We start from the raw sequence: 225,057 nt of genomic DNA, 5'->3' as shown, positions 1-225,057 counted from the left end.
ACAGTGCGGCGTCCCGGTTGGTGGAGAGGCCGCTGTCCGCCACCGCCGTCGGCGGTTGGTTCGTCCCGGTGCCGGACTGGTTGTAGACGACATCGACCCAATAGTTCGTGGCGTTCCAGCTGTTGGTCGGGAACATGCTGGATCCGCTATAGGCGTAGACGCCGGCATCGACCGGAGCGGTCAGGGGACCGTTCGAGCGGGAGGTCGTGAAGTACCCGCTGGTGGCCGAATAGTAGCCGTTGGTGTGGTAGGAGGCGACGTAGGTGGTGCCGGCGCTGATCGCGACCGGGTTGGCGAAGGTGACGGTCTGCCAGCCGGTGGCGGTCTCGCCGGTGAATGTGGCAGTGGCCAGCAGGGTGCCGCTCGCGGTCCACAGGCTGGCCGTGTGGGGGCCGGTGTTCTGCGGCCCCTTGTAGAACCGGATGCCGGTGATGGTGCCGCCGGCGGAGGCCGAGAACTTCATGCCGAGCTCGACCGAATTCGGATCCTCTTCGGTCACCGTCGCCGGCGTGTCGGTCGGCAGGAACAGGCTGACCCCGTCGCCGGCCTGCCGGACGGTCACGTCGACCGTGGCCGAAGCGGTGCCGCCGCGGCCGTCCGAGATGGTGTAGGTGAAGCTGGCCGTTCCGGTGAAGCCGGCAGTCGGGGTGAAGGTGATGGTGTTGGTCTGGCTGTTCAGGCTGACCGCGCCATTGACCGGGTTGCTGACGCCGGTCACCGTCAGCGCGTCGCCGTTCGGATCGGTGTCGTTGGCCAGCAGATCCCCGGCCGCGATCGCCAAAGGCGCGTTCTGGGCCGTGCTGAAGCCGTCATCCGCCACCGCCGTCGGCGGCTGGTTGGAGGCGCCGCCCGACTGGTTGTAGAGGACATCGACCCAGTAGTTGGAGGCGTTCCAGCTGTTGGTCGGGAACAGGCTGGACCCGCCATAGGCGTAGACGCCGGCATTGGCCGGGGCGCTCAGAGGACCGTTGCTGTAGCTGGCGGTGAAATAGCCGGAATCCGCCGAGTAGTAGCCGTTGGTGTGGTAGGAGGCGACATAGGTCGTGCCGCTGCTGATCGCGACAGGGTTGGCGAAGGTGACGGTCTGCCAGCCGGTTGCGGTCTCGCCGGTGAAGGTGGCGGTGGCCAGCAGCGTGCCGGTCGCGGTCCACAGGCTGGCGGTGTGGGGGCCGGTGTTCTGTGCCCCCTTGTAGAACCGGATGCCGGTGATGGTGCCGTTGCTCGACGCGACGAACTTGACGCCGAGCTCGACCGGGCTCCCGTCGTTCACGGTGACCGTCCCCGGCGTCGTCGAGGTCGACCACAGGCTGAGGCCCGTGCCGGGCGGATTGACGGTGAGGTTGGCCGTCCCGGTGGCGGTGCCGCCGCGACCGTCCGAGATGGTGTAGGTGAAGCTGGCCGGGCCGCTGTAGCCAGCCGTCGGGGTGAAGGTGATCGCGCCGGACTGGCTGTCGAAGCTGACCGTGCCGTTCACCGCGTTGCCGACACCGGTGACGGTCAAGGGATCGCCGTTGGGATCGGTGTCGTTCGCCAGCAGGGTCGCGGCCTGGACCGTCAGCGCGACACCCTGGTTGGTGGCGAGGCCGTTGTCGTTGTTGGCGACGGGGGCGACATTGCCGCCGCCGGGCCCGGGCGTGAACAGGGCGTCCACCCAGAAATTCTCGTTCTGGAAGACGTTGCTCGGGAACAGGCTCGACGTACCATAGGCGTAGACGCCCGCCCCGACCGGCGCGGTCAGGTGACCGTTGGTGCGGGCGACGTCGAAATAGCCAGCATCGGCCGAATAGAAGCCGTTGCTGTGGTAGGAGACGATGTAGGTCGTCCCCGGCTGGATCGAGACCGGATTGGAGAACGTGACGGTCTGCCAGCCCTCCAGCGTCTCGTTGGTGAAGGTGGCGGTGGCCAGCAGGGTGCCGTCCGCGCTCCACAGGCTGCCGGTGTGGGTCCCCTGGTTGTAGAAGCCCTTGTAGAAGCGGACGCCGCTGATCGTGCCGGCGGCGTTGGAGCTGAAGCGCATGCCGAGTTCGACGGCGTTGCGATCCTGGATATGGACCTGCGTCGGCTTGTTGGCGAAGGTCCACATGCTTTCCGTGGAGGGCAGGGTGACGGTGACCGAGACGCCCGTCGACGCCGCCCCGAGATTGACGCTGTCATCCGCCGCCCGGGCCATGATGACATAGGTGCCGGCAGCCTGCGCGTTCCAGGCGTAGCTCCAGCTCTCCCGCCCCGACGCCTTGCGCCAGGTGACGCCGCCGTCGGTGGAGACCTCGACGCCGGCGACGATGCCGCCGCCGAAATCCTGGGCGGTGCCGGTGATGACGACCCGCTGGCCTTCGACCAGGCCGGTGCCGTTCGCCGGCGTCAGCACGGTGGCGGTCGGCGCCGTATGGTCGGTCGAGCCCGTCGCCATGATCAGGCTGGCCTGCAGCGTGCCGGGCTGGATGCCCATGTCGGCGAACATGTTGACCATCGCCTGCTGGACGTTCCGGTCCACCGGCGTCGCTTCGTTGTCGTGGTTGTCGTCCAGGCCCCAGGACCAGTAGACCGTGCCGGCGCCGAAGACCAGGGCGCCGCTCTCCGCCCGGTACATGGTCAGGCTGTGGTCGACGGTGGCGGATCCGACGCTGGTGCCGTAATCCCGCAGATACGTGTCCACCGACACCGTCGACAGCGACAGGTTGATCAGCCCGGCCGGGCGGAAGCCGTTGTCGACGTCGGAATCCCATTCGTAGCCGAGCAGGTTCTGGACCAGGGAATAGGTCTGGCCGGGCTGGAGGTCGGCGACATCCGTGTTCCGCCAGAACCGCAGGTTGGAATAGTCGTAGGGGATGGTGATCGTGTCGAGGCGATAGGCGTCGACCGTGAACATCGTGCCGGTCAGCGAATTCTCGGGCTCCTGTCCCGGATCGGCGAAGCGGGGATCGCGCCAGGTGCCGGTACCGGTGTTGCTCGGGTCCGTGCGGTCGCCCCAGGTCTCCTTGTAGGTGACCAGGGTGCGGTAGGGCGTGCCGCTGCCGTCGATGCTGGTCTCCCACCGGGTCTTCCAATAGACTTCGTTGCCGCTCCAGAACGCCAGGTTCACGCCGGCGTCGCGGGCCGCCTCGACATTGGCGCGCTGCTGGCCCGACCAGTATTCATCATGCCCGACCGACAGGAACATCTTGGTGTTCAGCAGCTGCGCCGCGTCACGGTCGGTGTCGACGCCGGAGATGTAGTTGACGTCGTAGCCGTTCTGCTCCAGCCAGCGGATCGCCGAATGCTCGACGCCGAAGATCCAGTCCTGCGGCCCGGCCGAATAGGGGCTGTCCGTCGTGATGAACGGCCGGTTGTAGCTGACCTTGGTGGCGCGGCCGATCGCGGTCAGGCCGCAACTGCAGTTCGGCGGCGTCCAGCCGATCAGGTCGGCGGGATCGGTCGGCACGTTGCCGCCATAGAGGCTGGCGCCGCCCCAGGCGTTGTAGGCCTGCCAGGTGGTGTCCGACGTCTGGAAGGTGATGTCGCTGTCGGCCTCGTCATCGCGGACGATGAACGGGATGTGGCTCGCGCCTTCGGTCCCGTCCTCTCGCACCAGCTTGGCGATATAGACGCCGGAGACCGCGTCGGCGGGCACGTCCCAGCTGGCGGAGACCGACCAGTTGCCGCAGTCGATCAGGCCGGTGCTGTAGTCGACCAGCGGGTGCGGCTGCACCTGTGCGGAGGTGAGCTGCCGGTCGATGGTCGCGACCTTGCGGGCGCCCATGCCGCCGTAATAGCCCAGGCGGTAGATGTCGATCCGGTAGTCGGTCGAATCCGTGGCGATCTTGAAGTCGACCGTCTGGCCGTGATTGACGCTGATGCTGGTGGCGAAGCCCTGGATATTGGCGCTGCCGCTGCCCTCGATGCCCCACTCGCTCTCCGGATTGCCGGTCTTCTGGTTCTCCAGGACGATCGGATTGATCGCCGTGGCCGCCGTCTGGGGAAGCAGCGTCGGGGGCTCCGGCGGGCCGGTGTCGGCGGGGATGGATGCGGCGCCGCCCTCCGTCTCGCTCGGGACGCTGGGTGTCTCCCCGGACGGGGTCGGCGCCCCGGGCATCAGCCGGTCGAGCAGGGATCCGATCGGGGCCAGCACCGCGCCGACCGGGGCCGCGAGAGGCAGCGACAGGGCCGAGTTCGCGGATTCCATCGTGGTTGCAGGGGCGGCTGGCGCCGCCGTCGCGGCCCCCGGATCCAGCAGGCGAGCGGCGGGAGCGTCGGCGGACAGGGGCCGGATCGTCCCCCGCGTCGGCTCTTCCGCCGCAGCCCCCGTGTCCTCGACGACGGCAGGCGCGGCGGCCGATGGATCGGCGGCGTTCCCGGCCAGAAGCGGGTCGGCCGTCTGCCCGGCCGCTGTCCCGTCGGACGCCGGGGCATCCGGCAGAGAGGCCTGGAATCCGGGGGCTGTGCTGTCCGTGACTGCCAAAGCGAGGGTGCTTGCCAAGGCATCGCGGGCTGAGGTGTTCAGCGCAACCATATCCGCATCCTTTCGTGACGTCCGGCCTGCCGCACGCTCATCGAGACCCGTATTGTGCAGTGCCAAAGCGGTCCGCCGCGATTGAGCCCTTCGGCCGCTTCCCCCCTCTCCAATGGATGTAGGAGGAAGAGCGCAGAGCAATCGCAGAGCAAAGGAAGCTGGGAGGAGGGGGGACGCCGGCAGCATCGACCGGTCTTGCCGCCGCTTCCTCGCCGGCGTCCCGAACGCCGCGCTCCGCCGGCGCGGCCGGAAGCCGGACCGCAGTGCACAACCGTGATGTGCGATCGGCTTCAGGCCGGCCACTCTACGGGGGCGCCCCCGCCCGGCACCATTCAGGCTTCCTGCCGCCGCCCGGCTCCGTTCGGAGGAAGCCGGCTACGCCGCTCGGGGGAGATGGATCTGCCAATGGAGGCGTCGGGGGCCGCGCCGAAGGCTGGCTATGCTGGACAGGCACCATCCAGGCTTCTTCCGGCGTCAGCACGTCGGCCGCCAAGTATATCGTCATCGAACCAAAGGCGTTTCCATGCCGAAGATCGATATTTGCATTCCTTGCTACCATTACGGGCATTTTCTCGGAGACTGTCTCGACAGCGTTCTCGCCCAGGCGACCAAGGATCTCCGCATCCTCGTCATCGACGATGCCTCGACCGACGATTCCGTAGCGGTCGCCAGGCGCTACGCGGAACGGCATCCCTGCATCGAGGTGCTGGCGCATGCCGTCAATCACGGGCATATCCGCACCTATAACGAAGGCATCGCCTGGGCCCGGTCCGACTATCTGCTGCTGCTCAGCGCCGATGATCTGCTGGTGCCGGGCGCGCTCGATCGTGCGATCGCGGTGATGGACCGCCATCCGGACATCGCGCTGGTCTACGGCTTCGCCCACGACCTGCTTCCGGACCAGCCCCTGCCGCCGATGCCGGACCCGCAGGCCCAGCCGGAGTGGCGGATCGAGACGGGTATCGATTTCACCGCCCGCCTGTGCCGCGAGCCGGGCAATCCCATCGCCACCCCGACGGCGGTCGTCCGGACGGCCGCGCAGCAGAGCGTCGGCGGCTACCGTCCGGAATTGACGCATTCCGGCGACATGGAGATGTGGCTGCGGCTGGCGAGCCGGGGAGCCGTCGCCAGCACCCCGATGCTGCAGGGGATCAAGCGCGTGCACGGCCGCAACATGTCGGTCACGTCTTCCGACGTCATCCTGCGCGATTATCAGCAGCGCGCCGAGGCCTTCCGGTCGTTCTTCCGGAACGAGGGGCATGGGCTGGAGCACGCGCCTTTCCTGCACCGCCTGGCCCTGCGCCGGCTGGCGCAGCACGCCTTCTGGACCGCCATGGCGCAGTCGGCCCGCGGCCGTTGGGGCACCGCCCGCCGCCTGCTGCGGCTGGTGCACGAGCTCGACCCGTCGACTCCGTTCCTGCCGCTGCTCGGCGCCTTGACGCGGATTCACCGGCCGGACAGGCGCTTCGTCGCCCTGGTGCGGGACGTGCTCGGCCGCCGCGATCCGGCCGGGTGAGGCCGTTCGCACGCCATGCGATGGAGCGCCGTGTCCACTGTCCTGATGGATGAGGCACCCGCCGCCAAAAGGGGACGACAGGGCAGGGCATGCTCCTTCCGATCGGCCGCCCTCATTAGTTCTCCCGAATCGAGTTCGACGGGGCGCTGCGCCTAGCTTTTCAGACGCTTTGCGGGGATCGAGGCCTTTTCTTCTGCACTGCTTTTCCCGCCGCCATCGGCGGACCAGACGATTTCGGAAGGGGACGCGATGCCGGACCTGACGCCTCATTTGCTCAATGGCTTTCTGCTGGCCGTGGTTCTCGTGGCCTGGATGCAGCGGATCGCCCCGCGGCTGGGCCTGGTCGACCGGCCGTCGGAACGCAAGCGGCACGAAGGCATCGTGCCGAGATGCGGCGGCCTGGCGATGTTCGCCGCCTACGGCATCGGACTCCTGCTCTTCGACCGGACGTTGCAGGGCCCCTGGGTCTTCGTCGGCGGCCTCGCCGTCATCGTCGCGGCCGGCGCGGCGGACGATCGCCTCGATCTCCGGCCCCTGATCCGGCTTCTGGCGCAGACCTTCGCCGCCATCGCCATCATCGTCCTCGGGCAGCACCGGATCGCCGATCTGGGCGCCAGCACCCCGGGCCTGGCGTCGGCGCTGGGCGAGCCGCTCCTGTCGGCCGTCTGCCTGGTCATGACCATCGTCTTCCTGGTCGGCCTGACCAACGCCTTCAACATGATCGACGGCCTGGACGGGCTGGCCGGGGGGACCGCCGCGGCGGCCCTGTTCTGGCTGGCGCTGCTGGCCTCCTTCATCGGGCGGCAGGAGCTGGTGGCGGAGATCGCGCTGCTGCTGGCCGCGGTCCTCGGCTTCCTGGTGTTCAACACCCGCCATCGCTGGCGCCCGCGGGCGCTGGTGTTCATGGGCGATGCGGGCAGCACGATGCTGGGCGCCGCGATCGGCTATTTCATCATCGACCTCTCCTCCGGGCCGCAGCCGACGATTCCCTTCCCGGTCCTGCTGTGGGTCTGCATCATCCCGGTGGTCGACACGCTCAGCCTGATCGTGCGGCGGCTGCTGGCGGGGCGCAGCCCGTTCTCGCCCGACCGCTGGCATCTCCATCATCTTCTGCTCGACCTCGGCGTCCCGCACGCGCTCTCGGCGATGATCATCATCGGGGTGTCGATCCTGCTGGGCGCCGTCGCCTATCTCGGATCGGTGCTGTTGATCCCGGACTCGGTGCTGACCATCGGGCTCCTGGCGCCGGTCGCGACGCAGCTCGGCTTCGTCTGGATGGCGTCCCGGCGCGACCGCGTGCCGGCGGCCGGGCAGCTCGCTCCGGAACCCAGGCGATGAAGCTGGCCTATTTCGGCTTCCCGCATATCGGCGGCACATATTCGGTGTTCCGCCACCTGCATGCGGGACTGGCCCCGGCCGGCATCGATCTCCGCTGGCTCGGCCACGGGCCCGCGGCCCACGGCGCTGCCGGCAGCCCGGCCTTCCGCGCCGAGCGGGATCGCGGCACCGTGGTGGGCCGGCCGGGCGACGACGAGAAGGCCGGCGCCCGCGCGACGATCGAGGCGATCGAAGGCGGGGGCTTCGACGGCGTCTTCGTGAATGTCTGCGCCGACCGGGTGCAGACCAACTGCGCCCGCTACCTCTCCCCGCGGATCCTCCGGGTGATGATCGTGCACAACATCACCCCGGGGACCTATGCGGCGGCCCGGTCGATCCGGGACCATGTGCATGCCACGGTGGCCGTCTCCGACAGGATCCGGGCCGACCTCGTGTCGCATCATGGCTTCGACGCCGGCCGGACGGAGGTGATTCCGAACGGGATCGAGGCCGCCGGCATGGTCCGGGGCGACCGCCGCGGTGCCGGCGGTCGGCCGCGCCTGCTCTATCTCGGCCGGATCGAGGACCAGGCGAAAGGGGTGCTCTGGCTGCCGCGCATCCTGCGGGAGGTGCCGGAGCCGGTGACCCTCACCGTCGCCGGCGACGGCCCCGACCTGGCCCGCCTCAAGCAGGGCTGCGACGGCCTCGGCGGGCGCATCCGCTTCCGCGGTGCCGTCGCGCCGGAGGCCGTCGGCGCGCTGCTCGCGGAACATGACATGCTGATCATGCCCTCCCGCTTCGAAGGGTTCCCGGTGACGATGGTGGAGGCGATGACCGCCGGCTGCGTGCCCGTCGCGTCGCTGATCCGCGGCGTCACCGACATGGCGATCCGGGACGGGTGGAACGGGCGGCTCTTTCCGGTGGGCGACGTCAAGGCCGCGGCGCGCGCCGTGACGGAGCTGGCGCAGGATCCGGCGGCGCTGGCGCGGATGTCGGAGCGGGCGAGCCAGTCCGCGCGCGACCTGTTCGGCGTGGACCTGATGGCGCGGCGGTATCGGGACCTTCTCGACCGCCTGGCCGGGGCTCGCCCGGCGGTGGCCGCACCGCTCGATCTCGCGCGATGGAGCTTCCCGGCGGGGCTGAGGGACGGCTTCAGGACCTATCTGCCGACACCGGTCAAGAACGGCCTTCGGATGCTTCGTGAGCGCTACGCATGACGATCTTCCCCCAGAATGGCGGCCGGGCCTCGAGGAGGGCGGCACGATGCGGGCGATGACCCGATCCGCGGCGGCGCCGTCCGGCAGCCGGGCCGTGGCGGGGACCCGCCCGGATCTCCCGGACCAGGCGGAAGGGGGGGGCGAGCCGTCCAGGCCGAGCCCGCATTCGGCCGCCAACAAGGCCGCGCGGGCGGTGTGGGGGGTCGTCTGGCTGCTGCTCTACCGGCCGAGCCCCAAGCCCCTCCATGGCTGGCGGCGCTTCCTGCTGCGGCGTTTCGGGGCCCGGATCGGCCGTGCCGCCGTCGTGCACCCGTCCGCCCGCATCTGGGCGCCCTGGAACCTCGAGATCGGAGACCACGGCTGCCTCAGCCCCGGCGTCGACTGCTACGCGGTCGACCGCATCTCGATCGGCCGGCACGCGACCGTCAGCCAGTACAGCTTCCTCTGTGCCGCGGGCCACGACATCGATTCCGCGGACATGGCCCTGACCACCGCGCCGATCACGATCGGCGACCATGCCTGGGTGGCCGCCGACGCCTTCGTGGGGCCGGGCGTCGTCATCGGCGAAGGCGCCGTCGTCGGGGCCCGCGCCTCCGTCTTCAAGAACGTGCCGCCCTGGACGGTCGTCGTCGGCAACCCCGCCAGGATGATCCGCAACCGGTCCCGGGCGGTCGCGCAGCAGGGAAATCGCGCATGAGCATCTCCGTCCTGATCCTGACCCTGAACGAGGAACTCAACCTGCCGGACTGCCTGGATGCGGTGTCGTGGAGCGACGATATCGTCGTGCTCGATTCCGGCAGCACCGACCGGACGGTGGAGATCGCCAAGGCCGCAGGCGCGCGGGTGTATCATCGCGTGCAGGACAACGAGCACGCCCAGCGCACCTACGGGCTCAGGCAGATCGAGTTCAGGCATCCCTGGGTCTATATGCCGGATGCGGACGAGATCACGCCGCCGGACCTGCGGGACGAGATGCTCGCGATCGCCGCCGACCCGGGCCGCCCCGAAGTGATGTTCCGGGTCCGGTTCAAGAACATCTTCATGGGCCGCTGGATCCGCCACAGCAGCCTGTACCCGACCTGGGTGGTCCGCCTCGTGCGACCGGAGAAGATCTCGTTCGAGCGCCAGATCAATCTGCAATGCGTCGCCGACGGTCTGGAAGGACGCCTGCAGAGCCATTTCTACCACTACAGCTTCAACAAGGGCCTCAATGCCTGGTACGAGAAGCACAACCGGTATTCGTGGTTTGAGGCGCAGGAATCGCTGAAGAGCCTCCGGCGAGGCGGGCTGAAGCTCGCCGACATCTTCAGCGGTCGCGCCGAGCTGCGGCGGCGGGCGCTCAAGGAGCTGTCGTTCCGCCTGCCGTTCCGGCCGGCCCTGAGGTTCCTCTACATGTACTTCATCCGGGGCGGATTCCTCGATGGGGGGGCGGGCTATCTGTATTGCCGGCTGCTCACGGCCTATGAGTACATGATCGTCGTCAAGATGATGGAGATCCGCCGCCGCGAGCAGGGGCTGCGGGTGTGACGACGCCTCGCGCTGCCTGGGGGCGCCGGCTCGCGGCCGCGGCGGTCATCGCCGTCCTCGCCTACGGTGCCGTGGTCGCCGTGGGCCTGAAATCGGCCGAGACGCTGCTCTTCGTCCGGACCGCGCGGCAGCCGGCCGACGTCATCGTCGTTCTCGGCGGCGACGGCCCGCCTCGGGCGGCGCAGGCGGCCGCGCTCTACCGGGCCGGGGCGGCGCCGCGCGTCCTGGTCTCCGGCGGCGGCGACTGCGCCGACATCCGCCGCCTGATCGCCGAGACGGGCGTGCCGACGGAGGTGATCCAGATCGAGTGCGCATCCCGAAACACCTGGGAGAACGCCCTGTTCTCCGCCCCGATCCTGTCGGCCATGGGCGCGCGGCGCGCGATCCTGGTCACCAGCTGGTTTCACAGCCGCCGGGCGCTCGCCTGTTTCGAACGCACCGCGCCGCAGCTGGAGTGGATGTCGGCCCCGGTGGAGCCGGGGGGATCCGTCTGGCAGATGATGGGCCGGTCCGACGGGCTGTGGGTGATGAAGGAGTACGTCAAGCTCGGCTGGTACTCGCTGCGATACGGGATCGCCGTCTGATGAACGAATTCCTCACCTTCGGGCTGTTCGTCGTCTGCATCGCCCTGATGATCCAGGGCCTCAGGCGGCGCGGCGGGATCTACGGCTTCCCGTTCCTGGCCGGGGCGACCTTCCTGGGCTTCATCGTGCCGCAGATGGTCGGGCTCGCGCATGACCGCTTCCTGCCGGTCGGCGCCTTCGAGCAGACGGCGGTCTTCACCATCCTGTGCGCCATCATGTGCGGGGTCGGCTGGGCCGCCGGCGACAGGCCGGCCACCGGATTCCGATGGGTGTTCGACGAGAAGCGGCTGCTGTATGTCGCCGCCGGCATGTCTCTCCTCGGCGCCTATTTCTACTTCGCGCTGAGCCGGCTGCCGGCGGAAGCCCGGATGTCGACCATGCCGACAGGGACGGCGGTCATGTATCTGTTCTTCGCACGGATGCTGACCTACGGGTTCATGCTGTCGGTGCTCTGCTTCGGGCGCCGGCCGTCCCGCATCGCCCTGGCGATCGCGCTGTTCGATTCCCTCTTCGTTATCGACCGCATCCTGATGGGCGGGAAACGGGGCGAGTTCATCGAATTCGGCATGGCGATCCTGCTGGTCGCCTGGTTCCAGCGCGGCTGGGTGCTGCCGCGGACCCTCGCCCTTGGCGCGGTGCTGCTGGCCATCCTCGGCCTCAACAGCATCGGCGACTACCGCAACAACACGCGCCAGCAGAACGGACCCTCCATCGAGGGCGTCTCCAGCATCGACGTCCTCGGCAACTTCCGGAACGTGCTGCAGAATGGCGGGCCGGAGATGCGGAACGCCATCTATCTCATGGATGCGCAGAGCAAGACGCAGGAGTGGGATTACGGGATCTATCATTGGAATGTTCTGGTCTGGAACTTCGTGCCGGCGCAGGTGGTCGGTCAGACCTTCAAGCGTTCTCTGGTGATTCAGACCTTCGATGACCGCAACTATGTTCCGGATCTCGGCAGTACCGAGACCGGCATGGCCGACGCCTTCGGGTCATTCTACTATCTGGGCGCCTTCAAGTTCTTCCTGGTGGCTTATTTCCTGTCGCGGGTCTATCGCGCCGCCTGTTCCGGCTGGGCGCTGGCGCAGATCATCTACATCCTCTGCATCGCATCCGGCATGCTGACCATCACTCATCACACGCAGTGGGTGCCGAGCACGCTGGTGCATTTCGCTCTCCTGTTCCTGCCTTGCCTGCTCTTCGCCCGGATACGCCGGGTTCCGAACGATGAACCGCCGATCATCGCCGGAAGAGCGGTGCCGGCCGGATCGTCTTAGCGATCTCTCGGCGCGCCGGCATCTCAGAAGGAGGTTCGACCATGCATCGCGAGACGGCTACCGATCACGCGGTCGTCATCTGCTCGGCGAACCGGCCGAGCGTTCTCGGCGATACGATCGCCTCTCTCCGGCGCCAGATCGTGCAGCCGGCCGAGATCATCCTCTCGGTCCCGAGGCGCGAGGACGTGCCCCAGGCATTGTGGCGCGAGCCGGGCATCCGCATCGTCATTGCGCCGCGGGGTCTGCCGGCGCAGCGCAACTGCGCGCTGACGGAGCTGTCCCCCGGCGTCCGGCTGGTGACGTTCCTCGACGACGATATCGAGCTCGCCCCGGCCTATCTCCAGCGGATCCGGACCTTTTTCGCCGAGCATCCGGAGATCGCGCTGGCGGATGGCGAGCTGGTCCGCGACGGCGGGATCGGGCGGCCGGACGCGTTGCGGCTTCTCGCAGCCCAGCCCAAGCCGGCCGGCCGGTTCGCCTATACGCTGAACGCCATCGGCTGCAACATGACCGTGCGCCGGGAGATCGCCGACCAGGTGCGTTTCGACGAGCGGCTGCGGCTCTATGCGTGGCTCGAGGACGCGGACTTCACGCGGCGCTGCCTGGCCCTCGGGCGCTGTGCCCGCTGCGACGCCCAGGCCGTGCATCTCGCCGTTCCGGGCGGCCGGATCAGCGGCCGGCAGTTCGGCTTCGCGCAGATCATGAATTCGTACTATCTCAAGCGCAAAGGGCAGATGTCGTTCGCCGGCCTTCTCAGGGGGCATTGGGGGCGCGCCGTCGCGGCGAATCTCTGGGGGGCGCTGGCCCGCGACCATGCGGTCGACCGCCTGGGCCGGCTCAGGGGAAATCTCGTCGCCTTTTCCCTTCTCGTCCGCGGCCGGTGCGAGCCGGAGTATGTGGAGCGGCTTTGACCGGGCCCGGAGGCCTCACGCAAAGGGCGGCTCGACCTCGACCTCGAGGCGCAGGACGGCCTGCTCCGCCTCGGATCCGAGGGCCGGGGCTGGAACCGCGCCCGGCTCGGTGACGATCAGCGCCCAGGCCGCGCGGACATAGCGGAGATCCGGCAGCTGCCGCGCCGGCCGGCCGCCGATGGTGAAGCCGTCATTCGGGTTCAGCCGCAGGCCGGTGCCGGTCACCTCGCGCGTCCCCGCCTGGGTCAGGTCGATGTTCAGCTCGAACGGCTCCGGCCCCTCTTCCCGCAAGGTGAGGAAGCACCCCGGCGACGGCCCGGTATAAGGTCTCAGCACGATGCAGCGGAACGCCGTGAGATAGCCTGGCAGCCAAGCCGGGCGGGAGGCGACGGTCGATCGCAGCACCATCCGCAGGCGGCGTGAATGGTCGATCTCGTCTTCCCAGGTGAGATCGGGCGGATCCGGACGGGTGCCGGGCAATCCGGTCGAGCGGCAGCCGGTGACGGACAGGGACAGGAGGCGGGGGATCGACAGCCGGGCTCCGGGCCGAAGCCGCCCCGGCACGGAGACGCCGATGACGGCCCCGTCGCCGGCATCCGCGATCTCCGAGCAGCGGCCGAATTGCGGGCCGTCCGGTCCTTCGATCCGGATCGGCCAGCCCTCTTCGAGAAGATCGACCAGGGTGGAATAGGCCTGGCTGCCATAGGCGACATGAAGCCGGTTCCCGTCGCGGAGCCGGACGTCGCGCCCGTCGATCGCGGCCTCGATCCAGACCGGCCCGCGCAGGGCATGCCCCGTCGGGTCGCCGCGGCCGAAGAAGCGGCAGCCGGTGACGGTCATGCGACGGGTCGGGTTCGGGCCTTCCAGATTGATTCCGCGCCGGTCTTCCCCTGGAGAAGCCGGCCCGGGAAAGGTGCAGCCGTCGACCACGGCCTCACGGGCGAGGATCTGGGCGTCGCCTTCGATCGTGCAGTTGCGGAGGGTCAGATGGTTGACCCCGGTGCATTGCTGGAGCGATCCGATCGTGCAGCCTTCGAAACTCAACCGGTCGATCAGCTTGTCCGGTTCGGTATAGGCGAAGGAACAGTTGCGGACCTGCACGTCGCCAACCTGCGAGACGCCGAAGGCGATCAGGTCGCAGTCTTCGACGACGGCCTGCATGGTGCCGTTGATGTTCAGGGTTTCGCGCGTGGTCCTGATGCCGGCGTCACGCACGGCGTGACGGGGATTGGACGCGACGGTCAGCCCGAGGAACCGCTGCGACAGGGCCAGCGGACAGTCCGGCCGGTCGATCGCCACGATCCGGGCGCTGCCGATGGCCGGCGGCTGCGACGGATCCTCGGGCCAGTCGTCGCGATGGAGATGGCGCAGGGGGCGGTCCAGCCGGATCACCAGGCCGTCGACGGCGGTGACCCGGGCCCGCTCGAAGTACCGCATGTTCGGCGGGTAGCCGTATTGCTGCTGCGCGTAGGACTGGATCAGCACCCAGTTCCCGGACGCGAAGGGAAGCGGGGCCGCCGGGGCGAGGAGGGTCACGGCCTCGTCCCCCGGCCTGGCCGTACGAAGCCGCAGCCCGTATTGCTCCGCCGGCCCGGCCGAGGTGTCGCCATAGGCCGGACCGTCCGCCGCCCAGGCCCAGTAATGGTCCCGGTTGCTCATGAGCGGCGCCTGGTCGATGTCGTACGGGCCGGAATGCAGGCACTGGATGGTCGCGCCGTAGCCCAGGACGGTGACCCGGCGGAGCCCCCAGGTCCAGCGGTTCCAGGTGTAGCGATAGCGCCCCGGATCGAGGCGGATGACGAATTCGACGGGTGGGCGCTGCGGATCCGCGGCGCGGAAGCGATCATCCTCCGCCTGCCGCTGCCGCAGTGTCCGGTGCATGGCGCGGAAGGCGGAGGTGTCGTCCGCCTCCCCGTCGCCGCGCGCGCCGAAATCCCGCGGCGTGTAGATCTGCGTCACCGTGCTCGGCGGAACCTCGGCCGCCGAAGCAGGGGCGGCCGAGGCGGCTGCGCCGGCGACCGCGAGGCCGGACAGGCCCCTGAGCACATCGCGCCGGAAGGGACCGGCCGTCACCATGGCCTGGCATGCCTGGCTCGTCCCAGCCAGGTCCTCGGGCGGGTGCCGAGCCAGGACAGGACACGGGCCCTGCCGCCGATCTCGGACAGCAGCGGGTGGTCGGTCGCCAGCAATCCGATCAGCCAGGCTGCCGCCGTGGCTGGAACCACGATCAGCATCGCGGCGAGCGGCCGCTCGAAGCGGAACCCTTCCATGGCCACCGCCGCAAGCGGGATGACCGCCGTGCCCAGCGCCACGAGGGCGCTGCGCCGGCACGCCGCCGCCAGCTCGCCCCAGCTGAAGGGAATCGACCGACGGATGAAGGTGAACGACGCGAAGATCTGCAGCGGCGCCGTCAGGAACAGGCTCGCCGCCACCCAGTGCAGCCCGGCGAAGGCGCTGCCGATGATGACGGCGATGCAGGGCGGGAGGACGATCAGGCTGAGGATCAGGGTGTCCCTGACCCTTTGCACCGAGACCAGCGCGGGATAGGTCATGAAGGCGGGGAACAGGGCCCATGAGGCGAGGGCCATGGTGCTCACCAGCGGCGCCACGGCCGACCATTGCGGCCCGAACAGCAGCTGTACGGCGGGATCCGCCAGCAGGGCCAGGCAAAGCAGGAACGGCCACTGCACCGCGCTCATGTAGCTGATCCCGCGCAGATAGGCGTATTTCAGGTTCTCGCCGCTGCGCACCTGGGCGGCGAAGGCCGGCAGGACCACGGGCTCGATCGCGCTGGCGATCGTGCGCTCCGTCATCTGGCACAGCATGGTCGCCCGGCTGTACAGGCCGACCGCCTCGAAGCCGAGGATGCGGCCCAGCGCCAGCTGCGGCAGCATCATGTAGAACAGGTTCAGGATCGCGGTCGCGCTCGAATAGCCGCCGAAGGAGACGACGGCCCGCCAATCCCTCAGCGTCAGGCGGAAGATCCAGAGCTGGGGGCGGTGCAGCAGCGCGAGGGCGGTGCTCGCCAGCCCGCCGATGACCGATCCCCAGGCGGGCCCGGCATATCCGGCGCCGAGCAGCACCAGGGCGACGGCGCTGACCAGGTTCACCACCGCGCCGGAGATCATGATGACCGCGATGGCGTCGAAGGCCATGTCGCGCCGCAGCAGCGCCAGGCTCGGGCTGAGGAACGGCCCGATCAGGAAGCCCAGGGCCGCGATGTGCAGGACGGGCTCGAGCCTCGGCTCGTCATAGAAGGCGGCGATCGGGCCCGCCAGGGCATAGGCCGTGCCGGCGAGGGCGAGCGACAGGATCAGCATCACGGTGAAGGCGGTGCCGGCCCCCGTCGGCGTGATGTCCCGGGCCTGGATGAGATAGACGCTGGTGCCGAAATCGCGCAGGGCTTCGGTGATCATGAAGATCGCCGCGGCGATCGCGAGGACGCCGATCTCGTCGGGATGCAGCAGCCGAGCCAGGATGGCGGCCATCAGCAGGTTGATGACGTTGATCGAGTACCGGGCGATGAAGGCGAAGATGATGGAGCGGCGCAATCGGATCATCTCCCTCGGGCGATCGGGCGGCTTTCCGGGAAGGGATGATCAGGCCAGCCTGATCGTGTCGGGCGGCGGCTGCTGGCCGAGCAGCCAGCGATAGACCTGTTCGAACTGCCGGGCGACGGCGGGCCAGGAGAAGCGGTCGGTGACGAGCGCCCGTCCCCTGGCGCCCATGGCCGCGCGCTGCCGGTCGGTCATGGCGGTCAGGCGGCGCAGGCCGTCCGCGATGGACGCCACATCCGGCTGGATGGCGACGGCGGCGTCATGGGCGAAGCCCTCCGGCAGGTTGCATTGCGGCGTGAGCAGCGCGGGGAGACCGTGGGACCAGGCCTCCAGTGCGGCGATCGGCATCCCCTCGCTGAATGACGGAAGAACGAAGCCGTGCGATGCGCCGAAGCATGCGGACTTGTGGATGCCATAGGCTGGACCGACGATGTGGACGCTCTCCTGCACGCCGACCTGCTCGATCGTGGATTGGAGCTCCTGGAGATAGGTGTCGGGGCCGGGGCCGACGAAGACCAGGTGCCACCGTGCCGCTGCGGGCCACCCTGCCTGCAGCGCTGACCAGGCGCGGATCAGCTGAGCGGGGCCCTTCTTCGGCGTCACCCGGCCGAGATAGAGCAGCACCCTGGCATCCTCGGGGATGCGGCCGTGCCAGGGCGGCGGCGGCAGGTCCGCGGGCGGTGGGCTGACGCCGTTCGGAACAAGGCAGATCGGGGCCGTGTAGCCGAGGGCGCGGATCGACTGCATCTCGGATTCGTTGAGGGCGTGCAGGCAGGACGCGCCGCGCAGATGCGAATCCTCGTAGAGCCGCATCGCCAGGCCCTTCTTCCACGACTTGCTGGCGAGCGCCCAGGGGTCGAGCATGCCCTCCGGGCTGAGGACGTAGGGTCGCCGGGTCCGTCGATGCCAGCGCTGCGCCGCGATTGACGGATACATCCAGAGGCCGTGGACATGCAGCAGATCGATGTCGGATTCGTCGAGAAGGATGTCGAGCTGCCGGGAATAGCCGAAGCTCCTCGGGCCCAAGCTTCGCGCCCGGCGGATGGAAATGCCGTCCCAGCCTTCCGACGGCTCGGCATCGCCGCGGCGCTGCAACGTCAGCACGTCGACCTGAACCGACGACGGATCGTGCATGGTGCGGGCGAGCTCCCGCACGACTTCCGACACGCCACCATCGGCCGCGGCGGTGGAGGCCAGCATCATTCCGATCTTGATCAGAGGGGTCGGCGGCGCCTCCTGGTCGGACGTGGCGGCGGAACACCTTTGTGAGATGGCCGGACGGGCCTGCATGGTCGATCCTCTCAACGGACGGCCAGGGCCGGCCTGTGCTCGCCGGGCTGCGCCAGCGCCTGGCGGAGCCGGCGGCCATAGCCGGCGAGATCGAAGTCGCGGGCCCTGGCCTGGGCCTGGCGGGACATATCGGCGAGACGGCCGCGATGCCCATGCAGGAAGGCGAGCGCCTCGGCGATGGCGGCCGCATCGCGGATGGGGACGACGAAGCCGTCGAGGCCGTCGCGCACGACGCTGCCGCTGTTCGCGGTGGTGATCACGGGCAGCCCGGCGGCCATCGCCTCATAGATCACCGTCGCCGACCCCTCGCAGATCGACGGCAGGAGGAAGACGTCGGCCCAGGCATAGTGGTCGAGGATCTCGGCCCGCGGGACCGGTCCCGTGATCTCGACCAGATCGCCCAGGCGGGAGCGGGCCTGCTCGGGAAGGTTGCACGGACCGACCATGCGGAACACGGCATGCCCTGCCAGCTGCCGCGCGGCCTCGGCGACATAGGGGGACCCCTTGCGCAGACCGACGGCGCCGATGGTGAGCACGCGCAGAGGGCCGCCGATGCGGCGCCGCTCCGGAAGCTGGAAGCGGGCGTCGACCCCATAAGGCACCAGAACGCAACGACCGGCCGGCCCGCCGCTCTCGATCACGGTCTGCCGCACGAACTCGGACGGGCAGACGATCAGGTCGGCCGCTTCCCATTCGGCCTTCTCGCGCGCGCCGAATGCCTCGGCATGGCGGTCCGGCGGTCCGGGTCTCTCCCAGTCGGGGAACCGCGCGGCCTCCTCCTGGATCAGCCGCTCGACGATTCCGCGCGGCGCGATGATCTGCTCGACCGCCGTCCACAGCCCCGCCGCGCGGGCCGCCTGCATCTGCTCCAGGCACTCGCCGGCGATTCCGTAGAAGCCGTCCGCGTCGCCGAAACCCCGCCGCACGACGCGCCTGGAAAACGCCCGCGCCGTGGCGAGCATCGCGGCCGTCTCCTCGGAGGGGCTGCGCGCGCGCATGCGATGCAGGGTGTAGAGCAGCCCGATCCCGTTGAAGCAGGTCATCCGATCGGCCGGGATGTCGGCCGGGACCCTGCCGGCGAGGCGCCGCAGGCCGTTGTTCAGGACGCTCCGGGGCAAGCGGCCGAGCAGGCGGGGCCAGCCCTTCGTGGCGCAGATGTCGGTGTAGAAATGCGTGAGCATCCCGGCCCGGTGCAGGATGCGCGGCACGGCGTAGTGCATGCGCGCGCCCAGCTGGCTGACGACGATGCTTCTGGTCACGATGCCTTCTTCTTCGCCAGTGGCGGCTCGAGCGCCTGGGAGATCGCGCCGTCGGGCCGGCGCAGGAGGCGCATCATCAGGCCTGCCCATTGATCGCATCCCCGCGTCTGGGTGTATTCGGTCTCGAACAGCCGGCGCGCATCGGCGCCCATCCGGGCGCAGGTCTCCGGCGACTCCGCCAGTTCGCGGATGCAGGTCGCCAGCCCCTCGCCGTCGCCGATGACGACGGACCGGCCGCACCGGGCCTGGGTGAGGGCGGAGCCGACTTCGCCGGCCAGGTCGCCGACGAAGATCGTCGGGCGGCCGGCGGCCAGGATGCCGTAAAACTTGCTGGGAATGATGCAGGGTTCGAGCGACGGCAGCAGCGAGACGAGGTGCACGTCCGCGGCGCAGAGGCTCTCGGCAAGACGCTCGCTCGGCTGCAGCGGCTGGAACTGGACATTGTGCAGCCGGCTCTGCCGGACACGCTTCTCCACCTCCGGCCGCCGGTGGCCGTCGCCGATGAAGAGGAACCTGATGTCGTCACGCGATCTCAGGCGTTCCGCGGCGGCAAGCACCGTGTCGAATTCGTGCGCCCGGCCGAAATTGCCGGAATATCCGACGACGAATTTGCCTTCGAGCCCCCATTGCCGCCGCAGGGGATTGGCGGCCGGCGGCACCGGGCGGATGTCCGTTCCGTCGGCCCAGTGGTGGACGACCTTCAGCCTGTCCGCGGCGACGCCTCGATCTTCCAGGAGCCGTGCCATCGTGCCGATCGGCGGCACGTTGACGGCGGCCTGCCGGAGCGACCAGTCGCGCAGGGCCAGCGCCACGGTGCCGAGAGGGCCGGCGCCCGGCACGCCGAGACGGAGGGCGACCTCCGGGAACAGGTCGTGCAGCCAGTTCACCATCTGCGCGTCCTTGAGCCGGAGCGGCAGGGCCAGCGTCACCGACAGCAGCGGCGGATCGGTGCCGATGATGCAGATGTCGCCGGGCTCGACATGCCGCCGCACCCACAGCGCCGCGGAGATGTGAAAGGTGAGGTAGTCGAGAGCCCGGCCCCAGAGGGTCGCCCGGCCGAAGCCGGAGGTCCAGAGGCGCTGCAGCCGGACCGCGCCCATCTGCCCTTCGGGGGGCAGGCGCCCACTGCGGTCGTTGTGAATGTCGCGACTGGCCAGGCCGACCACGGTGAATCCCCGCTCCGCCAGGCCCGTCGCCAGGCTCGACGTCATCCGGCTGGTCGCCGACTGGTCGGGATACAGGTAACGGTTCACAAGAATGATTTTCATGAATCGCGCGGTCCTGGTTCCTTTCGCCGACGGCTTTGGGAGGGCCGCCCTCGGGACGAACGCGCATCGCCAGTTGTTCGTCCGCACTCTCGATGCCGCTACAGTGGTGCGCTGTTCCGCGGCGCAGCAAGAAGCGCAAAGGCGGTAGCTGTCGCTCGCGGGGCGGAACCGTCGCCCCCCGGGGGGACCGTCGATCAACCGGGAGAGGTAGGTGCATCCTCACCCTGGCCCCGCCGGGGTTATCAAAATGGCCGGCCCGATTGAGCCGCCAGCATTCCCTTGGTCAAATTCTTATTCTGGCTGAGCGCGGTATGGTTCCGTGCGGCCTCGATTGAGGCGCCTAAATCAATATTCATGCCCCTTACAATTAAGTGAGAATCGATGAATGCCGATCACCAATGTCGATCTCGGAGAAGGCGTTGTCATTTTTCACGACGGCCTGGTCAATCTTTATGGCTGCACCATAGGCGCCCACACCAGGATCGGCCCCTTCGTAGAGATCCAGAAAAACGCCCGCATCGGCGAGTCCTGCAAGATCTCGTCCCATTCGTTCATCTGTGAAGGGGTAGTGATCGAGGACGAGGTGATGATCGCGCACGGCGTGATGTTCACCAACGGCCTTCTGCCGCAGGCGACCAATCCGGACGGCAGCCTTCAGGTCGACGGGGACTGGGAGCTGACGCCGACCCTGATCCGGCGGCGGGCGTCGATCGGCTCGAACGCCACGATCATCGGCGGAGTCACGGTCGGTGCGGAGGCTCTGGTCGGCGCCGGCGCCGTCGTGACCCGCGATGTTCCCGACTTCGCCATCGTCGCAGGCGTTCCGGCGCGCGTCATCGGCGATGTGCGCGAGGCGCGGAGAAGGCGGGGGGCGGAGCTGGCAAACATACTCAACTCTCGAAGGGGGCCGTGTCGTGATCGGTGTGGGGTTGGTGGGGTACGGCTACTGGGGGCCCAATCTGGCGCGCACCGTGGCCGAAACCGAAGGCTGTGCCGTCGCCGCCGTCGCGGACATGTCCGACGATGCCCTGAGGCGGGCGCATAAGCGCCATCCGACGGCGCGTCTGCTCTCCGACTGGCGCGAGCTGGTGGCCGATCCGCGGGTCGACGCCGTGGTGGTGGCGACGCCCGTCGCGAGCCATTTCGATATCGCCCTCGCCGCCCTGCGGGCCGGCAAGCACGTCCTCGTCGAGAAGCCGATCGCGGAATCCTCCGCCCAGGCGTCGATCCTGATCGAGGAGGCGGCGCAGCGCGGCCTGACGCTGATGGTGGATCACACCTTCATCTATACCGGCGCGGTGCAGAAGATCGAGGAGATGATCTCCTCGGGCGCGATCGGCGACATCTATTACTACGACTCCACGCGGATCAACCTGGGACTGTTCCAGCGGGACGTGAACGTGTTGTGGGACCTGGCGGTCCATGACCTCGCGATCCTCGATTTCGTCCTGCCGACGCATCCCGTCGCCGTATCCGCCAGCGGCACCGGCCATGTCCCCGGCAATCCCGAGAACATGGCGCAGCTGACGATCTTCTTCAGCGGCGGCGCCATCGCCCACCTGAACGTCAACTGGCTCGCACCCGTCAAGATCCGGCAGACGCTGATCGGCGGCAGCCGCCGGATGATCGTCTATGACGACCTGCAGGCCAGCGAGAAGGTGAAGGTCTACGATCGCGGCATCGATCTGGCCAGCGACGTGCAGGACATCCACAAGCTGCTCGTCTCCTACCGGATGGGGGACATGTGGTCGCCCCAGATCTCGGTCAAGGAAGCCCTGCTGACCGAGGTCGAACACTTCGTCCACTGCATCCAGACCAAGTCGCGGCCCACGACGGACGGAAGCAGCGGCCTCCGTATCGTCGAGATGCTGGAAGCGGCCTCGCAGTCGATGAAGCAGCGGGGCCAGCCCGTCGACCTCGTCAAGCTGCGGAGAGCGTCATGATACCTTTCCTGGATCTGCGGGCGCAGTACCGCCAGATCGGCCCCGAGCTCGAGCGTTCGGTCCTGGAGGTGCTGCGCAGCGCCGACTATGTCCTGGGCGCACCCGTCGCGGATTTCGAGGACGGCTTTGCCGCCTATTGCGGCGTCCGGGAGGCGGTGGCCCTGAACACCGGAACCTCGGCCCTGCACCTCGCCCTGCTGGCGGCGGGCGTCGGTCCGGGTGACGAGGTCATCACGGTTCCGATGACCTTCGTCGCCACCGTTGCCGCCATCCTCTATGCCGGGGCGACGCCGGTCTTCGTCGACATCGATCCCGTGACCTGGACGATGGATCCGACGGCGCTCGAGGCGGCGCTGTCGCCGAAGACGAAGGCGATCGTGCCGGTCCATCTGCATGGCCGCCTGGCCGATATGGATTCGATCCTGGCAATCGCCCATCGGCATGGCGTCTGGGTGATCGAGGATGCGGCGCAGGCGCATGGCGCCTGGCGCGGCGGCATCGCCGCCGGGACATTCGGCGATATCGGCTGCTTCAGCTTCTATCCCGGCAAGAATCTCGGCGCCGTGGGCGAGGGGGGAGCCATCGTCACCAACCGCGCCGATCTGGCGGAGACGATCCGCTGCCTGCGGGACTGGGGCCAGAACGGCAAGTACAATCACGTCCGGCACGGCTTCAACTACCGCATGGATGCCATCCAGGGGGCTGCCCTCGGCGTCAAGCTGCGCCATCTGGACGAGTGGACGGATGGCCGCCGGCGGGTCGCGGCCGTGTACGACGAGGCCCTGTCCGGCGTCGCCGGCCTCCGGCTCCCGGCCCGGTCGACGGGCGAGGACCATGCCTATCACGTCTACGCCATCCAGGTGGACGACCGCGACGACGTCCGGTCCCGCCTGGCGCAGATCGGCGTCGCCACCGGCATCCATTACCCGCGGCCGGTCCATCTGCAGCCGGCCTATGCCGGGCTGGGTTACGGGCCCGGGCAGTTCCCGGTCAGCGAGGCCATGGCCGCCCAGACGCTGTCCCTGCCGATCTATCCGGAGCTGGCAGAGGACGTGGCGCGCCAGATCGCCCGGGCGGTGACAGAAATCTGCCAACCACAAAAGGCCTCGGTCGCCTGACCGACATCAATTCCCACCTTCCTGATTGAGGTCATCATGTCCAGCCAAAGCGGTATTCTGACCGGCAAGCGGGTGCTGGTCACCGGCGGGGCCGGGTTCGTGGGATCGCGGATCGTCGATCGTTTGGTCGAGGCCGGATGCTCCGAGATCCTGGTGGTCGACAACATGGTTCGGGGCCGGCCGGAGAACCTGGCGCAGGCCATGGAGAGCGGCCGCGTGCGCCTGATCGACCTCGATATCCGGGACAGGTCGGTGATGACCGGGCTGGTCGACGGGATCGATACCGTGTTCCACCAGGCCGCACTGCGCATCACCCATTGCGCCGCCGAGCCCCGGCAGGCGATCGAGGTGATGGTCGACGCCACCTTCGATCTGCTCGAGCAGTGCGTCGCCGCCAAGGTGCGCAAGGTGGTGATGGCGTCCTCCGCCTCGATCTACGGCATGGCGGACCAGTTCCCGACCCCGGAGGCGCAGAACCCCTACGCCAACCGCACGCTGTACGGCGCGGCCAAGACGTTCGGAGAAGGCCTGCTGCGGTCCTTCAACGACATGTACGGGCTGGACTATGTGGCCCTGCGCTACTTCAACGTCTACGGGCCGCGCATGGACATCCACGGCCGTTACACCGAGGTCATGATCCGCTGGATGGAGCGGATCGAGGCCGGCAGCCCGCCGATCATCTATGGCGATGGGCAGCAGACCATGGACCTAGTGCATGTCGAGGATGTGGCGCGCGCCAACATCCTGGCGGCCACCACCGACGCCACGGATGTGGCGCTGAATGTCGGAAGCGGCGAGGAAACATCGCTGCTGGATCTCGCCCGGGCAATGTGCGCTGCCATGGAGCGGCCATGGCTGGCCCCGGTGCATATGGCGGAGCGGACGGTGAATCCGGTCGCCAAGCGCGTGGCGGATACGCGGGCCGCCGAGGAGCTGCTCGGGTTCCGCACCAGCGTGCCGGTCGAGACCGGCCTGCGCGAACTCGTGGCATGGTGGCGGCAGGCCTCGGCCGGCCGGCCGGTCGCCGCAGCCCCGTCGGACGGTCCCGCCAAACAGGTCGCCATTCCCGAGGCGAGCGTCGCATGATCCCGATCACCCAGCCTCTGCTCGGCGAGGAAGAGGTCGCCGCCGCGGCGGAGGTGATCCGCTCCGGCTGGTTGACGCAGGGCCCGCAGGTCGCCGCGTTCGAGGCGGAGTTCGCCGGGTTCGTGGGCGCCCGCCATGCCTGTGCCGTGGCGAACTGCACCGTGGCGCTGCATCTGGCTCTGCTCACGCTCGGCGTGGAGCCCGGCGACGAGGTCGTCACGGTCAGCCACAGCTTCATCGCCACGGCCAACGCGATCCGGCAATGCGGCGCGGTGCCGGTGTTCGTCGACATCGACGCCGAGACCTTCAACATCTCGGCCGAGGCCGTCGCACGGGCGATCACGCCGCGGACCAGGGCCATCCTCTGCGTCCATCAGATCGGAATGCCCTGCGATCTCCCGGCGATCCTGCGGATCGCGCGAATCCACGGACTGGCCGTGATCGAGGACGCAGCCTGTGCCGCGGGATCCGAGATCCTGTTCAACGGCCGGTGGGAGAAGATCGGGCGGCCGCGTGGCGATATCGCCTGCTTCTCGTTCCATCCGCGCAAGCTGGTCAGTGTCGGTGACGGCGGCATGCTGACGACCAACAATGCCGAATGGGACGCCCGGTTCCGGCTTCTGCGCCAGCACGGCATGTCGGTGCCCGACACGATCCGGCACCGCAGCGGGACCGTGGTCTTCGAGGATTATGGCACGCCGGCCTACAACTACCGGATGACCGATCTTCAGGCCGCCATCGGGCGTCAGCAGCTGAAGCGGCTGCCGGCGATCGTGGCGCGTCGCCGCGAGCTGGCGCATCACTACCGGCAGCTGTTGCACGTCCTCAAAGGGGTGACCGTGCCATTCGAGCCGAGCTGGGCCCGTTCGAACTGGCAGAGCTATTGCGTCCACCTGCCGGCCGAAGCGGACCAGCGCGCGGTCATGCAGAGCCTTCTGGACAATGGCATCGCCACGCGGCGCGGTGTCATGTGCGCCCATCTCGAACCCGCCTATGCCGACCAGCCGCTGCGCTTCCCGCTGCCGAATTCCGAGCAGGCGCGGGATCGCTGTATCCTGCTGCCGCTGTTCCCGCAGATGACGGCGGCGGTGCAGATCCAGGTGGTGGATGCGCTGCGCAGGGCCCTGGCCTCGGCGGCTCCGGGGCAGCGGGAGCCGGTCCATGCCGCCTGATATGGGCGGCGCATCACCGGCCGACGATGTGACGCTGCTGTGCCGTCTGATGCGGGAGAGGATCGCGGCCACCGGGCTCGACCTGACCGGGCTGACCGTGCTGACCGAGGCCGCGACCGGCGCCTACGCGACGACGGCCGTGATCGCGGCGCTGGCCGGCGCGGCGCGGGTCTGGGCCTTCACCCGCTCCAGCCGCTACGGCACGGCCGCGGAGATCGCGGCCGGAACCATGGCCCTGGCCCGAGCGCTCGGCGTCCAGGACCGCGTCGCGGTGATCGAGACCCTGCCGGCGGAGATGCTGGCGACGGTCGACATTCTGACCAACAGCGGCCATCTGCGGCCGATCGACGCCCGGCTGATCGACCAACTGCCGAAGCGGGCGGTGATCGGGCTGATGTTCGAGGGCTGGGAGATCCGGGGCGGGGATATCGACCGCGAGGCGTGTCGCCGCCGCGGCATTCCGATCGTCGCCGTCAACGAGCGCCATCCTGCCGTTGGGGTATTCCCCTTTCTGGGGCCGCTGTGCGTGAGGCTGCTGCGCGACGCCGGGCTGCCGGTCGTCGGGCAGCGCATTGCCGTGCTGTGCGACAACCCCTTTGCGCCGTTCCTGGCCGAGGGGCTTGCGGCCGCCGGCGCCCGGGCCGAGGTCTTCGAGACAGCGGGAACGGTGCCGGATGCCGCGTGGGAGGCGGTGCTGGTGTCGCTGCGGCCGGATGACGAAGGCCTGCGGCTCGCGGGCGAGGACATCCGCCATCTGGCGTGCGTGGCGCCGCAGGCGCTGCTGGCGCAGTTCTGGGGCGACATCGATCGCGACGAGGTCCGGCGCCGCGGCATCGCCGTCTGGCCGCCCCAGCCGCCGCGACACGGGCATATGGCGATCCTGCTCAACGCCCTCGGCCCGGAGCCGATCGTCCGCCTGCAGGCCGGCGGTCTCCGGGCGGCCGAGCTGGTCCGCCGCGGCCGGCCGCTCGATCCGGGTGGGATCGCCGAACGGATATAGGGCCAGCCATTGGGATGGCTCGCCCCGCCCGATTTTGCACCCGCCTACCTCCCCGCCGGCGGCACGCACCCCATTGGACAGGATGCCGGATCGGGCCTGTCTTCATAAAATCGATGTTGTGACAATAATACGAAAAGATATCTCGTTCTCTTTTAGTGCGGAGTTGGTGTATGTCCGAAAAGACCGCGCTCATCATTGGTGTTACCGGGCAGGATGGTGCTTATCTTGCCGAATTTCTGTTGTCGAAGGGCTATCGGGTTCACGGCGTGAAGCGGCGGTCGTCGTCGTTCAACACCCAGAGGATCGATCATCTGTACGAGGATCCGCACGGCGCGACCCCTCGTTTCCATCTGCATTATGGCGACCTGACCGACGGGACGAATCTCTGCCGCATCATCCAGGAGGTGGTGCCCGACGAGATCTACAACCTCGGCGCCCAGAGCCATGTTCAGGTCAGCTTCGAGACGCCGGAATATACCGCCAACGCGGACGCGCTGGGGGTGATGCGCCTGCTGGAGGCCCTGCGTGTCCTGAGGTTCGGCGACCGCTGCCGCTTCTACCAGGCGTCCACATCCGAGCTGTTCGGGCGGGTGCAACGCATCCCACAGGATGAGGCGACGCCATTCTACCCCCGCAGCCCGTATGCCGTGGCCAAGCTCTACGGCTACTGGATCACGGTGAACTATCGCGAGGCCTACGGGATGCACGCCTCCAACGGCATCCTGTTCAATCACGAGAGTCCGATCCGGGGCGAGACCTTCGTCACGCGGAAGATCACGCGGGCGGTCGCCGCGATCGAACGCGGGCTGCAGCGCAGCCTGTTCCTGGGCAATCTCGACGCCAAGCGGGACTGGGGCCATGCTCGCGACTACGTCGACGGCATGTGGCGCATCCTGCAGCAGGATGAACCGGACGACTATGTCCTGGCGACGGGCGAGACCCATACGGTGCGAGAATTCGTCGAGCTCGCCTTCCGGACAGTGGGCCGGGACATCGAATGGGTGGGGCAGGGGGTCGAGGAGAAGGGCCTCGACGCACGGACCGGCTCACCCCTGATCGAGATCGATCCCCGCTACTTCCGGCCGACCGAGGTCGACCTCCTGATCGGCGACCCGGCGAAGGCCCGCGAGAGGCTGGGCTGGCGGCATACCGTGCCGTTCGAGGCGCTGGTGGCGGAGATGGTGCAGTCGGATTTGCAGACCGTCATGTGGGAAACCGGACGCAATGACCGCTTCAACTGAATCCGTCCACGCCCCGATCGAGCTCGCCGGCAGGCGCGTCTGGGTCGCCGGGCACCGCGGCATGGTCGGGTCGGCGCTGTGCCGCAGGCTCGGTCGCGAGCAATGCCGCCTGATCCTGGCCGAGCGCTCCGCGCTCGACCTGCGGGATCAGGCCGCCACCACCGCCTGGATGGAGCAGACGCGGCCCGACATCGTCTTCATCGCCGCGGCACGGGTCGGCGGCATCGTCGCCAACGCGTCCAGGCCGGCCGACTTCCTCTACGACAACCTGATGATCGCCGCGAACATCATCCATGCGGCCTACCGCGTCGGCGTCGAAAAGCTGCTTCATCTCGGATCCAGCTGCATCTATCCGCGAGACACCGCGCAGCCGATCCGGGAGGAGCAGCTGTTGACCGGAACCCTCGAGGCCACCAACGAGGCCTATGCTGTGGCCAAGATCGCCGGGTTGAAGCTGGCGGAGAGCTATGCCCGCCAGTATGGCTGCCGCTTCGTCTCCGCATTGCCCTGCAATCTCTACGGTCCGAACGACAATTTCGATCCCGAAACCTCCCATGTCCTGCCGGCCCTGATCCGCAAGTTCCACGAGGCCAAGACGCAGGGGCGGCCGACCGTCACGATCTGGGGCTCCGGCCGGCCAAGGCGGGAGTTCCTCCATGTCGACGACCTGGCGGACGCGTGCGTGCTGGTGATGCGCCGCTACGACGGGCCGATGCCGATCAATATCGGCGCCGACGCCGAGATCTCGATCGCCGGCCTGGCGGCGCTCGTGGCGGAGGTCGCCGGCTATCGCGGCCGCATGACCTTCGATTTCACGCGGCCCGACGGCCCGCCGCGCAGGCTGCTGGATGTCGGCCGGATACGAGCGCTGGGCTGGCAGCCGAGCATCGACCTGCGCCGGGGGATCGAGGAGACGTCCCGCCACTGGATCGATCACGCGGCGGACGGCCGGGATCTCCGCGGCGGACGATACCGGCTGGCATAACCGCTCATTGTCCCTGCCTGTATGCCCCGGGGAGCGCCGTCGATCTCGCCGGCGCTCCCCGGGTCAGGATGATCGTCGCCGGGCGGGCACCGGCTGTCAGTTCAGGCTCACCCGGGTGCCGCTGACGGTCAGCTTCTGGTCGATGCGAAGGATGTCGCCCGGCTCGATCGCTGCCTGCTCGTCGGCCACGATCTGCTGATGCTGGCCGTCGACGACGCGCGTGATGGTGTAGGACGCCGTGACGGTCGTCACCGCGGCTGCCGAAGTGTCGGCCTGCCGCTTCAACTCGGTCAGGGTGGAGAGCAGGGACGCCAGCTTCTGCCCGTTTCGGGACAATTCGAGGTCGATATCGCGCAGCGTGCTCGCATTCTCGTCGGCCCGCCGATTATGCAGCTCGACGAGGCGCTGGACGATGTCGAGCTGGTTCTGGCGCGCTCGCGCCAGGAAGGACCGGTGTTCCAGCTCGTCCCGCTGGGCCGCGGAATAGCTGCGCTGCACTTCCCTCAGTCGGGACTGGACGACCAGCTTCTGGTCGGCGAGCGTCCTGGTCGCGGCGACGTCCTCGGCGATCAGCGCCATCTCCTCGTCATAGAGCTTGATGCTCTGCTCGAGGGCCGCAATCTCGGAATCGTAGCTGGCGCGTTGATCCATCAACGCCTTTTCCTGACTCTGCAGGACATCCCGGCGGGTGCGGAACCGGGTGGTCTCGGCATCGATGGCCCGCTGCATCGCCGGACGGTCGAGAAGGCCGTCATGATCCGGAATGGCATAGTTGAACTCGGTACCGGCCATTTCCGCCGCGATCCGGGCCTTCCGGACCTGCAGCGCGAATTGTTGCAGCTTCAGATCGGCATAGTCCTGTTCCGTCTGGATCATCTGCAGGGTGCCGTTCTCGCTGGTGAACTGGGCGCGCCGCATCCCGCCGCCGACGGCCACGAGCTCCAGCGCGATCATGCCCGGACGATATTGGTATTGTCCCGGCCGGTCGACGTCGCCGATGACGAACACCGGGGCGTATTCCTCGATCGCGACGCGCACGCCGCTGCCGGCCTGAAGATACTGGCTGAGGCCCTGGCCGATCCGGTCGGCGATCTCGCCCGGGGTCAGCTTCGCCACCCGGAGGTCGCCCAGCGGCGGGTAGTTGATGCTGCCGTCCGGCCCGATCGAAAACTTGCCGGAGAAGCCCTCCTGGCCTGCGACGGTGATCGCCAGCGTGTCGCCAGGGCCGACCTTGTAGGCCTGCGTATCCTGGGCGATGGCGGCGACCGGGTGGGCCGACGCCAGGCCGGCGAGGAGCAGCAGGGCCAGGCGGGCCCGGGTCGGGCGCCGGCGTGGCGCGGAAAAGGGGCTGAGTGGCATGTCGCGTGACCTCATGGTCCTTGCAGGGGGGCTTCAGGGCAAGGTGGCGTCAGGCTTCGTGCGCAACAGCCAAGTCGTCCCCGGCCTTGTAAGGCTTGGCGAGCAGAGCCGTCCCGTCGGGCAGCGCCGGGACGGCCGGATGGTCGGCCTCGTCACGGTCAGGCCGGTGCCCGCGAACGCCGTTGAGGATGACGCTCGAGATGGGCGCCCCGCGGAAGGCCAGGTGCCGGATCGACGATGCCGCGATGCTCCGGGTCGTCTTCTCCCAGCGGGTGACGAGCACCATGCCGTCGACCAGCGAGCCGAGCTGGGTCGTGCTGGTCGACGCTTCGACCGATCCGATGTCGATGATGATGCGGTCATAGCGCTGGCGAAGCTGGGACAGCAAAGCGGCGAAACCGGCTTCGTCGAGGAGGCGCTCGGCCGCGAGCCGATCCGGATACGCGGCGATCAGATGCAGCGGCGAGATCCTGTCGGCCGTGATGGCGTCGTTCGGATGACGGCCGTCGCGGACCACGTCGAGAAGCCTGACCGATGGTTCGACGCCCGTCATCGATGCCACCATCGGATTGCGCAGATCGGCGTCGATCAGGATGACCTTCTGGCCGGTCAGCGCCATGGAGCGGGCCAGGGTGAGGCACAGCGTCGTCTTGCCGTCGCCTCGTTCCGGGGAGGTCAGCGCCAGGACCTTGGCCCGTCTCAGCATCGGGGCAAGGAGCAGGGTGGATCGCAGCCGCCGCACGGCCTCGCCGAAGGCGGACCCGGGGATCTCGACCACCGCGGCATGGACCGGCAAGGTGCGCGGCGCCCGCAGATAGGGCACCAGATCGAGAACGGGGAGGGGGGTGATCTCCTCCAGATCGCGGCGCGATCGCACCCGGTTGTCGAAGCCTTCCCGCAGCGTGGCGACGCCGAGGCCGAGGCCGGATCCGGCCAGCAGGCTGAGCACGACGAACGGTATCAGCTTCGGCGCCGCAGGAAGGCCGGGCGGCTCGGCCTGCGAGATCAGCCGTGCTTCAGGCAGGGCGAGGCCGTCCTGCTCGATCGTCTGCTTGTAGCGAGTCAGATAGCTCTCGTAGACCGTGCGGTTGGCGCTCGCCTCGCGTTCCAGCTGGTTCAGCTGAAGCTGCGCGGCGTTGACGGTCGACTGCGCCGCCTCGGCCGCCTGCAGCGTCGTCTCGAGGCCGCTCTCCTTCCGCCGCTCGACCTCGACCTCGTTCGCCAGGCTGGCGACCACCCGGTCGACCTCCTGCCTGATCTGCTGCCGGAGCGAGGCCTGCTGGGATCGAAGCACCGGCAGCTCCGCGCTCTTGGTCACGCCGGTGTCCTCGTATTCGGAGAGCTGACGGTCGACCTTGGCCTGTTCCGCGCGCAGCGCCTGGACGATGGGGGAGCCCAGCACCGCGCCGAAGGAGTCGAGACCGTTGTCGCTCCGGGCCAGCGTCGTCGCGGTCTGATAGCGGGCCTCCGCGGCGGCGCGCTCGGACCGGGCCTGGATCAGGGCGGTGTTCAGCGTGCTGAGCTGCTGCGCCTGCAGGCTGGTGCCTTCCGCGATGACCAGGCCTGCATCGCGCCGGAAGGCCTCGACTGCGCTTTCCGACGCCTCCAACTGCTTGCGGAGGTCGACCAGCTTGGAGCCGAGCCACTCGGTGGCGTGCCGCGTGGCGGCGGCCTGCATGTCGGCCTGGTAGTCGAGATAGGCCTCGCCGAAGGCGTTGGCGGCGGCGGCGGCATAGACCGGATCGGTCGCCGCGAACATGATGAAGATCGTGTAGGAACGGCCGTCGTTGCTGACCGTCAGATTGCCGAGCAGCCGATCGATCTGCGTTCGCCGGTCCACCGGTGCCGCGGCCTCCGCCTGGGCCCTCGTTCGGCCGGAGAAGAGCTGCAGCGCGGTGCTCGTCAGGGACGTGGCCGGCGACGGCATCTCCAGCCCCATCCGCTCCAGCCGGTCCAGCACGCGCTCGGCCATCAGCCGGGAGTTGATGATGTCCAGTTCCGTCCGCAGAACGGGGCTTTCCTGCGGCAGGGGCGACAGCACCGCTTCGGTCGACAGGATCTGGATGCGCCGCGGGTCAAGCGCAACGACCGCCTCGGCCACGTAGCGGCGGGGCATCACGGAATAAAGGGTCAGCCCGACCGCGAGGAAGATCAGGGCTGGAAGCGCGACCGAATACTTCCGGCGCCTGAGGAACCGGAGATACTCGCGCACCTTCGATGTCTGCCGCACAGCGGCCTGCTTCGACACGATCACGGGTCTGATCCTTGGGCCGGCCCGACGAGGCGATGAGATTCGAGGACACGGCCGTCACAGGCTTGTCCGTCCGGCGGCCCCGTCGGCTATGGTCATGAGCGAAGGCCTCTTCGGCACGCCTAAGGCTAGGTGCCGATCACGCCGTGCGGAAACAGGTCGTTGATCTTGAAGGCGACTTCCGTCCGGTTTTTTGCCTTGAGCTTCTTCATGATGTTGCGGATGTGCACCTTCACGGTGCTTTCGCAGAGATTCAGCTCATAGGCGATGATCTTGTTGGCCTTGCCCCGCCGCAGCGCGTCCACCACGGCCGCCTGACGGGCGGTGAACAGCGTGTTCAGCGTCGGCGCCGGTGCCGTGGTTTCCGCGGCGATGCGCTTGTGGATGGCCACCAGGCTGCTGGCCGGCACGAAGGTGCCGCCGGCCCGGGCGAGACGGATGGCTTCGATCGCGACATCCAGCCCGACGCTCGTCGGGATGTAGCTGCGGGCGCCATATTCGAGGATCTTCATGATATGGCTGAGATTGTCGAGATCGCCGATGGCAATGATCGGGATCTCCTTGAACGTCCCGGCAAGGCCGCCGATCTCGGCCTCGACGGTGGCATCGCCGCCGGTGCGCGACCCCAGGCTGAGCAGAATGGCCGATGCACGGTCGTGGAGATCGATGGCCTGCTGCCATTCCTCGATCGTCCCGAAGGAGAATACCTTGATGCTGGCGTCATTCGCCATCAGGCCTTTGGCCAGGCATTCTCTGTCCAGCGCCCGGGAATCGATGATGACGATGCAGCTGGTGTGCAGCCGCACCCGGTGTTCCGTGGAGGAGTCGGCGTCGGCGAAATCGCAGTCACTGCGAACGACGCCTATGCTCGCGACAGTCGCCTCCGGTGGCCGGCTCATCGCTTCCATTTGATAAGACATAATCTGATCCCCCAGCATCAAAAAATTGCACGTCGGTCGGATCTGTCGAATTTTATGTTTTTTTGTTCCACTTCCGCAAAATTGTTCATCGACAGTGCGCTAGTGTTCTGTGGTGCGGCGGGAGTGTTCTAGTCTCTAGGTTGATACTCCCAATAAATACTTGGATTTCCCTCGGATCATGGCAGTAAGATCAGCGACGATCAGGATAATATCGTAGTATATATGGAATGTCTCTAACTCAGGTTAATCCGAATATACCTCTTTGGGGGAAAATTTTACCCCATGTGACGGCAAGGCGCTTGGGAAAAGGCATGGCTTGCGCGGGTCGATACAGCCGAAAGCCGCCCTGAATATCGAACGCAAAGGCGATGGTTCTCCGCAGAATGGCGGGCCGCATCGAACCGATCGCCTATCCCGCATTGAAAGGGCGGCGCCCGACATCCGGCGGTCACGCTGCCTGGGCGTCGTAGCCGTATGGGTGATCGGCATGCCACTTCCAGGCCGACCCGATGATCGTCGGAAGGGTGCTGTGCACGGGACGCCAGTTGAGATCCTGCCGAACCCGATCCGTGCATGCGACCAGGCTCGGGGGATCACCCTGACGGCGCGGCCGAAGCCGGGTCGCGATGCGGCGTCCGGTCAGCTCCTCCACCGCCCGGACGATCTCGCGGACGCTGTATCCCCGGCCGCTGCCGAGATTGTAGCGCAGGCCGCCTGCGGTCCTCAGGGCGATCAGCGACCTGACATGCGCATCGGCCAGGTCGAGGATATGGATGTAGTCGCGAACGCATGTCCCATCCGGGGTCGGATGATCGTTGCCGAAGATGTCGACGTGGTCGCGCAGGCCCATGGCGGCCTGGATGACGATCGGGATCAGATGGGTCTCGGGGAGGTGAGCCTCTCCGAGACTGCCGGAAAGCAGGGCTCCCGAAGCATTGAAGTATCGAAGGGCGGCGGTCCGGATGCCGGACGCGACTTCCAGCCAGTGCAGCACCCGCTCGCACATCACCTTCGACTCCCCGTAGGGGTTGCCGGGCCGTATCGGCGCATCCTCGGCGATCGGCCCGGCCGCGTCGGGTCCGAAGATGCTGGCTGTCGACGAGAGCAGGAAGCTCGACACGCCGGACTCGACGGATGCCTTCGCCAGGTTGAGGGTGATCGCGAGATTGTGCGCGATGTAGCCGAGCGGGTCCCGATAGGATTCGCCGACCAGGCTGAGCGCCGCGAAGTTGATGACGGCAGTGGGCTTCTGCTCCGCGAAGATCCGCGACACGGCGGCACGGTCGCGCGCGTCCCCGCGTATGAACTCGGCCCGGTCGGGCACGGCGCCCCGATGCCCTGTCGACAGGTCGTCGAGGACGGTGACGTGGAAGCCGAGGCGGCACAGCAGCCAGGCGACATGGCTTCCGACATAGCCGGCGCCGCCGGCCACAAGTATGCGTTCATTCGGCAGCGGGCCGACGCGGGGGATCTCCATCATCACTGCTCTCCTTGGTGGATCTCTCTCACGCTTGATCCGGATCTCTGGTGGGGCGGGTTCGTCGGGGAGGCCGGCCGGTCGTGGCGGAAGCGGGAGGATCCGCAGCTTCGAATTGCGCCAGCGCGATCAGCCGTTCGGGGGCGAGGAACTCGACCATCGCGTTGCGGAACGCCAGCAGGCCCTGTTCCCGCAATTGGCGGAGCACCCGGTTGACATGGATAGCCGAAAGGCCGAGGGCATCCGCGATGTCGTTCTGCGTCAGCGGGCAGTGAAATCCGTCTGGTGTCGCAAGGCCGACGGTCTCGAGCCTGGCGCCGAGCTCCAGCAGGAAGCGCGACACCCTGGTGACGGCGGAACGGCGCCCGATATCGACGAGGCGTTCGGCGATGAGGACGGCGTCCTGGTTGGCGATCCAGAACAAGGCCAGGGCAATGCGCGGCCAATCGTGGAACAGCCGAACGATCGATCGACCATCGATCTCAGCGGTTTCGAGCTCGCCGATCGCCCGAAATCCATGATGGTGAGGGCCGAGAAGGCTGGTGCGAAGTCCGGCGACATCACCGGGGATGAGGATATCGATCAGCTGCCGCTTGCCGTTCGGAAGGTCCTTGTACGTATATCCCCAACCCTTCAGGATGATGTGAATCGATTTATTGTCATCGTCTTCATACGAATGTTCGGTGTTGTTGTGAATTGTTCGTTGAATGTGAAGATCCCTTAGGACCTCAAGCTCTTCTTCCGACAGTGAAATAAAGCCGTTCAGGCGACTTTCTAGTGGAAATCCTCGCATCTGATTGTCTTTCAGACTTGCGCGCCGGGATTGTGTGATTGTCATCCATCTTCCGCGAGCGGCGTCATTTCCTAATATACATTGGTCTGCATAAACTCGTATACCAGGCGAGGAGATGGCTGGAACCTGAACAAACGGCACCGCCGTTCACACCTTGGTCGGGGGTGCCGGGGTTTTTCGGAGTATCTTCCGAGATTTGGAAGTATCCCTCCCTCAAAGGGGGATGGCCATTTTGCGGGTCCGCCTTGTCGCCGGAGTACAAAGGCCTAGAGCTTGGGGCCGAGATGGACTCCCATCAGGGCCTCGATGGTTCTCCGGCGTCCCTGCAGCAGCTTGCGTGCGATCCGCGGCGCGAAATCGGCCAGGGTGAACGAAGGCCCGTCTCCCAGCCGGATGCGCCGGGCCAGCCACGCCGTCGCACCGGCCAAGCGCAGCGGTGCCGCGAGGACCGGATGCCGGATCTGAGCCATCCGCCGCCAGTGCTGCAGCCGGGGAGTCAGGCGGCCCGTCAGCTCCGCCGGCACCTCGACTCCGAACAGGTCGTGCAGGGTCAGAAGCTGGGTCTCGGCTGCGTTCCACCAGCCGGCCGCCGACAGGCTCGCCTTGAGCATGGACCAGTCGATCTCCTCCGCCAGCGCGGCGAGATCGCGGAGATGGCGCAGGTCGATGCTGCCGCGCCAGTAGTCACCCTCCTTGATCTGGTCATGCATGATCAGATGGACGGCGCGGAAGGTCGGGGACGGCAGCCAGGCCTGGATGCGGTCGCGCTCGACGGAGCAGCATCGCGCCGCTGCGAAGACTGCCGCGCCGTAGGCCTCCAGCGCATCGTTGAGGCAATGCAGTTCCAGGACGCCGGCGTCCGCGGAGCGCCACAGGCCATGCAGATCCTGCGACGCCTGATAGCCGAGCGCCCCGAGAGCGGCGTCCGCGACGGGTTTCTCCGCGTCTGCGACCAGAAGGTCGAGATCGCTCATCATCCGGGCGCCGATATCGGCATCGGGCACCAGGAGCAGGATGCCTGCCCCCTTCAGGGCCACCGGCCTGATGCCCGCCCGGTTCAGCGCTCCGATCGCTTCGATCAGCTGCGCCCGGAGGCGAAGGTTTCGCTGCCGGTTGCGACCGTGGATGAAGCCGAGATAGTCGCGGATCTCGCCTGGCTGCCCAGGCAGGGCGCCGCTGCGTTCAAGCGCGAGGAACACCGCCGGCGTCAGCCAGGAGCGATTGGCGATCTCGATCACGGCGAGCCAGTCCGCGGGATCGGGCGGTATGCCGTCGAGGGCCCTGATCAGGGCCCTCAATGCCGGCATCTTCAGGCGCATCCGCGCTGCAGTTCCCGCACGGCGTCTTCGAGCCGGGCATAGTGCAGCACATAGCATTGCGCGCCTGCCATGGCCTGGACCAGCTGCCCGAACGCGGCTGTCCGCAGCCGCTCTCCGGGGGCGGTCGCCTCAGCCAGGATCATCCGCATCGCGTCGACCTTGTCCAAGGGCGCCAGGGACGCCGCGGCGCGGCGTGGCTGCCGGCGCAGCAGCACCACCCAGCCGAGCGGCAGGGGCTCGATCACCGGAGGGGCGGACGGCGGCAGATAGCGGACATGCTGCCCATCCGATCTCAGGCAGGTTCGGACCGTCTCCAATTCCGGCCGGAACCACGAGACCAACCCCCAGGCGTCGGACTTGACCGCCGCGGCGAACGGCACCCCGGCCACCCGGCCGGTCGGCGTCAGCAGGGCGATGTCGTCGCCGGCATAGCCGAAGCCGGCATGCGCCAAGGCCAGCGCGAGGGTCGTCTTGCCCGCCCCGGCCTCCCCGCCGAGCAGCAGCATGCGATCGCGGTGCGCCAAGGCCGCCGCATGGATCGCCAGCGCATACCGGCCGTGGGCCAGAACAGCCGCGGTGAGCTGTGCCTTCAGGGCCGGAAGGAGCTCGTCCAGGCCCCATGCGTCCAGGCCCACACCATCCGCCTGCAATCGGAACCGGGTCCCCTCGGCAAGGATCTCGAGCGACACATCCGCCCGGGCGACCTCGTGCGCGGCGGGGGATTTCGCTGCGAGATGGGCGAAGGCGGGCGCGACGATCCGCGCCAGGGACGGGCGGTCGTATCGAATCCGGACGACCAGCCCGGCGACGTGGATGACCTGAGGCTGCGCACCGCCTCTGGCTGCCGTGCCCAAGCCGGCCCTGCCGGCGCCGGCGAGCCTGGCCCAGACGGCCAGCGCGTCGCGGACATAGGCGTCCGCGGTCTCCGGCGAAATCCCGAGTCCGGCCAGGCCGTCGATGATGGCCGCCGGCGCGTCGCCATCGGCCAGGCGGTACCAGATGTAGGCCGCCGTATCGTTCAGTTCGTAGATCTCCTGCCGCGGCTCGCTGAACGCCAGCTTTCGGCCGTTCATCACCGCGAAAGCAGGCCCTGCGGCGTCGACCTCGCCCGGGCCAGCCTCGGTTCCGCCGGTCTCGTCGGCTGACGGCATCATCCTCGCGACGCCTAGGACAGCAGGCCCAGGAGCCAGCCTAACAGGCCGCCGTGCCGGCCTGGATTCTCGCCGCCATGCCCCGGGGGTGTGCCGCCATGGCCCGGGGGTGTTCCGCCAGGGCCCGGATTATGGCCCGGCGGACCGCCCCGGCCGCCCGACTGTGCGATCGCCTGTGAGCTCAGGCTGGTCGACAGGAGCATGGTGACCGCGGGAGGGGTCACGACCGCAAATCGGCCGCACTTGGCCAGGAACGCTCGACGATCCGCCGTGTCGTTCTGATCTGGCGTGTCGATCTGCGGAGGGGGGTCAGGAAGGGCCGTCATGCTGCACCTTCTGTTTCGTATGCGTCGGAAACGCTATTGACGGCACGGCCTTCCCACAATTGGACATTCGGCGTGCTGGATGCGCCGACCGTCATTCATGGAGGGGGACCGGCGAGCGGAGGTGGTAGGGCAGGGGCATCGCAATGCTGAGCCCCGGGCATGGCGAGCTACCACCTTGGTCGGAGGGCCGGGCGCGGGTACGGAGGCGCCGCCCACTTTTCAGCTGAAAATCGCGACTGCGTTTCAGCCGACACGGCCGGATATCGTGGCCGAAGGCGCTTCAGCCTCCCGGGTGCCGACGACGGTCACCTTCACATCGTGGATCGCGGCCGTTGAGCAAGCGTCTGACGAGGCCGCCCCCCCCCTCTGGGGCGGCTGTTGTCTGGAGCAATAAGGTCCCGGCGAGCGCCATTTTCGTGAAGCCCGCCGGGACCCGGTGCCGGTTTTGCGAGGCGAGTGCTATCTCTTGTGAGGTTTGACACTCGCGCCCGGGGCACCTCCTTCTTCCCGCTTCCTATCGCCCTCCGGGCCTCAGCTGCAGCCGGTGGTCCCGCCGCAGGTATCGCATTTCAGGCAGGTGCCGTTCCGCACCAGCGTCATGTTCTGGCATTCGGGGCAGGGATCGCCCTCATAGCCCTTGGCCCGCGCCTCGCGGATCTTGGCCAGGCGGACATCCGCCGTGCCGTTCAAGGCCGCACTGCGCAGCGGAACCGGCTCCGGCGCCGGCGCCAGGGCGGTGGCGCCTTCGGTGTGCAGGGCCGTCGCCGCCTCGCTCACCAGCTCCTGCACCTCGCCGACCCGGGCGACGGTGCGGAGGTTGCCGCCCTCGAACACCCGGAAGTTGCCGCGGACGAAGCCGGTGGACGCCACCTTGCGGATCGGCGTCGCCTCGGCCACCGCCGGGGTCTTGCCGTCGTCCGAGGTCACGCCCTTGCCGACCGTGTCCGGCGTCAGGTCGTCCGGCGTCGCATGGGCGAGATCGCTGCGGTCGAGGTAGGAGACCGCCAGCTCGCGGAAGATGTAGTCGATGATCGAGGTCGCCATCTTGATGGCGTCGTTGCCCTGCACCGGGCCCGAGGGCTCGAACCGGGTGAAGGTGAAGGCCTCGACGAACTCCTCCAGCGGCACGCCGTATTGCAGGCCGATCGAGACGGCGATGGCGAAGTTGTTCATCAGGCTGCGGAAGGCGGCGCCTTCCTTGTGCATGTCGATGAAGATCTCGCCCAGCCGCCCGTCATCGTACTCGCCGGTGCGGAGATAGACCTTGTGGCCGCCGACGATCGCCTTCTGGGTGTAGCCCTTGCGGCGGTGCGGCAGCTTTCCGCGGATGCCGGTCTTCTCGACGATCCGCTCCACCACCCGCTCGACGATCCGCTCCGCCACCATCGGGGCGCGGGCGCCGGCCGGCGCCTCGATGATGCGCTCGACCACGCTCTCCTCCTCGTCCTCGGCGTCGTCGTCGAGGAGGGAGGCGTTGAGCGGCTGGCTCAGCTTCGAGCCGTCGCGGTAGAGGGCGTTGGCCTTGAGGCAGAGCTGCCAGGACAGGAGATAGGCATCCTTGCAGTCCTCGACCGTCGCCGCGTTCGGCATGTTGATGGTCTTGGAGATCGCGCCCGAGATGAAGGGCTGCGCCGCCGCCATCATGCGGATGTGGCTCTCGACCGACAGGAAGCGCTTGCCGATGCGGCCGCAGGGGTTGGCGCAGTCGAACACCGGCAGGTGCTCGTCCTTCAGCTCCGGCGCGCCTTCCAGGGTCATGGCGCCGCAGCAGAAGGTGTTCGCGGCCTCGATCTCGGCCTTGGAGAAGCCGAGGAAGGCAAGAAGGTCGAAGGTGACGTCGTCCAGCGCCGCGGCGGGCACCTTCAGCGTCCCGGTCAGGAACTCGTCGCCGAAGGTGTAGCGGTTGAACACGAATTTGATGTCGAAGGCCGACTTCAGCCCGAGCTCGAGCGCGTCGATTGCCGCCTGGGTGAAGCCCTTGGCCTTCAGCGCGGCCCAGCCGATCGCCGGGGAATTCTCCAGCGTGCCGTGGCCAACGGCGTAGCGGACGATGGCCTCGATCTGCGCGTCGTCATAGCCGAGGACGCGCAGCGCCTCCGGCACCACCCGGTTGATGATCTTGAAGTAGCCGCCGCCGGCCAGCTTCTTGAACTTCACCAGGGCGAAATCCGGTTCGATGCCGGTGGTGTCGCAATCCATCACCAGGCCGATCGTGCCGGTGGGCGCGATCACGGTCGCCTGGGCGTTGCGGTAGCCGAAGCTCTCGCCGAGCCCGAGCGCGCGGTCCCAGGCGCGGCGGGCGGCCGCGACCAGCTCCTGGTCCGGGCAGGCGTCGGCCTCCAGCGGCACCGGCAGGATCGACAGGCCCTCATAGCCTTCCGTCTCGCCATAGGCGGCACGGCGGTGGTTGCGGATCACGCGCAGCATGTGCGGCGCGTTCTTGGCGTAGCCGGGGAAGGGGCCGACCGCCTTGGCCATCTCGGCCGAGGTGGCGTAGGCGACGCCGGTCATCAGCGCGGTGATGGCGCCGCAGATCTCGCGGCCCTCGACGCTGTCATAGGGGATGCCGGACGCCATCAGCAGGCCGCCGATATTGGCGTAGCCCAGGCCGAGGGTGCGGAACTCGTAGGACAGACGTGCGATCTCGCGGCTCGGGAACTGCGCCATCATCACCGCGATCTCGAGGGTGATGGTCCACAGCCGGCAGGCGTGCTCGAAGGCCGGCACGTCGAAGGAGCCGTCGGCGCGGCGGAAGGTCATCAGGTTCAGGGACGCCAGGTTGCAGGCCGTGTCGTCCAGGAACATGTATTCCGAGCACGGGTTCGAGGCGTTGATCCGCCCCGATTCCGGGCAGGTGTGCCACTCGTTGATGGTGGTGTCGAACTGCAGACCCGGATCGGCCGAGGCCCAGGCGGCGTGGCCGATCTTCTCCCACAGGTCGCGGGCCTTCAGCGTCTTCGACACCTTGCCGTCGATGCGGCGGATCAGCTTCCACTCGCCGTCCTGCTGCACCGCCTCGAGGAAGGCGTTGGTCAGGCGGACCGAGTTGTTCGAGTTCTGGCCGGAGACGGTGAGGTAGGCGTCCGAATCCCAGTCGGTGTCGTAGACCCGGAAGTCGATGCCGGTGTAGCCCTGGCGCGCGAAGTGGATGACGCGCTGGACGTAGTTCTCCGGCAGCATCGCCTTGCGGGCGCCGAGGATGGCGCGCTTCAGCGCCTTGTTCTGCTTCGGGTCGAAGCGGTCGCCAACCTCGGCGTCGGAGACGCCGTGGCACGCCTCCATCACCTCGTTCAGGTGCTTGCGGGCCAGCTTCGAGCCGGCGACCAGGGCCGCGACCTTCTGCTCCTCGACCACCTTCCAGTCGATATAGGTCTCGATGTCAGGATGGTCGATGTCGACCGTCACCATCTTGGCGGCGCGGCGGGTGGTGCCGCCCGACTTGATCGCCCCCGCGGCGCGGTCGCCGATCTTGAGGAAGCTCATCAGGCCGGAGGAGCGGCCGCCGCCCGACAGGCGCTCGCCCTCGCCGCGCAGCTTGGAGAAGTTCGAGCCGGTGCCGGAGCCGTATTTGAACAGGCGGGCCTCGCGGACCCACAGGTCCATGATGCCACCCTCGTTCACCAGGTCGTCGGCGACCGACTGGATGAAGCAGGCATGCGGCTGCGGCCGCTCATAGGCGCTGTCGGACAGGCGCGGCTCGCCGGTCTTCTCGTCGACATACCAGTGGCCCTGGGCCGGGCCGTCGATGCCGTAGGCCCAGTGCAGGCCGGTGTTGAACCATTGCGGGCTGTTCGGCGCGGCCATCTGCTGCGCCAGCATGAAGCGCATCTCGTCGAAATAGGCGCGGGCGTCGGCGGCCGAATCGAACAACCCGCCCTTCCAGCCCCAATAGGCCCAGGTGCCGGCCAGCCGATCGAACACCTGCTGGGCAGTGCGCTCACCGCCCATGCGCTCGGCTTCGGGCAGCTCGGCCAGGGCCTTCTCGTCGGCCACGCTGCGCCACAGGAACTCGGGCACGCCCTTCTCGCGGACGCGCTTCAGCCGCGCCGGGACGCCGGCCTTGCGGAAGTACTTCTGGGCCAGGATGTCGGACGCGACCTGGCTCCACTCCGCCGGCACCTCGATGTCGGTCTGGCGGAACACCACCGAGCCGTCCGGATTGCGGATCTCGCTGGTCGCCGACCGGAACTCGATCCCTTCATAGGCGTCGTGCCCATCGGCCGTGAAACGCCGTTCGATCCGCATGGCCCCCGATCCTCCTTCGTCCGTCGCGCTGCCCGCGACCCCCGCCTGATGCCCATCGGGGACCGCGATCCCCGCACCGAACTCGACCCGCGACTCGCGTCAGCGAGCCGCCACAGACCAGTCAAGGAACCTTCATCATAAGTCAAAAACAAGTATTGAAATTGGAAAATTTGCTCTCTCTGTGGATAACCCAGTGGATAGATCAGTGAATACCCAGTGAAGAACCAGTTATTAGTTTCCGTGAGCCGCAGAACCCTGCGACTTTCCGGACCCGGCACGGTTCCCGCCCGCGAGAGAATCGCCACAGATTCGATTCTTGTGGCTGCCCCTACCCGTGGGTGGTTGTTCGTGCCAGGGCCCCAGATATTGTGTCAGTTTCGTGGCTGGCGCAAGCGCGGAATCGCAAAGTTCAGGTCGTTCCGCATGCGGATTCAGCATGGGAATCACGGGCTTGCCTGAGAATCCTTAGGTTTCAGGGAAACCCAGGAGCAGGTCGGGCAGCCCTTCCTCGTTGTCGGAGCCGTCGCCCTCGCTGAGAATCACGCCGCCATGCGACCGGTAGAAGGCGAGGGCACGGGCGTTGTGGGCGAAGCAGTAGAGGCGCAGCCCGGGGCTGTCGCGCCGGGCCCAGGCCAGCAGCGCCGTGCCGATGCCGCGGCGATGGTGCTCGGGGTGGATGTAGAGCTGGTCGAGCCAGCCGTTGTGGAGCGCGGCATAGCCCACCGGCGTGCCGTCGCGGCAGGCGATCATGACCTGCGACTGCCGGATGGTGCGCAGCAGGAAGCGGCGGACCGAGGTGCGGCTGTGCAGGTTCGGGATCGCCGCCGACTCGCGGGCCCGGCGGTGGATCGCCGCCAGGGTCCCGGCATCGGCATCCGTGGCCGGCCGCAGCGTCAGCCCGGCCGGTCCATCCTTGCTTGGGCTGGCGTCGTCCAAGAGGCCCCGCCGATTCCGTCCGAAGGTGGCGCGACCATGCGGGCAGGGGCAGGGGGCGTCAAGGCCGAGGGGCTGTGTCCTCGCCGATCCGCTCGAGCAGGGCGCGGCCGCGCGGCGACAGGCGGTAGCCGACCTTCAGGCTCTCGGTCAGCCCCAGCGCCTTCAGCTTGCGGACATCCGTCTTGAAGGCGGCGATCTCGCGGCCGGCGGCGATCCGGCCCCGCACCGGGCGCTTGAACAGCATCAGCGACCGTCCTGCGGCGCCGGCAGCGATCCGAGAAGCTGGCAGAACCGCAGCAGATAGCCGTCGGGATCCTGAACCACGAACTGGCGCTGGCCGAGCATGACGGCATCGCGGCGATACCAGCGCTCCTCCAGCGGCCGCTCGATCAGGGCCCCGGCGGCCAGCACGGCAGCGTTCAGGGCGTCGACATCCGCGACCTCGATCTGGAGGTTGATGCCGCGGCCATAAGGGTGCTCCAGCGGTCCGGCCAGCCACATGCGGCCCGGATCGGCGGGCTGGTCCAGCATCAGCGCGGCGCCGTCCCGGTCGAGATAGGCGAAGCGCTCCTCCGGCCGTTCGTACAGCACGGCGAATCCGAGCAGCCCGGTGTAGAAGCTGAGGCTGCGGCCGATGTCCGAGACGTAGAGTTCGGGCACGAGCTTGGGTGACGGCATGGCGATCCTCCCCCGGTGACACCGTAGCCGATGCCCGTCGCCCTCACAGCTCCAGCTTCATGCCCTCGTGGCTGGCGACGAAGCCGAGCCGGGCATAGAAGCGGTGGGCGTCGGGGCGGCGCTTGTCGGTGGTCAGCTGGACCAGGGCGCAGCCCCGCGCCCGCGCCCGGGCGATCGCCCATTCCATCATCGCCCGCCCCGCGCCGCGGCCGCGCAGCGCCGAATCGATGCGCACGGATTCGATCTGCGCCCGCCAGGCGCCGCGGCGCGACAGGCCGGGGATGAAGCCGAGCTGGAAGCAACCGACCACCCGTCCGTCCAGCTCCGCCACCACCATCTCCTGGTTCGGGTCGGCGGCGATCGCGGCGAAGGCGGCCCGATAGGGCGCCTCGACCGCGGCCTCACGGTTCTTGCCCAGGGGATCGTCCGCCAGCAGGCGCAGGATCGCCGGCAGGTCGGCCTCATCGGCGGTGCGCATCGTCACGTCCATCATCCGCTCCGGAATTCCGTCTCGCGCCGTAACGGCTTTATCGCGACAGCCGGGCCCATTGCGAGTGCCACCGTAGCGGGTGTGCGCGCCGTCACCGCGACAGGACCGGGTCCGATCCAGTATTCTCTTATGCACGGCATGTGCAGCGCCGGGCCCCGCCCGGCGTGCGAGGGGAGAGGGGATATCCATGCAAGGCCGTTCCATCGGCGGGTCGGCGCATCCGCCGGCGGTCGATGAGCCGTCTTCCGTCGCCCGGGCGGGCGAATCGCCGATTCTCGGGCTGATCGACCAGATCTACGACGCCGGTACCGGCAACGAGGACTGGCTCGCGGTGCTGCGCCGGCTGGGCGAGGCGTTGGGCGGCGAGTCCGTGGTGCTGCGCCGGATCGGCCCGGCCGCGCCGGGTCCCGCGACCATGGCGACGGAGACCGATCCGGACTATGTCGAGCGGTACCACGCGCATTATTCCAGGCTGCTGCCGCTCCTGCCCCTGCTGCCGCGACTGAAGCCGAACGCCGCCTTCGCCCATTCGGCGCTGATGCCGAACGCCGAGTACCGGCGCACCGAGTTCTACAACGACTTCATGCGGCCGCAGGGCAAGGACCACGGCCTGTACTGGGTCGATTTCGCCCAGGGCGACCTCTCGGCGATGCTGTCGGTGTGGCGGCCGCGGCGCCGGCCCGACTGGGACGAGGCGCAGGTCCGTATGCTTCGCGCGATCGGGCCGCATCTCGGGCGGGCGCTGCGGATCGAGCGCGGGCTGGCCGCGCTGGAAGCCCCCGCCGCCGCGCCCCGGCCGCGGCCGCCGCTGACCCCGCGCGAATGCGACTGCCTGACCTGGGTCGCCCGCGGCGCCTCCAGCAAGGAGGCGGCGCGCCGGCTGTCCCTATCGGTCTACACCGTCAACGAATACCTCGCCTCGGCCATGCGCAAGCTGGGGGCGGGCAGCCGTGCCGAGGCCGTCGCCATGGCGCTGCTCTGCGGCGCGATCGGCGGCTAGACTCCGCGGTCCGACGGCGGATCGGCGCGCAACAAAATAACTGCAAAACGAACCGTCATTAGTGTCTTTTTCCGGCAGGATCCCTCGGCAATTTTCTCGTTTTCCGATCAGGGATTCATCATGGCGGTCATCAACGGCGATGCGGGCGCCGATATTCTCGACGGCACGGCGAGCAACGACACGATCAACGGCCTCGGCGGCAACGACATCCTCTCCGGGCTGGCCGGCCAGGATACCCTCAATGGCGGCGACGGCAACGACACGCTTCGCGGCGGTCTCGGGGCGGACACGCTGAACGGCGGCGCCGGGACCGACACCGCCGATTACGGCGCCAGCGCCGCGGGCGGGACCGTCACCATCGGCGGCGCCGGCAGCGGCGGCGACGCCCAGGGCGATGCGGTCGGCGCCGACATCGAGAACATCGAGGGCACGGCCTTCGACGACACGCTGACCGGGTCGGCCGCGGCCAACCGCCTGGTCGGCGGGGCCGGCAACAACGCCCTCTACGGGCTCGGCGGCGACGACACCCTGGTCGCCGGGGACGCCTCGGGCTCGGGCAACGACCTGCTCGACGGCGGGGCCGGCAACGACACTCTCAACGCCGGCGCCGGCACCGACATCCTGCGCGGCGGCGACGGGGACGACATCCTCCAGGGCGGCGCCGGCGCCGATACGTTGAGCGGCGGAGCGGGCATCGACCGGATCACCTACTTCTCCAGCACCGCCGCCGTGACGGTCAACCTGACGGCGCTGACCGCATCCGGCGGCGACGCCCAGGGCGACACGATCGGTGCCGATATCGAGAACATCGAGGGCTCGAACGGCTTCGACGACACGCTGACCGGGTCGGCCGCGGCCAACGCCCTGCTGGGCCAGGGCGGCAACGACGTGCTCGACGGCCTGGGCGGCGACGATTCGCTCAATGGCGGTGCCGGAGACGACGTGCTGCGCGGCGGCGCCGGGAACGACGTGCTCCATGGCGGGATCAGCAGTCTCAACGGCAGCAGCGGCAACGACACCCTCGAGGGGGGCGCCGGGGCGGATGTGCTGAACGGCGGCGCCGGCGTCGACACCATCGTCTACAACGGCCCGGCCGGGGTGACGGTGACCATCGGCGGCACCGGCGTCGGCGGCGACGCCCAGGGCGACACCATCGGCAGCGACATCGAGAACATCCAGGGCACCGACGGGTTCAACGACGTCCTGACCGGTTCGGCCTTCGGCAATGTGCTGTCGGGCAATGGCGGCAACGACAGGCTCGGCGGGCTGGCCGGCAACGACACGCTCGACGGCGGGGCCGGCAGCGATGTCCTCGAGGGCGGCGCCGGGGCGGACGCGCTGATCGGCGGCGCGGGCAGCGACACGATCGTCTACGGCGGGGCGGCCGGGATCACGATCGACCTGACCACGTTCACGGCCTTCGGTGGCGATGCCGAGGGCGACAGCATCGGCAACGATATCGAGAACGTCCGCGGCACCGGCTTCAACGACAGCCTGACCGGTTCCGCCGCCGCCAATGCGCTGTCCGGCCTGGCCGGGGCCGACGTGCTGTCCGGCCTCGCCGGGAACGACGCGCTCAACGGCGGCGATGGAGACGACTTCCTCACCGGCGGCGCCGGCGCGGATGTCCTGACCGGCGGTGCCGGCATCGACACGATCAACTACGACGGCTCCGCGGCGGTGCGGGTCAACCTGACGGCCCTGACAGCGTCCGGCGGCGACGCACAGGGCGACACGATCGGCAGCGATATCGAGAACATCCAGGGCACGGACGGGTTCGGGGATATCCTGACGGGCTCCGCGGTCGCCAACGTGCTGTCCGGCTATGGCGGTGCCGATACGCTCGACGGCGTGGCCGGAAACGACACGCTCCATGGCGGTGCCGGCGACGACCTGCTCCGCGGCGGGGCGGGGGGCGACGTGCTCGACGGCGGCGCCGGCATCGACATCGCCAGCTACTATGAGAGCTCGGTCGGGGTCGTGGTCAGCCTCGCCACCGGCCAGGGCAGCGGCGGCATCGCCCAGGGCGACACGCTGACCGGCATCGAGAATCTCTCGGGCAGCCAGGGCGCCGACAGCCTGACCGGGAATGCCGGGGCCAACACGCTGCAGGGCTGGAACGGCAGCGATGTCCTCGTCGGCGGGGCCGGCAGGGACACGCTCGCCGGCGGCGCCGGGGCGGACCAGTTCCGGTTCACCGCGCTCGGCGACAGCGTGGTCGGGGCCAATGCCGACCGGATCGCCGATTTCAGCCGCGCTCAGGCGGACAGGATCGACCTGCACCTGATCGACGCCAACACCGGTGTCGCCGGCGACCAGGCCTTCAGCTTCATCGGCACCGGCGTCTATACCGGCATCGCCGGGCAGCTGCGCTATGTCGTGAGAGACGGTGTCACCACCATCGGCGGCGACGTCAACGGCGACAAGGTCACCGACTTCCACATTACCCTGACCGGCGGCATCGCCCTCGCGGCCGGCGACTTCGTGCTGTAGCGGCGCCGCTCCGCGACATCAGGCGGCGGGGATGGCCTTGGCCATGTGCACGATGAGGTACTCCCCCCGCTGCTCCTGATGCGTCTCGCGATAGCCGCGGGCGGCGTAGAGGGCACGGTTCTCCGACATCCGGATGTTGGTGTAGAGCCGGAGCTCGGCCAGCCCTTGGCGCCGCGCCTCGCGCTCCGCGAAATCCAGCAGCCGGCGGCCGAGGCCGTGGCCCTGATGGTCGGGATCGACGGCGATATTGACGATCAGCAGGTGGTCGGGCTCGGGCTTCAGCTCGATCAGCGCGATGCAGCCCCGCATGCCGTCGATCGCCCAGATCTCGTGCTCGGCCAGGGCGCGGGCGTAGTCGGCCCGCATCGGCTTCGGCTCGATGCCGACGCTGACGACCCATTTCGCATAGGCGCGGCGGACCAGGGTCCGGATCGCCTCCGCCTCGTCGGGCCGGGCCCGGCGGATCTCGCCCCATGCCGTGCTGATCATGGGCGCTCTCCCGTCTTTCTCTGCACCGGCCGCATGCTATCGTCGGCGGCGCCGTTCCCTCAGTGAAATTCCCGAAGGCCAGCCCCGCCATGGATCTCGTCCTGCGCAACGCCAACCTGCCCGACGGGCGCACCGGCATCGACATCGGCATCGACGGCGGCCGCATCGCCGCGGTCGAGCCGCGCCTGGCGGCGCAGGGGCGGGAGGAGATCGACGCGACCGGCCGTCTGGTGACGCCGCCCTTCGTCGATTCCCACTTCCACCTCGACGCCACGCTGTCGCTCGGCCTGCCGCGGCTGAACCGCTCCGGCACGCTGCTCGAGGGCATCGCGCTGTGGGGCGAACTGAAGCCGCAGCTGACTCAGGAGGCGGTGGTCGCCCGCGCGCTTGCTTATTGCGACCTCGCCGTGGCGCAAGGGCTGCTGGCGATCCGCAGCCATGTCGATGTCTGCGACGACCGGCTGCTGGCGGTCGAGGCGCTGCTCGAGGTCAAGCGCAAGGTCGCGCCCTATCTCGACCTGCAGCTCGTGGCCTTCCCGCAGGACGGGCTGTACCGCTCCGCCACCGCCGAGCGGAATCTGCTGCGCGCGCTCGATCTCGGCGTCGACGTGGTCGGCGGCATCCCGCATTTCGAACGGACCATGGCGGACGGTGCCGCCTCGGTGCGCCGGCTGTGCGAGATCGCGGCGGAGCGGGGGCTGCCGGTCGACCTGCATTGCGACGAGAGCGACGATCCGCAGTCCCGCCATATCGAGACGCTGGCGGCGGAAACCCATCGCCTCGGCCTCGGCGGGCGGGTGACCGGGTCGCATCTGACCTCGATGCATTCGATGGACAACTACTACGTCTCGAAGCTGATCCCGCTGATGCGCGAGGCCGGGGTGGCGGCGATCGCCAACCCACTGATCAACATCACCCTGCAGGGCCGCCACGACACCTATCCGAAGCGCCGTGGCATGACCCGGGTGCCGGAGCTGATGGCGGCCGGCATCACCGTCGCCCTCGGCCAGGACTGCGTCATGGACCCCTGGTACTCGATGGGCTCGGCCGACATGCTGGAGGTGGCGCATATGGCGGTGCATGTCGGGCAGATGACCGCGCTCGACGCCATCGGCCGCTGCTTCGCCGCGGTGACGACCGAAGCGGCCAAGATCCTCGAGCTCGACGGCTACGGCCTGGCGCCGGGCTGCCGGGCCGACCTGGTGCTGCTGCAGGCCGCCGATCCGTTCGAGGCGGTGCGGCTGAAGGCGACCCGCCTGCTGGTGCTGCGCGCCGGCCGGGTGATCGCCCGCACGCCGGAGCGGGTGACGGCGCTGGACCTGCCGGGCCGCCCGGTTACGGTCGTTCCGACCTTCACGCCGGGGTCGATCGCCTGACGCTCGAATCGGGGCTGTGCCGATCGTCGCGAAAGTGACATCCTGACCTCCTAAGGCGCCCGCGTGATCGGGCATTCGCCCGGTCGGCACGGCGGGCCCGTGCAGAAGGGAGGATGCGCATGCCGCAGGAACGCCCTGCCCCCAGATATCGCAGCGCGGCCCTGGTGGGGCCGTATTCGAGCGGCAAGACCACGCTGATGGAGGCGCTGCTGCACAGCGCCGGCGCGATCCCGCGCAAGGGCAGCGTGGCCCAGGGCAACACCGTGGGCGACGCCTCGCCCGAGGCCCGCGCCCGGCAGATGACGATCGAGCCGAACCTGGCCTCCTGCCGCTATCTCGACGACGACTGGACCCTGATCGACTGCTCCGGCTCGGTCGAGCTGGCGCAGGACGCCCTGGCCGCGCTGATGGTCGCCGACATCGCCGTGGTGGTGGCCGAGGCCGACCCCGACCGCGCCGTGATCCTGGCCCCGCTGCTGCGCTTCCTCGACGAGCACGAGATCCCGCACATCCTGTTCATCAACAAGATGGACCGGTCCGGCATCCGCATGCGCGACCTGCTGGCCGCCCTGCAGCAGGTCTCGGCCCGCCCCTTGCTGCTCCGTGAAGTTCCGATCCGCGAGGGCGACAGCGTCTCCGGCTATGTCGACCTGGTCAGCGGCCGCGCCTACAAATGGCGCGAGAACCAGTCCTCCGACCTGATCGAGGCGCCGGGCGACATCAAGCCGCGCCAGGACGAGGCGCGCCAGACCCTGCTCGAATCCCTGGCCGATTTCGACGACGCGCTGCTGGAGCAGCTGCTCGAGGACAAGATCCCGGCGCCGAAGGAGATCTACGCCCAGCTGACGCGGGACCTGCAGCAGGACCTGATCGTGCCGGTGTTCTTCGGCTCGGCCGAGCACGGCAACGGCGTCACCCGGCTGTGGAAGGCCCTGCGCCACGAGGCGCCGTCGCATGAGGCGGCGGCGATGCGGCTGGGCTACGACGCCCAGGGCGGCTTCGCCGCCACCGTGTTCAAGACCCAGCACCAGCCGCACACCGGCAAGCTGAGCCTGGCGCGGCTGTGGAGCGGCCGGCTGGCCGACAACAGCAATCTCGGCAGCCGCCGCATCTCCGGCCTGTACCGGCTGAAGGGCGGGGAGAACCAGAAGCTGGCCGAGGCCGGCCCCGGCGAGATCGTCGGCATCGCCCGGCTCGACGACCTGGCGACCGGCCAGACCCTGCGCGCCGACGGCACTGCGGAGCCGACCTGGAACTGGCCGAAGCCGGCGGAGCCGGTGCACGCCGTGGCGTTGTCGCTGTCGGACCGGAAGGACGACGTCAAGCTGACCACCTCGCTGGCCAAGCTGTGCGAGGAGGACACGGCGCTGTCGGTCCACCATGTCGAGGCCACCGGCGAGCTGACCCTGGCCGGGCAGGGCGACATCCAGCTGCAGATCGCGGTCGAGCGGCTGAAGAGCCGGTTCAACGTCGCGGTGACCACGGTGCCGACCCGCACCGCCTATCGCGAGACGATCCGGCGGCCGACCAAGCAGCATTCCCGCTTCAAGCGCCAGACCGGCGGCCACGGCCAGTTCGCCGACATCCAGGTCGAGATCCGGCCGCTGCATCGCGGCGGCGGCTTCGTGTTCGAGAACAAGGTGGTCGGCGGCGCCGTGCCGAAGAACTACATCCCGGCGGTGGAGGCGGGGGCGCGCGAGGCGATGAACCGCGGCCCGCTGGGCTTCCCGGTGGTCGACATCGCCGTGGCCCTGGTCGACGGCCAGCACCATTCGGTCGACAGCTCCGACCAGGCCTTCCGCACCGTGGCGCAGATGGCGATGGCGGAGGGGCTGGCGAATTGCGACCCGGTGCTGCTGGAGCCGATCCAGGCGGTGTCGATCGCGGTGCCGGCGGAATACACCGCCAAGGTGCACGCCATCGTCTCCAGCCGGCGCGGCCAGATCCTGGGCATGACCGCGCGCGAGGGCTGGACCGGCTGGGACCTGATCGAATGCCAGATGCCGGAGGCGGAGATGCACGGCCTCGCGGTCGAGCTGCGTTCGGTCACGCTCGGCGTCGGCAGCTTCACCGCCCGCTTCGACCATCTGCAGGAGCTGATGGGCCGCATCGCCGAGCAGGTGGTGGAGGAGCGCCGCAGGGCGCTGGCGGCCTGAGCGGTTGATCGCGTGTCGGTTCTCCCCGTCATTGCGAGGAGGCGAAGCCGACGAAGCAATCCAGGGGCCGGTGCGAGCGGCCCTGGATTGCTTCGCTGCGCTCGCAATGACGATGTAGAAGAGGCGACATGAGGACAGGGCCGGCCCGGCCTGTCAGGCCACGGACGACGACAAGCGGGGGAGCGCGGGAATGCTGAGCCTGAGGCGGGTGGAGCCGGGGGATTCCGACCGGCTGTTCACCTGGCGGAACCTGCCGCATGTCGCGGTCCATCAGTACACCGACCACGTCATCACGCGGCCGGAGCACGATGCCTGGTTCAGCCGCGCGACGGCCGATCCGCGCCGGGTCTACTGGATCATCCAGGACGGTGGCGAGCCGATCGGCCTGGCCAACCTGGTCGATATCGACCAGCAGAACAGCAAGTGCTCCTGGGCCTTCTATCTCGGCGCCGGGGAGCTGCGCGGCAAGGGCATCGGCAGCTGGGTCGAGCTCAAGGTGCTGGACCACGTCTTCCTCGAGCTGAAGCTGAACAAGCTGTGCTGCGAGGTGCTGGCCAGCAATCCCGGCGTGGTGCGGATGCACAAGCGCTTCGGCTTCCGGGAGGAGGGGCTGCTGCGCCAGCATGTGCGCAAGGGGGGCCAGTTCCTCGACGCCCATGTGCTGGGCCTGCTGCGCGACGAGTACCTGGCGCAGCGCGACGCCCTGGTGACGATGCTGCGCGAGCGCGGGGTGCAGACCGAATAGGCCGTCTACCGTGCCTGCGCCGTGGCGGCGGAGCCCCCGGCGGAATCCACGATCACCAGCATGTTGCCGGCCAGCGGCGTCGGGGTGCGGTCGGGGCGCAGCACGGCGTCGTAGCGCGGGTCGAGCTTCGCCGCCGCCTCGTAGTCGATGTCGAGGATGCCGTTGCGGTCCAGGAACACGTTCATCGGTCCAGGGATGCGGATGCAGCCCTTCGAGGCCGGCCGGCCGAGGCGCTGCTCCAGCACGTCCGGATCGGTGGCGTGCAGCAGCAGGCGGATGGTCGATTCCCGGCCCTCCGCCTCCCAGCCCCGTTCGGCGGTCTGCCAGCCGAAATCCCACACCCGCATGCCCTGGAGGCCGAGGCCGCGGATGCCGTTCGCGTTGAAGGTGCCTTCGGCGCGCCAGTCGAGGATCTCGTCCGTGTGCAGGAACACGCCGGTCGGGGTGATGAAATAGCCGTTCCGGCCTTCCTGGCCGGTCGAGACCTTGGCGCCGCCGAGGCTCCGCCAGGCGCCGAAGGGCTGCACCAGCAGGATACGCATCTCCTGGACGGCAGGGTTCCGGTCGACCACCACCACCAGCTGCGGCCGGCGGACGGCGTGGCCGCCGGCCGCGATCTCGGCCTGCGCCAGGGCCGCCCATCGCCGCTCGCCGTCGGGCGCGTCGCTGATCCGGCCGGGAACATCCCGCGCCAGCGCGGCCTGCAGACGGGCGACCTCGCCGCCGATATCGGCGGACGGGCCGGCGGCTGCCGTTCCGGGCATCGTCGGATTCGGGGGCGGCGTCCGATCGCATCCCGAGATCAGGAGCAGGGCGGCGGCAAGCAGGAAGCGCGCGGACATCGGAGCTGGCCAATCGCAATGGCAGAGAAATAGAGGCGTCCGATTATCTTTGTTCCGCTCGATCCTTTATAACATCGATTGCGTGGAATTTCAGCGGGATATTGAAGTGGCAAAGCAGGACGGAAGTTCAGCCCGACGGATGGCCATGCTGCGCCGGACCCCGCTTCGGGCGTGCCTGGCCGGGCTGCTGGTTCTGCTGACGGCCATCGCCGCCCCGGCGCAGCAGCCGGACGGCGGCGATGCGGGCCGCGCCGCCCCGGCCGGCGGCGTGCTGGCGCTGCTGCCGGCGGATGCGGTCACCCGCCACACGCTGGCGGTCGACGGCCGGACGCTGGCCTACACCGCCACCGCCGGGACCATGCCCCTGTACGACCAGGACGGCGACCGCTCGGCCGCGATCTTCACCACCGCCTATGTCCTGGACGACGCGCCCGCCGCGACCCGCCCGGTCACCTTCGTGTTCAACGGCGGGCCCGGCGCCGCCTCGGCCTATCTGCAGCTCGGCCTGGCCGGGCCGCGGGTGGTCGGGCCCGATTTCGCGCGGGATCCGGCCCGGGCGCGGCTGCAGGACAACCCCGACACCTGGCTGGCCTTCACCGACCTGGTCTTCATCGATCCGGTCGGCGCCGGGTGGAGCCGGGCCGCCAAGCCCGACAAGGCGGAGGAGTTCTGGAGCGAGCGTGCGGACGCCCAGTCGCTGGCCAAGGTGATCGCGTTGTATCTGGCGCAGAACGGCCGCGGCGCCTCGCCGAAATTCATCCTGGGGGAAAGCTATGGCGGCTACCGCAGCGTGAAGGTCGCGCGGGCCCTGCAGCGGGAGCAGGGAGTCCTGGTCAACGGCATCGTCATGGTCTCGCCCTTCACGGAAGGCCGCCTGACATTCGGCGCCGACCGCTTCGCGCTGGTGGCCGCGCTGCGGCTGCCCTCGCTGGCCGCCGCCGAGCTCGACCGCCGCGGCGCCTTCACGCCGGACGCGCTGGCCGCGGCCGAGCGCTTCGCCCTGACCGACTACCTGACGACGCTCGCCGGGCGGCCGCCCGAAGGCGAGGCGGCCGACGCCTTCCACGCCCGCGTGGCCCGGCTCACCGGAGTGTCGCCCGAGACCGTCGCCCGTTCGCGCGGCTTCATCGGCGACGCCTATCTCGACCGGGCCGGCGAGGATGGGGCCGAGATCGCCAGCGCCTACGACGCCGCCTTCCTCTCGTCCGACCCGTTCCCGGATTCTCCGGCGGATGACGGCCTCGACCCGGTGCTCGACGGCTATACCCAGGCCCTCGGCGGGCTGTTCGTCGGCCATGCGCGCGACGCCCTCGGCTTCCGGACGGCGCTGACCTTCAATCTGCTCAACCGCGAGGTCGCGCGGCAATGGAAATGGGAGGCGCGCGGCATCGGCCAGGCCAGCATCGAGCGGGACCTGCGGGAGCTGCTGGCGCTCAACCCCGACCTCGACGTGCTGGTGGCCCATGGGCGCAGCGACATCGTCACGCCCTATTCGGTCAGTCGCTACCTGATCGACCACCTGCCGCCGCTGGGGCGCGAGGGGCGCGTGGAACTCCGGCTCTACAAGGGCGGGCACATGTTCTATTTCGACGCCTCTTCGCGCAGCGCCTTCACCGCCGGGGCGGCCGCCTTCTACCGGCGGCAGGCATCGCCCTGAAACGGCCCGATAGCGCGCCCGCCGAGACCGGCGAGCCCAAAGACGCATCGCGGCGGCGCTCAGCTGCTGTCGGGCGGGACTTCGGCGGCGTCGTCTGCGCCGTCGAGCGGGATGTCGAGGTCGTTCTCGATGTCGAAGCCGAGGGAGCGGCAGAGCCGGACCACGGCGGTGCCGAAGCTTTCGGTGTCGAGCAGCGTCTCGACATCGGGCTCGCGCATCCGCACCGCCAGCCCGGCCCGGATGTCGGTGGCCAGGGCGGGGTCGGCGAGGTCGTCGACGGCCTGCTCGATCCAGGCGGTGACCGCGGCGCGGCGGCGGGCGCGCTCGGCCCGGATCTCCTCCGGGCTGCCGTCCGGCCGGCCCGGGCGCGGCCGGCTGACGCGGTGCGGCGCCCAGCGGTTCCACTTGTCGGCCAGGCCGAGGCCGCAGACCAGCCCGGCCACGACCGAGCCGACCGGGCGGTCCTCGACCGGGTCCTCGGCGTCGCCATAGAGGTCGGCGAAGGCCTGGGAGACCTGCAGGTCGAGGGCGGCGGCGCGACCGCGGTCCTCGGCATCGCTCCAGATCAGACGGCCGATCAGGGTCTGGACCTGCTCGCGGTGGCGGGCGCGGCGGGCGTCGCGGCCGCCGTCGCGAAGGGACAGGTCCCGCACGGCGCGGGCGCGCTGGGCCAGGGTCTGGCGCACCAGATGGGCGTAGCGGGCGAAGGCGAGGCCGGGGTCCGCAGCCGGAGGCTGAGCCTCCGCCTCCACGGGCTCAGCCTGGGGCTCTGCCGCCTGGGCGGCGAGGGCGAGAGCGCGGGCGCCGGCGGCCTCGGCCAGCTGCATGCCGATCTCGGCCAGGCGCGAGAGCATCTCGCACTGCTGCAGGGCGCAGCCGCGGCCATAGGCCTGGACATCGAAATCGGCAGGGATCTCCTTCATGGAACATATCATGAACGAGCCGCGCAGGCTCGCGCAATGAACATTGTGTTTACGGGTGATCTTCAGGCTCGCGGTATCACTCTTCCGGACCGCCGGCGCCGGAACCCGTCACCGCCGGCAGGACAAAGCGGTCCAGCACGGTGCGGCCGAGCCGGTCCTGCAGGTCGGGCCGGTCGTAGAGCCCGGCCGTGACCACCACCAACAGGTCGTGGTCCGGCACCAGGAACAGCCGCTGGCCGCCCCAGCCGACGCCGGCGCTCCAGCGGATCTCCCGGCCGTCGGCCTGCGACCGGCCGAGCCACCACTGGAAGCCGTAATCGACCCCGTCCTCGATGCCGATCTGCGGGGCGGTCGCCTGCTCGACCCATGCCGCCGAGACGATCCGCCGGCCCTGCCAGGCGCCGCGGTCGAGCACCAGCCGGCCGATCCTGGCGATGTCGCGCGGCCGCAGACGCAGGCCGGAGGCGGCGACCGGGTCGCCATTCGGATAGCGCACCCACTCGACATCGGTGATGCCGAGCGGGGTGAACAGCACCTCCTGCGCCAGCACGTCGAGCGGCCGGCCGGAGACCTGCTTCAGCACCGCCGCCAGCAGGGCCGTCGCCCCGCCGCTGTAGGTCCAGCGCTCACCCGGCGTCGCGGCGAAGGGCTGCTCCAGCACATAGCGATACGGGTCCGGCGCGTCCGACATCAGCCGTTCGCTGTTGCGCGGGTCGCTGTAGGGCAGTTCCTCGTTCCAGGCCAAGCCGCTCGACATGGTCAGCAGGTGGCGCAGGGTGATGCGATCCTTCTCCGGCGAGCGCAGGTCGGCGTATTGCGGCAGCAGCGACAGCACCGGCGCGTCGATGTCCTTGATCCAGCCGGTGTCGACGGCGATGCCGACCAGCAGCGCGGTCACGCTCTTGGTGATCGAGCGCAGGTCGTGCTTCGTCCCGGCATCGTGCGGGATGCGGCCCAGGGGCAGGCCCCAGCGTTCATCCTCGCCGGCGAAGTAGCGCTCATAGACCAGCCGGCCGTGCCGCGCGACCAGCACGGCATGGGCGTTCCCCTCCGGCCAGGCCTCCAGCGCCGGGCCCAGGGCGCAAATCTGTGCGGGATCGAAGCCCTCCTCCGCGGGCGCGGCGACGGCCCAGCCGTCGTCCAGCGCCGCCGGCGCGCGGCAGTCGGGCGGCGCGTCCGCGGCCGAAGCGGCGCCGGGCGAGGCGAGGAGGGCGATCAGGGGCAGGGCGCGGCGCAGCGTCATGGTCGTCTCCGTCTGGGCGCGGTCGGGCACGCTGCCGTTCCGTAGCAGGGGCGCCGGCCCGGCACTGTACCGGGATTGCTCGGCCTTCGATTCACCCCCGCCCGGCCATGGCTTCGCCGCAGACCGGGACCGATGATGCGGCGCTGGATGTCTCGGGGGAGAGATCATGCGCATTCCATCGAAGATCCTGGCAGCCGGGCTGCTGCTGGCCCTGGCCGCCTGCGTCTCGTCGCGGCCGGCGGTGCAGGAGGTGACGCTGCATCAGGAGCCGGCGCCTGCCTATGCCCTCTCGCCGGATGCCGCCGACGGGCTCGTGCCGCAGCCTTCCGCGACGGTCCCGCCGCACCGGCCGGAGGTCGCGGAGCAGGAGCGGCTCGGCACGCGCTGGGGCGAGGAGATCCGGTCGCCGATCCGGTTCGTCAGCCTCGCGCGCCTCCGGCCGGACCGGCCGGAGGCACAGGTGACGATCCGCTACGACGGCCGCCGCAGCGCGGCGACGGGGCCGGTGAGCACCACCCGCCGGCTTCCGGTGCCGGGCGGCGCCGTCGAATTCTCGGTGCTGAATGCCAGGGGCACGCCGATGCAGCTGACGCCGACAAGCGGCGGCGACCTCCGCCTTCAGGGCCGATCCGGCGACCTCTACCGGCTGGCCTTCAGCAACCGCGGCCGGCAGACGGTCGAGATCGTGGCGACGGTGGACGGGCTCGACGTGCTCAATGGCCGCCCCGGCAGCATCGCCCATCGCGGCTATGTGGTCATCCCGGGCGACAGGCTGGTGATCGAGGGCTTCCGCAAGAGCGAGGACGAGGTCGCGGCCTTCCGCTTCTCCGCGCCGGGCGACGCCTATGCCGCCAACACGCGGCTGGGCGACCCGCGCAACATCGGCGTCATCGGCGTTGCGCTGTTCACGCTCGACGACCCGGCCAACGAGGTCGTTGCCGTCTCGCCCCGGCCATTCCCGGCCGATGCGCCGCGCGATCCGCGCTTCGCCCCGCCGCCGGCGCCGTAGACTCTTGCCGTTCTCTCATGATCGGGATAATTTCCCGATCATGAGAAGCGAGATCGCCAACGAACTGGAGCCGGTGGACGCCCGCCTGGCCGCGCGCCTGGCGGCGCTGCGGGCGGAGCAGGGCTGGTCGCTGGACGCCCTGGCCGAGCGCAGCGGCATCAGCCGGGCGACGCTGTCGCGGCTGGAGCGCGGCGAGACCAGCCCGACCGCGTCGCTGCTCGGCCGCCTCTGCACCGCCTATGGCCGCACCATGTCCGGCCTGATCGCCGAGGTCGAGACCGACCCGCCGCAGCTGCTGCGCCGGAAGGAGCAGCCGGGCTGGACCGATCCGGAGACCGGCTTCCGCCGCCGCAGCGTCTCGCCGCCCGCCGCCGGCTTCCGCGGTGAGCTGGTCGAAGGCGTGCTGCCGGCCGGCGCCGTGGTCAGCTACGACACGCCGCCGATCCACGGCATCGAGCAGCATGTCTGGATGCTGGAGGGGGAGCTGGAGCTGCTGGTCGACGACGTGGTTCACCGGCTCGGCCCCGGCGACTGCCTGCGCTATCGCCTGTTCGGCCCGACCCGTTTCCACTGCCCCGGCCCGCAGCCGGCCCATTACGTCATCGCCCTGTGCAAGCCATGAGAGACCGTTTGCAAATGCTACTGGTGCGGCCGTCTGACGGCGGTTTCTGCGCTTCCGGTGCTCACGGACTCAACGTCCGCTGCGCGCCGGTTCTCGAAACCGTCGCCAGCCGACTCACACCAGCGCATTTCCAAACGGTCTCTGTGTCATCAAGCCATTCTTTCACTGTCATGCCCGGACTTGACCCGGGCATCCAGGGAATGTCGATGCCGCTCCGGAAGGGGCTAGAAATCTGAAACGCTGAAAGTCGGCCTGGATGATGTCCATTGTTCTCGAAAACGATGCGAGAGAGGTCACCGTGGCGGAGGTCGAGCCCGACGGCCTGGCCCCGCATCTCGACGACCTCGCCGAGGTGCTGCATGGCTGCGTGCTGGACGGCGCCAGCGTCGGCTTCGTGCTGCCCTTCACGGTCGAGGCGGCGCGGGACTTCTGGCGGGGGCTGGAGCCCGCCTTCCGCAGCCGCGCCCGGCGGCTGATCGTGGCCCGGCTGGACGGGCGGACCGTCGGGACGGTGCAGCTGGTGCTGGGCATGCCGGCCAACGGCATCCACCGGGCCGAGATCGCCAAGCTGCTGGTGCACCCGGCCGCGCGGCGCCGCGGCATCGCCCGGAGGCTGATGCTGGCGGCCGAGGACCTGGCGCGCCGGCACGGCCGCAGCCTGCTGCTGCTCGACACGCGGCGCGGAGACCATGGCGAGGCGCTGTATGAGAGCCTCGGCTTCCGCCAGTTCGGCATCGTCCCCGGCCACGCCCGCTCCCCCGCCGGCGTGCTGGAGGACACCAGCTACATGCTCAAGCAGCTGGCATAGGGCCGGCATCCGGCCGGCGCGCCTCATCCTCCAGCCAGTCCCGGAAGCGCAGCGCCGCCCGCCGCGCCTCCCCGGGCCGAAGCAGGATGTGATGGGCCGCCGGGCCGCGGATCACGTGCGGGAAGGGCTGCACCAGCTTGCCGTCGCGCAGAAGCGCCCCGAAGAGGCGCGGCGAGAGCAGCGCCACGCCGGCCCCCTCGATCGCGGCCGCGGCGTCCAGCTCATGCGTCGGATAGTCGTCGGCGTAGAAGCGCAGGGCAGGGGCCTCGACGCCCGCCTCGCGGAACCAGCGCCGCCAATCGTCATGGGGCAGCAGCGGCAGGGCCGCCAGATCCGCCGGCGACGACAGCTTCGCCCGGCCCGCCAGCGCCGGGCTCAGCATCGGCGTGGCGTCGACCGGCATCAGGGCCGTCGCCTCGAAGCCGGGCCAGTCGCCATGCCCGGTCCGGATCGCGATGTCGAAGCCGTCGGCCGGCCGCAGCTCGGCCGAGACATCGAGCCGGATCGGGACGGCATCGGGCAGGGCGTGGTAGGCGGCGAGCCGGGGCGTCAGCCAGCGCATGGCGAAGGTCGGAACCGCGGTCACCCGCAGGCCATCGGCCGCCCCCCGGCAGTCATCGACCGCCGACCGGATCAGGCCCAGGGCCTTGGCCATGCGTTTCGCGAGCGTCGCGCCGGTCTCGGTCGGGGTCACGCTCGGGCCGGAGCGGCGGAACAGCGCCACCCCGAGCTCCGCCTCGAGATCGCGGATCCGCAGGCTGACGGCGGCCGGGGTGACGCCGAGCTCGGCCGCCGCCCGGGTGAAGTTCGCGTGGCGGGCGCAGGCTTCGAGGACGCGCAGCGATTCCAGGGCCGGCAGGCGTTTCGGCATGCGCCATGTTAACCCGGATCTCTCACACCCCCTACGCCCTGCGTCGCCTTGCGGCGAGTCGGATGCGAGGGCGGGACGCGAAAAGCGTATAGGGGACATACAGTTGAGCGGCCCGCCCCCGCAGGCGGCCGCCGCAAGACGACCCTTCGGGCCGGTTGAAAATGCCGACAGGGTGCGTCGAACGGCTGGCCCGATGCAAAGGCATCGCGCTGCGCCGCTCTCCTGCCCCGTCGGCATTTTGAACCGGCGCAGGACGCAGGGCGTGTGAGAGATCCGGGTTAAGGACAGCTTAAGATGACGGGCAAGATCGCTCGCTTTGGGCCGCGGGGTCGCCGGTGTCGAATGGGGCCTCTGGCATGCGCGGAGGTCCCCATGGCCGAGTTGATGTCCCGCCCCCTGTTCAGCATCTCGATCGCTCTCCATCCGATTCACGAGCTGGGCAGGACGCCGGCCGGCGAACGCCGGGTCGTGCCGGTGTCGGGTGGAACATTCGAAGGCGAGCGGCTGGCCGGCGAGGTCCTGCCGCATGGCGGCTCGGACCTGCTGCTGACCCGCGCCGACGGCTCGTTCCAGCAGGATGTCCGGCTGACCCTGCGGGCCCGCGACGGGGCGCTGATCCTGATGACCTATCGCGGCGTGCGGCACGCCGCGCCCGAGGTCGGCGACCGGATCGCCCGGGGCGAAGCGGTCGGGCGGTCCGAATACTATCTGCGGATCGCCCCGTTCTTCGAGACGGCGTCGCCGGACCATGCCTGGCTGAACCGGATCGTCGCCGTCGGCGTCGGCGAACGCCGGCCGAACGGCGCGGCCTATGAGGTGTTCGAGATCTTGTGAGAGACACGAGCGCAGGTTGGGTTCGCGGACCGCGAACCCAACGGGTGCGTCGGCGTCGGCATGTTGGGTTCGCCGCAGGCGAACCCAACCTACGCGACGGGTCAGAGCGGACCGCGCTCCCACGGGCCGGTGATGGCGAAGGTGATGCCCGGGGTCTGGATGTTGACGAACAGGGTGCGGCCCTCCGGGCTCCAGCACGCGCCGGCGAACTCGCTGGTGCGGTAGTCGCCCTCGGCGATGGTCTTGCCGGCGTCGGCGATCTGGCCGGCGGTCAGCTCGACATTGTTCTTCAGGAGGTAGAACGGCGCGCCGTGGCGGGTCAGCGCGACCAGCCGGGTGCCCGGGCCGTAATTGTCGGGGCTGCCGGCCGGCGCCGCGTCCGGGTCCTCGCACAGCACCACGCCGCCGCGCGGGCTGACCGTGACGTTGTCCGGGTTGTGCGCCGCGATCTGGCTGTCGCTGACGAACAGCGCCCGCAGCCGCTGGGTGAACAGGTCCAGCACCCACACGGCGCCGTAGCCGCGGCCGAGCCGGCCGCTCGGCTCCTTGCCCGTGCTGGTGTCGACGATGAACATGCGGCCGTCGGCGTAGAAGATGCCCTCGCCGCGGCTCATCCGCAGCCCGCCCTCGGCCCAGCTCTGGGCGAAGGGGCCGCTCAGCGTGTCGCCGGCGCCGATGTCGGGGAAGCCGATCGGGGCGGGAACCGCGTCCATGTCCGGCTGCTCGATGTCGATCCACTCCAGCTGGTACTCGTCGCCGACATGGGCGACCACCAGGTCGGCATTGGGCTTGCGGCGGACGCGGGCCGCCTGCAGCCGGCCGCCATCCTCCAGCGCGCCATGGCGGCCCGAGCGGTCGTTGGGGATGAAGCGGTAGAGGCCCGACTTGTTGCGGTCGTCCTCGGTCAGATAGATGATGCCGGTGCGCGGGTCGACGGCCACCGCCTCGTGGCTGAAGCGGCCCATCGCCACCAGCGGACGGCCGGTGGTGCGCTCGGCCTCCGGATGCACCTCGAAGACATAGCCGTGGCGGCGGCCGGCGCTGGACATCGCGTTGGTCTTGACCTCCTCGCAGCTCAGCCAGGTGCCCCAGGGCGTGCGGCCGCCGGCGCAGTTGGTCAGGGTGCCGGCCAGGCTGGCTTCCGCCGACACCCAGCGCCCGTTGCGGAAGCGCAGCGTGGTGGTGCCGCCGCCGGCGCGCAGGCCGTCGGTGCCGATGGTGCCGGTGTCGTAGGTGCCCGGCGCGGTGATCTGCGTGGCGGCGGTGCCGACCTCGTGGTTGCGGATCAGGATCAGCTCGTTGCCGCGGCCGTGCCCCTGGCCGTGCCCGAGGCCGAAGTCGAACCAGCGGCCGCCCTGGCCGTGCATCACCGCCATGCCGTCATGCGCCCGCGGCACCGGCTGGCCGTCGGCCAGGCGGTCGCCGGTCCAGGAGAAGGAGCTGTAGCGGAAGCCCGGCGGCAGCAGCAGCAGCGGCAGGCCGGTGCTCTCGTCGGCAACCGGGGCGAGCGGGCCGTAAGGGCTGCGGACCGGGGCGGTCCAGTTCTCGCCGGTGGCGGCGGCCTGGGCTTGGCGCTGCGACAGCGCGCCCAGGCTGCCGATGGCGCCCAGGGCGAGGGCGGCGCCGCCGCCCTGGAGGAGGAGGCGTCGGGAGGTGGGGATGGACATGGGGATCTCCTGCTGGCTGTCCGTCGACCCGGGTCGCGCCACGCCGGCCGGCGAACGCCTGAGGCGGAGGTTGGCTGCCCACAGTCAAGGAATCACTGACAGGCGAGCTATAGCCGAGATCAGATAAAGTTTTGTTAAGGTGACTCGATTATGCATGGAAAATAAAATTGAGAACCGAATTGTGTGTCATATTTATTTCATTTTCATTGCTGTTCGATTTTGGGCTCGTTCCGTCCTTGATTTCAAGTTGGTCTTGGGTCGCCGGGGCCAGCCATCCCTCGGCTGGCGGCGCCCCTCGGAATGTCACCTGCACCCCGCGGAAAAGGGACTGGCGGGCCTTCCCGGGGAGAGGTAAAGGGCGGACATACCCAATGCGGAGACCGGCCATGGCGACCTCCTTGCCCGATGATCTTTTGATCGGCGCCGAGGACGAGGTGGCGATCCGCCAGGACCTGGTGCTGACGGCGCTGGGCAAGCGCCCGGCCGACACGCTGCTGCGGGTGGGGCGGCTGCTCGACGTCCACACCCGCAGCTGGCGCGAGGACCAGGAGATCGCGATCAAGGGCCGGCGCATCGCCTGGACCGGCCCGGCCGGGACCTTCCCCGGCACCGCGGCGCGGCGGGTGGAGAAGCCGGATCTCGCGGCCGTGCCGGGCTTCGGCGAGGTGCACAAGCACATCGAGAGCACGCATCTGACGCCGGAATGGGAAGCGGCGCTGGTGCTGCCGCGCGGCAACACCTGGACCTGCGAGGCCAGCCACGAATTCTCCAATGTCGACGGCCCGAACAACCTGGCCTTCTGGCTGGAGGCCCGGCGCCGCGGTTCGCCGCTCAAGATCTTCCCGCTGCCGGGATCGGCGGTGCCGCCGACGGCCTATGAATGGGGCGGCGGCTGGTACGGCTATGACGAGCAGAAGGGCTTCCTGAAGGAGAGCCTGATGGTTGCCGGCCTGGACGAGGTGATGGACTGGCCGGCGGTCTGGAACCCCGAGAACCCGTCCTATCCGCGGCTGTGGGGCATGATCCGCGCCACCTTCGAGCAGCGCGGCGTGGTCGAGGGCCACGGCGCGGGGCTGCGCGACACCGCCGCGATCAGCGCCTTCGCCGCCGCCGGCCTGGCCTCCGACCACGAGGCGTGGACGCCGGAGGAGGTGTGGGAGAAGCTGGCCCACGGCATCTTCGTCGAGCTGCGGCCCTATTCGATGCCGGAGGTGATCCCCTGGCTGATCGAAAAGGGCCTGGCCGACTGGTCGCAGATCGCCTTCACCACCGACGACCGCAGCGTCTCCGACACCTTCAAGCTCGGCGCCACCGACCACAACGCCCGGCTGGCGATCCGGCACGGGCTGGCGCCGGAGACCGCGATCCAGTGCATCACCCTGAACCCGGCGCGGCACATGCGGCTGACGCCCTGGGTCGGCAGCCTGGCGCCGGGGCGCTACGCCGATGTCGTGCTGCTGTCCGATATCGCCAGCCTCGAGATCGCCGAGGTCTGGTCCGACGGGCAGCCGGTGGCGGAGGGCAAGCGCTACACCGGCCCGGTGCCGGCGATCGACTGGCCGGCCTGGGCGCGGCAGACGGTCAACATGAGGCGGCCGCTGACCGCGGCGGATTTCGCCCTGCCGGCCGCGCCGGGCCGCGAGACCATGCAGGCGGCGCTGCTGCGGCCCTTCCACTGGGACGACGGCTTCATCACCGCCGAGCTGCCGGTGCGCGACGGCGCGGTGCAGCGCGACCCCGACCGCAACATCACCAAGTTCGCCATCGTCGACCGCTTCTCCGGCGACGGGCGGGTGGCGAAGATGTTCTGGCTCGGCTGCGGCCCGCGCACGCCGGATACGGCGCTGGCCTGCTCGGTGGCGCATGACAAGCACAACATCTGGGTCACCGGCTCCTCCGACGCGGCCATGGCGCTGGCGGTCAACACGCTGACCGAGCTGCAGGGCGGCTGGGCCCTGGTGCGCGACGGCGAGGTGCTGGCGACCGTGCGCTACGAGATCGGCGGGCTGATGAGCTGCCGGCCGCCGGAGGCGCTCGATGCCGAGATGCAGGCGCTCTATGCCGCGGCCGAGGGCATCGACTGGATGTACGAGCCGACCTTCCATCCGCGCTGGTTCCCGGGCTTCCCGGAGCGGCTGATCTTCGCCACCCTGACCTGCGCGCCGTGGCGCTGGGTGCTGGTGGCGCCCTGCGAGCAGGCGCCGCAGGGCTTCGTCAATGTGCAGAGCGGGGAGACCCACCCCGTCGTCTGGTAGGGGGAAGCGCCGTTCCGTTCGAACCGACCCGGCGCAGACCCGGGCGAGGGGGGCTCATGACCGTTTCCAATGCGCGGGCGTCGTCCAATGGGGGTTGGCTCGACCGCCGCTTCCGGCTGTCCGAGCGCGGCAGCTCGGTGCCGCAGGAGGTGATCGCCGGCATCACCACCTTCGCGGCGATGGCCTATATCGTCGCCGTCAACCCGGCGATCATGTCCGCCGCCGGGATGGACCGCGGCGACCTGGTGATCGCGACGGCGCTGGCCGCGATCTTCGGCAGCCTGATGATGGGGCTGACCGCCAACCTGCCGCTGGCCGTGGCGCCGGCGATGGGGTCCAACATCGTGTTCGCCTATGTGATGGTGAAGCAGATGGGCATCCCCTGGCAGGGGGCGCTGGCCATGGTCGCCGTCACCGGCGTGATCTTCCTGGGCCTCAGCCTGTCGCGGCTGCGCGAGAAGGTGGCCAAGGAGGTGCCGGACGCGCTGAAGATCGGCATCCAGGCGGCGGTCGGCACGCTGATCGTGTTCATCGGCCTGCGCGGCGCCGGCTTCATCGTCGCCAACCCGAACACCTATGTGGCGATGGGGTCGCTGGCCAGCCCGCCGGTGCTGCTGACCCTGGCCGGCATCCTGGTCACGCCCGTCCTGGTCGCCCGCGGCGTGCCGGGGGCGCTGATCCTGTCGATCGCCGCCCTCACCGTGATCGGCATCTTCGTGCCGCTGAAGGACGACGGCACCATGGTGACGACGCTGCCGGCCGCGGTCTTCGCCCTGCCGAAATGGCCGGAGAGCACCTTCCTGGCGCTCGACTTCAGCTATCTGGTCTCGCATTTCCTGGTGGCGCTGCCGCTCTTGTTCTACTTCCTGTGCGGCGAGTTCTTCAGCACGCTGGCGACGCTGATCGGCGTGACCGGCGCGGCCAATCTGCGCAAGCCGGACGGATCGATCCCGAACGCCACCGCCGCCTTCTCGACCGACGCGACCGCCACCATCGTCGGACCGCTGCTCGGCACCTCGGTGGTCACCGCCTTCATCGAATCCGTCGCCGGGGTGCAGGCCGGCGGCCGCACCGGGCTGACCTCGGTGGTGGTGGCGATCGGCTTCGTCCTGGCGCTGTTCATCTGGCCGGTCTTCGTCATCATCCCGCCCCAGGCCACGGCGCCGGCGCTGGTGGTGGTCGGCATCTTCATGCTGCAGGGGCTGGCGCGGGTCGACATGGCGGACCTCGCCAACGCCGTGCCGGTGGTGCTGATGCTGCTGGTCACGGTGCTCAGCAACAACCTGATCAACGGCATGGCGATCGGCACCTTCGCCTACATCCTGCTGTGCCTGGCGCTGGGCCGCCGCTCGGGCGTCACCACGGTGGTGTGGGGGCTCGGGGTGATCTTCGTGCTGTACTTCGTGGTGACCAGCCGCCTCATGTAGGCGCGGGCCAGGAACAGACTGCCCTAAACCAATACCAGCGAGCCATGAAAGATCGTCATTGCGAGCGTAGCGAAGCAATCCAGGGCCGCTCGCTGTGGCCCCTGGATTGCTCACATGAGGAGTGTATGGGTCAAGGGGGGGCGAGAGGTCTTTCGTTGTTGCTGGCGGCGATGGCGTGACCGATGGCGCGCGCAGATCAAGTCAAGGCCGGCCCGCAGGGGCGCCGCGAAGCGGCTTGGTCTTGACGTGATCGAGCGCGCCATCAAGCTGGTGCGGTCGGCAGCACCGGAGCGGAGGGCCGTGGCGATCCCTGGGTCGAGCCGGTGCGACGATCTGGGTTGCCGGCCAGATCAAACTCACATTCGGTCGTCGCGCGAGGCGACAGCACCACGCTTCCGCTTGCGGCGGGCAGGCTCGAGAGGACGAGACCAGTCTTCGTTGCGGCGATGAGCCATGCAATCCATCGGTTCGTCCACCCGGATCGGCCGAGGCTGATCGGGCCTCGGCGGAACGGCTGGGCGGCGGCCTGTGGTCAGGCCGTCTTGATCACCGCGCCCTCGATGACGACGCCGGCTGTGACGTACTTCCACAAGGCCACCAGAAGCTTGCGCGCCAGGGCGACGATGGCGCGCTTGCGGTCGCGCTGGCCACGGGCCTGGAACCAGCGTGCCAGGGCCGACTGCGGCTGGTGCCGCAGCCACAGCCAGGCGAGCTGGATCATCACGGTGCGCAGCCGCGGATTGCCGGCCTTCGACACACCCTGCTCATGCATGATGCTGCCGCTGCGCCACGGCGTCGCCGCCAGCCCCGCATAGGCGGCCACCTGGCGGCGATTGGCGAAGGATCGATAGAAGCCCTCCGACCAGAGAACCGCCGCAAAGGTGGCGCCGATCCCCCGCACTGCCGACAGCATCGCCACCGGCTCCGAGGCGGCCGTCTCACCGGCGCCGGTCTCGGCCAGCACGGCCTCCGGCTCGGCCTCGACCCTCTTGATCTGGTCGACCAGCAGCTCGAGCCGGTCCAACTCGCGGCTGATCTGCGCCGTCAAGTGCGGCGGCAGCGCCCGCCCGTCGGCCGTGTGCAAGGCCGCAAGCCGCTCCCGCCGGTCGCGCCGCTGCGGCGCGTAGTCGGTGATACCCTGCGCGAACAGAAGCCCCTTGATCCGGTTCACATGCGTGGTCCGCTCACAGATCAGCGTCTGGCGTTCGCGGCACAGCCGGCGCCGGTCCTCCTCTTCCGGAGAGGGCGCCACCACCATGGCGCAGACCCGCGGCTCGCCGCGCTTGTAGGCCAGAAGCGCCCGCAGCAGCGCCTCGCCGTCGAGCCGGTCCGTCTTGGCCCGCCGGCGCCGACGCGGCGCCGCAATCGACGCCGGATCCACCACGTGGCTCTCGATCCCCTCCCGACACAGAACCCGGTGCAGCCAGAACCCGTCCAGCCCAGTCTCCTGAACGGTGATGATCGGATAGCTCCGGCCCGTCCGCATCGCCGCCTTGCGCCTGAACTCTGCAAACAGCGCCAGCAGCCCCGCGACATCGCCCGCCCCGACGCTGTGCTTGGACATCTTCTCCCCGCCGCCGGGCGACAGTGAGGTGATCAGCCAACTCGAACGGCTCAGTTCCAATGACACAAAAATTGCGCCAATCTGTGTCCGGATAGCGGCCTGTCCCTCGCAAGGTTGATCGAGCATCGGTCGTCTCCAGGGTGAGTGGGATAGCAACCTCAGCCTGGGCCGACTCCTGGCCGCTATCCACCCTCATGGAATCTTCGTCGGTTTCGCCTCCTCGCAATGACGGTTCTTTCTTGGGAGGGGGACGAGTCTGATCACGAGCTCGCCGGTATAAGCTGTCATGCCCGGGCTTGACCCAGGCATCCAGGAATGTCGATGCCGCTCTGGGTGGTCCCTGGATCGCCGGGTCAAGCCCGGCGATGACAATAGGTGGGTGAGGCGGCTCACCCCATCCGAGGCCGGCCGGCGGCGGTCGCTGTCACCGTGCTCTCGACGAACATCTCGAGGCCGCCGGCCATCGACACCACCCGGTCGGCACGGGTGACGGTCACCGCCACCTCCCGGCCGCCGGCCTCGCGCGCCAGGGCCTCGGCCCGGCCGCGCGCCTCGGCCTCGGCATAAGCCGCGGCCTCCTCCAGGCTGCCGAAGGTGCGGATGCCGCCCGGAGCATGGACGCGGAAGCGGCCCTCCTCCGGCGCGGTGATGGTGATCGTCGCCCGCTGCAGTACGCCGCTCGCCACCGCGCCGATGGCGTTGGTGACGCCGGCATGCTCCGGCACCACGCTCTCGGTGCCGAGGCGCCGGGCGATCTCCGGGTAGTAGGTCGCGGCTGAGGCGCCGATGCCGACCAAGGGCAGGCCGAGGGTCAGGGCCGGGCGCAGCAGGGCGGGGGCCGAACCATCCCCCGCCACCGCGCGGCGGGGCAGCAGACCGCGGGCCTCGCGCGCCGGGTCGGCGACGCCGTCGCGGGCCAGCGCCGCCTCGACCAGCGCCAGCGCACTGTCGGCGGTCAGCCGCTCCAGCACCGCCCGGGCGAAGGATTCGGCATCGGCGGGCGGGGTCCAGCCGGGCTCGGCCGGGCGCCGGGCCCAGATCTGCGCGCCCAATAGCGCCGCCTCCCGCGACCAGCCGCCGTGCAGCCCCAGCACATGGGCGGCGTCGGTCGGGGTGAAGCCGGACAGGATCACCAGCCCGCGCGCCCCCAGCCGCTCCAGCGGCCGGTCGAGCAGATGGCTGGTCAGCGCCGCCTCCAGCGGCTGCGGCCCGTCGGCCAGCGCCTCCCAGATCCGCCGCTCCTGCGGCGACAGCGTCTCGGTGTCGAGCGCACGCAGGCGCAGGGCGAAGCGGCCGTCCAGGCTGAGGGCCTCGGGCCGCTCGGCCTGGCGGCGCAGCGCCACCAGCATCTCCGGATGCTGGTGCACCAAGAGGCTCAGCGGCACCGACCGGCGCGGGCCGACGGCGAGGCCGATGCCGGGCTCGATCCGCCCCTCGCTGTCGCCGCCCAGGCCGAAGGTGCGGATCTCCACCGCCTCGACCATGGTGCGCCAGCCGCCGACCTGGGCGCCCTCCCGGTTCAAGAGGGGGCGGCCGTCCTTGAGCACGGCGATGTCGGTGGTGGTGCCGCCGATATCGGAGACGAAGCAGTCGTCGCGGCCGGTCAGCCAGCGCGCGCCGACGACGCTGGCGGCCGGGCCGGACAGCACGGTCTCGACCGGCCGGGCCAAAGCGAAGCGGTCGGCGATCAGCGACCCGTCGCCCTTCACCACCATCAGCGGCGCCGCGATGCCGCGGGCGTCCAGCCGGCCGCGCACCGCCCGGATCAGCGACGCGGTCAGCGGGATCAGCCGGGCGTTGAGCAGCGCGGTCAAGGCCCGACGCGGCGCGTCGAGGCCGGAGGTCAGCTCGTGGCCGCAGGTCACGGGCCTGCCGGTCAGGTCGCGCACCAGGTCGCGCACCGCCTGCTCATGCGCCGGGTTGCGCACGGCGAAATAGCCGGCGACGGCGAAGGCGGTGACCGCCGGGGCGTGCTGCAGGATCGCGGCGCGGGCCGCCTCGAGATCGAGCGGCGACTGCTCCTCGCCCGTTGGACGGTGCCCTCCGGCGATCGCAACCACCGAATCGCCGCCGATCGCCGCGCGCAGCCCGGCGCGGTCCAGCGCCGCCTCGGGGTAGCCGATCAGGACCAGGCAGGCGGGATTGCCCTGGCCCTCGACCACCGCGTTGGTGGCGAGGGTGGTGGACAGGCCGACGAAGCCGATCTCGGCCGGGTGCTGCTCCAGCACCGCGTCGATCGCGGCGCCGATGCCCAGCGCCAGGTCGTGTTTGGTGGTCAGCCGCTTGGCGGCGGCGACGACGCCGCGGCCCGGGTCGAACAGGACCGCGTCGGTGAAGGTGCCGCCGGTGTCGATGCCGAGGGAAAGGGACAAGATGCGCCGCGCCGAAGCCGATACTATCGTCTCGGATTAGGACAAGGCCTTCCGCGCGGCAAAGCTTTTCCGCATGCGACGAAGACAGGTCCGGCAGCGGCCGACGCCGGTCCTACGCGTTCGCCGCCAGATCCTCCGCATCGTCGAGGTCGGCGTCGAAATCGACCAGGTCGTAGTCGTCGCCGTCCGGGGCGACGGCCTCGAACTCCTCATCCGACATGTCGAACAGCATGGCCAGCGCCTGGCCGGCCACCGCGATCCGGTCGAATTCGTCCCCGGTCGGCGGCTCGCAGCTGACGGTCAGGCACTCCAGCACCTGCTGCAGCACCCAGCGCTCCTGCGCCGGCGGCAGGTCGGTGTCGGACCAGGTCTCGCGGACGGCCCGCAGCCGGTAGAGGATCTCGGATGCGTTCTGCCGCAGGGAAAGGATCTCGTCCTGGCGGCTGACCAGGACGGTCCGGATGGAGGCCGCGGGCGCCGTTCCCGGCAGGGCCTGATCGTCGGCGATCTGAATGACGGACATGACACCATCCCCGAGCCAGTGGGTTCAAATGACCATGACTATATACCTACAAACTACGGCATTTTATCTAATTTGCAAGTGATCCAATTGGGGTGGGTCACCGAGGCCGGCGTGGGAGGGCGGCGGCTCAGCCGCCCTTCACCGCGCCCGAGGTCAGCCCTGCCACGATCTGCTTCTGGGCGACCACGGTCAGCACCAGCACCGGGATCACCACCACCAGCGCCGCGGCCGAGAGCGGGCCCCAGCTGACCTGCTCGAAGGTCAGGGAGTTGTAGACCGCGACTGGCAGGGTGCGGGTGGTGCGCCCGGCCAGCACGATGCCGAACACGAAGTTGTTCCAGGAGAAGATGAAGGACAACAGCAGGGCCACGGTGATGCCCGGCCGGGTCAGCGGCAGGACGACATGACGGAACACCTGCCAGCGGTTGGCGCCGTCGATCCGCCCGGCCTCCTCCAGCTCGATCGGCAGGGCCTCGAAATAGGAGATCAGGACCCAGATCACGATCGGCAGGGTGATCACCAGATGGGTGATGATCTGCGGCCACAGCGTGCCCATCAGCCCGAGCCAGCGGAACAGCAGGAACAGCGGGATCAGGTAGCTGAGGCCGGGCGTCATCCGCGCGATCATCACCACCACCGCCAGCTTGGTCGCCCTGGCCCTGGCGATGCCGTAGGCGGCCGGCGCGCCGATCACGAGGCCGATCAGCGTGGCGGCGCCGGTGACGATCAGGCTGTTGACGAAGTAGCGGCCGAAGGAGTTCTCGGCGAAGACCTGGGCGTAGTTGCTCCAGGCCAGGGCGGTCGGGATCAGCACCGGCGGGTAGCTGATGTTGTCGACCTCCGGCTTCAGCGACAGCGACAGCATCCACAGGAAGAACAGCAGCGCCGGCGACACGATCACCAGCACGGCGAAATACAGGGCGGCGCGGCGCAGGGCCTTGGCGAGGAGGCGGCGGGACATGGCGGGCCTCCTCACGACGCGGCCAGCTTGGCGCGCTGGCGCAGCCACAGGAGGGCGAGCGACATGGCGACGACGATGACGAAGAAGACCACGGCGACGGCCGAGCCGTAGCCGATGTCGTAGAAGCTGAAGGCCTGGGTGTAGAGATAGATGTTGATCGTCTCCGACGCCGTGCCCGGGCCGCCCTGGGTGATGGCGTAGATGATGTCGAAGCTCTTCAGCGCGTCGATCGAGCGGATGATCACCGCCACCATCAGGAAGGGCGAGATCATCGGCAGGGTCAGGTAGCGGAACTGCTGCAGCCAGCCGGCGCCGTCGATCTGCGCGCTCTCATAGGGCTCGGCCGGCAGGGCCGACAGGCCGCCCAGCACGATCAGCATGACCAGCGGCGTCCACTGCCAGGTCTCGACCAGCACCAGCGACGGGATCACCGTCGCCTGGTCGAACACCCAGAGCGAGGGCGGCAGCCCGACCAGGCTGAGCAGATAGTTCAGCACGCCGAGCTGCGGGTGGAACATCATGGTCCAGACCAGGGCGATGGCGACCGGGGTCGCCATCATCGGCATGATCACGATGCCGCGGGCCAGGCCGCGCAGCGGGAAGCGCTCGTTGAACACCAGCGCCGCCGCCAGGCCGAGGACCAGCGGCAGCACCACGGAAAGGATCGTGTAGACCAGCGTGTGCCACACCGCCTCGCCGAAGCGGGCGTCGGCGAACAGCCGGGCGTAGTTGTCGAGGCCGATGAAGCCACCGGCGCCGGTGGCCTGCCAGTCGTGCAGGCTGACCCAGCCGGTGAAGGCCCAGGGGAAGACGATCACCGCCCCGACCACCAGCACCGCCGGCAGGATGAAGGGCAGGTAGGTGCGCAGGCTCGGCGCGACGGCATTCGGCCGCCGCGCCCGCCCCCGTCGCCGCTGACCCGCTCCGGCGTCCACGGCCGTCATTACGTCAGGCCTCGCTCTTGTCCAGGATCGGCTTGAACTGCTCGGTCGCCTTGGCCAGCTCGGCCGCCGGGTCGGCCCCGCCGGCGATGTTGGTCAGGGCGATGCCGAAGATGTCGCGGAACTCGGTGACCGGCACGATCACCGGCAGGCCGAGCTTGCTGACCTTGGACGAGCCGACGACGGCGTCGATCCAGTCGGCCGGCAGGGTCACGCCCTTGCGCACCTCGGCATCCTCCAGGATCGAGCTGCGGAACGGCACGCCCGAGCCGCTCTGCAGCAGGTCGGCCTGCACCGTGCGCGACACCGCCCACTGGCAGAACAGGAAGGCGGCCTCCTTGTTCTCGCTGGCCGCGGCCACGCCGATGCCGTCGCCGAAGGTGGCGGAGGCCTGGGCCTTCGGGCCCTTCGGCATGACGCCATAGCCGGTCTTGCCGACCACGCGCGACAGCTTCGGGTCCTCCAGCGGCTTGGCGAAGCCGACGCCGTCCAGCCACATGCCGATCTTGCCCTGCAGGAAGGCCGACTGGCATTCGTTCCAGTTGAAGCCGGCGACGCCCGGAGGGGCCGCCTTGGTCAGCAGGCGCTGATACAGCTTCGCCGCCTCGACCGCGCCGTCGGAGGTTGTGGCCAGGCTTCGGTCCTCGGCCAGCGGTGCGACGCCGTTGCCGAGCATGAAGGAGGTCCAGACCGGGACGTTGGCGTTCTTCATGCCGCGGGCGACGAAGCCATAGGTGCCGGCGGCCGGGTCGGTCAGCGCCTCGGCGGCGGCGACCAACTCCTCGAAGCTCGCGGGGTATTTCAGCCCCTTGGCGTCGAACAGCTCCTTGTTCCAGTAGACGATCCAGTAGTCGACGCTCAGCGGCAGGCTGCCGACCGCGCCGTCGGCGGCGGTGGCATAGGCCAGGCCGGCGCTGGAGAAGTCGTTCAGGCTGACCGCCGGGTCGGCCAGGGCGGGGTCGGCCAGGAACGGCCGCAGATCGGCCAGCCAGCCGCCCTTCTCGAACATCCGCTTCTGCACGTGGTAGCTGAGATGGATGACGTCGAAGCTTGGCGCGCCGCTGTTGAACTCGACCACCGCCTTCTGCCGCTGCTGCTGCTCCGGCGTCTGCTCCAGCCCGACATCGATGCCGGTCAGCTCGGTGAACTCCTTCAGGTTCCGGGCGATGGTCTCGCTGCGCGGGCTCTTGACCAGGTTCACCTCGATATGGGTGCCGGCGTATTTCTTCCAGTCCGGCGCGGCCCAGGCCGGGCGGATCCGGGGCAGGGCGCCGGCCGCGGCTGCGGCGGCGGTGCCGGCCAGAAGCGACCGGCGACTGAGATTCAGTCTGGATGCCATGATGTCCTCCCCTGATTGGTTGAGCCGGGCTGTCCGGGCCGGCTTGCGTTATAGCCCGAGGGCGCGGTTGCGGGCGTTGGCGATATGCGCCGTCATCGCCTCGGCGGCGCGGACCGGATCCCGGCTCGCGATCGCGTCGATGATGCCGAGATGCTCCTGCATCACCGGCACGACGAGGCCGGCGATGCCGGTCAGCTCGCGCCGGATCAGCCGGATCTTGATCGAGTTGACGCGATAGGCCTTGGAGATGATCTCGTTGCCCAGGGCGTCGATGATGATGTCGTGCAGGCCCCAGTCGGTGGCCTGGGCGTCGTCGATCACCTGCTGGGTGGCGCCTTCGCGCCCGACCCGGGCGATGATCTCCTCATGCTGCGCGCGCAGCAGCGCCAAGCCGCCATCGGTCACGGTGCGGGCGAAGGCGGCGGTCGCCTCCTTCTCCAGGAACAGGCGGAACTGGTAGGCGTCGCGGATCATGGTCAGGTCGATGTGCATGATCTGCATGCCGCGCTGCGGCACCGTCTTGATCAGCCCCTCGGCCTCCAGCCGCGGCACCAGCTCGCGGATGGCGCCGAGCGGCATCTGCGTCAGCGCCACCAGCTCGCGCTGGGAGATGAACTGCCCGGCGTGCAGGTTGTTGGCCAGCAGGTGCTGGGTGAAGCTGTCATAGGCCTTCTCGCGCAGCTTCAGCGGCTCGGCGCGGTCGTCGCTCATCCAGCCTCCGCCATGGTCGTGAACAGCCTGTCCGCCGCGGCGCCGAGCCGTGCCGCCTCGGCCGGCGACAGCGGCTGCAGCGGCGCGCGGGTGGCCAGCCAGGCCGGGTCGCCCGTCCGATGCGCCACCAGCGCCTTGACCGCCGGGATCACCGGATAGGCCAGCAGCGCCTCGACCAGGCGGTGGATGCGGTCGTCCTCGCGCCCCTCCTGCACCAGCGGCAGCATCGCCTCGGGGTAGATGTTGGCGACGCCGGAGATGGCGCCCTGGCCGCCGAGCCGGACCGCGGCGGCGAGGCAGCGCTCGTCGCCGATCAGGATCGCCAGGTCGCGATGCTGCGCCAGCAGGGCCTGGGCGTAGTCCCAGCTGCCGGAGGAATCCTTGACGCCGCGGATCACCTCGGGGAAGGCGTCGCGCAGCCGGCCGACCAGCTCGACCGACAGCGGCACCTGGGTGACGCTGGGGATGTGATAGAGGATGACGCCGCGTGCGGCGGCGCCCAGCTGCTCGAACACCCGGGCGAACCAGCCGAACAGGCCCTCATCGCCGACGCCCTTGAAGTAGAAGGGCGGGGGCAGCAGCAGCGCGTCGGCCCCGAAGTCCAGCGCCAGCCGCGCCTGCGCCACGGCGTCCTCGGCCGAGGAGGCGGAGATGCCGCCGACCAGCTGGCGCCCCTCGATGCCGGCGCCGGCCAGGGCGCCCAGCACCTGCTCACGCTCGGACAGGGAGAAGGCGGCGCCCTCGCCGGTGGTGCCGAAGGCGGTGACGGTGCGGCAGCCCTGCGCCAGGCACCAGCGCACATGCGCGACGAAGCGCGGGAAGTCGACCCCGCCATCGGGGCGGAAGGGGACGGTCAGTGCCGCGGAAAGTCCGAAACGCTCGGCTGGCTGGGCCACGTCCATCTCCCTGGGTGGGCCGCCTTCGTTGGTGCGCGGCCAGTGATGTCGATCTGACATGTCAGTCGTAGCGCGAGGGATGCCGGGCGTCAATATGTCGAACGAAAATGTACTCGTTGAGCGTGCCGAGTAGGTTGGGTTCGCCGCAGGCGAACCCAACAGTGGGCTCCGCCGGCGGGATGTTGGGTTCGCTGCGCGAACCCAACCTACGCGGTCCGGGGCAACTCCGGCAGTGCCGCACGGATGCGGGCGATGTGCTCCGGGCCGATGCCGCAGCAGCCGCCGACCAGGGTGGCGCCGAGCCCGACCCAGCGCCGGATCCAGCGGAGATAGCTGTCGGGGTCGAGATCGGCCCGCAGCTCCGACAGGCCTTCGTTGGCCGTCGCGTCTTCGGGCTGCGGCGGGAAGGCGTTGGCGTAGACGCCGATCCGGGCCGCCGACCGGGCCTCGCCGATCACCCGGGCCGCGGCAGCGATGGCATCGCCCATCACCTCGGGCTGGCTGCAATTGAACAGCACCGCCTGCGCGCCGAGGTCGAGCGTCGCGCGCACCGCCTCCTCGACGGTCTCACCGGAGCGCAGCCGCGGCGCTCCGGGCTCGGGCCGCTCGTCCTCGATGGTGTAGGAGATCCATAGCGGCTTGCCGGTTCTCGCCACGGCCGCGGCCGCCGCGGCGACCTCACGGATCGAGCTCTGGGTCTCGGCCAGCCAGAGATCGACATGCGGCGTCAGCCCATCGACCAGGATCCGGGCGATCTCCGGCGCGCGCTCCGGCTCGAACAGGTCGGGGCGGTACGAGCCGAACAGCGGCGGCAGCGATCCCGCCACCCGCACCGGGGCGGCCGACGCCGCGGCCCGTCGCGCCAGCCGGCCGGACAGGTCCGCCAATTCCAGCCCCCGTGCGGTGAAGCGCTCTTCGCCGATATGGAAGGGCACGACCGCGTAGCTGTTGGTGGTGATCACCTCTGCCCCGGCGGCGATGAAGGCCTCGTGGGCCGCCTGCACCGTCTCGGGCGCCTCCATCAGCGCCAGCGCCGACCATTCCGGCTGCCGGAACGGCGCGCCCATCCGCGCCAGCTGCCGTCCCATGCCGCCATCGAGCAGTGTCACGCCCTGTCCTGACATGTCGACTCCGTCGGTTCCGTCCGGGACGTGACATTGCCGCCTTGGCCCCTTGGCCGCCAACACAAACCAGCGGCCGGACCTATTGGGCGTCATGGCGAGCCCCGAAGGGGCGCGGCCATCCAGCGGCTCGATCTCTGGATGGCCACGGCGCTGCGCGCCTCGCCATGACGGGGAAAAGACGGGAGAGGCGATCTCAAGGACCGCTGCGGCTACCCTCGTTCGCATCCCGGGAAGCTTCAACGGGACACCGAGTCACTTCGCCGAGGCCGCCGATCCCTGCGGTCCGGCCTGGACCAGGCCCATGCCCATGGCCAGCCACACCAAATGGGCGTCGGTGCGGGCGCCGACCTTCGCCTTGATCTGGTAGTGGTAGTTACGCACCGTCTTCAGGCTGAGATGCAGCGAGGCCGCGATCTCCTCATCCGACCAGCCCGAGGCGACGAGACGCAGGATCTCCGCCTCCCGCGGGCTGAGATCGTCCAGCGGCGAGCTTGGCCGGGCCAGGCGCTCGGCGGCGATCTCGCGGGCGACGTCGTCGCTCATCGCCCGGCCGCCCTTGGCGACGACCGCGATGGAGCTGACCAGCTCGGCCGCGTCGCTGCCCTTGGTGACATAGCCGGCGGCGCCGGCCTCGAAGGCCTTCAGGGCGAAGCCGGCGCCGCTGTGCATGGTGAAGATCAGGACCCGGGCATCGCGGTCCCACTGCCGGATATGCCGCAGCGCCTCGATCCCGCCGATGCCGGGCAGCGACAGGTCCATCACCACGACGTCGGGCTTCGCCTTCTGGTAGGCCTGGTAGGCGGACGCGGCGTCATGGGCCTCCGCCACCACCCGGTAGCCCGGCATGCGCTCCAGCAGCCGCCTGTAGCCTTCCCGCACGATGGGATGGTCGTCGACCAGCAGGATGGTGAGATCGGTCACGCCGGAGCCGCCGCTGCCTGTCCGGCCGGCAGCAGGGGGATCAGGGCGGCGACCCGCACGCCCCAGCGCGCCTGGCTGATCGACAGGCTGCCGCCCAGCGCCGCGACCCGTTCGCGGATGCCGAGGATGCCGTAGCCTGGCGCCCAGCCCAGGCGGGACAGGGTGCCGCCGCCGTCATCCTCGACGCTGACCGCCACGGCATCGCGGCCCTCCGCGTCGACCCGCTGCACCTGCAGGCGGACATCGCGCGGCTTGCCGTGGCGTGCGGCGTTGGTCAGGCATTCCTGGGCGATGCGGTAGATGCTCAGGCTGGTCGCCTCGGGCAGGCCGGCGAGGCTGCCGACGATGTCGAGATGGAAGGCCGCCTGCCGGTCCTTCTGCGCGTTCCAGCCGGCGACGAGCTGGGCCAGGCTGGCCTCCAGGCCGAGCTCCTCGACCTCCTGCGACCGCAGCCGCGCGAGGGCGCCGCGCAGCGTCGCCGCCATGCGCTTGCTGGTGTCGCGGATCGAGCGCGCGTCCTTGGCGAGGTCGGGGCGGTCCGCCGCCTCCATCTCGATCACCGTGGCCAGGGCGCCGACCGCGGCGAGGCACTGGCCGAACTCGTCATGCAGGTCCCGGGCCAGCGCCCGGCGCTCCTCCTCCTGCACCTGGAACAGGCGGTTGGTCAGTGCCATCCGCTGCGCCGTGGTCTCGGCCAGCCGGGCGGTCAGGTCGTTCACCGCGCGGGAGATCCGGTCGAACTCCGCCGTGCGGTAATGGGGCAGGCGGTAGCTGTAGTCGCCTCGCCCGAGGCGCTGCAGGCCGGCGACGATGGTCCGGGTCGGCATCAGCGAGTGGCCGATGCACAGGGCGGCCAGGATGCCGATGCCCGCCGCGAGGAGAGCCGCGACGCTGAGCACGACGGTGATCTGGTGCCAGGCCTGCCGGATCGCGGCGCCGCGGTCCGGCTCGGCCGAGACCGTGCCGGCCAGGGGCTGCCGCGCTGACAGCGGCCACTCGGTCCGGGCATAGGGGCCGAAGAGCTGGTCGTAGACGGCCCGGAACCAGGACGGCGCCGGATCGGCGATCGTCTCCAGCTGGCTGCACAGGCGCTGCGGCGCCTCGCTGCCGGGGGCGAAGGTGACGCAGACGCCGGGCGAGATGACCTTCATCGTCGCCAGCGTCTCCCAGTCCGGGACCGGCACCAGATGCTCGCGCCTCATCCCGCCACGCCACAGCAGCTCGCGCCAGTACAGCGTCTCGAGGGTGCCGGCGACCCTCTCGGCGGAGGCCGCCGCCTCCCTCTCGATGGTGCGATGGGTGTCGACCAGCACCCAGCCGACGGCGCAGGCCAGGCAGAGCAGGACGACCGCGGCCAGGCGCAAGACGAGATGAACGAAAAGGTTCATGGGTCGCCCCCGCACGAAGGGATCCTTGTCGATACTGGTCGCCGGCCCCCCGGCTGGCAAGCGCGGAGACCGGGCCGCGGCGCAGTTCGGGCATATTGCCCAAGCCGGTTCGTGACCGGTGCCCAGGCCTTGCGGCATGCCGGACCGATACGCTCCGAGCCATCGCCGACGAGTTGCCGGAGCCCCTGCATGAGCGAGCGCAGAGTCGAGCTGCCCGGGCGCGACCCGCTGCTGCCCTGGCTGATCTTCACCGGCGTCAGCCTCTTTGCCTTCGTCCTCCTGTGGTATTTCGGCCTGATCGGCCGGATGGTGGCGAGCGACCCGACCCATATCTCGCTGACCATCGTGCTGCTCTATGTCGCCAGCAGCCTGCACTGCCTGTGGCGCGTCCTGATCGTCTCATGGGAGGGCGACGCGGCCCTGAGGACGGCCCGGGCCGTGGTCGGGAACGGCCGCCGGATCCTGGACGGCGGGGGCGGCGAGGGGAAAGACGGCCTGCCGCCCGGCCTGGTTTCGAGCCATATCCGCGACCTCGTCACCAAGGCCGCGCTGCAGGGCACCGAACGGCTCGACCAGACGCTTCTGCTGCGGGTGCTCGCCAGCCGGCTGCGCGGATCGAACGCCTTCGGCGCCTTCGCCAGCGACATGCTGATGAAGCTGGGCCTGCTGGGCACCATCATCGGCTTCATCATGATGCTGGCGCCGATCGCCGGGCTGGACACCGAGAACCGCGAGGCGGTGCGGTCGTCGATGTCGCTGATGAGCGACGGCATGGCGGTCGCCATGTACACCACGCTGGTCGGCCTGGCGGGCTCCGTCCTCCTCAAGATCCAGTACGCGCTGCTGGACAGCGCCACGGCGAAGATCTTCGCCTTCGCGGTCGACCTCACCGAGGTCCATGTGGTCTCGGCGCTGGAAGCCCGGGCGCCCGCCGAATGATCGACGACTTCGACCTGCTGCCCCGCGACGAGGCCTTCGACCCGTTCAGCGTGGTGCTGTTCAAGGCGCTGCAGATCCTGGCCTTCCTGTTCTTCGTCGCGCTCTTGATCGTCGCGCCTGAGGCGAAGGAGGGGAAGGTCGACAGCAAGGCCGAGTTCCTGATCAGCCTGGACTGGCCGGACAACCATCCCGACGATTTCGACATCTTCGTCCAGGACCCGCTCGGCAACATCGTCTGGTTCCGCCGGCGCGAGGCCGGATTCATGCTGCTGGACCGCGACGACCGCGGCGGCGTCAACGACTTCGTCCTGGTGAACGGCCGCAAGGTGCTGACGGCGACGAGGCAGGAACTGGTCAGCCTGCGCGGCATCGTCGCCGGCGAATACACGGTGAACGTTTATCACTTCGCGGCGCTGACCGGGCAGCCGGTGCCGGTGACGGTCACCGTCCAGAAGCTCAACCCGTCGGTGACGATCGTGGCCAAGGAGACGGTCGATCTCGACCAGGGCGGGCAGGAGAAGACGGCGGTGCGCTTCACCCTGGATGCGGCGGGCGCGGTGACGGAGACCAGCCACATCCAGCGGTCGATCCTGCAGACCTTCCACAACAGCTGGAAGAACGGCCAGTGATGATGTCGCTGCAGACCAGCGTCCTCGGCCTGTCCCTGGCCTATGTGCTGCTGAGCGTGCTGCTGCTCGCGGTGCTGATCTGGCTGCCGGTCAGGCGGCTGGTCAAGATCGCGGCGATCCTGGCCGCCAGCGGCTGCTACGTCGTGGTGTTCTTCGCCACCCAGAACCTGCTCGGCTGGTCGGCGCCGGTGGCGGTGCCGGACCGCTTCCAGCTGCTGTGGACGCGCGTGCTGGAGCCGAATCCCGTGCGCGGCGATCCCGGCGCCATCCATCTCTGGCTGGAGGAACTGGACGATTCCAACCTGCCGAGCGGCGTACCGAGGGCCTATCTGCTGCCCTATTCACGGGAGCTGGCCGGCCGGGTGTCCGCGGCCCAGGCGGAGATCGAGAAGGGCAATCCGCAGGGCGGCCGGTCGCAGTTCTTCGGCAACCCGGTCCACAATGCCGGCGTCATGGGGCCGGTCAACGCCGGGGCGCCGCCGGGCGGCGACCCGTCCGGCGGCGGGCTGCTCGACCCCGAATTCCTTGGCGGCCAGTCGAAATCGGTCGAGCTGGCACCCCTGCCCAAGCCGGTGCTGCCGCGGAAGGATCTGCCCTGAGAGGGCTCACGCCGGCCGGTCGACCCGCCGGCCGGTCAGGCCGGCCACTCAACGATGTGGTACTCGTACTCGTCCTCCTCGACCTCGGTCTCGGAGATCACCCTGTCGCGCACGCTGATGCCGGCGACGTGCACCGTCTCCGGGTCGCCGGAGACCAGCGGATGCCACCAGTACAGGTCCTCGCCCTCGGACAGCAGCCGGTAGGCGCAGGTCGAAGGCATCCAGCCGAGATGGTCGACATTCTTCGGCGTCAGCCGCACGCAGTCCGGCACGTAGCGCCGGCGGGTCGGGTAATGCGTGCAGCGGCAGCTGTGGGTGTCCAGGAGCTTGCAGGCGATGTCGGTGTAGTCGACATTCGGCGTGTCCGGCGGCTCGTCGGCGTCGCGCAGCTTGTGCAGGCAGCAGCGGCCACAGCCGTCGCACAGCGATTCCCACTCTCCACGGGTCATCTGGTCCAGGCGCTTGCGGCGCCAGAAGGGCTCGGTCTCGGTCACGATCGTGCGTTCATGGGCGGGCCAGCGGCGGCAGCGGCGCCGGGTGCACCGCCTCGAAGGCGCGCGCGGCGCGCAGCACCAGCGCGTCCTGGAACATCGGGCCGACGATCTGCAGGCCGATCGGCAGGCCCGAGGCGGTCAGGCCGCAGGGCACGCTGGCCGCCGGCTGCTGCGTCAGGTTGAAGGGGTAGGTGAAGGGCGTCCAGTTGGCCCAGGTCGAGCCGTCCGGCGCCTCCGGCAGGTTCTGCCCGGCGGCGAAGGCCGGGATCGGCAGCGACGGCATCAGCAGCAGGTCCCAGTCCTGGTGGAACCGGTTCATCGCCACGCCCAGCCGGCCGCGGGCCAGAGTCGCCCTCGTGTAGTCGAGCAGCGGGATCGCCGCGCCCTCGGCCGCCACGGCGCGCAGGCCGGGATCGATCAGGGCGTGCTTCTCCCCTGGGATCGAGGCCAGGAGCGTCGCTGCGCCGACGAACCAGTGGGCGCGGAAGATCGGGCCGGTGCCGGGCAGGTCCAGCGTCACCGTCTCGACCCGGGCGCCGAGCTCGGCGAAGACCTCGACCGCCTTCGCCACCGACGCCGCGACCTCGGGGTCGACCGGCGCGTCGTCCAGGGTCGGGGCATAGGCAATGCGCAGGCCGCGGACGCCGTCCTCCAGCCCCTCGGTGAAATCGGTGACCGGGAAGGGCAGGGCGGTCCAGTCGCGCGGGTCGGGCCGCGCCATCACCGACAGCATCAGCGCCGCGTCGCGCACCGTGCGGGTCATCGGCCCGAGATGCGAGACGGTGCCGAAGGGGCTCAGCGGATAGGCGGGCACCCGGCCGAAGCTGGGCTTCAGCCCGAAGATGCCGGTGAAGCCGGCTGGGATGCGGATCGACCCGCCGCCGTCGCTACCGATATTCAGCGCCGCCATGCCGGTGGCCGCCGCCACCGCCGCGCCGCCGGAGGAGCCGCCGGGCGTCTTGGTCGGGTCCCAGGGGTTGCGGGTGATGCCGGTCAGCGCCGAATCGGTGACCCCCTTCCAGCCGAATTCCGGCGTGGTGGTGCGGCCGACCAGCACCGCCCCGGCCTCGCGCAGCCGCGCCACCGACGGCGCGTCCTGGTCCCAAGGGCCTGCAGGGTCGACCGTCTTCGACCCGCGCAGGGTCGGCCAGCCGCGGGCCAGCACCAGGTCCTTGACCGAGGTCGGGACGCCGTCGATCGGGCTCAGCGGCCGGCCCTCGCGCCAGCGCGCCTCCGACTGCCGCGCGGCGGCCAGCGCCTCCTCGGGATAGACGCCGCAGAAGGCGTTGAGCTGCGGGTCCAGCCGCTCGATCCGGGCGAGGCTGGCCCGCGTCGCCTCGACCGGGGACAGGTCGCGGGCGGCGTAGAGGCTCGACAGCTCGGCTGCCGACAACCAGGCCGGATCGGTCACGCGGGGTCTCCTGGTCGCGAGGGGCGCCGGATATCCGGCGTCCCTATCATCGCCGCCGCGGCGCCGCGATCAAGAGCCAGCGGGATCAGGGCTTCGGCGACGGCCCGACATACAGGGGCGACAAGTCCCGGCGCATATACGCCGCGAAGACGAAGGCACGGCCCCCGCCCCGGCGGAGTGACGCAGCCGGGCGGCGGGACCGACGGCCCGCCGCCTTCCCATCGTGCAGGGAACGATCGGCCAGGGAGATGCTGCATGGTTCTGCGATATGTCCTCGGGGTCCTCGCCATGGTGACGGGCCTGGTCGCCCTGTCGGGCCCGCCGCTGCACGCGGCCGATGAGAGCTCGCCCGAAAAGCCGGTGAAGGTGGTGGCCGACCGGCGTCTGGCGGTGACCACGCCGGCCGGCACCGGTGAGCTGGCGCTCTACGTCTCGCGCGACTGGTCGAAGCCGCAGCCGGGCGTCACCCGGGCGGTGATCGTCATCCATGGCCGGCTGCGCAACGCCGATGTCTACAACGCCTCGGGCGAGAAGGCGCTGGCGGCGGCGGGGGAAGCGGGGACGGCCGCGATCCTGGTGGTGCCGCAGTTCCTCTCCGAGATCGAAGCGGCGGCCCATCACCTGCCCGCCGGGACGCTGCGGTGGGGCACGACCGGCTGGGAGGGCGGCGCCGACGCCAAGGGCCCGGCCCCGATCAGCTCCTTCGCCGCGCTCGACGCGATCCTGGCGAAGCTGGCCGACCGCGCGCTGTTCCCGGACCTGCAGACGATCGTGGTGGCCGGCCATTCCGGCGGCGGCCAGGTGGTGCAGCGCTACGCCATCCTGGGCAAGGGCGAGGCGGGGCCGGTCGCGGCCGGCATCGCCGTGCGCTACGTCGTCGCCAATCCTTCAACCTATGCCTATTTCAGCGCCGACCGGCCGGACGGGAAGGGCGGCTTCGGCCCCTTTGCCGGCGCCGCGTCCTGCCCGAAATTCGACCGCTGGAAATACGGCATGGCCGACCTGCCGGCCTATGCCGGATCGGCGCTTCCGGCGGCGCTGGAGCAGGCCTATCTCGGCCGCGACGTGACCTATCTGCTCGGCACCGCCGACACCGATCCGAACCACCCGGCGCTGGACAAGACCTGCATGGCGGAGGCGCAGGGACCCTACCGCCTCGCCCGCGGCGAGGCCTATGTGCAGTATCTGCGCGGGCGCCATCCCGGTGAATTCCGGCAGAGGCTGCTGCTGGTCGAGGGCGTCGGCCCATGACGGCGACCGCATGCTGACCTCGGCCTGCGGCCTGGCCGCGCTGTTCGGCCGTCCGGGCTGCGCTTTGCCGTAACCGATCTGTATTATTATCTTGATTGGCAAATATTGCTCTATAAGTTCCTTAAAATCGGAAAAGTGACTATGTCATAATCTTATGAGATGTTGCCGTATCATCCTTCATCACTGGAGGGCGGCAATGGCCTGGTTCTATGGAACCACGGGTGACGACCACATCATCGTGCCCGATAACGGCGAATACAATATCATTCAGGGGCAAAGCGGCGTGGATCTGGTCGAGGTCGATCCGGAGAACGCCAGCGACAACGTCATCACCTTCTGGGATGGGGGCGACACGGTCGTCGGCGGAGCCGGCTCGGACCGCCTGGGCATCGATTTCCTCTCCAGGATCGAGAACGTCACCTTCCATGGCGGCGCAGGGGACGATTCCGTCGGCTTTGCCGGCGGCGGCGGAGGCTCGGGCGCCGGCAACGTCCTGGACGGCGGCGAAGGCGGCATGGACGAGTTCTGGCCGCGCGGCCGCGCCGCCCATATCAACCTGGAGACCGGCATCGCGCATCTGTCGCCCAATGACGGGTCGGGCCTGTTCTACGAAGCGACCGTGCGCAATTTCGAGCGCATCTTCGGCACCGAGGGGTACGACATCATCGCCGGGTCGGGTGCCGACGAGCTGTTCCGCGGCTATGGCGGGCACGACCTCCTGTCCGGCCGCGGCGGGAACGACGAGCTGACCGGTGGCGAGGGCAACGACACGCTGGTCGGAGGGACCGGCGCCGACCTGCTCGACAGCGGCCGGGGCGTCGACGTCATCCGGTTCAGCCAGCTCGCCGACAGCCTGCCGGGCCAGGAAGACACCATCGTCAAGTTCAGCATCAAGGACCGGATCGATCTGTGGCGCGTCGATGCCGACCTGACCACGCCAGGGAACCAGGCCTTCGTCTTCATCGGCGCCGCCGCCTTCAGCGGCACGGCCGGCGAGCTGCGCACCGAGGCCGTGTGGAACGGCGTGCGGCTCTCGGCGGATGCCGATGGCGACAAGGTCGCCGACTTTGCCGTCACGGTGACGGAGGTGGCCGCCATGGCGAGAGACGATTTCATCCTTTGACCCGCGCCAACGGTCCGCGCCTGCCGGGCGCACAGCCAGGCATCATTCACGGAGGAAAGAGATGACCGAGGTCCAGAGCGCCGTCGCCGCCGACCATCTCGAGATCTACGGCACTGACGGCGACGACCATCTCGTCGTACCCGCCAATGATGATTGGAACCACGTCGAAGCCTATACCGGCTCGGATCTGATCGAGGTGGATCAGGGGAATACGGGACACGTCAACATCTGGCTCGGTGATGGCGGAGACACGGTCCATGGCGGTCCGGGCTCGGAGTCTCTGAGACTGTGGGACGAGGCCAGGATCGGGGACACCAGATTCCATGGCGGGGCGGGAGACGACTACGCGGCCATCTACCGCGGCGCGGGCCCGGACATCTTTTTCGACGGCGGCGACGGCAAGGACATTCTGAGCCTCGGGGGTCGGGGCGTCTTCGTCCATCTGGAGAACGGGACCGCACTGATCGGTCTGATGGATGAACCGGGCGTGTTCGTCGAAGCGACGGTCCTCAATTTCGAGGATGCCTATGGCAGTTCCGGACACGACATCCTTGTCGGCACGGACAGGGGGAGCCGCCTTGCAGGCTACGGCGGCGACGACCTCCTCTCCGGCCGCGGCGGCACCGATCGCCTGGAGGGCAGCGACGGCGACGACATCCTGGTCGGCGGGCGCGGCGCCGACGGCCTGCTGAGCGGCAGGGGCGCCGACATCATCCGGATCGACCGGCTGGTGGAAAGCCTGCCGGGACAGGAGGACACCATCCTCGACTTCACCTTCCGCGACACGATCGACCTCTCGCGCATCGACGCCGATCCCGCCGCGCCGGACGACCAGGCCTTCGCCTTCATCGGCGCCGCGGCCTTCAGCGGCACGGCCGGCGAGCTGCGCTATGAGGCCATGGGCGCGGATCTCCTGGTCTCGGCCGATGCCAACGGCGACCGCGTCGCCGATCTTGCCGTGAAGGTCCGGGACCTGACGCAGCTGGCGGCCTCGGACTTCATCCTCTGATCTGGCGCCGCCGGGCGCCGCAGGAATCGCGGACCACCAGCTCGGTCGGCAGGGCGATGCGACGCTGTTCGATCGTTTCGCCCTTCAGGAGGCGGATCAGCAACTGCGCCGCCTGGCGGCCCTGCTCGACGCCCGGGTTGCGCACCGTGGTCAGGGCGGGGCGCAGCAGGGCGGCGAAGGGCAGGTCGTCGAAACCGACAATGGCGATGTCGTCGGGCACCGACAGCCCGGCATCGACCAGCGCCGCCAGGGCGCCGAGCGCGATGGTGTCGTTGCCGGCCAGCACCGCCGTCGGCCGCGGGCCGCCTCGGTCGAGCAGCTCGCGCATCGCCCGGTGGCCGCTCTCCGCGCTGAAGGCGCCATAGGCGACCAGCCGGTCGTCCGGCTCGATGCCGTGCGCACGCAAGGACTCGCGGTAGGAGTTCAGCCGCGCGTCGGTGGCGACGAAGCCGGGCGGCGAGAAGCCGATATGGGCGATCGCCCGGTGGCCCAGCCCGACCAGATGGTCCATCGAGCGGCGGATGGCGCGGCGGGTGGAGAAGTTCACCGCATGCTCGCGCGGGTGGCGGACCGAGCCCAGCAGCACCAGCGGGAAGCCCTGGTCGATCAGGGCGTGGATCTGCGGCGCGTCGGTCGGCGGGTTCAGCACGATCAGCCCGTCGATCCGGCGGCCCTCCACCAGCTCGCCATAGGCATGCGGGCCGGCGCCGGGCTCCACCCCCTCCAACAGGATGCGGTAGCCGCTCTCCTGCGTCGCCTGGCTGATGCCGTACAAGAGCTGCGGCACGAAGCCGTCGACCGCCAGCACCTGCGGGTCGGTGACCACCAGGCCGATGGTCTCGGTATCGCCGCGCACCAGCATGCGCGCCGCCGAGTTCGGCCGGTAGCCCAGCGCCGCCGCGGCCTCCAGCACGCGCTGCCGGGTCTCGGCACTGATCACCACCGCGTCGGACCGGTTCAGCACCATCGAGACGGTGGCGCGCGACACCCCGGCCCGGCGGGCGACGTCGTGGCTGGTGACCTTGCGTCGTTCCATGTCCATCCGCTTCACGGGGCGCCCGGCCGGCCGGAACGCCTCGTCCCCTCCTGCCATGCCGGTCGGCGCTTGACAAGCCGGCCGGATCTCGTTTGACTATAGCTAACACGTGTTAGTAATGATAGTGACACGTGTCATCCGCAGACAGAAGCCTCGCTTTCATGGGAGCCGGGGCCCGATCCGGGGAGGACGGTCGAGGATGGTGGCAGCGGAGTTGAGCAGGCCGGCGGCCGCAGCCGGCTGGCTGCGGTCCCGCCCGAAGCTGCGGGCGGCGCTGCAGCGCAACGTGATCGGCTGGCTGTTCATCCTGCCGGCGCTGATCGGCTTCGCCATCTTCTATCTCTACCCGACGCTGCGGGCGATCGAGATCAGCCTGACCGACTGGAACCTGATGCGGGCGCCGAAATTCGTCGGCTTCGACAACTACCTGAAGCTGGCCGACGATCCGCGCTTCTGGCAGTCGGCGCGCATCACAATCGCCTATGTGCTCTACAACATCCCGCTGCAGACCGTGCTGGGCCTCGTCCTCGCGGTGATGATGGACCGGCTGAGCAAATCGGTGGCGCTGCGGGCGGTGGTGATCGCGCCCTATCTGCTGTCCAACGTCATCGCCGCGCTGATCTGGCTGTGGCTGCTGGATCCGCTGCTGGGCATGACCAACGCCTTCCTCGGGCTGGTCGGCGTGCCGCGCCAGTCCTTCCTGGCGACGCCGGACCTCGCCATCATGTCGGTCGCCGGCATCAACATCTGGCGCCATGTCGGCCTCACCGCCCTCCTGTTCTACGCCGGTCTGCAGGCGATCCCGCGGTCGCTGTACGAGGCGGCACGGCTGGAAGGGGCGGGGGAGTGGGTGGTGTTCCGCCGCATCACCCTGCCGCTGCTGCGCCCGGTCCTGGTGTTCGTGCTGGTGACCAGCGTGATCGGGTCGTTCCAGGTGTTCGACACCATCGCCGTCACCACCCAGGGCGGGCCGGCGAACTCGACCAGCGCCATCATCTGGTACGTCTACGAGAGCGCCTTCCGCTTCTCGAAGATGGGCTACGCCTCGGCGATGTCGGTGGTGCTGTTCGCGGTGCTGATCCTGATCACCATCCTGCAGATGCGCGCGCTGCGCGCCGGCAGCTCGGATCTCGAGTGAGGCAGCCATGACCGCGATCACCCTGCCGCTGCCTTCCGCCCGGCGCCTGTCCTTCGGCCGCCTGGTCGCCTGGGCGGTTCTGGCCGCCTTCATCGTCTGCTCGCTGTTCCCGCTCTGGATCACGCTGAAGACCGCGCTGGTGCCGAGTTCGACCCTGTTCGACCAGGCGACGCTGCTGGTGCCGATGGACGTTACCCTCGACAACTTCCGCCGCGTGCTGGGGCTGGCGCCGGTCAACCCCGCCACCCCGTCGACACCGATCAACTTCGCCCTGGCGCTGCGCAACAGCCTGATCTTCACGCTGCTGACGGTGGGCGGGCAGATCTTCTTCTCGGCGCTGGCCGCCTACGCCTTCGCCCGCATCCGCTTCGTCGGGTCGACGGTGATCTTCTACCTGTTCATCGCCGCCACCATGATCCCGGCGATCGTGCTGTTCATCCCGAACTTCGTGCTGATCCGGGAGCTGGGCTGGCTGAACACCTTCCAGGGCATGGTGGCGCCGACGCTGCTGATGTCGCCCTTCGCCGTGTTCTTCCTGCGCCAGTTCTTCCTGTCGACCCCGCGCGAGCTGGAGGAGGCGGCGCGGATCGACGGCGCCACGCCGTTCCGGACCTTCTGGAGCGTGGTGCTGCCGGTGCACAAGAGCGCCATCGCCACCCTGGCGATCCTCTTGTCGATCAACGCCTGGAACGACTTCTTCTGGCCGTTCCTGGTCGGGCGCGACGCCGAGGTCCGGGTCATCTCGGTGGCGCTGTCCGCCTTCAAGTCGCAGCAGCAGAGCGGCAATCCGGACTGGACCGGGATGACGGCCGCCACCGTGCTGTCGATCGTGCCGGTGATCGTCCTGCTCGTTCTGTTCGGCCGGCGCGTCGTCGAATCCCTGCAGTTCAGCGGGCTGAAATGACCCGCGGCGTCCACAAACGAGATCGGAGGAGGCTTGAGATGCGTGTGAGTCTGCCGAAGACCCTATTGCTGTCCGTGGCGGTCCTGGCTGCGACCGGCGCCGCCCGGGCCGAGACCACGCTGAACTACTGGCTGTGGGATGCGCTGCAGGCGCCGCACTATCAGCAATGCGCCGACGCCTTCCACGCCAAGCATCCCGACATTACCGTCAAGGTGACGCAGTACGCCTGGACCGATTACTGGACCACGCTGTCGACCGGATTCGTCTCGGGCGAGGCGCCGGACGTCTTCGCCGACCATCTGCGCTCCTACCCCGAATTCGTCGCCAACGAGCAGATCATGGACCTGACGCCGCTGGTCGAGCGCGACAAGGTCGACACCGGCATCTTCAGCCCCGGCCTCGTCGATCTCTGGACCCGCGACGGCAAGCTCTACGGCATGCCCAAGGACTGGGACACGGTCGCCCTGGTCTACAATAAGGACATGCTGGACAAGGCCGGGGTGACGGTCGACGAGCTGCGGAACGCCACCTGGAGCCCGAAGGACGGCGGCAGCTTCGAGAAGATCCTGGCCCGGCTGTCGCTCGACGCCAACGGCAAACGGGGCGACGAGCCGGGCTTCGACCCGAAGCGCGTGGTGCAGTACGGCCTGATCGCCCCCAAGATCGGGCCCGACGCCTATGGCCAGACGCAGTGGAGCTGGCTGGCCGTCTCCGCCGGCTTCAAGTTCATCGACGAGCCCTGGGGCACCAAGTACCACTACGACGATCCGGTCCTGGCGGAGACGCTGACCTGGCTGCGCGATCTGTGGCTGAAGAAGGGTTACGCCCTGCCGCAGAAGGATGTCGGCGGCCTCGGCGGCACCGCGCTGCTCGGCGCCGGCAAGGGCGCGATCGTCCCCGACGGCTCCTGGAACTCGACCTGGTACGCCCAGAACGTGTCCTTCCCCTACGGCTTCGTGCCGCTGCCGAAGGGGCCGCAAGGCCGCAAGAGCATGTTCAACGGCCTGGGCGATTCGATCTGGACCGGCACCAAGCATCCGGACGAGGCCTGGGAATGGGTCAAGTTCCTGGGATCGATGGAATGCCAGGGCATCATCGGCAAGGCCGGCGTCGTCTTCCCGGCGATCCCGGAGGCGGCGAAGATGGCGCAGGACGCCTTCGCCGCCCGTGGCCAGGATGTCACCGCCTTCACCAGCGAGGCGACGCCGGACCAGACCTTCCTCTATCCGATCACCGACTACTCGCCGCAGGTCGTGTCGACCATGAACGTGGCCTTCGACCGGATCTTCCTCGAGGACGTGCCGGTCGCGCCGCTGCTGAAGGAAGCGAACGACCAGGTCAACGCCCTGTTCGAATAGCTCTTCCACCCGGCCCGCGGCCGCCGCGCCGCGGGCCTTTCCGCCAACCGGGACTCTCCGCATGACCTCTCCCAAGATCACCTTCATCGGCGCCGGCAGCACGGTCTTCGCCAAGAACCTGATCGGCGACATCCTGTCCTATCCGGAGCTGGCGGATGCGCGCATCACCCTCTACGACATCGATCCGGAGCGCCTTGCCACCTCCGAGGTCGTGGCCCGCCGCATCGCCGAGACCCTGAAGGCGCCCGCGACGATCGAGGCGACGACCGACCGCGCCCGGGCGCTCGATGGCGCCGACTACGCCATCACCATGATCCAGGTCGGCGGCTACAAGCCCTGCACCGTGACCGATTTCGAGGTGCCGAAGACCTACGGGCTGCGCCAGACCATCGCCGACACGCTCGGCATCGGCGGCATCATGCGGGCGCTGCGCACCGTGCCGGTGCTGCTGGAGCACGCGCGGGACATGGAGCGGCTGTGCCCGGACGTGACCCATCTGCAATACGCCAACCCGATGGCGATGAACTGCTGGGCGCTGAACCGGGCGACCAGGATCAAGACCGTCGGCCTGTGCCACAGCGTGCAGGGCACCGCGGCGGAGATCGCCGAGGACATCGGCGTGCCGGTCGAGGAGATCAGCTATCTCTGCGGCGGCATCAACCACATGGCCTTCTACCTGAAGTTCGAGCGCGACGGCGAAGACCTGACGCCCCTGATCCGCAAGGTGGTGGAGGAGGGGCGGGTGCCGGAGTGGAACCGCGTCCGCTACGACATGTTCCTGCGGCTCGGCTACTTCGTCACCGAATCCAGCGAGCATTTCAGCGAATACGTGCCGTGGTACATCAAGCGCGGGCGCGAGGAGATCGTCGACCGGTTCAACATCCCGCTCGACGAGTACATCACCCGCTGCGAGCGCCAGATCGACAAATGGGGCGCGCTGAAGGCCCAGCTGCAGGACCCGACCGTGCCGCTGGAGATCAAGCGCAGCGTCGAATACGGCTCGACCATCATCCACGCCAAGGAGACCGGCCGGCCGGCGGTGATCTACGGCAACGTGCAGAACCACGGGCTGATCGACAACCTGCCGCAGGACTGCACGGTCGAGGTGCCCTGCCTGGTCGACCGCAACGGCGTGCAGCCGATCGGCATCGGCCGGCTGCCGCCGCATCTGGCGGCGCTGATGCAGACCAACATCAACGTCCAGTCGCTGACGGTCGAGGCGCTGCTGACCGGCAACCGCGACCACATCTACCACGCCGCCATGCTGGACCCGCACACGGCGGCGGAGCTGGACCTCGACCAGATCTGGAAGCTGGTCGACGCCCTGCTGGCGGCGCATGGCGAGTGGATCCCGGAGGCGCTGCGCCCGCCGGCCAAGGCGCAGCCGCTGCCCCGGGTGGCGTAGATATAGAGCGTAATGCGTTGCCTCTCCCGCCTGGCGGGAGAGGCAACGCGAGTAGCTGACGCCTTCTCTAACCCCAGGCCGTGCGCGCCGCGCTGCCCAGCAGCCAAACGCGCACCGTCTCCACGCTCTCCCGCCCCGCCGAGCCGCGGGCGACGGCGAGCCAATAGGCGGGCCAGGTCACGCCCAGCCCCGGGAAGGGGGCGACCAGCCGGCCGTCGCGCAGCGCGTCCCCGGCCAACACGTCGCTCTCCAGCACCACGCCGAGGCCCTTCACCGCCGCCTCGATCGCGACATGCGACGGGTCGAGTTGGATGGTACCGGCGAAGCCGTCGTCCAGCGCCACGCCCTGGCGCCGAAACCAAACCTCCCAGGACAGGCGGTTGTCGCGAGTGACGATCAGCGGCAGATCCGGCGGGCCGCGCGGCGCGCGCGGGTCGGCGCGGGCGGCAAGGGCCGGGGCGCAGAGCGGTTGCACGGTCTCGGTCAGCAGCGGCACGGCCGTCGCCGGCACGTGATCGCCATACCCGATCGTCAGGTCCACCCCGTCGGCCTCCGACCGGGCGCCGCTGTCGGCGGCGAGCCGCAGATCGGCATGGACCCGCAGGTCGATCTCCGGATGCGCGGCCAGGAAGGCGGGCAGGCGGGGCAGTACCCAGCATCCCGCCAATGACGGCGGGGGGCGCCGCAACACCACCTCGGACCGGCGGGGGCGCCGGCCACGCCGCGCGGCGGTCTCGACCGCCTCGGCCAGGGCGTCGAAGCTGCCGCCGATCCGGCCGAACAGCTCGGATCCCTCTGGTGACAGCACGACGCCGCGGCCGACCCGGTCGAACAGCCGCAGCCCCAGCCGTCGCTCCAGGATCCGCACCTGGTGGCTGACCGCCGACGGGGTCAGCGCCAGCTCCTCCGCCGCCGCCCGGAAGCTCTCCAGGCGGGCGGCGGCCTCGAAGGCCGCGAGCGCGCGCAGCGGCAGGTTCGACCGCGTCATCGCCCGATGAATGGTGAATTCCTCTCATGAGTCCAGCGAATTCTCTGCGTTTGCGGCCGAGGAGGGCGGGGCGGAGGATAGTGAATGCCTCACCAGGAGAGCCGCTTGCCATGGACGCCGTCTCCGCCGACCTCGACCCCGTCTTCTGGACCCGCGCCCGGCGCCACCTGCTGCGCTATGGTGGCGATTTCGTGCCCTTCGTCCCGGTGCGGGCCGAGGGCGCCTTCCTCTACGACGCCGCCGGCCGCCGGGTGCTCGACTTCACCTCCGGCCAGATGAGCGCCATCCTCGGCCATTCCCACCCGGAGATCGTGGCCACGGTGCGCGAGGCGGTCGGGCGGCTCGACCATCTGTTCTCCTCGATGCTGTCGGCGCCGGTGGTCGACCTTGCCGAGGCCCTGGCCGAACTGGTGCCGGGCCTGCCGAAGGTGATGCTGTTGTCGACCGGCGGCGAGTCGAACGAGGCGGCGATCCGGCTGGCCAAGCTGGTCACCGGCAAATGGGAGATCGTGGGCTTCCCCCAGTCCTGGCACGGCATGACCGGTGCCGCCGCGGCCGCCACCTACAAGGCCGGGCGGCGCGGCACCGGCCCGCTGATGCCCGGCCAATTCGGGATTCCCGCGCCGAACGCGTATCGTCCGCGCTTCCCCGGCGTCGATTGGCGGCAGGAGCTGGACGATTCCTTCGCCTTGCTGGACCGGCAGAGCACCGGCAACCTGGCCGCCTTCATCGCCGAGCCGATCCTCAGCAGCGGCGGCGTGCTGGACCTGCCGCCGGGCTACCTGGCGGCGTTGCAGGCGCATTGCCGGGCCCGCGGCATGCTGCTGATCCTGGATGAGGCGCAGACCGGCATCGGCCGCACCGGCCTGATGTTCGCCTTCGAGCGCGACGGCGTGGTGCCGGATATCCTGACCCTGTCGAAGACGCTGGGCGCCGGGCTGCCGCTGGCCGCGGTGATGACCACCAAGGCGATCGCCGCCGAAGCCGAGGCGCGCGACTTCCTGTTCTACACCACCCATGTCAACGACCCGCTGCCCGCCGCGGTCGGGCTGAAGGTGCTGGAGATCGTGGTCCGCGACGGGCTGGCGGCGAAGGCCGTGGCGAGCGGAACCCGGCTGGCGGAGGGCCTGCGCGGGCTGAAACGGCGGAACCCCTGCATCGGCGACGTCCGCGGCCGAGGCCTGCTGCTGGGGCTGGAATTCGCGGATGCCGGCGGCCGCGACGCGGCCTGGATCTCCGACGCGGTGACCGACACGGCGCTGGAGCTCGGCCTGTCCGCCAACATCGTCCGCGCCGGCTCCTCGGGCGGCACCATGCGCATCGCCCCGCCGCTGACGGTGACCGACGCCGAGATCGACCTCGGCGTCGAGCTGCTGGATGCGGCGATCACGCAGGTCCTGGCCGGCGCCTGAGCGTCCAGGCGCCCTTGCCCCGAGGACTGTACCCCTAATCCTCGGGGATTGAGGACGGTCCCGATTCCCGACATCGTTTCGCCCACTCGACCGGGCCCGGCGGCACGACCCGCCGGCGGCGATGCGTCCCTGTGGAAGGGTGCGTCGCGACCGAACCGGACAGGATGGGTTCTTCGTCTTCATCACAGATCGGGCGGATCGCGGCCGATGGGCCGCATCCGGTGGGAAAGGACTGCTGCATGTCTGCTGATGCGATCACGACCAACCTCGCCGTCGTCGACGAGCATATCCGCAACGAAGCGCGCGACCCGGCCTCGGTCATGAGCCTCTACACCGACGACGCCGTGCTCGAGGCGCCGGCCCGCGGCCTGCGCCTGACCGACAAGGCGGCGATCCTGGCGAATTACCGGCGGATCTTCTCGGCCATCGCCGATGTCGAGATCGAGCCGCTCGACCGCTTCGCGACGGTGGACCGGGTGGTGGACGACTGCATCGTCCGCTTCCGCCTGACCGGCGAGGGCATGGTCGACGCGCCTGTCGGGTCGCGGATCGAGCTTCGGCTGGTCCATGTCTTCCACATGCGCGACGGCCGGATCGCCCGCGAGCATGTGTTCGAGAGCTGGACACCGCTGGCCTGAGGGGCCGGCCTTTCACATGTCCGGGCGGCCGCCGTTCCGCGGCCCATCCCTTGTCAGGAGAATTCCATGGTCCAGTGGACCGGTACCGATGCCAATGAAGGCGCCGGCGGCTTCGCCGAGGACGACTTTCTGGATGGCCGCGGCGGCGACGACCTGCTGGTCGGGGCCGGCGGCAACGACACGCTCTATGGCGGCGACGGCCACGACGATCTCTGGGGCGGCGACGGCGACGACCTGCTCCAGGGCGGGAACGGCGGCGACGGGCTGCATGGCGGGGCCGGGATCGACACCGTCGACTACCGCGGCGATATCGGGGTCAACGTCGCCATCGGCGGCACCTCCTGGGGTGGCGAAGCGAATGGCGACGTGGTCGATGGCGACATCGAGAATGTCTGGGGCACCAATTCCAACGATTCCATCGCAGGTTCGGCGGCCAACAACGTCCTGAGCGGTTATGACGGCAATGACGGGCTCTGGGGCGACGACGGCGACGACACGCTCTGGGGCATGATCGGCAACGACTATCTCACCGGCGGCAACGGCAACGACAAGCTTGAAGGCAGCTACGGCGACGATTTCCTGCGCGGTTGGGCCGGGGCGGACGTCCTGCTCGGCGGCGACGGCACCGACACGGTCGAATACTTCGCCAGCGACGCCGGGGTCGAGGTCGATCTGGAGTACCGCGTCGCCCGCGGCGGCCATGCCGAGGGCGACGCCATCCAGGGTGTCGAGAACATCAGCGGCAGCCCCTATGACGACCGGCTGTCCGGGGATTACGGCAACAACCGGCTCCTCGGCGCCGAGGGCGACGATGTCCTTTACGGCAGGTATGGCGACGACGTCCTGATCGGGAGCAGCGGCGACAATGTCTTTGTCGGCGGGCCGGGGCGGGACCGGCTCGAAGCCGGAGACGGCAGCGACTGGCTCGACTACACCGACAGCACTGCCGGGGTGGGCGTCGACCTGACGAGCGGATCGGCCTGGAGCGGCAATGCCGAGGGGGACGTCTTCATCGGCGTCTTCGAGGACCTGGCTGGGTCCTACTACAACGACACGCTGATCGGGAACTTCGCCGCCAACCTCCTGCGCGGCTACTCCGGCGATGATGTCCTGACTGGCCTGGGCGGCGACGACAGGCTGGAAGGCTATGGCGGCGCCGATGTCCTGGACGGCGGCGACGGCAACGACCTCATCCGCGGCGACGGTGACGGCGACCGGATCAACGGCGGCAACGGCATCGACACGATCGTGTATTGGGGCGACACCGCCTTGACCGTGACCATCGGGGGCACCGGCCATGGCGGCGACGCCGAGGGCGATGTCATCGGCACCGATGTCGAGAACGTCTCCGGCGGCAGCGCCTATGACACGATCGCCGGCTCCTCCTACGCCAACCAGCTGCAGGGCTGGGGCGGCAACGACACGCTCAGCGGCCTCGGCGGCGACGACGCGCTGCTGGGCGGCGACGGCGGCGACATCCTGCGCGGGGGCGAGGGGGCCGACCGGCTCGACGGCGGCGCCGGCACCGATTCCGTCAGCTACACCGACGGCGCGGTCGGCGTGGTGGTCGACCTCGCCGCCGGGACCGGCCGCAGCGGCAACGCCCAGGGCGACGTGCTGATCGGCATCGAGAACGTCAATGGCAGCCAGGGCGGCGACACGCTGTCGGGCCATGCCGGCGCCAATGTCCTGCGCGGCTTCGACGGCAACGACCTGCTTCGCGGCGAGGCAGGCGCCGACACGCTCGACGGCGGCAACGGCAGCGACACCGCCAGCTGGTACACCGGCAGGACCGGGGTCGCGGTCAGCCTGGTCTCCGGCACCGGGACCGGCGGCGACGCCCAGGGCGACAGGCTGACCGGCATCGAGAACCTCAGCGGCAGCCAGGGCCATGACAGCCTGGTCGGAAACACCGGCGCAAATGTGCTGCAAGGCTGGAACGGCAACGACGTGCTCACCGGCGCCGGCGGCAGGGACACGCTCACCGGCGGGGCCGGGGCCGACCGCTTCGTCTACAGCAGCGCGGCGCAGAGCCCGACCGGGGCGGGGGCCGACCGGATCACCGATTTCAGCCACGGCCAGGGCGACCGCATCGACCTGTCGGCGATCGACGCCAACGCCGCGGCCGCCGGCAACCAGGCGTTCCGCTTCATCGGCACCGGGGCCTACACCCACCACGCCGGCGAGCTGCGCACTGTCATCGTCGACGGCGTCACTACCATCGGCGGCGACGTCGATGGCGACGGCTCCTCCGATTTCCACATCCGCCTGACGGGCTCGATCGGCCTGCAGGCCTCGGATTTCGTGCTGTAGCGACGGCAGCCCGGAGCCTTCCGCATCTCGGGAGCGATGCATGACGACGATCTATGGCGATGCCGCCGGCAATCTCCTTGTCGGCGGCGCGTGGGACGACATCCTCTTCGGCTTCGACGGCAATGATTTCCTTCAAGGCGGCGCCGGGGCCGATGCCCTGTTCGGCGGCGCGGGCATCGACACCGCCGACTACAACGGCAATGCCGGCGTTTCGGTCGACCTCGCCGCGGGGCAGGGCTGGGGCGGGGAAGCCGAGGGCGACCGGTTGTTCGACATCGAGAATGTCTGGGGCACCGGCGGCTATGGCGACATCCTGGCCGGATCGGACGCCGGCAACGAGCTGCGCGGCTTCGGCGGCAACGACACGCTCTATGGCCGCGACGGCGACGACCGGCTGGTCGGCGGCATGGCCGACGACTTCCTCCAGGGCGGGGCAGGGGCGGACTCGATCGATGGCGGCGACGGCACCGACACCGTCGACTACAACGGCCTCGAGGGCGTGCATGTCGATCTCGGGCGCGGCATCGCCGAGTTCGGCGAGGCCCAGGGGGATGTCATCACCGGCGTCGAGAATGTCTGGGGCACGGCCTATGGCGACGTGCTGGTCGGCACCTCTTCGGGCAGCGATCTGCGCGGCTGGGGCGGCGACGACTTCCTCGGCGGCGGGCCCGCCGGCGACCTGCTCTACGGCAACGACGGCAGCGACCGGCTGATCGGCGATGGCGGGGCCGATACCCTGAGCGGCGGCGCCGGTGCCGATGCCTTCGAGTTCTGGTCGGTCACCGACAGCCAGGCCGGGACGGGGGCGGACTGGATCATCGATTTCCACCAGGCCGAAGGCGACGTCATCGACCTGGTGGTGATGGATGCCGACGCCACGGCGGCGGGCCGCCAGGGCTTCGGCTTCATCTGGAACGCCCCGTTCAGCCACCAGGCCGGCGAGCTGCGCTACGAGATCGACGGCGGAGCGACCACGGTCCTGGGCGATGTCGACGGCGACGGCGCAGCGGATCTCCGGATCACGCTGTCGGGGGCGGTCAGCCTGCAGCTCGGCGATTTCGCGCTGTAGCCGGGGTGGCGCGGGTGACGAGGCGGATGCCGAGCGCGATCGGCACCACGCCGAGCAGGTCGAGCGGCGGCACATGTTCGCCCAGCACCGCCCAGCCCAGCAGCAGGCCGATCGGCGGCACCAGAAAGTGCAGCGCGCTGGCGGTCGAGGCGCCGAGCCGGTCCAGCATGTCGAACCACAGCAGATAGCTGCACAGCGACACGGCGAGGGCGAGCCAGAGGAAGCCGGCCAGGAGCTCCGGCGTCCAGCGGATCGCCGAGACCGGCTCCAGCGCCAAGCCCAGCGGCAGCAGCACGACGCCGGCCGCGAGCGTCTGGACCGCGGTGCCGTACCAGAGGTCGCCGGAGGGCGCGATCCGCTTGTACAGGATGGTGCCGGCGGACAGGGCGACCAGCGCGCCGAAGGTGAAGGCGATGCCGACCGGGCCCTCGATGCCGCCGCCGAGTCGGCTCTGCAGCACGATGGCGACGCCGAGGACGCCGAGCGCGAGCCCGGCCAGCCTCGTCCGGGTCAGCCGCTCGCCCAGGAGCGGCGGCGCCAGCACCGCGGTCAGCACCGGGTTCATGCTGATGATCAGCGCCGCGAAGCCCGAGGTGACGGTCTGCATCCCGAAATAGGACAGGGTCAGGTAGACCGCCATGGTGACGATGCCGAGCAGGGCGAAGCGCGCCACCGCGCCGGGGCCGAAGCTCCAGCGCCGGCCCGACAGCCGGGCGATGGCGGCCAGCACCAGCCCGGCCAGCAGGAAGCGCGTCGACAGCAGCAGGAAGGGCGGGGCATAGGTCACCGCCACCTTCGCGGCGGTGAAGGCCGAGGCCCACAGCACCACGAACAGGGCGGGGAAGCCCCAGCGCACCAGGGCGCTGCGGCCGGGGGCCGGGATCGACACGGCGTCCATGGCGGATCTCCTTCGGATCGGCTGCACCATAGAAGCGGGCGTGACCATTTGGAAATTCAATGGTTAAATGGGGTTCAGTGGAAAAGCCGATGGGTGCCCCATGCTCGACCTCGACCTGCTGCGCAGCTTCGTCTCCGTGGTCGATGCCGGCGGCTTCACCCGCGCCGGCGAGCGGGTGCACCGCACCCAGTCGACGGTCAGCCAGCAGATCCGCAAGCTGGAACAGGCGGTCGGCCGGCCGTTGCTGCACCGCCAGGGGCGGGGCGTGGCGCCGACCGAGGAAGGCGAGCGGCTGCTCGGCTATGCCCGCCGCCTGCTGGCGCTGAGCGACGAGGCGGAGGACGCGCTGCGCCGGCCGGACGGCATGGCCGTGGTGCGGGTCGGGCTGGGCGAGGATTTCGCCGCCGAGCGGCTGACCGAGGCGTTGTCCGGCCTTGCCCGGCTGCGCCCGGCGCTACGGCTCGACGTTCGCTGCGATGCGGGGCCGGAGCTGCGCCGCGCCTTCGGCCAGGGCGAGCTCGACATCGCCGTGATCAAGCGCGACGCCGGCATCGGCACCGCTTTCGCCGCCTGGCCCGAGCGGCTGGTCTGGGTGGCCAGCCGCCGCCACGGCGTGCCGGAGGGCGACCCGGTGCCGCTGGTCGCCTACGCCCAGGGCTGCATCTACCGGGCGCGGGCGATCCATGCGCTGGAAAGCGCCGGGCGGCGCTGGCGCATCGCCTTCACGGGCTCGAACCTGTCGGCGGTGCAGGCCGCGATCGCCTGCGGCTTCGGCATCGGCATCCTGGTCGCGCGCTCGGTGCGCGACGACCTCCGCATCCTGCGGCCGGAGGAGGGTTTCCCGCCGGTTCCGCCCAGCGAGCTCGCCGTCATGCTGCAGCCCGGCGCGTCCCCGGCCGTCCGGCTGGTGGCGGAGCAGCTGGCCGAAAGCTGCGCCGAGGCCCGGCCCGAGGCGGCGTAAACGGCGATGTCGGTCGGATTGGCAATCGCCAACCCGACGTTTCTCCAGCAATCCTTGTTGTCATGCCCGGGCTTGACCCGCGGCTGTCCGGTTAAGGGTTTTCAGGGTGCGGAAGAGGAGTGGGGCTCAACTTTTATTGTCATCGCCGGGCTTGACCCGGCGATCCAGGGGCCACCCAGAGCGGCATCGACATTCCTGGATGCCCGGGTCAAGCCCGGCAATGACAGTAGGGAGAGATATCAAAAAACTAATAATATATGTAATTTATAGATAATAACATAAGAGATCGAGAATTGGATTGACGTACTCCACGCCAGACTGAGAGATTGTCCGTCCCATCCGGAGGACCGCCATGCTCTCCCGCCGTACCCTGCTGTCGACCACCCTTGCCCTCGCCGCGGCCGCGCCGCTGGCCAACGGCCCGGCCGGGGCGAAGGAGGGGCCGAAGGCCATCCGCATCGGCTACCAGAAGAACGGCATCCTGCTGGTCGCCAAGACACGGAAATCCCTGGAACAGCGCTTCGCCCCGCAGGGCATCGCGGTCGAATGGGTCGAGTTCGCCTTCGGCCCGCCGCTGCTCGAGGCGCTGAACGCCGGCAGCATCGATTTCGGCGCCACCGGCGACACCCCGCCGATCTTCGCCCAGGCGGCGCAGGCCGAGCTGGTCTATGCCGCGGCCCAGCCGACCGAGGGGAAGGGCGTGGCCCTGGTGGTGCCGAAGGGATCGGCGGCGAAGTCCGTCGCCGATGTGAAGGGGCTGCGCGTCGGCGTCGGCAAGGGCTCCAGCGCCCACAACTTCCTGGTCGGGGCGCTGCAGAAGGCGGGGCTCGGCTGGCAGGACATCACCCCCGTCTACCTCGCCCCGGCGGATGCCCGTGCCGCCTTCGCCGGCGGCAGCCTGGACGCCTGGTCGATCTGGGACCCGTACTACGCCATCGCCGAGCTGGAGGAGGGGGCGCGGGTGCTGGCGACCTCGGCCGATGTCGAACCGCAGAACTCCTATTTCCTGGCCTCCAAGGCCTTCGCCGCGGCCCACCCCGCCGCGCTGCGCGGCCTTGTCGAGGCGCTGGGCGAGGTCGGCGTCTGGGCCGATGCGCACCACGCCCAGGTGGCGCAGCTCTTCGCCGACGAGACCGGCATCAGCTTGGCGGCGGAGCAGCGCGCGGTCGACCGCGCCACCTTCCGGATCGGCCCGCTGACCGAGGAGATTGTGGGCCAGCAGCAAAAGATCGCCGACCGTTTCGCCGCGCTGGGGCTGATCCCGGCGCCGATCGCGATCCGCGACATCGTCTGGACCGGCGCCTGACCACAGCAGGGAATCCCCTCATGTCCGACACCCGGAAGCCGCTCGACCTGTTCTGGTTCATCCCGACCAGCGGCGACGGCCCCTATCTCGGCACCCAGGACCGGCACCGCCCGGCCGAGTTCCGCTACCTGCGCGAGATCGCCACCGCGGTCGACCGGCTGGGCTACAAGGGCGTGCTGCTGCCCACCGGCCGCGGCTGCGAGGACGCCTGGATCACCGCCACGGCGCTGGCCACGGCGACCGAGCGGCTGCGCTTCCTGGTGGCGCTGCGCCCCGGCGTGGCGACGCCCGCCTTCTTCGCCCGCCAGGCCGCGGCGCTGGACCGGATCAGCCAGGGCCGGCTGCTGCTCAACGTCGTGGTCGGCGGCGACCCGGCCGAGCTGGCCGGCGACGGCGTCTTCCTCGACCACGACACCCGCTACGCCCAGGCGGCGGAGTTCCTGACCATCTGGCGCCGCCTGCTGGCCGGCGAGACGGTGGATTTCGACGGCGAGTTCCTGAAGGTGAAGGGCGGCAGGCTGTCCTTCCCGCCGGTGCAGCGGCCGCATCCGCCGCTGTGGTTCGGCGGCTCCTCCGACGCCGCGCTCGACCTCGCGGCCGACCAGGTCGAGACCTACCTGACCTGGGGCGAGCCCTTGGACCAGGTGGCGCAGAAGATCGAGGCGGCGAGGGCGCGCGCGGCGGCGCGCGGCCGGACCCTGCGCTTCGGGCTGCGCATCCATCTGATCGTGCGCGAGACGGAGGAGGAGGCGTGGCGGGTGGCCGAGCGGCTGATCCGCGACGTCTCCGACGACGCCATCGCCGAGGCGCAGAAGAAGCTGGCCGAAGGCTCGGATTCGGTCGGCCAGCAGCGGATGTCGGCGCTGCATGGCGGCCGGCGTGACAGGCTTCTGGTCGGCCCCAACCTCTGGGCCGGCATCGGCCTGGTGCGGCGCGGCGCCGGCACGGCGCTGGTCGGCGACCCCGAGACGGTGGCGGCACGGCTGCGCGAATACCAGGACCTCGGCATCGAAACGGTGATCGCCTCCGGCTACCCGCATCTGGAGGAGGCCTACAACGTCGCCGAGCTGCTGTTCCCGGCGCTCGGCATCGATGCCGAGAAGGCCGGGACGCACGAGCTGCATCCCGGCGAGTTCGGCACCGCCGCCGGAAGGCCGAAGCTGACCGCCGTGTCGTGAGAGGGCGTAGTCCCTTTTCGCGTCCTCAAACCGTCATCGCGAGCGTAGCGAAGCAATCCAGGGCCGCTCGCACTGGCCCCTGGATTGCTTCGTCGCTGCGCTCCTCGCAATGACGGGGAGAGGCGCGCCTTACCCCTCCCGCTTCACCCAGCGGGTCGGCTTCGGGTTGCGCTCGTCGAAGCCGGTCTGGTGCCAGTAGGGATAGGCCGGGGTGCGGTGGCTGGCGTCGTCCAGCAGCGCCACCTGCTCCGGCGTCAGGTTCCAGCCGACGGCGCCGAGATTCTGCTTCAGCTGCTCCTCGTTGCGGGCGCCGACCACGATGTTGGCCACGGTCGGCCGCTGCAGCAGCCAGTTCAGCGCCACCTGCGGGATGGTCTTGCCGGTCTCCTGCGCCACCCGGTCGAGCGCGTCGACCACGTCGTACAGGTATTCGTCGTCGACCGTCGGCCCGCCCTCGCTGCCGCCGGAGGCGATGCGTCCCGCCCCGGCCGGCTGGCCGCGCCGGATCTTGCCGGTGAGGCGGCCCCAGCCCAGCGGGCTCCACACCATCAGCCCGACCTTCTGGTCGAGGCCGAGCGGCATCAGCTCCCACTCGTAGTCGCGGCCGATCAGCGAGTAATAGCCCTGATAGGCGACGTAGCGGGCGAGGCCGTATCTCTCGGACGTCGCCAGCGCCTTCATCAGGTGCCAGCCGGAGAAGTTGGAGGCGCCGATATAGCCGATCTTGCCGCTGCGGGTCAGGTCGTCGAGCGCGCGCAGCGTCTCGTCGACCGGCGCGATCGCGTCGAAGCCGTGCATGAAGTAGAGGTCGATGTGGTCGGTGCCCAGCCGCTTCAGGCTGGCCTCGCAGGCGCGGATCAGGTGGTAGCGCGACGAGCCCTTGTCGTTCGGCCCCGGCCCCATGCCGAAGGTGGCCTTGGTCGAGATCAGCACCTGGTCGCGCCGGCCCTTCAGGGCCTGGCCCAGGATCTCCTCCGACGCGCCCTGGCTGTAGACGTCGGCGGTGTCGAAGAAATTGACGCCGGCCTCCAGGCACAGATCGACCAGGCGCGAGGCCTGGGCGACGTCGGTGCTGCCCCAGCGCTGGAAGAACTCGGTGCTGCCGCCGAAGGTGGCGGTGCCGAAGCTGAGCACGGGAACCTTGAGGCCGGACCCGCCGAGCTGACGGTATTCCATGCGACTCTCCGTTGGTGACGGTTTCGTGGTGTGCGGCCGCAGGCTAGCAGCTTGTGGCGCATCCGCCAGACCGCCTTCGGTCGCGGGGCAGGGCTGTGAACTTCGCTCTTGGGCCGGTCAGTGCCAGCGCGGCGGCGGCCGCCAGGGCCGCGGAACGGGGGCGGCGGGCGCTGCCGGGGACGCGGTCGCCTCGGCGCGCCGGATCACGCCGCGGACGTCCCAGGCGGTGGAGGAGACCTTGCGCCCGGCCTCGGCGGCGGCCTGCCGGATCTCGTCCTCCGGCGCGGCGGCGAGTTCGGCCTCCAGCGCGTCCAGCAGGCGTTCGAGCGCGCGGTCGGATCGATGCGTCATGGCAGCCCAGTGAGGCCGTGGCGCAGCAGCGCCCGCCTCATCCTCTTGCGCGTGGACTCGTATTCGGTCTCGGACAGGCCCGTGCGCCGCCGGATCTCCCCGGCCGACAGGCCCTGACTCAGCCCCAGGATGACGGCCAGCGCCGCGGGATCGTCGGCGAACAGCCGGTCGATCGCCGCCAGGGCCTGGCCGGCGGCGGCGATGCGCTCCGGGTCCGGCGCCTGGTCGGCGACCTCCGCCGCCTGCGCCGACAGCGCCGTCGCCGCGACCCGCTGGCGGCGCCAATGGTCGCTGCGGAGGCTGCGCATGATGCCGGCCAGGAAGGCGACCAGCGCCACGCCCGGCGGCCAGGGCCGGGAGCCGTCGAGGGCGCGCAGGACGGCCTCGTGCAGCAGCTCCTGCCAGTCCAGCCCCGGCAGGCCGCGGCAGCGCAGCCGCGCGATCGCCTGCAGCCGCAGCAGATCCGGCTCCGACAGCGCGGCGAGCGCGCGCCGGACATCCTGCTCGGTCCGGCCGAAGGCCTGGAGCGCGATCCGCGGTTTGAGGGGCGAGGTGTCCTGCATCCGCAGCACTATGCGCATGGCGCGGCCGGGCGCGGACAGGCATCGCGAAAAATATTTCCGGTCCGCAGCCGCCCGTGTCGCGCGCATTTCCTCGCGGACATTCTGCCGGAGGGATCATGGAGCTGGAGATCGAGGAGCACCTCACCCGTTTCCTGGGCATGCTGGATACGGCGTTCCGCCGGCGCGGCGAAGACGGCCTGCCGGAACGGCTCCGGCAGGCGGTGCGGGAGGCGCCGCGGCATCGCTTTGTGCACCGCTTCCGCGCCGACCGGGACCGGCCGGCCGAGGATTTCGACGCCGAGCCGCAGCGCCATCTCGCCGCCGTCTACAGCGACCGGGTGCTGGCCCATCTCGGGCCGGACGACGCCGCGCTCGACTCGACCAATTCCCAACCCAGCTACGTGCTGTGGCTGCTTCACCGGCTGGGGTTGGAGCCCGGTCACCGGGCCATCGAGATCGGCTCCGGCTCGGGCTGGCTGGCCGCCGTGATGGGCCGGCTGGTCGGTGGCGACGGCCATGTGGTCGGGGTCGAGATCCTGGGGGATCTCGCGCGGCGCAGCCGGGACGATCTCGCATCGCTGGGCAGCGCCAATGTCGCCATCGTCGAAGGCGACGGCGCCGCCGGCCACGCCACCGCGGCGCCCTATGACCGGGCCGTGGTCACCGCCGCCGTCTGGGACCTGCCGGCAGCACTGTTCGAACAGATCGCCGTGGGCGGCCGCCTGCTGCTGCCGATCGCGCTGGCGGGCGGCGCTGGCCGCGACTGCCATGTCGCGGTCCTGCGCCGGGAGGGCGACCGGTTCCGGGCGCTGGAGGCGGTCCCCGGTCGCTTCGTCCGCTTCACCGGCCCGGGGCAGGAGCGAGGCGTCGAGCGCCGCCGGCTCGAGGAGCTGCCGTTCTGGCCCGGCATCGGCGCGACGCCGACGTCGCACCGGCCGCTGCCGCTCGGGGCCCGGGATCCGGCCCGGTTCGGTGGCGCGGCCTATGCCTTCCGCCTCTTTCTCGGCCAGACCGAACCCGGCTTCACGGCATTCGACGATGGGGCCGGCGAGGAGCTGTCGACCGCGCCCTTCGGCCTGGTCGACGCGGCGGCGGAGTCGGTCGCGATCTGCCGGCCCGGGGTGCTGATCGGTTACGGCCCGCCCGAGGCCGTGCGGCGGCTCGACGCCGCCTGCCGGCGCTGGGCGGCGCTCGGCATGCCCGGCCCAGCCGCCTTCGATCTCGAAGTGGTGCGCGCCGAGCAGGCGCCGCAGCCCGGACGGGGCGTCTGGGTGGAAAGGCGCGGTGCCAGCGCCCTGGTCTGGCGGCTGACCCTCACCGTCCCGCCGCCGCGGGCCGGACGTCGGAAGACCATCCGGGACCGGCCGCATCCGGCCGGCCCCGGAACCGGGATCACGCCGCCTGCGCCGTGATCGTCGAGACCCTCTCCAGCGCCCCGATGACAGCCTTCTCCGCGGCCTCGGGGCCGAAGGCGACGCCCTCGACCGCGATCGACTCGACATCGGTCAGGCCGATGAAGCCGAGCAGGTGTCGCAGATAGGGCTCCTGGAAATCGAAGGGCTTGTAGGGGCCGTCGGAATAGACGCCGCCGCGGGCCTCGACCAGATACACGGTCTTGCCGGTGACCAGGCCTTCCGGGCCCGCCTCGCCGTAGCGGAAGGTGACGCCGGCGCGCAGCAGGTAGTCGAACCAGCTCTTCAGCGTCGAGGCCAGGCCGAAATTGATCATCGCCGAGGCGATGACGACGACATCGGCGGCGAACAGCTCCTGCACCAGCGTGTCGGACAGGGCCAGCGCCGCCTGCTGCGCCGGGCTGCGGGCCTCGGCCGGCAGCGCCTGGGCGGCCAGGAAGTCCTTGCCGATATGTGGCAGCGGCTGGGCGGCCAGGTCGCGGCGGACGATCACGGCGCCCGGGGACTGCGTCTGCAGCCGGTCGACCAGGGCGGTGGCGACCTTGGTCGACAGCGAGGCCGCGCCGCGCGGGCTGGAGGTGACGAACAGGATTCGGCTCATCGGGAACGGGTCCTCATGGTCGAGGGCAGGGGGATGGGCCGGCCGGCCGACGAGACCCCGGGTTGATCCGGCCCCGGGGTAGTCACATTTGGTGACTGGGGCTAAACTGATGACTGCCCGGGAGCGGCGCAAGGAGGCACATTTTTGGAACCGAGCAACAGCGATGTGCGTGACGGGCACGACCAGTGCCGGGCGATCAGCGACGTGCTGGCCCGGGTCGGCGACAAATGGACGGTGATGGTGGTCGGGCTGCTGTCGGACGGGCCAATGCGCTTCAACGAGCTTCGCCGGACCATCGGCGGCATCTCGCAGCGCATGCTGACCCTGACCCTGCGGGGGCTGGAGCGCGACGGGCTGGTGACCCGCACCGTGTTCCCGACGATCCCGCCGCGGGTGGACTATGCGCTGACCGATCGCGGCCGGACGCTGATCGAACCGCTCAAGGCCCTGTTCTCCTGGGCGACCGAGCACCACCCTGCGATCGAGCGGTCGCGGCAAGCGTTCGACACGGAGAAGCCGGGCGCCGAGGTGCCGCATCCACAGCGCAAGGTTCCGCACCTGGTGCGGCCGCGATCGGCGACCTGGTCCGATGTCGACGCGGATGGACGGAACGGCCGCTAGGCCGGGGGCGCGCAAAAGAAAACCCCGCCGGCTTACGCTCGGCGGGGTTTTCGCGACCCGGATCCGGGGGAGGAAGCGGACCGGGTGCCTCCGGTCAGGCCGTTCACGCGGCGCGACGGATGACCGAATCTTCGTTCGCGGCAGCGGCCACGGTCGGGCGCAGCACGGCGACATTGGCCGGGGCGACGCGGGTGTCGCGGGCGGCGCGCGTCAGGCGCTCCATGATGGTGCCGCGGTTCATGCCGATATCGGCCAGCAGGCGGTCATCGAGCTGCATCAGAGCGGCATAGGCGCGACGACGTTCCCAGGCGGCGACAAGCTTGTTGATCAGGTTCACTTCAGCATTTCCTTCTTCACGTGCCGCGTCCAGCGAAGGGTTCGCGGCGCGGTGTGCGTTGCATCGCACGCCGAGATATATGCGCTTAGCTTAGTCATGCATCCACCCCTGCTTATCGCACCGCAGCAATGCATCGCCTGCAATGCCTGACATTTAGGCGCCGCTTCCGCCCAGCTTCTGCCTTGATAGCCGGGATTCGCCGCAATTCCGCCGCAAAGCGCCCTGTTGCAGTGCAAACCGATTGGGCGGGCGCTGCCTGGCGAACGGGCGTCAATTGATGATAAGTGTGATTACCATCACACCGAGGCAACGCGGTCCGGCAGGGCCAGCCCGGCGGCCAGATGCCCGGCCAGCAGCTCGCCGGCCGGCGCCAGACCGGGGGCGCGGTGCAGGCGGATATCGGCTTCGGGCAGCGGCGGCAGGCCGTCGCGCTCGCCCAGGGGGCGCAGCTCCGGCGGCAGCAGCCCGGCCTTGACCACGGTGACGGCCAACCCCTGCGCGGCGATCGCGGTCACCGCCGCCAGGCTGTGGCTGACGAAGGCGAGCCGCCAGGGCAAGCCGGCGGCGTCGAGCGACGCCATCGCCCAGGCCCGGAACAGGCAGCCCTGGGGATAGAGGGCGAGGGGCAGGGGGCTGCGCGTCTCGGCGGCGACATCGCGGCCGGCGGCCCAGACCGCCCGCTCGCGCCGCAGGAAGGTGCCGCCGCCGTCGCCTGCCGCATGCATCGCCAGCACCAGGTCGAAGCGCTCGCCCAACTGCGGCAGCATCGGCGTCGTCAGCCCGGTCACCATTTCGACCTGGATGCGCGGATGGGCGGCGGCGAAGCCGGCCAGCAGCGGCGGCACCAGCCGGGTGCCGTAATCCTCCATCACGCCGAGCCGGACCGTGCCCTCGACCTGCAGGTCGCGCAGCCGGCCTATCGCCTCGGCCGAGACCGACAGGATGCGGCGGGCATAGCCCAGCAGCACCTCGCCGGCCGGGGTCAGGCGCAGGCCGCGGCGGCTGCGGTCCAGCACCGCGGCACCGACCGCGCCCTCCAGCCGCTGGATCTGCATACTCACGGCCGACTGGGTCCGGTTCAGCGCCGCGGCGCCGCGGGTGAAGGAGCCGTGGTCGGCGACGGCGACGAAGGCGCGCAGCAGGTCCGGATCCAGCACTCGGCACTCCATCACGGTTCGTGATCCAGATGATCATAACTATGCGTTTCCTTGAAGCCGAGAGCCGTTCCTATGCTGCTCCGCCCGGTAAAGGAGGGGACGGCATGGCGCGTGAAGGGCTCGGCGTGGCGGCGGCGCTGGCGTCGAGCACGCTCGGCGGCACCTCGGTGGTGGCGACGCGTTTCTTGATGGGGGCGCTGGATCCCGCGACGCTGGGCGTGTTCCGCTTCGGCATCGGCTGCGTCCTGCTGCTGCCCGTGGCGTTGGCGCTGCGCTCGCCCTGGCCGCCGCGGCGCGACCTGCCGGCGGCGACGCTGCTGGGCCTGCTGTTCTTCGCCGCCTTCCCGTTCCTGTTCAACGCCGCGCTGGCCCACACCACCGCCGCGCGCGGAGCGCTGGCGCTGTCGACCCAACCGCTCCTGACCCTGGCTATGGGCGCGGCGCTGGGGGCGGAGCGGCTGGCCCCGCGCAAGGCGGCCGGGGTGCTGCTGGCGATGGCAGGGGTGGCGCTGGCGCTCGGCGCCGGCCTGGCCGAGGCGCCGCCGGGGGCGTGGCGCGGCGACCTGCTGATGGTCGGGGCGGCCGGCTGCGGCGCCCTCTATAACGTGTGGTCGCGGCCCTTCGTCCTGCGGTCCTCGCCCTTGTCCTTCAGCGTCATCGGCATGGCTGCCGGCGCCTGCAGCCTGGCGGCGATGGCGCTGTCGGCCCGGCCGACAGCGCTGCCCGTCCTGGATCCGGCGGGCTGGGCCGCGGTGGTGTATCTCGGCGTGGTCGGCGGTGCCCTGACCTTCTTCCTCTGGGTCTTCGCCCTCGGCCGCACCACCCCGACCCGGGTGGCGATCTCGGTCGCCGTCAACCCGGTGGTGGCGGCGCTGCTCGGCGTCTTCACCCTGGACGAGCCGCTCGGCTGGCCGCTGCTGGCGGGGCTGGCCGCGGTGGCGGCCGGCATCGGCCTGACGGCGACGGACGGCCGGCGGGCGACCCCGGCCTCCATCGCCGCTTCGCCGGGGCCTGCTCGCCGGTCTTGAACGGCGTGCCTTGAAATTGCCCCGGGGCGCGGCGGCGCGCGCACTGGACGGACGCGGCCGGCGATGCCATAGTCCGCGCCGTTCGACGGCCGGGGGCCGTCACTCGGCATGTCCTTGGGATCCATGGCCTTCGATCTGACCGAATTCGGGCTGCGCGCCTATCTCCGTTTCGTCACCTGGCGGCGTGGCCAGCTGGTCGGCCAGGACGCCTTCGGCAACCGCTACTATCGCAGCCGCAAGGTCGCCCAGGGCGGCCGCGAGAAGCGCTGGGTGGTGTTCAACGGCGGCGAATCCGAGGCGACGCGCGTGCCGCCGGAATGGCACGGGTGGCTGCACTACACCTTCAAGGAGCCGCCGGGCGACGCCAGCCCGTTCCGCCGGCCCTGGCAGCAGCCGCCCGAGACCAACCCGACCGGGACCGGCCATGCCTATCTGCCGCCGGGCCATCCGCTGCGCGGCAGCCATCGCGCCAAGGCGACCGGCGACTACGAGCCCTGGACGCCGGCGTGACCGGGCTGGCCTGAGGGAACAGCGATGCACAGGAACGTCATCGAGACGGTCATGGGCGCGGTCGTGCTGGCCGTCGCCTTGGTCTTCCTGGGATTCGCCTATACCAGCGCCAATCTCGGGTCCGCCTCGGGCTACACGCTCAAGGCCCAGTTCAACCAGGCCGACGGCGTCGACGCCGGCACCGATGTCCGGATCGGCGGCGTCAAGGTCGGCACCGTCACCAGCGTGACCCTGAATCCCGAGAGCTATCTGGCGGACGTCCAGCTGTCGATCGACCCGTCGGTCAAGCTGTCGCAGGATACTGCCGCAGCGATCAGCAGCGACGGGCTGCTCGGCGGCCGCAGCCTCTCGCTCAGCCCCGGCGCCCGGCCGGACGATCCGAACGGCTGGCTGAAGGATGGCGACACCATCGCCTACACCCAGTCGAATCCGAGCCTGGAGCAGCTGCTCGGCCAGGTGATCTTCAGCATCGGCCAGCTCGGCGACCGCGCCAGCACCGGCGGGGCCGGCGGAACCCCCGCCGCCCCGGGGCAGGAGCAGGCGCCGCAACAGGGCAAGCCCGGCGGCATGTTGGGGAATTGATCCGGACCATGCGCAGCCTTTTCGTGCTTCCCGCGCTCGCGGTGCTCGCCGCCGCGGCTCTTCCGGGCGCGGTGCAGGCCGCGGCCACGATCGACCAGCCGATCGCCGAGCTGCGCGGCCTCGACAAGATCACGGCGCGGACCCAGCCGCTCGAGGCCAAGGTCGGCGAGACGGTGCAGTTCGGCACGCTGGGCATCACCGTCCGCGCCTGCCGCAAGGCGCCGCCCGAGGATCCGCCGGAGAGCGCGGCCTTCCTCGAGATCACCGACACCCCGCCCGGCAAGCCGGCCGCCACCGTCTTCACCGGCTGGATGTTCGCCTCCTCGCCGGGCGTCTCGGCGCTCGACCATCCGGTCTACGACATCTGGGTGGTCAGCTGCACCGACACCTCGCCGGCCGCCGCGGCGGCGCAGCAGGAGGTCGACGAGAACGTGCCGGACGCCTCGCCGCTGCCGCTGCCGGAGATGAAGATCATCCCGCCGGCGCTGCCGCCGGGCCGGCAGTAGCCCGTATATCCCCCCCCCTTGCGTCCTGCGTCGCCTTGCGGTGAGTCGAATGAGGGCGCGGGCCGCGAAGAGCGTATAGGGACATACGGTCGAGCGGCCGGCGCCCGCAGGCGGCCGCCGCAAGGCGACCCTCCGGGCCGGTTGAACATGCCGACATGGTGCGTCGAACGGCTTGCGCGATGCACCACATCGCGCTGCGCCGTCCTCCTGCCCTGTCGGCATGTTGAACCGGCGCAGGACACAAGGGGGTGGGATATACGGGCTAGGCGGCCAAGGCGAACAGGCCGAGCACGCAGAGGAAGCCGAGCGCCCAGATGTTGGATCGCAGGCTCGGCCGGTCGGCGGCATAGGCGCCGGTATAGGCGAGGCGGAACAGCACGAAGAGTCCGGCCAGCAGGTCGGCCCAGCCCTGGGGCGCGCCGCGCATCTGGGCGATGATCACCGCCGCGGCGAAGGCCGGAAACGTCTCGAAATGGTTGCGATGCGCCCAGTCCAGGCGCTGCTGCCAGCCGGTCATCCGCTCCATGTCCCGGCGCGGGGCGTGGTTGTCGATCCGCGACGTCACCTTGGCCGGCATCACGGTCAGATAGGGCAGCAGGATGGCCGCCAGGACCATCCAGAGGGCGAAGGTCATCACGACGACTCCGGCAGCGTTCTAGGCATTGTCGCCGCCGTGTCTCTGCCCGAGAAGTGCTATCCGGCGGCCGGCACGTCCTTCACGTAGACCGGGATGGTCTCGGTCACGGTGAAGCCGTGGCGGCGATAGAGGGCCAGGGCGGCGTCGTTCACCGCCGCGACCTCCAGCACCGCGGTGCCGGCTCCGGCGGCGTGCAGGCGGCGCAGGCTCTCGGCCACCAGGATGTCGCCCAGCCCGCCGCCGCGATGCTCCGGATGGCGCCCGATCAGGGCGACGTCGCCTTCGTCGCCGGCGATCTTGGGCGGATGCACGCGCAGGAAGCCGGCGACGGCGTCGCCGTGCAGGATCAGGCCGTGGTTCTCGGGCATCGCGCGAGCCCGGGCGGCGAAGCTCTCGAAATCCGGGATGCTGGCGCCGGGCACCGGCGTCATGGCGCGGCAGACGGCCTCGTGCTGGCTGCGCATCGTCTCCTCGGTCGGCGGCGACCAGCGCAGGCCTTCGGGCAGGGGTGGCACCGGTGGCGGGGCGGTGTCCAGGGGCCGGCGCATCACGTGCATGCGGTAGGCCTCGCGATAGCCGCGGGCCTGCAACTCGGCGGCGCGGCCGGCGAACATGTCCTCGGTGCCGACCTCGAGGCTGCGCCGCGGCCCGGCGGCGGTGACCGCCTCGGCCTCCGCCAGCAGGAAGGCGGCGAGCGCGTCCCCATCGCAGCCGGGCAGGAGGCAGAGCGGCACCAGGATGGCCGCGTTGCGGCCGTTGGTCGTGGCGTCGACCACGGCGGCGACGGCGACCCGCCGCCCCTCGGCGTCGACCACGTCGATGATGCTGCCGGGGCCCAGCACCAGGCGCGACAGGCCCCAGCGCGGCTCGAACGGCGTGGTCGGCACCGGGTGCGCCTCGATGAAGCGGATCAGCGCGTCGTCGATCGGGCCGTCCGGCACCGGCCGGCGGCGCAGGGGCAGGGCGGTCATCGCTCCTCCGGCCGTCGGTGCAGCAGCGCGGCCAGCTCCGGCTCCGGGTCGGCGCCGGCCCAGTCCGGCCGCAGCGCCAGGGCGGCGGCCAGGCGGCGGCGATACTCGGCGCGCTCGATCTCGATGGTGCCGAAGCGGGCCAGGTGGTCGGTGACGAACTGGGTGTCGAGCAGGGCGAAGCCGGCCGCGCGCAGCCGGGCAACGAGATGGACCAGCGCCACCTTGCTGGCGTCGGTGGCGCGGCTGAACATGCTCTCGCCGAAATAGGCGCCGCCCAGGGCGACGCCGTACAGGCCGCCCACCAGCGTGTCGCCGTCCCAGCATTCGACGCTGTGGGCGAAGCCGGCCCGGTGAAGGGCGGTGTAGAGGGCGACGATCTCGTCGTTGATCCAGGTGTTCGGCCGGTCCGGCGAGGGCGCGGCGCAGCCGGCGATCACCGCATGGAAGGCGTGGTCGGCGGTGACCTTGAAGCGTCCGGCCTTGACCGTGCGGGCCAGCCGTCGCGGCACATGCACGCCGTCGAGCGGCAGGATGCCCCGGCGCGGCGGGTCGAACCAGTGCAGCTCCGGGCTGTCCGCCGATTCCGCCATCGGGAACAGCCCGGCGGCATAGGCGCGCAGCAGCAGCTGGGGCGTGACGCGGGTCATGGCCGGGACCGGAAGGTTGTCCCAGGGATATGGGGCGGCATGACGTCCATGTCCCGTCGATAGCGGAGGGGAACGAGCGCGTCCACCCTTGCCGGCTTTCCGCCGGGACCCGGCTGCTGTATGGTGCCGGCCATGACGAAGCCCGCGACCCTGTCCCGGAATTGGTGGTGCAGCGCCTGACGGCGGCTGCGCGTGCTTCGTCCTGCACCCACGGCCGCTCCGATGGAAGCGGCCTTTTTCATGTCCGGTGAGACGGACGGCGATCCATCCGAGCGGCCTTTTCCTCCCTGCTCGAAAGGATTCGTCCCATGTCTCTTGCCCTCTTTGCGCATCGTGAAGATGTGCTCGAAATCGCCAGCACCGATGTCGTGCTGACCGGCGACCGGCCGACTGGGCCGTTGCATCTCGGTCACTACGCCGGCTCGCTGGCCAGCCGGCTGCGGCTGCAGCGCCTGTGCCGGCAGTTCGTGCTGATCGCCGACCTGCAGGCCCTGACCGACAATGCCGCCGATCCCGGCCGGGTCAGCCGCAACGTGATGGAGGTGGCGCTCGATTACCTCGCCATCGGTCTCGACCCGGCGCGCAGCGCCATCGTGCTGCAGTCGGCGGTGCCGGAGATGGCGGAGCTGGCGATGCTGTATCTCAACCTCGTCACCGTGGCGCGGCTGGAGCGCAACCCGACCGTGCGCGACGAGATCCGTCAGCGCGGCTTCGCCCGCGACCTGCCGGCGGGGTTCCTGTGCTATCCGGTCAGCCAGGCGGCCGACATCACCGCAGTGGCGGCGACGCTGGTGCCGGTCGGGGCCGACCAGGCGCCGATGCTGGAGCAGACGGTGGAGATCGTGCGCGCGGTCAACCGGCTGGCCGGCGCCGCGGTGCTGCCGGAGCCGCGCATCCTCCTGTCGACCACGCCGCGCCTGCCGGGGCTGGACGGCCAGGGCAAGGCCAGCAAGTCCGCCGGCAACGCCATCGACCTGCGCGACGATGCGGACACGGTCCGCGCCAAGATCCGCCGCATGTACACCGACCCCGGCCATCTGAAGGTCGAGGATCCGGGGAAGGTCGAGGGCAATGTCGTGTTCGCCTATCTCGACGCCTTCGACCCCGACCCGGCGGCGGTGGCGGAGCTCAAGCACCGCTACCGCGCCGGCGGTCTGCCGGACATGGCGGTCAAGCGCCGGCTGGAGGAGGGGCTGGAGGCGCTGCTGGGCCCGATCCGCGAGCGCCGCGCCGCACTCGCGCGCGATCCGGGCGAGGTCCGCGCCGTCCTGCGCCGGGGCACCGAGGCGGCGCGGGAGCAGGCGGCGCGGACCCTGGAGGCGGTTCGCGGCGTGTTCGGGCTGGTGCGGCCGTGAAGCCGCGCGTCAATAGCTGGCGGTCAGGTTCAGCCGCTTCACCAGCGCCATCAGCTTGGCGGGGTCATCGGGTCTTGCCGTCTCCAGCTCGGCGAGGGCGAGCGGCGGCTGCGGCGCGATCGACAGGCGGAACGGCCCCCGCGGCTGCGGCATGGCCTGGATGAAGCGGCCGATCGCGTCCACCGACTCCTGCGGCACCCCGGCTGCGGTCAGGACGGCCAGCCCGGCCATGGCCTGCGCCTTGGCCGCGGCGACCGCCCCCTCCGGATCGGTCTCGCCGTTCGGCAGGGCGTACAGCGCCGGCAGCAGGGCATAGCCTTCGAACATGCCCTGGTTGTCGAAGTCCACAGTCAGGGACTGCAGCGACAGCTCGGCCAGGGCCCCGTCGCGGAGAGGGTTGCGGGGATCGATCCTGTCCATGTCGAGGCCGCGCATGGCCGCGCTGACGGAGAGATGACCGATATAATCGCCGCGGAAGGTGAAATCCCTCAGGGTCAGGAGACCCGCCGGCTCGTCGTAGTCGTAGTCGAAGGTGACCTCGATCGGCTTGTGCAGCAGCTTCATCTGGTACGCTCTCGGCGGCGGCAGCGCCGGCGCCTCAAACCGGATGTCCTCGGCGCGGACCGCGAGGGTAAGCGGCGGCCGGTCCGTGTAGAAGCGCTCGAAATCGATGCGGTCGATGGTCAGGGTTCCGATCACCCAGCCCCGGTACTGGTCCATCACCAGCTTCAGCTCGGTGTAGCGGCAGCTGGCTTCGCCGACCGGCGTCACGGTGCCGGCCGTCGGCGCCTCGGGGGTCGCCTTCGCGATCATCGGGATCAGGTCGCGGCAGCGCTGCACCGGGTCCGCCGGCACCGGGGCGGCCTGGGCGGGCAGGGCGGGCAGGGCGGCACCGAGGACGGCACCAGCCAATGCGAGGATATGAAACGGCTTCAAGATTCCCCCCAACGACAATGGCCGGGGAGTCGCCGCCCCGGCCATCCCTTCACATCAGGCTTTTGGACGCCGTCAGTAGCTGACGGCGACGTTCAGGCTCTTCACCAGATCCATCGACTTGGCGTCGCCCGGCTTGATCGTGGCCAGCTGCGCCAGCGGCACCGGCGCGGCCGGGTCAATCGAGATGGTCAGCGGGCCCTTCGGCGCCGGGAAGTCCTGGGCGAAGGACATCAGGCTCTTCACCGCGGCTTCCGGCACGCCGATCGCCGACAGCGCCGCCATGCCGAGCACGGCCTGGCTCTTGCCCTGCTCGATCGCGGTCTTCGGGTCCTGGCCCTGGGCGGTGGCGAAGGCGATCACCTTGTCGATGATGCCCTTGTTCTCGAAATGCAGCTTGATCTTGCGCAGCGAGGCCGTGCCCAGCAGCTGGGTCGGGTCGGCCGCGGCCGCCGGATCCGCGGCGCTGACGCCGTCCAGCGCGCCGTCCAGCGACAGCTCACCCAGCGAGTTGCCGCTGAGCTGGAACTCGGTCAGCGTGAACTGCTTGCTGGCGGCGTCGAGCGCATAGTCGATCGCGACGTCGAACGGCTCCTCGCCAAGGACGGCCTTGACCTCGGGGTTGTCGATCGAGATGCCCGTGGCCTGCCCTGTCAGCGTGTCCGACGGCTTGCCGTCATAGGCCTTGGCGAAATCGAGCTTGTCGAAGCTGAGCTCTTCGATCGTGACCGTGGTCGGGGTCTTGCCCTCGGCCACCTTGTCGGCAGGCTCGACCATCTTCAGCTTGGTGAACTTGCAGCCGGAATCGCCGAAGGACTCGACCGACCCGACCTCGGCATTGTGCATCGGCGAATCGGCCGGGGCGAGCGTCAGGAGGCCCTTGCAGCGCTCGACCGGGTCGGACGGGACCTCGGCCGCCAGGGCCGGGGCGGTGACCAGCGCCACCAGCGCCGCCGCCGTCGAAGCACGAAACACGCTCATCAGCATCTCCTCGCATATCGGGGAGGCACCGGACCCGCAGGCGAGCCGGGCCTGCGACAGCGATCGCATCCCCTCGATCGCCAGCCCCGGGCACGGGCGCCCGGGACGTTCATGCAGTGGTATTCTCAGAATTGGGCTGAATTCAGGCCGGGGCCCTATTTCGCCATCAACCGCTCGAGCCAACGGATGTCGTAGTCGCCGTTGATGAAGTCCGGCTCGGCGATCAGCCGGGCGTGCAGCGGCAGGGTGGTCTTCACCCCGTCGATGACATACTCCTCCAGCGCCCGCCGCAGCCGCATCAGGCATTCGTTGCGGGTGGTGCCGCGGACGATCAGCTTGGCCACCAGGCTGTCATAGTGCGGCGGGATGCGGGAGCCGTCATAGATCGCGCTGTCGACCCGCACGCCGAGCCCGCCCGGCGCGTGATAGCCGTCGATCCGCCCGGGGGAGGGGGTGAAGGTCTCCGGGTCCTCGGCGTTGATCCGGCACTCGATGGCGTGGCCCTGGAACTCGATGTCCTGCTGGCCGTAGCCGAGCGGCGCGCCGGTGGCGACGCGGATCTGCTCGCGCACCAGGTCGATGCCCGAGATCTCCTCGGTGATCGGGTGCTCGACCTGCAGGCGGGTGTTCATCTCGATGAAGTAGAACTTCCCGTCCTGGTACAGGAACTCCATCGTGCCGACGCCGCGATAGCCCAGCTTGCGCGCCGTCTCCGCCGCCAGCCCGCCGATATAGGCGCGCTCCTCGGCGTTCAGCGCGGGCGACGGCGCCTCCTCGATCACCTTCTGGTGCCGGCGCTGGATCGAGCAGTCGCGCTCGCCGAAATGCACCACGTTGCCGTGGGTGTCGGCCAGCAGCTGGATCTCGATGTGGCGCGGATGGTCGAGATATTTCTCGACATAGACGCTGTCGTTGCCGAAGGCGGCGCGGGCCTCGTTGCGGGCCATGCTGTAGGCCTCGGCCAGCTCGCCCTCGCTCTGGGCCACCTTCATGCCCTTGCCGCCGCCGCCGGCGGTGGCCTTGATCAGCACCGGGAAGCCCATGTCCTTGGCCAGGGCCATCGCCTCGTCGACCGTGTCGACGGCGCCGTCGGAACCGGGCACGACCGGCAGGCCGGCGGCCTTGACCGCGTCCTTGGCGGCGATCTTGTCGCCCATCACCCGGATGTGCTGCGCGGTCGGGCCGATGAAGGCGAAGCCGTGCTCCTCCACCATCTCGGCGAAGCGGGCGTTCTCGGCCAGGAAGCCGATGCCCGGATGGATCGCGTCGCAGCCGGTGATGGTGGCGGCGGAGAGCAGGGCCGGGATGTTGAGATAGCTGTCGCGCGCCGCCGGCGGGCCGATGCAGACCGCCTCGTCGGCCAGGCGCACGGCCATGGCGTCGCTGTCGGCCGTGGAGTGCACGACCACGGTGCGGATGCCCATCTCGCGGCAGGCGCGATGGATGCGCAGCGCGATCTCGCCGCGGTTGGCGATGAGGACCTTCTCGAACATCAGTCGATCACGACCAGCGGTTCGCCGAACTCGACCGGCTGGGCGTCCTCGACCAGCACGGCGCTGACGGTGCCGGCGCGCGGGCTGCGGATCGGGTTCATTACCTTCATCGCTTCGACGATCAGCAGCGTCGCGCCTTCGGCCACCTTGTCGCCGACCTTGACGAAGGCCGCGGCGCCGGGCTCGGGCGACAGGTAGACGGTGCCGACCATCGGCGAGGTCACGGCGTTCTTCGGCGGGCCGGCCGGGGTGGCGGGCGCGGCCGCCGGGGCGGCGGCGACGGCCGGGGCCGCCGCGGGGGCGGGCGCATAGGCCGTCACCGGCGCCGGCTGGCGGTTCAGCCGGATGCGGCGGTCGCCTTCCGAGAACTCGATCTCGGTCAGGCCCGTCTCGTCGAGAAGCTTGGCCAGGCCACGCACGAATTCGGGATCGAGGTTGAAGGTGCTCATCTGGTCTTCACCGGTCGGTTTCGAGAAGCCGCGCCATCGCCTGCAGGGCCAGAAGATAGCCGTGCACGCCGAGCCCGCACACCACCCCGGTCGCCGCCAGCGAGACATAGGAATGGTGCCGGAACGCATCGCGGCGGAAGATATTGGAGAGATGGACCTCGATCACCGGAAGTTCCGCCGCGTTCAGCGCGTCGAGGATGGCGACCGAGGTGTGGCTGTAGGCGCCGGCATTGACGATGATGCCGTCATGGGCGGTGCGGGCCTCCTGGATCCAGGTGACCAGCTCTCCCTCGTGGTTCGATTGCCGGAAGTCGATCTCGAGCTCGAGCTGCTCGGCCTCGTCGGCGCAGGCCTGCTCGATGTCGGCGAGCGTGTCGCGGCCATAGATCTCGGGCTGGCGCACGCCCAGCATGTTGAGATTGGGGCCGTTGAGGATAAGGACCGTCGGCCGGTCCGACTGGATCGCCGTCACGCGTCGCTGCTCCCGGAGTCAATAGCGCCGGGCGTATCATAGGCGGTGCGGCTTTCACAAGCGCCGTTGCACGAACCTGTCATGGTTCACAGGATGACGGGCCCGTCCGGCAGCTCCTCGGGGTTGGCCTCGCCGGGCGCCGTCGGCCAGACCCGCAGCAGTTCGGCGTCGATCGCGGCCAGGGCTTCCAGCACGCCCTCCTCGTACCGCCCGGCCTGGAACCGGTCGCGCAGCGCGGCGCAGATCCGCGGCCACACGGCGTCGTCGACCCGGGCGGTGACGCCGCGGTCGGCGACGATCTCGATCCGGTGGTCGGCAAGCAGGAGGTACAGCAGCACGCCGGTCGCCTGGGCCGTGTCCCAGACGCGCAGACGGCCGAACACCTCCAGCGCCCGCGTCCGGCTGTCGCGGATATGCGGCGGGGCCGAGGCCTCGACCGCGATCACGATCTCGCCCAGGTGCCGGCGCTCGGCGCCGCGGATCGCCTCGTGCAGCCGGGCCATCACCGCCGGGCCGAAATGGCGGCGCAGCAGCCGGTGGCCGTGCCACTCGGCGACCGGCCGCCACCGCCGCAGGATCCTACCAGCTTCCGGATGCACCGCCGCCTCCGCTCGATCCGCCGCCGCCGCTGAAGCCGCCTCCGCCGGAACCGCCCCCGGACCGGCCGCCGAAGCCCCCACCGAAGCCGCCGCCCAATCCCCGCCAAAGCCTCCCGACCCGCGGCGGGGGCTGTAGGTGCCGCCGCCCGGCCCGCCGAGGCTGCCGCCGATGCCGCCGAGAATCACCGCGCCGATGGCGCAGAACGCGCCGAAGAAGATCAGGCCGGACAGGCCCCAGCCGAGGCCGCCGGCGACCAGCGCGCTGCCGCCGGCCGGCAGCGGCATCGGCAGCCCGGCGGCGCGGAGAAAGCCGCGGGCCACGACGCCGCCGACGATCGCCAGGATGATGACCTGGAGCATCTCCTGCGGCGCTTCGCCCCGGCTCTCCGGCGGGGGCGGCGGCAGCGCCTCGCCGTCGATCAGCCGGATCAGGCTGTCGACCGCGGTGCCCAGCCCGCCGGCGAAATCGCCCTGGCGGAAGGCGGGCGTGATCTGCTCGCGGATGATGCGGCCGGCGGTGATGTCCGGGATCGCGCCCTCCAGGCCATAGCCGGGCTCGATCCGCACGGTGCGGTCGTTCTTGGCGACCAGCAGCAGCACGCCGTCGTCGACGCCCTGGCGGCCCAGCTTCCACTGGTCGAACACCCGCCTGGCGTATTGCTCGACGGTGTCGGCGCCGGTGGTCGGCACGATCAGGATGGCGATCTGCGCGCCCTTGCGCTGCTCGACCGCCGCCAGCTTGCCCTCCAGCGCCTGCCGGTCGGCGGCGGACAGGGTGTTGGTCAGGTCGGTCACGCGGGCGCTCAGCTGCGGCACGGCGACCGGCTGCTGGGCCACCGCCGCGGCGACGGCAAGGACCAGCAGCCAGCCCGCCAGGGCCAGCCGACGCAGCGCCGCGGCCATGCTCGGGGCTGTGAGCCTCAAGGCTTCGGGGCCGGCGAAGTCCCGAAATCGACCTTGGGCGCGGTCGAGATCGCGGCCTCGTTCTCGACGCTGAAATTCGGCTTGGCGCTGAAGCCGAGCACGCCGGCGATCAGGTTGCCGGGGAAGCGGCGGACGCCGACATTGTACTCCTGCACCGCCTGGATCGAGCGGTTGCGCGCCGTGGCGATCCGGTTCTCGGTGCCCTCCAACTGGGTCATCAGGTCCTGGAACAGCGCGTCGGATTTCAGTTGCGGATAGTTCTCCGTCACCACCAGCAGCCGCGACAGGGCCGAGGACAGCTCGCCCTGCGCCGCCTGGAACTTCTGCAGCGCCGCCGGGTCGTTCAGCGTCTCCGGCGGCACCTGGATGCTGCCGACCTTGGCCCGGGCCTCGGTCACCTGGGTCAGCACGTCCTTCTCCTGGTTGGCATAGCCTTGCACGGTCTTGACCAGGTTCGGCACCAGGTCGGCCCGGCGCTGGTACTGGTTCAGCACCTCGGACCAGGCGGCCTTGACGTTTTCGTCGCCGGCCAGGAAGCGGTTATAGGCGCTGCCGCCCCACAGGGCGACCAGCACGACCAGAACGACGACCACGATCAGTCCGGTGAAACGACGCATCCGATCCCCCTCGATCAGCGGAGCGAGCCCGCGCGGATTGCACCATCAACCCCCGACCGGGGCAATCGTGCCTTGAGCCCACCGGACTGGCTTCCCATCAAGGGAGTCCCGAATCGCTTCGCTGCGCAACAGGAAATCGGTGCGGCGGCCGGCCCTCAGGCGGCGATTGCCTCCGGCCGGCCGACGGCGGTGTGGATCTGCTCGGCCAGCCGGACCACGGCCGGAGTCCGCGGCCGGGCGCCCCAGGCCAGCCCGATCTCCAGCGCCGGCAGGGGCGGCAGCCCGTCGCGCTCGCCCAGCACCCGCATCCCGTCCGGCAGGCTGCAGCCCACCACCACCGCCACGGCCAGCCCGGCGCGGACCACGGCCAGGAGGCCAACCAGGCTGGGGCTGGAATAGGCGATGCGATACGGGCGCTGCGTCGCCGCCAGCGCCTGCAGCGTGACGTCCCGGGCGACGCAGCCGGGTTCGTACAGCGCCACCGGCAGCGGCTCCTCCCGCTGCGGGTCGTGGTCCGGCGACCCGAACCAGACCAGCGGCTCGCGGCGCAGCAGCTCGCCGTCACGGCCCGGCCCGCGGGTCACCACCGCCAGGTCGATCTCGCCGGCCGTCAGCCGGCGGTCCAGGAAGGTGGTCTGCTCGCAGATCAACTCGACCTCGACCTGGGGATGGCTGGCGGCGAAGCGCGACAGGATCGGCGGCAGCAGCGAATAGGCGTAGTCATCGGGGATGCCGAGCTGGACCCGGCCGCGAAGGTCGGGCTCGACCAGCGCCGCCCAGGCCTCCTCCTCCAGCCGCAGCATGCGCCTTGCGTGGCCCAGCAGGCTCTCGCCGGCCGGTGTCATGCGCACTTGACGGCTGCTGCGGTCGAACAGCCGCTTGCCGACCGCCTCCTCCAGCCGCCGCACCTGCATGCTGACGGCCGACTGGGTGCGCCCGACCCGCGAAGCGGCCAGACTGAAGCTGCCGCCCTCGGCGATCGCCACCAGGGTGCGCAGCACGTCGAGATCGAGGCGCCTGTCCATGACGCAATCATAAATCCAGGTGATGGTCAGCTTCAAATCTATTCGTTTGATTGAAGTGCGATATGAGCCCAGCTTCCCTTCACGGAAGACAGGAGGCGACCATGGGCGGCATCGAGGCGGCGGAGCGGCGGAGCGGGATCCTGCAGCTCGCTCTGGGCATGGCGGTGGTCGGCACCGTCGGCGTGTTCATGGAGGAATCGGGACAGGGACCGATCAACGCGGTGTTCTTCCGCTGCGTCTTCGGGGCGCTGGTCCTGCTGGCCTTCTGCGCCGCGCGCGGCTGGCTGCGCGGCCTGCGCCTGGCGCCGCGGCAATGGGCGCTGGTCCTGTTCGGCGGCATCTGCATCGTGCTCAACTGGGTCGCGTTCTTCGCCGCGATCCGGCACAGCTCGATCGCCTTCGCCACCATCGTCTACCACGTCCAGCCCTTCTGGGTGGTGCTGGCGGGCGCCGTGCTGTTCGGCGAACGGCTCAGCGGCCAGAAGCTGGGCTGGATCGCGATCGCCTTCGCCGGGCTGGCCCTGGCCACCGGCATCGGCGGCGGCGAGGGGGCGGAGCCGGGGCGGCTTCTCGGCGCCGGCCTGGCCGTGCTGGCCTCGCTGCTCTACACCGGCACGGTGCTGTCGACCAAGGCGCTGCGCGGGGTGCGGCCGCATCTGACCGCGATGATCCACGCCGCCACCGGCATCGTGCTGCTGGCGCCCTTCGTCGGCGTCGCGGACCTGCCGGCGACGCCCGGTCCCTGGGGCTGGCTGGCCGGGCTCGGCGCGATCCACACCGGCCTGGTCTACGTGTTGATGTACGCCGCCTATCCGAAGCTGCCGACGCCGGTGATCGCCGTGCTGGCCTTCGTCTACCCGGCCTCGGCGATCCTCAGCGACTGGCTGGTCTACGGCCATCAGCTCGGGCTGGGGCAGGCGGCCGGGATGGGGCTGATCGCGCTCTCCAGCCTGGCGGTGACCCTCGGCTGGCGGCTGTGGCCGGCGCGGCGGCGTGCGGCCGCACCAGGGTTGACGTCCTGCTAGGCTTCGTTCATGATATGTTCCATGAGCAGGATCAAGACCGCCCTCGACCTCGCCATCGCAACAGATCCGGAGCTGGTCCGGCTCGAATGGCAGATTCGCACGCTGCATGAGTCGACCGAGATCGATATGGCGGTGGCGGAGCGGCTGTCGAAGGATCCCGCGAAGCTTCTGGAGACGGCGGACAGCTTCCTGCGCCTCGCCGACGAGGTGACCCGGACGCTCGCCTTGGCGAACAAGTTTCAGCAAAAATACCAGCAACGGCGCGAGAAACTGGAGGCGGAGCGGGCCCGGCGGCTCGCAAGTGCCCGCGCCGCGTTCCTGGCCGCAGGCTCGTCGCCGGCGGGCACCCGCCACTAGACTGGCCTCTCCGCAGCGCAAGCCAGGGGGCGCGACATGACCGACTCGCCGACCTCGATCAACGCCGACGGCGTCTATGAGCCGTTCTCCGCCGACCGGGTGCCGTGGGAGGAATTCGAGCGCGGCAAGCTCGGCAGCCGGTTCCGGGTGCTCAGCAAATTCGGCGGCGGCAGCCATGTCGGTGTGTCCTATGAGGAACTGCCGCCCGGCAAGCAGTCCAACCTGCTGCACTACCACTTGCTGGAGGAGGAGCACGTCTTCATCCTGGAGGGGGAGCTGACGCTGCGCCTCGGCGACCGCTCCTACCCGATGAAGGCGGGCGACTATGTCTGCTTCCCGGCCGGGCAGAAGGTCGGGCACTGCCTGGTCAACCACACCGACAAGCCCTGCCGCTACATCCTGATCGGCGAGAACAATCCGCATGACGTCGCGGTGTTCCCGGAGACCGGCCGGGTCAGCGTGCGGCTGACCGGCGAGGGCTATCGCAAGTCCGCCGTGATGGACTATTGGGAAGGCACGGACTGAATCCGCAGCGCCGGACAACGGCGGGGAGGCCAGGCTGTGCTGTTCATGATCATCGAGCGCTTCGCCAACCGCGACCCGGTCGCGGCCTATCGTCATCTGCGCGACGCCGGTCGCGGCCTGCCCGAGGGGCTGAAATACGTCGACAGCTGGGTCGAGTCGAACTGCGACCGCTGCTTCCAGCTGATGGAATGCGACGATCTGGCCCTGCTGCAGCGATGGATCCTGCATTGGCGCGGCACCGGGGTCAGCTTCGAAGTCGTGCCGGTGCTGCGCAGCGCCGAGACCCGCGCCGTGGTGGCGCCGCTGCTCGACCCGCCGGCGACCGGCCCGATTTCCTGAGGGACGCTCCATGGCCGGATTCGACCTGCCCGTGGCCGCCGAATGGTTCCGCAGGCGCGACATGGGCGGCGGGCTGACGCTGATCGTCGAGCCGCACACCGACGTGCTGATGCGGGCCAATATCTGGCATCTGCGCGGCCGCGACCGCGACCTGCTGGTCGATGGCGGCCTCGGCGTGGCGCCGCTGCGGCCGGCCTTCCCCGAGCTGTTCGAGGGGCAGCGGACGATCGCGCTGGCCACCCACACCCATGCCGACCATATCGGCGCGATCCATGAGTTCGAGGAGCGCTGGGTGCATCCGCTGGAGGCCGAGGCGCTGGCCCGGCCGCGGCCCGGCACGCTGATCTCCGACGAGATCCCGGCCGAGGCACGGCAGCGCTTCGTCGATGCGGGCTATCCGCCGCTCGGTCCGGCCCTGGTCACCGCCGTGCCCCATGCCGGCTACGACCTGCGCGGCTATGCCCTGCAGGGCGCCGAGCCGACCCGGCGGATTGGGCCGGGGGAGACGGTGGATCTCGGCGACCGGCGCTTCCGGGTGCTGCATGTGCCGGGCCATTCGCCCGGCAGCATCGCCCTGTTCGAGGACGCGACCGGCATCCTGTTCGCCGGCGACGTGATCTATGACGGCCCGCTGCTGTATCGCGGCCCGGGCATGGCCATCGCCGACTATGTCCGCTCCTTCGCCCTGCTGCGGTCGCTGCCGGTCACGGTGGTCCATGCCGGCCATGACGACAGCTTTGGCAAGGCCCGGCTGGACGCGATCATCGACCGCTACCTCGCGCGCTGGCGGACCGAGGGGCTGATCGCCGCCTGACCGCTCCGCCGGAACAGTCCGGCGCCGGCCCCCGTTGCCCAGGAGAGCGAGCGAGGGACGCATGCCTCATCCTCAGCCGCCGCCGGCGTCTCGGCGGGGATGGCGTCAGATCATCCTGCGCAGCCTGGCCCGGCGCCTGATCTTCCTCGGCGGGCTGGTCGTCCTTGCTCTGATCATCGTGCTGGTCCGGTTCTGGCCTCTCTAGCGCCGGCGGACCGAACGGAGACAGCAATGGCCGATCCGAGAGTGTCCGAGCAGGCCCGGGTGGAGGCCCAGGGCGATGCCGTCGGCGAGCTGCGCCTCTATGGCGAGCCGCTTCCGCCGCCGGAGAATGCCGGGGCCTTCGGCGCCCTGTTCAGCCGCTTCGCCGATGCCCAGGTGGTGCTGCTGGGCGAGGCGACGCACGGCACCTCCGAATTCTACCAGGCCCGGGCCGCGATCACGCGGACGCTGATCGCCGAGCACGGCTTCTCCATCGTCGCGGTCGAGGCGGACTGGCCGGATGCCGCGCGGATCGACCGCTACGTCCGGCACCGCGACCCCGAGCCGTCGCGGGAGGAGGCGTTCGCCCGCTTCCCGACCTGGATGTGGCGCAACGCCGAGGTGCTGGCCTTCGCCGAATGGCTGCGCGCCCACAATGAAGGGCTGCCGCCTGGCCGGCGCGCCGCCTTCCGCGGCCTCGACGTCTACAGCCTGGGCGCGTCGATCGACGCCGTGCTGCGCTATCTCGACCAGGTCGATCCGCGGGCCGCGGCGGAGGCCCGCCGGCGCTACGCCTGCCTGACGCCGTGGCAGAGCGAGCCGGCGCGTTATGGCCGGGCCGTGCTGTCGGGCCGCCAGGAGCCCTGCGAGGACGAGGCCGTCGCCCAGCTCGGCGCGCTGCTCGGCCGCCGCCTGTCGGACCTCGACGGCGAGGCCCATTTCGACGCGGCGCAGAACGCCCGCATCGTGCGCGCGGCCGAGCAATACTACCGGCTGATGTATCGCGGCTCGACCGAATCCTGGAACCTGCGCGACCGGCACATGTTCGAGACGCTGCAGGCGCTGCTCGCCGCCGGCGGCGAGGGCGCCAAGGCGGTCGTCTGGGCCCACAACTCGCATATCGGCAACGCCGCGGCCACGGCGATGGGCTGGCAGGGCGAGTTCAACATCGGCGAGCTGTGCCGCACCGCCTATGGCGACGAGGCGGTGCTGATCGGCTTCGGCACCGACCGGGGCACGGTCGCGGCGGCGTCGGAATGGGACGCGCCGATGGAGGTCAAGACCATCCGCCCGGCCCGGCCCGACAGTTGGGAGCACGCCTTCCGCCGTGCCGGCCTCGCTCGGTCGCTGACCGACTGGCGCGGCTTCGACCGGCCGGCCCTGGCGGCGGCGCTGTCCCAGCCCCTGCTCGAACGCGCCATCGGCGTCGTCTACCGGCCGGAGACGGAGCTGCTGAGCCACTATTTCCAGGCCGTGCTGGCCGAACAGTTCGACGCCTATGTCTGGTTCGAGGAGACCCGGGCCGTCACGCCCCTCGGCCCGGCCCGGCCGCAGGGCGTCCCCGACACCTATCCCTTCGGGCTCTGACCATGACACACGACATCTCGCACCCCGTCGAGATCGGCCCCCGGCGCCTGCAGGGGCTGCTCGGCCTGCCGAAGAACCGGGCCGACGGCCTGGTGATCTTCGCCCATGGCAGCGGCAGCGGCCGGCATAGCCCGCGCAACGGCCATGTCGCCGCCGGCCTGCGCTCGGCCGGCCTGGCCACGCTGCTGCTCGACCTGCTGACCCCGGAGGAGGAGCAGGACCGCGCCAACGTCTTCGACATCCCGCTGCTGGCGGAGCGGCTGGACCTCGCCACCGACTGGGCGGCGCGGGCGGCCGAGACGTCGGAGCTCACCGCCGGCTATTTCGGCGCCAGCACCGGGGCTGCCGCGGCGCTGGTGGCGGCGAAAGGCTCGGCCCGGATCGGTGCGGTGGTCTCGCGCGGCGGCCGGCCGGACTTGGCGGGCGACGCGCTCGACCGTGTGCGGGCGCCGACCCTGCTGCTTGTCGGCAGCCTCGACGACCAGGTGCTGGACCTCAACCGCCAGGCCTATGAGCGGCTGCCGGGCGAGAAGGAGCTGGTGGTGGTGCCGGGCGCCGGCCATCTGTTCGAGGAGCCGGGGACGCTCGACCAGGTGCTGCGGCAGGCGGTGCTGTGGTTCCGTCGCCACCTGGCGGGAGACGACCGATGATCCTGTCGCCGGTCCGGTTCCGCGACCGCAGGGATGCCGGCCGGCGCCTCGCCGCGGCGCTGGCCCGTTACCGCGACCTTCGGCCGGTCGTCCTGGCGCTGCCGCGCGGCGGCGTGCCGGTCGGGTTCGAGGTGGCGCGGGCCCTGGCGGCGCCGCTCGACGTGCTGCTGGTGCGCAAGATCGGCGCACCCGGCTATCCCGAGCTGGGGCTCGGCGCGGTGATCGACGGCGCGGACCCGCATGTGGTGCTGAACGACGCCGTGATGCGCGAGGTCATGCCCGCGCCGGGCTATGTCGAGGCCGAGACCGAGCGGCAGCTGGCCGAGATCGAGCGCCGCCGGCGCCTCTATCGCGGCGACCGGCCGGCCCCGTCGGTCGCCGGGCACGTCGTCATCCTGGTCGATGACGGCATCGCCACCGGCGGCACCGTCACCGCCGCCCTGCGGGGGCTGGCGGCGGCGCAGCCGGCCCGGCTGGTGCTCGCGGTGCCGGTGGCGCCGCCGGAGGCGCTGGAGACGCTGTCCGGGCTGGCCGATGACGTGGTCTGCCTGTCCGCCCCGTCCCTCTTCGGCGCCGTCGGCCGGTTCTACCAGGACTTCGAGCAGACGACCGATGAGGAGGTGATCGGCCTCCTCGCCGAAGCGGCGGTCCCTCCGGCGCCGTCCACAGCCGGTTAGGCCACGCCTTCGTACTCCACCGTCGTCATCATGCCGCCCTCCATATGATACAGGTGGTGGCAGTGGAACGCCCAGCGGCCGGGGTTGTCGGCGTCGAAGGCGACGGTCACGGTCTTGCCCGGCGGCACCAGCACCGTGTCGCGCCGGGCGCCGGACAGGGGCCGGCCGTCGATCGCCACCACCTGGAAATGGTGGCCGTGCAGATGCATCGGATGGGCCATCATCGACGGGTTGGTCATGGCGATCGCCACCCGCTCGCCCCGCCGCACCGCCAGCGGCGTGTCCTGGCCGTGCACCTTGCCGTTCAAGGTCCAGACATAGCTCGCCATATCGCCCCCCAGCACCACCGGGATGGTCCGGTCCACGGCCCGTGCAGCCAGCGGCTCCGCCGCCTGCAGCCGTGCCTCCAGCGCCAGGTCGAGCGGCGCCGATGCGTCGTCGCCGAGATCGGCGATGCGGGCGATCGCGGCCCCCGGTGCGGCCAGCACCAGCCCGGTGCGCTGCCGGTCGCCCTCGCGCAGCGCCAGCACCGGCAGCGCCCGGCCGGCCGGGACGGTGACGCGGATGTCCAGCCGCTGGGCGATCGCGATCGGGAAGCGCCTTCCGGCGGCCGGCGCCACCGGCATGCCGTCGACGGCCACCAGCGTGCCCTCGGCGGCGCCGAGATCGATGTGGAAGTTGGTCGCCGCGGCGCCGTTGATGATGCGCAGCCGCACCCGGCCGCCGCGCTCGACACGCACCACCTCCGGGTCGGCCAAGGTGCGGTCGTTCGCCAGGTAGGCGTCGTATTCGACGTCGTTCAGGTCCATCGCCATGCCGCCCGGCATGTCGTGCTGCATTCCCGGCCTGGCGTTTCCGGTGCCCGTGCCGTGCGCGCTGTGATCCATCCCGGCCATGCCCTGGCTGCTTCCGGCCATGCCGTGGGCGCCATGGTCCATCCCGGCCATGCCGTGGCCCTGGCCGCCGCGCAGCCCTGCCATGATCTCGGCCGGGTCGCGGAAGCTGAAGTCGTGCAGCATCAACACCACCTCCTGCTCGTCCAGCCCGGTCTCGGCCGGGTCGGCGACGATCAGCGGCGCCGCCAGCAGGCCCTGTTCCTGCAGCCCGAGATGGGAGTGCATCCAGTTGGTGCCCGGCCGCGCCAGCGGGAAGCCGTAGTCGATGCCAGCGCCGGCCGGCAGCGGGTCCTGGGTCACGCCCGGCACCCCGTCCTGGCGCCAGGGCGGGGTCAGGCCGTGCCGATGCACCAGCGACGGCTCGTCGAGCGCGTTGGTCAGCCGCAGCCGGAAATCCTGGCCGGCGATGGCGTGCAGGCCCTGGCCGCCATCCGGCCGCAGGATGCCGAACACGGTCGCCGGCCGTCCGGCGACGTCGAGGCTGCGGGTGGTGATGGTCAGCTCGGCCGGCGCGGAGGCCCGGGCGAAGCGGGGCAGGGCGCCGGCCAGCATGCCGAGGGCGGATGCTGTGGCGGCACCGGACAGGAAACGGCGGCGGGTGATCACGATCGGATCCTCATCAAGGCGGCGTCGACCGGAGTCTGGAGCTTCCTCCTGCTGGAAGGTAAACCGCGTCACGACGTCGCCTTTTTTGTCGCCGATCAGGGGCGGACCACAGACACGACGGAGCAGCCCATGAGCACCGAATCCTCCCGCCGTCATCTCCTCGGCCTTGCCGTGGCCGGTGCCGCCGGCGGCCTCGCCGCCGCCTGCGCCCGCAGCCAGGCGGCTGCGCCGGGTGCCGCCGAGCCCGAGGGGCCCGTCTCCCAGGCCGAGCTCGACAAGCTCAAGGGCCTGATGCTGCGGACCGTCCGCCCGGGCGAGGCGGTGACCATGGACTACCGCGCCGACCGCCTGACCGTGGAGGTCGACGCACAAGGGAAGATCCTGCGCGCGTCCATCGGCTAGGAAGCGCACACCCGCTCGTAGTGCCGGCGCGCCTTGTGCCGGTTGCCGCAATCGGCCATCGAGCACCAGCGCCGGCTGCGGTTGCGCGAGGTGTCCAGGAACACCCAGGCGCAGTCGGGGTCGGAGCAGCTGCCGACCCGCTCGGCGCGGCCGGAGACCAGCAGCTCGGCCGCGTCCCACACCACCGGCCACAGCGGCTGCTCCAGCGGGTCGGTCTCGGTCATGGTCCAGGTGAAGCCGGTCTTGGTCGCCGCCAGGCCGGTGCGGGTCGGCGCCCGGGCCAGCACGCCGTTCAGCACCGCGAGATCCGCCGCCGAGGCCGCCGCCGGCGCCGTCAGGATCCGCCCCAGCGCGCCCCGCAGGCGCAGCGCCGTCGCCAGCACCTCGGCCGCGGCCTCGGGGCGCTGCGCCGCCTCCTGCGTCAGCCGCCTGACCCCGGCCCGGTCCAGGATGCCGAGATGGCCGGCCCAGAGGGCGAGCTCGCCATAGCTCGTCAGCCGCTCGCCGCGCTGCGGAACGTCGCCGCGCCACGCCTCGGTGTTGACGAAGTCGAGGCTGAGCGAGCCGCCGATCCGCTTCGGCGGCCGTACCGCGTAGGAGGGGGCCTGGGTCTGCATCGCCCGACCATCCTATCGGTTGACTTGGCCGGGGCAAGCCCGGCATCGTCGCCAAACCGGTTCAGGGGTTAGGGAATGCCGACAGTCGATCGTGACGCGACGCTCGAATGCCGGCCGGTGACGCCGGAGCGGCTCGGGGATGTCGAGGCCGTGTTCGCCGGCTGTGCCGAGGCCGGGCGCTGCTGGTGCGCCTTCTGGCGCCGTGAGCGCCGCGACTTCCGGGCCGGGATGCGCGACGGCAGCAACCGCGCCCTGTTCCGCGATCTGGTCGAGGCCGGCGAGCCGATGGGGCTGCTCGGCTATCGCGACGGCCGGCCCGTCGCCTGGTGCGGCGTGGCCCCGCGCGCGGACCAGCCGCGCCTGGCGCGGTCGCGCAACCTGGCGCCGGTCGACGATGTGCCGGTCTGGTCGATCACCTGCTTCGTGACGACCAAGGCCCATCGCCGCACCGGGCTGCTGCGCCCGCTGGTCGCGGCGGCGGCGCGGCTGGCGCGGTCCCGCGGCGCCCCGGCGCTGGAGGCCTATCCGATCGACGCCGCGCGGCCGCTAGGGTCGGGCGAGATCTACACCGGCGTGCTGCGTCCCTTCCTGGACCTCGGCTTCCGCGAGGTGGCGCGGCGCAGCCCGACCCGGCCGATCGTCCGCCTCGATCTCACCAAGGAACAGGAGGACCCGAGATGATCGCACGGATGTGGCGCGGCCCGGTGCCGAAGGCGAAGAAGGACGCCTATGTCGCCTATCTGCGGGAGACCGGCCTCGGCGACTACGCGAAGACGCCGGGCAACCGCGGCGTCTGGCTCCTGTGCCGAGACAGGGGAGAGGAGGTGGAGTTCCTGACCCTGACGATGTGGGACTCGGTCGAGTCGATCAAGGCCTTCGCCGGCGAGGATTACGGCCGCGCCCGCTACTATCCGCGCGACCAGGACTTCCTGACCCGCTTCGACCCGGAGGTCGAGCATTTCGAGGTGATCGACACGGAGGGGACGCGCTAGAAGGCGCGCCGGACGGAAAGGGGAGAACGCCATGCAGTTCCATCAGGGCCGCCTGATCGATCATGTCCATCTGGTGGTGCGCGACCTGGAGGCCAGCAAGCGCTTCTACGCCGCGGCGCTGGCCTCGGTCGGCCGCGCCATCACCCATGAAGGACCGGGCTTCTTCGCCTCGGACGAGCTGTTCGTGAGCCAGGGCGACGCCGTCAGCCATGTCCACCTGGCCTTCCAGGCGGCGGACCGAGAGACCGTCCACCGCTTCCACGCCGCGGCGCTCGAGGCCGGCGGCCGCGACAATGGGGGGCCGGGCGAGCGGCACTACCATCCGGGCTATTACGGCGCCTTCGCGCTCGACCCCGACGGCAACAACATCGAGGCCGTGCATCACGGTCCGGCAACGCGCTCGGCCGAATCCGTCGTGATCTCGGCCGGGACCTGACGTGGACATCCGCCTGCGCCCGATCGCCGAGTCCGAACTCGCCGTCTTCACCGCCACCGCCACCGACCCGGCCCATGCCGAGGCGGTGCGGCACTATGCCGAGGACCTGCTGGGCAAGGGCGCGATGCGCCTGGACTGGTGCTTCCTGGCCGAGCAGGGCGGCGCACCCGTCGGCCGCATCGCCTTCTGGGCTCTGCCCGGGGCGGCGGCGCCCAGCGACATCGTGCTGTTCGATCTGCCCTGGCCGGCGCCGGAGGCCGATGCGATCGGCGCCGCGATGCTGGGGCAGGCGGCCGGGTGGGCGCGGTCGCTCGGCGCCCGGGCGCTCGGCCATGTGCTCGACACGCCGATGCAGGCGCCGCAATGGCAGGCCGAGCCGGAGCGGCGAAAGGCGCTGCTGACAGACAACGGCTTCGAGATCCGGCGCGAGACTTTCCGGTTCGAGTTCGACCCCGCCGCTCCGATCCCGGCGCCCGCCGACGGCCTGGTGTTCCGGTCGATGGCGGAGGTCGGCGAGGCGGCGTTCCGGGCTGCGTCGGAGCGGGTCACACGGGGCACGCTCGACCGCCGCATCGGCGACGACGACATCTTCGCCGATCTGCAGGGGCTGCAGCACGAGCCGGGCTGGTGGGAGCTGGCCTACGAACCGGACGGGGCGCTGGTCGGGCTGGTGATGCCGGCGCTGGCGCCCAGCATGGCCACGATCGGCTATGTCGGCGTGGTGCCGGAGCGGCGCGGGCGCGGCCATGTCCACGCGCTGCTGGCGCGCGGCACGGCGACGCTGGCCCGCATCGGCCGACGGCCGGTCCGGGCCGACACCGATACCCGCAACATGCCGATGGCCGATGCCTTCCGCCGGGCCGGGTGGCGCGACTTCGCGATCCGCACGGAGTTCGAGCGTCCGCTCAGTCCTGCGGCTGTGGCGTGAGCGGCCGTCGGCGGCCGCGCAGCGCCAGCATGGCGGCGTTCCACAGCACGCAGGCAGCCAGGGCCAGGCACAGCGCCGCGGCGGAGCCGAGCGGCACGGCCGCGAGGTGCAGCAGCGCCAGCGCCGGCACATACCCCACCATGCCGATCAGGGCGTTGGCGAACACCGCCGCCGTCGCCGGGCCGCCGATGCGCGGATGCAGCAGCAGGGCCAGGCTGCCGGTGACCACCGGGGCCAGGGCGGCGAAGCCGGCCGCCGCCGGCCCCAGGGCGCGGCCGATCAGCAGCACCGCGGCGATCAGGCCGGTGACCGCGGCCGCCCGCGCCGGGATGTCCCAGCGCCGGCCGGCGGCCCGCACCGGCGGCGTCGCCGCCAGCCCCCGCAGCGCAATCGGCAGGCAGGCGGCGAAGACGATCAGGTTCAGCGCCACGGCGCCGGGCAGGGTCCAGTCGACCCGGGAGACCGCGGCCGCCATGCCGGCCCAGCCCAGCAGCCCCAGCGGCAGGCTGACGGCGAGGCTGCGCGAGCGGGCGAGCAGCGAATAGAGCGTCAGGAACACGGCGGTCGCCGTGTTGACCGCCAGGCTGGCCACGGCGCTGCCGGCGATGAAGCCGGCATCATGCTCCATCGCCAGGAAGACATAGGCCGGGCCGACCGAGATCGGCAGCGTCGCGATCATCGCCCCGAGCACCGGCCCGCTGCGCTCGACCAGCAGCGAGGCGGCGACCACGATCCCGGCGGCCAGCGCCAGCTTGGCGGCGAACAGGAGCCAGAACGGGTCGATCACGGCGGGTCTCCGGACGGCGGGGCCGTCCTTCTAGCTAGCCCATCCGGCACCGCCGCTGCCCCGACGCTTTGTCGGGCCAGTCCTGCGCGGCGGGATTGACCGCAAGAACCGGGTGGCGGCTCTCCCGCGTCAGGACCAGAAGGGCGGCATGAGCATCGCCAAACCCGCAGCCCCGCCCCCGATGGGAATCGCCGACTGGCTGCTGCTGATCGCCCTGTCGCTGGTCTGGGGCGGATCCTTCTTCTTCTCGAAGGTCGCGGTGGCCGAGCTGCCGCCGCTGACCATCGTCCTCGTCCGGGTCGGGCTGGCGGCCATCGCGCTGCTCCCGGTGCTGCGCCTGGCCGGCCTATCGATGCCGCGGGACCGTCGGATCTGGATGGCCTTCTTCGGCATGGGCGTCTTGAACAACCTGATCCCGTTCTGCCTGATCGTCTGGGGCCAGACCCGGATCGGCAGCGGCCTCGCTGCGATCCTGAACGCCACCACGCCCTTGTTCACCGTGCTGGTCGCCCATGTGCTGACCGTGGACGAGAAGCTGACGCCGAAGCGCCTGTCCGGGGTGCTGCTGGGCCTCGCAGGTGTCGTGGTGCTGATCGGGCCTCAGGTGCTGGGCGGGCTCGGCGGCGAGGTGACGGCGCAGCTCGCGATCCTCGGCGCCGCCTTGTCCTATGCCTTCGCCGGCATCTTCGGCCGCCGCTTCCGGGGCCTGCCGCCCATGGTCACCGCCACCGGCCAGGTCGGCGCCACCAGCCTGATGATGCTGCCCATCGTCTGCCTGGTCGACCGGCCCTGGACCTTGCCGATGCCGAGCGGGGCGACGCTGCTGTCGCTGGGCGGCCTGGCGCTGCTCAGCACCTCTCTCGCCTACGTCCTCTACTTCAAGCTGCTGGCCCGGGTCGGCGCCACCAACACGGTGCTGGTGACGCTGCTGATTCCGCCCAGCGCCATGCTGCTCGGGCACCTCGTCCTGGGCGAGGTCCTGGCCGGCCGTGCCTGGGCCGGTATGGCACTGATCGGCCTCGGCCTGATCGCGCTGGACGGGCGGTTGTTCGCTAGGGTGTGGCGCGTGATCGACCGATCGCCCGGTCGGACCGCCTCGTCCTAGCCATCCCGCCTGCGGTCCCGGAACTGTGCCTTCTATTCGGGCCCGGTGCCCGGGTCTGCGGGCGAGACGCCGAGCTGGCGAAGCTCGGCAAGGATGTCGTCCTTCTGCTTTCCTGTGATCGAACGCGCCATATCGAGTGTCAGGGCCTTGCGCCAGTCGGCGATGGCGGGCTCGATCCGGCCCATGGCCTTCCAGAGATAGCCACGATTGTAATAGGCTAGGCCATAGGTCGGGCGCAGTCGGATCACGCGATCGAAGTCCTGCATGGCTTCGTTGAGCCTGCCCATCGCCTTGTAGGCGAATCCCCGGTTGTTGTAGGTGTCGACATCGTCCGGATCGAGCCGGATGGCTTCGTTGTAATCGGCCAGGGCCTTGTCCATATCGCTCAGCCGGCGGTAGGCCAGGCCACGCATGGAGAACAGGTCGCCGTCGTCCGGGTCGATGCGTATGGCTTCGGTTAGGTCTTCCACGGCCCCGGGCTCGTCGTGCAGGTACAGGCGGGTGCGCGCACGGGCGAAGAGCACGTCGCTCGATTGGGGTGCCAAGCCAAGCGCTCGCGTGTAGTCGGCCTCGGCGTCGCCCCAGCTCTCCTGGTCCTCATGGATCAGGCCGCGCTCGACGTAGGCTTCGGCATCCTTCGGGGCGAGCAGGACCGCCTGGTTGGCATCGTCCAGTGCGGCCGCTGGCATCCCCGCCTTGCGTTGCGCCCTTGCGCGCGACCGGTAGGCCCAGGCGTAGCCGGGATCCAGGCGCAATGCCGTGCTGTAGTCGGCGATCGCCTGGTTCCAATCTTCGTCGTCGGCGAATATCAGGCCGCGATTGGCATAGGCGCGCGCCCGATCCGGATCGAGCCGGATCGCCTGGTCGAGGTCGAACAATGCCTGGTCGCGCCGGTCCAGGGCACGCAAGGCCAGTGCACGGCTAATGTAGTGGTTTGCCTCTCCCGGATCGAGCCGGACCGCGTCGTTCTGGTCGGCCAGCGCGCGTTCCGGGTCGCCCTTGTGCAGCCAGACATTGCCGCGGCCCGAATAGGTCTCGGCATCCTTCGGATCCAGCCGGAGGACGGCGGTGAAATCCTCGATCGCCTTGTCCCATTCGCGCTTCTTGTCCCAGACCAACGCCCGGTCGTGATAGGCGGGGATGTGGTTCGGATCGACACGCAGCGCGGCCGAGAAGTCCTCGATGGCCTGGTCGAGATCGCCGCGCGCTTCCCAGGTCAGGGCGCGGGACACATAGTTCCCCGGGTCATCCGGGGCGAGCCGGATGGCGGCATCGAGATCGACAAGCGAACGCTCGGTCTCGCCGATTCTGCGCCAGGCGACGCCGCGGTTGAACAGCGCGGCCTCGTCCTGGGCGTCATGCGCAATCACTTCGCTGAAGTCGGCGATGGCCGCCTTATTGTCGCCTTGTCCCAGGCGCAGCAACCCACGCGCCGCATGGGCCGCGGACCGTTGGCCCACTTCCAGTTCGCGGACGCCCAGCACGCGATCGCAGGCCGCCAGCCTTGCATCGGGCATTCCTTCCTGACCGACGCACAGTTGGAAATCCTGGGGATCCATGGTGGCCGCGTTGGCACGTTCCAGCGACAGCAGGCAAAGCAAGGAACTGAGTACGCGCCTCATAGGGTGTCCTTCCGATGCAGGCATATGGATCGTGGGCCGGGTCGCCCGGTCAGGCCACCTCGTCATAGGTGACACCCAGCGAGGCCAGCGCATCCCAGTAGCCGGGATAGGTCTTGGCCACGCAGCCGGGGGCGAGGATGGTGATGCCGCCGATCTTCAGCCCGGCCAGGGCGAAGCTCATGGCGATGCGGTGGTCGGCATAGGTCTCGATCCGGGTCGGCAGCACCTGGCCGGCCAGGCTGGGATCCGAGGCCACGATCAAGTCGTCGCCTTCCTCGCGGCCCAGGCCCGGGCGGATGCGCGACAGCTCGGTCGCCAGCGCGGCGACGCGGTCGCATTCCTTGACCCGGAGATTGGCGATGCCGGTGAAGCGCACCGGCGTCTCGTTGAACGCCGCCAGCACCGCCAGCGTCGGCACCGCGTCCTGCATCTGCGACCCGTCGATCACCGGCGGCAGGTGCGGGAATCGCGCGATCAGCGCCTGGGCCTTGGCGTCCGGCTGGGTAAAGGCGGCCGCCGGAACGCCCAGGTCGATGGTGCCGCCGGTCAGCACCTCGGCGCCCCACAGATAGGTCGCGGCCGAGGCGTCGGGCTCGATCACATGATCGACGGCGCGGTAGCCGGTCGGCCGCACCCGCCAGGTCGCCTCGTCCAGCTGCTCGACCTCGGCGCCGAAGGCGCGCATCGCCGCCACGGTCAGGTCGACATAGCCGCGGGCGCCGATCTCGGTGCCGGTCAGCGCCACCTCGACCGGCCCGGTGCCGCAGGCGGCGGCCATCAGCAGGGCGGAGATGTACTGGCTGGACAGGCCGCCATCGATCTCGACCCGGCCGGGCGCGAAGGGGCCGTGGCCGCGCACCGTGACCGGCGGGTAGCCGTTCGTGTCCGCGATGTCGGTGCCGAGCGAGCGCAGCGCCTGCACCAGCGGTCCGATCGGCCGCTTGCGCATATGGGCGTCGCCATCGACCACCACGGTACCGTCGACCATGGTGACGGCGGCGGTCAGGAAGCGGGTGGCGGTGCCGGCATTGCCCAGGAACAGCGGCGCGGCCGGAGCCTGCAGCCGGCCGGTGCCGGTGACCGTGAAGCTGGTGTCGTCCGGCTCCTCCACCGTCACGCCCATGGCGCGCAGGGCGGCCGCCATCAATTTGGTGTCGTCGCTCTTCAGCGCGCCGGTCAGGTGGCTGGTGCCGCGGGCCAGCGCCGCCAGCAGCAGGACGCGGTTGGTGATCGACTTCGACCCGGGCGGGGTCACCCGGCCGGTCAGCGGGCGGCCTGGCGCCTTGATCGTCAAACCCTGTGCTCGCGCATCCATGCCGGTCGCCTCACGTCACTCGTATGTCTGTCCTAGCGGCCCTGGCCGCCTTGAGCCAGCGCGATCGGCTCATTCGAGCCATTCGGTGATGAAGGTGCCGTTCTCGTGGATGTCGATGGTCTGCAGCGGGCCGGGGCCGGGATTGGTGAACTTATGCGGCGTGTTCGGCGGCACCACCACGATCTGCCCGGCCTCGGCCAGGATCTCCTGCGCACCCAGGGTGAACAGGGCGTGGCCCTCCCGGATGATGAAGGTCTCGGGATAGGGGTGGCGGTGCAGCTTCGGGCCGCCGCCCGGCTCAGCCCGGTCGAAGAAGATCACCGAGACATTGGCGCCGTGCCTGCCGAGCTGGATCTCGCCATGCCAGCGCTCCGGATCCTCGGCCCATTCGTGGCGGTCGATGACGGGGTTCATGCGTTTCTCTCCCTTGGTCTACATCCCCGGCCCGAGCATCCGAGCTTCGCCCAGCAGCCAGTCGCGGAAGGCGATCAGGCCGGGGCGCGGCGACCGATCCGCCGGCACGGTGAACCAGTAGCCGTGGCGGCTGTGGAAGCCCAGGCCGGCCGGATTGACCAACCGCCCGGTCAGCAATTCCTCGCCGATCAGGCAGCGCGGCACCAGGGCCAGGCCCTGGCCGGCGATCGCAGCGCGGATCACCAGCGCGTAGAAGCCGAAATGCACCATATGCGCCGGGGCGAACTCAGACAGCCCCTGCGCCTCGGCGAACTCGCTCCAGCGCAGCGGCGTGTGGCGGTGGTCCAGCACGGTGTAGCGGCGCACATCCTCGGCGGTCTGGATGCCGCCCATCCGGGACAGCAGCGACGGCGCCCCGACCAGCGCGACGTTGCGACCGAACAGGTAGTCCGCCTGCTGGCCCGGCCAGTCGCCCTCGCCGAAGCGGAACACGCCGTCCGCCTCCTCGATCGTGTCGCCGGTCGCCTGGGTGGTGAACTGCACCTCCAGCTCCGGCCGTGCCTTGGCCAGCAGCGACAGGCGCGGCACCAGCCAGCGGTCGCCCAGGATCGGCAGGACATGCAGCCGGATGGCGTTGGGCGACCCGCGCAGCGCCGCGATCCGCCCGGCCGCGGTCTCCAGCGCCCCCAGCGCGATCCGGGCCTGGGTGACGAAGATCCGCCCGGCCTCGGTCGGCACCAGGCCGCGGCCGGTGCGGGTGAACAGCGGCAGACCGGCGATCTCCTCCAGGCTGCGCAGCTGCTTGCTGACCGCGCTCTGGGTCAGGTTCACGCTCTTCGCCGCCTCCGAGGCCGAGCCGTGCTCGACCAGCGCGGCCAGGACGCGCAGAGCGGTGGTGGAGGGCAGGGGGCTCGGCGGCATCTCTCGGCTATGAGGGTTCGGACTGGGATGCACGATATTCCTTTCCGGACTATCGTGGGGAAATCATTTCCATTGTGGCCTCCCGCGCCGCTTGCCAGCATCCGCGGCCGAACAGGGAGCCGAGCATGACCGAACCGACCCGTCTCTGGGGCGCCCGCTTCCGCGCCGCGCCCGCGCCGGAGCTGATGGCCCTGTCGCGCTCCGATGCCAGCCATTTCCGCCTCGCTCCCTACGACCTCGCCGCCTCCGCCGCCCATGCGCGCGAGCTGGTGCGGGCCGGCATCCTGACCGTGGCCGAGGGCGAGACGATCGCTGTGGCGCTAATGGATCTGGCGCGCGACGTCGCTGCCGGCACGGTGCGGCCGAACCAGGGCGATGAGGACGTCCACACCTTCCTCGAGCGCGCGCTGACCGAGCGGCTCGGCACCCTCGGCGGCAAGCTGCGTGCCGGCCGCTCCCGCAACGACCAGGCGGCGAACGACCTGAAGCTCTATCTGCGCGACGTCGCCCGCCGCCTGGCCGGCCATGTCATGGCGCTGCAGCAGGCGCTGATGGCGCAGGCCGAGGCGCATGTCGAGACGCTGGCGCCGGGCTTCACCCATCTGCAGCCGGCCCAGCCGGTCACCTTCGCCCATCAGCTTCTGGCCCATGCCCAGACCTTCGCCCGCGACGTCGAGCGGCTGCAGGACTGGGACCGGCGCAGCGCCCGGTCGCCGCTCGGCGCCGCCGCTCTGGCCGGCTCCGCCATCGCGCTGCGCCCCGATTTGTCGGCCGCCGAGCTGGGCTATGACGGCCCCTGCGAGAACTCGATCGACGCCGTCGGCAGCCGCGACCATGTGGCGGAGTTCCTGTTCGTCGCCGCGATGCTGTCGGTGCATCTGTCCCGGCTGGCGGAGGAGGTGTTCCTGTGGTCGTCGCGCCAGTTCCGCTGGGTCGAACTGGACGACGCCTACGCCACCGGCTCCTCGATCATGCCGCAGAAGAAGAACGCCGACATCGCCGAGCTGACGCGCGGCCGGGCCGCCCGGCTGATCGGCGGGCTGACGGCGATGCTGACGGCGCTGAAGGGTCTGCCCTTCGCCTATAACCGCGACCTGGTCGAGGACAAGCGCGCCGCCTTCGAGGCGGTCGACACGCTCGACTCCGTGCTGCCGGCGATGGCCGGGATGCTGCGGACGATGCGGGTCAATGTCGAGACGCTGAAGCGCCAGTCGGTCGAGGGCTTCACCCTGGCGACTGAGGTGGCGGACTGGCTGGCCCGGCGCGGCGTGCCCTTCTCCGAGGCGCATGAGATCACCGGCGCCCTGGTCCGGCATTGCGAGGACCGCGGCATCGGGCTGGAGGATCTGGAGGATGCCGACCTCGCGTCGGTCGACCCGCGGCTGGCGCCCGAGATCCGGTCCTGCCTGACGCCGGAGGCGGCGGTGGCCGCCCGGTCGGGCCATGGCGGCACCGCGCCGGATCGGGTGCGCGAGCAGCTGGCGCGGCTGCGCGAGCTGCTGGTCGAGCAGGACAGCTGGGCCGGGTCCTATAGTGGTCCGATCGGCTGAACGGCCAGGGGGCAGCGCATGACCGACATCACCACGGGCACCTCGCCCTATTCTATCGCCCATCTGCGCCATGTGCCGCGTCGGCACTATGGCCGCTGGATTGCGGCGGCGCTGATCCTGCTGGCGCTGGCGGCGATCGTGAAGGCCTTCGCCGAGGGCCAGATCGCGTGGGCCGTGGTCGGCCAGTTCTTCACCGCCCCGGCGATCCTGTCGGGCCTGGCCAACACCATCCTGATGACGGTCTGCGCCATGGCGCTGGGCATCGCGCTCGGCGTGATCTTCGCCATCATGGTGATGTCGCCCAACCCGGTGCTGAAGACCGTGGCGGTCGGCTACATCTGGTTCTTCCGCGGCACGCCGCTGCTGCTGCAGCTGCTCTTGTGGTTCAACCTGGCGCTGGTGTTCCCGGTGATCGGCATCCCCGGCCTGTTCGAGGGGCGGACGGTCGACCTGATCACCCCCTTCGTGGCGACGCTGCTGGGCCTCGGCATCAACCAGGGCGCCTATACCGCCGAGGTGGTGCGCGGCGGCATCCTGTCGGTCGATCTCGGCCAGACCGAGGCGGCCAAGGCGATCGGCATGACCCGGCTGGTGGCGTTGCGCCGGATCGTGCTGCCGCAGGCGATGCGGGTGATCATCCCGCCGGTCGGCAACGAGGTGATCAGCATGGTCAAGCTGACCTCGGTCGCCAGCGTCATCCAGTACGCCGAGATGCTGCGCAACGCCCAGACCATCTACTACGCCAACGCCCGGGTGATCGAGCTGCTGATCGTCGCCGCGATCTGGTACCTGGTGGTGGTCACGCTGCTCAGTATCGGCCAGCACTTCCTGGAGAAGCATTTCGCCCGCGGCCGCGGCGACCGGCGCGGCAAGCGCACCGTCGTTGTCGACCAGCCGAAGGAGGCCTGAGCCATGCCGCCGATGGTGGTCGCCGCCGAGGTCCACAAGCATTTCGGGTCGCTGCACGCGCTGCAGGGCGTGTCGCTGGAGGTCGAGCGCGGCGAGGTGCTGTGCATCATCGGCCCCTCCGGCTCGGGCAAGAGCACGCTCTTGCGCTGCATCAACCAGCTGGAGAGCGTCGATGGCGGCGCCGTCTGGGTCGATGGCGAGCTGGCCGGCTTCCGGCGCGAGGGCGACGCCCTCTATGCCCTGACCGACCGCGAGGTGGCGCGCCAGCGCCTGGCCAGCGGCATGGTGTTCCAGCGCTTCAATCTGTTCGCCCACATGACCGTGCTGGCCAACATCATCGAAGGCCCGGTCACGGTGCAGAAGCGGCCGAAGGCCGAGGCGACGGCGGAAGCCATGGGCCTGCTGCGGCGCGTCGGCCTGGCCGACAAGCGCGACGCCTATCCGGCCGAGCTGTCCGGCGGCCAGCAGCAGCGCATCGCCATCGCCCGCGCCTTGGCGATGAAGCCGAAGCTGATGCTGTTCGACGAGCCGACCTCGGCCCTCGACCCCGAGCTGGTCGGCGAGGTGCTGGCGGTGATGCGCGACCTGGCCGCCAGCGGCATGACCATGATCGTGGTGACGCATGAGCTGGGCTTCGCCCGCGAGGTGGCGAACCGGGTCGTGTTCATGGACCGCGGCCGGATCGTCGAGATCGGCCCGCCGCAGCAGGTGCTGGGCAGCCCGCGCGAGGCGCGCACCCGCGACTTCATCGCCGCCGTCCTCTCGTGACCGGCGGAGCAGATACCAACAGGAGAGGCAAATGACCCGTTTCGCCCTGCTCGCCGCCTGCGCGGCGGCCGCACTCGTCGCGGTCCCGGCCGGCGCCCAGGACCTGCCGGCCCGGATCAAGCAAGCCGGCAAGATCGTCATCGGCACCAACAACAATTACCCGCCGATCATCTTCAAGGACCCGGCGACCAACGAGCTGCAGGGCGTCGACATCGACCTGGGCAAGGCCATCGCCAAGCAGCTGGGCGTCGAGGTCGAGTTCCAGGAGATCGCCTTCGCCCAGATGCTGCCGTCGCTGCAGACCGGCCGCATCGACATGGTGATGGCGGGGATGAGCGACACGCCGGCGCGGCGCGACATCGCCGATTTCGTCGACTACATGAAATCCGGCGCGCAGTTCTACACGATCACGGCGCTGGCCGATCAGATCAAGTCGACCGACGACCTGTGCGGCAAGACTGTGGGCGCCAGCCGCTCGACCAACTGGCCGCAGCAGATCGGCGAGTGGAGCGACAAGAACTGCGTCGCCAAGGGCAAGCCGGCGATCACCGTGGTCGGCACCGAGGGTTCGGCCGACGCCCGCACCCAGCTGAAGACCCAGCGGCTGCAGGCCGCGGCCCAGGGCAACGAGACGCTGCCGTACTTCCAGAAGCTGGAGCCCGACACCTATGTGCCGATCGGCGAAGCCTTCACCGAGTCCCTGGTCGGCATCCCGGTGCTGAAGTCCGAGCCGCAGCTGCGCGACGCGGTGAAGGCCGCGGTGGAGACGCTGCAGGCCGACGGCACCTACGACCAGATCCTGGCCAAGTACGGCCTGCAGGCCAACAAGCTGCCGGTGGCCCTGAACCAGGGACAGTGAAACAAGGGCAACTGGCGCTCCACGCTAACCCTTGTTGTCATTGCCGGGCTCGACCCGGCAATCCAGAGAGCGTCGACACCCGCTGGATGCCCGGGTCAAGCCCGGGCATGACAGTTTGAGAGGGAAGGCCCTCTGACCGCCGTCCCGCTTCGGCACGATCCGGGCCGTCGTCCCGTTGTCATGGCATCCACCCTTGCCCGGAGGATGCCGTGAAGGACAGTCCCTGGTTCGACCGTTTCGCCACCCGGATCGCACAGTTCGCCGGCCATCCCGTCACCTTCGGCCTGGCCGCCGGGCTGATCGTCGTGTGGGCCGCGATCGGGCCGTTCGTCGGCTTTTCCGATGCCTGGCAGCTCACGGTCAACACCGCCACGACGATCGTCACCTTCCTCATGGTGTTCCTGATCCAGAGCACCCAGAACCGCGACACCGCGGCGCTGCAGATCAAGCTGGACGAGCTGATCCGCGCCACCAAGACGGCGCGCAACTCGCTGCTCGACCTCGAGGAGCATTCCGAGGAGGAGATCCGCAAGATCCGCGAGGAATACGAGAAGCTGGCCGAAGCCGAGCGGGAGAAAGACCCTCGAAACCGTATGGAGTCTTGATGGCGGGGAGGCGCAGGGTCGCGCCCGCGGCCGGCCCCGACCGGGACGGCCGGTCGAGGATGACGGTCATGCAGGACATCGAGATCCCCCGGACGGCGTGGCAGCGCACCGATCCGGACTCCCGCCGCCGCATCGCCAGCTTCGCCATGCGGGTTGGTGCCGTGCTGGCGCTGCTGGGGCTGATCGCGCTGCCCGGCCGCCGTTCGCTGGCCGAGATGCTGGCGCTGCTGCAGATGGTGATGTTTCTGTCCGCGGCCTGGACCGGGCTGTTCGCCTGGGCCGCGCGGGAGCCGGCGCAGCCCAACCGACTGAACCTCTGGGACGAAGCCCTGGCCTTCACCGCCCTGTTCCTGCTGGTGCGGATCCTGCGGATCCAGGTGCTTGGAGCATAGAAGCGTCGGTTGGGTTCGCGTTTGGCGAACCCAACATCTCACCATCGCGCTGCGGCCAGTTGGGTTCGCGTGCCGCGAACCCAACCTGCGACGTCATCCCGCCTCCGGCAGACGCTCCCGCCCGTGCGGCGCCGACAGGTCCAGCACCGGGCCCTTGGGTACGATCCCTGTCGGGTTGATGGTGCGGTGGCTCTCGTAATAGTGCCGCTTGATGTGCGTCATCTCGATCGTCGCCGCCACGCCGGGACGCTGCGCGATCTCACGGGTGAAGCCCCACAGCGCCGGGTATTCGTGCAGCGGCCGCAGGTTGCACTTGAAGTGGCCGTGATAGACCGGGTCGAAGCGCAAAAGGGTGGTGAACAGCCGGATGTCGGCCTCGGTCAGCCGGTCGCCGACCAGCCAGCGATGCGCCGACAGATGCGCCTCCAGCCGGTCCAGCGTCTCGAACAGCCGGGTCACGGCCTCCTCGTACACCGCCTGGTCGGTGGCGAATCCGGCCTTGTAGATGCCGTTGTTCACCCGGTCGTAGACCTCGGCGTTGATCGCGTCGATCTCCGGCAGCAGCTCGGCCGGCGACAGGTCGACCGACCGGTCGGCCCATTCGTCGAACGCCGAGTTCAACATCCGGATGATCTCGGCCGACTCGTTGTTCACGATGCTGCGTGTCTGCTTGTCCCACAGCACCGGCACGGTGACCCGGCCGGTGTAGTCCGGCCTGGCCAGGGTGTAGACCTCGTGCAGCGCCGCCTTGCCGTTGACCCGGTCGCCGGTCGCGCCGGGGGACCGCACCCCGGTGCGGAGGTCGGCGAAGGTCCAGCCCTGGGCGCCCATGAACGGGTCGACCACGTCGACCGAGATCACGTCCTCGAGCTGCTTCAGCGCCCGCACGATCAGGGTGCGGTGCGCCCAGGGGCAGGCGTAGGAGACATAGAGGTGATAGCGGCCGGGCTCGGCCTTGAAGCCGGAGCTGCCGTCGGCCGTCACCGCGCCTCGGAAGGCGCTCTCCTGCCGCACGAAGCGCCCACCGGTCGATTTCGTGTCGTACCACTGGTCGGCCCAGCGGCCCTCGATCAGCAGGCCCATCGTCATCTCCTTCGGCCGCCGGGGAGGCCCCGGCGGCGGTATCCTATCGCTCTCAGCCCTTGAGCTTCGAAGCGATCTTCGTCACATGCGCGCCCTGGAAGCGGGCGGCGGCGAGCTCGTTGGCGCTCGGCTGGCGCTGGCCCTGGCCGCCGGCGATGGTCGAGGCTCCGTAGGGCGACCCGCCGGTGATCTCGTCCAGCGTCATCTGGCCCTGGTAGGAATAGGGCAGGCCGACCACCACCATGCCCTGGTGCAGCAGCACGGTGTGGAAGTTCAGGATGGTCGATTCCTGGCCGCCATGCTGGGTTGCGGTCGAGGTGAAGACGCTGCCGGGCTTGCCGATCAGGGCGCCCTTCATCCACAGGCCGCCGGCCTGGTCGAGGAAGTTCTTCATCTGCGCCGCCATCATGCCGAAGCGGGTCGGCACGCCGAAGATGATGGCGTCGTAGTCGGCCAGCTCGTCGATGGTGGCGACCGGCGCCGCCTGGTCGAGCTTGAAGTGGGACGCGCGGGCGACCTCCTCCGGCACAAGCTCGGGCACGCGCTTGATCACGGGCTCGCCGCCCGCCTCGCGCACGCCTTCGGCCACCGCCGTGGCCATGGTCTCGATATGGCCGTAGGAGCTGTAGTAGAGAACCAGGACCTTCGTCATCGGATCGTTTCCCTTCGGGCTGGCAGACTGTGCTGCGGCTGAAAGGTAGCCCTTGAAGCGAGGCGGGATAACCCGCCGATCCGGCACAGGATTGTTTCCTGGAGGGAGACGATCGGGACTTGCGGCTGCTATCGTCCCGGGATGACGACCGCGATCCCCGTCCTCGAGACCCGCCGCCTGGTCCTCCGGCCGCTCACCCTCGCCGATGCGCCGGCGGTGCAGCGGCTGTTCCCGCATTGGGAGATCGTGCGCCACCTCAACGCCCAGGTGCCTTGGCCCTATCCGCCGGACGGGGCGCTGGTCCATCTGCGCGATGTCCTCCTGCCGGCCATGGCGCGGGGCGAGGCCTGGCATTGGTCGCTGCGCCTGAGGTCCGCCCCGGACGAGCTGATCGGCTGCATCGGCCTGATGGCCGGGGACCGCGACAACCGCGGCTTCTGGCTCGGTCTGGCCTGGCACGGCCAGGGGCTGATGACCGAGGCCAGCGACCGGGTGACCGACCACTGGTTCGAGGATCTCGGCTTCCCCGTGCTGCGCGTGCCCAAGGCGGTCGAGAACGCCGCGTCGCGCCGGATTTCCGAGAAATCCGGCATGCGGGTGGTCGCGACGATCGAGAAGGACTACGTCTCCGGCCGCTTGGCCTCCGAGCTGTGGGAGATCACCCGTGAGGAGTGGCGGACCTATCGCCGTCGCCAGGGGGCCGGAGGATGAGCGTCACGCCGCCTGGGTCGCCGTGCCCGCCTCCCGTCGCCGCGCGGTGGCCGCCAGCAGGGCGAGGGCGATCGCTGCCGACAGGGCACCGACCCAGCCGAGCGCCGTGACGCCGCCATGGTCCAGCGTCGCGGCGCCGAGCGCCGACCCGAAGGCGATGCCGGCATAGAGCGCCGAGGAGTTCAGCGACGCCGCGATCATCCCGACCTCCGGCGCCAGCCGGATCAGCCGGGTCGTCTGCGCCGGGTGGAAGGCCCAGCCGGCCACGGCCCAGACCAGCATCAGCGGCACTATCGCGACCAGCGCCTGGCCGGTCGGCAGGGCGGTGGCGGCGCCCAGGCCGGCCAGGGCCAGGGCCAGGACGGCGAGGGCGCCGAGCTGCAGCCGAACCGGGCCGATCCGGTCGGTCAGCTGGCCGCCGACGGCGTTGCCGATGGCGGAGCCGATGCCGAACAGGAACAGCACCGCGGTGACGCCGTCCGGACCGATCCCGGCCGTGTGCTCGAGATAGGGCGCGATGAAGGTGTAGAGGACGAAGGCCGCGGCGATCCAGAAGAAGGTCACGGTCAGGGCCTGCAGCACCGCCGGCCGCCGGGCCACGGCGAAGCGCTCGGCCAGCGTCGAGGCGCCGAGCGGCAGCTTGGCCGGCAGGCCGAAGCGCAGCCCCGCCACCCCGGCCAGGCCGAGGACGGCGACGATCGCGAAGGTCGACCGCCAGTCGGCGTGGTTGCCGATCCAGGCGCCCAGCGGCACGCCCAGCGCGGTGGCGATGGTCATGCCGCTGGTCACGGTCGCGATCGCCCGGCCGCGCCGCTCGGGAGGCACCAGCGAGGCCGCCACGGCATAGGCGGTGGGCATGAACAGCCCGGCGCTCAGCGCCAGCAGCACCCGGGCGGCGACCAGCTGCCACAGGCTCTGCGCCACTGCCGCCAGCAGGTTGGAGAGGGTGAAGGCCAGCAGCGCCATGACCAGGAGCCGGCGCCGCTCGAGGCCGCCGCACAGCGCCGACAGGATCGGCGAGCCGACGGCGTAGGCGAGGGCGAAGATGGTGATCAGCTGCCCGGCGGTGGCGACGGAGCTGTGGAAGTCCGCGGCGATCGCAGGCAGCAGCCCGGCGATCATCAGACCTTCGGTGCCGATGGCGAAAGCGCCGATCGCGAGCCAGACCAGGGAGGCGGGCATCGGTGGTGTTCCATTGTTCAATGATGTTTGAACTATACCGCAGCCCGGAGATCGGCCGTCAAGGGGAATGTTCAATAACTGTTGAACATTGAAACAGGAGCCCGGATCGATTAGATGTCGCGGCATGCGTCCGCCCTTCCACCCCGATCGCGACCAGCTCGACCTCGTCACCATCCTGGCTGCGCTCAGCGACCCGACCCGGCTGGGGATCGTGGCCACGCTGTCCGAGGTGGGCGAGGTCTCCTGCAGCAGCTTCGGCGACGCCGCCACCAAGACGGCGCTGTCCTACCACTATGCCAAGCTGCGCGAGGCCGGCGTCACCCGGACGCGGATCGACGGCACGCAGCGCTTCATCTCGCTGCGGCGCGACGACCTGGAGGAGAGGTTCCCGGGGCTGCTGGATTCGGTCGTGACAAATGCGCGCAGGACGAAGCTCGGCGGGGCGGCGTCGTAGCGTCGCCGAAGCCGGAAAACCCGCGGCTGCCCGGATGCTTCCGGTTACGAAATGGTAATTTCGTGACGACCGCCCGGCCGGCTATGGTGCCCGCGTCGCAAGGGTTCGGGGCAAAGGTTCGGGAACGCAGCGCGGCCCCGAGTGTTTCGAGCCCAAGACCCAGCGCAATCCCCAGATGACGACGCCCTTGCGTTGTCCGAGTCAGCCCATGCGGACATTCTCAGTCGTCACGACCTGCCACGCTGCCGGCTATGCCGAATACGGCCGGCGCATGATCGAGACCTTCGATCGGCATTGGCCGGACGAGATCCCCCTGATCCTGTATCGCGAGAACTTCGTGCCCGAGGTACGGAGCGACCGGATCGTCGTGCGGGACCTGATCGCGAGCTGCCCGGACCTGGTCGCGTTCAAGCGCCGCCACGCCGACAACCCGCTGGCGCACGGCCAGACCCAGCGCTACCGCTTCCGCCTGTCGCGCAACCCGTACAAGAACCGGATCAAGCTGGGCGAGCGGAACTGGGGCACCGGCTTCCGCTGGGATGCGGTGCGCTTCGCCCACAAGGCCTTCGCCATCTTCCACGCCGCCAAGACCTGCGACACCGACGTGCTGATCTGGGTCGACGCCGACAGCCTGTTTTTCGCCGAGCCGACATGGGCGGAGCTGGAGAGCTTCGTCCCGCCGGACTGCTTCGTCGGCTGCCTGCAGCGGCCGACCTACACCGAATGCGGCTTCATCGCCTACAATCTTCGCCACCCGGCGACGCGGCAGATGCTGGCGGAGTTCGAGCGGCTCTACACCGAGGACGGGCTGTTCCGGGAATACGAGTTCCACGACGCCTTCCTGTTCGATGTGGTCCGCCGGCAGATGGAGCAGGCCGGCCACCGCTCCCACGACATCGCCGAGGGCATCGGCGCGCGGGCCAAGCATGTGCTGATCAACTCGCGCCTCGGCCGGTTCATGGACCACGTCAAGGGCGGCCGCAAGGATGCCGGCCACAGCGGCCGCGCCGACCTGGTGGTGGACCGCCGCGAGGCCTACTGGGCCAATTCGGCCTGAGAGCAGGGTGGCTCGGGCCGGATCGGGTCATCCCTGATCGCACGCCGGGCGCATCGCGCCCGCTCTCCTGGGATGGACTCGTTTTCCTGACGCCGTCATGATCTGACCCGGGGCGCGAGGCATCGCGCCGACCGATCAGATGTCATCCGTTCAGAATACTCATGGCGTCCGGACCGGGAGATTTGCGATGTCCCTGAGAACGGTTGCGGCCGTCTGCGCCGCCTTGCTCGTCCCCGGCGCCGCCCAGGCCCAATACCAGATGATCAGCCCCATGCTGTTCGAGGGGCCGCGGATCAGCCTTCAGGACCATGCCAATCGAGGCTCATCTGCGCCGGCAGGCCGGTCCGCCTCGCCGTCCGGGCTGCAGGTGGACGCCAGGTCGTTCGCCTATCGCCCCGATCCCGCGCGGCGGCGCGCCAACCTCGCCCGCTTCGTCGACAGGAGCCGGGCCGCCGATCCGCAGGGGGCGGAGAATTTGGCGGCGCTGTTCGCCCAGGGCGACCTGATCGAGCGGATGCGCCCGGAGCTGGCGAAATACGGCCTCGTCATCGATAACGTCGCCGATGCCTACACCGTCTGGTGGATCGCCGCCTGGCAGGCGAGCCGGGGCAGCCACGACGATGTCAGCGCCGCGACCGCCGCCGCGATCCGGCGGCAGGTGGTACAGTCGATGGCGTCGACGCCCGCGCTCAGGACCGCGGGCGACGCCGGCAAGCAGGAGATGGCGGAGGCGCTCCTGGTTCAGGGCGTGCTGCTTTCGGCCGCGCTCGAGCAGGCGGGGGATGATCGCGAGCAGCTGGCGGCGCTCAGCCGCGCCGCGGTCCAGGGCGCGCGCGGCATGGGGGTCGACCTCTCGGCGATGACCTTGACCGAGAGGGGCTTCGTCCCCGCGCAGTAGCAGATAAGTCCGAGACTAGTGGACGGCCGCCGCTGGGCCGCTGCGGAACGTGGCGCACAGCGCCGCCGCCGCAGCCAGGGTGACCGCGGCCAGGGCGGCGGAGAGCCACAGCGCCGCGGCCTCGCCCAGCCGCTCGATCACCGCGGCATAGGCGATCGGCGCCGCCGCCGAGCACAGGAAGCCCGGCACCAGCAGCCGGCCGGCGATGGCGCCGTAGCGGCCCGGGTCGAACAGCACCAGGGGCAGCGTGCCGCGGGTGATGGTCAGCAGGCCGTTGCCGGCACCGTAAAGGAAGGCGAAGGCGATCGCTGCGGCCGGCACCTGCCCGCCCCACAGCCCGGCCAGGAAGCAGACCGGCAGCACGGCCGACGCCGCCAGCGTCAGCCCCAGCGGCGACAGCCCGCCGCCGAACAGCACCTCCGCCAGGCGGGCGCCGGACTGGCCGATGCCGCGCAGCGTCGCGACCCACCCCGCGCCCGGCGCGGCGAGGCCGAGCCCGGCCAGGATGCCGATCATATGCGCCGACATGCCGGCGTTCAGCGCGTTGGTCAGGGTGATGATCAGGGCGTAGAGCCCGCCGGCGATCCAGTGCTCCCGCCGGGTCCCCGCCAGGGGCCGGGGCGCCGCCGCGGCCGGCCGTGCGCGACCGCCATGGCGGCCGGCGGGCAGGGCCAGGTACAGCGGGACGGTCAGCAGGGCGAAGCCGGCATAGGCGAGGACCGCGCCGCGCCAGCCGAAGGCGGCGGCCAGCTGCTCGCCGATCGGCCAGAAGGCGGTGGAGGCCAGGCCACCGAGCAGCGTGATCTGGGCCATCGGCCGGCGCGCCTCCGCCCCGCCGATCCGCGCCAGCGCGGCGAAGGCGGCGTCGTACAGGGTGCAGCGCATCGCCAGGCCGAGCACCAGCCAGGCGGCATAATACGAGGCCGGGTCCCGGGCCAGGGCCAGGCCGGCGCAGCCGAGGGCCGACAGCACCGACCCGGCCGTCATCACGAAGCGGCCGCCGCGCCGGTCGATCAGCCGTCCGATCCAGGCGGAGGACAGCCCCATCACCAGGAGCGCGGCGGAGAAGCCACCATGCACCAGGGTGTGGCTCCAGCCGGTCTCGGCGATGATCCGCGGCCCGAAGCCGCCGATCAGGTAGTAGGTGGTGCCCCAGCTGACCAGCTGGGCCAGGCCGAGGCAGAGGACGGTGCCGCGGCGGATCACGCGCCGTGGCCCGGCCAAGCCGTCGGCGGAGCGGCGTCGCCGGGCCCGAGCGCCCGCTGCATCAGCACGGTGTCGACCCAGCGCCCGAACTTGTAGCCGGTCGACTGCAGGAGGCCGGCCCGGCGGAAGCCCAGCGCCTCGTGCAGCGCGATCGAGCCGGCGTTGCCGCTGTCGCCGATCACGGCCACCATCTGCCGCCAGGGGCCGGCCTCGCAGCGTTCGATCAGCGCGCCCAGCAGGGCTCGGCCGATGCCGCGGCCGGCCAGCCCGTCGGCGACATAGACCGAATCCTCGATGGTGTGGCGATAGGCCGGGCGCGGCCGATAGGCGCCGGCATAGGCATAGCCGACCAGCCTGCCGTCGATCTCCGCCGCCAGGTACGGCAGGCCCTGGGCCAGCACCACCGCCCGCCGGGCCGCCCGCTCCGGCACCTCGGGCGGCGTCTCCTCGAAGCTGGCCAGGCCGTGCAGCACGTGATGGGCGTAGATCGCCTGGACGGCCGGGATGTCCGTCTCCGCCGCGTCGCGGATGGTGATCGGGGAGGCGAGGGGACGGTCGGGCATGGTCGGTTCGGTCTTTCGGTCGGGATACGGGCGGTCAGGATCGGCGCGTCCGCGCAGCGCCTCGCCGCGGCTGATGCCGAGATCGGCCAGGCACCGGTCGTCGAGCCCGCGCAGCAGCTCCAACTGGCGCCGGCGGGACTGCGGCGAAGCGGCGAACCAATGCAGCATCTCGGACAAGGCAGGGCAAGGCATCGGGCAGGGCCGTGGTGGGAACGGGGCGAGATTGCGCTTTCGTGACGGATAAGGGAAATTTGGATATCCAATGCAGAAGATAAGGAATCCTTTGGAATGCGCGGGCTCAGCCTCGACCAGCTGCGCACCTTTGCCGAGGTGGTCCGGGCCAGCAGCTTCTCCGGCGCCGCGGCAAGGCTGAACCTGACCCAGCCGGCGGTCAGCCTGCAGATCCGGCAGCTCGAGGCGCGGCTCGGCGTCCGGCTGATCGAGCGGGTCGGGCGGCGGGCGACGCCGACCGCGGCGGGGCGGGACCTGCTGGTCCATGCCGGGCGGATCGAGGCGGAGGTCGCGGCGGCGGTCGAGGCGATGGCGGAGCACGCCGGCGGCGCGGCCGGGCGGGTGCGTCTCGGCACCGGCGCCACCGCCTGCATCTACCTGCTGCCGCCGGTGCTGCGGGCGCTGCGCCGCCGCCTGCCGTCGCTGGAGATCGTGGTCTCGACCGGCAACACCGCCAGCATCCTGCGCCTGCTGGAAGAGAACGCGCTCGATCTCGGCCTCGTCACCCTGCCGGCGCCGGGCCGCGCCTTCGCCGTGACGCCGCTGATGGAGGAGGAGTTCGTCGCCGTCGCCCCGGCCGAGGCAGACGACCTGCCGCCGGCGGTGACGCCCGCGGCGCTGCTCGGCCGGCCGGTGGTGCTGTACGAGCCGGGCGGCCACACACGGCGGATCGTCGACGACTGGGTCGCGCGCGCCGGCATCAGCCTGAAGCCGGTGATGGAGCTGGGCAGCGTCGAAGCGATCAAGGAGCTGGTCGGCGCCGGCCTCGGCTACGCCATCCTGCCCCGCATGGCGGTCGAGAACGCCCCGGGCCTGGCCGTCCATCCGCTGTCGCCGCGGCTGCACCGCCGGCTCGGCCTGGTGCTGCGCCGCGACAAGCCCTTGGCCCGCGGTCTGCGCGAGACCGTCGCGGCGCTGCGGCAGGCGGCAGCGGAGCGCGCATGAAAAAGCGCCGGGCGGCGCGAACCGCTCCGGCGCTTCCGGCATTCGGCCGATCAGGCCGCCTTCTTCGCACCGCCGCCGTTGATGGCGATGCGGCGGGCCTTGCTCTGGGCACGCTCGGTCTTCGGCAGGGTGACGGTCAGCACGCCGTTCCTGAACGACGCTTCGACCTTGTCCTCGTCGACCTCGCGGCCGATCGCGACCTGCCGCTCGAAGCGGCCGTAGCTGCGCTCGCTGAACTGGCGCTGCTTGTCCTCGACCTCGGACTTCTTCTCGCCGCGGATGGTCAGGATGCCGTCGGACAGGGTGACCTCGACATCCTTCTCCTCCAGGCCGGGGATCTCGGCCGACACGGTCACGGCCTTGTCGGTCTCGGCCAGCTCCAGGCTGGGCCAGCCGGCGCCGCGGCCGAACAGCGACGGCGGACCGAAGCCGCGGAACGCCTCGTCGAACAGGCGGTTCATCTCGCGATGCAGCGACAGCAGCGGGCTGCCCTCGTCGCGATAGGGTTCGACCGAGCGGCCGCGGCCCCAGGGAATCAGATCACGCATCATCAGGTCCTCCTTCCATATCCTCGACACGAGCAACATGGCTGAGGAAGGTCCGGAGAGCCGGAGCTCCCTCAGGACCGCCGGCCCCCGGCAGGGCAGGCAACCGGCGTGACTCCCAGATGGGAGCCATGGTACGCCTTTTCAAGGGAAAAGCTCGCAATAACAATGCTCTAAGGTCCTGTTTTGTCGTACTTTGCCGATCGCGCAGCCGTGCTGCGAGCGATCCGGCCGTTCGATCGTTGACCCCGCGCTTCGCCTCGTAGACCTTGCGCGTCATGGACATGCCCGGCGCCATGATCGTCTTCGCCCAGGTCGTCGACAGCCGCAGCTTCTCGGCGGCGGCGGCGCGGCTGGGCCTGTCGAAATCCGCGGTCAGCAAGCAGATCGCGAAGCTGGAGGACCGGCTCGGCGCCCGCCTCTTGAACCGCACCACCCGCACCCTCAGCCCGACCGATGCCGGGCAGGATTTCTACGAGCGCTGCATCCGCGTCGCCCGCGAGGTGGAGGAGGCGGAGCGGGCGATCACCCATCTCTCCGCCGAGCCGCGCGGCTTGCTGCGGCTGAACGCGCCGGCCAGCTTCGGCCGGGAATACCTGGCGCCGCTGGTGCCGGAGATGCTGGCCCGCTGGCCGGAGCTGCGGATCGAGGCCCTGTTCGAGGACCGTTTCGTCGATGTCGTGGCCGAAGGCTTCGACCTGGTGATCCGCATCACCCGGCTGCAGGATTCCAGCCTGGTGGCCCGGCGCATCGCCTCTTGCCGGCGGCTGGTCTGCGCCGCGCCGGCCTACCTCGAACGGCACGGCGTGCCGCACGCCCCGGCCGACCTCGCCCGCCACGACTGCATCCTCTACAGCTACGCCACGGACGGGAACGAATGGGAGTTCGCCGGCCCGGACGGGCGGCTGGAGACGGTGCGCGTCGACGGCAGGCTGCGCGCCAACAGCGCCGAGATGATCCTGGCGGCGCTGCGGGCCGGCGCCGGGCTGGCCCTGTCGCCGGACTTCATCGTCGGCCCCGACATCGCCGCCGGGCGGCTGGTGCCGCTGCTGACCGGCTACGAGAACCCGTTCGGCGCGATCTACGCCGTCTGGCCGCACAACCGCAACCTGGCGCCCAAGGTCCGCGCGGTGGTGGACTTCCTGGTCGAGCGCTTCGCCAGAGAGCCGATCTGGGAACGGCGGCCGGGGTTCTAACCGGCCCCACCGTCGGTGCCGCCATGCGTCTGGCTGCGCAGCGGGCGGTGCTCGACCCGCAGATAGGTCACTAGGCTGAGCGCGAAGACCGCCGCCACCGTCGCGAACAGCACGGCGAAGGCGCGGGCGATGGCGCCGCGCTCGGCCTCGCCCAGCGGCCGTCGCACCAGCTCCTCCAGCCCGGAGACCGAGGCGACCGACGGGCTCCAGGCCACGATCAGCCCCAGCACCAGCGCCGATCCGGCGGCCACCAGGATGGCGCCGCCGAGCGCGCGGGAGAAGCCGATGGCGCCGGTCACCGCGCCGAGGTCGCGCACCGCCGCGGCGTTCTGTGCCGCCACCATGCTGGCCGGGAAGATCGGGCCGACGCCGAGCCCGACGATCATCAGCAGGCCGGAGGCGACCAGCGGCGTGGCGTGCGTCGCCACCGCCGCCAGCGCCAGCACCGCCACGATCGCCACCGGCAGCCCGATCATCGGCGGCCGGCGATAGGTGCCGGTGCGGGTGATGTAGCGGCCGGACAGCGAGGCGGTGACGGTCGTGGACCCCATCAGCGGGATCATCATCAGCCCGACCTCGCCGGTCCCGGCCTGCAGCGCCACCTGCAGATAGGTCGGCGCCAGCACCGCCAGCACCAGGTAGCCGCCGAAGGCGAGGAAGACCGAGGTCAGCACCGGCCCGACCACGGCGTCGCCGAGGAAGCGCGGCGGCAGGATCGGCTCCTCGACCCGGCTCTGGCGACGGAAGAACAGCCAGCCGCCGAGGATCGCCACCGCCGCCGCGGCGACCACCGGCAGCGAGGCCCAGGGGAAGGCCGTGCCGCCCCAGGACAGGCCAAGCAGCAGGGCGACGGTGCCGAGGGTGAGGAGGGCGATGGACACGAAATCGATCCGCGCCTTGACCCGCGGCACCGGCAGCTTGCGCAGCGACCGGTCGACGATGCCCAGCGCCAGCAGGCCGAGCGGCAGGTTGATCCAGAAGATCCAGGGCCAGCCGGCATATTGCGTCAGGGCGCCGCCGAGGGTCGGGCCGATCAGGGCGGACCCGGCCCAGACCGTGGCGAAATAGGCGGCGTAGCGGCCGCGCTCGCGCGGCGCCACCACGTCGGCGATCACCGTCTGCGCCAGGGTCAGGAGGCCGCCGCCGCCCAGCCCCTGCAGGGCCCGCGACGCGATCAGCATGGTCATGGAGGTGGAGAGGGCGCACAGCGCCGAGGCGGCCAGGAACACCACCAGGCAGCCCAGCAGCATCAGCCGGCGGCCATAGAGGTCGCTGAGCTTGCCGAGGATCGGCGTGGCGCAGGTCGAGGTCAGCAGATAGGCGGTGACGACCCAGGAGATCAGCTCGAAATCGCCAAGCTCGCGCCCGATCGAAGGCAGGGCAGTGGCGACTATGGTCTGGTCCAGCGCCGACAAGAACAGCGCCAACAGGGCGCCGAGCACGATGGTGTGGATCTCGGACTGGGTCAGGTTCATCTTTGCCGCTTCCTCCCGCCCCGAGCGAGTCGGGACGCGCCATCCTAGCGGCTCACGCAAGCGGGGAGGGCGGCGAAGGGCCGGGAGCAGCCTTGCGGTCGGGCTGCCGCGTTGCTGCGCAGGCGTGGCGGTTCATGCGGCGTCGAACTCGATCGGCACGCTCTCGAAGCCGAAGACGACCGAGCAATCCGGGGCCGGGCGCAGCTGGTCGTGCCGCACCCGATAATCGGGAAGCGTCTCGAGAAGCAGCTGGAGGCACACGGCGATCTCCATGCGCGCGAGGTGCATGCCGAGGCATTTGTGGATTCCCGCGCCGAAGCTGAGGTGCGGGTTGGGGTGGCGGCGGAAATCGACCTCGAAGGGGGTGGGAAACCTGGCGCCATCGAGATTGCCCGCGGCCCAGGACACGAGAACCTTGTCGCCTTTCCGCAGCGCGACGCCGTTGAGCGTGGTGTCCGCGGTCACCGTGCGGGCCATGCAGGGCTGTGCCGCCAGGACCCGCAGGAACTCCTCGACGGCGCCGGGGATCAGCGCCGGCTCGTCGAGCAGACGGCGGCGCTGGTCGGGATTCTCGCCGAGATAGACGACCGCGGTGCCGATCGAGGCCTGGGCCGTTTCCGATCCGGCGCTGAGCAGGGTCGCGGCGATCGAGCCGAGTTCCTCGTCGGTGAGGGGCCGCCCCTGGAACTCCCTGACCAGGAGATCCGCCAGGAGCGTCCCCGGAACCGGCGCTTTCCGGAACCGCCGGATATCCCCGGCGATCCGCTGCGACAGGACATAGAGTTGCCGGAAGGCGACATCCGGCGGCACCAGGCGAAAGATGAGGTCGTGATAGGGAACGGCGTATTCGGCCCAGAGCTCCGGGTCGAAGCCGATGATCTTCAGGATGACCGATGCGGTGACCGGCCGCGCCAGATCGGCGATGACGTCGAGGCGGCCCTCCTGCAGCTTCTCTTCGATCCGGCGCAGCGCGACCGCGCGGACCTCGTCGCGGAGCTCCGCGATCGCCTTGGGTGAGAAGTGTGGGTTGAGGAGGCGCCTGTACTCCGTCGTCTCCGGCGGGTCGTAGTGGAACGGGATGAGGCTGGGGGCGCGGTGCTCCGGGATCTCGAAGCCGCGCCGGGACGAGAACACCGCCGGGTTGCGCGCGACCTCCATGATGTCGTCGTAGCGGGTGACGACGTAGAAGCCGCCATGGCTGTCCGAACGGAAGACCGGGCACTTCTCCTGCGACTGCCGTGCCAGGTTGTACAGCTCGCGCACATGGTCCGGCTGGTGATGGTCGTAGGTCCGGAAGAAGTCCTCGGGCAGGTTCTCGGACGAGAGCGGCTTTATGAATTTCAGCATGCCCGTCACCCCTGTGCCGGCGTTCCTGACGCATCGCCTGGCGCGGCGGTGTCGTCGCGGCTCGCCTTCAGCAGCGTCAGTTGATGCGTCGCCTGCGCCAGGATCGCGTCCTGCTGCTCGTAGAAGAAGTTGTGCGGACCGTCGACCATCTGCAGCGTGAACGGCCCGGTGCTGGCCTCGATCCACGGCACGAGATCCTCGATCGGCACCCACCAGTCCTCGCGGCCGCCGATGACCGTGATCGGACAATCGAGCGGCGGTCCCTCCGCGAATGCCATCGTCTCGTCGAGTTCGGCCGATGCGCGGAGCAGTTGCAGCGTCCGCCGCAGGGCGTCGGGCTTGTCGAGGATCGTGGATGGAAGCTGCATCAGCCGAAGGCTGAAATCCAGGAACGCCTGGTCGTCAAGGAGGTAAGTCGGGACCGCCGGCTTCGGACGCCGGGAGGGCGCGTGCTTCGCCGCGACGATCAGGCTGCGCGGGCCGGGGAGCCCCTTTCTCTGAAGATGGCGTGTGACGGCATAGGCGAGATGCGCCCCCAGGCAGAAGCCGAAGAAGGCGAAGGGGATTCCGGCCTGCTTCGGCGCGAGATCCTCGAACAGTTCGAGAAGCGGTTCGACCCGACGGATCGGCTCCTCGGCGAGGCGGGATTCCCAGCCCGGCAGCAGGATCGGGCAGACCTCGACATCCTCGCCGAAATGCCGGAACCAGCGGGCATAGGCGCTGGCGCTGCCGCCGCCATAGGGGAAGCAGAACAGCCGCAGGGCAGGGGCGGGATGAGGCGTCCGGCGCAGGAGCCAGGGCGTCTCGGGCAGTGCCGCTCCGGATCCGGTCGCCACCGTGCCGGGCTGCCAGCGATGGAGCAGGCTGAGCCGGCCTTCGGCATGGGCGCGCTGGCACTGGCTGCGCGCCAGCTTGCCGCTGGTGGTCCGGGGCAGAAGGCCGGGCCGGACCAGGGCCAGCGCCGCCAGCGGCACGTCATGGGCCGCCGCGACCGCCCGCCGGATCGCGGCGCTGACCTCCCCGAAATCCGCCGAGGTCCCGCGGCGCTCGACTTCGGCGACCATGGCGGCCGCTTCCGTCCCGTCAAGGAGCACGGCGAAGGCGGCGGCCTGGACGACGGCCGGATGGCTCGCCTGGGCGGTCCATTCCAGGTCCTGCGGCGCGATGTTGCGGCCGGCGATGATGATCAGGTCCTTGGTCCGACCGCTGATGAACAGCTCGCCTTCGTGGAGGAAGCCCAGGTCGCCGGTGCGCAGGAACGCCTTGCCGGGCGCCTGCGGCAGGGCGGCGGCGAAGGTCTCGCGTGTCGCCTCGTCCCGGCCCCAATAGCCGGAGGCGATCCCGGGGCCGCTGGCCCAGACCTCGCCGACCCGCCCCTCCGGCACCTCCTGCCCGTGGTCGTCGACGATGCGGATGTCCGTGTCCCGGCACGGGACGCCGCAGCCGACCAGGCGGCGCGGGGCCAGGACGGCGGCGGGGTCGTGCGGCCGGGCCAAGCCCTGCTCCAGCGCTGCGGCATCGAAATCCCCGATGCGCGCGCCATGACCCGGCCGGCCGCCGCTGAGAAACAGCGTCGCCTCCGCCATGCCGTAGCAGGGATAGAAGCTCGAGGCGCGGAAGCCGTTCGCGGCGAAGCTTTCGCTGAACCGGCCCAGCGCCTCGGCCCGGACGGGTTCGGCGCCGCAGAAGGCGATGCGCCAGCAGGACAGGTCCAGGCCGCGCCGCAGCTCCTCGGGCACTCGCTCGACGCAGTGCTGATAGGCGAAGCTAGGCCCGCCGCAGATCATCTCGCCGTAGCGGCGGCCGTAGTGGTGGATCGCCCGCAGCCAGCGGATCGGATGCTGCAGGAAGCTCAGGGGCGACATCAGGACGACCGGATAGCCGACATGGATCGGCGTCAGGATCCCGCCGATCAGCCCCATGTCGTGATAATGCGGCAGCCAGCTGACTCCTGCGGCCGGGCCATCGATCTCGAACGCGGCACGGATCTGCCCGAGATTGGCCAGGAGGCTGCTCTGGCGCACCATCACGCCCTTGGGGGCGCCGGTGGTGCCCGAGGTGTATTGCAGGAAGGCCAGAGGATCCCGGTCCGGATGCGTCTCCAGGAAGGCGTGGCCGTCCGTCTCCGACAGGCTCTCGCTGTCCAGCACGGTCACGGATGAGCCTTCCGGCAGGGAGGAGCGGGCGATCTGCGCGCCGGTGACCAGAAGAAGCCGTGCGCCGGCATCTCCGGCGACAGCCGCCATCCGCGCCGGATCACGCGCCAGGGACGCGGCGAGAGGCACCGCGACCAGGCCGGCATAGAGGCAGCCGAAGAACGCTTCGACGAAGGCCAGGCCGGGATCGTGGGCCAGGAGGATCCTGTCGCCGGGCTCGGCTCGCTCCAGCAGCCGGGCAGCGATGGCCCCGGCGCGGCGATCGAGCCGGCCGTAGCTGAGGAATTCCGTCCGTTCCCGCCCGGCCGGGTAGCTGAGGAAGGCGGCCGCGGTGGCGTCCGGCGTGGTCCGCGCCCGTTCCCGCAGGACGTGCTGCAGGCTGGCGGCGCCGCTCGGGGCTCGGACGATGGGGGAAGCCCGGTGCGCCGCGTCCGTCCTCCCGCTGTCCGGCGGCGTCACGTTTCCTTCCCCAGGTGTTGCGCCAGGCGGCGGATGGTCGGGAATTCCCACAGCAGCGCCGGATCGATCGGACGGGCGAGATGCTTCTCCAGATCGGCCGTGAGGGTCATGGCCTGGCTGGAGGACACGCCGAGATAGACCAGCTGCTCGTCGACATCGATGCTGTCGGCGGGGACCTTCAGGAGCATCGCGACATAATCGGCGAGCCATCGCTGGATCGAATCCGTCGTCACGGTCATATCCATCATCAGACAATCTCCTCCTTGAAATCCGACGATGCCCGGCGCCGATGCTCGATCTGCTCGGGCCGGGGCAGCCTGATGTCGCCAGCGAGGCCGAGCCGGGAGAGCAGGCGGATCGCGAGCCAGCTCGGGTCGATCTCCCATCGGCCGAGCCCGTGCCGGGCCGAAGCCGGGAAGGCGTGATGGTTGTTGTGCCAGCCTTCGCCGAGCGTGATCAGCGCCACGACGGCGTTGTTCCGGCTCTCGTCCCGCGTCGTGAAGGTCTTCCGGCCCGCGACATGGCCGAGCGAATTGACGCTCCAGGTCGCGTGCTGGACCAGGAAGATGCGGACCAGGCCGCCCCAGAGCAGCCCCAGCCCCGCACCCGCCGCGGTTCCGTGCCAGCCCCCCGAGACCACGGCCGGGAGGGCCAGGCCGAGCCCGACCCAGGCGAGATACCAGCGGTTGACGAAGAAGGCCGTCCGGTCGCGCAGCAGGTCGGGGATCTGGCCCCAGCCCGTGGCCTCGCGCGGCACGAGCATCCAGCCGACATGGGCATGCAACAGGCCACGCAGCCGGGAGAGCCGGGTTTCACCCTTCCGGTGCGGCGAATGCGGATCGTCGGCCCGGTCGCTGCCGGCGTGGTGGCGGCGATGGGCGGCGGCCCAGAAGAACAGCGGCCCCTGCGCCGTCATCGAGCCCAGGATGCCGAGCAGCAGCCGGATCGCCGGCGGCGCCGCGAAGGCGTGGTGGGTGAAGAGCCGGTGGAAGCCGACGGTGATGCCGAGGCCGGTGATCAGGTAGAGGACGAGCGTCACCCCGATCTCCAGCAGCGTGGGCGGCGCGACGCCGGACAGCAGCAGGGCCGAAGCCAAGCAGGTTCCCACGGCCGGGACGACGACGGTGATCCAGGCGACCAGCCGCTCGCTTCGGACGAGGGCGAGGCGTGCCCGGGCCGCGAAGCTCCGCGGCTCGAGGGCGGGTACCGTCTGCGGCTTGGTCATTCCATATCCCTCGGGGCTCTGGAACGGCAGCATTGAGTGTCGGGACGGCACGCCAGGCCTCGATCGCTCCCAGCGCCGGTCTCATCGATTATAGGAATTAAGGCATAAACCGTGTCAGGCATCAATGAAAAGCAGGTGAAGGAAAAACGGAAACCTCAATAAAATTTTATTTATTACTTATTATAAGCTTAACAGAATTCCGCGCTCAACAATATGAATTTGATCATGATATATGTGGATCAGTCCTTCTCCCGCGGTAGCGTCACGCTCTGGATCAGGCCGCCCTCGGGCCGGTTGGCGATCGCGATGCGGCCGCCGGTGCGGTCGACGATCTCCTTGGCGATGGCGAGGCCGAGGCCGGCGCCCGGCACCGTCTGCCGCCGCGCCGGGTCGACCCGGAAGAACGGCTCGAACACCTGGGCCAGCAGTTCCGGCGGGATGCCCGGGCCGTGGTCGGTGATGGTGATGCGGGCCTCTCCCAAGGCTTCGCCCTCGGCCGCGTCCAATGCCACCTCCGCCCCCTTGCCGTGGGTGGCGGCGTTGATCACCAGGTTGCGCAGTGCCCGCTTCAGCGCCAGCGGCCCGGCCTTGACCGAGGCCGGCGCCGCCCGCAGCAGCGTCACCGGCAGGCCCTGCTCGGCCAGCTCGGTGCACACGGTCTCGACCAGCCGGTCCAGCCGCAGCGGCTCGGCGTCGCCGCCTTCGACCTCCTCGCGCACCAGCCGGATGGCGCTGTCGGCGATGCGGTCGAGCTCGTCGAGGTCGCGCAGCCAGGCCTCGCGGTCCTCTTCCGGCAGGAACTCGGCGCGCAGCCGCATCCGGGTCATCGGCGTGCGCAGATCGTGCCCGGCGGCGGCGACCAGGCGCATCCGGCTCTCCATCGCCGCCCGCAGGCGGGCCGACAAGCGGTTCAGCGTCCGCGCCGTGGTCTTCATCTCGGCCGATCCGGTCTCCGGCAGCTCGGGCAGCGTGCCGTCCGGGCCGATCCGGGCGATGGTGCCTTCCAGCAGGGCCAGGGGCCGGACCACCCGGTCGGCGGCGACCGCGGCGATGCCGATCGCCCCCAGCACCAGCAGCAGCATCCAGCCGGCGAAGGCCAGCGGCACGCCCTGCGGGATCGGCAGATCGGGCATCGGCAGCCACAGCCAGCGCTTCGGGTCGATCTGCACCGACAGGATCGCCCGTCCGTCCTGGGCATCGTGGGTCACCTGCACCGGCAGGGCAGGGCCGGTGGCGCGCATGGCGTCCTGCAGCAGCTCGCTCCCGCGCGGATCCGGCTCGCCGGGCGCGCGCGTCGGATGCAGCTCGAAATCGGCCGCCCGACCAGGGTTGTCGGCCGGTCCGATGCCGTTCTCGACCAGGTCGGCGATCAGCTGGATCTGCCGGGCGAAGGGTTCGACGGTGCGGGACGGCGGGGGCTCGCGCAGCAGCAGCAGGGCGACGAAGCTGGCGATGCCGACGACCGCGACGATGGCGACCGCCAGCAGCAGGATGATGCGGGCGCGCAGCGTGTTCACGCCGGCCCTCCCATCTGCTCGACCGGGACGGCCAGCTGATAGCCGCCGTTGCGCACCGTCTTGAACAGCTGGAACCGGCCACCGTCGCCCAGCTTGCGGCGCAGCCGGCTGACCAGCACGTCGATCGACCGGTCCAGCGGCTCCGCCTCGCGGCCCTGGGTCAAGTCCAGCAGCTGGTCGCGCGACAGGATCCGGCCCGGCCGTTCGAGGAAAGCCAGCAGCAGCTCGAACTCGGCGCCGGTCAGGACCACCTCCTCGCCGGCATCGTCGACGATGCGGCGGGGGGCGGGGGCGGCGACGAAGCCGGCGAAACGATAGCGGCCGGACGGCGGCGCCTCGTCCGGCACCGCTGCCGCCGTCCGGCGCAGCACGGCACGGATCCGCGCCACCAGCTCGCGCGGGTTGAACGGCTTGCCGAGATAGTCGTCGGCGCCGATTTCGAGGCCGATGATGCGGTCGACATCCTCCTTCAGCGCTGTCAGCAGGATGACCGGCAGATGCGGCTTGCGGCGGCTCAGCTCGCGGCAGATCTCGAGGCCGGAGCCGTCGGGCAGCATGACGTCGAGCACCAGCAGGTCGATCCGGCCGCCGGCCAGCCTCTCCTCGCATTCGCGCCGGTCGGCCGCCAGGCTGACGCGGAAGTTCTGGCCGTCGAGATAGCGGCCGAGCAGACGACGGATCTCGGGATCGTCGTCGACGACAAGGATATGGGGAGACGTCTGCATCGATCGCGAAGTCGCCAAGGCTGTTGTCATGATCTTTACGGGGCCGGACGCGACGGGCGACCGATTTTCTGCAACGGAGTATTGCCGGCGGCCGGCCGGCAATGTTGGGCAACCAATTTCCTCTGCCGGTCCACATTCGGCAACAGGGGGACGAAGGGCGGAAACACGGCGCGCCTAGCTTCGCCTCGTCCACAGCAATCACGAGCGAGGCTGACATGAGATCCACTGTCGCCATCATCGGTGTTGCGACGGCCGGTGTCATCGGTCTGACCCTCGGCACGGTCATGAGCCCGGGCGGCACCGCCCTGGCCGACCCCGTCAACGCCAACGCGATTCAGGCCGCGGCGCCGGAGGCCTCGCCGCCTGGCGGTCCCGGCCCGGACCGGCCGGGCATCTGGCGGCCGGACTTCCGGATGAAGCTGGCCCGCGATCTCGCCGGCCTTGAGACCCTGGTGGGGATCCGCGCCGACCAGCTCGACGCCTGGCGCGACTACACCAGCGCGCTCTTGGCCGTGGCTGCGCCACCGATGCGTCCGGCGGACGGCCCCGACACGGCCCCGGCGGCCTTCGCCCCAGCCGAGCGCCTGGCCGACGCCGCGATCGCCCGGGCCGACGCGGCCGAGACCCTGAAATCGGCGATCGCGGCACTGCGCGACAAGCTGTCGCCGGAGCAGGTCGCCCTGCTGCAGCAGGCCGAGCGGCGCATGGGATCGCCGCCGAACCCCCTCCCTGGTCCCGGTCCGCAGGACCAGCGCTTCGGCCCCCCGGCCGAGCGTCCGGTGCCCCACGCCGGCTGACGGACCGGTCGGGCCGGCCCGGTGTTCCCCCCACGCAACCGGGCCGGCCCGATGGTTTCTGCCTCTCCCCGATACTGATCGGCCATCGTGAGATCACATCTTCTGCGGGGCACCGCGTCGCTGCTCGCCCTGATCCTGGCGGGCTGCGCGGTCGGCCCCGATTTCCAGCGTCCGGCCGCGCCGGGCGTCGGCCAGTACACGCCCGGCACGCCGCTGGCGCAGACCGCCTCGGCCGCCGTGGCAGGCGGCGCGGCGCAGACCATCCGGAACGGCCGGGACATCCCGGGCGACTGGTGGCGCGTGTTCCGCTCGGACACGCTGAACCGGCTGGTGGCCGAGGCGCTGAAGGCCAACCCCGACATCCAGTCGGCCCAGGCGGCGCTGCGCCAGGCGCAGGAGAATGTGGCCGCCGGGCAGGGCGCCCTGTTCCCGACCGTCAGCGGCTCCAGCTCCGCCACGCGGGAGCAGAGCAACAGCACGGCTGCGACAGCGACCGGCGGCACCCGCACCGTGACCTCGGTCTACAACGTCACCAACGCCTCTGTGGACGTGTCCTACGACCTGGACGTCTGGGGCGGCACGAGGCGCAACATCGAATCGCTGCAGGCGACGGCGGACTACGAGCGCTACCAGCTCGAGGCCAGCTATCTGACCATCAGCAGCAACGTGGTGACCGCGGCGATCCAGGAGGCGTCGCTGCGGGCCCAGATCGCAGCCACCGAGGACATCATCAAGGCCGAGCGCGCCTATCTCGGCATCCTGCAGCAGCAGTTCGCGCTCGGCGGCATCTCGCAGGCCGACGTGGCGTCGCAGCAGGCCACGGTGGCGCAGGACGAGGCGCTGCTGCCGCCCCTGCAGAAGCAGCTGGCGCAGCAGCGCAACCAGCTGGCCGTCTATCTCGGCCGCTTCCCCAGCGAGATCTCCGGCGACGATTTCGAGCTGGCGGGGCTGACCCTGCCGTCCGACCTGCCGCTCAGCCTGCCGTCGAAGCTGGTCGAGCAGCGGCCGGACATCAAGTCGTCCGAGGCGCAGCTGCAGGCGGCCAGCGCCAAGATCGGCGTCGCCATCGCCAACATGCTGCCGCAGATCACGCTCAGCGCCAGCTACGGCAGCAGCGCCGACAGTTTCGGCAACCTGTTCTCGCCCGGCACGGTGGCCTGGAGCCTGGCCGGGCAGGTGGTGCAGACGATCTTCGACGGCGGCACGCTGCTGCACGACAAGCGCGCGGCCGAGGCCGGCTTCGACCAGGCGGCGGCGCAGTACCGCAGCACCGTGCTGTCGGCCTTCCAGGACGTTGCCGACACGCTGCACGCGATCCAGTACGACGCCGACACGCTGAAGGCCCAGCTGGCGGCGGAGCAGGCGGCCCAGCGCAGCCTGAACATCGCCCGCAGCCAGTACCAGGCCGGCGCCACCACCTACACCACGGTGCTGACCGCGCAGACCGCCCTGCTGAACGCGCGGATCAGCCGGATCCAGGCCCAGGCGGCGCGGCTCAGCGACACCGCGGCGCTGTACCAGGCGCTCGGCGGCGGCTGGTGGAACCGCACCGACGTCCCGGCCGGCCGGAAGCAGCCGACCCCCAGCCTGCCCGATTGATCGACGGACAAGACCATGGCCAAGAGCAGAACGGCTTCGCTGATCACCCGCATGGTGATCATGCTGATCGCGATCGGCGTGATCCTGGGCGGCATCTTCGGCTTCCAGGCCTTCAAGAGCCGGATGATCGCCCAGGCGATCGCGGCCCGCAGCAACCCGCCCCAGACGGTGTCGACCACCACCGCGACGGCCAGCGACTGGCAGGAGCGGCTGGAGGCGGTGGGCGCCTTCCGCGCGGTCAACGGCGCCGCCCTGTCCTCCGAGGTCTCGGGCATCGTCGAGGCGATCAGCTTCCAGGACGGCCAGGACGTCGCCGCCGGCACGCCGCTCCTGCAGCTGCGCGCCGAGGAGGATCTGGCGACGCTGAAGCAGTACCAGGCGGCCGCCGACAACGCCCAGGTCACCTATGACCGCGACCTGAAGCAGCTGAAGGCCCAGGGCGTCAGCCAGGCGACGGTCGACAGCGACCTCGCCACGCTGAAGCAGGCCCAGGCCCAGGTCGCGGCGCAGCAGGCGGCGATCGACAAGAAGTCAGTCAAGGCGCCCTTCGCCGGCCGGCTCGGGGTGCGCCAGGTCGATCTCGGCCAATATCTCTCGGCAGGCACCGAAATCGTCACCTTGCAGTCGCTGGACCCGATCCTGTTCGACTTCACCCTGCCGCAGCAGGCCCTGGCCAAGCTCAAGGTCGGCCAGCCGGTGACGGCGACGCTCGATGCCTATCCGGGCCAGGGCTTCGCCGGCACCATCACCGCGATCAGCCCGCTGGTCGACAACACCACCCGCAGCCTCACGGTGCGGGCCAGCTTCGCCAACCCGGACCGGCTGCTGCTGCCCGGCATGTACGGCAAGGCGGCCGTCGCGGTCGGCGCGCCGCAGCGCTACGTCACCCTGCCGGCGACGGCGATCGTCTCCAACCCCTATGGCGACATCGCCTATGTCGTGGCCGGCCAAGGGGCGGGAGGCCAGGGGGGCGACCAGACGGTGAAGCAGATCTTCGTCACCACCGCCGGCAGCCGCGGCGATCAGGTCGCGGTGTCGAAGGGGGTGAACGAGGGCGACACCGTCGTCACCTCCGGCCAGCTCAAGCTGCAGAACGGCTCGCCCGTCACCATCAACAACAGCGTGACGCCGCCGAACGACCCGAACCCGTCCGTGGCGGACCCGAGCTGAGGCGGGCGTCATGAACATCACCGACATCTTCATCCGCCGGCCGGTGCTGGCGCTGGTGGTCAGCCTGCTGATCGTGGTGATCGGCTACCAGTCCTACGTCTCGCTGGCGGTGCGCCAGTATCCGAAGACCGAGAACGCGGTCGTGACCGTGTCGACGACCTATTCCGGCGCCGATCCGGACGTGGTCGCCGGCTTCATCACCACGCCGATGGAAAACGCCATCGCCCAGGCGAACGGCATCGACTACATGACCTCGACCTCGACCAGCGGGGTCTCGACCATCACCGTCAACCTGCGGCTGAACTACAACTCCGACGCCGCGGTCACCGAGATCAACACCAAGGTCAACTCGGTGCTGAACCAGCTGCCCTCGGGGGCGCAGCAGCCGACCATCACGCTGTCGGTCGGCCAGACCATCGACGCCATGTATATCGGCTTCTACAGCGACGTCCTGGCGGCGAACCAGATCACCGACTACCTGACCCGCGTGGTGCAGCCGAAGCTGCAGGCGGTGCAGGGCGTGCAGACGGCGGAGCTGCTGGGCCCGAAGGTGTTCGCGCTGCGCGTCTGGCTCGACCCCGACAAGCTCGCCGGCTACGGCCTGACCGCCACCGACGTCTACACCGCGCTCGGCAACAACAATTCGATCTCCGGCATCGGCACCACCAAGGGCAACGCCACCCAGATCACCCTGACCGCCTCGACCGACCTGCACGATGTCGAGGAGTTCCGGAACCTCGTGGTCAAGCAGTCGAACGGGGCGGTGATCCGGCTGAAGGATCTCGGCCAGGTCGTGCTCGGCTCGCAGGACTATGAGAGCCGGTCCACCGTCGACGGCCGCACCGGCATCATGATGGGCATCCAGGTGGCGCCGACCGCCAACCTGCTCGACGTCGTCGCCGGGGTGAAGGCGGCGATGCCGGGCATTGAGGCGCAGCTGCCCAGCGGCCTGCACGCCACGGTGATCTACGATTCCAGTGCCTTCGTCACCTCCTCGATCGAGGAGGTGGTGACCAGCCTGGTCGAGGCGCTGGTGATCGTCGTGCTGGTGGTGTTCCTGTTCCTCGGTTCGCCGCGCTCGGTCTTCATCCCGGTGGTGGCGATCCCGCTGTCGCTGGTCGGCACCTTCGCGATGATGCTGGCCTTCGGCTTCTCCATCAACCTCCTGACCCTCCTGGCGCTGGTGCTGGCGATCGGCCTGGTGGTCGACGACGCCATCATCGTGGTCGAGAACGTCAACCGGCACATCGAGGAGGGGGCGACGCCGCTCCAGGCCGCGATCGACGCGGCGCGCGAGCTGGTCGGGCCGGTCATCGCCATGACCGTGGTGCTGGTGGCCGTGTATGTCCCGATCGGGTTCCAGGGCGGGCTGACCGGCGCGCTGTTCACCGAATTCGCCTTCACCCTGGTCGGCGCCGTCGCCGTCTCGATGGTGGTGGCGCTGACGCTGACGCCGATGATGTGCTCGCGCATCCTGAAGCCGCACCTGGCCGACCGCAGCGGCTGGGAGGAGCGGCTGACGGATTTCATCGACCGCTGCTTCGAGCGCATCCGGCGGCCCTATCAGCGCATGCTGCACGGCAGCCTGAACACCGTGCCGGTGACGCTGGTCTTCGCCGCCATCGTGCTCGGCAGCATCTATTTCCTCTACGCCGACGCGCAGACCGAGCTGGCGCCGAACGAGGACCAGGGCGCGGTCCTGGTCTCCACCACCAACCCGCCGCAGGCGACGCTGGCCCTGAAGGCCTCGAACTCCGACCAGGTCGCCCAGGCGATGCGGGCCTATCCGGAGACCGACCACACCCTCGGCATCGACAGCAGCGCGACCTCGATCGCGGTGCAGGTGCTGAAGCCCTGGGACCAGCGGGAGCGGACGGCCGGCACGGTGCAGGCGCTGCTGCAGCAGGACATCGCCAGGATCGCCGCGGCCCAGAGCGTGGCCTTCCAGCCGGCGCCGCTGCCGGGCAGCAACGGCCTGCCGATCCAGTTCGCGATCGGCACCACCGGCAGCTTCCAGGAGCTGAACGACGTCGCCGCCGCCTTTCAGAAGGAGGCGCAGAAGACCGGCCTGTTCGTGTTCCTGACCCGCGACCTGCAGGTCGACAAGCCGCAGGCCGAGATCGTGATCGACCGCGACAAGGCGGCCGCGCTGGGCCTGACCATGAGCGATGTCGGCAACGCCATGGCCACCATCCTCGGCGGCGGCTACGTCAACTATTTCAGCATCGACGGCCGGTCCTACCAGGTGATCCCGCAGGTGCAGCAGCGTTCGCGCCTGACCACCGACCAGGTGCTGAACTACCCGGTCACCGCGCTGAACGGCACCCAGATCCCGCTGTCCTCGATCGCTACGATCAAGACCGAGGCGGCGCCGCGCTCGATCTCGCATTTCCAGCAGCTCAACTCGGCCACCATCTCCGGCGTCTCCGCGCCCGGCATCTCGACCGGCCAGGCGCTGGCGGAGCTGAAGGCGCTGGCCGACCGCACGCTGCCGCCGGGCTACACAGTCGACTATGGCGGCCAGTCGCGCCAGACGGTGCAGGAATCGAGCGGCTTGGTGCAGATGTTCGCACTGGCGCTGATCATCATCTTCCTGGCGCTGGCGGCCCAGTTCAACAGCTTCCGCGACCCGCTGATCATCCTGGTCTCGGTGCCGATGTCGATCGCCGGCGCGCTGGCCTTCATCAGCGTCGGCGTCGGCGGCGCCACCATGAACATCTACACCCAGGTCGGGCTGGTAACGCTGATGGGGCTGATCAGCAAGCACGGCATCCTGATCGTCGAGGTCGCCAACGGCCTGCAGAAGGCGGGGAAGACCAAGCGCGAGGCGATCGAGGGCGCCGCCTCGATCCGCCTGCGCCCGATCCTGATGACCACCGGGGCGATGGTGCTGGGCGTGGTGCCGCTGATCCTGGCGACCGGCGCCGGCGCGGTGTCGCGCTTCAACATGGGGCTGGTGATCGCCAGCGGCCTGACCATCGGCACGATCTTCACCCTGTTCGTGGTGCCTGCGGTCTACATGCTGCTGGCCGCGGATCATCACGCGGAGAGCGCGGGGGAGGCGGCGCCGGAGCCGACGGAGGCGTGACCCTGGCCTAGTGACGGTGGTGGCTCCGAGCCCGAAGCCGCCATCCGGCCTCATCTTGACGGGAGACCGTCGAGCAGGAGGCCGAGGCCTGTCCGGAAGGTGCCGTCCCAATCGTCATCCAGCAGCAGGTGAGAGCGTTCGATCGTCGGGTAGCGATCGCCGAGGCGCGTCAGGCGCTGCTGCGCGGCGGCCCTGTCGTCGTCCGAGAGGTCGAAGCTCGCCCGGGTGACGGTGGCGCCCATCACATAGTTCCAGAGCGACCATATCGCGACGTTCAGATCCGCGTCCGCGACACCGGCTCCGGACAGGGCCCGGCTCAGCAGCTCGAGGCGGCCGAGGATGCTCGGGCCCAGCGCCCGGCGCGGCAGCAGCGATGCCGACCAGGGATGGCGCAGCATGCTGGCGCGCCAGTCCTCGAGCAGATGAACGACGTCTCCGCGCCAGCCTCGTGACTCGACCGTCGGCTGCGGCCCGCGGTATTCGAGCACCGAATCGAGCGCCAGATCGAAGACATCCTCTTTGTTGGCGACGTGCCAATACAGGCTCATCACGCCCGCGCCGAGGCGATCCGCCAGCCGGCGCATCGTGAATCCGTCGACTCCCCGGGCGTCCAGCAGCTCCACCGCGGCCGCCACGATGCGGTCCCGCGACAGAGGCGGCTCGCCGTGCGGTTCCTGCACGGGCCGGGGCCGCTCACCTGTCGGTTGTGGCCGTCTGCTCCGGGGGCTGGCGCGTTTGGCTGCCATCCGTCTTCCTCGCTGGTCAGGATGCCGATCTTGAACGATCGTCTCGTACGACGTACGATGCAGTCGACTCGTATAGCGTACGATTCATCGTATGGCCGATACGGGCTGAGGTTCAATCATGCCGGCCGCGGGGGACGTCGCTCGCAGTCCGCAGAGCCGAGAGAACATCATGTCACGCGCCAAGCATCTGCTCATCGGAGGGTTGATCATCATGACCGTGGGATTTTCCGCTGCGGCGACGGCGAACGAGACCGATCTGGAGCTGACCATCGTCAATCCGCCGAACCTCTACGACCCGTCGCCGAATGGCTACAGCACGGCGGTGATAACGCCCCGCAACGGCCGCTTGGCCTATATCTCCGGACAGGGTGGCCAGGACGGCACGGGGGCCTTGTCGCCCGATTTCGCCGTCCAGGTCCGGCAGGCCTACGCAAACCTGCGCACCGCCCTCGAGGCGCTCGGCGCGCGGCCGGAGCGGGTCGCCAAGCTCACGGTCTTCGTGGTCGATCACGACATGTCCAAGCTCGGGGTGCTGACCAAGACCGTGAAGGAGATGTTCGGCGGGGCGCTGCCGGCGCAGACATTGATCCCCGTGCCCCGGCTGGCGGTCGACGGCATGCTGTTCGAGGTGGAGGCCGTGGCCGTGCTTGACTAGCGGAGCGGCGCGCTTGGCCCGGTCGTTCGGAAGGTCCCGAAAATCTGGCAGCCGGCGACCGGGGCTCGGCACTTCTGGCCGCGCTGGGCCATCTGGACCGCGGACCGTTCGGCAAGGTCGTGCTGCGAGCGGGGTGACCGCAAGCGTCCGGGCGCAATCGTGAATCTCCGCGCGCCCGAGCGTCGCCTGCGGGCGGAAAGCGGGTATGAGGAACGCGCGGCGTCGCCCCTCCGCCTTGCCGCCGAGCGTGAACAACGGTCAACGCGCCGGGCTCTCGACAGCGGACATGGCTCGATTCGATCCAATCCAGCCAGTCAAGAAACACTAGCGCCTGGCGCGGGAGCCAAGCCGTCGTCATGCTTGCCTCGCGCTCGACACCAGAGAGCGGACATAGCCGGACCCGACCTATTGAAGAACGCGAACTGCGGCGTGAGGTGAGGCGATGAAGATCCAGCGGAGCACCATGGACCATGTCGAGCCGTGGGCGCGGTTACGTGCTGCGCTTTGGCCGGACCATTCTGTCCAGCACCATCGGGACGACGTGGTTCGCACTTTCCTGGCCGGAGACGGCCGGGCTGTCGCCTTCATCTGTGAAACCAATGAAGGCGAGGTGATCGGGTTTGCCGAAGCCACGCTGCGCCGTGACTACGTCAATGGATGCAAGACCTCTCCCGTTCTCTTCCTTGAAGGAATCTATGTTCTGCCCGGCCACAGGCAGACGGGCGCGGCGCGGCTGCTCTGCGATGCCATTGCCGGATGGGGCAGGTCTGCCGGCTGTACCGAGTTCGCATCCGATGCCCTGCTGGACAACGTCGTGAGCCACAAGTTTCACGCGGCGCTGGGTTTCGAGGAGACGAGACGCGTCGTCTTCTTTCGCAAAAGCCTGTAGGACCCGGCGGGGATCGATCCCCGCCGCGGTGTGTTAGCGACATAACGCCTGCGCTCCGCGGGTGGCCTTCGCCGATACCGCAGGACCTCCGGACCGCCGATGATCAACTTCGACAACCTGTGGGCGCTGTTCGTCTTCTACGGCCTCAACGCGCTCTACGCGATCGTGCTGCTCGGCCTCGGCTGGTGGCTGGCGCGGTCCGTCGAGCGTTGGCTGCTGCGCCTGGCCGCCCGAACCCGGCATGTCGACCCGACCATCGCCGACTTCCTGGCGTCGCTGGCGCGCTACCTGGTGCTGGCGGTCGTCGTCATCGCCGTGCTGCAGATCTTCGGCATCCAGACCACCAGCCTGGTGGCGGTGCTGGGCGCCGCATCGCTGGCCATCGGCTTGGCGCTGCAGGGCACGCTGTCGAACCTCGCGGCCGGCGTCATGCTGCTGATCTTCCGGCCGTTCAAGATCGGCGACGCGGTCGAGGTCGCGGGCAAGGCCGGCACGGTCAGGTCGCTGTCGCTGTTCATGACCGAGCTGGTGACACCGGCCAATGTCCAGATCCTGCTGCCGAACGGCTCGGTCTGGGGCGCCGCCATCGTCAACAACTCGACCTATCCGGGCCTGGCGAAGATGGAGCTGACCTTCCCGGCGCCGGCCGGCCCGGCAGGGGAGGCGCTGGCCGGCGAGATCGTCGCCGCGCTGAAGGCCGATCCGCGCCTGGCGCCGGGGGCGGAGCCCGCGGTCGCCGTGTCGAAGCTGGTCGACCTCTCCAAGCCCGGCGCCGGAATCGTGGAGCTGACGGTCTCGGCCCCCGTGGCCACGGCCGATGTCGGCGCCGTAAAGGCGGCGCTGATGCAGCGGATCAACCAGAGCATGGGACGCCTGACCGCGGACGGCCTTGCCTCGGATGCCGCTGCCTCCTAAAAACCGCGGGCAACCGGAAGATCTGCCCGCATGTCCTCGCTCGCCTCGAAGCTGACCGAAACCGTCGCCGCCGCCTTCGCCGCCGAAGGGCTGCCGCCGGAGCTCGGCCATGTCACCGTCTCGAACCGGCCGGATCTCGGCCAGTTCCAGTGCAACGGCGCGCTGGCCGCGGCGAAGCAGGCCCTCGCCAATCCACGCGAGATCGCCCAGCGCGTCGCCGACAGGCTGGCGGCGGACCCGCAATTCGCGAGCGTGTCCCTGGCCGGCCCCGGCTTCATCAACCTGTCGCTGACCGACGCCGTGCTGGCCGACCATGTCGACGCGCAGGCGCGGGACGAGCGGCTGGGCGTGCCGAAGACCAACCCGCCGCGCCGGGTGGTGCTGGACTATGGCGGGCCGAACATCGCCAAGCCGATGCATGTCGGCCATCTGCGGGCTTCGATCATCGGCGACAGCCTGCGCCGCCTGTTCCGGTTCGCCGGCGACGAGACGATCGGCGACGTGCACATGGGCGACTGGGGCACGCCGATGGGCATGGTGATCAGCGAGATCGCCCGCCGGCAGCCGGACCTGCCCTATTTCGACCCGGACTTCACCGGCCCCTATCCGGCCGAGAGCCCGGTGACGATGGAGGATCTCGAGGTCCTGTATCCGGCCGCGTCCCAGGCCTCGAAGGCCGATCCGGCGCGGATGGAGGAGAGCCGCAAGGCGACCGCGGAGCTGCAGGCCGGCCGACCGGGCTACCGGGCGCTGTGGCAGCATTTCATCGACGTCTCGATCGCCGGGATGCAGCGCGAGTTCGACTCGTTGGGCGTGCATTTCGATCTGTGGAAGGGCGAAGCCGCGGTCCACGACCTGATCGAGCCGATGGTCGAGGACCTGAAGGCCCGGGGCCTGGCCGAGACCGATGAGGGCGCGGTCATCGTCCGCGTCGCCGAGGAGGGCGACAGGAAGGAGGTGCCGCCGCTGATCCTGGTCAAGTCGGACGGCGCCTTCACCTACGGCACCACCGACCTCGCCACCATCGTCGACCGGCGGCAGTCGCTCGACCCCGACCTCGGTCTTTACGTCGTCGACCGGCGCCAGTCGCTGCATTTCGAGCAGGTGTTCCGCGCCGCCCGAAAGGCCGGGCTGAACGGCAAGTCGGATCTGGAGCATCTCGGCTACGGCACCATGAACGGGCCGGACGGCAAGCCGTTCAAGACTCGCGCCGGCGGCGTGATGAAGCTGTACGACCTGCTCGACACCGCCACCGAGATCGGGCTGAAGCGGCTGGAGGAGGCGCATCTGGCCGAGGGCTATCCGGAGGAGGAGCGGCGCGAGATCGCCCGCCGGGTCGGCATCGCCGCTGTGAAGTTCGCCGACCTCTCGAACAACCCGTCCTCGGACTATGTCTTCGACCTCGACCGCATGCTGCGCTTCGAGGGCAAGACCGGCCCGTATCTGCAATACGCGGCGGTGCGCGCCAAGTCGCTGCTGCGCCGGGCGGAAGGGCAGGGCGACGCGCCCGGCACGATCCTGCCGGCGGCGAACGAGGCCGACCGCGCGCTGATGCTGCAACTGGGGCAATTGCCCGACGCCGTGCGCAACGCCTATGAGAAGCGGGCGCCGAACGAGCTGTGCGATTTCGCCTACGCCCTGGCGCGGGAGTTCAGCCGCTTCTACGACGCCTGCCATGTGCTGAGCGAGCCGGACCCGGCGCGCCGTGCCTCCTGGCTCGGCCTCGCGGCGCTGACGCTGCGGCAACTGGAGCGGGTGCTCGACCTGCTCGGAATCGAAATTCCGGACCGTATGTAAACGAACGGATCTGGTGTATCGTCCGACCAAAGGCGGAACGACGGGGTATGCCTGTTCGTTTTACCTTGAGGGCAGAAAGCCCCGCCGCGGACCGTCGTCCGCGGGTCGAAGGAAGAGGACGGGTGACCATGACCGGTACTGCCGACCAGAGCGCCGTGCTCAGCGCCGCCTGGGCCGAGCCTTGGACGTCTGCCGTCGAATACTGGGTCGATGCGGCCCAGCGCAGCGTGCTGTTCTGGGACGTGATGCGCCAGCGCGGCAACCAGTACCTGGCACATGCGGCCGATCCGACGCCGCATGTGCTGTCCTATCAGTTCGAGCTGATCCTCGACGGCCGCACCCTGGAGCGGCCCTGCAACTACATGCTGGTCCGGATCGTGCCGCCCGAGGGCGTGACGGTCGACCCCGACAAGCGGCCCTTCGTCGTCGTCGACCCGCGCGCCGGCCACGGCCCGGGCATCGGCGGCATGAAGCCGGAAAGCCAGATCGGCCGCGCCCTGCGCGCCGGCCATCCCTGCTACTTCATCGGCTTCCTGCCGGTGCCGGTGGCGGGCCAGACGCTGGAGGATATCGGCCGGGCGCAGGCGGAGTTCCTGCGCATCGTCGCCGAGCGCCATCCGAAGGCCGAGGGCAAGCCCTGCGTCATGGGCAACTGCCAAGCCGGCTGGGCGCTGGCGATGCTGGCCGCGGTCAAGCCCGGCATCGTCGGGCCGATGATCCTGGCCGGCGCGCCCCTGTCCTACTGGGACGGGCCGCGCGGCAAGAACCCGATGCGCTATCTCGGCGGCCTCGCCGGCGGCGGCTGGCCGGCGGCGCTGGCCAGCGACATGGGCAACGGCCGCTATGATGGCGCCCATCTGGTGCAGAACTTCGAGAGCCTGAACCCCGCCAACACGCTGTGGTCGAAGCAGTACAACCTGTACAGCAAGATCGACACCGAGGTGGCGCGCTATCTCAGCTTCGAGAAGTGGTGGGGCGGCTACGTCCAGCTCAACGCCAACGAGATCGAGACCATCACCGAGGACCTGTTCGTTGGCGACAAGCTGACGGCCGGTCAGCTCGAGGTCTCCGACGGCCGCAAGATCGACCTGCGCAACATCACCTCGCCGATCGTGGTGTTCTGCTCGCAGGGCGACAACATCACCCCGCCGCAGCAGGCGCTGGGCTGGATCCTCGACCTGTACGACTCGACCGACGACATCGTCGCCAACGGCCAGACCATCATCTACGCCATCCACGACGACATCGGCCATCTCGGCATCTTCGTCTCCGGCCGCGTCGCGGCGAAGGAGCACAACGAGTTCATCCAGAACATCGACCTGATCGACACGCTGGCGCCCGGCCTCTACGAGGCGGTGATCATCGAGAAGCAGGCCGACGACCCGAATGCCGGGCTGATCCGCGGCGATCATGTCGTGCGGTTCGAGGCGCGCAGCATCAACGACCTGCGCGCGCTGGGCATCAACACCGCCGAGGAGGACAAGGCCTTCGCCACCGCGGCGCGGGTGTCGGAGATCAACCGCGCGCTCTACACCTCGACCGCCCGGCCGCTGGTCCAGGCCCTGGCCAGCGAGCCGGCGGCGGAGCTGGGGCGGCGGCTGAGCCCGGCGCGGCTGCAGTACTCGCTGTTCTCGAACCGCAACCCGGCGATGCTGCCGGTGGCGATGGCCGCCGAGCAGGTGCGCGCCAACCGCCGCCCGGCGGCGCCGGACAACCCGTTCCTGGCCTTCCAGGACCTGATGTCGAGCCGGATCGTCACCGCGCTGGACGGCTGGCGCGACCTGCGCGACCGCTGGATCGAGAGCAGCTTCTACGCCATCTACGGCAACCCGGTGCTGCAGGCGATGCTGGGCATCGGCGACGAGACCCTGGCCGACCGGCGCCCGCCGCGGCGCAGCGAGCCGGAGGAGGAGCGCGAGGCGCTGCGCGGCAAGGTCGCCGAGGGCGACGTCCATGCGGCGGTGCTGCGCGCCATCCTCTACGTGATCTGGCCGATGCGGGCGGTCGACGAGCGCGGCTTCGCCACGCTGCGCCAGCTCTATGCCGACCGGCTGCCGGGGCACTGGGCCTCGCTGGCCGAGTTCAAGGCGGCGATGCGCCAGCAGTACCTGATCCTGCGCTGGCTGCCGGAGGAGGCGATGGCCGCCCTGCCGGGCCTGCTGCCGGACGACGCGGCGACCCGCGACGACGCCTTCGCCGTGATCGAGGCGGCAGCCTCCGCCGCGGGCCCGGTCACGGGCGAGGTCAAGCTGCGTCTGGACCGCATGCGCGAGGCCTTCGCCGCGGCGCCGACCCCCGCCAAGCCCGTCCGCCGCGGCCGCACCGGCCGGCCGCTGAAGGTGGTGAAGTAGAAGGGCAGATTGAGAGCCCTCAGGCTTTCAATCCGTAGTCGGCGGCCATTGGCGCGCGGTGTGGATCAGCGCCAGGACCCACACCGTGTCGCCTTGGACTTCGTAGACGAGGCGATAGTTCTCGTGCGGGATCAGCTCTCGTGTGCCGGGAACCTTACCGGCACGGCCGAGCATCGGGAAGTCGGCCAGCTTTGCCGCTGCATCGCTGAAACGCCGATCCATCCGGCTCGCCGCCGATCGGTTGTCGCCGGCTATACGATCCCGAATGTCGGTACGATCCTGCTCGGCTTCCGGCGTCCAGATGACCTTCACGAACCGGTCTCGTCCGCCTCGCGCTCCAGTTCCGCACGCAGGGCAGCGAATTCGACTTCGACGTCTTCATTCGATCGGCCTCGGCCGGCCCGCATCGACGCCCGCGCGATCTCGACCTTGCGGCGCAGGAACTCGTCGTATTCGCGTTCCTCGCGGCGGCGCTGGATGAATTCGCGCATCAACTCACGCATCACCTGCGAGGCCGGCCGGTGGGTTGCCTCGGCTTCAGCCATGAAGGCGTCACGGAGCTCCGCTTCGAGCTTCATCGTGAAAACGGCTTCTTTCGGCATAGGCGTCGTCCCGTACCACAGATACTAAGGAAGTATATACGACCTCATTACCCGCCGCAAAACGAACACCGGCCGTCAGTTCAGCCCAGGCTGCGGATCGCCGCCTCAGCCTCCTGCGCGTTGGCCCAGCCCTCTGCCGCCACGCGCCGGAAGTCCGCCTCGGGCACCGCGGCGACGCAGGGCACCTCCATCATCTCGGTCCACCAGGACACGATCTCGGCATCGGCGTCGAAGCCGATGAAGTCGGCGCCGGCCTCGCCGGCCTCCATCGCCTCGTGCCGACTGGTGCCGGCCAGCACGCCGACGATCGCCTGATTGCCGACCGCCTTACGCGCCGCGGCATAGCCGCCGGGGCCGACCACGACGCCGTCGCAGCCTGTCTTGGCGGCCAGGACGGCGTCGTCGCGCAGCAGGAAGGCCACGCCCTGCTCCTGCGCGATGCCGCGCAGCCGCTCGACCGCGGCCTTGGCCGCGGCCGGATCGGCCGGCACCGCCATCTCGACGCAGGCGACGTCGCCGGCGCCGAGGGCGGCCGCGAACACCGCCGGATCGAGCTCCGGCGGGATCGCGATGTAGATGCGGGAGTCGCTCAGGACCTACTCCTTGCCCTGGAAGATGCGGACCAGGGTGTCCAGCAGCTGCAGCGCCTCTTCCCGCGGCCGGCGGAAGCAGTTGCGGCCGATGATCGAGCCGTTGCCGCCGCCGTCGCGGATGGCGCGGGCATCGTCCAGCACCGAGGCGGTATCCTTGGCGGCGCCGCCGGAGAACACGACAATGCGGCGGCCGTTGAAGCAGGAGCGCATGACCTCCGCCACGCGCTCAGCCTGGGTGCCGATCGCGATCCTGGCGCCGTCGAACTCCTTCTTCGCCTCCTTCTGCTCGATGAAGTCGCTCGGCAGCTTCACCTTGATGACATGGGCGCCGAGCTGGCTGGCCAGATGCGCGGCATAGGCCACCACGTCGATCGCGGTCTCACCCTCCTTGGTGATGTTGCCGCCGCGCGGGTAGGACCACAGCACGGTGGGCAGGCCGACCGACTTGGCCTCGCGGATCAGCTCGCCGATCTCCTCCATCTGGTCCAGGCCGCGGTCCGAGCCCGGATAGATGGTGAAGCCGATGGCGGTGCAGCCCAGGCGCAGAGCGTCTTCGACCGAGGCGAAGATCGCCTGGTCGGCGTCTTCCTTGAAGCGCGACAGGCTGTTCGAGTGGTTCAGCTTCAGGATGGTCGGGATCTGGCCGTACAGCTTGCCGGTCGAGACCTCGAGCTGGCCCAGCGGCGCGGCGTAGGCGTTCAGCCCGGCGTCGATCGCCAACTGGTGGTGGTAGAACGGGTCGTAGCCGCCTGGATTGACGGCGAAGCTGCGGGCGGGCCCGTGCTCGATCCCCTGGTCGACCGGCAGGATGATCATCTTGCCGGTGCCGCCGAGACGGCCGTTCATCAGGAGCTGCGCGAGCTGGGCCTTCACGGCCGGGTTTTCGCTGTCGTAGTTCGACAGGATCTTCTGCACGCGCGGGCTGATTCTCATCGTCCGTCTTCCTCGATGCGGTGGGTCGGTCGGCTGCAATCCCTAGCCGAGCGGGTCGGCTTGTTCAACGCCGCCGGCGCACAAATGTTTCGTGATAAATGTACGACGAATTCGGCCGCCTCAGGCCGCCTCGGTGCGCGTCCGGATCGAGGACAGCATCAGGCTGGTCTCTGTCTGCGAGATGCCCTGGACCTGCCGGATCCGGCGTAGCGTCTGGTCGAATTCCTCCAGCGTCGCGGTCTCGATCTCCGCCACGATGTCCCAGCGGCCGTTGGTCGAATGCAGCGCCCGCACTTCCGGAAAGCCCCGCAGCCGCTGCATCACCCGGTCGGCGGCTTGGCCCTCGACCTCGATCATGGTGACGGCGCGGATCGGGTTCGGCTGGCTGCCGGCCTTGACCACGATGGTGAAGCCCTGGATCACGCCGGTGTCGACCAGCCGGTCGATCCGGGCCCGCACCGTGGCGCGGGAGACGCCGAGCGCCGGCGCCAGGGTCGAGACCGGGGTGCGGGCATCGGCCCGCAGCAGCGACAGCAGCTTGCGGTCGAGATCGTCCATTCTGATTGGTGCGCCTTGCCAGTTTGCTCGATCCGCTGAGCAAAATAGCCAAGATGCCATCTTTATGTCACCCCCTGGCGCGCGGATAATCAGGTCTCAAACCCCGCCGACAGGGATGGCAGGACATGGACGGAACCGATCGCACGCAGCAGCGGCCCTCGCGCATCGCCCTGGTGGGCGCGCCGGTCGAAGTCGGGGCCGGGCATCGCGGCGCCGTGATGGGCCCGGCCGGGCTGCGCACCGCCGGCCTGCTGCCGAGCCTGCAGGGCCTCGGCTTCGAGGTCGAGGACCAGGGCGACCTGGCGCCGGCGCGACCGCTGCCGGCCGTCGCCGAGACGCCGCAGATGCGCTTCCTGCCGGAGATCGCGGGCTGGGCCCGGGTGCTCAGCGACCGCGCCTACGCCCTCATGAGCCAGGGCACTCTGCCGATCTTCCTCGGCGGCGACCACAGCCTGTCGATGGGCACGGTCAACGGCGTGCTGCGCCATTGCCGCGAGGCCGGGCGCGAGCTGTTCGTGCTCTGGCTTGACGCGCACACCGACTTCAACACCCCGGCGACCACGCCGTCCGGCAACATGCACGGCATGTCGGCCGCCCTCTTGTGCGGCGAGCCCGGCCTCGACGACGTGTTCGGGCCGGAGCCGCGCGAGCGGCTGGACCCGCAGAACCTGACCATCCTCGGCGCCCGCTCGATCGACCGCGAGGAGCGGGCGCTGCTGCGCCGCCGCGGCGTCGAGGTGTTCGACATGCGCCTGGTCGACGAATACGGCGTGTCGGTGCTGATGCGCCGGATCCTCGACAAGGTGGCGGCGCGCAACGGTGTGCTGCATGTCAGCCTCGACGTCGACTTCCTCGACCCGTCGATCGCGCCGGGCGTCGGCACCACCGTGCCGGGCGGGGCGACCTACCGCGAGGCGCATCTGATCATGGAGATGCTGTACGACAGCGGCCTGGTCGGGTCGCTCGACGTGGTCGAGCTGAACCCCTTCCTCGACGACCGCGGCAAGAGCGCCCTGCTGCTGGTCGACCTGGTCTCCAGCCTGTTCGGCCGGCAGATCATCGAGCCGGCCGGAGCGCTGGAGCGCGCGGCCTCGGGTGCCCAATAACGCGAACCGGCAGGACGGGAACAGGAGCAGGACCATGGCCACATCGGCGACCACTCTCATCGAGACCGAAGCCCGCCTCGGCGCGCACAACTACAAGCCGCTCGACGTCGTGCTGTCGCGCGGCGAGGGCGTCTGGGTCTGGGACGTCGACGGCAACCGCTATCTCGACTGTCTCTCGGCCTATTCCGCCGTCAACCAGGGCCATTGCCACCCGAAGATCCTGGCGGCGATGGTGGAGCAGGCGCAGAAGCTGACCCTGACCTCGCGCGCCTTCCGCAACGACCAGCTGGCGCTGTTCTACGACGAGATCGCGGCCCTCACCGGCTCGCACAAGGTGCTGCCGATGAACAGCGGCGCCGAGGCGGTGGAGTCGGCGGTCAAGGCGGTCCGGAAGTGGGGCTACGAGGTCAAGGGCGTGCCCGACGGCCAGGCCGAGATCATTGTCTGCGAGAACAACTTCCATGGCCGCACGCTGGGCATCGTCGGCTTCTCGACCGATCCCGACGCGCGCGGCGGCTTCGGGCCCTTCGCGCCCGGCTTCAAGATCGTGCCCTTCGGCGACGCCGCCGCCTTCGAGGCCGCGATCACGCCGAACACCGTGGCTTTCCTGGTCGAGCCAATCCAGGGCGAGGCCGGCGTTATGATCCCGCCGCCGGGCTACTTCAAGACCGTGCGCGAGCTGTGCACCCGGCACAACGTCACCCTGATCCTGGACGAGATCCAGACCGGGCTCGGCCGCACCGGCAGGCTGCTGGCCGAGGCGCATGAGGGCATCGAGGCCGACGTCACCCTGGTCGGCAAGGCGCTGTCCGGCGGCTTCTACCCGGTCTCGGCCGTGCTCTCGAACTCCGAGGTTCTCGGCGTGCTCAAGCCCGGCCAGCACGGCAGCACCTTCGGCGGCAACCCGCTGGCCTGCGCCGTGGCCCGCACCGCGCTGAAGGTGCTGGTCGAGGAAGGCATGATCGAGAACGCCGAGCGCCAGGGCAACTATTTCCAGGCCCAGCTGGCCGGGCTGCGCAGCAACCTGATCCGCGAGGTGCGCGGCCGCGGCCTGATGCTGGCGGTCGAGCTGCATCCCGAGGCCGGCGGCGCCCGCCGCTACTGCGAGGCGCTGCAGAAGCGCGGCGTGCTGGCCAAGGACACCCATGGCGACACGATCCGGATCGCGCCGCCCCTGGTGATCACCCGCGACCAGGTCGACTGGGCGATGGAGCAGTTTGCTGCGGTGATGACCGGGACGGCCTGACTGGCCCTCAGTCGCGCGGCGTCGATGACGCTGTAGGCTTCGGCAGGATCCAGTCGTACTGCTGCCAGGGCTGCCGGGTCTCCGAGGGAGACGGGGAGGGGGTCTTCTCCGTCTTCTTCGGTTCCGGCTCGGCGGCGCCCGGCGGCTTCGGCAGCTTGAAATCGTACTGCTCGGCGAACAGCACCACATCCTCGATGGTGTGGATCTGGTAACGCTGGATGTTCGGGCCGCGGCGGGCATTGGCGTCGTACTCGCCCATCGGGTACTCGCCCTTGTCGTTCGGCTCGACCTGCAGGGCGTTGTCGATGAAGAAGTCGCGCTTGCGCACCGGCAGCTCGTACAGCCAGTCGACCAGTTGCGGCAGCTCGTCCTCCTTGAAGCCCAGCCGCTTGCCCAGCGTCGGCAGCATCGCCAGGAAGGGCCGGCCCTCCTCGTCGCAATTGGCCAGGCTCTCGGGCTTGTCGACGCCGGGATAGGCCGATTTCAGCCAGGCGCCCAGCATCGGCTCGTAGTGGTTCGACGCCTTGACCCGGGTGTATTGCGACTTGCCGACCACGGCGATCGCGGTCAGCAGCCACAGGGCGCCGCCGGTCTTGGGGCCGACCGACTTCAGGCTGCCGATGATCGCCGGCAGCCAGGACACGGCGTCCAGCGGGCGGCCATGCACCAGGGCCTCGGCGGTCGTCGCCAGGGTCAGCGGCATCAGGCTCTTGTCGAGGATCGGCCCCATGATCGGGGTCGGCTTGCCCAGCGACACCTTCCAGGTCTTCCAGGCATTGCCGGCGAACCAGTAGCCCCAGGCGTTGTTGATGGTCTTCGGGTCCAGCGTCGGCGCGCCCGCGATCACGTCCAGGGTCTGCTGCGGCCGGATGAACTCGACTCCGCCGATGGCGGAGAACAGCGACGTCAGCGGCGTCGCCGGCGCGCCCTGCATGGCCCGGATGAAGTCGTCGCTGTTGCGGACGATGAACATGCCGGTCGGCTGCTTCGGCACCTCGGCGCCGCTCTCGGCATCCTGGCCGCCGAGGTGCTGGATCAGCGTCAGGGTCAGGTCCGGATCGGCCCGCAGCGCCCGGCGCGCCGCGTCGCCCTTGCCCAGCTTCTCCCGGATCTCGGCCGCCGGATCGCCGGCCGGAAGCTTGTCCAGCTTGGCCAGGATCTGGTCGAGCTCCTTGTCCGGCAGCGTCCCGACCTGCTCGCGCTGGTCCTGCTGCACCATGCGGCCCCATTCGACCGCGGCTTTGGGGCTGAGGCGCAGGGCCAGGTTGACGTCGCTGCCGTCCTTGTCGGCCTCCTTCACCAGCGCGCTGTAGGCCTCGTCCAGGCTGCCGCCCCCGGGCAGCCCGTCCAGCAGGTCGCGGGGCGCGGTCTCGAGGGCGTTGCGGGTCAGCACCAGCGAGGCGCCGGCCTGGTCCAGCTTGTCGACCAGCGGCTTCTGCTGCTCCAGCAGGCCCTGCAGCCCGGCCAGCTTCTGCTGATCGTCGGCGCCGGGCGAGGCGACCTGGTTCGGGTACAGCACGTCGGACTTGAAGGTCTTGCCGGTGTCCCCGGCGTGCTTGACCTGGTCCTTCACCCCCTGGCCCGTCTGGTCCAGCAGCAGGCTGGCCTCGTCGAGATGGCCGTTCTTCTCGAGGTGATGGGCGACCCGGATGGCGAGCGTCGGCGAGCGGCCGGCGGCGATGCTGTCCTTGAAGGCGCTGCCGAACTCCTCGACGATGTCCGGCGAGATGCCGGCGCCGTTGCGCCCGGCCTTCTCGGCCATCGCCACCAGCTGGCTGGCGTAGCGGTCGACGATCTTCTCGCCGTCCTTGGTCCGGCCGGCCCGGTCGGACAGCGCCGACAGCGTGTCGATGGTCTTCGCCCCGCGCTGCGCCGGGCCGTCCGGATAGTCCCGGATCACTGTGTCCAGCGCCGACTGGACCTTCGGGTTGCCCAGGATCTGCGTCGCCCATTCCGGCGACACGGTGCGGCCGGGCCGGTCGCGCGTGACCTCCTCCGCCTTGGTCAGCTCCGGCGCGATGGCGCTGCTGTATTCCGGCTTGGCGATGTCGCTGTCGACCACCGTCTTCTGGTGCTTCGCCGCCAGGTCGAGGATCGGCTTGGCCGGCTCTTCGGACAGCAGCCGGGTCTGGGCGTTCCGGATCGCCGTCTCGTAGCCCGGATCGGTCTTCGATCCCTGCTTCGGGCCGCCCTGGATCAGCAGGTCGGTCAGCCCGTCGATCGCCGCCTTCGGGTCCGGGCTGCCCTTGGTCAGCGCGGCCAGTTGCGTCTCGGCATCGGCCTGGACCTCGCTCCAGTCGCCGCTGTGCCGCGCTGCCGCGATCGAGCCGCGCAGCGGCTCGAACACCGTGTCGAGATCGGACTGGGCCGAGAGCTTGGCGCGCGAGGCGATCTCGGCGAAGCCCGGCTGGCGCTTGCCCAGCCCGGCGACCGGCTGCTCATGGGTGTTCAAGGCCGCCGCCAGCTTGGCCTTGTCCCAGGCGACCGGCAGCCCGGCCTCGATGAAGCCGGGCGCCAGCTGCAGCTCCGCCTTCTGGCGCAGCTCGCCGGCCGTCTCCGCGGCGACCTGCGAGCCCTTGTTCTGCGATGCCAGCTCGACGGTCTTGATCGCGTCGGTGACCTCCTTGAACAGGGCCTTGTCGACCAGGACCAGGGTGTCGCCGCGCTGGATCCAGCCGGGATTCTTCGCCAGCTTCGGGTTCATCAGCGTCAGCTCGGCCAGGGAGAACCCGTGCTCGCCCCCGACCTTGAGCGCCGATTCCCCGTTCTGGATGCTGTGGATGATGACGCCGCCGTCGAGGCGCCGGTCGGCCCGATCGACGCTCCGCCGGAAATCGTCCGTCCTGGTGGTGGCGTGGACCGGCTTGATCTGCGGCCATCTGCGGTTGTCGAGCGGAGTGACCATCCGGACGCCCTTCCAATGATGTCCGATCAGCTTGGCCGATCAGGACAGAAGAATCCAATCTCCCGTTCCGGAATTACAGATCGATTCGGTGGGTTCGACCAACACTGCGGCGACATTGAAGCAGATGGATGCGACGCCTGGCTTCCAGGAGCTGGAAGTCCTCGAGTATTCGTCCCGCGACTACTGGAATTTTCGGCGAATGCAATCTTTCTGTAACAATGTCGCCTGCGGCCTGGCACCGGCTACTGCTGGTTCGAGACGATGATCGCGACGCGGCGGTTCTCCCGCCGCCCGGCGGAGGATCGGTTGTCCTCGACCGGCGCGCTCATGCCCATGCCGACCACCTGCAGATCCTGGGCGGGAATGCCGGCCGCGACCAGGGCCTCGGCCACGGCCTTGGCCCGGCGCTCGGACAGCCGCTGGTTGTACTCCGCCGTGCCGTAGTCGTCGGTGTGGCCCTCGACTCGCAGCCGGTGGATGTCGACCGACAGCAAAGCGCGGGCCAGCTGGCCGATGGATTCGCGCTGGCCCGAGGCGAGCGTCGCCTCGTTGGTGCCGAACAGCAGCTTGCTCGACATGCCGAATTCCCAGCCGGCGTCGGTCAGCTCGAAGCCCTGCTGCTTCAGCAGCGCGATCTGCGCCGGCGTCAGCCCGGACTGGCAGCCGGCCAGGGTCACGGCGAGAAGACCGGCCAGGGCCAGCCCGATGGCGGTGCGCCTAGTGACGAGATGCAAGATGGGTCTCCCGTTCCTCGAATGGGTCCGGCCCGGCGGCGAGCTCCCGGCCGCCGGGCCGCAGGCGTTTGGCGAGATACATGGCGGCGTCGGCCTGGCGCAGCAGGGCCACCCCGTCCCCGGCATGGTCGGGGAAGATGGCGATCCCGATGCTCACCGAGGCGGTGACAGTGCCGCCCGAAGGCAGCCGGACGGGCTGCCGCAGGCTGGCCAGGATGTCGTCGGCGACCCGCAGCGCGTCGGCGATCTCCACGACCGGGGCCAACAGCACCGCGAACTCGTCGCCGCCCAGCCGCGCCACCAGATCGGTCTTGCGCAGCCGGTCCCGCACCCGGGCGGCGACGGCGGCCAGAACCGCATCGCCGGCGGCATGCCCGAGATCGTCATTGGTCTGCTTGAAGTTGTCGCTGTCGAGGAACAGCACCGCGACCCGGCCGCGGGCCGCTTCGGCCTCCTGCAGCGCGGCGCGCAGCCGGGCCTCGAACACCGCGCGGTTCGGCAGGCCGGTCAGGCTGTCGTGGCTCGCCTGGTGGGCCAGGGATTCGTTCTCGCGCTGCAACCCGGCCTGCCAGGCTTCGAGCTCGCCGAGCAGGGCGTTGAAGTCGTCGGCCAGCTCGTTCAGCTCGGCGATGCCGGCGGGCGGCACCCGCTGGTCGAAGGTCCGTTCGTTGCGGACCCGGTGCGCCACCGTGGCCAGCCTGTGCAGCGGGCCGACGATGCCGGCGACCAGATAGCGCGACAGCAGCAGCGCGCCCAGGGCGCTCAGGGCCAGGCACGCCAGGACCACCGCCACGCCGATCGCCAGGAACCGCAGCAGCCCGCCGGCGCTGCCGTGCAGCTCGATCCGCCCGATCTCCGCGCCGTCATGGGTGATCGGCTGCAGCACCGGCGACGCGAAGACCATGGCGGCCAGGCGGCGTTCGAGGTCGAGCAGCGGGGGCTGGGCCGGGCGCTGCCAATGCGCGAACAGCGCGCCGCCGGCATCGAAGACATTGGCCTCGGCGACGCCGCCCTCGGCGGCGGCGATCAGGCCCAGCGCTTCCTCGGCGGCGGCGCGGTCCTTGAACACCACCGCGGCCTCCACGGTATAGCTCATCGAGGCCGCGATCAGCTGCAGGTTGCTGCCGGCATAGGCGCGCAGGGCGGCGAAGCCGGCGATGGTCAGGGTCAGCCCCGCCAGCGTCACCGCCAGCAGGGCGACGCCGAGATGCGCCCGGCGCAGCACCCGCCGCAGCGGGGGGCGCTGGTCGTCGTGCCGCCGGCTCACGGCGGCGTCTCCTTGCGCCGGCCGAGCTGCAGCACCTTCGGGCTCACCCGCACGCCGCTGCGGGCCACAGAATCGAGGTTGATCTGGAACGAGACCTGCGACCCCTGGACCTGCAGGCAGAACATGCTGCCGACCGTGCAGCTCTTGTCCTGCTCGCTGATGCTGAGCACGGCGTGCCCCGCCAGGCGCGCGAACAGCTGCCGGCGCTCGGCATCGCCGAGCCGGCCGAGATAGACAACGTCGCAATCGTCGCCCGGCGATCCGTCGGGACCCAGCCGGACCGCCCGGACCGGCCGGCCGGAGGCCTGTGTGGCGCCGGCCAGCAAGCCGTCCGCGAAGTCGGCCGGGCCGATGACGCAAAGGCGGAGTTGCGGCGGCTCGGCCGGCCAGCGGGTGTAGCTGATGATGCCCATCACCACCTGCCGGACCGCTGCCGCGCTGTCCTGGTCACGCGCCTGGGCGGGGCCAGGCAGGCCCAGCAGCACCGCGCCTATCGCCGCCGCGCGGCCGAGGGGCGCCAGCCATCGGCACCATCCGGAGATCCCGGCGCGGACGCTCCGATCAAGTCCGCACAGCAGTCCGGCGACGATCGGGAACGGCCGGCCGGTCATCTGCTGGAACGCTGGAGAGGGACATGCGCGATCGGCGCCGTATCGAAACAACAGAATCTCGGGACAATCTCGGGCTTCGGCAATGATGCTTCGTCCGTCATGCCCTCATCGGGCTGGCGGACAACGGCAAGCATAGCATCATCATCATGCGGGGGCATCCCGAGACCGTGCCGATCCTGAGACGATCGGCTGGGCGGCCCGCATTCCAGGCCGGCGCTGTCCTGGTGTAAGAGGGGGCATGGACAGCCTGACCGACCTCGCCGTCGCCGTGCTGGAGACGGCGGACCCGCTGCGCAAGATCGAGCTGAGCCACCAGGCCGCCGCGGCCTGGCGGCAGCGTGCGGTCCCGGTGCTGGGATCGCGCCGCCCGCCGCCGCGCCCGGCCCGGCCGGCGCAGCCGGAGCTGCGGCGCCCGGGCGACATGCCGAAGCGGCGCCTGGGCGGAGAGGCGGGGCGGATCGCCCTACTGCACGCCCTGGCCCATATCGAGCTGAACGCGATCGACCTGACCTGGGACCTGATCGCCCGCTTCGCCACGGCGGAGACGCCGGAAGGGTTCTTCGACGACTGGGTCAAGGTCGCCGACGAGGAGGCGACGCATCACGGCCTGCTGTCGCGGCGGCTGGAGGAGCTCGGTTCCGCCTACGGCGCCCTGCCGGCGCATGACGGGCTGTGGCAGGCGGCGGAGGAGACGGCGGAGGACCTGCTCGGCCGGCTCTCGGTGGTGCCGCTGGTGCTGGAGGCGCGCGGCCTGGACGTGACGCCGGAGACGGTGGAGCGGCTGGAGCGCGCCGGCGATCCCGACAGCGCCCGCATCCTGCACCGGATCTACACCGACGAGATCGGCCATGTCGCCGCCGGCCGGCGCTGGTTCGAATGGGAATGCGGCCGTCAGGGCCTGCCGCCGATCGCCACATATCACGAGCTGGTGCGGCGGTATTTCCGGGCCAAGCTGAAGCGGCCGTTCAACGTGCCCGCCCGCGACTTGGCCGGCTTCGCCGCCGCCTTCTACGAGCCGCTAGCGGAGTAGGGCTCAGCTCTTCCGTTCGTAGATCACGTACAGCTTCCGGGCCGGCGTCAGGTTCCGCCAGATGCCCTCGAAGCCGGCGGGGACGACGAAGCTGGCGCCGGCCTCGAAGCGGCGGGCGGCGCCGTTGCCGTCGGTCAGCTCGATCGTGCCGGACAGCAGGTGACAGAACTCCTCCTCGGTGTAGGACACGCGCCAGGCGCCGACCGCGCCCTCCCAGATCCCGGCCGAGAACTGGCCCGTCGGGTCGCTGTAGAGGTTGCGCACCGTCTGCAGCGGATCGCCGCTCAGGATCTTGGCCGGATCGGGCCGCCAGGTCGCGTCCTCGGACGGGGCAGTGGCGAAGTCGACGATGTCGGCGGCGGTCTTGCTCATGCGATCCTCGCTGGCGGGATGGGCGAGACTGCCGGCTTCAGCCGCGGCTGTCGAGGCTCCAGGCCGGGCGGGCGAAGCGCTCGGCCAGGAAGTCGACGAAGCTGCGGACCTTGGCCGACAGGGTGCGGGCCGGCGGGTAGACGGCATGGATGCCGAGCTCCGGCAGCCGCCATTCCGGCAGCACCTGGACCATCCGGCCGGCCGCGAGGTCGGGGGCGGCGATGAAGTCCGGCTGCCGGGCGATGCCGTAGCCCTCGCGGATCGCCGCCTGGATGGCGTCGCCGTTGTTGATCTGCAGCCGGGCGTTGACGCGGACGCGCACCTCGCCCTCCGGCCCGGTCAGCACCCATTCGCCGCGGTCGCCGCCATAGGCGTAGGCGATGCAGCGGTGCCGGGCCAGATCCGAGGGATGCGCCGGGGTGCCGTGGGCCGCGAGATAGGACGGGGCGGCGCAGAGCAGGATGCGGCAGGGAGCCAGGCGGCGGGCGATCAGCGAGGAATCGGCAAGCCTGCCGATGCGGACCGCCAAGTCGGTGCCGTCCTCCAGCAGGTCGACGACCCGGTCGTTCAGGGTCAGGTCGACCGAGACCTCGGGGTAGCGCTCGAGATAGGCGGCCATAGCCGGGGCCACATGCAGCACGCCGAAGCTCATCGGCGCGTTGACCCGCAGCAGGCCGCGCGGACGGGCGTGCAGCGCCGCCGCCTCTTCCTCGGCCTCGACCACGTCGGCGGTGATGCGCTGGGCCCGGCGGTAGAAGGCGGCGCCGGCCTCGGTCAGGCTCAGCCGGCGGGTGGTGCGGTTGAGGAGGCGGGTGCCGAGGCGGGTCTCGAGATCCAGGATCGCCCGGCTGGCCAGCGCCCGCGACAGGCCCAGCTGCTCGGCCCCCGCGGCGAAGCTGCCGGCATCGACGATCCGCACGAACAGGTCCAGCGTGGTCAGGCGATCCATGATTGTCAAAGGTGGATCAACAATCTTTTGATGTCACGCCGGATTATCAAAATCGACGAGAGGTCCAATATCGGCAGCGGCCGAGGCCATCCGCGCCGAACGCTCTGGAGATCGATCATGCCCACGATGCCCGCGCTCTTCGTCTCCCATGGCTCGCCGATGCTGGCGCTGTCGGACGAGCCGGCAGGGCGGTTCTTCGACGCGCTCGGGCCGTCGCTGCCGCGCCCGGATGCGATCCTGCTGGCCTCCGCCCATTTCGAGACCGAGGTGCCGACGCTCGGCGCGGCGCAGCGGCCGGAGACGATCCACGACTTCTACGGCTTCCCCGAGCCGCTGTACCAGCTCCGCTACCCGGCCGCCGGCGCGCCCGGCCTGGCGCGCCTCGCCGCCGAGCGGATCGCCGCGGCCGGCCTGCCGGTGGCGATCGACGACAAGCGCGGCCTGGACCACGGCGCCTGGGTGCCGCTGCGCCGGATGTATCCGGCGGCCGACATCCCGGTCGCGACCCTGTCGATCCAGCCGCATCTGGATCCGGCGCATCACCATGCGGTGGGGCAGGCGCTGCGCGGGCTGCGGGACGATGGGGTGATGATCCTGGCCTCGGGGTCGCTGACCCACAATTTGCGGGCGCTGGACTGGCGCGGCGGACCGGACGCCCCGGTCTCCGGCTGGGCCCGGGCGTTCATCGACTGGGTGGCGGCGGCGGTGGAGCAGGGCCGCACCGAGGACCTGCTGAACTACCGCCGCCTGGCGCCCGAGGCGGTGAAGAACCATCCGGCGGACGAGCATTTCCTGCCGTTCTTCGTCGCCCTCGGGGCCGGCGACCTGCCCGGCCGCCGGCTCCACGCCAGCGTCACCATGGGCGCGCTGGCGATGGACGCCTACTCTTTCTGAGGCAGGTGGCAGGCGGCCGTCACGCCGCCTGCTTCATCAGGCCCAAAGCCTCCTCCAGGCTGATCTCGCCCCGGAAGCCGCCGGTGCTGCGGGCGGGCTCGCCACGCTCGATCGCATGGGCGAACTGCACCGCCGGGTCGGCCTCCAGCCGCTCGAACAGGCGCTGAAGCCCGGGATAGTCCCGCCGGTCGACCACCTCGTGGTACTTGGTCCAGCGGGCGATGCCGATGAAGTAGGCGTCGGCCAGCGACCGGTCGCCCAGCAGCCAGTCCTGGGTGCCCAGCATCGCTTCCAGATCGGCATGCGCCTTTGCCACCTTGGCCGCGCCATAGGCCCGCAGCGCGTCGCGCTCCACGCCCTCGGTGCCGTGCTCCAGCGCGTACCACAGCGGGCTGAAGGCGTTGAAGAAGGTGGTGTTGAGGAAGGCCAGCGCCTGGTTCAGCCGGTCGAAGCCGGGCGTGCCCTGGGCGAAGGACAGGCCCTTGTCGATCCCGCGGGCGCCGAGATGGTTCAGGATCGCCATGCTCTCGCTGATCAGCCTTCCGTCGGCGGTCATCAGCGTCGGCGTCTCGCCGACCGGGTTGAGGCGGCGATAGGCCTCGCCCTGCACGACCTCCGGCATCTCTATGCGGCTCAGCCGATACGGCTCGCCGAGCCATTCCAGCGCCACGATCGAGCCGAAGGAGCAGCCCGACGGCACGCCGTAGAAGAGGATCGGTTCCATGATGGGTTCCCTCGTGTTCTGGTCACGACGGGAATATGCCGATGTGGACTTTGGGGCTGTAGCCGTGTTGTCGTGGATCCAAGGTCCACAGGCATGGACGATCTGCGTGCTCAACCTCAACGACCTGACCCTGTTCGTCCGGGCCGTCGACAGCGGCGGCTTCGCCGCGGCGGGACGGCGGCTGGGACTGCCGAAATCGACCATCAGCAAGCGCGTGGCGGAGCTGGAGGCGCAGCTCGGTGCCCGGCTGATCCACCGCACCTCGCGCAGCTTCGTGCTGACCGAGCTCGGGCGCGACTTCTACGACCATGCCCAGGCCGCGCTGATCGAGGCGGAAGCAGCGGAGGACGTGGTGCGCCGCCGCCTGGCCGAGCCGAGCGGTACCGTCCGGATCACGGCCTCCGTGCCGACCGCCCAGTTCCGGCTGTCCGGCCTGCTGCCGGCGCTGGCCCGGGCTTATCCGAAGATCCGGCTGCAGCTCCATGTCACCGACCGCTTCGTCGACCTGGTGCAGGAGGGCTTCGACATCGCGGTGCGCAGCCATTTCGCGCCGCTGCCGGATTCCGAGCTGGTGCAGCGGCGGATGGCGGTCGAGCGGATTGCCCTGGTGGCGGCGCCGGACTATCTGGCGCGCCGCGGGGTGCCGCGGGAGCCGGCGGATCTCGCGGACCATGACGGGCTGCTGACCGGCCCCTCGGCGACGCTCTGGCGGCTGCGCCACCGCGACGGCCGCGAGGCGCAGATGGCGCCGGCCTCGAGCTTCGTGGCCGATGAATCCGTGGTGCTGCTGAAGGCGGCAGCCGCCGGGCTGGGCATCGCCTGCCTGCCCGAGACCATGGCCGCCGAGGCCCTGGCCGCGGGAACGCTGGCGCCGGTCCTGCCGGAGTGGGAGGCCGGGACGGTGTGGACGACGCTGCTGACACCGCACCGGCGCGGGCAGCTGCCCGCCGTGCGCGCCGTCATCGACTTCCTGGCGAAGGATGTTGCTTAGTTGCCTCGTGGAGGGGAGGCGTCGCGGCTACCTCTTCCACAAATTGCGGAACGGCCACATTTCTGGTGTAGGCTGACCGACAGCAACCGACAGGTTCCGGCCTAGATATGACTGACGAGACCACCAACCTGGTGCTGGAGCACCTGAAGCGAATGCAGGCCGAGCTGACCGCATCGCGGGAGCGTGATCAGGAAATCCTGTCGCGGCTCGCGCAGATCGAGATCGGCTTGGCCCGCCCCGCCCGCGATCAGGCATCGAACTATGCCGAGACGGTCGAAGATCGGCATATCGTCGACAAGATCAAAGCCCGTCTCGACCGCATCGAGCGACGGCTCGACCTGGTGGAGCATCCGCCTCAATAGCCGCCGTCATCCCTTCTGCGCCGCGGCCAGCACTGCCTCGACATGGCCGGGCACCCGCACGCCGCGCCACAGTCCACGGACGATGCCCTGTTCGTCGACCAGCACCGTCGAGCGGTCGATGCCCATGTACTTCCGGCCGTACATCGACTTCTCGACCCAGGCGCCGTAGCGCTCGACCGTGTCGTCGTCCTTGGCCGAGGCCAGGGTGAAGGTCAGGCCGTATTTCGCCGCGAACTTGTTCAGCGCCGGCACCGGGTCCTTGGAGATGCCGATGACCGTGGCGTCGACGCCCTCGAACTCCGGCAGCGCGTCGTTGAAGCCGCAGGCCTCCTTGGTGCACCCGGACGTGTCGGCCTTCGGATAGAAGTAGACGATCACCTTCCGGCCGCGCAGGGCTGAAAGCGACACCGTCCCGCCGCCCGCCTTGGGCAGGGTGAAGTCCGGGGCGGGCTTGCCGATCTCGACGGTCATTCGGATGTCTCCACAGGCGGTTCTCTGCCTTGGACTAGGATGCCGCGGGCTTCGAGGCAAGCTCGTCCGTCGGCGGTGGTCCGATCAGCCGGTCGAACACGGCCATCACCTCGGCCGCCTGGCGCCGCATCCCGGCCGCGGCGGCGTCGAGATCCTCCGGCGGGTCGGCGGCGGCCTCCTCGGCGACGGCGCGCAGCAGGCCGCGGATCATGGCGTCGGAGGCCTCGGCCGGATCGAACTTGTCCTCGACGGCGAAGCGCAGGAAGGCCTGAACCCGTTGCCAGGTCGCCAGCGCCCGCAGCAGCGTCTGCGCCTCCGCATCGGGCAGCAGCCCGGCGGCCGCGGCGCGGCGCAGCACCTCGGCCGTGGCCTGGTGCAGGATCCCGGGATGGTCGGCCGCGTGCCGCAGCTGCAGGTACTGGGCGATGAACTCGACATCGACCAGCCCGCCGCGGAAATGCTTGATGTTCCAGACATCGCCGATATCGCGCTGGCGCGCCATCCGGCCACGCATCTCGGCGATGTCGCGGCGCAGCTTGTCCGGATCGCGGCGCAGGCCCAGCACCGCGCGGATCTCGGTCTCGATCCGCTCGCGCAACGGCCCGTCGGCATGGATCACCCGGGCCCTGGTCAGGGCCATATGCTCCCAGGTCCAGGCGTCGCCGCGCTGGTAGGCGCTGAAGGCTTCGAGGCTGGTGGCCAGCGGCCCGGCATTGCCGGAGGGGCGGAGCCGCATGTCGACCTCGAACAGCGCGCCCTGCGCGGTCGGCGCGGTGATCGCCGAGACCAGGCGTTGGATCAGGCGGGTGTAATAGACCATCGGCCCGATCGGCTTCTCGCCGTCCGACATCTGATCGGCGCCGGCGTCGTGAATCATGATCAGGTCGAGGTCGGAGCGGATCGTCATCTCGCGGCCGCCCAGCTTGCCCATGGCGAGGAGGGCGAGCCCGCCTTCCGGGAAGCGGCCGTGCCGTCTTGCGAACTCCGCCTCCACCCGCGGCACCAGCGCCTGCAGCGCCACCTCGGTGACGTCGGACAGGAACGCGGCGCAAGCCGGCGTCTCGGACAGCCGCCGCAGGATGTGCACGGCGGCGCGGAAGCGCTGATCGTTGGTCCAGCGCCGCAGCACGTCGAGCATGTCCTCGAAGTCGCGCGCCGTCGCCAGCTCCGCCGCCAGCCGTTCCTGCAGCCGCTCCCGGCCCGGCAGGGTGCTGAAGAAGCCCGGCGCCAGCACCGCCTCCAGCTGGCCGGCATGGGCCGTCAGATAATCCGCGATCCGGCCGCCGAAACCGAGTATATCGATAAGGAGATCAAGGAGATCGGGGTTGACGTTAAACAAGGAGAAGAGCTGTACGCCGGCCGGCAGCCGGGCCAGGAACCCGTCCAGCCGCTGCAGCGTAGCGTCGGGATCGGCTGTGCCGCCGACGATCGACAGCAGCCGCGGCACCAGCCCGGTGATCAGGCCGCGCGCCCGCTCGCTGCGCAGGGCCCGGTAGCGGCCGTGCAGCCAGCCGCGCACCACGGCGATCGCCTCGGACGGCCGGGCGAAGCCCAGCCGCTGCAGCGTCTCGACCGTGCCGGGATGGTCGTCGACGCCGGCGAAGACCAGGGTGACGCTGCCCTCCGGCGGCCGGTCCTCCTGGAACAGCTCGGCATAGCGGCCTTCGACCAGCCGCAGCGTGTCGGTCAGCGCGGTGCGGAACGAGGCCGGGTCCGGGAAGCCGAGGAACCGGCCCAGCGCGTCGACCTCGCCCGCGGTCTCGGGCAGCGCGTGGGTCTGGTGGTCCTCCAGCATCTGGATCCGGTGCTCGACGCGGCGCAGGAAGCGGTAGCATTCGGCCAGGGCGGCGGCGGTGTCGCGGTCGACCCGTCCGGCCTCGGCCAGCGCCGCCAGCCCGGCGATGGTGCCGCGCAGGCGCAGCCGCGGCTCGCGGCCGCCGAAGATCAGCTGCTGCATCTGCACGAAGAATTCGATCTCGCGGATGCCGCCGCGGCCCAGCTTCAGGTCGTGGCCTTCGATGGCGACCGCGCCATGGCCGTGATGGTGGTGGATCTGCCGCTTGATCGCGTGGATGTCCTGGATCGCCGCGAAATCGAGGTTGCGGCGCCAGATGAAGGGCGTCAGGAAGTCGAGGAAGGCGTCGCCGGCGGCGCGGTCGCCCGCCACCGGCCGGGCCTTGATCATCGCCGCGCGCTCCCAGCTCTGCGCCAGGCTGGTGTAGTAGCTCTCGGCTGCCGCCAGCGACACCGCCGGCGGCGTCGCGCCGGGATCGGGCCGCAGCCGCAGATCGGTGCGGAACACATAGCCGTCGACCGTCCGCTCCTCCATGATCCGCACCAGGTCGCGGGTCATCCGGCTGAAGGTCTGGCCCAGGTCGTCCGGCCGGTCGGTCGGCACCTTGTCGGCGTCGTAGAGGATGATCAGGTCGACATCGCTGGAATAGTTCAGCTCGCGCGCGCCCAGCTTGCCCATGCCCAGCACGATCAGCCCCGACGCGTCCGGCGCCGCCACGGCCTCGGGGCGCAGCAGGCCGCGCGCCGCGGCCCGGGACAGGAGATGGGCCGTGGCCAGGTCCAGGGTGGTCTCGGCGAGCTCGGAGAGGGTGCCCGTGACCTGTTCCAGCGGCCACAGCCCGCCGATATCGGCCAGCGCGATCAGCAGGGCGATGCGCCGCTTGGCCAGGCGGAACGCCTGCATCAGCCGGGTGGTGTCGGCCTCGGCGGCGGTGTCGGCGCGCAGGGCCGCCAGCTCGGCGGCGACGGCGGCGTCGGGGCCGTCGGAGAGGAAGCGCCGGACCGTCGCCGGGGTCTTCAGCGCCAGTTCGGTCAGATAGGGGCTGCCGCCGAACACGGCCTCCAGCAGGGCCCGTCCCTGCGGGGCGTCAGGCAAGGCGAGGGAGAAATCGCGAAGCTCGGGATCGGATTGATCGGTCGCGCGTTCAAGCCACCGTTCGACTCCGCGCCGGGCACGGTCGGGATCGCCCGCGCGGGGCCAGACGGCATCAGCCAATACGGCGTCGTAACGTGGCATCGCGCTGTCCATGTGCCTAAGGTGCGGGCGCAGCATCGGGGTCCCGCGGGGATGGGTCAAGCGAGGGTGAAACGTTCGGGATGAGGGCGCTGAAGATCCTGGCCGAGATCGTCGGGCTGGCGGTCGCCGGCATCGCCCTCGCGGCCGTCGTGCTGGCGTGGCGCCTGTCCTCCGGGCCGCTGGAGATCGATTTCCTCACCCCCTATGTCGAGCAGGCCCTGTCCGAGCGCGACGTCTCGGTGGAGATCGGCGCGCTGGCCCTGCGCTGGGAGGGCTTCGACCGGCCGGCGGTTCTGGCCGCCCGCGACGTGCGGGTGCGGCAGAAGGACGGCACGCTGATCGCGGTGACGCCGGAAGGGACGGCCGATGTCAGCATGCCGAAGCTGCTGCGCGGCGTGGTGGCGCCGCTGCGGATCGACCTGATCCGTCCGCATCTGCGGGTGATACGGACGGAGGCCGGGGAGTTCAGCTTCGGGCTCGGCGAAAGCGAGGCCGGGGAGGGCGCGGTGTCGACACCGGCCGAAGGGGCGCCGACCCGCGACGTGGTCAAGGATCTGCTGGCGGCGCTCGATGCCCGGATCGGCAGCGAGGACAACCCGATCGCCTCGCTGACCCGTCTGACCGTGGTCGACGGCAGCGTCCGCATCGACGACCGGGTGCTGGGGCGAAGCTGGATCGCGCCCAGGGCGTCGGCCGACCTGCGCCGCAGCGCGACCGGCGTCGACGGCCAGGCGTCGCTGTCGGTCGTCTCCGGCGACCGGATGGCGCAGTTCGGCGGCGAGATCCGCTATCAGCGGGCCAGCCGCAGCACCCGGGCGACGGTCACCTTCGCCAACGTCATCCCGGCGGCGCTGACCCGGATCTCGCCGGTGCTGGCGCCGCTGGAGGCGATCGAGAGCCCGGTGTCCGGCCGGCTCGAGGCCGATTTCGATTCCAACTTCCGGGCGACGACCGGCCGGTTCTCGCTGACCAGCATCGAGACCCGGCTCAAGCTGCCGCCCCTGTGGACCGGGTCGTTCGGCGCCGCCCGCACCAGCCTGTCGGGTTCGGTCGACCTGCCGAAGCGGCGCCTGACGCTCGACGATTTCAGCATCGACCTCGGCGGGCCGAAGATCTCCCTGTCCGGCCAGGTCGACGCGGTCGGCGACACGATCGAGGCGATCATGGCCGGCGCCGTCACCGACCTGCCGGTCGACCTGCTGGACAGCCTGTGGCCGCCAGGCGTGCCCAGCGGCGCCCGCGACTGGATCACCACCAACCTGCATGACGGCGTCATCGATCGTACCGAATTCAGCCTGCACGCCCGGGCCCCGGTCGCCGATCCGGAAGCGGTGACCCTGGTCGCGGCCGACGGCACGATCCAGGCGCGCGACATGACGGTGCACTATTTCGACGGGCTGCCGCCGATCACCGGCCTGAACGCCGCCGCCAGCTTCAACCAGTCGACCATGCGCATCGCCACGGGCGGCGGGCACCTGCAGGACATCGCGCTGCAGCCCTCCGACATCACCATCACCGGCCTCGACCTGAAGGACCAGGTGATCGACATCGACGCCCGCGTCGAAGGCCCGGTGAAGACGATCATGTCCGTGCTCGACCTGCCGCGGCTCGGCTACGCCAGGAAGGTCGGGCTGGTGCCCGACCGAATGTCCGGGCGGGCGGCGGCGCGGCTGCGCTTCGGCTTCTCGCTGCTCGCCGACCTGCCGTTCGAGGCGGTCCGCATGGGGGTCGAGGGCACGCTCGACAACGTCGGCATCGCCCAGGCCAAGCCGGGCTACGACCTGGCCGGCGCCGATGCCAGGCTGACGCTCGACAAGTCGGGGATGACCCTGGAGGGCAAGGCCCAGCTCAACACCGTTCCGGTCGCCTTCTCCTGGCGCGAGGCGTTCGACGATTCGGCGGTAGAGACCAGGCTCTCGGCCCAGGCGATCCTGACGCCGGCGGCGCGGGAGGCGCTGAAGATCCCGGCGGTCGGGCCGGTCGAAGGCACTATCGGCGCCGATCTCGATCTCGCCAAGCGGTCCGGCGGGGCGACGACGCTCGACGCCAGGCTCGATCTCACCGACGCCCGGATCGCGATCGACCCGATCGGCTGGGTCAAGCCCGCGGGCGGCAGGGCCGATGCGACGGTCAGCCTGGCCCTGGCCGGCGACCGCATCGCCAGGATCCCGCAGTTCAGCGTCTCGGGGGGCGACGTCACCGCTTCCGGCAGCGCCGACTTCGCCCGCGACGGCTCGCTGGCGCAGCTCAGCATCGCCTCGTTCCGGCAGGGCCCGAACGACGTCAAGGGCCAGGTCGAGGTGCTGGGGCCGGACAGCTACCGCCTGGCGCTCACGGGATCGCATCTCGACGTCTCCGGCATCCTGGAGCAGCGGCGCGCCGCGGGGCAGGGCAAGGCGGATGCCGAGGGCGGTCCTGCCGCCGATCCGGCCCCCGGCCCCCGGATCGACGTCACCTTCGATGTCGGGGAGCTGTCCCTGGGCGACAAGCGCTCGCTCAAGGCGGTGCACGGGCGGGCGATCGGCCGCACCACCAACCTGCAGGACGTCACCCTGGCGGCGCAGCTGCCGGGCGGGCGGCCGATCGATCTGCGCCTGACGCCGCAGCAGGGCCAGCCGGACCGGCAGATCCTGACCCTGCGCAGCGAGGATGCGGGGGAAGCGCTGCGCGTCCTCGACATCGCCGACAACATCACCGGCGGCAGCCTGCTGGCCACCGGCACCCGCAACGGCGTCACCGGCGCGATCGAGGGCCAGTTCGACGCCCGCAGCTTCGTGCTGCACGATGCGCCGGGCATGGCGCGGCTCCTGGCCGCCACCTCGCCCTCCGGGCTGCAGGACCTGTTCGGCACCAGCGGGCTGACCTTCAACCGGCTCGATGCCGACTTCACCTATGCCGCGGCGCAGCGGCGGATCACGCTGAAGCAGGGGCGGGGGGCCGGCGGCGACCTCGGCCTGGCCTTCGACGGCGTGATCGACCTCCGGGCCGAGACCATCGACCTCGCCGGCACCATCGTGCCGATCTACCACATCAACAGCGTGATCAGCGCGATCCCGCTGATCGGCGACATCCTGACCGGCGGCGAGGGCGGCGGGCTGTTCGCCTTCACCTACACGATCCGCGGCTCCTTCGCCGACCCGTCGGTCTCGGTCAACCCGCTGTCGGTGCTGGCGCCGGGCTTCCTGCGGCGCCTGTTCTTCGAGGAGACGCCGTCCACCGGGGACGGCACGCCGCGGCCGGCGGCACCGCAGCCGCAGCGGCCGCCGCGCGACCGCGGCAGCGACCGGTAGCTATTCGCCCACAGCTAGCCCGGCCGGGCGGCGGTTGTCATTGGCGCCGTAGACGAAGCCGGGCAGCATCTTGCCGCCGAAGGCCCGGTCGTTGCCGGAGGAGGCGGCGCCGGATGCGGCCGTGGCGGCCGCGGGCTGCAGCGCGATCAGCTCGGCCGCGCCCCAGGGCGACTGCACCGTCACCTTGTGGCCCATCTGCTCCAAGAGCTTCACGGTGTCGGGCGACAGGGCGCGGGGCTCGGCAAAGACCTCGTCCGGCAGCCACTGGTGGTGGATGCGCGGCGCATCCACCGCCTCCTGCGGCGCCATGCCGAAATCGATCATGTTGAGCGCCGCCTGCAGCGTGATGGTGATGATGCGCGCCCCGCCCGGGCTGCCCAGCACCAGCGCGATCTCGCCGTCTTTGGTCACCAGCGTCGGCGCCATCGAGGACAGGGGGCGCTTGCCCGGCGCGATCGCGTTGGCCTTGCCCTGGACCAGGCCGAACAGGTTCGGCACGCCGGGCTTAACCGTGAAGTCGTCCATCTCGTCGTTGAGCAGGAAGCCGGTGCCGGGCGCGATCACCCCGGCGCCGAACAGCCCGTTGATGGTGTAGGTGACCGAGACCGCGTTGCCGTCCTTGTCGACCACCGAGTAGTGCGTCGTTTCCGGCTTCTCATGCGGCGGAACCCCGGGCTGCACCTCCTTCGACGGCGTCGCCTTGTCCGGCAGGATCTTCGTCCGGATCCGGGCCGCGTAGTCCTTGCTCAGCAGCCGGTCGAGCGGGTTCTTCACGAAGGCCGGATCGCCGAGATAGGTGTTGCGGTCCATATAGGCGTGGCGCATCGCCTCGACCATCAGATGCACACCGGCGGCGGAATGCCAGCCCAGCGCCTTCAGGTCGTAGCCTTCCAGGATGTTCAGGATCTCGCACATCGTCGTGCCGCCGGAGGAGGGCGGCGGCGAGGAGACGAAGACGTAGCCGCGATAGCTGCAGGTGACGGGATCCGTCTCGGTCACGGTGTAGGCGGCGAAGTCCTGCGCGGTCATGATGCCGCCGCCGGCCTTCATCGCCGCCTCGACCTTCTGCGCGATCGCGCCCTTGTAGAAGGCGTCGGGCCCGCCCTTGGCGATCGCCTCCAGCGTGTCGGCGAGGTCCGCCTGCACCAGCCGGTCGCCCGGCTTGAACGGCGAGCCGTCGGGGCGGAAGAAGATCTTCGACGCCACCGGATCCTTCTTCAGCAGGGCGGCGCCGGCGTCGAGGATGTCGGTGTCGCCGCGGGTCAGGATGAAGCCCTCCCGCGCCAGCCTGATGGCGGGCGCCATCACCGTCTCCCGCGGCAGGGTCCCGTAGCGCTGCAGGGCGGTGTCGAGGCCCAACACGCTGCCCGGCACGCCGACGGCGAGATAGCCGTACAGGCTGGCGCCCTTGATCGGATTGCCCTGGGCGTCGAGATACATGGTCTCGGTCGCGGCCGCCGGCGCGGTCTCGCGGAAGTTCAGGAAGGTGTCGCGCTTCTCGCGGGCCAGGTGGATCACCATGAAGCCGCCGCCGCCGATATTGGCGCAGCAGGGGTTGGTGACCGCCTGGGCGTAGCCGGTCGCGACCGCGGCGTCGACGGCGTTGCCGCCGGCCCGCAGGATCTCGGCCCCGGCCTCGGAGGCGAGGTGCTGCGACGACACCACCATGCCGTCCGGCGCCTCGACCGCGGGCGGTGACGCGGCCTGTGCCCCGGTCGCGCCCAGCGCGCAGGCCGCCACCGCCAACCATGCCCATGCATGCCGGATCATCATGCCCCTCCTGTCTGACTGGCCGCGCGGTCTTCGCGGCGCGGGCGAGAGGAGGTCATGCTGCCCGGAGCTGTGATCCGCCGCAATGGTGGCACTTTGCTACCATTGCGAGATCCGTCCTCAGGCTGGCCGCACCAGAGCGTGCTTCTTGCGCCCGGCGGACAGCTTGATCACCCCGTCGGCGCCGATGTCGCGGTCGCTGATCGGCTGCTCCGGATCGGCGATGGCGACGTCGTTGACGCGGCCGCCGCCGCCCTGGATCAGCCGCCGCGCCTCGCCGTTCGAGGCAGCGAGGCCGGCCCGGGCGAACAGACGGAACGCCTGGATGCCGGCCGCAAGCTCGGCCTGCGGCACGTCGATCGAGGGCAGGCCCTCGGCCGATACTCCCTGCTCGAAGGCCTGGCGGGCGGTCTCGGCCGCACCCTCGGCCTTGTCGCGGCCGTGCACCAGGGCGGTCGCCTCGGTCGCCAGGATCTTCTTGGCCTCGTTGATCTCGGCCCCGCCCAGCGCCGCCAGCCGCTCGATCTCGTCCAGCGGCAGCTCGGTGAACAGCTTCAGGAACCGGCCGACATCGGCGTCCTCAGTGTTCCGCCAGTACTGCCAGTAGTCGTAGACCGGCAGCCGCTCCTCGTTCAGCCAGACGGCGCCGGCTGCGGTCTTGCCCATCTTGGCGCCGGAGGAGGTCGTCAGCAGCGGCGAGGTCAGGCCGTACAGCTCCCGCCCGGCGATGCGGCGGGCCAGGTCGATGCCGTTGACGATGTTGCCCCACTGGTCCGACCCGCCCATCTGCAGCACGCAGTCGTGCCGGCGCGCCAGCTCCAGGAAATCGTAGCCCTGCAGGATCATGTAGTTGAATTCGAGGAAGGTCAGCGGCTGCTCGCGGTCCAGCCGCAGCTTCACCGAATCGAAGGTCAGCATGCGGTTGATGGTGAAGTGCCGTCCGACCTCGCGCAGGAACGGGATGTAGGCCAGGCCGTCCAGCCAGTCGGCATTGTTGGCCATGATCGCGCCGCGCTCGAAGTCGAGGAAGCGCGAGAACACCCGGCGGATCGAGGCGATGTTGGCGTCGATGGTGGCGTCGTCGAGCAACGGCCGCGCATCGTCGCGGAAGGACGGGTCGCCGATCTTGGTGGTGCCGCCGCCCATCAGCGCGATGGGCCGGCCGCCGGTCTTCTGCAGCCAGCGCAGCATCATGATCTGCACCAGGTGCCCGACATGCAGGCTGTCGGCGGTGGCGTCGTAGCCGATATAGGCGGTGACCGCTCCCTTGGCCGCCAGGGCGTCCAGGCCCTCGGCATCCGTCACCTGATGGATGAAGCCGCGCGCCTCGAGGGTGCGCAGGAAGTCGGAGCGGAATCCGGTCATGATCGTCGACTGCTTGTCGGAAGTGTCTGTTTTGTCTGTCGGCCCTGACTGACAGAACCGACAAAGGGGCTGTAGCACGAGCGCCGCCCGTGCCTCAAACCGAACTTCCCCGGCTCGGCGCCTCACGCCGTGGCGGTGACGATCCAGGCTGCCGTATCCAGCAGCACGCCGTCGGCGGTCTGGTGCGGCGCCAGCGCCTCGCGCACCGCGGCGGCGACGACCTCCCGCTTGTCCTCGTGCTCACGCAGCAGCGCGCCGACCGGGCCGCTGCGCAGCACCAGGGCGAGGGTCTGCTCCAGGTCCCCGACCCCGGCCTTGGTGTCGAAGGGCGTGACCGCGATCCCCGAGAACCCGGCGCGGCCGAGGATGTCGCGGATCCGGCCGGGATCGGCGAAGGCGAAGGCGCCCGGCGCGCCCGGGACCGGGGGTGGCGGCGCCGGCAGGTGGCGCAGCGCCGCGGTCAGCGACACCGTCGCCCAGCCGTTCTCGGCCATGCTGCGCCAGCAGACGAAGGCGAGGCGCCCGCCCGGCCGCAGCGCGCCGTGCAGGTTGCCGAAGGCGGCGACCGGATCGTCGAAGAACATTACGCCGAAGCGCGAGAACAGCCCGTCATAGCCGGCCGGCTCGATGCGGGCGGTCTGGGCGTCGGCCTCGACGAAGCGGACATTGTCCAGCCCGGCCTCGGCGGCGCGGCGCCGGGCCAGGCCGAGCATGGGGGCGGAGATGTCCAGGCCGAGCACCTCTCCGCCGGGGGCGACCCGCCGCGCCAGCTCCAGAGTGCTGCCGCCGCTGCCGCAGCCGATGTCGAGCAGCCTTTCGCCCGCCGCGGGTGCCAACGCCTCGACCGTCTGCCGGCTGAACGGCGCGGTCATGCGGTCGAGCTGCGCCTGCATCTCGACCCAGACCGATCCTCCGGCCTCGTTCCAATAGGCGATCTGGTCGGCGTTCGGAGTCCCGGCTTCGTTCGTGGCCATGCTCGATCCCCCCGGTCCGGCCCGAGGCCGGCGGTTCAGTCCGCGGCCTGCGGCGGCGCCAGCTTCACCGACTTGGTCAGGTAGTCGTCGATATGCGCCAGCAGCTGGTCGTTGTGCAGCGTGAAGAAGTGGTTCGCCCCCGGGATCAGCCGGTAGTCGATCTTGATGTCCTTCTGCTGCGACAGCTTGTTGACCAGCTTCTGCACCGCGTCATGCGGCACCAGGTCGTCCTTGTCGCCCTGGACGATCAGGCCGGAGGAAGGGCAGGGCGCCAGGAAGGTGAAGTCGTATTTGTTCGCCGGCGGCGCGATCGAGATGAAGCCGTCGATCTCCGGCCGGCGCATCAGGAGCTGCATGCCGATCCAGGCGCCGAAGGAGAAGCCGCCGACCCAGCAGGCCTCGGCGTTCGGGTTCAGCGCCTGCAGCCAGTCCAGCGCCGAGGCGGCGTCGGACAGCTCGCCCTCGCCGCGGTCGTGCACGCCCTGGCTGCGGCCGACGCCGCGGAAGTTGAAGCGCAGCACGGTGAATTCGTGCTTCTTGAACGCCTGATACAGCGTGTGGACGATCTTGTTGAACATCGTCCCGCCGCCCAGCGGATCGGGATGCAGCAAGAGGGCGATCGGCGCATTGGTGCGCTTGCTCGGGGTATAGCGGCCTTCGAGGCGTCCCTCGGACCCGTTGAAGATGACGTCCGGCATCGGCCGTTAAGCTCCTCGAGATGGCGACGGGGCGGACCGGATCACCGGTGCGGCGTCTTGCGGTGCCGCCTGGCGGCGCGGTGGGGCGGCTTTCTTGACCATTGCACTCGGATATCTATATCTAAGCGGTCACTCCCCCTGCCACGACGCGGACCGTGCCGGCCACCCGCCGTCAACACGATCCACGCGAAATGTTCGTATAGCATCGGGACGGCCTTCGTGTTCAAGGGTCTTGATCGAGGCATGCCGAACCGGCCAGGGCCGAGAAGCGCGGATTGCGCTGCGGGCCGGGCCGTCGCAGGCGACGAAGATCCGGTCCACGGCGCGGGCAGATGTTGTCATTCCGGTCCGGCGGGCAGGTCGGGCCGTTGGGGGCGCAGAAGATGCGTTTGAGCACCAAGGGACGCTACGCCGTCATGGCGATGGTCGACCTGGCGCGGCACGGGGCTGATGGTCCTGTGGCGCTCGCCGACATCGCGCTGCGCCAGGAAATCTCCCTGCCGTATCTGGAGCAGCTCTTCGCCAAGCTCCGCCGCGGCGGTCTGGTCCGCAGCGTGCGCGGCCCCGGCGGTGGCTATCTCATGGCCCGGCCCTGCGGCACGGTCCGGATCTCCGACATCATCTTCGCGGTGGACGAGCCGATCCAGGCGACACGCTGCGAGAAGCACAGCCCGCTCGGCTGCCACAGCGACAAGAGCCGCTGCCTGACCCACGATCTGTGGGAGGAACTGGGCAACCAGATCCATCTCTACCTGTCCTCGGTCACGGTCGAGGACGTGGTCAACCGCCGGGTGCTCGGCTCCAGCCATCTGTTCCCCGCCGGGCAGGGCGTGACCGTCGCCGCCGAATGAGGCGGGCGCCGTGAGCTCCGCCGTGTATCTCGACCACAACGCCACCGCGCCGCTGCGGCCGGAGGCGCGTGAGGCCATGGCCGCGGCGCTTGATGCCGTCGGCAATCCGTCCTCGGTGCACCGTTTCGGCCGCGAGGCCCGGCGCCTGGTCGAGGCTGGGCGCGCCCAGGTCGCCGCCCTGGTCGGCGTCGCCCCGGCCCAGATCGTCTTCACCGGCGGCGCCACCGAGGCCAACGCCCTGGCGCTCGGTGGCCTCGGCCGGCGCCGGGTCCTGGTCTCCGCCATCGAGCATGACAGCGCCCTGGCCTGGGCCACGGAGCGGATCCCGGTCGGCGGCGACGGCCGGGTCGATCTCGACGCGCTGGACCGGATGATGGCGAACGGGGCAGAGCCCGCGATCGTTTCGGTGATGGCCGTGAACAACGAGACCGGCGTGATCCAGCCGGTGGCCGAGGCCGCCGCCATCGCCCGCCGCCACGGCGCGCTGGTGCATTGCGACGCAGTCCAGGCCGCCGGCCGGATCGCGCTGCCCGCGGTCGGGGGCGAGGTCGACGCCCTCAGCCTCTCCGCCCACAAGCTGGGCGGGCCGCAGGGCATCGGCGCCCTGGTGCTGCGCGACGGGCTGCCGCTGGCGCCGCTGCTGCGCGGCGGGGCGCAGGAGGGCCGGCGTCGCGCCGGCACCGAGAACGTCGCCGGCATCGCCGGCTTCGGTGCCGCTGCCGCGGCCGTGGCCGGCCGGGCCGACCAGCCGCGGATCGCGGCGCTGCGCGACGACCTCGAACGGAAACTCGCGGCCGAAGGCGCCGTGGTGCTGGGCGCGGGCGCGCCGCGCGTCGCCAACACCAGCTGCGTCGCCATGCCCGGCGTCACCGCCGAGACCCAGGTCGCGGCGCTCGATCTCGCCGGGATCGCGGTCAGCGCCGGCTCGGCCTGCAGTTCCGGCAAGGTCCGGCGCAGCCATGTGCTGGAGGCGATGGGCCTGCCGGCCGAGCTGGCCGAGAGCGCCATCCGCATCAGCCTGGGGCCCGGGACCGATGCCGCGGCGATCGACCGCTGCGCCGCCGCCTGGGTCGATCTGGCCCGGCGGAGGCGCAGCCGTGCGGTGGCCTGAATGGAGGCATGAGGTTTCGCCGGTTGCCGCCCGCCCGCGGCTTTCGTAGAACACCACGTTTTCGAGCAGGAGCAGGGCCGGAATGCCCAGGATCATCTTCATCGAGCCGGACGGGAACCGGCGCGAGATCGACGCCCCGGCGGGGCTTTCGATCATGGAGATCGCGCATAAATACGACGTCGATCTGGAGGGCGCCTGCGAGGGCTCGCTGGCCTGCTCGACCTGCCATGTGATCGTCGAGCCGGAATGGTACGACCGGCTGCTGCCGGCGCGGGAGGACGAGGAGGACATGCTCGACCTCGCCTGGGGCCTGACCAAGACCTCGCGCCTCGGCTGCCAGATCATCATGAGCGACGAGCTCGACGGGCTGACGGTGCGGCTGCCGTCCGGCACCAACAACATGATGTGATGCAAGGGGACCCGGCATGAGCGAGCCGCATGCCGGGGTCCAGCGGAGCGCGGCTGAGAACGACTCTCGCAGTCGGGTTTTCGCTGGCATTCGCCGTCGAAACGCCTATCTATTGGCGTGAGAAGGGCGGCGGCACAGGCCTCCCAAGGGGCGACCTTTGGGGTCTTCCGCATCGGAGTACCCGACTAGCCAACTCGGTTAATCGGTTCTGGCACAGGGGTTGAGGAGCGAGGCATGGCGGCAGTCCAGGAGACGGTCCGGCAGGTCGAAGAGATCACGAACAGCCGCTACAAGCACGGCTTTGTCTCGGCCATCGAGATGGAGACGGCACCGAAGGGGCTGACCGAGGAGACCGTCCGCTTCATCTCCGCCAAGAAGAACGAGCCCGAATGGCTCCTGGAATGGCGGCTGCGCGCCTTCCGGCTGTGGCAGACGATGGAGGAGCCGCACTGGGCGCGGATCAGCCACCCGCCGATCGACTACCAGGACGCCTACTACTACGCCGCGCCGAAGAAGAAGCCGAAGCTCGGCAGCCTGGACGAGGTCGACCCCGACGTCCTGGCGGTCTACGAGAAGCTCGGCATCCCGCTGCGCGAGCAGGAGCGCCTGGCGGGCGTCGCCGTCGACGCCGTGTTCGACAGCGTCTCCGTGGTCACCACCTTCAAGGAGCAGCTGGAGAAGGTCGGCGTGATCTTCTGCTCGATCTCCGAGGCGGTGCAGCGCTACCCGGAGCTGGTGCGCCAGTATCTCGGTTCGGTGGTGCCTTATTCCGACAACTACTTCGCCACGCTGAACTCCGCCGTCTTCACCGACGGGTCGTTCGTCTATATCCCCAAGGGCGTGCGCTGCCCGATGGAGCTGTCGACCTATTTCCGCATCAATGCGGAGAATACGGGCCAGTTCGAACGCACCCTGATCATCGCCGACGACGCTAGCTACGTCTCGTACCTGGAAGGCTGCACCGCGCCGCAGCGCGACGAAAACCAGCTGCACGCCGCGGTGGTCGAGCTGGTGGCGCTGGATGACGCCGAGATCAAGTACTCCACCGTCCAGAACTGGTATCCGGGCGACGAGGAGGGCAGGGGCGGCATCTACAACTTCGTCACCAAGCGCGCCGCCTGCCGCGGCCGCAACTCCAAGGTCAGCTGGACCCAGGTCGAGACCGGCTCGGCCATCACCTGGAAGTACCCGAGCTGCATCCTGCAGGGCGACAACTCGGTCGGCGAGTTCTACTCGGTGGCGATCACCAACAACCGCCAGCAGGCCGACACCGGCACCAAGATGATCCATATCGGGAAGAACACCAGCTCCCGGATCATCTCCAAGGGCATCTCCGCCGGGAAGTCGGACAACACCTATCGCGGCCTGGTGCGGATCCTGCCGGGCGCCGAGGGCGCGCGCAACTTCACCCAGTGCGACAGCCTGCTGATCGGCGACAAGTGCGGCGCCCACACTGTGCCGTACATCGAAAGCCGCAACCCGACGGCGCAGGTGGAGCACGAGGCGACCACCAGCAAGGTCAGCGAGGACGTCCTCTTCTACTGCCGCCAGCGCGGCATCGGCGAGGAGGAGGCGCTGGGCCTGATCGTCAACGGCTTCTGCCGCGAGGTGCTGCAGGCGCTGCCGATGGAGTTCGCGGTCGAGGCCCAGAAGCTGGTCGGCATCAGCCTGGAAGGCTCGGTCGGTTAAGGACATGCCGCCTCGGTGCGGCTTCGCGAATTTGAGGAAGGCCGCGTGAAGCGGCGAGGGAACGCGGAATGCTGGAGATCAAGGACCTTCACGTCGCCGTCGACGGCAAGGAGATTCTGAAGGGTGTGTCGCTTTCCCTGAACAAGGGCGAGATCCACGCCATCATGGGGCCGAACGGCTCCGGCAAGTCGACGCTCAGCTACGTTATCGCCGGCCGCGACGGCTACGAGGTCACCGGCGGATCGATCACCTTCAACGGCGAGGACCTGCTGGCGATGGAGCCGGAGGAGCGGTCGCGCGCCGGCCTGTTCCTGGCCTTCCAGTACCCGCTCGAGGTCGCCGGCGTCGGCACCGTCACCTTCCTGCGCACCGCCTACAACGCCCACCGCAAGCATCGCGGCGAGGCCGAGCTGGACCCGATGCAGTTCACCAAGCTGCTGCGCGAGAAGGCCAAGGGCCTCGGTATCGATGCCGAGATGCTGAAGCGTTCGGTCAATGTCGGCTTCTCCGGCGGCGAGAAGAAGCGCAACGAGGCGCTGCAGATGGCGCTGCTGGAGCCCGGCCTCGCGGTGCTGGACGAGACCGACAGCGGCCTCGACATCGACGCGCTGAAGGTGGTGGCGGAGAGCGTGAACAAGCTGCGCTCGCCCGACCGGGCCTTCCTGGTGATCACCCACTATCAGCGCCTGCTCGGCTACATCGTCCCCGACCACGTCCATATCCTGGCCGACGGCCGGATCGTCCGGTCCGGCGGCAAGGAGCTGGCGCTGGAGCTGGAGGAGAAGGGCTACGCCGGCGTGGTTCCTTCCGCCATTGGGCCGGCAGCCGCGTGAGGCAGAGATGAGCGAAGCGATCTCGCCCGTCGTCGCCGCCCAGCGCGAGCGTTTCTCCGCCAGCCGGTCGGCGCTGCCCGGCGTCGGCCGCAGCGCCATCGCCCGCCGCCGCGAGGCGGGGATGGCCCGGTTCGAGAGCCTGGGCCTGCCTACGCGCAAGCAGGAGGCCTGGAAGTACACCGACCTGCGGCGGCTGGAGAAGCTGGGCCTGAACGGCGCCACCGCGCCGGCCGAGGCGGCGCTGCCGGAGGCGCTGCGCGCCTTCGTGCCGGTCCAGGGCCCGTCCATGGTCTTCGTCAACGGCCGGCTGCGCCGGGAGCTGTCGCATCTCGACGGCCTGCCCAAGGGCCTGCGCCTCGACGGCTACGCCGCGGCGCTGGAGGCCGGCGACGCCGAGGTCGAATCCCGCTTCGCCGCGGCCGCCGACGCGGCATCGCTGGTCGAGCTGAACACCGCCCTGGTCGAGGACGGCGCGGTGCTGCGCATCGCCCCCGGTGCCGTGATCGAGGCGCCGGTCCGTCTGGTGTTCCTGACCGCGCCCGGCGCCGTGGCGGTGGCCAGCCACCCCCGCATCCTGGTCCTGGCCGGTCCCGACAGCCAGGCGACGCTGATCGAGGCCTATCACGGCACCGACGGCACCGGCTATTTCACCAATGCGGTGGTCGAGGCCGAGATCGGCGACGGCGCCCGGCTGCGCCACTACCGCCGGCAGAGCGAGGGGCTGAATGCGGTGCATCTGCTGAACGGCAGCGCCACGATCGGCCGCGACGCCACCTATGACAGCTTCACCCTCAGCCTCGGCGCCGACCTGGCGCGGACCGAGGTGGTCGCGACCTTCACCGGCCGCGGCGGCAACGGCCATGTCACCGGCGCCTATCTGTCAGACGGCACCCGCCACATCGACACCACCACCCTGATCGACCACGCCGTGCCGGACTGCCGGTCGCGCGAGGTATTCAAGGGCGTGCTGGACGGCAAGGGCAGGGGCGTCTTCCAGGGCAAGATCATCGTCCGCCGCGACGCCCAGCGCACCGACGGCTACCAGCTGAACCGGGCGCTGATGCTGTCGAAGACGGCCGAGATCGACAGCAAGCCCGAGCTCGAGATCTACGCCGACGACGTCAAGTGCAGCCACGGCGCCACGGTCGGCGAGATCGATGCCGAGGCGCTGTTCTACCTGCGCGCCCGCGGCATCGACGAGCGCACGGCCCGGGCCATGCTGGTCGAAGCCTTCCTGCGCGAGGCGCTGGAGGAGGTCGCCGACGAGGCTGTGCGCGAGGAGTTCGAGGCCGCGGTCGGGCTGTGGCTCGCCGCGCGGCATCAGGAGGGTTAGGTCCCATGGACACGCGGCTGCACACGAGCGGCATCAACGCCTATGACGTGAACGCCGTCCGGGCGGATTTCCCGATCCTGTCCCGCACCGTCTACGGCAAGCCGCTGGTCTATCTCGACAACGCCGCCTCGGCGCAGAAGCCGCGCTCGGTGATCGACGCCGAGAGCCGCGTCTACGAAGAGGAATACGCCAACGTCCATCGCGGGCTGCACTATCTCAGCGGTGCCGCGACCGATGCCTTCGAGGCGACGCGCGAGGCGGTGAAGCGCTTCATCAACGCCGCCTCGATCAAGGAGATCGTCTACACCCGCGGCACCACCGAGGCGATCAACCTGGTGGCCCAGAGCTACGGCCGCGCCTTCCTCAAGGAGGGCGACGAGATCATCGTCTCGGTGCTGGAGCACCACTCCAACATCGTGCCGTGGCAACTGCTGGCGCAGGAGAAGGGGCTGGTCCTCAAGGTCGCCCCGATCGACGACGACGGCAACTTCCTGCTCGACGAGTTCGAGCGCCTGCTGTCGCCGCGGACCAGGCTGGTCTCGGTCACCTACATGTCGAACGCGCTCGGCACCATCGTCCCGGTCAAGGCGGTGATCGAGCGGGCGCATGCGGTCGGCGCCAAGGTGCTGCTCGACGCGGCCCAGGCGATCACCCACATGCCGGTCGACGTGCAGGACCTCGGCTGCGACTTCCTGGCCTTCTCCGGCCACAAGCTGTACGGCCCGACCGGCATCGGCATCCTCTACGGCCGTGAGGATCTCCTGGAGGCGATGCCGCCCTGGCAGGGCGGCGGCGAGATGATCCGCACCGTCAGCTTCTCCGGCACCACCTTCGCCGACCTGCCGGCCAAGTTCGAGGCCGGCACCCCGGCCATCGCCCAGACCATCGCGCTGAAGGCGGCGATCGACTACGTCACCGCGCTCGGCCTCGACACCATCGCGGCGCATGAGCGCGAGCTGATGGACTACGGGGTCGAGCGGCTGTCGCGCGTGCCGGGCCTGACCATCGTCGGCCGGGCGCGGGAGCGCGCCTCGATCATCTCCTTCGCCATGGACTGCGCCCATCCGCACGACATCGGCACCATCATCGACCAAGCCGGCGTCGCCGTGCGGGCCGGCCACCACTGCGCCCAGCCGCTGATGGAGCGGCTGCGGCTGCCGGCGACGGCCCGCGCCTCCTTCGCCCTCTACAACACCAAGGCCGAGATCGACGTGATGGCCGAGGCGCTGGGCAAGGTGGTCAAGCTGTTCGGGAAATGACCATGCAGGCCAGGCTGTCCCAGGAAGAGCTGGAGGAGAACTTCTCCCTCCTCGACGATTGGGAGGAGCGCTACGCCTACATCATCAGCCTGGGCGACGCGCTGCCGCCGTTCCCGGAGGCCGAGCGCGTCGAGGCCAACAAGGTGCATGGCTGCCAGAGCCAGGTCTGGCTGATCGCCCGGCCCGAGGACCAGGCGCCGGACCACATCGTGTTCCAGGGCGACAGCGACGCCCGCATCGTCAAGGGGCTGATCGCCATCGTCACCGGCGTGTTCTCCGGCCGCCGGCCGGAGGAGGTGGCGGACATGGATCTGCGCGGCCTGTTCAACCGGCTCGGCCTCGACACTCATCTGACCAGCGGTCGCCGCAACGGCCTGGCGTCGATGGTCGAACGGATCAAGGAGATCGCGCGGCGCCACATCGCTGCGCGGGAGGCGACATCATCATGACCCGGCCCGCCTATTTCCCCGATGACGGCCTCGGCCTGAACGACTTCATGCGCGCCGGCACGCTGGACGTGCCGGAGCCGGACTGGATCCACGTCCGCACGCCGCTGTCGAAGGTCGAGGTTCCGCTCGACGTCGAGGCGACCCGCTCCGCCATCCTCGACAACCTGACCCTGGTGTTCGACCCGGAGCTGCCGGTCAACATCGTCGAACTCGGGCTGATCTACCGGGTCGAGGTGTCGCCGGAGGGCAAGGCCGAGATCGACATGACCCTGACCGCGCCGAACTGCCCGGTGGCGGGCTCGATGCCCGCGATCGTGGAGAAGGGCGTGCTGGCCGTGCCGGGCGTGACCGAGGCCAAGGTCAACCTGACCTGGGATCCGCCCTGGTCGATCGAGCGCGCCAGCGAGGACGCCCGGCTGGCGCTCGGGATGTAGGAGCCGTCTTCAGCCGGTCTTCCAGCCTCCTCCATTGTCATCCTCGGGCTTGACCCGAGGATCCAGGGGCAGCCGGAGCGGCTCTCGGTGGCCCCCTGGATTGCCGGGTCAAGCCCGGCAATGACAGAAAAATGGGAAGGGAGGGCGCCGGGGAACGTCTGCGTTGCAACCGCAGGCCGTTGAAGTCTTTTCCGGATCGGCCCATCTTGTGGGTCGAGGACAAGAGGTGAACAGGATGCGCGCTCTACCGCCGCCGATTTCCCTGACCGACCGCGCCGCCGACCGCGTGCGCGAGCTGATCGCGAAGTCGCCGAAGCCGATCATCGGCCTGCGGGTCGGGGTCAAGGCGCGCGGCTGCTCCGGCCTCAGCTACTTCATGGAATACGCCGAGGAGCGGAAGAAGTTCGAGGACGTGGTCGAGAGCAAGGGCGTCACCGTCCTGATCGACCCCTCGGCGATCATGTTCCTGCTCGGCACCGAGATGGACTACGTCCAGGAAGAGTTCGGCGCCCGCTTCGTGTTCAACAACCCGAACGAGGTCGACCGCTGCGGCTGCGGCGAGAGCTTCCGGGTCGCCCAGCCCGAGGGCAAGGAACCGGCCCCGGCCGGCGCGTAGCGCCGTCCGGCCGCCGCCATGGCTCATTCAGCCGGCGACGCGCCGGACCTGAGACCCAGAACCCTCCGCCGCCTGCTGTCGCCGCCGCGTTTGCGGCGGCTTCTTCGTTTCGCCGTCGGCGGCATCCTGGTCGGCTGCATGGCCGTCGCCTTCGCCGAGGCCGCGGACGAGGCGCAGAGCCTGTTCTTTCGGCTGACCGACGGCCGGCTGTGGCTGGCGCCGATCCTGGGCGCCATCGGCTTCGGCGTCTCGGCCCTGGCGGCGCAGCGGCTGTTCCCGGCGGCGCCCGGCAGCGGCATCCCGCAATGCATCGCGGCGATGCGCCGGCCGCTGGAGCTGGTGCCGAGCCAGCTGAACGCCCGCACCGGCATCGGCAAGATCCTGCTGTGCCTGTTCGGCCTCGCCTGCGGCGCCTCGATCGGGCGCGAGGGCCCGACCGTGCAGGTCGGCGCCGTGATCCTGGCCAGCCTGACGCCGCGCGCCAACCCGGCGCGGCTGCGGCGGGTGATCACCGCGGGCGGCGCGGCCGGGCTGGCCGGCGCCTTCAACACGCCGCTCGCCGGCATCGTCTTCGCGCTGGAGGAACTGGCCGCCGGCTTCGACATCCGCAACCGCATGGCGGTGCTGGCCGCGATCTTCCTGTCTTCGGCCGTCGCCATCGCATTGCTCGGCGACTACACCTATTTCGGCCGGCATCCGCTCGACTTCACCGCGGGGGCGATTCCGGTCTTCCTGATCGTGGCGCTGCTCGCCGGCATCCTCGGCGGCCTGTTCGGCCGCTGCGTCCTGGTGCTGACTAGGCTGCTGCCGCGGCTGTTCGCCCGGTTCGGCCGCTGGTCGGTGCTGGCCGCCGCCGCCAGCTGCGGCCTCCTGGCTGGGCTGATCGGCCTGGCCGCCGGCGGCGCCACCTTCGGCACCGGCTACGAACCGACGCGGCTGGCGCTGGAGGGCGGGCACGGCCTGGCCTGGTGGTTCTTCCCGGCCAAGTTCGCCGCCACCGCCCTGGCCTCCTCGGCCGGCATCCCGGGCGGCCTGTTCGCGCCCTCGCTCTCGGTCGGCGCCGGCTTCGGCGCGATCTTCGTCCCCCTGGTGGGCCCGGACCTGGTGCCGTCGCTGATGCTGGTGGGCATGGCCGCCTATCTGACCGGCGTCACCCATTCCCCGGTCACGGCCCTGGTGCTGTTGGCGGAGATGACGGGCGAATCCCGCGGCCTCGCCATCCTGATCCCGGCCGTCGGCCTGGCCTGGGCCGGGTCGCGGCTGGTGCTGCGGCACGGGTTGTATCATTTGTTGGCCGAGCGAATTCTTGCGCGAGCCGGCTGGAATCCTTCGGCGACAACCTGATATCGTCTCCCGCAAAGGAAAAAACACCTTCGGGGGTTCAGGTGAGATACGGTCTTCCGGCGCTGATCGCGCTGGCGCTTCTCGGCTGCACGCAGAAACCGCCGGCCGAGACGCCCGTCGTGCTGTCGCGGACGGTGACGGTGAACGGCCTCGACATCGGCGTGACCCGGCTGACGCAGTCGACCTGGGGCGCCTGGCTGGTGGGACCGAGCCTGATCGGCCCGTCCCAGGCCAAGGTCCGGGCCGCCGAGCGCAAGGCGATCGAGCAGGTGTCGGCCTGCAAGGTGACCAAGGTCACGCCGGGCGACAATCCGATGCGGGCGGAGTATGTCGAGCTGACGGTGGCGTGTTGAAGGCGGGGCCCACGAGCAGGTTGAGTTCGCAATCGCGAACCCGACATCCCGCCACCGGCGCTGCTGCGCGATGTCGGGTTCGCCGGGGCGAACCCGCCTGCGGGATCACCCGGTCGGTAGCTTCAGCTCGTAGCGCTCGGTCCAGCGGCTGCGGTCGTAGGGCGGCTCGCCGGCATCGGCGAACACTTCCACCGCCTCCGTGATCTGGCCGTCGCGCAGGCGGTACAGCGAGACCGCGTGCACGATGTCGTTGCCGTTGGTGATCAGCACGCGGGAGACCGCCCGTTCTCCCGCCTCGATCAGCTCCTGCAGGTGGCAGCGCCAGCGGCCGGGATAGTTGGCGTTGAGGGCGATGAACGCGTCGGCGCCACGGATCCGCTCGCAGGTCTGCGGCCAATCCGCCACGAAGTCATCGGACAGCAAACCCAGGGCGCGGGCCCAGTCGCGCGCATCGAAGGCACGCCACAGGGCGGCGACAGCGTGGTCGTCCATGGCATTTCGGTAAAACTGTTCCCAATTTGTTCATTATGCCCAAGCGAGACGGTGCTGTCGAGGGGGCTGGATGGACTAATTCCTCTCGTAAATTAATGCATTTGACATAGCTGGTTTCCAAAATATTGTATTTGATCCAACAATCAACTGGCCAGGATCGTAGATCCTGCTGGCCGAGAGGACCCGACCATGACCATCCTGTCGCGCCGCCTGCTGCTGGCCGGTACGTTCGTTGCCGCCGCTCTCGCTCCGGCGCTCGGCCGGGCCGCCGATCCGGTCTCCGCCGTCACCCTCGACTGGGCCTACTACAATCCGGTCAGCCTGGTGCTGAAGGAGAAGGGCTGGCTGGAGGAGGCGCTGAAGCCGCAAGGCGTGTCGGTCACCTGGGTGCAGAGCGCCGGCAGCAACAAGGCGATCGAGTTCCTGAACTCCGGCAGCGTCCAGTTCGGCTCCACCGCCGGCGCCGCGGCCCTGCTGGCGCGGATCAACGGCAGCCCGATCAAGGCGGTCTACTCCTACTCCCGGCCGGAATGGACGGCGCTGGTGACCAATGGCGACAGCCCGGTCCGGTCGGTCGAGGATCTCAAGGGCAGGCGCGTGGCCGTCACCCGCGGCACCGATCCCTACATCTTCCTGCTGCGCGCCCTGGCCGATCACGGCCTGACCGAGCAGGACATCGAGGTGGTGCTGCTGCAGCACGCCGACGGCCGCAACGCCCTGATCGGGCATCAGGTCGACGCCTGGGCCGGGCTCGACCCGATGATGGCGCAGGCGGAGCTGGAGCAGGGGGCGCGGCTGTTCTACCGCAAGCCCGACCTGAACACCTATGGCGTGCTGAACGTGAACGAGCAGTTCGCGGCCGACCACCCGGAGATCGTCGAGGCGGTGATCCGCGCCTATGAGCAGGCGCGCACCTACGCCCTGGCCCATCCGGACGAGCTGCGCGCCGCCCTGGTCCAGGCCGCGGGCCTGACCGACGCGGTGGCGGCGAAGCAGCTGGAGCGCACCGACCTCTCCGGCCCGGCGATCGATGCGCCGAAGCGCGACACCATCCTGAACGCCGGCCTGGCGCTGCAGAAGGCGGGGGTGATCGATGCCGGGGTCGATGTCGCGGCCACGGTCGATGCGCTGCTCGACGCCCGTTTCAAGACCGCGCTGGCCGCCCGGCCATGACCAGCCTCGATCCCGCCGTCGGAGCCGCTCGCCGCGAGCCCCGCTCGGCCGGCGCGTTCGGCACCGTCGCGGTCGGGCTGATCCTGCCGGTCGGGCTTGCCCTGGGCTGGGAGGTGCTGGCGGCGCTGGGGCTGGTCTCGACCCGACTGCTGCCGCCGCCCTCGCAGATCCTGCGCACGCTGGGCGACCTGGCGGCGCGCGGCGTGCTGCTCGACCATGTGCTGGCGACGCTGTGGCGGGTGTGGTGGGGCTTCCTGCTGGGCGCGGCCGCCGGCACGGCACTGGGCGCCGCCACCGGCGTGTGGCCGCTGGCGCGCCGCCTGCTGGACCCCAGCATCCAGGCGCTGCGCAGCATCCCGTCGATCGCCTGGACGCCGCTGTTCATCCTGTGGTTCGGCATCTTCGAGACGCCGAAGGTGCTGCTGATCGCGGTCGGCGTGTTCTTCCCGGTCTACCTGACCCTGGCCGGCGCCATCGCCTCGGTCGACCGCAAGCTGGTCGAGGTCGGGCGGATCTACCGCTTCGGCACCTGGGACCTGGTGCGCCGGATCCTGCTGCCGGCGGCGCTGCCGACCTACATCACCGGGCTGCGCGGCGGGCTCGGCCTCGGCTGGATGTTCGTGGTGGCGGCGGAGTTCATGGGCGCCAGCAAGGGCCTGGGCTACCTGCTGGTCGACGGCCAGATGACCGGCCGCCCGGCCACCATCCTGGCCTCGATCCTGCTGTTCGCCGTGCTCGGCAAGCTTAGCGACCTGGCCCTGGCCGCGCTCGGCGCCCGGCTGGTGCGCTGGCAGGACGGCTTCCGTCCGGAAGGGGCGTGACCATGCTGTCGCTGCAGGGTGTCGCCAAGCGCTATCCGAACGGGCTGGACGCCCTCGCCGGTATCGATCTGGAGGTGGAGGCCGGCGCCGTCGTCGCCGTGGTCGGCGCCAGCGGCTGCGGCAAGAGCACGTTGTTGCGCCTGATCGCGGGGCTGGAGCGGGTTTCGGCCGGCACGCTCTCGGTCGCCGGCCATCCGGTGGACGGGCCGGGCGAGGATGTCGGCGTGGTGTTCCAGGAACCGCGGCTGATGCCCTGGCTCACCGTCGAGGCCAATGTCCGCTTCGGCCTTGGCCGGCTGCCCCGGGCCGAGGCGGCGCGGCTGGCGGCCGACGCGATCGCCCGGGTCGGGCTGGCCGGTTTCGCCGATGCCTGGCCGCGCCAGCTCTCCGGCGGCATGGCCCAGCGCGTCGCCATCGCCCGGGCCCTGGTGGCCCGGCCCAAGGTGCTGCTGCTGGACGAGCCGTTCAGCGCGCTCGACACCTTCACCCGGCGCGACCTGCACCGGCACCTGCTGGAGATCCGGGACTGGCTCCAGCCGACCCTGGTGCTGGTGACGCACGACATCGACGAGGCGCTGGCCCTGGCCGACCGCGTGGTGGTGCTGGCCGGCCGCCCGGGCCGGATCTCGGCCGACATCGCCGTGCCGGTGCCGCGGGCGGAGCGGGACGGGACGCCGGGGCTGCTGCGGCTGCGCGAGGCCGTGCTATCCTCGCTGGTGCCGCCGCGGGATGCTGCGGCCGGCCGCGATGCGGGCGCCGCAGGGGCCCGGGCTTCGGCCGTGCCCGTCACGATCTGAGAGACGACGATGGATGCCGAGACGCTGCGCGCCCTGCAGGCGCCGCTGAAGGACAAGTATCGCGAGGCGCCGGACGCCGCCCTGATCACCCTGCGCGCCAAGGGCCGGCTGGGCGAGGAGGGGGTGACCTGCAAGGTCGAGACCGGCCGCGCCCTGGCCGAGGCCGGTCTGCATCCGGCGACCGGCGGCGACGGCCTGTCGCTGTGCTCCGGCGACATGCTGCTGGAGGCGCTGGTGGCCTGCGCCGGCGTCACGCTGAAGGCGGTGGCTACCGCGCTGAACCTGCCGATCACCGGCGGCACCGTCTCGGCCGAAGGCGACCTCGACTTCCGCGGCACGCTCGGCGTGGCCAAGGATGCGCCGGTCGGCTTCCGCGCCATCCGCCTGCGCTTTGCCGTCGAAGGCGACCTGACCGAGGAGCAGCGCGCCACCCTGCTGAAGCTGACCGAGCGCTACTGCGTCGTCTACCAGACGCTGCGCCAGCCGGCCGAGTTCACGGTCGATCTGGTGAATGCTTGAATTCTTGGCTGATTTGCCAAAAATTCGACACGAATCCTTGAATTGAGCTTTGCCTAATATTTGCCTTGTCCGGTGCCGAAGCGAAAGGCACCGGATGGGAGGCTGATCGGCCGCTACGGCGCCGGAGACGCGGCTTTCCCGTTCTGGCATCGTTCTTGCTGCTGTCGTCATCCGCGGCCGGATCGCTCCGCCGCGACTGTCGAAGGGGCAAGTACCGATGGAAGAGGAACAGGGAGACGGCGTCAGCCGCCGCGGCCTGCTGTCGCTGATCGGGATGGCGGCGGGCAGCGCCGCGATGTACCAGGCGATGACCAGCCTCGGCCTGGCGGCGGAGTCCGGCTACAAGGGGCCGGTCGATCTCAGCGGCGATCCCAGGGGCGCCTCGGTGCTGGTGCTCGGCGCCGGCCTGGCCGGGCTGACCGCGGCGTTGGAGCTGCGCCAGGCCGGCTACAAGGTCCAGGTGCTGGAGTTCAACGACCGGCCGGGCGGGCGGAACTGGACCCTGCGCGGCGGCGACCGCTACACCGAGCTCGGCGGCGCCACCCAGGCCTGCGGCTTCGACCAGGGCCTGTACCTCAACCCCGGTCCCTGGCGCATCCCGTACCACCATCACGGCGTGCTGGCCTATTGCCGCCGCCTCGGCGTGGCGCTGGAGCCGTTCCAGCAGCTCAACCACAACGCCCTGCTGCACAACAGCAAGGGGTTCGGCGGCAAGCCGCAGCGCATCCGCGAGATCAAGACCGACTTCCAGGGCCATGTCTCCGAGCTGCTGGCCAAGGCGACGCAGCAGGGCAAGCTGGACGAGGCGGTGTCGAAGGAGGATCGCGAGATCCTGCTGCAGGCGCTGAAGGCCTGGGGCGCCCTCGACAAGGACTATGCCTACAAGGCGGGCGAGGCCTCGGCCGAGTTCCGCGGCTACCGGAAGGACGCCGGCGGCGGGCTAGGGGCTGAGCCGGTGCCGGGCGAGCCGATCGGCCTGTCCGAGATCCTGTCCTCGCGGCTGTGGCGCAGCCTGCAGAGCTTCGCCCTCTACGAGTTCCAGACCACGATGTTCCAGCCGGTCGGCGGCATGGACATGATCGGCAAGGCCTTCGCCGCGCAGCTCGGCGGGCTGATCCGGTACAACTCGAAGGTGACCCGGATCCAGCAGGGCGAGGCCGGGGTCACCGTGACCTATGAGGACACCAAGAGCCCCGGCAGCGCGCTGCAGGCCAAGGCCGACTGGTGCGTCTGCACCATCCCGCTCACCGTGCTCAGCCAGATCCCGACCGATGTCGGGCCGAAGATGCAGGCGGCGATCGAGGCCGTGCCCTATGCCTCCTCGGTCAAGGTCGGGCTGCAGTTCAAGCGCCGCTTCTGGGAGGAGGACGAGGCGATCTTCGGCGGCATCAGCTACACCGACCTGCCGATCCGCCAGATCTCCTATCCCAGCACCGGCTACAATCTCGGCGGCAAGGGCGTGCTGCTCGGCGCCTACAGCTGGAACGGGCCGAACTCCTACGAGTTCACGGCCATGGACCCGGCCGAGCGGGTGCGCCGCGCGGTCGAATACGGCAAGCAGATCCACCCGCAATACGAGACGGAGTTCGAGACCGGCATCTCCGTGGCCTGGCACCGGGTGCCCTTCACCCTGGGCTGCGCCGGCGACTGGACCGACGAGGCGCGGGCGCAGCACTACGACAACCTGTGCCAGATCGACGGCCGCATCGTGCTGGCCGGCGAGCACGCCTCCTACATCCCGGCCTGGCAGGAGGGGGCGATCCTCTCGGCGCTGGATGCGATCGGGCGGCTGCACCGCCGGGTGATCGCCGCATGACCGCCCTGTCGATGAGGAGCCTCGCCATGATCGTCCGTCCCGCGGCCGCGATCCTGTTCGCCCTGCTGCCGGCTGCGGCCGGCGCCCAGGACGCCCCGTCGCCGATGCTCAGCCCGGCTTCGGCCTTCGCCGAGGCCGACGGCGCCGCGCTGTTCGCCAATGTCTGCCAGGCCTGCCACATGCCGGCGGGGCAGGGGGCGGCCGGCGCGGGCCACTATCCGGCCCTGGCGAAGAACGCCAATCTCGAGACCGGGGCCTACCCCGTCTATGTCGTCGTCCACGGCCTGAAGGGCATGCCGCCGGTCGGGAAGATGATGACCGACGACCAGGTCGCTGCGGTGGTGAACTACCTGCGCACCCATTTCGGCAATGCCTATGCCGACCCGGTGACGGCGAAGGACGTCGCCGACGCCCGAAATTGACGCGCCATTCCAACCCGTCACGGCGAGGAGGTGAAGCCGACGTGGCCATCCAGCGGCACCGGCCCATGGATGGCCACGCCCCTTCGGGGCTCGCCATGACGGGTTGGGTTTGATTTCAGTCCGTATGAAACGCACAAGGGGGAACCAGAAATGAAGACGATGACGGCAGCGATCGGCCTCGCGGCGATGCTGGCGGCCGGCGGGGCGGCCGCGCAGGACGTGGTCCGCCACAGGATCCCGAACTCCGACTTCCCGATCGCCCGGGCAGTGGAGATCCCGGCCGGCAAGACCACGGTCTATGTCAGCGGCGCGGTGCCGCCGGTGGCCGATCCGAATGCGGCCAAGAACTCGGTCGCCGCCTATGGCGACACCAAGACGCAGACCGTCGCGGTGCTGACATCGATCGAGAAGACCCTGAAGGACCTCGGCCTCGGCCTCGGCGACGTGGTGAAGATGCAGGTCTTCCTGGTCGGCGACCCGGCCAAGGACGGGAAGATGGACTTCGCCGGCTTCATGGAAGGCTACCGCCAGTTCTACGGCACGGCGGAGCAGCCGAACCTCCCGGCGCGCTCGGCCATGCAGGTCGCCGCCCTGGTCAATCCCGGCTACCTGGTCGAGATCGAGGTCACCGCCGTGCGGCCATAGCGAGGGCTGGCGGTCCGGCGGGTCGGGGCGATAAGATCGGACAAAACGACGGAGTCTCGACGTGATCCATGTCATCGCCCTGCTCACCGCCAAACCGGGGAAGCGCGCCGCCTTGCTGGAGGAGTTCCGGAAGATCATCCCGGAGGTCCATGCCGAGCAGGGCTGCATCGAATACGGGCCCGCGGTGGATGCCGAGGGCAGCCCCGACCGCTTTGGCGACGACACCTTCGTCGTGGTCGAGAAGTGGGAGAGCCCGGAGGCGCTGAAGGCGCATTCCGCCGCCCCGCACATGAAGGCCTATGGCGAGCGCACCAAGGACCTGATCGCCGACCGGGCCATTCACGTCCTGACTCCTGCCTGACACCCGGCAGGCCCGCCCATCCATCACCGTCATGGCGAGCCCCGAAGGGGCGTGGCCATCCATATGTGGACGGCCCCCTGCCTGCAAGGCATTCGGGCGAGGGCTGGGAGCGGATCGCTTGCATCCATATGTCCGGCCTGTTGAGTGCGTCGCGAGGACCGCTGGCCAAGATGATATCCACGGCGGGAGACCCAGACAGGGGCGAGACGTCGAGGCGCCACTGGATGGCACGGAGTGTCTCCCGCTTTGGATCGATCGATCCCAATCATCTGCTC

General features: G+C 70.1%; 212 protein-coding genes (1 of these 212 only partly in view). 115 read left to right on the top strand and 97 right to left on the bottom strand.

Going from position 1 to position 225,057, the window contains the following annotated elements:
- Positions 1–4,162, bottom strand: the 5' portion of a protein-coding gene (locus LG391_RS28610; RefSeq protein WP_225771470.1) for a DUF4082 domain-containing protein. It extends 731 nt beyond the left edge of the window; the window shows 4,162 of its 4,893 coding nt (coding positions 1–4,162); its start codon is at positions 4,160–4,162; its stop codon lies beyond the left edge, outside the window.
- Between the two features lie 850 nt (positions 4,163–5,012).
- On the opposite strand from LG391_RS28610, the gene LG391_RS28605 reads away from it, so the two are divergent.
- The 8 genes from LG391_RS28605 to LG391_RS28570 all read left to right on the top strand — a co-directional run bounded on the left by LG391_RS28605 (position 5,013) and on the right by LG391_RS28570 (position 12,838).
- Entirely contained in the window at positions 5,013–6,005 is a 993-nt protein-coding gene (locus LG391_RS28605; protein WP_225771468.1) for a glycosyltransferase family 2 protein, read from the top strand.
- Between the two features lie 249 nt (positions 6,006–6,254).
- On the top strand, positions 6,255–7,343 hold the full coding sequence (locus tag LG391_RS28600; RefSeq protein WP_225771466.1) for an MraY family glycosyltransferase: 1,089 nt from the start codon (positions 6,255–6,257) through the stop codon (positions 7,341–7,343).
- Positions 7,340–8,539 (top strand): glycosyltransferase family 4 protein, encoded by a 1,200-nt coding sequence (locus LG391_RS28595; protein ID WP_225771464.1) that lies wholly within the window; start codon positions 7,340–7,342, stop codon positions 8,537–8,539. Before LG391_RS28600 ends, LG391_RS28595 begins: the two co-directional genes overlap by 4 nt.
- A gap of 55 nt (positions 8,540–8,594) precedes the next feature.
- Entirely contained in the window at positions 8,595–9,236 is a 642-nt protein-coding gene (locus LG391_RS28590) for a hypothetical protein (RefSeq protein ID WP_225771462.1), read from the top strand.
- Positions 9,233–10,066, top strand: a complete 834-nt coding sequence (locus LG391_RS28585; protein WP_225771460.1) for a glycosyltransferase family 2 protein — start codon at positions 9,233–9,235, stop codon at positions 10,064–10,066. The genes LG391_RS28590 and LG391_RS28585 overlap by 4 nt, the downstream gene beginning before the upstream one ends.
- Positions 10,063–10,650, top strand: coding sequence for a YdcF family protein (locus tag LG391_RS28580; RefSeq protein ID WP_225771458.1), 588 nt, complete (start codon positions 10,063–10,065; stop codon positions 10,648–10,650). The genes LG391_RS28585 and LG391_RS28580 overlap by 4 nt, the downstream gene beginning before the upstream one ends.
- Positions 10,650–11,927 (top strand): hypothetical protein, encoded by a 1,278-nt coding sequence (locus LG391_RS28575; protein ID WP_225771456.1) that lies wholly within the window; start codon positions 10,650–10,652, stop codon positions 11,925–11,927. Before LG391_RS28580 ends, LG391_RS28575 begins: the two co-directional genes overlap by 1 nt.
- Before the next feature lie 41 nt (positions 11,928–11,968).
- The gene (locus LG391_RS28570; protein ID WP_225771455.1) at positions 11,969–12,838 is read left to right on the top strand and encodes a glycosyltransferase family 2 protein; all 870 of its coding nucleotides are present in this window, start codon (positions 11,969–11,971) and stop codon (positions 12,836–12,838) included.
- A 15-nt stretch (positions 12,839–12,853) separates the two neighbouring features.
- Here the strand turns inward: LG391_RS28570 and LG391_RS28565 are convergent, their stop codons facing one another.
- From LG391_RS28565 to LG391_RS28545, 5 genes are read right to left on the bottom strand one after another with little or no spacing between them, the layout of a single operon-like run.
- Positions 12,854–14,914 carry a hypothetical protein gene (locus tag LG391_RS28565; protein ID WP_225771454.1) on the bottom strand — a complete coding sequence of 687 codons (2,061 nt, stop codon included), beginning with the start codon at positions 14,912–14,914 and terminating at the stop codon, positions 12,854–12,856.
- On the bottom strand, positions 14,908–16,389 hold the full coding sequence (locus LG391_RS28560; RefSeq protein ID WP_225771453.1) for a lipopolysaccharide biosynthesis protein: 1,482 nt from the start codon (positions 16,387–16,389) through the stop codon (positions 14,908–14,910). The genes LG391_RS28565 and LG391_RS28560 overlap by 7 nt, the downstream gene beginning before the upstream one ends.
- A 48-nt stretch (positions 16,390–16,437) precedes the next feature.
- A complete protein-coding gene (locus tag LG391_RS28555; RefSeq protein ID WP_225771452.1) occupies positions 16,438–17,685 on the bottom strand; it encodes a glycosyltransferase in 1,248 nt (415 codons plus the stop codon).
- Positions 17,686–17,696: 11 nt separating this feature from the next.
- A complete protein-coding gene (locus LG391_RS28550) occupies positions 17,697–18,944 on the bottom strand; it encodes a glycosyltransferase family 4 protein (protein WP_225771451.1) in 1,248 nt (415 codons plus the stop codon).
- Positions 18,941–20,212 carry a glycosyltransferase family 4 protein gene (locus LG391_RS28545; protein WP_225771450.1) on the bottom strand — a complete coding sequence of 424 codons (1,272 nt, stop codon included), beginning with the start codon at positions 20,210–20,212 and terminating at the stop codon, positions 18,941–18,943. The genes LG391_RS28550 and LG391_RS28545 overlap by 4 nt, the downstream gene beginning before the upstream one ends.
- Positions 20,213–20,597: 385 nt before the next feature.
- Here LG391_RS28545 and LG391_RS34905 point away from each other — a divergent pair, with 385 nt between their 5' ends.
- The 8 genes from LG391_RS34905 to LG391_RS28500 all read left to right on the top strand — a co-directional run bounded on the left by LG391_RS34905 (position 20,598) and on the right by LG391_RS28500 (position 28,757).
- A complete protein-coding gene (locus LG391_RS34905) occupies positions 20,598–21,257 on the top strand; it encodes an acyltransferase (protein WP_304608573.1) in 660 nt (219 codons plus the stop codon).
- Positions 21,145–22,155, top strand: a complete 1,011-nt coding sequence (locus tag LG391_RS28530; RefSeq protein ID WP_304608576.1) for a Gfo/Idh/MocA family protein — start codon at positions 21,145–21,147, stop codon at positions 22,153–22,155. The genes LG391_RS34905 and LG391_RS28530 overlap by 113 nt, the downstream gene beginning before the upstream one ends.
- A complete protein-coding gene (locus tag LG391_RS28525) occupies positions 22,152–23,273 on the top strand; it encodes a DegT/DnrJ/EryC1/StrS aminotransferase family protein (protein ID WP_225771448.1) in 1,122 nt (373 codons plus the stop codon). Before LG391_RS28530 ends, LG391_RS28525 begins: the two co-directional genes overlap by 4 nt.
- Positions 23,274–23,309: 36 nt before the next feature.
- Positions 23,310–24,359: an SDR family NAD(P)-dependent oxidoreductase gene (locus LG391_RS28520; protein ID WP_225771447.1), complete on the top strand. Its 1,050-nt coding sequence runs from the start codon at positions 23,310–23,312 to the stop codon at positions 24,357–24,359.
- Complete coding sequence (locus LG391_RS28515; protein ID WP_225771446.1) at positions 24,356–25,531, top strand: DegT/DnrJ/EryC1/StrS aminotransferase family protein; 1,176 nt, start codon at positions 24,356–24,358, stop codon at positions 25,529–25,531. The genes LG391_RS28520 and LG391_RS28515 overlap by 4 nt, the downstream gene beginning before the upstream one ends.
- On the top strand, positions 25,521–26,531 hold the full coding sequence (locus tag LG391_RS28510; RefSeq protein WP_225771445.1) for a hypothetical protein: 1,011 nt from the start codon (positions 25,521–25,523) through the stop codon (positions 26,529–26,531). Before LG391_RS28515 ends, LG391_RS28510 begins: the two co-directional genes overlap by 11 nt.
- A gap of 170 nt (positions 26,532–26,701) precedes the next feature.
- Positions 26,702–27,772 (top strand): GDP-mannose 4,6-dehydratase, encoded by a 1,071-nt coding sequence (gene gmd, locus LG391_RS28505; RefSeq protein WP_225771444.1) that lies wholly within the window; start codon positions 26,702–26,704, stop codon positions 27,770–27,772.
- On the top strand, positions 27,756–28,757 hold the full coding sequence (locus tag LG391_RS28500) for a GDP-L-fucose synthase (RefSeq protein ID WP_225771443.1): 1,002 nt from the start codon (positions 27,756–27,758) through the stop codon (positions 28,755–28,757). Before gmd ends, LG391_RS28500 begins: the two co-directional genes overlap by 17 nt.
- Positions 28,758–28,853: 96 nt before the next feature.
- Here the strand turns inward: LG391_RS28500 and LG391_RS28495 are convergent, their stop codons facing one another.
- The 12 genes from LG391_RS28495 to LG391_RS28440 all read right to left on the bottom strand — a co-directional run bounded on the left by LG391_RS28495 (position 28,854) and on the right by LG391_RS28440 (position 44,690).
- Entirely contained in the window at positions 28,854–30,116 is a 1,263-nt protein-coding gene (locus LG391_RS28495; protein ID WP_225771442.1) for a polysaccharide biosynthesis/export family protein, read from the bottom strand.
- 49 nt (positions 30,117–30,165) lie between these two features.
- On the bottom strand, positions 30,166–32,370 hold the full coding sequence (locus LG391_RS28490; RefSeq protein WP_225771441.1) for a polysaccharide biosynthesis tyrosine autokinase: 2,205 nt from the start codon (positions 32,368–32,370) through the stop codon (positions 30,166–30,168).
- 125 nt (positions 32,371–32,495) lie between these two features.
- The gene (locus LG391_RS28485) at positions 32,496–33,287 is read right to left on the bottom strand and encodes a response regulator transcription factor (protein WP_225771440.1); all 792 of its coding nucleotides are present in this window, start codon (positions 33,285–33,287) and stop codon (positions 32,496–32,498) included.
- A 448-nt stretch (positions 33,288–33,735) separates the two neighbouring features.
- On the bottom strand, positions 33,736–34,767 hold the full coding sequence (galE, locus tag LG391_RS28480; RefSeq protein ID WP_225771439.1) for a UDP-glucose 4-epimerase GalE: 1,032 nt from the start codon (positions 34,765–34,767) through the stop codon (positions 33,736–33,738).
- A 25-nt stretch (positions 34,768–34,792) separates the two neighbouring features.
- The gene (locus LG391_RS28475; protein WP_225771438.1) at positions 34,793–35,602 is read right to left on the bottom strand and encodes a Crp/Fnr family transcriptional regulator; all 810 of its coding nucleotides are present in this window, start codon (positions 35,600–35,602) and stop codon (positions 34,793–34,795) included.
- 221 nt (positions 35,603–35,823) lie between these two features.
- Entirely contained in the window at positions 35,824–36,876 is a 1,053-nt protein-coding gene (locus LG391_RS28470) for a nucleotidyltransferase family protein (RefSeq protein ID WP_225771437.1), read from the bottom strand.
- Positions 36,867–38,030 carry a PqqD family protein gene (locus tag LG391_RS28465; protein ID WP_225771436.1) on the bottom strand — a complete coding sequence of 388 codons (1,164 nt, stop codon included), beginning with the start codon at positions 38,028–38,030 and terminating at the stop codon, positions 36,867–36,869. The genes LG391_RS28470 and LG391_RS28465 overlap by 10 nt, the downstream gene beginning before the upstream one ends.
- Before the next feature lie 854 nt (positions 38,031–38,884).
- Positions 38,885–42,598 (bottom strand): vitamin B12-dependent ribonucleotide reductase, encoded by a 3,714-nt coding sequence (locus tag LG391_RS28460; RefSeq protein ID WP_225771435.1) that lies wholly within the window; start codon positions 42,596–42,598, stop codon positions 38,885–38,887.
- 465 nt (positions 42,599–43,063) lie between these two features.
- Positions 43,064–43,534, bottom strand: coding sequence for a GNAT family N-acetyltransferase (locus LG391_RS28455; protein WP_225771434.1), 471 nt, complete (start codon positions 43,532–43,534; stop codon positions 43,064–43,066).
- A gap of 58 nt (positions 43,535–43,592) precedes the next feature.
- Positions 43,593–43,778: a hypothetical protein gene (locus LG391_RS28450; RefSeq protein ID WP_225771433.1), complete on the bottom strand. Its 186-nt coding sequence runs from the start codon at positions 43,776–43,778 to the stop codon at positions 43,593–43,595.
- The gene (locus LG391_RS28445; protein ID WP_225771432.1) at positions 43,778–44,212 is read right to left on the bottom strand and encodes a VOC family protein; all 435 of its coding nucleotides are present in this window, start codon (positions 44,210–44,212) and stop codon (positions 43,778–43,780) included. The genes LG391_RS28450 and LG391_RS28445 overlap by 1 nt, the downstream gene beginning before the upstream one ends.
- 43 nt (positions 44,213–44,255) lie before the next feature.
- Positions 44,256–44,690: a GNAT family N-acetyltransferase gene (locus LG391_RS28440; RefSeq protein ID WP_374200795.1), complete on the bottom strand. Its 435-nt coding sequence runs from the start codon at positions 44,688–44,690 to the stop codon at positions 44,256–44,258.
- Positions 44,691–44,889: 199 nt separating this feature from the next.
- Between LG391_RS28440 and LG391_RS28435 the strand changes: the two genes are divergently transcribed.
- The gene (locus LG391_RS28435; protein WP_225771430.1) at positions 44,890–45,702 is read left to right on the top strand and encodes a helix-turn-helix transcriptional regulator; all 813 of its coding nucleotides are present in this window, start codon (positions 44,890–44,892) and stop codon (positions 45,700–45,702) included.
- A 120-nt stretch (positions 45,703–45,822) separates the two neighbouring features.
- On the top strand, positions 45,823–48,195 hold the full coding sequence (locus LG391_RS28420) for a calcium-binding protein (RefSeq protein WP_304608572.1): 2,373 nt from the start codon (positions 45,823–45,825) through the stop codon (positions 48,193–48,195).
- An 18-nt stretch (positions 48,196–48,213) separates the two neighbouring features.
- Here LG391_RS28420 and LG391_RS28415 read toward each other — a convergent pair whose 3' ends face one another.
- A complete protein-coding gene (locus LG391_RS28415) occupies positions 48,214–48,684 on the bottom strand; it encodes a GNAT family N-acetyltransferase (protein WP_225771429.1) in 471 nt (156 codons plus the stop codon).
- An 89-nt stretch (positions 48,685–48,773) separates the two neighbouring features.
- Here LG391_RS28415 and LG391_RS28410 point away from each other — a divergent pair, with 89 nt between their 5' ends.
- The 3 genes from LG391_RS28410 to pseH all read left to right on the top strand — a co-directional run bounded on the left by LG391_RS28410 (position 48,774) and on the right by pseH (position 52,961).
- Positions 48,774–50,060: an amidohydrolase family protein gene (locus LG391_RS28410; RefSeq protein ID WP_225771428.1), complete on the top strand. Its 1,287-nt coding sequence runs from the start codon at positions 48,774–48,776 to the stop codon at positions 50,058–50,060.
- Positions 50,061–50,179: 119 nt separating this feature from the next.
- On the top strand, positions 50,180–52,216 hold the full coding sequence (locus LG391_RS28405; protein WP_225771427.1) for an elongation factor G: 2,037 nt from the start codon (positions 50,180–50,182) through the stop codon (positions 52,214–52,216).
- 190 nt (positions 52,217–52,406) lie between these two features.
- Complete coding sequence (gene pseH, locus LG391_RS28400; RefSeq protein WP_225771426.1) at positions 52,407–52,961, top strand: UDP-4-amino-4,6-dideoxy-N-acetyl-beta-L-altrosamine N-acetyltransferase; 555 nt, start codon at positions 52,407–52,409, stop codon at positions 52,959–52,961.
- Positions 52,962–52,966: 5 nt separating this feature from the next.
- On the opposite strand, the gene LG391_RS28395 is transcribed toward pseH, so the two are convergent.
- On the bottom strand, positions 52,967–53,725 hold the full coding sequence (locus tag LG391_RS28395; protein WP_225771425.1) for a hypothetical protein: 759 nt from the start codon (positions 53,723–53,725) through the stop codon (positions 52,967–52,969).
- Positions 53,726–53,948: 223 nt separating this feature from the next.
- Here LG391_RS28395 and LG391_RS28390 point away from each other — a divergent pair, with 223 nt between their 5' ends.
- Entirely contained in the window at positions 53,949–55,460 is a 1,512-nt protein-coding gene (locus LG391_RS28390) for a S10 family peptidase (protein ID WP_225771424.1), read from the top strand.
- 59 nt (positions 55,461–55,519) lie between these two features.
- Here the strand turns inward: LG391_RS28390 and LG391_RS28385 are convergent, their stop codons facing one another.
- Both LG391_RS28385 and LG391_RS28380 read right to left on the bottom strand, forming a co-directional pair.
- Positions 55,520–56,383, bottom strand: a complete 864-nt coding sequence (locus LG391_RS28385; RefSeq protein ID WP_225771423.1) for a hypothetical protein — start codon at positions 56,381–56,383, stop codon at positions 55,520–55,522.
- 76 nt (positions 56,384–56,459) lie between these two features.
- Complete coding sequence (locus tag LG391_RS28380; RefSeq protein WP_225771422.1) at positions 56,460–57,626, bottom strand: serine hydrolase; 1,167 nt, start codon at positions 57,624–57,626, stop codon at positions 56,460–56,462.
- 166 nt (positions 57,627–57,792) lie between these two features.
- On the opposite strand from LG391_RS28380, the gene LG391_RS28375 reads away from it, so the two are divergent.
- The 3 genes from LG391_RS28375 (at position 57,793) to LG391_RS28365 (ending at position 60,065) form a co-directional block, all read left to right on the top strand.
- On the top strand, positions 57,793–58,635 hold the full coding sequence (locus tag LG391_RS28375) for a hypothetical protein (protein ID WP_225771421.1): 843 nt from the start codon (positions 57,793–57,795) through the stop codon (positions 58,633–58,635).
- A 40-nt stretch (positions 58,636–58,675) separates the two neighbouring features.
- Complete coding sequence (locus LG391_RS28370) at positions 58,676–59,257, top strand: helix-turn-helix domain-containing protein (RefSeq protein ID WP_225771420.1); 582 nt, start codon at positions 58,676–58,678, stop codon at positions 59,255–59,257.
- Positions 59,258–59,555: 298 nt separating this feature from the next.
- Positions 59,556–60,065, top strand: a complete 510-nt coding sequence (locus LG391_RS28365; RefSeq protein ID WP_225771419.1) for a GNAT family N-acetyltransferase — start codon at positions 59,556–59,558, stop codon at positions 60,063–60,065.
- Here LG391_RS28365 and LG391_RS28360 read toward each other — a convergent pair.
- Positions 60,049–60,936 (bottom strand): LysR substrate-binding domain-containing protein, encoded by an 888-nt coding sequence (locus LG391_RS28360; protein ID WP_225771418.1) that lies wholly within the window; start codon positions 60,934–60,936, stop codon positions 60,049–60,051. The genes LG391_RS28365 and LG391_RS28360 overlap by 17 nt on opposite strands.
- 372 nt (positions 60,937–61,308) lie before the next feature.
- Here LG391_RS28360 and LG391_RS28355 point away from each other — a divergent pair, with 372 nt between their 5' ends.
- Complete coding sequence (locus LG391_RS28355) at positions 61,309–61,770, top strand: DUF3237 domain-containing protein (protein ID WP_225771417.1); 462 nt, start codon at positions 61,309–61,311, stop codon at positions 61,768–61,770.
- Between the two features lie 101 nt (positions 61,771–61,871).
- Here the strand turns inward: LG391_RS28355 and LG391_RS28350 are convergent, their stop codons facing one another.
- Positions 61,872–63,437: an alkaline phosphatase PhoX gene (locus LG391_RS28350; protein WP_225771416.1), complete on the bottom strand. Its 1,566-nt coding sequence runs from the start codon at positions 63,435–63,437 to the stop codon at positions 61,872–61,874.
- Between the two features lie 386 nt (positions 63,438–63,823).
- Between LG391_RS28350 and LG391_RS28345 the strand changes: the two genes are divergently transcribed.
- Together LG391_RS28345 and LG391_RS28340 are read left to right on the top strand one after the other, a co-directional pair.
- Entirely contained in the window at positions 63,824–65,692 is a 1,869-nt protein-coding gene (locus tag LG391_RS28345) for an adenine deaminase (RefSeq protein ID WP_225771415.1), read from the top strand.
- 56 nt (positions 65,693–65,748) lie between these two features.
- Positions 65,749–67,119 carry an NCS2 family permease gene (locus LG391_RS28340; protein ID WP_225771414.1) on the top strand — a complete coding sequence of 457 codons (1,371 nt, stop codon included), beginning with the start codon at positions 65,749–65,751 and terminating at the stop codon, positions 67,117–67,119.
- Between the two features lie 532 nt (positions 67,120–67,651).
- Here LG391_RS28340 and LG391_RS28335 read toward each other — a convergent pair.
- From LG391_RS28335 to LG391_RS28285, 11 genes are all read right to left on the bottom strand, one after another.
- Entirely contained in the window at positions 67,652–68,809 is a 1,158-nt protein-coding gene (locus LG391_RS28335) for an IS110 family transposase (RefSeq protein WP_225771413.1), read from the bottom strand.
- Positions 68,810–69,072: 263 nt separating this feature from the next.
- On the bottom strand, positions 69,073–71,055 hold the full coding sequence (locus LG391_RS28330; protein WP_225771412.1) for a hydantoinase/oxoprolinase family protein: 1,983 nt from the start codon (positions 71,053–71,055) through the stop codon (positions 69,073–69,075).
- Between the two features lie 112 nt (positions 71,056–71,167).
- Positions 71,168–71,578, bottom strand: coding sequence for a hypothetical protein (locus LG391_RS28325; protein ID WP_225771411.1), 411 nt, complete (start codon positions 71,576–71,578; stop codon positions 71,168–71,170).
- A gap of 127 nt (positions 71,579–71,705) precedes the next feature.
- Complete coding sequence (locus LG391_RS28320; RefSeq protein ID WP_225771410.1) at positions 71,706–72,539, bottom strand: carbohydrate ABC transporter permease; 834 nt, start codon at positions 72,537–72,539, stop codon at positions 71,706–71,708.
- An 11-nt stretch (positions 72,540–72,550) separates the two neighbouring features.
- Positions 72,551–73,483: a carbohydrate ABC transporter permease gene (locus LG391_RS28315; RefSeq protein ID WP_225771409.1), complete on the bottom strand. Its 933-nt coding sequence runs from the start codon at positions 73,481–73,483 to the stop codon at positions 72,551–72,553.
- Between the two features lie 4 nt (positions 73,484–73,487).
- A complete protein-coding gene (locus LG391_RS28310; RefSeq protein WP_225771408.1) occupies positions 73,488–74,819 on the bottom strand; it encodes a sugar ABC transporter substrate-binding protein in 1,332 nt (443 codons plus the stop codon).
- Between the two features lie 48 nt (positions 74,820–74,867).
- Entirely contained in the window at positions 74,868–75,530 is a 663-nt protein-coding gene (locus LG391_RS28305; RefSeq protein ID WP_225771407.1) for a GntR family transcriptional regulator, read from the bottom strand.
- On the bottom strand, positions 75,527–76,426 hold the full coding sequence (locus LG391_RS28300) for a dihydrodipicolinate synthase family protein (RefSeq protein WP_225771406.1): 900 nt from the start codon (positions 76,424–76,426) through the stop codon (positions 75,527–75,529). Before LG391_RS28300 ends, LG391_RS28305 begins: the two co-directional genes overlap by 4 nt.
- Positions 76,427–76,632: 206 nt before the next feature.
- Positions 76,633–77,535, bottom strand: a complete 903-nt coding sequence (locus LG391_RS28295) for a homocysteine S-methyltransferase family protein (protein WP_225771405.1) — start codon at positions 77,533–77,535, stop codon at positions 76,633–76,635.
- Positions 77,536–77,802: 267 nt separating this feature from the next.
- The gene (locus tag LG391_RS28290) at positions 77,803–78,471 is read right to left on the bottom strand and encodes a response regulator transcription factor (RefSeq protein WP_225771404.1); all 669 of its coding nucleotides are present in this window, start codon (positions 78,469–78,471) and stop codon (positions 77,803–77,805) included.
- The gene (locus LG391_RS28285; protein ID WP_225771403.1) at positions 78,468–79,859 is read right to left on the bottom strand and encodes a histidine kinase; all 1,392 of its coding nucleotides are present in this window, start codon (positions 79,857–79,859) and stop codon (positions 78,468–78,470) included. Before LG391_RS28285 ends, LG391_RS28290 begins: the two co-directional genes overlap by 4 nt.
- A gap of 189 nt (positions 79,860–80,048) precedes the next feature.
- On the opposite strand from LG391_RS28285, the gene LG391_RS28280 reads away from it, so the two are divergent.
- From LG391_RS28280 to LG391_RS28270, 3 genes are read left to right on the top strand one after another with little or no spacing between them, the layout of a single operon-like run.
- A complete protein-coding gene (locus LG391_RS28280) occupies positions 80,049–80,798 on the top strand; it encodes a MotA/TolQ/ExbB proton channel family protein (RefSeq protein ID WP_225771402.1) in 750 nt (249 codons plus the stop codon).
- Positions 80,795–81,427: a hypothetical protein gene (locus LG391_RS28275; RefSeq protein WP_225771401.1), complete on the top strand. Its 633-nt coding sequence runs from the start codon at positions 80,795–80,797 to the stop codon at positions 81,425–81,427. Before LG391_RS28280 ends, LG391_RS28275 begins: the two co-directional genes overlap by 4 nt.
- The gene (locus LG391_RS28270; protein ID WP_225771400.1) at positions 81,427–82,026 is read left to right on the top strand and encodes a hypothetical protein; all 600 of its coding nucleotides are present in this window, start codon (positions 81,427–81,429) and stop codon (positions 82,024–82,026) included. The genes LG391_RS28275 and LG391_RS28270 overlap by 1 nt, the downstream gene beginning before the upstream one ends.
- Positions 82,027–82,061: 35 nt before the next feature.
- On the opposite strand, the gene LG391_RS28265 is transcribed toward LG391_RS28270, so the two are convergent.
- On the bottom strand, positions 82,062–82,520 hold the full coding sequence (locus LG391_RS28265) for a YcgN family cysteine cluster protein (protein WP_225771399.1): 459 nt from the start codon (positions 82,518–82,520) through the stop codon (positions 82,062–82,064).
- A gap of 10 nt (positions 82,521–82,530) precedes the next feature.
- Positions 82,531–83,931, bottom strand: a complete 1,401-nt coding sequence (locus tag LG391_RS28260) for an amidase (protein ID WP_225771398.1) — start codon at positions 83,929–83,931, stop codon at positions 82,531–82,533.
- Positions 83,932–84,186: 255 nt separating this feature from the next.
- On the opposite strand from LG391_RS28260, the gene LG391_RS28255 reads away from it, so the two are divergent.
- The 3 genes from LG391_RS28255 to LG391_RS28245 all read left to right on the top strand — a co-directional run bounded on the left by LG391_RS28255 (position 84,187) and on the right by LG391_RS28245 (position 87,314).
- The gene (locus LG391_RS28255) at positions 84,187–85,182 is read left to right on the top strand and encodes a hypothetical protein (RefSeq protein ID WP_225771397.1); all 996 of its coding nucleotides are present in this window, start codon (positions 84,187–84,189) and stop codon (positions 85,180–85,182) included.
- 196 nt (positions 85,183–85,378) lie between these two features.
- A complete protein-coding gene (locus LG391_RS34900; RefSeq protein ID WP_304608571.1) occupies positions 85,379–86,305 on the top strand; it encodes a M10 family metallopeptidase C-terminal domain-containing protein in 927 nt (308 codons plus the stop codon).
- Positions 86,306–86,366: 61 nt separating this feature from the next.
- The gene (locus LG391_RS28245) at positions 86,367–87,314 is read left to right on the top strand and encodes a calcium-binding protein (RefSeq protein ID WP_225771396.1); all 948 of its coding nucleotides are present in this window, start codon (positions 86,367–86,369) and stop codon (positions 87,312–87,314) included.
- On the opposite strand, the gene LG391_RS28240 is transcribed toward LG391_RS28245, so the two are convergent.
- Entirely contained in the window at positions 87,304–88,350 is a 1,047-nt protein-coding gene (locus tag LG391_RS28240; protein ID WP_225771395.1) for a LacI family DNA-binding transcriptional regulator, read from the bottom strand. The genes LG391_RS28245 and LG391_RS28240 overlap by 11 nt on opposite strands.
- Before the next feature lie 214 nt (positions 88,351–88,564).
- Between LG391_RS28240 and LG391_RS28235 the strand changes: the two genes are divergently transcribed.
- The 4 genes from LG391_RS28235 (at position 88,565) to LG391_RS28220 (ending at position 93,155) form a co-directional block, all read left to right on the top strand.
- Positions 88,565–89,488: a carbohydrate ABC transporter permease gene (locus LG391_RS28235; RefSeq protein WP_225771394.1), complete on the top strand. Its 924-nt coding sequence runs from the start codon at positions 88,565–88,567 to the stop codon at positions 89,486–89,488.
- 7 nt (positions 89,489–89,495) lie between these two features.
- Entirely contained in the window at positions 89,496–90,392 is an 897-nt protein-coding gene (locus LG391_RS28230) for a carbohydrate ABC transporter permease (protein ID WP_225771393.1), read from the top strand.
- Positions 90,393–90,430: 38 nt separating this feature from the next.
- Positions 90,431–91,750 (top strand): sugar ABC transporter substrate-binding protein, encoded by a 1,320-nt coding sequence (locus LG391_RS28225; RefSeq protein WP_225771392.1) that lies wholly within the window; start codon positions 90,431–90,433, stop codon positions 91,748–91,750.
- Between the two features lie 61 nt (positions 91,751–91,811).
- The gene (locus LG391_RS28220) at positions 91,812–93,155 is read left to right on the top strand and encodes an alpha-glucosidase/alpha-galactosidase (protein WP_225771391.1); all 1,344 of its coding nucleotides are present in this window, start codon (positions 91,812–91,814) and stop codon (positions 93,153–93,155) included.
- A 67-nt stretch (positions 93,156–93,222) separates the two neighbouring features.
- Here LG391_RS28220 and LG391_RS28215 read toward each other — a convergent pair whose 3' ends face one another.
- Complete coding sequence (locus LG391_RS28215; RefSeq protein WP_225771390.1) at positions 93,223–94,143, bottom strand: LysR substrate-binding domain-containing protein; 921 nt, start codon at positions 94,141–94,143, stop codon at positions 93,223–93,225.
- A 110-nt stretch (positions 94,144–94,253) separates the two neighbouring features.
- Between LG391_RS28215 and LG391_RS28210 the strand changes: the two genes are divergently transcribed.
- The 4 genes from LG391_RS28210 to LG391_RS28195 all read left to right on the top strand — a co-directional run bounded on the left by LG391_RS28210 (position 94,254) and on the right by LG391_RS28195 (position 99,575).
- Positions 94,254–95,555 carry an aspartate aminotransferase family protein gene (locus tag LG391_RS28210; protein WP_225771389.1) on the top strand — a complete coding sequence of 434 codons (1,302 nt, stop codon included), beginning with the start codon at positions 94,254–94,256 and terminating at the stop codon, positions 95,553–95,555.
- Between the two features lie 239 nt (positions 95,556–95,794).
- Positions 95,795–96,193, top strand: coding sequence for a nuclear transport factor 2 family protein (locus tag LG391_RS28205; RefSeq protein ID WP_225771388.1), 399 nt, complete (start codon positions 95,795–95,797; stop codon positions 96,191–96,193).
- A gap of 66 nt (positions 96,194–96,259) precedes the next feature.
- Positions 96,260–98,506: a calcium-binding protein gene (locus LG391_RS28200; protein ID WP_225771387.1), complete on the top strand. Its 2,247-nt coding sequence runs from the start codon at positions 96,260–96,262 to the stop codon at positions 98,504–98,506.
- A 40-nt stretch (positions 98,507–98,546) separates the two neighbouring features.
- Positions 98,547–99,575: a calcium-binding protein gene (locus LG391_RS28195; RefSeq protein WP_225771386.1), complete on the top strand. Its 1,029-nt coding sequence runs from the start codon at positions 98,547–98,549 to the stop codon at positions 99,573–99,575.
- Here the strand turns inward: LG391_RS28195 and LG391_RS28190 are convergent.
- Positions 99,544–100,473: a DMT family transporter gene (locus tag LG391_RS28190; RefSeq protein WP_225771385.1), complete on the bottom strand. Its 930-nt coding sequence runs from the start codon at positions 100,471–100,473 to the stop codon at positions 99,544–99,546. The two genes, LG391_RS28195 and LG391_RS28190, sit on opposite strands and share 32 nt — an antisense overlap.
- Positions 100,474–100,573: 100 nt before the next feature.
- Here LG391_RS28190 and LG391_RS28185 point away from each other — a divergent pair, with 100 nt between their 5' ends.
- The 3 genes from LG391_RS28185 to ssuD all read left to right on the top strand — a co-directional run bounded on the left by LG391_RS28185 (position 100,574) and on the right by ssuD (position 103,918).
- Positions 100,574–101,434, top strand: a complete 861-nt coding sequence (locus tag LG391_RS28185) for a LysR substrate-binding domain-containing protein (RefSeq protein ID WP_225771384.1) — start codon at positions 100,574–100,576, stop codon at positions 101,432–101,434.
- Between the two features lie 352 nt (positions 101,435–101,786).
- Positions 101,787–102,740, top strand: a complete 954-nt coding sequence (locus LG391_RS28180) for an aliphatic sulfonate ABC transporter substrate-binding protein (protein WP_225771383.1) — start codon at positions 101,787–101,789, stop codon at positions 102,738–102,740.
- Positions 102,741–102,760: 20 nt separating this feature from the next.
- On the top strand, positions 102,761–103,918 hold the full coding sequence (gene ssuD, locus LG391_RS28175; RefSeq protein ID WP_225771382.1) for an FMNH2-dependent alkanesulfonate monooxygenase: 1,158 nt from the start codon (positions 102,761–102,763) through the stop codon (positions 103,916–103,918).
- Positions 103,919–104,047: 129 nt separating this feature from the next.
- Here ssuD and LG391_RS28170 read toward each other — a convergent pair whose 3' ends face one another.
- The 3 genes from LG391_RS28170 to LG391_RS28160 all read right to left on the bottom strand — a co-directional run bounded on the left by LG391_RS28170 (position 104,048) and on the right by LG391_RS28160 (position 106,026).
- Positions 104,048–105,094, bottom strand: a complete 1,047-nt coding sequence (locus LG391_RS28170; protein WP_225771381.1) for an aldo/keto reductase — start codon at positions 105,092–105,094, stop codon at positions 104,048–104,050.
- Between the two features lie 117 nt (positions 105,095–105,211).
- The gene (locus LG391_RS28165) at positions 105,212–105,445 is read right to left on the bottom strand and encodes a hypothetical protein (protein ID WP_225771380.1); all 234 of its coding nucleotides are present in this window, start codon (positions 105,443–105,445) and stop codon (positions 105,212–105,214) included.
- Positions 105,442–106,026 carry an RNA polymerase sigma factor gene (locus LG391_RS28160; RefSeq protein WP_225771379.1) on the bottom strand — a complete coding sequence of 195 codons (585 nt, stop codon included), beginning with the start codon at positions 106,024–106,026 and terminating at the stop codon, positions 105,442–105,444. Before LG391_RS28160 ends, LG391_RS28165 begins: the two co-directional genes overlap by 4 nt.
- A 98-nt stretch (positions 106,027–106,124) precedes the next feature.
- Between LG391_RS28160 and LG391_RS28155 the strand changes: the two genes are divergently transcribed.
- Entirely contained in the window at positions 106,125–107,420 is a 1,296-nt protein-coding gene (locus LG391_RS28155) for a protein-L-isoaspartate O-methyltransferase (RefSeq protein WP_225771378.1), read from the top strand.
- Here the strand turns inward: LG391_RS28155 and LG391_RS28150 are convergent.
- Positions 107,401–108,021, bottom strand: coding sequence for an FMN-dependent NADH-azoreductase (locus tag LG391_RS28150; RefSeq protein ID WP_225771377.1), 621 nt, complete (start codon positions 108,019–108,021; stop codon positions 107,401–107,403). The genes LG391_RS28155 and LG391_RS28150 overlap by 20 nt on opposite strands.
- Before the next feature lie 144 nt (positions 108,022–108,165).
- Here LG391_RS28150 and LG391_RS28145 point away from each other — a divergent pair, with 144 nt between their 5' ends.
- Complete coding sequence (locus tag LG391_RS28145; protein ID WP_374200791.1) at positions 108,166–108,642, top strand: winged helix-turn-helix transcriptional regulator; 477 nt, start codon at positions 108,166–108,168, stop codon at positions 108,640–108,642.
- Between the two features lie 103 nt (positions 108,643–108,745).
- Here LG391_RS28145 and LG391_RS28140 read toward each other — a convergent pair whose 3' ends face one another.
- Positions 108,746–108,979, bottom strand: coding sequence for a DUF1127 domain-containing protein (locus LG391_RS28140; RefSeq protein ID WP_225771376.1), 234 nt, complete (start codon positions 108,977–108,979; stop codon positions 108,746–108,748).
- 296 nt (positions 108,980–109,275) lie between these two features.
- Positions 109,276–110,136: a LysR family transcriptional regulator gene (locus tag LG391_RS28135; protein WP_225771375.1), complete on the bottom strand. Its 861-nt coding sequence runs from the start codon at positions 110,134–110,136 to the stop codon at positions 109,276–109,278.
- A 104-nt stretch (positions 110,137–110,240) separates the two neighbouring features.
- Here LG391_RS28135 and LG391_RS28130 point away from each other — a divergent pair, with 104 nt between their 5' ends.
- From LG391_RS28130 to LG391_RS28115, 4 genes are all read left to right on the top strand, one after another.
- The gene (locus LG391_RS28130) at positions 110,241–111,164 is read left to right on the top strand and encodes a DMT family transporter (RefSeq protein WP_225771374.1); all 924 of its coding nucleotides are present in this window, start codon (positions 110,241–110,243) and stop codon (positions 111,162–111,164) included.
- A gap of 123 nt (positions 111,165–111,287) precedes the next feature.
- A complete protein-coding gene (locus tag LG391_RS28125; RefSeq protein WP_225771373.1) occupies positions 111,288–111,674 on the top strand; it encodes an NADH:ubiquinone oxidoreductase subunit NDUFA12 in 387 nt (128 codons plus the stop codon).
- A 24-nt stretch (positions 111,675–111,698) separates the two neighbouring features.
- Positions 111,699–112,256, top strand: coding sequence for an outer membrane lipid asymmetry maintenance protein MlaD (locus tag LG391_RS28120; RefSeq protein ID WP_225771372.1), 558 nt, complete (start codon positions 111,699–111,701; stop codon positions 112,254–112,256).
- Between the two features lie 8 nt (positions 112,257–112,264).
- Entirely contained in the window at positions 112,265–112,762 is a 498-nt protein-coding gene (locus LG391_RS28115; RefSeq protein WP_225771371.1) for a DUF2155 domain-containing protein, read from the top strand.
- 262 nt (positions 112,763–113,024) lie between these two features.
- Here LG391_RS28115 and LG391_RS28110 read toward each other — a convergent pair whose 3' ends face one another.
- The 3 genes from LG391_RS28110 to aat are packed head-to-tail and all read right to left on the bottom strand — an operon-like array spanning position 113,025 to position 115,017.
- A complete protein-coding gene (locus LG391_RS28110; protein ID WP_225771370.1) occupies positions 113,025–113,396 on the bottom strand; it encodes an MAPEG family protein in 372 nt (123 codons plus the stop codon).
- A 59-nt stretch (positions 113,397–113,455) separates the two neighbouring features.
- Positions 113,456–114,370, bottom strand: a complete 915-nt coding sequence (locus LG391_RS28105; RefSeq protein WP_225771369.1) for an N-acetyltransferase — start codon at positions 114,368–114,370, stop codon at positions 113,456–113,458.
- Positions 114,367–115,017, bottom strand: coding sequence for a leucyl/phenylalanyl-tRNA--protein transferase (aat, locus tag LG391_RS28100; protein ID WP_225771368.1), 651 nt, complete (start codon positions 115,015–115,017; stop codon positions 114,367–114,369). The genes LG391_RS28105 and aat overlap by 4 nt, the downstream gene beginning before the upstream one ends.
- Positions 115,018–115,325: 308 nt before the next feature.
- On the opposite strand from aat, the gene trpS reads away from it, so the two are divergent.
- Positions 115,326–116,372, top strand: a complete 1,047-nt coding sequence (gene trpS / locus LG391_RS28095) for a tryptophan--tRNA ligase (protein ID WP_225771367.1) — start codon at positions 115,326–115,328, stop codon at positions 116,370–116,372.
- A 9-nt stretch (positions 116,373–116,381) separates the two neighbouring features.
- Here the strand turns inward: trpS and LG391_RS28090 are convergent, their stop codons facing one another.
- The 8 genes from LG391_RS28090 to LG391_RS28050 form a co-directional block, all read right to left on the bottom strand.
- Complete coding sequence (locus LG391_RS28090; RefSeq protein WP_225771366.1) at positions 116,382–117,308, bottom strand: hypothetical protein; 927 nt, start codon at positions 117,306–117,308, stop codon at positions 116,382–116,384.
- A gap of 72 nt (positions 117,309–117,380) precedes the next feature.
- A complete protein-coding gene (locus tag LG391_RS28085) occupies positions 117,381–118,286 on the bottom strand; it encodes a hypothetical protein (protein ID WP_225771365.1) in 906 nt (301 codons plus the stop codon).
- Between the two features lie 155 nt (positions 118,287–118,441).
- Positions 118,442–119,779 carry an acetyl-CoA carboxylase biotin carboxylase subunit gene (gene accC, locus LG391_RS28080; RefSeq protein WP_225771364.1) on the bottom strand — a complete coding sequence of 446 codons (1,338 nt, stop codon included), beginning with the start codon at positions 119,777–119,779 and terminating at the stop codon, positions 118,442–118,444.
- Positions 119,779–120,228 (bottom strand): acetyl-CoA carboxylase biotin carboxyl carrier protein, encoded by a 450-nt coding sequence (gene accB / locus LG391_RS28075; protein WP_225771363.1) that lies wholly within the window; start codon positions 120,226–120,228, stop codon positions 119,779–119,781. Before accB ends, accC begins: the two co-directional genes overlap by 1 nt.
- A gap of 7 nt (positions 120,229–120,235) precedes the next feature.
- Entirely contained in the window at positions 120,236–120,700 is a 465-nt protein-coding gene (gene aroQ / locus LG391_RS28070; protein WP_026868690.1) for a type II 3-dehydroquinate dehydratase, read from the bottom strand.
- A gap of 86 nt (positions 120,701–120,786) precedes the next feature.
- Positions 120,787–122,202: a TPM domain-containing protein gene (locus LG391_RS34775; RefSeq protein ID WP_255646903.1), complete on the bottom strand. Its 1,416-nt coding sequence runs from the start codon at positions 122,200–122,202 to the stop codon at positions 120,787–120,789.
- A 17-nt stretch (positions 122,203–122,219) separates the two neighbouring features.
- On the bottom strand, positions 122,220–122,840 hold the full coding sequence (locus LG391_RS28055) for a LemA family protein (protein WP_225771362.1): 621 nt from the start codon (positions 122,838–122,840) through the stop codon (positions 122,220–122,222).
- Between the two features lie 155 nt (positions 122,841–122,995).
- On the bottom strand, positions 122,996–123,865 hold the full coding sequence (locus LG391_RS28050; protein WP_225771361.1) for a LysR substrate-binding domain-containing protein: 870 nt from the start codon (positions 123,863–123,865) through the stop codon (positions 122,996–122,998).
- A 101-nt stretch (positions 123,866–123,966) separates the two neighbouring features.
- Between LG391_RS28050 and LG391_RS28045 the strand changes: the two genes are divergently transcribed.
- The 9 genes from LG391_RS28045 to LG391_RS28005 all read left to right on the top strand — a co-directional run bounded on the left by LG391_RS28045 (position 123,967) and on the right by LG391_RS28005 (position 129,821).
- Complete coding sequence (locus LG391_RS28045; protein WP_225771360.1) at positions 123,967–124,890, top strand: DMT family transporter; 924 nt, start codon at positions 123,967–123,969, stop codon at positions 124,888–124,890.
- A 21-nt stretch (positions 124,891–124,911) separates the two neighbouring features.
- Positions 124,912–125,247, top strand: coding sequence for a hypothetical protein (locus LG391_RS28040; protein WP_225771359.1), 336 nt, complete (start codon positions 124,912–124,914; stop codon positions 125,245–125,247).
- 36 nt (positions 125,248–125,283) lie between these two features.
- Positions 125,284–125,772 (top strand): cupin domain-containing protein, encoded by a 489-nt coding sequence (locus LG391_RS28035; protein ID WP_225771358.1) that lies wholly within the window; start codon positions 125,284–125,286, stop codon positions 125,770–125,772.
- Between the two features lie 45 nt (positions 125,773–125,817).
- A complete protein-coding gene (locus LG391_RS28030; protein WP_225771557.1) occupies positions 125,818–126,111 on the top strand; it encodes a DUF3303 domain-containing protein in 294 nt (97 codons plus the stop codon).
- Positions 126,112–126,121: 10 nt separating this feature from the next.
- Positions 126,122–126,925: an MBL fold metallo-hydrolase gene (locus LG391_RS28025; protein WP_225771357.1), complete on the top strand. Its 804-nt coding sequence runs from the start codon at positions 126,122–126,124 to the stop codon at positions 126,923–126,925.
- A 61-nt stretch (positions 126,926–126,986) separates the two neighbouring features.
- Positions 126,987–127,130, top strand: coding sequence for a hypothetical protein (locus LG391_RS28020; RefSeq protein WP_225771356.1), 144 nt, complete (start codon positions 126,987–126,989; stop codon positions 127,128–127,130).
- Between the two features lie 26 nt (positions 127,131–127,156).
- Positions 127,157–128,494, top strand: a complete 1,338-nt coding sequence (locus LG391_RS28015; RefSeq protein ID WP_225771355.1) for an erythromycin esterase family protein — start codon at positions 127,157–127,159, stop codon at positions 128,492–128,494.
- Positions 128,495–128,496: 2 nt separating this feature from the next.
- Positions 128,497–129,144: a dienelactone hydrolase family protein gene (locus LG391_RS28010; RefSeq protein ID WP_225771354.1), complete on the top strand. Its 648-nt coding sequence runs from the start codon at positions 128,497–128,499 to the stop codon at positions 129,142–129,144.
- Positions 129,141–129,821 carry a phosphoribosyltransferase gene (locus LG391_RS28005; protein WP_225771353.1) on the top strand — a complete coding sequence of 227 codons (681 nt, stop codon included), beginning with the start codon at positions 129,141–129,143 and terminating at the stop codon, positions 129,819–129,821. Before LG391_RS28010 ends, LG391_RS28005 begins: the two co-directional genes overlap by 4 nt.
- On the opposite strand, the gene LG391_RS28000 is transcribed toward LG391_RS28005, so the two are convergent.
- Entirely contained in the window at positions 129,818–131,323 is a 1,506-nt protein-coding gene (locus tag LG391_RS28000) for a multicopper oxidase family protein (RefSeq protein WP_225771352.1), read from the bottom strand. The two genes, LG391_RS28005 and LG391_RS28000, sit on opposite strands and share 4 nt — an antisense overlap.
- 129 nt (positions 131,324–131,452) lie before the next feature.
- On the opposite strand from LG391_RS28000, the gene LG391_RS27995 reads away from it, so the two are divergent.
- The gene (locus LG391_RS27995) at positions 131,453–131,725 is read left to right on the top strand and encodes an I78 family peptidase inhibitor (RefSeq protein ID WP_225771351.1); all 273 of its coding nucleotides are present in this window, start codon (positions 131,453–131,455) and stop codon (positions 131,723–131,725) included.
- On the opposite strand, the gene LG391_RS27990 is transcribed toward LG391_RS27995, so the two are convergent.
- The gene (locus LG391_RS27990; protein ID WP_225771350.1) at positions 131,722–132,342 is read right to left on the bottom strand and encodes a CGNR zinc finger domain-containing protein; all 621 of its coding nucleotides are present in this window, start codon (positions 132,340–132,342) and stop codon (positions 131,722–131,724) included. The two genes, LG391_RS27995 and LG391_RS27990, sit on opposite strands and share 4 nt — an antisense overlap.
- A gap of 75 nt (positions 132,343–132,417) precedes the next feature.
- Between LG391_RS27990 and LG391_RS27985 the strand changes: the two genes are divergently transcribed.
- The 4 genes from LG391_RS27985 to LG391_RS27970 are packed head-to-tail and all read left to right on the top strand — an operon-like array spanning position 132,418 to position 134,698.
- Entirely contained in the window at positions 132,418–133,023 is a 606-nt protein-coding gene (locus LG391_RS27985) for a GNAT family N-acetyltransferase (RefSeq protein ID WP_225771349.1), read from the top strand.
- Positions 133,020–133,334: a hypothetical protein gene (locus LG391_RS27980; RefSeq protein ID WP_225771348.1), complete on the top strand. Its 315-nt coding sequence runs from the start codon at positions 133,020–133,022 to the stop codon at positions 133,332–133,334. Before LG391_RS27985 ends, LG391_RS27980 begins: the two co-directional genes overlap by 4 nt.
- A gap of 31 nt (positions 133,335–133,365) precedes the next feature.
- Entirely contained in the window at positions 133,366–133,770 is a 405-nt protein-coding gene (locus LG391_RS27975; RefSeq protein ID WP_225771347.1) for a VOC family protein, read from the top strand.
- A gap of 1 nt (position 133,771) precedes the next feature.
- Positions 133,772–134,698, top strand: coding sequence for a GNAT family N-acetyltransferase (locus LG391_RS27970; RefSeq protein ID WP_225771346.1), 927 nt, complete (start codon positions 133,772–133,774; stop codon positions 134,696–134,698).
- Here the strand turns inward: LG391_RS27970 and LG391_RS27965 are convergent.
- Positions 134,676–135,485 (bottom strand): hypothetical protein, encoded by an 810-nt coding sequence (locus LG391_RS27965; RefSeq protein WP_225771345.1) that lies wholly within the window; start codon positions 135,483–135,485, stop codon positions 134,676–134,678. The two genes, LG391_RS27970 and LG391_RS27965, sit on opposite strands and share 23 nt — an antisense overlap.
- Positions 135,486–135,633: 148 nt before the next feature.
- Between LG391_RS27965 and LG391_RS27960 the strand changes: the two genes are divergently transcribed.
- The gene (locus LG391_RS27960) at positions 135,634–136,590 is read left to right on the top strand and encodes a DMT family transporter (RefSeq protein ID WP_225771344.1); all 957 of its coding nucleotides are present in this window, start codon (positions 135,634–135,636) and stop codon (positions 136,588–136,590) included.
- Positions 136,591–136,622: 32 nt separating this feature from the next.
- Here LG391_RS27960 and LG391_RS27955 read toward each other — a convergent pair whose 3' ends face one another.
- The 4 genes from LG391_RS27955 to LG391_RS27940 all read right to left on the bottom strand — a co-directional run bounded on the left by LG391_RS27955 (position 136,623) and on the right by LG391_RS27940 (position 140,862).
- On the bottom strand, positions 136,623–138,212 hold the full coding sequence (locus tag LG391_RS27955; protein WP_225771343.1) for a lipopolysaccharide assembly protein LapB: 1,590 nt from the start codon (positions 138,210–138,212) through the stop codon (positions 136,623–136,625).
- Positions 138,213–138,261: 49 nt separating this feature from the next.
- Complete coding sequence (locus LG391_RS27950; protein WP_225771342.1) at positions 138,262–139,527, bottom strand: 3-phosphoshikimate 1-carboxyvinyltransferase; 1,266 nt, start codon at positions 139,525–139,527, stop codon at positions 138,262–138,264.
- Positions 139,528–139,596: 69 nt separating this feature from the next.
- Entirely contained in the window at positions 139,597–139,941 is a 345-nt protein-coding gene (locus LG391_RS27945; RefSeq protein WP_225771341.1) for a cupin domain-containing protein, read from the bottom strand.
- Positions 139,942–139,959: 18 nt separating this feature from the next.
- Positions 139,960–140,862, bottom strand: a complete 903-nt coding sequence (locus tag LG391_RS27940) for a LysR substrate-binding domain-containing protein (protein WP_225771340.1) — start codon at positions 140,860–140,862, stop codon at positions 139,960–139,962.
- A gap of 125 nt (positions 140,863–140,987) precedes the next feature.
- Between LG391_RS27940 and argH the strand changes: the two genes are divergently transcribed.
- The 6 genes from argH to LG391_RS27910 all read left to right on the top strand — a co-directional run bounded on the left by argH (position 140,988) and on the right by LG391_RS27910 (position 145,945).
- Positions 140,988–142,412: an argininosuccinate lyase gene (gene argH / locus LG391_RS27935; RefSeq protein ID WP_225771339.1), complete on the top strand. Its 1,425-nt coding sequence runs from the start codon at positions 140,988–140,990 to the stop codon at positions 142,410–142,412.
- An 18-nt stretch (positions 142,413–142,430) separates the two neighbouring features.
- Positions 142,431–143,321 carry an amino acid ABC transporter permease gene (locus LG391_RS27930; protein ID WP_225771338.1) on the top strand — a complete coding sequence of 297 codons (891 nt, stop codon included), beginning with the start codon at positions 142,431–142,433 and terminating at the stop codon, positions 143,319–143,321.
- 3 nt (positions 143,322–143,324) lie between these two features.
- The gene (locus tag LG391_RS27925; protein ID WP_225771337.1) at positions 143,325–144,089 is read left to right on the top strand and encodes an amino acid ABC transporter ATP-binding protein; all 765 of its coding nucleotides are present in this window, start codon (positions 143,325–143,327) and stop codon (positions 144,087–144,089) included.
- A 31-nt stretch (positions 144,090–144,120) separates the two neighbouring features.
- Positions 144,121–144,948: an ABC transporter substrate-binding protein gene (locus tag LG391_RS27920; protein WP_225771336.1), complete on the top strand. Its 828-nt coding sequence runs from the start codon at positions 144,121–144,123 to the stop codon at positions 144,946–144,948.
- Between the two features lie 209 nt (positions 144,949–145,157).
- Positions 145,158–145,553 carry a low affinity iron permease family protein gene (locus LG391_RS27915; RefSeq protein WP_225771335.1) on the top strand — a complete coding sequence of 132 codons (396 nt, stop codon included), beginning with the start codon at positions 145,158–145,160 and terminating at the stop codon, positions 145,551–145,553.
- A 68-nt stretch (positions 145,554–145,621) separates the two neighbouring features.
- Positions 145,622–145,945: a hypothetical protein gene (locus tag LG391_RS27910; protein ID WP_225771334.1), complete on the top strand. Its 324-nt coding sequence runs from the start codon at positions 145,622–145,624 to the stop codon at positions 145,943–145,945.
- 93 nt (positions 145,946–146,038) lie between these two features.
- On the opposite strand, the gene LG391_RS27905 is transcribed toward LG391_RS27910, so the two are convergent.
- Together LG391_RS27905 and wrbA are read right to left on the bottom strand one after the other, a co-directional pair.
- Positions 146,039–147,028, bottom strand: a complete 990-nt coding sequence (locus LG391_RS27905; RefSeq protein ID WP_225771333.1) for a glutathione S-transferase family protein — start codon at positions 147,026–147,028, stop codon at positions 146,039–146,041.
- 52 nt (positions 147,029–147,080) lie between these two features.
- Positions 147,081–147,680 carry an NAD(P)H:quinone oxidoreductase gene (gene wrbA / locus LG391_RS27900; RefSeq protein ID WP_225771332.1) on the bottom strand — a complete coding sequence of 200 codons (600 nt, stop codon included), beginning with the start codon at positions 147,678–147,680 and terminating at the stop codon, positions 147,081–147,083.
- 141 nt (positions 147,681–147,821) lie between these two features.
- Between wrbA and LG391_RS27895 the strand changes: the two genes are divergently transcribed.
- Positions 147,822–148,391, top strand: a complete 570-nt coding sequence (locus LG391_RS27895) for a GNAT family N-acetyltransferase (RefSeq protein ID WP_225771331.1) — start codon at positions 147,822–147,824, stop codon at positions 148,389–148,391.
- A 3-nt stretch (positions 148,392–148,394) separates the two neighbouring features.
- On the opposite strand, the gene LG391_RS27890 is transcribed toward LG391_RS27895, so the two are convergent.
- Entirely contained in the window at positions 148,395–149,573 is a 1,179-nt protein-coding gene (locus LG391_RS27890) for an MFS transporter (RefSeq protein WP_225771330.1), read from the bottom strand.
- A 124-nt stretch (positions 149,574–149,697) separates the two neighbouring features.
- Here LG391_RS27890 and LG391_RS27885 point away from each other — a divergent pair, with 124 nt between their 5' ends.
- The 3 genes from LG391_RS27885 to LG391_RS27875 all read left to right on the top strand — a co-directional run bounded on the left by LG391_RS27885 (position 149,698) and on the right by LG391_RS27875 (position 151,982).
- A complete protein-coding gene (locus LG391_RS27885; protein ID WP_225771329.1) occupies positions 149,698–150,027 on the top strand; it encodes a helix-turn-helix transcriptional regulator in 330 nt (109 codons plus the stop codon).
- Positions 150,028–150,235: 208 nt separating this feature from the next.
- Positions 150,236–151,084, top strand: coding sequence for a hypothetical protein (locus tag LG391_RS27880; protein ID WP_225771328.1), 849 nt, complete (start codon positions 150,236–150,238; stop codon positions 151,082–151,084).
- Between the two features lie 187 nt (positions 151,085–151,271).
- A complete protein-coding gene (locus LG391_RS27875; RefSeq protein WP_225771327.1) occupies positions 151,272–151,982 on the top strand; it encodes a DUF6683 family protein in 711 nt (236 codons plus the stop codon).
- Positions 151,983–151,997: 15 nt separating this feature from the next.
- Here LG391_RS27875 and LG391_RS27870 read toward each other — a convergent pair whose 3' ends face one another.
- Positions 151,998–153,188 (bottom strand): MFS transporter, encoded by a 1,191-nt coding sequence (locus LG391_RS27870; protein WP_225771326.1) that lies wholly within the window; start codon positions 153,186–153,188, stop codon positions 151,998–152,000.
- Positions 153,185–153,919, bottom strand: coding sequence for a GNAT family N-acetyltransferase (locus LG391_RS27865; RefSeq protein WP_308013071.1), 735 nt, complete (start codon positions 153,917–153,919; stop codon positions 153,185–153,187). Before LG391_RS27865 ends, LG391_RS27870 begins: the two co-directional genes overlap by 4 nt.
- A gap of 120 nt (positions 153,920–154,039) precedes the next feature.
- On the opposite strand from LG391_RS27865, the gene LG391_RS27855 reads away from it, so the two are divergent.
- Positions 154,040–154,927, top strand: coding sequence for a LysR family transcriptional regulator (locus LG391_RS27855; RefSeq protein ID WP_225771325.1), 888 nt, complete (start codon positions 154,040–154,042; stop codon positions 154,925–154,927).
- A gap of 50 nt (positions 154,928–154,977) precedes the next feature.
- Here LG391_RS27855 and LG391_RS27850 read toward each other — a convergent pair whose 3' ends face one another.
- On the bottom strand, positions 154,978–155,478 hold the full coding sequence (locus LG391_RS27850) for an Hsp20/alpha crystallin family protein (protein ID WP_225771324.1): 501 nt from the start codon (positions 155,476–155,478) through the stop codon (positions 154,978–154,980).
- A gap of 272 nt (positions 155,479–155,750) precedes the next feature.
- On the opposite strand from LG391_RS27850, the gene LG391_RS27845 reads away from it, so the two are divergent.
- Positions 155,751–156,668 (top strand): LysR family transcriptional regulator, encoded by a 918-nt coding sequence (locus LG391_RS27845; protein WP_225771323.1) that lies wholly within the window; start codon positions 155,751–155,753, stop codon positions 156,666–156,668.
- Here the strand turns inward: LG391_RS27845 and LG391_RS27840 are convergent.
- The 7 genes from LG391_RS27840 to LG391_RS27810 form a co-directional block, all read right to left on the bottom strand.
- Entirely contained in the window at positions 156,665–158,143 is a 1,479-nt protein-coding gene (locus LG391_RS27840) for an MFS transporter (RefSeq protein ID WP_225771322.1), read from the bottom strand. The genes LG391_RS27845 and LG391_RS27840 overlap by 4 nt on opposite strands.
- A 132-nt stretch (positions 158,144–158,275) precedes the next feature.
- Entirely contained in the window at positions 158,276–159,490 is a 1,215-nt protein-coding gene (locus LG391_RS27835; RefSeq protein ID WP_225771321.1) for a cytochrome P450, read from the bottom strand.
- Positions 159,491–159,495: 5 nt separating this feature from the next.
- Positions 159,496–162,105, bottom strand: coding sequence for an AMP-binding protein (locus LG391_RS27830; protein ID WP_225771320.1), 2,610 nt, complete (start codon positions 162,103–162,105; stop codon positions 159,496–159,498).
- Entirely contained in the window at positions 162,102–162,353 is a 252-nt protein-coding gene (locus tag LG391_RS27825) for an acyl carrier protein (RefSeq protein WP_225771319.1), read from the bottom strand. The genes LG391_RS27830 and LG391_RS27825 overlap by 4 nt, the downstream gene beginning before the upstream one ends.
- The gene (locus tag LG391_RS27820) at positions 162,353–163,330 is read right to left on the bottom strand and encodes an acyl-CoA desaturase (RefSeq protein ID WP_225771318.1); all 978 of its coding nucleotides are present in this window, start codon (positions 163,328–163,330) and stop codon (positions 162,353–162,355) included. Before LG391_RS27820 ends, LG391_RS27825 begins: the two co-directional genes overlap by 1 nt.
- A gap of 239 nt (positions 163,331–163,569) precedes the next feature.
- Positions 163,570–164,847, bottom strand: a complete 1,278-nt coding sequence (locus LG391_RS27815; RefSeq protein WP_225771317.1) for an ATP-binding protein — start codon at positions 164,845–164,847, stop codon at positions 163,570–163,572.
- Positions 164,844–165,572: a response regulator gene (locus tag LG391_RS27810; protein WP_225771316.1), complete on the bottom strand. Its 729-nt coding sequence runs from the start codon at positions 165,570–165,572 to the stop codon at positions 164,844–164,846. Before LG391_RS27810 ends, LG391_RS27815 begins: the two co-directional genes overlap by 4 nt.
- Positions 165,573–165,787: 215 nt before the next feature.
- Here LG391_RS27810 and LG391_RS27805 point away from each other — a divergent pair, with 215 nt between their 5' ends.
- From LG391_RS27805 to LG391_RS27790, 4 genes are all read left to right on the top strand, one after another.
- The gene (locus LG391_RS27805; RefSeq protein WP_225771315.1) at positions 165,788–166,369 is read left to right on the top strand and encodes a hypothetical protein; all 582 of its coding nucleotides are present in this window, start codon (positions 165,788–165,790) and stop codon (positions 166,367–166,369) included.
- A gap of 87 nt (positions 166,370–166,456) precedes the next feature.
- Complete coding sequence (locus LG391_RS27800; protein ID WP_225771314.1) at positions 166,457–167,968, top strand: efflux transporter outer membrane subunit; 1,512 nt, start codon at positions 166,457–166,459, stop codon at positions 167,966–167,968.
- Positions 167,969–167,983: 15 nt separating this feature from the next.
- A complete protein-coding gene (locus tag LG391_RS27795; RefSeq protein ID WP_225771313.1) occupies positions 167,984–169,138 on the top strand; it encodes an efflux RND transporter periplasmic adaptor subunit in 1,155 nt (384 codons plus the stop codon).
- Positions 169,139–169,148: 10 nt separating this feature from the next.
- Positions 169,149–172,226, top strand: coding sequence for an efflux RND transporter permease subunit (locus tag LG391_RS27790; protein WP_225771312.1), 3,078 nt, complete (start codon positions 169,149–169,151; stop codon positions 172,224–172,226).
- Between the two features lie 50 nt (positions 172,227–172,276).
- Here LG391_RS27790 and LG391_RS27785 read toward each other — a convergent pair whose 3' ends face one another.
- Positions 172,277–172,861: a TetR/AcrR family transcriptional regulator gene (locus tag LG391_RS27785; RefSeq protein ID WP_255646894.1), complete on the bottom strand. Its 585-nt coding sequence runs from the start codon at positions 172,859–172,861 to the stop codon at positions 172,277–172,279.
- A 280-nt stretch (positions 172,862–173,141) separates the two neighbouring features.
- Here LG391_RS27785 and LG391_RS27780 point away from each other — a divergent pair, with 280 nt between their 5' ends.
- The 5 genes from LG391_RS27780 to LG391_RS27760 all read left to right on the top strand — a co-directional run bounded on the left by LG391_RS27780 (position 173,142) and on the right by LG391_RS27760 (position 179,579).
- Entirely contained in the window at positions 173,142–173,627 is a 486-nt protein-coding gene (locus LG391_RS27780; protein WP_225771310.1) for a RidA family protein, read from the top strand.
- A gap of 442 nt (positions 173,628–174,069) precedes the next feature.
- Positions 174,070–174,516, top strand: a complete 447-nt coding sequence (aac(6'), locus tag LG391_RS27775; protein ID WP_225771309.1) for an aminoglycoside 6'-N-acetyltransferase — start codon at positions 174,070–174,072, stop codon at positions 174,514–174,516.
- 99 nt (positions 174,517–174,615) lie between these two features.
- Positions 174,616–175,431: a mechanosensitive ion channel family protein gene (locus LG391_RS27770; protein ID WP_225771308.1), complete on the top strand. Its 816-nt coding sequence runs from the start codon at positions 174,616–174,618 to the stop codon at positions 175,429–175,431.
- 30 nt (positions 175,432–175,461) lie between these two features.
- Positions 175,462–177,228 (top strand): arginine--tRNA ligase, encoded by a 1,767-nt coding sequence (gene argS / locus LG391_RS27765; RefSeq protein WP_225771307.1) that lies wholly within the window; start codon positions 175,462–175,464, stop codon positions 177,226–177,228.
- A gap of 128 nt (positions 177,229–177,356) precedes the next feature.
- Positions 177,357–179,579 carry a DUF3141 domain-containing protein gene (locus LG391_RS27760; RefSeq protein WP_225771306.1) on the top strand — a complete coding sequence of 741 codons (2,223 nt, stop codon included), beginning with the start codon at positions 177,357–177,359 and terminating at the stop codon, positions 179,577–179,579.
- Between the two features lie 27 nt (positions 179,580–179,606).
- Here LG391_RS27760 and LG391_RS27755 read toward each other — a convergent pair whose 3' ends face one another.
- The 5 genes from LG391_RS27755 to LG391_RS27735 form a co-directional block, all read right to left on the bottom strand.
- Entirely contained in the window at positions 179,607–179,891 is a 285-nt protein-coding gene (locus LG391_RS27755; RefSeq protein ID WP_225771305.1) for a type II toxin-antitoxin system RelE/ParE family toxin, read from the bottom strand.
- Positions 179,888–180,181 carry an antitoxin of toxin-antitoxin stability system gene (locus LG391_RS27750; protein WP_225771304.1) on the bottom strand — a complete coding sequence of 98 codons (294 nt, stop codon included), beginning with the start codon at positions 180,179–180,181 and terminating at the stop codon, positions 179,888–179,890. The genes LG391_RS27755 and LG391_RS27750 overlap by 4 nt, the downstream gene beginning before the upstream one ends.
- Before the next feature lie 80 nt (positions 180,182–180,261).
- A complete protein-coding gene (locus tag LG391_RS27745) occupies positions 180,262–180,723 on the bottom strand; it encodes a thiamine phosphate synthase (protein WP_225771303.1) in 462 nt (153 codons plus the stop codon).
- A gap of 54 nt (positions 180,724–180,777) precedes the next feature.
- Positions 180,778–181,707, bottom strand: coding sequence for a class I fructose-bisphosphate aldolase (locus LG391_RS27740; RefSeq protein WP_225771302.1), 930 nt, complete (start codon positions 181,705–181,707; stop codon positions 180,778–180,780).
- 120 nt (positions 181,708–181,827) lie between these two features.
- Entirely contained in the window at positions 181,828–182,265 is a 438-nt protein-coding gene (locus LG391_RS27735) for an Lrp/AsnC family transcriptional regulator (protein WP_225771301.1), read from the bottom strand.
- A 125-nt stretch (positions 182,266–182,390) separates the two neighbouring features.
- Here LG391_RS27735 and rocF point away from each other — a divergent pair, with 125 nt between their 5' ends.
- On the top strand, positions 182,391–183,371 hold the full coding sequence (gene rocF, locus LG391_RS27730; protein WP_225771300.1) for an arginase: 981 nt from the start codon (positions 182,391–182,393) through the stop codon (positions 183,369–183,371).
- 34 nt (positions 183,372–183,405) lie between these two features.
- A complete protein-coding gene (gene rocD, locus LG391_RS27725) occupies positions 183,406–184,617 on the top strand; it encodes an ornithine--oxo-acid transaminase (protein WP_225771299.1) in 1,212 nt (403 codons plus the stop codon).
- A gap of 7 nt (positions 184,618–184,624) precedes the next feature.
- Here rocD and LG391_RS27720 read toward each other — a convergent pair whose 3' ends face one another.
- The 4 genes from LG391_RS27720 to LG391_RS27705 all read right to left on the bottom strand — a co-directional run bounded on the left by LG391_RS27720 (position 184,625) and on the right by LG391_RS27705 (position 190,134).
- Positions 184,625–187,522 (bottom strand): hypothetical protein, encoded by a 2,898-nt coding sequence (locus LG391_RS27720; protein ID WP_225771298.1) that lies wholly within the window; start codon positions 187,520–187,522, stop codon positions 184,625–184,627.
- 242 nt (positions 187,523–187,764) lie between these two features.
- Positions 187,765–188,256, bottom strand: coding sequence for an OmpA family protein (locus LG391_RS27715; protein WP_225771297.1), 492 nt, complete (start codon positions 188,254–188,256; stop codon positions 187,765–187,767).
- Entirely contained in the window at positions 188,240–189,523 is a 1,284-nt protein-coding gene (locus LG391_RS27710; RefSeq protein ID WP_304608570.1) for a diguanylate cyclase, read from the bottom strand. Before LG391_RS27710 ends, LG391_RS27715 begins: the two co-directional genes overlap by 17 nt.
- Positions 189,520–190,134, bottom strand: a complete 615-nt coding sequence (locus LG391_RS27705) for a YfiR family protein (RefSeq protein WP_225771296.1) — start codon at positions 190,132–190,134, stop codon at positions 189,520–189,522. Before LG391_RS27705 ends, LG391_RS27710 begins: the two co-directional genes overlap by 4 nt.
- Before the next feature lie 238 nt (positions 190,135–190,372).
- Between LG391_RS27705 and LG391_RS27700 the strand changes: the two genes are divergently transcribed.
- Positions 190,373–191,164 (top strand): ferritin-like domain-containing protein, encoded by a 792-nt coding sequence (locus LG391_RS27700; protein ID WP_225771295.1) that lies wholly within the window; start codon positions 190,373–190,375, stop codon positions 191,162–191,164.
- 3 nt (positions 191,165–191,167) lie between these two features.
- Here the strand turns inward: LG391_RS27700 and LG391_RS27695 are convergent, their stop codons facing one another.
- Both LG391_RS27695 and LG391_RS27690 read right to left on the bottom strand, forming a co-directional pair.
- On the bottom strand, positions 191,168–191,536 hold the full coding sequence (locus tag LG391_RS27695; protein ID WP_225771294.1) for a cupin domain-containing protein: 369 nt from the start codon (positions 191,534–191,536) through the stop codon (positions 191,168–191,170).
- A 37-nt stretch (positions 191,537–191,573) separates the two neighbouring features.
- Entirely contained in the window at positions 191,574–192,485 is a 912-nt protein-coding gene (locus LG391_RS27690; protein ID WP_225771293.1) for a LysR family transcriptional regulator, read from the bottom strand.
- Between the two features lie 117 nt (positions 192,486–192,602).
- Here LG391_RS27690 and LG391_RS27685 point away from each other — a divergent pair, with 117 nt between their 5' ends.
- The gene (locus LG391_RS27685; protein WP_225771292.1) at positions 192,603–193,379 is read left to right on the top strand and encodes a dioxygenase; all 777 of its coding nucleotides are present in this window, start codon (positions 192,603–192,605) and stop codon (positions 193,377–193,379) included.
- A 19-nt stretch (positions 193,380–193,398) separates the two neighbouring features.
- On the opposite strand, the gene LG391_RS27680 is transcribed toward LG391_RS27685, so the two are convergent.
- Complete coding sequence (locus LG391_RS27680) at positions 193,399–194,103, bottom strand: glutathione S-transferase family protein (protein WP_225771291.1); 705 nt, start codon at positions 194,101–194,103, stop codon at positions 193,399–193,401.
- 106 nt (positions 194,104–194,209) lie between these two features.
- Here LG391_RS27680 and LG391_RS27675 point away from each other — a divergent pair, with 106 nt between their 5' ends.
- Positions 194,210–195,094 carry a LysR family transcriptional regulator gene (locus LG391_RS27675; protein ID WP_225771290.1) on the top strand — a complete coding sequence of 295 codons (885 nt, stop codon included), beginning with the start codon at positions 194,210–194,212 and terminating at the stop codon, positions 195,092–195,094.
- Positions 195,095–195,201: 107 nt separating this feature from the next.
- Positions 195,202–195,456 (top strand): hypothetical protein, encoded by a 255-nt coding sequence (locus LG391_RS27670; RefSeq protein ID WP_225771289.1) that lies wholly within the window; start codon positions 195,202–195,204, stop codon positions 195,454–195,456.
- Positions 195,457–195,462: 6 nt separating this feature from the next.
- Here LG391_RS27670 and LG391_RS27665 read toward each other — a convergent pair whose 3' ends face one another.
- Together LG391_RS27665 and LG391_RS27660 are read right to left on the bottom strand one after the other, a co-directional pair.
- A complete protein-coding gene (locus LG391_RS27665; RefSeq protein WP_225771288.1) occupies positions 195,463–195,927 on the bottom strand; it encodes a peroxiredoxin in 465 nt (154 codons plus the stop codon).
- A 34-nt stretch (positions 195,928–195,961) separates the two neighbouring features.
- On the bottom strand, positions 195,962–198,958 hold the full coding sequence (locus tag LG391_RS27660; RefSeq protein WP_225771287.1) for a bifunctional [glutamine synthetase] adenylyltransferase/[glutamine synthetase]-adenylyl-L-tyrosine phosphorylase: 2,997 nt from the start codon (positions 198,956–198,958) through the stop codon (positions 195,962–195,964).
- Between the two features lie 80 nt (positions 198,959–199,038).
- On the opposite strand from LG391_RS27660, the gene LG391_RS27655 reads away from it, so the two are divergent.
- Positions 199,039–202,248 (top strand): AsmA-like C-terminal domain-containing protein, encoded by a 3,210-nt coding sequence (locus LG391_RS27655; protein WP_225771286.1) that lies wholly within the window; start codon positions 199,039–199,041, stop codon positions 202,246–202,248.
- Here the strand turns inward: LG391_RS27655 and ggt are convergent, their stop codons facing one another.
- The 4 genes from ggt to LG391_RS27635 all read right to left on the bottom strand — a co-directional run bounded on the left by ggt (position 202,249) and on the right by LG391_RS27635 (position 207,055).
- Entirely contained in the window at positions 202,249–204,018 is a 1,770-nt protein-coding gene (gene ggt, locus LG391_RS27650) for a gamma-glutamyltransferase (protein ID WP_225771285.1), read from the bottom strand.
- Between the two features lie 120 nt (positions 204,019–204,138).
- Positions 204,139–205,383, bottom strand: a complete 1,245-nt coding sequence (gene tyrS / locus LG391_RS27645) for a tyrosine--tRNA ligase (RefSeq protein ID WP_225771284.1) — start codon at positions 205,381–205,383, stop codon at positions 204,139–204,141.
- Between the two features lie 122 nt (positions 205,384–205,505).
- Entirely contained in the window at positions 205,506–206,357 is an 852-nt protein-coding gene (locus LG391_RS27640; protein ID WP_225771283.1) for a class I SAM-dependent methyltransferase, read from the bottom strand.
- Between the two features lie 35 nt (positions 206,358–206,392).
- A complete protein-coding gene (locus LG391_RS27635; RefSeq protein WP_225771282.1) occupies positions 206,393–207,055 on the bottom strand; it encodes an alpha/beta hydrolase in 663 nt (220 codons plus the stop codon).
- Positions 207,056–207,438: 383 nt separating this feature from the next.
- Between LG391_RS27635 and LG391_RS27630 the strand changes: the two genes are divergently transcribed.
- The 12 genes from LG391_RS27630 to LG391_RS27575 all read left to right on the top strand — a co-directional run bounded on the left by LG391_RS27630 (position 207,439) and on the right by LG391_RS27575 (position 217,736).
- Complete coding sequence (locus tag LG391_RS27630) at positions 207,439–207,906, top strand: Rrf2 family transcriptional regulator (RefSeq protein ID WP_225771281.1); 468 nt, start codon at positions 207,439–207,441, stop codon at positions 207,904–207,906.
- Positions 207,907–207,916: 10 nt separating this feature from the next.
- On the top strand, positions 207,917–209,017 hold the full coding sequence (locus LG391_RS27625) for a cysteine desulfurase family protein (RefSeq protein WP_225771280.1): 1,101 nt from the start codon (positions 207,917–207,919) through the stop codon (positions 209,015–209,017).
- Positions 209,018–209,099: 82 nt separating this feature from the next.
- Entirely contained in the window at positions 209,100–209,426 is a 327-nt protein-coding gene (locus LG391_RS27620) for a ferredoxin family 2Fe-2S iron-sulfur cluster binding protein (RefSeq protein WP_225771279.1), read from the top strand.
- Between the two features lie 234 nt (positions 209,427–209,660).
- Positions 209,661–211,115, top strand: coding sequence for a Fe-S cluster assembly protein SufB (gene sufB, locus LG391_RS27615; RefSeq protein ID WP_225771278.1), 1,455 nt, complete (start codon positions 209,661–209,663; stop codon positions 211,113–211,115).
- Between the two features lie 68 nt (positions 211,116–211,183).
- Positions 211,184–211,948 (top strand): Fe-S cluster assembly ATPase SufC, encoded by a 765-nt coding sequence (gene sufC / locus LG391_RS27610; RefSeq protein ID WP_225771277.1) that lies wholly within the window; start codon positions 211,184–211,186, stop codon positions 211,946–211,948.
- A gap of 7 nt (positions 211,949–211,955) precedes the next feature.
- The gene (sufD, locus tag LG391_RS27605; protein ID WP_225771276.1) at positions 211,956–213,281 is read left to right on the top strand and encodes a Fe-S cluster assembly protein SufD; all 1,326 of its coding nucleotides are present in this window, start codon (positions 211,956–211,958) and stop codon (positions 213,279–213,281) included.
- A 5-nt stretch (positions 213,282–213,286) separates the two neighbouring features.
- Positions 213,287–214,540: a cysteine desulfurase gene (locus LG391_RS27600; RefSeq protein WP_225771275.1), complete on the top strand. Its 1,254-nt coding sequence runs from the start codon at positions 213,287–213,289 to the stop codon at positions 214,538–214,540.
- A 2-nt stretch (positions 214,541–214,542) separates the two neighbouring features.
- Positions 214,543–214,989 (top strand): SufE family protein, encoded by a 447-nt coding sequence (locus LG391_RS27595; protein WP_225771274.1) that lies wholly within the window; start codon positions 214,543–214,545, stop codon positions 214,987–214,989.
- Positions 214,986–215,423: an iron-sulfur cluster assembly protein gene (locus LG391_RS27590; protein ID WP_225771273.1), complete on the top strand. Its 438-nt coding sequence runs from the start codon at positions 214,986–214,988 to the stop codon at positions 215,421–215,423. The genes LG391_RS27595 and LG391_RS27590 overlap by 4 nt, the downstream gene beginning before the upstream one ends.
- A 235-nt stretch (positions 215,424–215,658) precedes the next feature.
- Complete coding sequence (locus LG391_RS27585) at positions 215,659–216,039, top strand: iron-sulfur cluster assembly accessory protein (RefSeq protein WP_225771272.1); 381 nt, start codon at positions 215,659–215,661, stop codon at positions 216,037–216,039.
- Between the two features lie 18 nt (positions 216,040–216,057).
- Positions 216,058–217,383: a chloride channel protein gene (locus LG391_RS27580; protein ID WP_225771271.1), complete on the top strand. Its 1,326-nt coding sequence runs from the start codon at positions 216,058–216,060 to the stop codon at positions 217,381–217,383.
- Positions 217,384–217,424: 41 nt separating this feature from the next.
- Positions 217,425–217,736 (top strand): hypothetical protein, encoded by a 312-nt coding sequence (locus tag LG391_RS27575; RefSeq protein WP_225771270.1) that lies wholly within the window; start codon positions 217,425–217,427, stop codon positions 217,734–217,736.
- 105 nt (positions 217,737–217,841) lie between these two features.
- Here the strand turns inward: LG391_RS27575 and LG391_RS27570 are convergent, their stop codons facing one another.
- A complete protein-coding gene (locus tag LG391_RS27570; protein ID WP_225771269.1) occupies positions 217,842–218,228 on the bottom strand; it encodes a nuclear transport factor 2 family protein in 387 nt (128 codons plus the stop codon).
- A gap of 189 nt (positions 218,229–218,417) precedes the next feature.
- On the opposite strand from LG391_RS27570, the gene LG391_RS27565 reads away from it, so the two are divergent.
- The 8 genes from LG391_RS27565 to LG391_RS27530 all read left to right on the top strand — a co-directional run bounded on the left by LG391_RS27565 (position 218,418) and on the right by LG391_RS27530 (position 224,782).
- The gene (locus tag LG391_RS27565; RefSeq protein WP_225771268.1) at positions 218,418–219,401 is read left to right on the top strand and encodes an aliphatic sulfonate ABC transporter substrate-binding protein; all 984 of its coding nucleotides are present in this window, start codon (positions 218,418–218,420) and stop codon (positions 219,399–219,401) included.
- Positions 219,398–220,222: an ABC transporter permease gene (locus tag LG391_RS27560; RefSeq protein WP_225771267.1), complete on the top strand. Its 825-nt coding sequence runs from the start codon at positions 219,398–219,400 to the stop codon at positions 220,220–220,222. The genes LG391_RS27565 and LG391_RS27560 overlap by 4 nt, the downstream gene beginning before the upstream one ends.
- A 2-nt stretch (positions 220,223–220,224) precedes the next feature.
- A complete protein-coding gene (locus LG391_RS27555; RefSeq protein ID WP_225771553.1) occupies positions 220,225–221,019 on the top strand; it encodes an ABC transporter ATP-binding protein in 795 nt (264 codons plus the stop codon).
- A 9-nt stretch (positions 221,020–221,028) separates the two neighbouring features.
- On the top strand, positions 221,029–221,538 hold the full coding sequence (locus LG391_RS27550) for an OsmC family protein (protein ID WP_225771266.1): 510 nt from the start codon (positions 221,029–221,031) through the stop codon (positions 221,536–221,538).
- Between the two features lie 217 nt (positions 221,539–221,755).
- The gene (locus LG391_RS27545; RefSeq protein WP_225771265.1) at positions 221,756–223,354 is read left to right on the top strand and encodes an NAD(P)/FAD-dependent oxidoreductase; all 1,599 of its coding nucleotides are present in this window, start codon (positions 221,756–221,758) and stop codon (positions 223,352–223,354) included.
- Positions 223,355–223,380: 26 nt separating this feature from the next.
- Positions 223,381–223,776: a cytochrome c gene (locus LG391_RS27540; RefSeq protein WP_225771264.1), complete on the top strand. Its 396-nt coding sequence runs from the start codon at positions 223,381–223,383 to the stop codon at positions 223,774–223,776.
- Positions 223,777–223,926: 150 nt separating this feature from the next.
- Complete coding sequence (locus tag LG391_RS27535; RefSeq protein WP_225771263.1) at positions 223,927–224,421, top strand: RidA family protein; 495 nt, start codon at positions 223,927–223,929, stop codon at positions 224,419–224,421.
- A 61-nt stretch (positions 224,422–224,482) separates the two neighbouring features.
- Positions 224,483–224,782 (top strand): putative quinol monooxygenase, encoded by a 300-nt coding sequence (locus LG391_RS27530; protein ID WP_225771262.1) that lies wholly within the window; start codon positions 224,483–224,485, stop codon positions 224,780–224,782.
- Positions 224,783–225,057: the final 275 nt, after the last annotated feature.

This window comes from Inquilinus sp. Marseille-Q2685, assembly GCF_916619195.1.
GTDB lineage: Bacteria > Pseudomonadota > Alphaproteobacteria > DSM-16000 > Inquilinaceae > Inquilinus.
The sequence above is the reverse complement of the archived record's forward strand: the minus strand, read 5'-3'. Positions and strand labels throughout refer to the sequence as shown.

What these genes read in the sequence shown, in the direction of transcription:
- LG391_RS27835 (WP_225771321.1), bottom strand. Translation starts at nt 159,490, where the DNA reads ATGCTGAAATTCATAAAGCCGCTCTCGTCCGAGAACCTGCCCGAGGAC.
- LG391_RS28205 (WP_225771388.1), top strand. Translation starts at nt 95,795, where the DNA reads ATGTCTGCTGATGCGATCACGACCAACCTCGCCGTCGTCGACGAGCAT.
- LG391_RS27960 (WP_225771344.1), top strand. Translation starts at nt 135,634, where the DNA reads ATGAGCATCGCCAAACCCGCAGCCCCGCCCCCGATGGGAATCGCCGAC.
- LG391_RS28190 (WP_225771385.1), bottom strand. Translation starts at nt 100,473, where the DNA reads ATGGACGCCGTGTCGATCCCGGCCCCCGGCCGCAGCGCCCTGGTGCGC.
- LG391_RS27770 (WP_225771308.1), top strand. Translation starts at nt 174,616, where the DNA reads ATGATCAACTTCGACAACCTGTGGGCGCTGTTCGTCTTCTACGGCCTC.
- LG391_RS28590 (WP_225771462.1), top strand. Translation starts at nt 8,595, where the DNA reads ATGACCCGATCCGCGGCGGCGCCGTCCGGCAGCCGGGCCGTGGCGGGG.
- LG391_RS28405 (WP_225771427.1), top strand. Translation starts at nt 50,180, where the DNA reads ATGCCGCAGGAACGCCCTGCCCCCAGATATCGCAGCGCGGCCCTGGTG.
- LG391_RS27695 (WP_225771294.1), bottom strand. Translation starts at nt 191,536, where the DNA reads ATGAGCAAGACCGCCGCCGACATCGTCGACTTCGCCACTGCCCCGTCC.
- LG391_RS27940 (WP_225771340.1), bottom strand. Translation starts at nt 140,862, where the DNA reads ATGCCGCCGAGCCCCCTGCCCTCCACCACCGCTCTGCGCGTCCTGGCC.
- LG391_RS27620 (WP_225771279.1), top strand. Translation starts at nt 209,100, where the DNA reads ATGCCCAGGATCATCTTCATCGAGCCGGACGGGAACCGGCGCGAGATC.
- LG391_RS28155 (WP_225771378.1), top strand. Translation starts at nt 106,125, where the DNA reads ATGGAGCTGGAGATCGAGGAGCACCTCACCCGTTTCCTGGGCATGCTG.
- rocD (WP_225771299.1), top strand. Translation starts at nt 183,406, where the DNA reads ATGGCCACATCGGCGACCACTCTCATCGAGACCGAAGCCCGCCTCGGC.
- LG391_RS28040 (WP_225771359.1), top strand. Translation starts at nt 124,912, where the DNA reads ATGAGCAGGATCAAGACCGCCCTCGACCTCGCCATCGCAACAGATCCG.
- LG391_RS28445 (WP_225771432.1), bottom strand. Translation starts at nt 44,212, where the DNA reads ATGCCGTCACCCAAGCTCGTGCCCGAACTCTACGTCTCGGACATCGGC.
- LG391_RS27565 (WP_225771268.1), top strand. Translation starts at nt 218,418, where the DNA reads ATGACCATCCTGTCGCGCCGCCTGCTGCTGGCCGGTACGTTCGTTGCC.
- LG391_RS28275 (WP_225771401.1), top strand. Translation starts at nt 80,795, where the DNA reads ATGATCGACGACTTCGACCTGCTGCCCCGCGACGAGGCCTTCGACCCG.
- LG391_RS28185 (WP_225771384.1), top strand. Translation starts at nt 100,574, where the DNA reads ATGCTCGACCTCGACCTGCTGCGCAGCTTCGTCTCCGTGGTCGATGCC.
- LG391_RS27825 (WP_225771319.1), bottom strand. Translation starts at nt 162,353, where the DNA reads ATGATGGATATGACCGTGACGACGGATTCGATCCAGCGATGGCTCGCC.
- LG391_RS28375 (WP_225771421.1), top strand. Translation starts at nt 57,793, where the DNA reads ATGCGCATTCCATCGAAGATCCTGGCAGCCGGGCTGCTGCTGGCCCTG.
- LG391_RS28520 (WP_225771447.1), top strand. Translation starts at nt 23,310, where the DNA reads ATGTCCAGCCAAAGCGGTATTCTGACCGGCAAGCGGGTGCTGGTCACC.
- LG391_RS28195 (WP_225771386.1), top strand. Translation starts at nt 98,547, where the DNA reads ATGACGACGATCTATGGCGATGCCGCCGGCAATCTCCTTGTCGGCGGC.
- LG391_RS28240 (WP_225771395.1), bottom strand. Translation starts at nt 88,350, where the DNA reads ATGGAACGACGCAAGGTCACCAGCCACGACGTCGCCCGCCGGGCCGGG.
- LG391_RS27595 (WP_225771274.1), top strand. Translation starts at nt 214,543, where the DNA reads ATGCAGGCCAGGCTGTCCCAGGAAGAGCTGGAGGAGAACTTCTCCCTC.
- LG391_RS27735 (WP_225771301.1), bottom strand. Translation starts at nt 182,265, where the DNA reads ATGGACGATCTCGACCGCAAGCTGCTGTCGCTGCTGCGGGCCGATGCC.
- LG391_RS28210 (WP_225771389.1), top strand. Translation starts at nt 94,254, where the DNA reads ATGGACGCCGTCTCCGCCGACCTCGACCCCGTCTTCTGGACCCGCGCC.
- LG391_RS28460 (WP_225771435.1), bottom strand. Translation starts at nt 42,598, where the DNA reads ATGCGGATCGAACGGCGTTTCACGGCCGATGGGCACGACGCCTATGAA.
- LG391_RS27560 (WP_225771267.1), top strand. Translation starts at nt 219,398, where the DNA reads ATGACCAGCCTCGATCCCGCCGTCGGAGCCGCTCGCCGCGAGCCCCGC.
- LG391_RS28220 (WP_225771391.1), top strand. Translation starts at nt 91,812, where the DNA reads ATGACCTCTCCCAAGATCACCTTCATCGGCGCCGGCAGCACGGTCTTC.
- LG391_RS28340 (WP_225771414.1), top strand. Translation starts at nt 65,749, where the DNA reads ATGACCGTTTCCAATGCGCGGGCGTCGTCCAATGGGGGTTGGCTCGAC.
- LG391_RS28025 (WP_225771357.1), top strand. Translation starts at nt 126,122, where the DNA reads ATGGCCGGATTCGACCTGCCCGTGGCCGCCGAATGGTTCCGCAGGCGC.
- LG391_RS28595 (WP_225771464.1), top strand. Translation starts at nt 7,340, where the DNA reads ATGAAGCTGGCCTATTTCGGCTTCCCGCATATCGGCGGCACATATTCG.
- LG391_RS27545 (WP_225771265.1), top strand. Translation starts at nt 221,756, where the DNA reads ATGGAAGAGGAACAGGGAGACGGCGTCAGCCGCCGCGGCCTGCTGTCG.
- LG391_RS27630 (WP_225771281.1), top strand. Translation starts at nt 207,439, where the DNA reads ATGCGTTTGAGCACCAAGGGACGCTACGCCGTCATGGCGATGGTCGAC.
- LG391_RS28270 (WP_225771400.1), top strand. Translation starts at nt 81,427, where the DNA reads ATGATGTCGCTGCAGACCAGCGTCCTCGGCCTGTCCCTGGCCTATGTG.
- LG391_RS27670 (WP_225771289.1), top strand. Translation starts at nt 195,202, where the DNA reads ATGACTGACGAGACCACCAACCTGGTGCTGGAGCACCTGAAGCGAATG.
- LG391_RS28180 (WP_225771383.1), top strand. Translation starts at nt 101,787, where the DNA reads ATGCTCTCCCGCCGTACCCTGCTGTCGACCACCCTTGCCCTCGCCGCG.
- LG391_RS27925 (WP_225771337.1), top strand. Translation starts at nt 143,325, where the DNA reads ATGCCGCCGATGGTGGTCGCCGCCGAGGTCCACAAGCATTTCGGGTCG.
- LG391_RS28285 (WP_225771403.1), bottom strand. Translation starts at nt 79,859, where the DNA reads ATGAACCTTTTCGTTCATCTCGTCTTGCGCCTGGCCGCGGTCGTCCTG.
- LG391_RS27550 (WP_225771266.1), top strand. Translation starts at nt 221,029, where the DNA reads ATGGATGCCGAGACGCTGCGCGCCCTGCAGGCGCCGCTGAAGGACAAG.
- LG391_RS27945 (WP_225771341.1), bottom strand. Translation starts at nt 139,941, where the DNA reads ATGAACCCCGTCATCGACCGCCACGAATGGGCCGAGGATCCGGAGCGC.
- LG391_RS28160 (WP_225771379.1), bottom strand. Translation starts at nt 106,026, where the DNA reads ATGCGCATAGTGCTGCGGATGCAGGACACCTCGCCCCTCAAACCGCGG.
- argS (WP_225771307.1), top strand. Translation starts at nt 175,462, where the DNA reads ATGTCCTCGCTCGCCTCGAAGCTGACCGAAACCGTCGCCGCCGCCTTC.
- LG391_RS27850 (WP_225771324.1), bottom strand. Translation starts at nt 155,478, where the DNA reads ATGATGCGTGATCTGATTCCCTGGGGCCGCGGCCGCTCGGTCGAACCC.
- LG391_RS27570 (WP_225771269.1), bottom strand. Translation starts at nt 218,228, where the DNA reads ATGGACGACCACGCTGTCGCCGCCCTGTGGCGTGCCTTCGATGCGCGC.
- LG391_RS28255 (WP_225771397.1), top strand. Translation starts at nt 84,187, where the DNA reads ATGGTTCTGCGATATGTCCTCGGGGTCCTCGCCATGGTGACGGGCCTG.
- LG391_RS28510 (WP_225771445.1), top strand. Translation starts at nt 25,521, where the DNA reads ATGCCGCCTGATATGGGCGGCGCATCACCGGCCGACGATGTGACGCTG.
- LG391_RS27600 (WP_225771275.1), top strand. Translation starts at nt 213,287, where the DNA reads ATGGACACGCGGCTGCACACGAGCGGCATCAACGCCTATGACGTGAAC.
- LG391_RS28045 (WP_225771360.1), top strand. Translation starts at nt 123,967, where the DNA reads ATGGGCGGCATCGAGGCGGCGGAGCGGCGGAGCGGGATCCTGCAGCTC.
- LG391_RS27590 (WP_225771273.1), top strand. Translation starts at nt 214,986, where the DNA reads ATGACCCGGCCCGCCTATTTCCCCGATGACGGCCTCGGCCTGAACGAC.
- LG391_RS27535 (WP_225771263.1), top strand. Translation starts at nt 223,927, where the DNA reads ATGAAGACGATGACGGCAGCGATCGGCCTCGCGGCGATGCTGGCGGCC.
- LG391_RS28370 (WP_225771420.1), top strand. Translation starts at nt 58,676, where the DNA reads ATGAGAAGCGAGATCGCCAACGAACTGGAGCCGGTGGACGCCCGCCTG.
- LG391_RS28570 (WP_225771455.1), top strand. Translation starts at nt 11,969, where the DNA reads ATGCATCGCGAGACGGCTACCGATCACGCGGTCGTCATCTGCTCGGCG.
- pseH (WP_225771426.1), top strand. Translation starts at nt 52,407, where the DNA reads ATGCTGAGCCTGAGGCGGGTGGAGCCGGGGGATTCCGACCGGCTGTTC.
- rocF (WP_225771300.1), top strand. Translation starts at nt 182,391, where the DNA reads ATGGACGGAACCGATCGCACGCAGCAGCGGCCCTCGCGCATCGCCCTG.
- LG391_RS27980 (WP_225771348.1), top strand. Translation starts at nt 133,020, where the DNA reads ATGATCGCACGGATGTGGCGCGGCCCGGTGCCGAAGGCGAAGAAGGAC.
- sufD (WP_225771276.1), top strand. Translation starts at nt 211,956, where the DNA reads ATGAGCGAAGCGATCTCGCCCGTCGTCGCCGCCCAGCGCGAGCGTTTC.
- LG391_RS27865 (WP_308013071.1), bottom strand. Translation starts at nt 153,919, where the DNA reads ATGCTGCATTGGTTCGCCGCTTCGCCGCAGTCCCGCCGGCGCCAGTTG.
- LG391_RS28565 (WP_225771454.1), bottom strand. Translation starts at nt 14,914, where the DNA reads ATGGTGACGGCCGGTCCCTTCCGGCGCGATGTGCTCAGGGGCCTGTCC.
- tyrS (WP_225771284.1), bottom strand. Translation starts at nt 205,383, where the DNA reads ATGACCGGATTCCGCTCCGACTTCCTGCGCACCCTCGAGGCGCGCGGC.
- LG391_RS28150 (WP_225771377.1), bottom strand. Translation starts at nt 108,021, where the DNA reads ATGAGCCGAATCCTGTTCGTCACCTCCAGCCCGCGCGGCGCGGCCTCG.
- LG391_RS27685 (WP_225771292.1), top strand. Translation starts at nt 192,603, where the DNA reads ATGCCCACGATGCCCGCGCTCTTCGTCTCCCATGGCTCGCCGATGCTG.
- LG391_RS27690 (WP_225771293.1), bottom strand. Translation starts at nt 192,485, where the DNA reads ATGGATCGCCTGACCACGCTGGACCTGTTCGTGCGGATCGTCGATGCC.
- LG391_RS28120 (WP_225771372.1), top strand. Translation starts at nt 111,699, where the DNA reads ATGCACAGGAACGTCATCGAGACGGTCATGGGCGCGGTCGTGCTGGCC.
- LG391_RS28245 (WP_225771396.1), top strand. Translation starts at nt 86,367, where the DNA reads ATGACCGAGGTCCAGAGCGCCGTCGCCGCCGACCATCTCGAGATCTAC.
- LG391_RS28485 (WP_225771440.1), bottom strand. Translation starts at nt 33,287, where the DNA reads ATGTCTTATCAAATGGAAGCGATGAGCCGGCCACCGGAGGCGACTGTC.
- LG391_RS28315 (WP_225771409.1), bottom strand. Translation starts at nt 73,483, where the DNA reads ATGACGGCCGTGGACGCCGGAGCGGGTCAGCGGCGACGGGGGCGGGCG.
- LG391_RS28450 (WP_225771433.1), bottom strand. Translation starts at nt 43,778, where the DNA reads ATGCTGTTCAAGCGCCCGGTGCGGGGCCGGATCGCCGCCGGCCGCGAG.
- LG391_RS27705 (WP_225771296.1), bottom strand. Translation starts at nt 190,134, where the DNA reads ATGACCGGCCGGCCGTTCCCGATCGTCGCCGGACTGCTGTGCGGACTT.
- LG391_RS27540 (WP_225771264.1), top strand. Translation starts at nt 223,381, where the DNA reads ATGATCGTCCGTCCCGCGGCCGCGATCCTGTTCGCCCTGCTGCCGGCT.
- ggt (WP_225771285.1), bottom strand. Translation starts at nt 204,018, where the DNA reads ATGATCCGGCATGCATGGGCATGGTTGGCGGTGGCGGCCTGCGCGCTG.
- LG391_RS28055 (WP_225771362.1), bottom strand. Translation starts at nt 122,840, where the DNA reads ATGCGTCGTTTCACCGGACTGATCGTGGTCGTCGTTCTGGTCGTGCTG.
- sufB (WP_225771278.1), top strand. Translation starts at nt 209,661, where the DNA reads ATGGCGGCAGTCCAGGAGACGGTCCGGCAGGTCGAAGAGATCACGAAC.
- LG391_RS34905 (WP_304608573.1), top strand. Translation starts at nt 20,598, where the DNA reads ATGCCGATCACCAATGTCGATCTCGGAGAAGGCGTTGTCATTTTTCAC.
- LG391_RS27635 (WP_225771282.1), bottom strand. Translation starts at nt 207,055, where the DNA reads ATGCCGGACGTCATCTTCAACGGGTCCGAGGGACGCCTCGAAGGCCGC.
- LG391_RS27740 (WP_225771302.1), bottom strand. Translation starts at nt 181,707, where the DNA reads ATGAGAATCAGCCCGCGCGTGCAGAAGATCCTGTCGAACTACGACAGC.
- LG391_RS28115 (WP_225771371.1), top strand. Translation starts at nt 112,265, where the DNA reads ATGCGCAGCCTTTTCGTGCTTCCCGCGCTCGCGGTGCTCGCCGCCGCG.
- LG391_RS34775 (WP_255646903.1), bottom strand. Translation starts at nt 122,202, where the DNA reads ATGGCCGCGGCGCTGCGTCGGCTGGCCCTGGCGGGCTGGCTGCTGGTC.
- LG391_RS28170 (WP_225771381.1), bottom strand. Translation starts at nt 105,094, where the DNA reads ATGGAATACCGTCAGCTCGGCGGGTCCGGCCTCAAGGTTCCCGTGCTC.
- LG391_RS28470 (WP_225771437.1), bottom strand. Translation starts at nt 36,876, where the DNA reads ATGCGCCTGAAGATGCCGGCATTGAGGGCCCTGATCAGGGCCCTCGAC.
- LG391_RS27855 (WP_225771325.1), top strand. Translation starts at nt 154,040, where the DNA reads ATGCGCGGGCTCAGCCTCGACCAGCTGCGCACCTTTGCCGAGGTGGTC.
- LG391_RS28500 (WP_225771443.1), top strand. Translation starts at nt 27,756, where the DNA reads ATGACCGCTTCAACTGAATCCGTCCACGCCCCGATCGAGCTCGCCGGC.
- LG391_RS28390 (WP_225771424.1), top strand. Translation starts at nt 53,949, where the DNA reads ATGCTGCGCCGGACCCCGCTTCGGGCGTGCCTGGCCGGGCTGCTGGTT.
- LG391_RS27665 (WP_225771288.1), bottom strand. Translation starts at nt 195,927, where the DNA reads ATGACCGTCGAGATCGGCAAGCCCGCCCCGGACTTCACCCTGCCCAAG.
- LG391_RS27880 (WP_225771328.1), top strand. Translation starts at nt 150,236, where the DNA reads ATGCGGACATTCTCAGTCGTCACGACCTGCCACGCTGCCGGCTATGCC.
- LG391_RS28545 (WP_225771450.1), bottom strand. Translation starts at nt 20,212, where the DNA reads ATGAAAATCATTCTTGTGAACCGTTACCTGTATCCCGACCAGTCGGCG.
- LG391_RS28125 (WP_225771373.1), top strand. Translation starts at nt 111,288, where the DNA reads ATGGCCTTCGATCTGACCGAATTCGGGCTGCGCGCCTATCTCCGTTTC.
- LG391_RS28230 (WP_225771393.1), top strand. Translation starts at nt 89,496, where the DNA reads ATGACCGCGATCACCCTGCCGCTGCCTTCCGCCCGGCGCCTGTCCTTC.
- LG391_RS28105 (WP_225771369.1), bottom strand. Translation starts at nt 114,370, where the DNA reads ATGACCGCCCTGCCCCTGCGCCGCCGGCCGGTGCCGGACGGCCCGATC.
- LG391_RS28380 (WP_225771422.1), bottom strand. Translation starts at nt 57,626, where the DNA reads ATGACGCTGCGCCGCGCCCTGCCCCTGATCGCCCTCCTCGCCTCGCCC.
- LG391_RS27680 (WP_225771291.1), bottom strand. Translation starts at nt 194,103, where the DNA reads ATGGAACCGATCCTCTTCTACGGCGTGCCGTCGGGCTGCTCCTTCGGC.
- LG391_RS28410 (WP_225771428.1), top strand. Translation starts at nt 48,774, where the DNA reads ATGGATCTCGTCCTGCGCAACGCCAACCTGCCCGACGGGCGCACCGGC.
- LG391_RS28215 (WP_225771390.1), bottom strand. Translation starts at nt 94,143, where the DNA reads ATGACGCGGTCGAACCTGCCGCTGCGCGCGCTCGCGGCCTTCGAGGCC.
- galE (WP_225771439.1), bottom strand. Translation starts at nt 34,767, where the DNA reads ATGATGGAGATCCCCCGCGTCGGCCCGCTGCCGAATGAACGCATACTT.
- LG391_RS28110 (WP_225771370.1), bottom strand. Translation starts at nt 113,396, where the DNA reads ATGACCTTCGCCCTCTGGATGGTCCTGGCGGCCATCCTGCTGCCCTAT.
- LG391_RS28015 (WP_225771355.1), top strand. Translation starts at nt 127,157, where the DNA reads ATGGCCGATCCGAGAGTGTCCGAGCAGGCCCGGGTGGAGGCCCAGGGC.
- LG391_RS28435 (WP_225771430.1), top strand. Translation starts at nt 44,890, where the DNA reads ATGCAAGGCCGTTCCATCGGCGGGTCGGCGCATCCGCCGGCGGTCGAT.
- LG391_RS28360 (WP_225771418.1), bottom strand. Translation starts at nt 60,936, where the DNA reads ATGCCGAAACGCCTGCCGGCCCTGGAATCGCTGCGCGTCCTCGAAGCC.
- LG391_RS28335 (WP_225771413.1), bottom strand. Translation starts at nt 68,809, where the DNA reads ATGCTCGATCAACCTTGCGAGGGACAGGCCGCTATCCGGACACAGATT.
- LG391_RS28130 (WP_225771374.1), top strand. Translation starts at nt 110,241, where the DNA reads ATGGCGCGTGAAGGGCTCGGCGTGGCGGCGGCGCTGGCGTCGAGCACG.
- LG391_RS28085 (WP_225771365.1), bottom strand. Translation starts at nt 118,286, where the DNA reads ATGAGCGTGTTTCGTGCTTCGACGGCGGCGGCGCTGGTGGCGCTGGTC.
- LG391_RS28280 (WP_225771402.1), top strand. Translation starts at nt 80,049, where the DNA reads ATGAGCGAGCGCAGAGTCGAGCTGCCCGGGCGCGACCCGCTGCTGCCC.
- accB (WP_225771363.1), bottom strand. Translation starts at nt 120,228, where the DNA reads ATGAGCACCTTCAACCTCGATCCCGAATTCGTGCGTGGCCTGGCCAAG.
- LG391_RS27930 (WP_225771338.1), top strand. Translation starts at nt 142,431, where the DNA reads ATGACCGACATCACCACGGGCACCTCGCCCTATTCTATCGCCCATCTG.
- wrbA (WP_225771332.1), bottom strand. Translation starts at nt 147,680, where the DNA reads ATGACGAAGGTCCTGGTTCTCTACTACAGCTCCTACGGCCATATCGAG.
- trpS (WP_225771367.1), top strand. Translation starts at nt 115,326, where the DNA reads ATGTCTCTTGCCCTCTTTGCGCATCGTGAAGATGTGCTCGAAATCGCC.
- LG391_RS28305 (WP_225771407.1), bottom strand. Translation starts at nt 75,530, where the DNA reads ATGAGCGACGACCGCGCCGAGCCGCTGAAGCTGCGCGAGAAGGCCTAT.
- LG391_RS27975 (WP_225771347.1), top strand. Translation starts at nt 133,366, where the DNA reads ATGCAGTTCCATCAGGGCCGCCTGATCGATCATGTCCATCTGGTGGTG.
- LG391_RS28415 (WP_225771429.1), bottom strand. Translation starts at nt 48,684, where the DNA reads ATGATCAGCACGGCATGGGGCGAGATCCGCCGGGCCCGGCCCGACGAG.
- LG391_RS34900 (WP_304608571.1), top strand. Translation starts at nt 85,379, where the DNA reads ATGGCCTGGTTCTATGGAACCACGGGTGACGACCACATCATCGTGCCC.
- LG391_RS27555 (WP_225771553.1), top strand. Translation starts at nt 220,225, where the DNA reads ATGCTGTCGCTGCAGGGTGTCGCCAAGCGCTATCCGAACGGGCTGGAC.
- LG391_RS28035 (WP_225771358.1), top strand. Translation starts at nt 125,284, where the DNA reads ATGACCGACTCGCCGACCTCGATCAACGCCGACGGCGTCTATGAGCCG.
- LG391_RS28005 (WP_225771353.1), top strand. Translation starts at nt 129,141, where the DNA reads ATGATCCTGTCGCCGGTCCGGTTCCGCGACCGCAGGGATGCCGGCCGG.
- LG391_RS28515 (WP_225771446.1), top strand. Translation starts at nt 24,356, where the DNA reads ATGATCCCGATCACCCAGCCTCTGCTCGGCGAGGAAGAGGTCGCCGCC.
- LG391_RS28355 (WP_225771417.1), top strand. Translation starts at nt 61,309, where the DNA reads ATGGCCGAGTTGATGTCCCGCCCCCTGTTCAGCATCTCGATCGCTCTC.
- LG391_RS28555 (WP_225771452.1), bottom strand. Translation starts at nt 17,685, where the DNA reads ATGCAGGCCCGTCCGGCCATCTCACAAAGGTGTTCCGCCGCCACGTCC.
- LG391_RS28440 (WP_374200795.1), bottom strand. Translation starts at nt 44,690, where the DNA reads ATGCGCACCGCCGATGAGGCCGACCTGCCGGCGATCCTGCGCCTGCTG.
- LG391_RS27895 (WP_225771331.1), top strand. Translation starts at nt 147,822, where the DNA reads ATGACGACCGCGATCCCCGTCCTCGAGACCCGCCGCCTGGTCCTCCGG.
- LG391_RS27995 (WP_225771351.1), top strand. Translation starts at nt 131,453, where the DNA reads ATGAGCACCGAATCCTCCCGCCGTCATCTCCTCGGCCTTGCCGTGGCC.
- LG391_RS28325 (WP_225771411.1), bottom strand. Translation starts at nt 71,578, where the DNA reads ATGTCCGTCATTCAGATCGCCGACGATCAGGCCCTGCCGGGAACGGCG.
- LG391_RS27910 (WP_225771334.1), top strand. Translation starts at nt 145,622, where the DNA reads ATGCAGGACATCGAGATCCCCCGGACGGCGTGGCAGCGCACCGATCCG.
- LG391_RS27585 (WP_225771272.1), top strand. Translation starts at nt 215,659, where the DNA reads ATGCGCGCTCTACCGCCGCCGATTTCCCTGACCGACCGCGCCGCCGAC.
- argH (WP_225771339.1), top strand. Translation starts at nt 140,988, where the DNA reads ATGACCGAACCGACCCGTCTCTGGGGCGCCCGCTTCCGCGCCGCGCCC.
- LG391_RS27720 (WP_225771298.1), bottom strand. Translation starts at nt 187,522, where the DNA reads ATGGTCACTCCGCTCGACAACCGCAGATGGCCGCAGATCAAGCCGGTC.
- LG391_RS27985 (WP_225771349.1), top strand. Translation starts at nt 132,418, where the DNA reads ATGCCGACAGTCGATCGTGACGCGACGCTCGAATGCCGGCCGGTGACG.
- LG391_RS27795 (WP_225771313.1), top strand. Translation starts at nt 167,984, where the DNA reads ATGGCCAAGAGCAGAACGGCTTCGCTGATCACCCGCATGGTGATCATG.
- LG391_RS27805 (WP_225771315.1), top strand. Translation starts at nt 165,788, where the DNA reads ATGAGATCCACTGTCGCCATCATCGGTGTTGCGACGGCCGGTGTCATC.
- LG391_RS27790 (WP_225771312.1), top strand. Translation starts at nt 169,149, where the DNA reads ATGAACATCACCGACATCTTCATCCGCCGGCCGGTGCTGGCGCTGGTG.
- LG391_RS28585 (WP_225771460.1), top strand. Translation starts at nt 9,233, where the DNA reads ATGAGCATCTCCGTCCTGATCCTGACCCTGAACGAGGAACTCAACCTG.
- LG391_RS27640 (WP_225771283.1), bottom strand. Translation starts at nt 206,357, where the DNA reads ATGGCCACGAACGAAGCCGGGACTCCGAACGCCGACCAGATCGCCTAT.
- LG391_RS28165 (WP_225771380.1), bottom strand. Translation starts at nt 105,445, where the DNA reads ATGACGCATCGATCCGACCGCGCGCTCGAACGCCTGCTGGACGCGCTG.
- LG391_RS28020 (WP_225771356.1), top strand. Translation starts at nt 126,987, where the DNA reads ATGCCTCATCCTCAGCCGCCGCCGGCGTCTCGGCGGGGATGGCGTCAG.
- LG391_RS27580 (WP_225771271.1), top strand. Translation starts at nt 216,058, where the DNA reads ATGGCTCATTCAGCCGGCGACGCGCCGGACCTGAGACCCAGAACCCTC.
- LG391_RS28605 (WP_225771468.1), top strand. Translation starts at nt 5,013, where the DNA reads ATGCCGAAGATCGATATTTGCATTCCTTGCTACCATTACGGGCATTTT.
- LG391_RS27885 (WP_225771329.1), top strand. Translation starts at nt 149,698, where the DNA reads ATGCGTCCGCCCTTCCACCCCGATCGCGACCAGCTCGACCTCGTCACC.
- LG391_RS28600 (WP_225771466.1), top strand. Translation starts at nt 6,255, where the DNA reads ATGCCGGACCTGACGCCTCATTTGCTCAATGGCTTTCTGCTGGCCGTG.
- LG391_RS28200 (WP_225771387.1), top strand. Translation starts at nt 96,260, where the DNA reads ATGGTCCAGTGGACCGGTACCGATGCCAATGAAGGCGCCGGCGGCTTC.
- LG391_RS28465 (WP_225771436.1), bottom strand. Translation starts at nt 38,030, where the DNA reads ATGATGCCGTCAGCCGACGAGACCGGCGGAACCGAGGCTGGCCCGGGC.
- LG391_RS27990 (WP_225771350.1), bottom strand. Translation starts at nt 132,342, where the DNA reads ATGCAGACCCAGGCCCCCTCCTACGCGGTACGGCCGCCGAAGCGGATC.
- LG391_RS28385 (WP_225771423.1), bottom strand. Translation starts at nt 56,383, where the DNA reads ATGAAGGAGATCCCTGCCGATTTCGATGTCCAGGCCTATGGCCGCGGC.
- LG391_RS27810 (WP_225771316.1), bottom strand. Translation starts at nt 165,572, where the DNA reads ATGCAGACGTCTCCCCATATCCTTGTCGTCGACGACGATCCCGAGATC.
- LG391_RS27700 (WP_225771295.1), top strand. Translation starts at nt 190,373, where the DNA reads ATGGACAGCCTGACCGACCTCGCCGTCGCCGTGCTGGAGACGGCGGAC.
- accC (WP_225771364.1), bottom strand. Translation starts at nt 119,779, where the DNA reads ATGTTCGAGAAGGTCCTCATCGCCAACCGCGGCGAGATCGCGCTGCGC.
- LG391_RS27890 (WP_225771330.1), bottom strand. Translation starts at nt 149,573, where the DNA reads ATGCCCGCCTCCCTGGTCTGGCTCGCGATCGGCGCTTTCGCCATCGGC.
- LG391_RS28030 (WP_225771557.1), top strand. Translation starts at nt 125,818, where the DNA reads ATGATCATCGAGCGCTTCGCCAACCGCGACCCGGTCGCGGCCTATCGT.
- LG391_RS28320 (WP_225771410.1), bottom strand. Translation starts at nt 72,539, where the DNA reads ATGTCCCGCCGCCTCCTCGCCAAGGCCCTGCGCCGCGCCGCCCTGTAT.
- LG391_RS28525 (WP_225771448.1), top strand. Translation starts at nt 22,152, where the DNA reads ATGATACCTTTCCTGGATCTGCGGGCGCAGTACCGCCAGATCGGCCCC.
- LG391_RS28010 (WP_225771354.1), top strand. Translation starts at nt 128,497, where the DNA reads ATGACACACGACATCTCGCACCCCGTCGAGATCGGCCCCCGGCGCCTG.
- LG391_RS27955 (WP_225771343.1), bottom strand. Translation starts at nt 138,212, where the DNA reads ATGAGGCGCGTACTCAGTTCCTTGCTTTGCCTGCTGTCGCTGGAACGT.
- LG391_RS28310 (WP_225771408.1), bottom strand. Translation starts at nt 74,819, where the DNA reads ATGGCATCCAGACTGAATCTCAGTCGCCGGTCGCTTCTGGCCGGCACC.
- LG391_RS27875 (WP_225771327.1), top strand. Translation starts at nt 151,272, where the DNA reads ATGTCCCTGAGAACGGTTGCGGCCGTCTGCGCCGCCTTGCTCGTCCCC.
- LG391_RS27660 (WP_225771287.1), bottom strand. Translation starts at nt 198,958, where the DNA reads ATGCCACGTTACGACGCCGTATTGGCTGATGCCGTCTGGCCCCGCGCG.
- LG391_RS28420 (WP_304608572.1), top strand. Translation starts at nt 45,823, where the DNA reads ATGGCGGTCATCAACGGCGATGCGGGCGCCGATATTCTCGACGGCACG.
- LG391_RS28350 (WP_225771416.1), bottom strand. Translation starts at nt 63,437, where the DNA reads ATGTCCATCCCCACCTCCCGACGCCTCCTCCTCCAGGGCGGCGGCGCC.
- LG391_RS27950 (WP_225771342.1), bottom strand. Translation starts at nt 139,527, where the DNA reads ATGGATGCGCGAGCACAGGGTTTGACGATCAAGGCGCCAGGCCGCCCG.
- LG391_RS27920 (WP_225771336.1), top strand. Translation starts at nt 144,121, where the DNA reads ATGACCCGTTTCGCCCTGCTCGCCGCCTGCGCGGCGGCCGCACTCGTC.
- gmd (WP_225771444.1), top strand. Translation starts at nt 26,702, where the DNA reads ATGTCCGAAAAGACCGCGCTCATCATTGGTGTTACCGGGCAGGATGGT.
- LG391_RS27780 (WP_225771310.1), top strand. Translation starts at nt 173,142, where the DNA reads ATGTCACGCGCCAAGCATCTGCTCATCGGAGGGTTGATCATCATGACC.
- LG391_RS28575 (WP_225771456.1), top strand. Translation starts at nt 10,650, where the DNA reads ATGAACGAATTCCTCACCTTCGGGCTGTTCGTCGTCTGCATCGCCCTG.
- LG391_RS27820 (WP_225771318.1), bottom strand. Translation starts at nt 163,330, where the DNA reads ATGACCAAGCCGCAGACGGTACCCGCCCTCGAGCCGCGGAGCTTCGCG.
- LG391_RS28345 (WP_225771415.1), top strand. Translation starts at nt 63,824, where the DNA reads ATGGCGACCTCCTTGCCCGATGATCTTTTGATCGGCGCCGAGGACGAG.
- aat (WP_225771368.1), bottom strand. Translation starts at nt 115,017, where the DNA reads ATGACCCGCGTCACGCCCCAGCTGCTGCTGCGCGCCTATGCCGCCGGG.
- LG391_RS27750 (WP_225771304.1), bottom strand. Translation starts at nt 180,181, where the DNA reads ATGCCGAAAGAAGCCGTTTTCACGATGAAGCTCGAAGCGGAGCTCCGT.
- LG391_RS27760 (WP_225771306.1), top strand. Translation starts at nt 177,357, where the DNA reads ATGACCGGTACTGCCGACCAGAGCGCCGTGCTCAGCGCCGCCTGGGCC.
- ssuD (WP_225771382.1), top strand. Translation starts at nt 102,761, where the DNA reads ATGTCCGACACCCGGAAGCCGCTCGACCTGTTCTGGTTCATCCCGACC.
- LG391_RS27845 (WP_225771323.1), top strand. Translation starts at nt 155,751, where the DNA reads ATGGACATGCCCGGCGCCATGATCGTCTTCGCCCAGGTCGTCGACAGC.
- LG391_RS27905 (WP_225771333.1), bottom strand. Translation starts at nt 147,028, where the DNA reads ATGGGCCTGCTGATCGAGGGCCGCTGGGCCGACCAGTGGTACGACACG.
- LG391_RS28050 (WP_225771361.1), bottom strand. Translation starts at nt 123,865, where the DNA reads ATGGACAGGCGCCTCGATCTCGACGTGCTGCGCACCCTGGTGGCGATC.
- sufC (WP_225771277.1), top strand. Translation starts at nt 211,184, where the DNA reads ATGCTGGAGATCAAGGACCTTCACGTCGCCGTCGACGGCAAGGAGATT.
- LG391_RS27840 (WP_225771322.1), bottom strand. Translation starts at nt 158,143, where the DNA reads ATGAACCTGACCCAGTCCGAGATCCACACCATCGTGCTCGGCGCCCTG.
- LG391_RS28395 (WP_225771425.1), bottom strand. Translation starts at nt 53,725, where the DNA reads ATGCCCGGAACGGCAGCCGCCGGCCCGTCCGCCGATATCGGCGGCGAG.
- LG391_RS28225 (WP_225771392.1), top strand. Translation starts at nt 90,431, where the DNA reads ATGCGTGTGAGTCTGCCGAAGACCCTATTGCTGTCCGTGGCGGTCCTG.
- LG391_RS28495 (WP_225771442.1), bottom strand. Translation starts at nt 30,116, where the DNA reads ATGCCACTCAGCCCCTTTTCCGCGCCACGCCGGCGCCCGACCCGGGCC.
- LG391_RS27655 (WP_225771286.1), top strand. Translation starts at nt 199,039, where the DNA reads ATGAGGGCGCTGAAGATCCTGGCCGAGATCGTCGGGCTGGCGGTCGCC.
- LG391_RS28475 (WP_225771438.1), bottom strand. Translation starts at nt 35,602, where the DNA reads ATGACAATCACACAATCCCGGCGCGCAAGTCTGAAAGACAATCAGATG.